Raw genomic sequence first — 226,197 nt, forward strand, 5'->3', positions numbered from 1 at the left:
TCTTTGTCTGAAGATAGAACAAAGTTTCGACATAATTCCGTTGACTGCGCCTTGTTCTTATATTAGAATAGAGAAAAATTGGGAACGGGAGGGCGGAGCGTTGGAATTGGAACGGGAGATCACCTGCTGCTTTACCGGGCACCGCCCGGACAAGCTGCCCTGGGGGGATTGGGAAAAGGCCCCCGCCTGCCAGGACCTGAAGCGGCGGCTGAACCAGGCTGTGGAAAGTGCTTACGCCGACGGCTGCCGCCACTTCATCTGCGGCATGGCCCGGGGGGCCGATTTCTATTTCGCCGAGGCGGTGCTGGCGCTGCGCCAACTGCACTCGGACACAGTGCTGGAGGCCGCCCGGCCCTGCGAGACCCAGGCCAACAGCTGGCCGGAGGGGGACCGACGGCGCTATCAGACCATTCTGGACCAGTGCGATCTGGAGACGCTGGTGCAGCACCACTATGACCGGGGGTGCATGATGCGCCGGAACCGGTATATGGTGGACCGGTCCAGCCGGATCATCGCCGTGTACGACGGTGTGCCAAAGGGCGGTACCGCCCAGACCCTGGCCTATGCCATGCGCCGGGGACTAAAAACAGAAATTTTATCCCTGTGTCAGGAGGAATCCATATGAGATTGCTGCTCCACGCCTGCTGCGCCCCCTGCGCCAACCGCCCCATCGAGAGCCTGCGCCAGGAGGGCATGGCGGTGACCGGCTTTTGGTTCAACCCTAACATCCACCCCTACACCGAGTATCAGGCCCGGAAGTCCACCCTGGAGAAATACGCCAAGGAGATCGGCATGAAGCTGATTATTGGCGGTACTTATGACCTGCGGCCCTGGATCGAACACGTGGCGGGCAACATCGACGGCCGGTGCGCCTATTGCTATCAAGTGCGCATGGAGGAGACCGCCCGGTATGCCGCCGAAAACGGATACGAGGGCTTTACTACCTCGCTGCTGGTGTCCCCCTATCAGAAGCACGACGCCATCCGGGCCATCGCCCAGGCCATGGGGGAAAAATATGGCGTCCCCTTCGTCTATCGGGATTTTCGTCCCCTGTTCCAGTCGGGCCAGGAGTTTGCACGGGAGCACGGGATGTACATGCAGAAATACTGCGGCTGTATTTTCAGCGAGGAGGACCGCTATATGGCCGCCAAGCGGAAAAAGAAGGCCGCCCGGGCGGCGCTGGAAGGGTAGAAGTAAATTTTCGGGGACATGCTCCAGGCGGGCGTGTCCCTTTTTTACACCCTGAAAAGTTTTCCACAGGGTGTGGAAAAGGAAAAACAGAACGTCAAAAAATTTTCCACAGGCGGTGCAACATTTCTGCCCGCCCGGCTGTATATAGGGCAGACCGGCCAGGAGAGCAAAGTTAAGAACCTGGTCCGGGAAACTGATACAGCAAATGCAGAAAGGAAAATTTAACATGACGACTATTGATGAAGAGATGTATCGCCCTGGCCATGAGCGCCGCCCTGGCCCTGTCCATCACCGCCTGCGGGAGCAGCAGCAAGCCCAGCGCCAGCCAGTCCGGCAGCGCCTCTGATGCCTCCACCGTCCTGGGGGAGGACGTGCAGATCCCCAACCCCTGGAAGGACTTTGAATCCCTGGAGGAGGCCGTGAAGGCGGTGGGCTTTGACTTTGTGGCCCCGGACGCCCTGGCGGGCTGCGACAAAATTGCCTATCAGGCCATCACAAACGAGGGCGACCAGATCATCGAGGTCCTGTATTTGAACGGGGAGGAGCGCCAGGTGAGCGTCCGCAAGGCCCCGGGCAGCGAGAATATCAGCGGCATGTATACCCAGTTTGACCAGGTGGAGCAGGTGGCGGTGGATGGCCGGTCCGTGACCATGAGCGGGGACGGGGAGACCGTCAGCCTGGCCACCTGGACCGACGGGGACTACAGCTTCTCTGTCTACGCCGACAACGGTCTGGCCCAGGGGGACATGGCCCAGCTGGTGAGCCAGATCCACTAAAAACGCCGAAGGAGGAAGGAACATGGTGTGCTGTCTGACCCTGGAGAGGCCGGGGTGGTGGAGCAGGGCGGCCCGGTGGCTGGAGGCGGTCCGGGAGGAGCTGGTCTGGCGCCTGGAGCCGGAACCGGCGGTGGTCATCCCCATGTCCGCGGACCGGGCCCGGGAGGAATTGAACCGCCGGGCGGAGGAGCTGCTGGACCGCCACGGAAACGCCATCCTGCGCTACGCCTACTCCTATCTTCACAACATGAGCGACGCGGAGGAGGTCCTGCAGGACACCATGATCCAGTTTTTAAAGGCCGCCCCCAGTTCGACGGCCCCAGCCACGAGAAGGTCCGCCAGGCGGATCTGTCCGCCCCGGAGGATCGCCGCCGCGCTCCGGCGGCCTGGCGGCGGCGGTGGGCCATGGCGGCCTGTCTGGCCGTGGTTATCGCGGGGGGCCTGGCCCTGCCCCATCTGCTGCCCCAAAACGGGACGGAGGACCCGCCGGTGATGACCGGGCCGGGGACGGAGGAGATGGACTCCCGCGCTGCATTAGAGCAGGCAGTGGGCTTTTCGGTGGAGGAGGCGGAACACCTCCCCTTTGCCCCACAGGAGGTGCTGTACACGGCTTTTGACTCGGGCCTTGCCCAGGTCGAGTACCGGGGGGAAAACGGCCAGACGGCCCTGCTGCGCAAGTCTCAGGGGGCGGAGGACAACTCCGGGGACTTTGATCAGTATCCCGACGTGAAAACTTTGGATACGGCGGGCATCGACGTCACCCTGAAGGGGGCGGAGGGACAGTTCACCCTGGCCCTGTGGCAGGAGGACGGCTTCTCTTATTCCCTCAGCCTGTCCCAGGGGCAGGACGCCCAGGGCTGGGCGGAGATCCTCAGCGGCATAAGATAAAAGCATAAAAAGAGGCAGCAGCGCCCCGGACTGGAAACGGTCCGGGGCGCTGCTGCGTTGGGAACAGGACAATTGAAAAAGGAAAATAGGTGCGGTCAGGGCATCAGCCAAACATGGGCAGGATGTTCATAAAGCCGGTGATGATGATGCCGTTGCAGAAGTCGATGAACAGGGAGCCCACCAGAGGCACGATGAAATAGGCCTGGGGAGCGGGACCATAGCGCTTGGTCAGCACCTGCATGTTGGCCATGGCGTTGGGAGTGGCGCCCATGCCGAAGCCGCAGAAGGCGGAGGTCATCACGGCGGCCTCGTAATCCCGGCCCATGACGTTGAACACCACAAAGCGGGCGAAGAAGAACATCAGCACGGTCTGGGCCAGCAGCATGACCACCATGGGCACGGCCAGGGAGGCCAGCTCCCACAGCTTCAGGGTCATCAGGGCGATGGCCAGGAAGATGGACAGGGACACGCTGCCCCAGATGTCGATGGCGGTGGAGGGCAGGATGATGCGCTTGGAGTCGCAGAAGTTACGGATGATGGCGGCGATGACCATGGCCCCGATATAGGTGGGGAAGGTGAAGGTGAAGGGGCCGATCTTGATGGCGTTGAACAGAGCGGTGAGCAGGGTGCCGATGCCGGAGGCCACAATGAGCAGGATGGCGGCATTGGTGAAGGAGTCCACGTCCACACGCTCGGCGCGGGCCTTCTCCTCGGCGGTCTCGTCGCTGAGCTCCATGACCTCGGAGTCGTTCTCGGTGGAGGTGAGGTTATAGCGCTGGATGATGCTGCGGGCAGTGGGGCCGCCCATCAGGGAGCCGGCCACCAGACCATAGGTAGCGGCGGCGATGGCCAGCACGTTGGCGCCGGCGATGCCCAGCTCGTTCTCCATCATGGGGCCATAGGAACCGGCGGTGCCGTGGCCGCCCACCATGGGGATGGAGGCGGTGCACAGACCCAGACGCATGTCCCAGTGGAACACGGCGGCCAGCACGCTGCCCAGCACGTCCTGGAGGAAGACCATGACAATGGCGATGAGCAGGAAGGTGAACACCTTTTTGCCGCCCTTCTTCAGCAGGCGGAAGCAGGCGGTGTAGCCCACGCTGGTGAAGAACAGGGTCATGAAGAAGTTCTTCACGTTGTCGTCAAAGGTGAACTGGACCACGCCGCCCATATACAGGGCCAGGTGAGCCAGAGCGAAGATCAGGCCGCCCACCACGGGGGCGGGGATGCAGCAGCGCTTTAAAAAGTCGATCCGGGTGGTGAGGAACCGGCCCAGGACGAACAGCAGCATTGCCACACCGGCAGTCTGATACATGTTGAGGGTGATGGTAAGCATCGATACTCTCCCTTTCTGAATGGATTTAAAGGACACACGCTCCCTTTTTTCTGTGGCCAGTATAGCGGCCCTGCGTCAAATATCTTCAAAAAACAACAAAAGAGAATAAACTTTTCTTTAACGAAAGAATGGGGAAACTTTTTTAGACTTAATAAAATTAAGAGATACAGCTGAAAACGACGCAAAAAACGCCTTTTATCATGCTTGTTTTGTGCAGACAAGATAAAAGGCGTGTGAAGCAAACGTGAATGGAAAGCAGGAAAACATCAATCCTCATCAGTCAGGACCAGCAGTCCGTCTAAAAAGGTGCGCAGGTTGGCCTTGCCGCCGGGGCCCTTGCCCTGGAGGTGGGCCATCTCGGCCCGGACCTCCTGAAAGGGGAACAGGCGGGCGGAGTAGCGGGTGAAGAACTCGTTGGTATAGTCCTCCACCCCCAGGCTGGCGATGTGGTTCAGGCCCCGGTCCAGGGCCCGGCGAGCCCGCTGCTCCATGGTCTTGGGGTTGTCGCTCAGCTGGGCGCACAGGGCGGCCACCCCCACCTGAGAGGCGGTCTGTCCCCGCTGGAGCAGGGCGATGCACAGCTCGATGATGTCCTGGGAGCCCTTCTCCCCGGCCATGCCCAGCTGGCTGAGGATGTGCTTGATGCGGCGGCGCTCCCGGGACAGGGGCGGCTCCGGCGGGGGAGCGGGAGCCCTTCCGGCGAAGACGCTTTGGATGGCCCGCAGGGCCTGTTCGTTTTCAATCTGGCGGGAGACGTTTTGGATGACCTGGCGGACTTCGATCAGGTTGATGGGCTTTTGGATGAAGAAGTCCACCCCGGCGGAATAGGCCCGGGCCACCATCTCCTTGGCAGACACCTGGGAGATCATGATGAACTTGGCCCGGCTGCCCCCCGCCTTCAGCTCACGCACCACCTGGATGCCGTCCTTCCCCGGCATGAGCAGGTCCACCAGGATAAGGTCCGGGTCGGCGGCCAGGATGCCCTCTAAGTCCGGGGGAGCGTCGGCGGTGTCGCCGCAGACGGTGCCCAGGTCGTTTTGCTCCACGATGTCCTCCAGAATGCTGATGACGGTGATGTCGTCCTCGATGATATAGATCCTCATGCCTGTCCTCCTGTCACCGCCGCCAAGGGCAGCAGAATGTCAAACTGGGTGCGCACCCCGGGCTGGGACTCCACCTGAATGGTCCCCCCCAGCTCGTCCACGATATACTTCACTGCGGGCAGCCCCACGCCCCGGTTGATGTCCCCGGTGTCGGGGTTGAATTTGGTGGAGTAGCCCACCTGAAACAGCAGGTCCATGGCCCGCTTGGAGATGCCGGGGCCGTTGTCCGCCACCCGCAGGTGCAGCTGCTCCCCCTGGACGCGGCAGTCCACCAGCACATTGCCGTGGCCCGGCCCGGCCTGAATGGCCTCCACCGCGTTGGTCACCAGGTTTTTCAGCACGGACAGCAGGCGATAGTGCTCCCGGATGGGCAGGTCCCGGTCATAGCCGCACTCCAGGCGGATGTCCGCCCGCAGCTGGCCCAGCAGCTGGCGGGTGGACACCTGCAGGATGTGCAGCAGGTCGGACAGGGCCATGGTCTCCCCGTCAAAGTCCCCGGCCACCTCCTCCTCAATGCCCCGGATGATGCGCAGGTTGTCCTTTTTCACCTCGTGGACGTCCCGGGCGATGGACAGGGCCAGGGACGTGAGGTCCTCGTCGGCGTGCTGGGCCTCCAGACGCTCGTAGAGCCGATAGGCGCTGGACATGACGGCCTCGATGTCCTCGGCGTCCTTTTTTAAAAAGTAAAGCTCGGTCTTCAGGTCGGCGGTCATGAGAAACAGATGCTGATAGCGCTGCTCGTGCTCCTCCCGCAGGATGAGCAGGCGATAGCTGCGGCTGACGAACAGAATGGTCAGCGCCGCCAGAGACCGGCCAAAGGCCAGCCACAGCAGGGCCACCAGCATGTCCCGGGACAGGGCCAGACTGCGGCTGGACAGCATTAAATTCACCAGGTTCGACACCCCGTCGCAGACCAGCATAGACAGCCACAGCCGGGGATAGGAGGCCGAGCGCCGGTCAGACAGCAGCAGGCACAGCAGCGCGTCATAGCACAGATAGAACACCCCGCCGGGATATTCCATCTCCAGGGCCTGGATCAGCGGCACCCCGGCATACAGGTCGGTGAGGGCGCGGAAGAGCAGCACGAACAGCCCCGTGACCAGACCGGTCTGGGGCCGGTGGCTGTCCCGCATGACCAGAATGAGCAGCACGGGATAGAGGACCACGGCGGCGGACACGCGAAAGCCCTCCGCCCACACAGAGACATACAGCTGACTGGTCAGGGCGATACACAGTCCCACCAGCAGCCGCCGCTGAAGGGCGGACAGCCGCAGGGAGGAGAAGGCGCGGGGATTCATCAAGGGGCAGGCTCCTTTCCAGCGTATCAGAGAATATGGGGATACGATACCTCTATAATAAAGAACTTTATCCGTTTGCGCAAGGGGGAAAGGGCTTTTTTGCGCTGAATCGCTATTGTAAATACAGTTAATATCCTGTTTTGCCTGACGGGCTGGACGTTAAGAAAGTGTAAATATCGTTGTTTTCCCCCGACGAACATTTTATCATAATATAAATCAAACTGCCCCGGAATACCCAGGGGACAGTCAGTTTCAGGCAACGGAAGGGAAGCAATTATGAGTCTGCGCGTGGGAATCGACATCGGCTCCACCACCGTGAAAGTGGTGGTGCTGGACGAGCAAAATAAACTGCTGTTCCGCTCATACGAGCGGCACTACTCCAAAACCAGAGAGCGGGCCTGCCAGACCCTGCGCTCTATCTCTGAGATGCTGGCCGGACAGCAGATCCGCGTGACCATCACCGGCTCCGCCGGACTGGGCGTGGCCAACGCCGCGGGCATCGACTTTGTCCAGGAGGTCTATGCCACCGCCGCCGCCGTGAACACCTATATCCCCGACACCGACGCCGTCATCGAGCTGGGGGGCGAGGACGCCAAGATCATCTTCTTCGGCGGGGCCCTGGAGGAGCGGATGAACGGCTCCTGCGCCGGGGGCACCGGGGCCTTTATCGACCAGATGGCCACCCTGATGAACGTGTCCGTCCAGGAGCTGGATGCCCTGTCGTTAAAGCACGAGAAGATCTATCCCATCGCCTCCCGGTGCGGCGTGTTTGCCAAGAGCGACATTCAGCCCATTCTGAACCAGGGCGGGCGGAAGGAGGACGTGGCCGCCTCTATCTTCCAGGCCGTGGTGGACCAGACGGTGGCCGGTCTGACCCAGGGCCGGGAGCTGAAGGGCAAGATCGTCTTTCTGGGCGGCCCCCTCCACTTTCTTATGGGCCTGCGGGAGCGCTTTGTGGACACCCTGAAGCTGGATGCCGACCACGCCGTATTCCCCAAGGACGGCGACTGCTTCGCCGCCATGGGCGCGGCCCTGTGCGCCGCCGACTATGCCACCGCTCCCTTCGAGGATGTGCTGAAAAAGCTGGAGGAGAGCGTGGAGACCACCACGGCGGTGGACACCATGCCCCCCCTCTTCAACAGCCAGGAGGAGTATGACGCCTTCTGTGCCCGGCACAACGCCAACCACCCCCCGGAGGTGGACGCCAAGACCTATACCGGCCCCGCCTGGCTGGGCATCGACGCCGGGTCCACCACCACCAAGCTGGCTCTCATCACCGCCGACGGCGGACTGCTGTATACCTACTACCACTCCAACGAGGGCAACCCTGTGGCCATCGTGCTGGAGCAGCTGAAAGAGATCTACGCCCTGTGCGCTGGCCGCATCCAGATAAAAGGCGCAGCCGTCACCGGCTATGGCGAGGACCTGATCAAAAACGCCTTCTCCTGCGACCTCGGCCTGGTGGAGACCATGGCCCACTATAAGGCGGCGGCCCACTTCCAGCCCGACGTGGACTTTATCATCGACATCGGCGGCCAGGACATGAAGTGCTTTAAGATCCGCAACGGCGCGGTGGACTCCATCATGCTCAACGAGGCCTGCTCCTCCGGCTGCGGCTCCTTCATCGAGACCTTTGCCAAGGCCCTGGGCTATACCATCGCCGACTTCTCCAAGCTGGGGCTGTTCACCAAAAAGCCGGTGAACCTGGGCTCCCGGTGTACCGTGTTCATGAACTCCAGCGTGAAGCAGGCACAGAAGGACGGGGCCAGCGTGGCGGACATCTCTGCGGGCCTGTCCACCTCCATTGTGAAAAACGCCATTTACAAGGTCATCCGGGCCGCCTCCGCCGACGATCTGGGGGAGCACATCGTGGTCCAGGGCGGTACGTTCTTAAACGACGCGGTGCTGCGGGCCTTTGAACAGGAGCTGGACCGGAACGTGACCCGGCCCACCATCGCCGGGCTGATGGGTGCCTTCGGCGCGGCCCTGGCCGCCCGGGACCTGCACCTGGACCGCAGCAGCCTGCTGACGGCGGACGCCCTGGCCCACTTCACCCACAAGGCCCGCCCGGCCACCTGCGGCCTGTGTACCAACCACTGCTCCCTTACGGTGAACTCCTTCGACGGGGGCCGCCGCTTCGTCTCGGGTAACCGGTGCTCCCGCCCCCTGGGGGAGGAACCCAGCCGCCAGCCCGACCTGATGCGGTATAAATACGCAAAGCTGCGCGCCATGCAGGGCAACGGCGCCGGAGACGGCAGCCGGGGCACCATGGGCATCCCCTTCGGCCTGAACATGTACGAGAACCTGCCCTTCTGGTTCACCCTGCTCACCCACCTGAATTTCCAGGTGGTCCTGTCGCCGGAGTCCAGCCGGAAGCTCTATCTCAAGGGCCAGCGCACCATCCCCTCCGACACGGTGTGCTACCCCGCCAAGCTGCTCCACGGCCATGTGGAGGCCCTGGTGGAGGCGGGGGTGGACAACATCTTCTATCCCTGTATGCCCTATAACTTTGACGAGGGGAAGAGCGACAACAACTATAACTGTCCCGTGGTGGCCTATTACCCCGAGCTGCTGGCCGCCAACGTGCCCGACCTGAAAAAGGTCCGCTACTTAAATCCCTATTTCGGGCTGCACCGCCCCCGCGACTTTGCCAAGCGGGCGGAGGCCTGGTTTGCAGAGCAGTTCCAGATCCCCAAGCGGGAGACGGCGGCGGCGGTGAAGGCCGCCTATGCCGCCTATGACGACTATAAGAACGACCTGAGAGCAAAGGCCCAGGAGTTCATCGCCCAGGCCCGCAAAGAAGACCGGCCCATCCTCATCGTGGCGGGCCGCCCCTATCATATGGACCCGGAGATCAACCACGGCATCAACGACCTCATCACCTCCTATGGCTTTGTGCTCATCACTGAGGACTCGGTGGCCTATCTGGAGGACAAGGCCCCCCGCCATGTGCTGAACCAGTGGACCTATCACGCCAGAATGTACAACGCCGCCCGGTATGCCTGCACCCAGCCGGACATGGAGGTCATCCAGCTGGTGTCCTTCGGCTGCGGCATCGACGCCATCACCGGCGACGAGATGCGCTCCATTCTGGAGGACGGGGGCAAGCTGTATACCCAGCTGAAGATCGACGACATCAACAACCTGGGCGCGGTGAAGATCCGCATCCGCAGCCTGATGGCCGCCATCCAGGCCAGAAAGCAGCGGAACTGACCGACTATCCAGACAGACGATCCAGAAAGGAACGAAAATTATGGCCAAGCTAGTATACGACGAAAACGGCCGCCTGCTGTTCACCAAGGAGATGAAGCAGGAGTATACCATTCTGATGCCCCAGATGCTGCCCATCCACTTCGGCATGTTCCGCAAGCTGCTGGAGCTGGAGGGCTATCACGTGGACCAGCTGAACAACGAGGGGCGGTCTGTGGTGGACGAGGGGCTGAAATATGTCCACAACGACACCTGCTATCCCGCCCTGCTGGTCATCGGCCAGTTTATGGACGCCATCCAGCACGGGGGCTATGACCCCCATAAAGTTGCCCTGTTCATCACCCAGACCGGCGGCGGCTGCCGGGCCAGCAACTACATCCACCTGCTGCGCAAGGCCCTGGCCAAGGCGGGGATGGACTATGTGCCCGTCATCTCCGTGTCCTTCGGCCTGGAGAAGAACCCGGGCTTCCAGCTCACTGTGGGCCTGATCCGCAAGCTGGTATACGGCATGATGTACGGCGACCTTATCATGTGGGTGGCCAACCAGGTCCGGCCCTATGAGGTAAATGCCGGGGCCACCGACCTGAGAGTGGAGGGCTGGGTCCAGCGCCTGGTGGATCGCTTCCAGCAGGGTAAGGGCATGAGCCGCCGCCAGATGCGGGCCATCTTCGACGAGATCTGCGCCGACTTCGCCGCCATCCCCGTGGCCGGGGAGCCGAAGGTCCGGGTGGGCATCGTGGGCGAGATCTACGTAAAGTTCTCCGCCCTGGGCAACAATCACCTGGAGCAGTTCCTCCTCAGCGAGGGGGTGGAGCCGGTGGTGCCGGGACTGACCGACTTTATGATCTTCAAGATCTACAACCGGGTGGCCGACGTAAAGCTCTATGGCGGAAAGTGGGCCAAGAAGGCCCTGTGCAAGTTCTTCATGGGCTATATCCAGAGCTGCCAGAAGGACATGATCGACGCCCTGAACAAGTCGGGCCGCTTCCGTGCCCCCGGTACCTTCGACGACCTCCACCGCCTGGTCCACGGCTATCTGGGCGACGGGAACAAGATGGGCGAGGGCTGGCTGCTCACCGCCGAGATGCTGGAGCTCATCCACTCCGGCACCAACAACATCGTCTGTACCCAGCCCTTCGGCTGCCTGCCCAACCACATCGTGGGCAAGGGCATGATCCGCAAGCTGAAGGACGACTATCCCCACAGCAACGTGGTGGCCATCGACTATGACCCCAGCGCCACCAAGATCAACCAGGAGAACCGCATCAAGCTGATGCTGGCCAACGCCAAGGGCTTGGTCCACGCCCAGACCCAGCCGGAGCCCGCCCCCGTCCACGTTGTCCCCGACGTGGAGCGGGAGCCGAAGATCCCTGCCTCCGTTCATGAGCGGGAGTCGGCGTAACACAGCAATATAAAACCAGCCCCCGGCCTATCCATCAGATAGGTCGGGGGCTGTGCCGTTCTTTGGGGATATTTAGCCCAGCAGCCGCCAGCGGAGCTGAAAGCGGGTGCAGAGGGCGTCATACAGGAAATAGGTCAAGAATGGGAGGGTGTAGCAGATCAAAAGGCGGGCGGACAAGAGGCAGGACAGGCCGGCCACGCCGTGGCGCTGCAAGAAGGCCGTGCCCAGGGTGAGGAACAGGCAGTGGGACAGATAGACGAAGAACGAACTCTGGTAGAGCCGCTGAAGTCCCCGCCGAAGTACCTTCGAGGCGCGGCCCAGGCGCAGACAGATGGAGTGGACCAGGGCGATGGACAGCAGGTCGGCCACCAGCTTGACGTCGTTCAGGTTCAGCCCCAGGGAGTGGCCGGAATATTGCAGATAGGCAAGCCCGGCGCAGACCAGGACCACAACGCCGCAGACCGCCTGTCCCAGCACGCCGGAGAGGGAGGCCGCGACCAGGTCATAGTGCTTTCCCACATACAGCCCGGCTACCCAGAAGAGAAGATAGGTCAAAAAGACCCGGTCAGAGTAGGGAAAATCGATGCCGCCCAGGGACAGGATGTAAGAAAACTGCTGCATGAAAAAGAAGGTCAGCAGACCGACGCCAAAGGCCAGATACGCCGGGATGTGCTTCAGCGCCCACAGCCAGAGGGGCATGAGAAGATAAAACTGCATGACGATCACGATGTAATAAAAGGGGGAGGAGAGGTTGCCCAGGAGCAGATAAGAGAAAAATTCCTGCGGTTCCCCCCGGACGTAGCCGATGCGCAGAAAACAGAGGTAATAGATCACCACCCACAGCACATAGGGAAGATAAATTTTCTGAACGCGCTGGAGCATATAGCGGAGATATCCGCCGAAGGTGATCTCCGTGTCCATAAAGTGCAGGGCCATTTTGACGGCCCCGGTGTACAGAAACATGGGCACCACAAAGGCCGCCAAGCGCCAGGGAAAGTAGATGACCGCCGCCTGCCAGGAGGTTGGCGTGACCGAGGAGATGCCCAGGGACAACACATGGATCAAAATGACCAAAAGACACGCAATGGCGTTCATATCATTCAGTTCCCGCTTTTTTGTGGAGGCTGCCATGAGAATGCGTCCTTTCTTTCCTTTGAATGCTTGGAGGAGATTGCGGAAGCTTTACAGGCCCTGTGCCACCGCCTCGGCCACCCGGATGCCGTCCACGGCGGCGGAGACGATGCCTCCGGCGTAGCCTGCGCCCTCGCCGCAGGGGTAGAGGCCGGACAGGGCGGACTGGAGCCGCGCATCCCGCAGGATGCGAACGGGGGAGGAGGAGCGGGTCTCCACCCCGGTGAGGACGGCGTCGGGGGCGGCAAAGCCGTGGAGCTTCCGGTCCATCAGGGGCAGGGCCTGGCGGAGGGTATTTGTGACGTAGCCGGGCAGGCAGGGGTCCAGCTGGCCCCAGCGCACCCCGGGGCGATAGGTGGGCAGGACGGCCCCCGGCCCGTCGGAGGGGCGGGAATGCAGAAAATCCTCCAAGCGCTGGGCGGGAGCGGAGAAGGTTTCGCCGCCCTGGAGGAATGCGGCCCGCTCCCATTGCTGCTGAAAGCGAACCCCGGCCAGCACGTCGTCCCCGGGGAAGTCCTCCGGGGTGACTCCCACCAGAAAGCCGCCGTTGATGTTGGCCCCATCTCTGGCCCGCAGGCTCATGCCGTTGGTCACCAGTTCTCCGGGGGTGGAGGCGGCGGCCACCACCTGTCCGCCGGGACAGACACAGAAGGTGAAGGCGGAGCGGCCGGAGGGCAGGTGACAGGCCAGCTTATAGTCCGAGGGGGCAGCCGGTCCGCCGCCGGGCCGTATTGGGCCAGGCTGACGGCGCTCTGATCGTGCTCGATGCGCACGCCGATGGCAAAGGGTTTTTTCTCCATGGGAACCCCCGCCTGGGCCAGCATGGCAAAGGTATCCCGGGCGGAGTGGCCGGGGGCCAGGATCAAAGCGTCGCAGGGCAGGGTATAGGGGCCCTGGGGCCCCTCCACCGTGAGGGCGGACAGCGCCCCGCCGGACTGCTCCAGTCCGGTCAGCCGGTGCCCAAAGCGCACGTCGCAGCCCAGAGAGATAAGCTCCTGACGGATGCGCTTCACCGTCTGGCGCAGCACGTCGGTGCCGATGTGGGGCTTGTGGGACCAGCGCACGTCCGCCGGGGCCCCGGCGTCGATTAGGGCGTCCAGCACGGCGGAGATGCGGGGGTCGTGGGTGCCGGTGGTCAGCTTGCCGTCAGAGAAGGTGCCTGCGCCCCCCTCGCCGAACTGTACGTTAGAGGTGGGGTCCAGTTCTCCTGTGGACCAGAAGCGCTCCACGTCCGCCGTGCGCCGGTCCACATCCTGACCTCGTTCCAGTACCACGCAGGGCAGACCGTTCCGGGCCAGAAACAATGCGGCAAACAGTCCCGCCGGCCCCATACCCACCACCACCGGGGGCAGGGGGGAGCGGCGGGTCACCGCCGGGAAGACATAGTGCTTGGGCTGGATCAGGGTCACGGTTTTCCCCGGTGCGCTGCGGACCACGGCCTCCTCGTCGGGCAGGTCCAGGCCCACGGTGTAGACGTAGTGGACGTCCCCCTTGTTCCGGGCGTCGATGGACTGGCGCAGCAGGGTCAGCTCCCCCAGCGCCCCAGGCCGCAGCCCCAGCGCCCGGGCGGCCTTTTTCCGCAGCAGGTCCAGGTTGCCGTCTACCGGGAGGGGAAGGTTGGAAATTTGGATCATGTTGAAACACCACTTTTAGGATACAAATCGTATTTATTCTTCCAAGATATCCGCCACGTAGCTCTCCACGTCGAAGGGGTCCAGCGGGCTGTCCTTGCGGAGGTAGAGGGGGTGATGGGGGTGGCCCTTTTTGGAGCGCTTTCCGGCGGAGAACCACTGTGCCCCCCGCTCATGCCCCAGGGCGATCATGTCCCGGACGCAGGTTGGCAAGTAGTTTCGCTTTTCAATGATGGTGCCCCAGGCGGCCCACACGGCGGGATGGCCCGCCGCGTCCAGGGACAGGGCATAGTCAAAGGCCCGCATGTTCTCCCGGTGGAGGGCCAGGTTGCACTCCGGCTCCATGTCATCGGGCCGGGTGGCCCGCTGGGCATAGACGTTGAACATGAGGAAGCTGTCAAACCCGTTGTGCAGGGCCACACGTTCCACCGACTTCAGGGTGTTGTCCAGGTCGTCCGGGGCGGCGGTGGAGGGGTTGATGCCCACGCAGATCAGGGGGTGCTGCCCCCGGGTGCCCAGGATATAACGATACTCCCCGTAGTGATTGGGGACGTATATCCATTTTGTAATGTCATACTCGGGGCTGGGTTCCAACGCCTGGGCCAGGGCGGCGTCGAAGGGGACCACCTCCAGGGCCTGGGTGGGGCAGGACGGGATGTGCATGGGAAAGACTCCTTTGGCTGAAAAATTCTTCCGTGGAAAACAGAGCGGTCCGGCGTTGCGCGGCGGGGGCGGCTCTGGTATAATGTGCAGGGACATCAGGTCGAATGATGGCGTTAAGAGCACTATATCAAATCGGCCATTTCTTTTCAAGCAAAATCAGAGAGGAGCACACCATGAAACAGCAATTTCTGCGCCGCGCTTTGGGCGGGGCGCTTTCCATCGGACTGCTGATGCAGCCCGCCCTGGCCGCCGTGACGCCGGACATTCCCCAGGGCTGGACCACCCCCTTTTCCGACGTGGCGGAGGGGGACTGGTACACCCCCTTCGTGTCCACCCTGAACAGCCAGGGGGTCATCAACGGCTATGACGACGGGCGCTTTGGCCCCAACGACGCGGTGAAGGCGGGGGACGCCATCCTGATGGTGGTGAAGGCCGCCGGAAGCGGCGACCAGCCCGCCCCGGAGGGGGGACACTACGCCGCGGGCTATGTGCAGTATGCCCTGGACCACGGCTGGCTGACTCAGAGCCAGGCCGCCGTGGATCTGAACGCCCCGGCCTCCCGGCTGACCATCGCCCAGCTGGCGGCCAAGGCATTAGGCCTGTCCGCTTCCACCAAGAGCAGCCCCTTTGCCGACACCAGCGACGGCTATGTCACCGCCCTGTATCAAAACGGCGTGGTGGTGGGGGAGAAGTCGGGCAGCAAGCGGTATTTCAAGCCCAACGACTCCATCACCCGGGCGGAACTGAGCGTCATCGTGTGGCAGGTGATGGCCTTTGACGATTACATCCACTTCAGCTCCCACGTGCTGGAGAAGCTGGACGGGGTGCCCGTGAACGACTATGACAACGCCGCCTTTGTCAGCTCCGACGGCATGATGACCTATACCAAGGAGAACGGCTCTCTGGCGGGCATCGACGTGTCCTCCCACCAGGGGACCATCGACTGGGCCAAGGTGGCGGAGGACGGCATCGACTTTGCCATCATCCGCTGCGGCGGGCGGTATTACCAGAGCGGCACCGTGTTCGAGGACAAGCAGTTCCGGGCCAACATCCAGGGGGCCCTGGACGCTGGCATCCAGGTGGGCATCTATTTCTTCTCTCAGGCCACCAGCGCCCAGGAGGCCCGGGAGGAGGCCCAGTTCGTCCTGGACACCATCCAGGGCTATGACGTCACCGGCCCGGTGGTCTTCGACTGGGAGAACATCGGAAACGACTCCGCCCGCACCGACGGCATGACCAGCGGCCAGGTGACGGCGGCGGCCAACGCCTTCTGCCAGACGGTGGAGGAGGCGGGCTATCAGCCCATGATCTATTTCAACCAGTACATCGGCTATCTCCTCTATGACCTGGACCAGGTGGTGCAGTACCCCTTCTGGCTGGCGGAGTATAACGCGGTGCCCAGCTTCTATTATGACTTTGAGATGTGGCAGTACACCAGCAGCGGATCGGTCAGCGGCATCAGCGGAAAAGTAGACCGGAACGTGTGGATGCAGTAAGATTTTTTCTCCGGCGGGAATTTGATACCAAATCCAGGCGACCTGTGCTATAATACAGGCAAGCAGTATTCCCGAATTTTTCTAGGAGGGACCTATTATGTTAAAACTGGACCTTTCCAAGCTGGACCAATTTCTGCCCCAGGACTATGTGACCGCCCGTCAGGACGACCTGGCCCAGGCCGCGGACATGCTGGCCCGGCACAACGGCCCCGGCGGGGACTTTACCGGCTGGGTAAATCTGCCCCGGGACTATGACAAGGAGGAGTTTGCCCGCATCAAGGCGGCGGCCAAGAAGATCCAGCAGCAGTCCCAGGTGCTGGTGGTCATCGGCATCGGCGGCTCCTATCTGGGGGCCCGGGCGGTGATCGAGCTGCTGGCCTCCCCCAACTATAACCTGAAGCAGAAAAATACCCTGGACATCTATTTCGCCGGAAACGGCCTGTCCACCGACGCCCTGCTGGAGCTGATCGCCCTCATCGGGGACCGGGACTTCTCGGTGAACGTCATCTCTAAGTCGGGCACGACCACCGAGCCCGCCGTGGCCTTCCGCATCTTCCGGGCCATGCTGGAGGAGAAGTATGGCCGGGAGGGGGCACGGGAGCGCATCTATGCCACCACTGACAAGGCCCGGGGCGCCCTGAAGGGCCTGGCCGACCAGGAGGGCTATGAGGAGTTTGTGGTGCCCGACGACGTGGGCGGGCGGTACTCCGTCCTCACCGCCGTGGGCCTGCTGCCCATCGCCGCCGCCGGACTGGACATCGACCAGCTGATGGCCGGGGCCCAGCGGGCCATGGAGGCGCTGTCCGCCCCCGGTCTTGACAACCCCGCCTGGCAGTACGCCGCCGCCCGGAACGCCCTGTATGAAAGCGGCAAGAAGGTGGAGCTGCTGGCCTGCTACGAGCCCAGCTTCCGCTTCTTCTCTGAGTGGTGGAAGCAGCTCTATGGCGAGAGCGAGGGCAAGGAGAACAAGGGCCTGTTCCCCGCCAGCGTGGAGTTCACCGCCGACCTGCACTCCATGGGCCAGTACATCCAGCAGGGGGAGCGGCTGATGTTCGAGACGGTGGTGAAGTTTGCCCCCAAGGGGGAGTTCATCATCCCCAACGACCCGGCCAATGTGGACGGGCTGAACTTCCTGTCCGGCAAGCCCCTGGCCTTTGTGGCCGAGCAGGCCATGCGGGGGACCATTCTGGCCCACGTGGACGGCGGCGTGCCCAACATCCTGCTGGAGCTGCCCGCCATCGGCGAGGACACGGTGGGCGAGCTGATCTATTTCTTCGAGTATGTGTGCGGCCTGTCCGGCTATCTGCTGAAGGTGAACCCCTTCGACCAGCCTGGGGTGGAGGCATACAAGAAGAATATGTTCGCCCTGCTGGGCAAGCCGGGGTATGAGCAGCTGCGGGAGAGCCTGGAACAGCGGCTTTAAACCTCTGCTTGAGAAAATTCACAGAATCCCGGTTGAAAAAACCGGGAGCGTATGGTAAAATTATAGTGCAAAGGGGGAGCAGCCCCCAAACGTATAAGGAGTGATACACATGATTCGAGTCATCATGGGCAAGAAGGGCTCCGGCAAGACCAAGCAGATGATCGAGATGATCAACAATGCAGTCCAGACCGAGCACGGCAATGTTGTTTGCATCGAAAAGGGCAATAAGCTGACTTTCGATATTCATTATCAGATCCGCCTGGTTGAGGCCAGCCAGTACAACGTCGACAGCTACACCGCGCTGAAGGGCTTTATCAGCGGCCTGTACGCCGGCAACTACGACATCACCCACGTCTTCATCGACAGCCTGACCAAGATCGTGGAGGGCGAGCCCGACCTGGAGACCGAGAAGTTCCTGGATTGGCTGAACAACTTCGGTGAGAAGCACAACATCAAGTTCACCATCACCATCAGCGACGACGAGTCTCTGGCCTCTGACGGCATCAAGAAGTACTTCTAAGAATTCTGCTCTTTGCACAAAAAAGCGCCCTGCGGGAAAGACCCGCAGGGCGCTTTTCGCGTTTTTTCGACAAATCACATGGGGAAAAAGGGGGAAGAAAGGAGAATTTTCAAAAAAATTCGGGAAATTTCAGAGAAAGGTGTACGGAAACGTCCCGCAGCGGGGGGTGTGTCCTGGGGGGTGATATTTCAAGAGGACGAAAATCCGCAAAAAATACCCGCCGAAAAAAGCCGTTTCCCATAATATAAACGAGAAATGCGCACAAAAACAGCAATTGACAGAAAAAGACAGATAAGCTATGCTGGGCACAGAGGTCGGGGAAATAAAAAAACTCGTCGCAAGCACAAGGCTTACGACGAGTTGGTGGAGGAGGGTGGATTCGGACCACCGAAGCGAAACGCAACAGATTTACAGTCTGCCCCCTTTGGCCACTCGGGAACTCCTCCATATGCAGTTGTGGAGCTGGTGGACGGATTCGAACCCCCGACCTGCTGATTACAAATCAGCTGCTCTACCGACTGAGCTACACCAGCGTGTTCGTTGTTCGCTCATCAACTGTCCAACAGCAAGGGATAGTATAGCAGGGGAAAGGGGGATTGTCAAGCATTTTCGCAAAAAAAGTTTTTTCTTTTTTCGGCGGCCCCATCGAGGGGACCAAGCGGCCCGTTTTGCTGCCGCCCCTGCGGGACCGTCAGGCCCTATGGGCGGGGTACTGCTCCCGGTGCGGGGAGGAGAACTATGACACGGACGAGGCGCTGTGTCCCCTGTGCCGGGCGCGGGAAGAAGAGGGCTGACCGAGACGTCAGAAGAGAAGAAGGAGGAGATCTACATGACCTTGCAGGAACTGTCGGTGGAATACCGGGCCCACGCGGAGACGCTGTCCGCCCGGGTGAAGGAGCTGGAGCAGCGCCTGGAGCAGACCAAGAATCCCAGGGAGCGCTGCCTGCTCCAGGACCGCATCCGCATGTTGTCCACCATGGTGCGGGAGGCCAGGGAGCTGGCCGTGCTCACCGAACACTATTACGACAGGGGGTATCGCAGAAATGTCAGATACACGGTATAGAAGAGGGCGGGGCTTTGCCGTGGACATGGCGGTGTATAACCGCCAGATGGCCCCGGACAACGACCAGGAGCTGAGCCTGTTAAAGCGCAACCTGATTCGGGCCTTGAAGGAGGATATCACCCCCCGCCAGCGGGAGACCATGCTGCTGTACTATGGCCAGGGGCTGAACATGCGGGAGATCGGCCTGAAGCTGGGGGTGGACAAGTCCACCGTCTCCCGCACCATCAAGCGGGGGGAGCGTCGGCTCCAGCGCTGCCTGCGCTATGGGGCCAAGGGACTTTTGGAGAGTTAGGAGTTAGGAGTTAGGAGTTAGGAGTTAGGGGGGATGAGTTAGGAGTTGTTGTCTTGAAGGGGCGGGTGTGGTAAAATAGGCGGGACAAAGTTGAGAAATGAGGGAACGACATGCAGCCTTACCGCGCAGTGTGCTTTGATTTTGACTATACCCTGGCCGACGCCACCGACTCTATCGTGGCCGGGTTCCAACATGGCTTTACCAAAATGGGCTGGCCCGCCCCTGACCGGGAGACGGTGCGGGGCACCATCGGCTATCTGCTGGAGGACGCCTATACCATGCTCACCGGGGACAGCGACCCCGCCCGCCGGGCCCAGTTCCGCCCACTGTTTCTGGAGGTGGCCAAGGAGCGCCAGCGCCGGGAGACGGTGCTCTTCCCCGGGGCGGAGGAGCTGCTGCGCGCCCTCCACGGCCACGGGGTGAAGACGGCCATCGTCAGCACCAAGCGGGGGGACACCATCCAATACATCATGGAGCGCTACCACCTGCTGGACCAGCTGGAGTTCGTCATCGGCAGCGAGGACGTCCACGCCCCCAAGCCCGACCCCCAGGGGCTGAACATGGCCCTGGAGCGCATGGGCTTAAAGCCGGAGGAACTGCTGTTCTGCGGGGACACGGTGCTGGACGCCGGGGCGGCGAAAAACGCCGGGTGCCCCTTCTGCGCCGTCCTCAACGGGACCACCCCGGCGGGGGACTTTGCCGACTTTCACCCGGTCCACATCGCCCCCGACCTGTTTGAACTGCGGCAGTGGCTGGAGGGATAAGCATGAACGTCGTTGAGATCACCGACCCCCAGGCATCCCAGCTGGACGTGTACGCCCGCCTCACCGAGGCCCAGCTGCGCTCCCGCCGCAGGCCGGAGGACGGCCTGTTCATCGCCGAGAGCGCTGTGGTCATCGGCCACGCCCTGGACGCGGGCTATCAGCCTGTCTCTCTGCTGATGGAGCGGCGGCAATTAGAAGGCAAGGACCGCCCCCTGGCCCAAAGAGTGGGGGACGTGCCCATCTACGTGGGGGAGCGGGAGGTGCTCTCCGGCATCACCGGCTATGCCCTCACACGTGGGGTGCTGTGCGCCATGCGCCGCCCCGCCCTGCCCACGGTGGAGCAGGTGTGCGCCGGGGCGCGGCGGCTGGCCGTGCTGGAGGGCATCGTGGACGCGGCCAACGTGGGGGCCATCTTCCGCTCCGCCGCCGCATTGGGCATGGACGGGGTGCTGGTCTCCCCCACCTGCATCGATCCCATGTGCCGCCGGGCGGTGCGGGTGAGCATGGGCACCGTGTTCCAGGTCCCCTGGACCTACATCGGGGAGAAGAAGGGGGACTGGCCCCAGGCGGGGCTGGAGCGGCTGCGCAGGCTGGGCTTTGAGACGGCGGCTATGGCCCTGGATGACCGGGCCGTGTCCATCGACGACCCCCGGCTGGAGCGGGACAGGCTGGCCCTGGTCCTGGGCACCGAGGGGGACGGCTTAGACCCGGAGACCATCGCCCGGTGCGACTGCACCGTGTGTATCCCCATGGCCCACGGCGTGGACTCCCTCAACGTGGCCGCCGCCAGCGCCGTGGCCTTCTGGCAGCTGCGGGGGAAGTGATGTTGCCCTCTCAGTCAGCTTCGCTGACAGCTCCCCCACAGGGGGAGCCAAGACGTACCTGTTGCACTGCCTGAAACCACCTGTCATTGCGAGGAGGCCCGGCGGGCCGACGCGGCGATCCGTTTCTCCCGTCCCCCTTGCCTCCCCCGTTGGGGCCGATTCCCCTTGTCAAGGGGAAATGTCCCGAAGGGACAAAAGGGATAGGGAAGGTGCCCCGCAGGGGGCGGAGAGGGTCGCCTGATTACCAGTAACAGGCAACCTACCGACATTTCACGCTAAAAAACCTACATTTCATGTAAAGCTCTGTACTTCCAGGAAAATCGTGCTATAATTAGCCTATACCGTCAGAAAGGGGAGGAGCCGCGTGAAAAATAGCTTGACATGGCGGAACTGTGCCCATATACTGACGGCAGAGCAGAGCAGAGCAGAGCAGAGCAGAGCAGAGCAGAGCAGAGCAGAGCAGAGCAGAGCAGAGCAGTAAACAGCTTCTCTGCCGCTTTTTGCTGTCTGAATCTAAATATCTGGATGAAAAGACCCATTTCCGACACGGAGTAGTTTCGTGCCGGGAATGGGTCTTTTTATATTTTTTCAGAACTTTTTATAGGAGGAAGCGAGTATGAAGAAACGATTATTGGCGCTGTTTATGTCGTTATGTCTGGTAGTTGGATTACTGCCGACGGCGGTGTGGGCGGAGGAATCGTCGGAGGGGGCAGACGTTGCGCTGTCCGGCTCCTGCGGCGACAGCACAAGCTGGACGCTGGAGGAGAACAACGACGACCTCTATTACACCGCCAGTGACGATAATAAGATCTGGCGCTTTTATGAGGATGCCGGCGAGGGCAGAACCAAGGCCCAAGCCTATACCCTGACCATCTCCGGCAGCGGCGCAATGGAGGATTATACCCGCCACACGGCCCCGTGGGGCGTGGCCATTGCGGCAATTCTGAATGCTGCGGGGACCGAAGTGTCTGCTAGCATGGTCAGCGACATTGCAAATCCCCGCATTACTCAGGTGAAGTTTGCGGAGGGCAGCAGCGTGACCCATATCAGCAGCCATGCATTCCGCACCACCAGCATCCGCACCATTACCATTCCCGCCAGCGTGGAGAGCATCGGCGACTATGCGCTGATCCAGTGCCGTCAGCTGCGCTCTATTCAGGAGGAGACCCCCCATGCGGAACGCCCCTTCTATGTGGAAGATGACGTGATCTATGAGCGCTATACCACGGAGGACGGTCAGGACGGGCTTGCGCTGCGTTTCTTCGCTCTGGCGAAGGAGACGGGGGCTTACACCATCAAAGACGGAGTCACCGCTCTGGGCAGCAACTCCATGCAGAAGGCTCAGTTTACCGGCGTGACCATCCCGAAGTCCGTGCGCTCTGTAAACTCCTTTGCTTTTTCCAATTCTAATATCGAATCGGTCACTTTTGCAGGCAGCCCCAGCTTTGGCACAGAGTTTGAGACGGGGGCGACCCCGGGACAGGGTGCATTCAACAGCTGCGAATCCCTGCGTGAAATCAAGAATTTCCCCAATGTTGATGCGCTTCCCGCACAGCTTTTCAGTACGGCTAAGTCGCTGGAGACGTTCACCATTCCCGAAACCGTGACCAGCATCGGAAACAGTGCCTTTTCCAACACGGCTATTACAAGCATAACCATCCCCGCCGGGGTGAAGGAGATGGGAAACGCCCTGTTTTCCACGGATGCTTCCACCGTTGAGGGCGAGGAGCCGACCCGGACCGCTCTTACGGTGACGTTTGAAAAGGGCAGCCAGCTGAGTTCCATCGGGAACTCCTGCTTTGCCGGTCTGGACAGCTATCAGCTCCTCTTTGATCCGGCCGATGCAGACGCTTATAACATGTGTGCCCAGCGGGGCTATCAGGTATCCCTGATTGGACAGGAACTGCCCACCCACGAGTATTTTACATTCGGTTGGGAGAATGCCGACTCTGTTATGATCACCGGACTGACAGAGGCGGGAAAACAGCAGAGTAAGATCGTGATCCCGGACACAGTGTCTGTTGGAGATGCTGCATATTTTGTGACCGGCATCGGACAAGGAGTGTTTGCCGGCACTAATAAGAATGACGGTGCGAACACTACCCTGACCAGTGTTACCATGGGCGCAAACGTGAAACACATCGGCAGCGGCGCATTTCAGTATTGCAGCAAGCTGACAACCGTTGATTTTTCCAAAGCCGCCAAGCTGGAGCACATTGGAGATTCGGCTTTTTACTACACATGCCAGAAGGATACCGACCTGTCCGCCTGTACCGCACTGACAACGATAGGTACCAATGCCTTCCGCTATAGCACAAGTTCCGGCAAAAAGACCGTCAAGCTGCCCGGTTCTATTACAGAGTGGGGCGCATTTGCTCTGGACAATACCGGTGCGGTCGTATCGTTCCCGATCCCCTCTCAGACAATGGAGACCCTGGACGCAGTGCTGAAGGGCGGAACGGACAAATTTACCTTGGGCGGTGTAAGCGGGACCTGGGAGAACCTCTCCTATGAGCTGCGCTATCAGAATGGAGCGTACACCGCAGTCATCACCGGGTACAAGCCCGATATCGACGATGCGGCCAAGGAAAATGTGATCATCCCGGGTACCATCGACGGGGTCAAGGTGACGGAGGTTGCCGACAAGGCCTTCTCCAATGACGGAAATGACAACTATAAGAAGATCAAAACTGTGACCATTGGGGCCAACGTGGCCAAAATCGGGGAGTGTGCCTTTGCCTCCGACGGCAACGTAACGGACGGAACGCTGGAATCTGTGACTTTCTTGCCCGGCATCCCCGTGGAGATCGGCAAACGTGCATTCCAGAAGTATTCCAAGAATAAATCTTTTACGACCTTTGATGCAGGTGACCGTGAGATCAGCTTGGGGCTGAATGTGTTCCTCAACAGCAGCCTGACCACCATCAACATCCCCAGTGTGAAGTCTTTGGGCATTGGTGATTTTTATGGCATAGGCGATCAAGACAAAACGCTGGTCATCAACGGCGGCGCTGCCTGTGTTCCTCTGACGTTTAAAGATTCTACCGGGGGAGAGGCCCAGGTAAATTCTATCAAACATGCTACAGTCTATGCCGTGAATGTGGCGGCGGATAAGGTAACACAGGAGATCAAGGATCTGGGCAGCATTACCAGCAACATCCTCTGCCTGACTGACGGCGGGTCTGTTGACGTTATCAACGGGAACAAAGATGCTGCCACCGGTCTGTACACGCCGGTCTATGTTATGGGCGACGGCAAGGTGTTCGACGGCTGGTATGCCGGTGACACCAAGCTGACCGGCCAGGCTGCTGCCGGCACTACTTACACCGCCCACTGGACCGACAGCCAGTACAAAGTTCCCGACACGCTGGCTCTGGAGGGCTATGTTTACGGCGGCGCCCCCGTTGCCGGAAACACTGAGGTCGCTGCTCCTGCGGAGGAAGCGGATGCTTCTATCACTGTCACCGGCAGCGAACACTTTACGGCGGTGGCAAATGGCTTGAAGATCATCGTCACGCCGAAAGATAAGCTGGCCGCCGGGGAATATAACGAGGCGGTCGTTGTGCGCACCGGCGACGGTGCGACCCACACCATCCATGTGACCCTGACCGTCACCCCCGCTGCGCTGACCATCACCGGCCTGAAGGCTGCAGACCGCAGCTATGACGGGACGACCACCGTTGCCCTGACCGGCGGCGAGCTGGCCGGTGTGCTGCCTGGCGACGATGTGACCGCTGACATGCCTGCCGCCGGCGAAGTGGCGGATGCCAATGTGGGCGAGGGGAAAGCCGTTGCGCTCAAGGACATTGCCCTCTCCGGTACGGATGCCGGGAACTACACCCTGGCCCTGCCCGAGGTGTTTGTGACCATCACCAAAGCCACCCCCGCCATCACCATCAAGGCCGACCCGGCTGCCCTGACCGGCTCCGGTACCGTGACCCTGACGGTGGAGAAGCCCGAGGACGGCGAGGTCAGCGTCACCTGTGACAAGGCCGATGTGAAGGTGACAGCGAACAAGGAGAGCGGCACGTTCTCCGTCACCCTGCCCAACAGCAGCGAGACCTATACCTTCACCGCCACGGTGAAGTATGGCGAGAATGCCAACTATGTGGACGGCACTGCCCCCTGCACCGTGACCGTGACCTATCAGTCCACCAGCCACGGCGGCGGCGGTTCCAGCCGGAACAACAGCTACGCCGTCTCCACCCCCAAGGCGGATAACGGCTCTGTGACGGTGAACAACGGCTCTAACGCCCGTAAGGGCGACACTGTTACCATCACCGTGAAGCCCGATGCGGGTTACGAAATCGACAAGGTGACCGTCACCGACAGCAAGGGCAACAGCGTCTCTGTCACCGACAAGGGCGACGGCAAGTACAGCTTTGTGATGCCCGACAGCAAGGTGGACGTGAAGGCCACCTTCGTCAAGACCGAGACCAAGCCCGGCAAGACCACCTTTGTGGACGTGCCGGACAACAGCTGGTACGCCGATGCGGCGGACTTTGCGGCCAAGCGGGGCCTGATGTCCGGCGTGGGGGAGAACCTGTTCGGCGGCGAGCAGAACACCACCCGTGCTATGCTGATGACCATCCTGGCGAAGCTGGACGGCCAGGACGTGACCGGCGGGGCCACCTGGTATGAGAAGGCCATGACCTGGGCCAAGACCAATGGCGTGTCCGACGGCACCATGCCCGAGAAGAACATCACCCGGGAGCAGCTGGCCACCATGCTGTATGGCTACGCCAAGCTCAAGGGTATGGATACCACCCAGGGCGGCATGGCCGTGCGGGAGTTTGCCGACTATGACAGCATCTCCGGCTGGGCCGGTCAGTCCATGACCTGGGCCGTGAACGCTGGCATCCTGTCTGGTCGCGGGAACAACACTCTGGCTCCCACCGCGGGCGCTACCCGGGCCGAAATGGCCGTGATGCTTCAGCAGTTTGTGGGGCTGATGGAGAAGTAAAATAGCACAAGACAGCAAAAACCCCGGCGGCTTTCGGGCCGCCGGGGTTTACTATTGGGGACGAAGGATACGCGGGCGGACACGGAGGTCCGCCCCTACAAGAGCCATCGTAACCTGGTGTAGGGGCGGACCTCTGTGTCCGCCCGTCGATGGCCGCTGAATTTACGGGGGTCACCCTCATCCGTCATGGCTGCGCCATGCCACCTTCCTCCTGGAAGGGGGAAGGCTTAATGACAAAAAATAATCAGCCGATGGCCACGTAGACGTAGGTCTGGCCGGACATGTTGGCGGCGGCGTACATGAACTCGTTGCTGTAGTAGGAGTAATAGACCGTGAAGCCGCCAGTCTGGATGGCGACCACGTCGTGGCCGCCGCGCCAGGTCATGGCGTTTTGGCCAGTGACGGCCAGGCCGCCGTAGGTATAGGTGGTGCCGTTGCCCGAGCCCTCGGGGATCCACAGGGTGCCGCCGTGGACGGGGCAGGCGTACACCGCCTTGGGGGTGAAGGGCAGGGCGATGCTCTTGCTGGCGGCCCCGTCCCCCACATAGGAGCCCACCGCCACTTTGGGCACCGTTTGGGCCACGGCGGTGAGCTGGTCGCTGCCCGCCTTGGTGTTCAGGGCGGCGGCCAGCGCGGCCAGGGCGTTCTCCAGCTTCAGGTTGTCGCTGTTGAAGTCCTCTCTCAGCACCGGGTCGCTGGCCAGCCACTGATTGAGCTGATAGGTCGTGGTGTGCTTGCTGCTTGCCATAGAAAATTCCTCCTTGATATCCGGGACGAAAAAAGTCCCTTTTACCCAAAAGAGAAACCGTCCCAAAGGTGGGACGGTTTCGTACATCTATGGCAAAAATTTTGAGCGAAAATTTTATGGCTTGCACCGCCCGCAGGGCTGATAGCCCTGGTCGATAAGGGGCTGGCGGGGGCCGGTGTAGTCCTGGCGGTTGGACGACTTGATGTCGGAGATGCCGCCGCAGCTGGGCAGATGGAACTTTTTCGAGCTGATGTTCAGCACATAGGTCCCCTGGGCAGGGTCCGCCTGGCTGGCGTCCCCGGCGCTCTGGCTGTCGGAGGCGTGGTTGTCCCCGGTGGCGTAGTCGATGTCCACCCCGGGCTGCACGTTATAGGCGTAGACGCAAAAGGTAACGCCCTCGCCGTTGTCCTCCACGGACAGCCCCTCCATCAGCACGCCCCGGGCCACCAGGTCCTGGCCCTGGAACACGGGGGTGACCCGATAGAGCACGTGCTGGTCCGTCTCTTTTACATAGTCGGCCACCAGGTTTTCGAAGGGGAGCATCCCCTCGATGTTCAGATAGCGGGTGCCGGTGATGAGATTTTTGGGGTTGGCGTTCTCTCCCGCCAGCTGAAAGCCGATGAGGTGGCAGCGGTTGTACAGGGACTTGCCGTCTACAAAGTCATATTTCACGCTCTGCCAGCCCGTGGGCTTCACCGAGCTGATGTCGCCACGGGGCTCGGTGGGCATCAGCTCCCGGCAGATGTTGGCGTAGGCCGTGCCGCAGCGGCCCAGGCTGTCCAGCTCGCTGTAGGTCTCAAAGGCCTCTGTGGTCAGCTCGTCCTGGGTAAAGAAGGGCTGATTGTCGTTGACGGCGATGTAGGCGTCGCCGGAATAGGTGGGGATGTCGTCCAGGGAGACGGCCCCCGCCGCTTGGCTCCAGTCCCCGGGCAGCGCGCCCTGACAGGCGGACAGGGCCAGCACCAGGGCCAGCAGCAGGGGGAAGAGCTTTAGTTTCTTCCATTGGCTGAATCGTGTCATGGTCTATAGACCTCCTCTGTGATCTTCTCGTGGGATGTGCCGGGAAAGTCGGCGGTCTCTACCAGCTTCCAGCCCGTCAGGGGCCAGGGGAAGGTCACGTCGCCGGGGTAGCTCCGGTTCCAGCGATAGAGCACCAGCTCCTCCGCCCCCCGGGCCCCGATGAGCTCCCGCCCGTCCTCCACGAACCACAGCTCCCCGGCCCCGGCCTGGTCTGCGCAGTGGTCGCTGACGCGGATGTTGTCCGCCTGGCAGTCGGCAAACTGCCGGGCGGAGTATTCCGACATCCAGATGGTCCGCCCGGCTGCCCGTTGTAGCAGGCGCTGCCGCAGGGCGGCGTCCTGGCTCTGGCGGCGGCGGTTGAACAGCATCCCCATCCGGTCATCCACGCAGGCAATGACGATCATGGGTCTCTCTCCTTCCGTACTTCCCAAATTTTTTTGTACCCGCCACACAGGGGATAGGGCACGCTTGTTAATGTTTATCATACCTGATTCTCTGCAAAAACGCCACCCCTGAATTTTACTGGGGGCAAAAATGCAGCGATTCATGCAGAAACAGAAAAGTTTCCACACAGGAAACTCTTGACGCGAAAATGGAAACCTTGTACAATGGCACCAAACATGCTTTTGGAAGGAGCAGAACTATGAATTCAGCCGAAAAGACCGCCGCCCTGCTCAAGCTGCTGGGGCAGGCCCCTTATGTCCACGGCGTGACCGAGCTGGGGGAGAAGATCGGGTGCAGCAAAAGCGGCACCTATAAGCTGCTGGCCGCCCTGGTCCAGAACGGACTGGCCGCCCAGACGGTGGACCGGAAATATACCCTTGGCCCGGCGGTGTATATCCTGGGCAAGACCTATGAGGACCGGATCGGCCTGTCCCGGATGATCCGGCCCTATCTCATCCGCCTGCGGGACCTGACGGGGGAGAACGCCTCCTTCAGTATGCTGGTGGGGGGCAAGGCCAACCTGATCTATCGGGAGGAGAGCCTCCAGCTGGTGCGGGTGGCGGGCAGCGTGGGCCAGGAGCGGCCCCTGTACGCCGGTTCCACGGGCAAGGTGCTGGGGGCCTTTCAGGACGAGGAGGAGATCCGCCGCCGCCTGATGGACGAGCCGCTCACCCCCTTCACCCCCCGCACCATCACCTCCCCCCAGGCCCTTTTGGAGGAGTATGCCGCCATCCGCAAGCAGGGCTATGCCATCAGCGACGGGGAGCTGAACATCGAGACCATCGGCATCGGCGCGCCGGTGCGGGACGAGTCGGGCAATGTGTGGGCCGCCATCTCCATCGGCGCCCCCCGGATGCGGGTGGACGACGCCAAGCTGGACCGGTATATCTTTTTGGTGACGGAGATCGCCGCCGAGATGTCCCGGGATCTGACCCGGGGAACGGTGGGAGACTCTCTGAAATAAACGGGAACATCACAGACGATAGTTTTCTATTAAGAAACTTTATTGTTTTATTCTATCAATTTGGAAACCCGAAATTATTCACAACTCCAAACTTTTTCTGTAGTGTGTTAAACTTCTTGAAGTCTATCTTGCATTATGCTAGGATATCGGTGAACCAAGTTTCCCTTTTGGAAACATTTTAGAACACCGACGCAAAGGAGTTGCTGAAATCATGGATCTGAGTCAGGTCGAAGTGTATAACAAGGAAGTGGCGGAGCAGCGCGCCCAGCGCGACAAGGACTACGCCGAGTACGAGGCCGCCGGGCGCATCTGGGGCCTGGTCCCCCGTGAGCGCATCACCAAGATCAAGTTCCCCCGTGTGAAGAAGGAGATCATCGACGGCTATCTGTCCATGGATGACATGTCCACCACCGTCTCTGACGTGCTGGACGGCTATGGCATCGACGGCGCCATCCCCTCCTCTTACCTGAAGCCCGTCATCCCCGGCAGCAAGATCTGCGGCCCCGCCGTGACCATCCGCAACATCCCCGTGCGCAAGACCCCCACCCAGGGCGCCCACGACCACGACTTCATCGCCATGTCCACCCGTGACATCTATTACATCGGCGAGCCCGGCGACGTGCTGGTGTCTGACTTCGGCGGCAACCTGGATGTGTCCAACATGGGCGGCCAGAGCTGCACCGTGGGCAAGAACTGCGGCTTCGCGGGCAACATCGTCAACGGCTGCTGCCGGGACGTGTCCTCCATCCGGGACTATAACTACCCCGTGTTCTCCTGCGGCACCACCCAGATCACCGGCAAATACCGCATGGAGTGCGTGGAGATGAACGGCCCCGTCACCCTGTGCGGCAAGCTGGTCATCCCCGGCGACCTGATGGTGGCCGACGACTCCGGCGTGTGCATCGTCCCCTATGAGCTGGCCGAGCCCGTTCTGGAGCAGTGCCTGAAGATCGCCGCCAGCGAGGAGCGCATGCGCCAGCTCATCGAGAGCAAGGCCCCCATCTCCGAGCTGCGCCCCCTGTTCCGCGCCCGCTATAAATAAGGCCGGAACGCCAGCTTTGAAACGAGAAAGGAAGTTTTTCGCATGATGGACCCGAAAGTTGAGGCCGAGTACGAGGAGTATAAGGCCGCTGGCCGCATCTGGGGCGTGATCGACAAGGAGAACATCAAGAAGATCAAGTTCCCCCGGGTGCCCAAGGAGATCGTAGACGGCTTTAAGGCCCTGGAGGATGACCTGACCGGCACGGTCAGCGACATTCTGGACGCCCTGGGCTATAACAAGGTCATCCCCGCCAACGTGCTGCCCCCCATCGAGCCCGGCCACCTGATCGTGGGCACCGCCGTGACCCTGCGCAGCATCCCCATTGAGAAGACCACCACCCAGGGCCTGCGGGACCACGACTTTATCAAAATGGCCTCCCGGGAGGTCAACTATCTGGCCGAGCCCGGCGACGTGCTGGTGGGCGACGCCGGCGGCATGACCGAGATGAGCAGCATGGGCGGCCAGTCCTTTGTCTCCGCCAAGATCCGCGGCCTGGAGGGCGTAGTCATCGACGGCGCGGTGCGGGACGTGGGCGAGATCCGCAAGTATGGCGTGCCCACCTGGTGCCGGGGCGCAACGCCCAAGACGGGCAAGTGCCGCATCGAGGCCATGGAGATCAACGGCCCCGTGGTGCTGGCCGGTATCCAGATCAACCCCGGCGACCTGATCATCGCCGATGACTCCGGCATCTGCGCCGTGCCCCCGCAGCACGCGGCCTATGTGCTGAAGAAGTGCCAGGAGATCCTGCCTGACGAGGAGGTCATGCGGGAACTCATCGAGCGGGACGCCCCCATCTCCGAGATCAAAAAGCTGTTCCGCAAGCGCTATACCGACGACGACAACCCCAACACCCAGAAATAAAGAATAAAGATAATAGGAGGACCAGACTATGAAAAAGATCCTTGCGGCCGCGATGGCCCTTGTCCTTGCGATGTCTATGACCGCCTGCTCTCAGGGCGCTTCCAATTCCTCCAGCTCCGCCGCTTCCGGTTCCGGTTCTGCCGCGGGCAGCGACGCCTCTGACGGCGGCTATCAGTTCACCGGCACCGTCACCATCACCGTGCCCTTTAACGCCGGCAGCAACACCGACAGCCAGGTCCGCTTCATCCAGCCCTATCTGGAGAAGCACCTGGGCGTGAACACCGTGGTGGTCAACGCCGGCGGCGCTTCCGGCACCATCGGTACCACCGACTTCCTGGGCCAGAACGCCGACGGGACCAACATCCTGTTCAGCCTGCCCACCCCCACCGTGTATAAGCCCGCCGGAGGGGACACCGAGTACACCGTGGACGACCTGATCCCTGTGGCCCAGGTCTCCGCCTCCCCCTTCTATATGGCCGTGTCAGCCGAGAACAAGGACTTTACCGACGGCGCCTCTCTGCTGGAGTATATCAAGGCCAACCCCGGCAAGTTCACCTATGCCAACGCCGGTAACGGCGGCATCGCCCACCTGGCCTTTGCCTCCTTTCTGAAGGCCGAGGGCCTGGACGCCCTCAGCGTCCCCTTCACCGGCGGCACCGCCGACTGCTACACCGCCGTGATGGGCGGCCACGTCATGGGCCACGCCGTCAGCGAGCCCGACCTGGTGGGCCGCACCGACTATAACGTGCTCATCAACCTGGGCACCAAGTCCACCACCCCCGGCTTTGAGAACATCCCCACCCTGGCCGAGCTGGGCTACGAGGGCTATTGCACCGACACCTTCGCCGGCTTCTATTACATGAAGGGCGTGGACCAGGCCGCTGTGGACGCCTTTGACGCCGCCGTGAAGGCCACCCTGGAGGACCCCGATTTCCAGAAGGCCGCTGAAGAGGCCAACTTCGGTTATAACTATGCCAACTCTGCCGACTTTACCGACATGATCCACAACACCGTGGAGCTCATCACCCCCGTCCTGGCCGAGCTGGGCTGATAGACTGATCAGATCGGCCTGCTGTCTCCCCAGCCGGGGAGGCAGCAGGCCCGTCCTTTCCCTGCCGTGATAACGAGGTGAATTCATTGAACAAACGTAATTTCTTCAGCAGTCTTTTTGTCCTCGCTTTCTTTATTTTCTTCTATGTCTATGCCCAGGGACTCAGCGACAGCGCCGCCTATTGGCCCAAGCTCATCTGCATAGTGGGCGGGGCCCTGTCCGTGGCCAACGCCGCCGTGGCGGGCGTCCAGTGGCAGAAGAGCCGGGACCACGCCGCACTGTTCCCCCTGAATTTGTCCCAGCTGAAGCGCTCCGCCGTGCTGTTGATCGTGGCCGCCCTGTGGGTGTTCCTGGTGCCCATCGTGGGCTATCTGGTCACGGCCACTCTGGCCACCCTGGCGGTGGTGCTCTTTTTCGAGCCCAAGCGGGACAAGGCCCACGTCATCCGCGACGTGGTGGTCACCCTGATCTTTTCCGTTGTCATCTATCAGCTCTTCGCCCTGCTGGGGGTCCACTTCCCCAAGGGCCTGCTGCTGTGAAAGGAGAGAAGCGTCATGTCTGAGATCATTGGATATATTATCACGGCCTTCTCCCCGATCAATCTGCTGTTTGCCCTGATGGGCACAGTGGTGGGCATCACCGTGGGCGCGCTGCCCGGCTTTACCCCCACCATGGGCATCGCCGTTTTGATCCCCATCACCTATAGCATGGACCCCACCACCGCCCTGGTGTTTTTGGGTGCTATCTACTGCGGCTCTATGTTCGGCGGGTCCATCTCCGCCATCCTCATCAACACCCCCGGCACCAGCGCCGCCGCCGCCACCGCCATGGACGGCTATGCCATGACGGCGAAGGGCAAGTCCCACGCCGCGCTGGTAGAGGCGTCGGTGGCCTCCTTCTGGGGCGGCATCGTCAGCGTGCTGGCCCTCATCTTCCTGGCGCCGCCCCTGGCCAAGTTCGCCTTCCAGTTCGGCCCCCAGGAGAAGTTTATGATGGCCCTGTTCGGCCTGACCATCATCGCCTCCCTGTCCACCAAGGACGTGCTGAAGGGCCTGATGATGGGCTGTGTGGGTCTGGTGGTGGCCTGCATCGGCATGGACCCCATGCAGGGCCAGGCCCGGTTCACCTTTGGCAACCACTTTTTGATGGGCGGCATCACCATGATCCCCGCCGTCATCGGCCTGTTCAGCGTCTCCCAGATCTTCACGACCATCAAAGACCCCATCGTTCCGGCGGATAAGAGCATGATCGCCCAGTTCAAGGCGGCCAAGATCCACCTGAAGGACCTGGTCCGCTATCCCGTGGTCTATCTCCGCTCAGCCATCATCGGAATCGTGGTGGGCATCATCCCCGGCACCGGCGGCGACGTGGCCTCCTATGTCTCCCACAACACCGGGCGGATGTTCAGCAAGGAGGAGGACTTCGGCCACGGGGCCCGGGAGGGCGTGGCCTGCTGCGAGGCGGCCAACAACGCCGTCACCGGCGGCACCCTGATCCCCACCCTGACCCTGGGCGTCCCCGGCAACGCCACCACCGCCGTGCTGCTGTCCGGTCTGACCATCCACGGCCTGACCCCCGGCTATGGCCTGTTCACCACCGAGAAGCAGATCACCTATCCCTTCATCTGCGCCCTGTTCATCGCCAACCTGATGATGGTGCTCATCGGCATGTTCGGCGCCAAGCACTTTGCCAAGGTCACCCTGACCCCCAAGAACATCCTCAGCGCCTTTGTGCTGTCCCTGAGCATCATGGGCACCTATGCCGTCCGGGGCAACCTGCGGGACGTGGTGGTCATGCTGGTCTTCGGCGTCATCGGCTATATCCTCAAGCTCTACAAGTACAACGTGGTCCCCATCGTGCTGGGCCTGATCCTGGGTCCCATTGCCGAGGCCGGCCTGTCCCAGGCCCTGCTGCTCAACGGCAACTCCCTCTCCGCTACCCTGGGCACCCTGTTCGTGCGCCCCATCTGCGTGGTGCTGATGATCCTGATGGTCATCTCCGTCTGCACCCCCTTCATCATGGAGGCCCGCAAAGGCAAGCAGAGCAAGTAATTTCACCCTCCTAAAAAAGACCGGCGTGCCTTGTCAAATACTTTGACAGACGCGCCGGTCCCATTTTATAATATTTTTAAATAAACGTTCAGGAGGTCTCATCATGCGCGTCGCACTCATTCAGATGTCCGTCACGGCGGACAAAGAGAAGAACATCACTGTGGCCTGTGAATATATCCGCCGGGCGGCGGAGCAGGGGGCGGACATGGCGGTGCTGCCAGAGATGTTCTGCTGCCCCTATGACAACGGCTGTTTCCGGGCCTATGGGGAGGAAGCGGGCGGTCCCGCCCAGACGGCCCTGTCCAAGACCGCGGCGGAGCTGGGCATCTATGTGGTGGGCGGTTCCCTGCCCGAACTGGAGGGCGGACGCGTCTATAACACCTCCTATGTCTATGGCCGCCGGGGGGAGCTTTTGGCCAAGCACCGGAAGGTCCACCTGTTCGACATCGACGTGGCGGGCGGCCAGCGCTTTATGGAGTCGGACACCCTGTCCCCCGGGGACCAGATCACCACCTTTGACACGGAGTTTGGCCCCATGGGTCTGTGCATCTGCTTTGACCTGCGCTTTGAGGAGCTGGCCCGGTGCATGTGCCTGCGGGGCTGCCAGGCCATCGTCGTCCCGGCAGCCTTTAACATGACCACCGGCCCCGCCCACTGGGAGCTGCTGTTCCGCCAGCGGGCGGTGGACAACCAGTGCTTCACCCTGGGCTGCGCCCCCGCCAGGGACGAGAGCGGCAGCTATGTGTCCTATGGAAACTCCATCGCCGTGGACCCCTGGGGCACAGTGCTCTGCCGGGCCGACGAAAAAGAGACGATTTTGTATGCCGACCTGGACCTGGCCCGCGTGAAAGCCGTGCGCCAACAGCTGCCCATCCTGTCTGCCCGCAGAACGGATCTGTATGAGATCAGGGAAAAATAATTATGGGGACGGCCCTCTCAGTCAGCTGCGCTGACAGCTCCCCCACGGGGGGAGCCAAGTTCCTGGCCACGTCATTGCGAGGAGGGGCAAAGCCCCGACGCGGCAATCCGTATCCCACGCAAAAAACAAATCCCCCGACGGGGGGATTGACAAACTTCCAAATCATGTTATACTAAAGCTAAAGAGAGGCGCTGCCGGTAGACGGGGGCCCCTCAATGTTGCTTTAGAGAAGTAATCGCCAAAGCTTGGGGGCTGGGCGGTTACTTCTTCTTATTTACCTGGAGAACCAGAGAAATGATGCTGACGATCAGGATACCGAGCTGAAACAGGTCGGAATAAGTGACCATGACATCACCCCCCTCCGATGTAGTGGAGGAGGTTCAAAGAAGTGTGGCCTCCTCCCGAAAGAGGGACCCCCGCCTACCGCATACTGGCAGCGCCAGCGCATATCCATGCGCCAGGGTCATTGTAGCATAATATGTAGAATTTGGCAAGAGTTGATTGGCTCTCTCAGTCACGGCTGTGCCGTGCCAGCTCCCCCGGAGGGGGAGCCAAGATTGTACCTGTCATTGCGAGGAGCGCAGCGACGCGGCAATCCGTAACCCATGATTATGATAGATTTTCCAAGATTCCGGTTTTTCCCCTTGCTTTTGCCACGGGTCGCCGTATAATAAAGTTACCTGTGGAAAAGGAGAGTCCATTTTTGGGAAAAATTGAAACTTAGGAGGTCTTTTTCGTGAAAAAACTGTTCCGCCGCCTGATGGCGGTGGCCGTGGCAGCTGCCCTGACTGCGGGGATGTGCATCACCGCCTCGGCCTACACCTATCCCTCCGCCTATTGGAAGCTCCACGACGCCTGGAGCCAGGCCGTGGCCGCCAAGAGCGCCGACCAGGTGCTCACCGTGGCCCAGCAGACCTATGACCTGCTGATGAAGGACCCGCTGTGCGCCGACATCTGCAACAATCTGGAGAGCAAGTGCGCCCGGGCCTCCTGGTGCGCGGAGATGAAGGGCGATTTGGCCGGGGCCGTGAAGTGGCTGGAGCGGGAGCGCACCTTTGCCCAGTGGCTGGATAAGAACGTGACCAGCTATAAAGATGCCCTGCTGAACATCGACGCCCGCTTAGAGCAGCTCAACGCCGCCCGGGGCGTGGAGGTCTATGCCCTTCAGGAGGGGGCGGGCAAGTCCTTCTCCGGCTCCGGGGCCGCGGCCAACGGCACCTGGTACGGCTCCGCTGTGGGCGGCTCCCGCACCGGCGAGTCCGCCAGCCTGATGTACGTCAACTTTATGGACGGCTACTCCGTGGACTATTGGATCAACTATTATAAGAGCACCTCCGCCGCCTTTGCCTCCGCCGCCGACGGCGGGGTGATCGAGTTGGCCTGGAACTTCAGCCCCGAGTCCACCGCCGGGGCCCAGCGGGTGCTGGACAGCGCCGCCGACAGCTACATCGCCGAGGGCCTGCGGGCCATGGGCAGCCTGAACGCCACGGTGCTGCTACGCATCGGTGCGGAGATGAACAACTGGTCCTCCATCGACAGCGCCACGTATATTCAGGCATTCCAGAAGATCGCCGCCCAGGCCCATCAGTATTCCAACATCAAGACGGTGTTCTCCCCCGCGACGATCAGTGACCGGAACCACACCATTGCCGAGTTCTATCCCGGCGACCAGTATGTGGACTGGATCGGCGTGTCCGACTATCAGAACAGCGCCTACGCCGGACAGGCTGCCGCCTATACCTTTGACGCGGCGGCCTATGGCAACGACGCCTACTATGGCCGGGGCCTGTACTCCTCTGACCCCCTGACCCTGGTGCGGCCCATCGCCCGCCTGGCCCAGCAGCACAACAAGCCCCTGATGATCAGCGAGTGCGGCTTCTCCTACACCAGCGCCGCCGGCGGCGACCAGACCGCCTATGCCGCCGACCAGCTGAACAAGCTCTATTCCTATGCCAACATGATCTTCCCCCAGACCAAGGCCGTGTTCTATTTCGACAAGGATATGTCCGGCTCCGCCTATCACTATGCCCTGTCCGGCAGCTCCACCCTGGCCAGCACCTATGAGAGCGCCATCCAGGCCAACGGCTCCTATCTGAAGGCGGGCCAGACCTCCGCCCCTGCCTGGACCGCCCTGTCCAACGTGAGCCAGGGCCAGGGCCGCATCCAGCTGGCCACCTATGCCGTGTTCCCCTCCTCCGCTGCCACCACCGTGACCTATTACGTGGACGGCAAGGCGGTGTACTCCAGCAGCAAGGCCCCCTATTACTACACCCTGGACTGCGACGCCCTGTCCTCCGGCAGCCACAAGCTGTATGTCATCGCCACCAACGGTAAGTTCACCGTCAACGGCAGCGCCAGCGGCAAGACCTATACCATTCAGACCCAGGAGAGCGAGGGCTATCACCCCTCCTCCGCCGATGACTGGGCCCGGGACCTGCTGGACACCGCCTATGACAAGGGCCTGCTGACCGACCGCACCGACAGCGGCTTCCAGAACCAGATCACCCGCCTGCAGTTTGCCGACCTGGCGGTGAACCTCATTGAAAAGGCCACCGGCAAGAGCGTCGCCCCCGCCGAAAATACCTTCCAGGACACCAGCGACCCCGCCGTGCTCAAGGCTGTGGCCGCCGGGGTCACTGCGGGCAAGAGCGAGGACCGCTTCGCCCCCAACGACAAGATCACCCGCCAGGAGATCTGCGTCATGCTGAACCGGGTCATCGAGTATGTGGACCAGAGTCGGGGCAGCCAGACCCTGACCAACGCCAGCACCCAGATGGACCCCAAATTCACCGACTCCGCCAACATCGACAGCTGGGCCGTGAACTCCGTGGCCCTGCTGACCAACAACGGCCTGATGTCCGGCAAGGACGGCGGCCGGGTGGCCCCGAAAGATAAGACCAAGGTAGAGGAGGCCGCCATCCTCATCCTGGCTCTGTATAACAAGTTCTGAGCTTCGCTCACCGCAAAAAGCACCCCGGCCCGCAAGATAAATTCTTGCGGGCCGGGGTGTTTCTGGAATAGAGAGAAAAAAGAGAGGAAAGAAAAGAGAAAAGAAGAAAAAGAGGAAAATCAGAATGATCGGAAACTTAAGCTATGGGGCAGGCTTACCAGTTGAAGCCGCCGAAAGGCCACTGGTAATAGCCGCCCTGGCCCTGCTGAGACTGCTGGCCCTGCTGGCTTTGCTGGGACTGCTGGTTCTGCTGGATCTGGTTGTTGGCCTCGGTCTCGGAATTCTTCTCGTCAAAGGTGATGGTCAGCTTCTGCTCCTTCTGGTCCCGGACGATGGTCAGCGTGGCCTTGTCCCCGGCCTTATAGTTGCTGGACAGGGCGGCGGTGAGGGCGGAGGAGGAGTCGATGGCGGTGTCATCGATGGCGGTGATGATGTCGCCCACCTGAAGGCCAGCCTTCTGGGCGCAGGAGCCGTCGGCCACATACTGCACGGCGGCGCCGGCTGCCACGCCATAGCGCTGGGCCTCGTCAGAGACGTTGGTCACCTGAACGCCCATATAGGGCTTGCCGGTGACATAGCCGTGCTCCATCAGGTCGGACAGGATGTCCTTCACGTCGTTGATGGGGAGGGCGAAGCCCAGGCCCTCGGCGGACACGCCGGAGCCGGACTGGGTATACTTGGCGGAGACGATGCCCACCACGTTGCCATAGCTGTCAAACAGGGGGCCGCCGGAGTTGCCGGGGTTGATGGCGCAGTTGGTCTGCAGCACGTTCAGGGTGGTGCTCACCGTCTGGCCGTTGGAGTCGGTGCTGCTGGTGGTGATGAGCCGGTCCAGGGCGGAGACGATGCCGTCAGTGAAGGAGTAAGTCAGCTCGCCCAGGGGGTTGCCGATGGCATAGACGCTCTGGCCAACGACCAGCTTGTCCGAGTCGCCCAGAGTGACGGGGGTCAGGCCGGTGGCGTCGATCTTCAGCACGGCCACGTCGTTGTCCTTCTCGCCGCCCACCAGCTTGGCGGTGTACTTGTCGCCGTTTTCAAAGGCCACCTCCACAGACACGGAGGAGTCGTTGGCCGCCTCCTCAATGACGTGGTAGTTGGTGACGATGTAGCCGTCCTGGGTGAGCACAAAGCCGGAGCCGGAGGCCGCCGAGGTGGTGGCCTGGCCGAAGATGTTCACCGTTGTCGTGGAGACGGTGATGCCCACGCAGGAGCCAAGATTAGCGGCGTATAGCTGCTCGGGGGTCATGGCCTTGCCGCTGTTGCTGTTCACCACGGTCTGGACCTGGGGGTGATCCACCGCCTCGTAAATGGTGGTGGAGCCGGAGCCGTTGAAGTGGCCGTACAGGGCCGCGCCGCCCACGCCAGCGCCGCCGCCCACGATGGCACAGGCCAGGATCAAAGCGGCGATGCGCTTGCCGCTGCCGCCCTTTTTATTGGGGGCCTGTCCCGGATGATTGGGCTGAACAGGGCCGCCGCTGGTGGGGATGGGGTCGCTGTAGTCGCCAAAGCCGCCCCGGTATCCGTCGTTCTCGCTGTTATAAAAATTGAAGTCGTCCATACTGGTCAAACTCCCCTCAAATTTTTGTCGTATTTCGTGTTCCCCTTGGAACTGTGGATATGATAGCGCGGAAATATGAAGAAAGCATGAAGAAAAACATATCATTTTTTAAACATTCCCAAAATGAGATGTGAATTTCTCGGCTTCTGTCAGGCGTCCTCCGGCCTGTGGGACAGGATGGCGGCCACATCCCAGGCCGCGGCGGTCAGATCCAGCCGCAGCCCCCGGAACAGGCCCATGCCCGCCAGATTCAGCAGGACCAGGGTGAGCACCGGGCCAAGGATCATGCCCAGCACGCCCCCCAGCTTCATGCCCACATACACGCTGAGCAGAGAGAGCACCGGGGACAGGCCCGTCTGGTCCCCCACGAATTTCGGTTCCATGGCCCGGCGGAACAGGGCGATGACGCCCCAGATGACCATGAGAGAGATGGCGCTGGGGAAATTTCGGGTGACCAGCTCCACCACCGCCCAGGGGACCATCACCGTCCCCGCCCCCACGATGGGGATAAAGTCCAGCACCGCCAGGCCTAATGCCAGAAGCAGGCCGTAGGGCTGCCGGGTGAGGACAAAGCCGCCCAGCAGGATGAAGAACACCCCCACGGACAGCAGCAGCTCCGCCTTTAAATAGCCGCCGAAGGCCCCCAGGGCCACGGTTTTCACCTCGCCAAGAAAGGCCAGCAGCCCCTGGTCCATACCCCGGGCGGCCCTGGCCCGGAGATAGGGATAGTCCGCCGTGAGGAAATAGGCGGCCATCACATATACCACCAGGGCCACGCAGAAGGAGGGTACCCCCATGGCCTTGTTCGTGGTATAGTCGGCCAGCCGCTGGACCAGGGCGGGGGTGGTCTGGTTCAGCCAGTTCAGCAGACCGGTCATGGCCTCCTGCATCGGGTCGCTGAGCTGTTCGGGCACCAGGGCCCACAGCCGGTCAGACAGGGACTGGAGCTGGTCCATCATGCGCTGCAGACTCTCCAGCAGACCGTCCCGGTTCTGGGCCAGGGCCACAATCTCCTGCCCGGCGATATAGCCCAAAAAGCCCAGCCCCGCCCCCAGCAGACCGAACAGCACCACCAGCAGCACCATGGTCAGCGCCCGCCGGGACCAGCACAGCCGCCGCTGCAAGCGGCGCACGATCGGATTTAAAATGGCCGCCGTGATCAGCGCCGCCACAAAGGGGGCCAGCAGGGACAGCATAGGCCTCCCCACCCAGATCACCAGTCCCGCAGCCAGCAGGGCCAGCAATAGCCGCACCATCAGCCGCAGCCACAGCCATCCCCGCTGCCGCCAGGTCAATAATTTCCCGTTCAAAGCACTCGCCGCCTTTTCTGCTCCCACACCTGATGTCCCGCCCCGCCACCGGCGGGGGCGGGAACACAGGAGCTGGGGGAGCTTCTTTTGTGATATTCCCTATATCATAGGCCAGCATACCACAAAATGCGTAAATAAAATGTTAAACTTCGCGGGAAAATGGACAGCGGCGCGCAAAAAAGGGCCGCCCAGCCGGGCGGCCCTTTTGTCTGTGAAGCAGGATTTACTTGTCGGACTTGTTGTCCACGATGTCGCGGAGCTTGGCGGCGAAGTCCTCCAGGCTCATGGCGCCCAGGTCCTCGCCGGCGCGGGTGCGGACGGAGACGGTCTTGTTCTCCATGTCCCGGTCACCCACCACCAGCATGAAGGGCACCTTCTCTAGGGTGGTCTCGCGGATCTTCTTGCCGATCTTCTCGTTGCGCTCGTCCACTTCCACCCGGAAGCCGTGGTCGTCCAGGTAGCTGCGGATCTCCTGGGCGTAGTCGGCGGCCCGGTCGGTGACGGGCAGGACCTTCACCTGGACGGGAGCCAGCCAGCAGGGGAAGGCGCCCATGGTCTCCTCGATGAGGTAGGCCATGAAGCGGTCCAGGGAGCCCAGAATGGCCCGGTGTAGCACCACGGGGGTCTGCTCCTCGCCGTTGGAGTCGGCATACTGCAGGTGGAACTTGGCGGGCAGGCAGAAGTCCAACTGGCAGGTGGACAGGGTATACTCCGCGCCCACGGCGGGCTTTACGTTCACGTCCAGCTTGGGGCCATAGAAGGCGGCCTCGCCGATCTCCTCGGTGAAGTGGATGCCCAGCTCGGTGAGCACCTCACGCAGGGCGTTCTCGGCCTTGTTCCACATCTCGTCGTCGTCGTGATACTTCTTCTTGTCGGCGGGGTCCCGCAGGGACAGGACGCAGCGATAGTCGGTGATGTTGAAGTCCTTATACACGTCGAAGATCAGATCGCACACCGCGGCCACCTCGTCCTTGATCTGGTCGGGGGTGACGAACAGGTGGGCATCGTTCTGGCAGAAGTGACGGGCGCGCTCGATGCCCTTCAGGGTGCCGCTGGCCTCGAACCGGAAGTCGTGGGCCACCTCGCCGATGCGCACGGGCAGCTGGCGATAGGAGTGGGGCCGGTTGGCGTAGATCATCATGTGGTGGGGGCAGTTCATGGGGCGCAGGACAAAGCTCTCGTCCTCCACCTCCATGGCGGGGAACATGTTCTCCTTATAGTGGTCCCAGTGGCCGGAGGTGCGGTACAGGTCCACGGTGCCCACGCAGGGGGTCATCACGTGCTGATAGCCCAGCTTGCGCTCCTTCTCCTTGATATAGTTCTCCAGGATCTGCCACACGGTATAGCCCTTGGGCAGGAACATGGGCATGCCCTTGCCGACGAGGTCGCTGGTCATGAACAGGCCCAGCTCACGGCCCAGCTTGCGGTGGTCCCGGCGCTTGGCCTCCTCCAGCCGCTCCAGATAGGCGTCCAGCTCGTCCTTCTTGGGGAAGGCGATGCCATAGATGCGCTGCAGGGTCTCACGGTTGGAGTCGCCCCGCCAATAGGCGGCGTTGCAGGTGAGCAGCTTGATGGCGTTGCCCTTCACCCGGCCGGTGGAGTCCAGGTGGGGACCGGCGCACAGGTCGGTGAACTCGCCCTGCTTATAGAAGGAGATGTGGGCGTCGCCGGGCAGGTCCTGGATCAGCTCCACCTTATAAGGCTCGTTCTTCTCCTCCATGAACTTGATGGCCTCTTCCCGGGGCAGCTCGAACCGCTCCAGCTTCAGCTTCTCCTTGCAGATCTTCTTCATCTCGGTCTCGATCTGGGCCATGTGATCGGGGGTGAAGGCGAAGGGGGCGTCCATGTCATAGTACCAGCCCTCCTTAATAGAGGGGCCGATGGCCAGCTTCACCTCGGGCCACAGGCGCTTGACGGCCTGGGCCATGATGTGGGAGCAGGTGTGCCAATAGGTCTGGCGGTACTGCTCATTCTCAAAGGTAAACTCCTTGTTCTCTTCTGCCATGTGAAATTCTCCTTTCCCGGCGGCTCTGCCGCCCCTGGGGCAAAGCAAAAAGCGCCTCACCCCTGTTGTTGTCCAGGGGTGAGGCGCAATAAACGCTCCACGGTTCCACCCTGCTTGCGGTTTTTAAAACCGCCGCTTTCTCAGTGACCGCTGTAACGGGCGGGCCCGTCCCGGTTAGATCAAATTCCCGGGCAGCTCGGGAGTGGTACGTCCGCCTTATAAGCGCAGGACAATTCCAGCAAACATGTCCCTCTCTGTGCGCCTCCAGCGGATGCTTCTCCGTCTCAGCCATATTAACAGGGGTACTATATCACTGGAAAATGGGATTGTCAAGCAGACAAATTTTCACTGTTCAAACTTGTATCCGCAATGTGGGCAGTCTGACAGAGTGAAAAAGCGGTCCCACCGCAGAAACCCTCCGCATTCCGGGCAGCGCCAATATTTCAGGGTCCCAAAGATGACCGAACCGAAGCCAGCGATCAGAAGAAAAAATGCTATGATCTTTGTCCCCGGGATATCGATAGCTGCTATGACCCTCGGCACAAAAAGAGAGCCGATCCACAGCAGCACAGCCCATATTCTCCAGCGGTATGGCGTCATTTTGACACACCCTCTACTATATTTTTGTGCCTGTGTTTATCGCATTGCACGGTTCAAATGCAGAATGCCAGCGATCTGCACTCTGTTACACTGTAAGTATAACAGAGGACCCGTCAAAATCAAATGCGAATTGCTGCTTTTTTAGAGATGTTTTCGCAGAAAGCGATGAAAAAAACACGCGAAAATCATGTAAAATCGCCATGACATCCCGGCGGAGAATTTGCTAGAATATAGATACAATTTCATCAGGAACCAAAGACAATAAATGTTGTTTGCCCAATGTCAGACGGGCAGACGGCATTTATTTTTTTGTTTTCTGCAAGAGAAAAGGAGAAATGTACTTATGCCGCACAACAAGAAACAGGGGCTTTGCCTCAGCTTTATTATGAGTTTTATTATGATCTATGTCATGGCCGCGCTGAATATCGACGTGCGCCAGGGCTATTGCTCTGCCCAGGCGTGGCTCATCGCCCTCCAGCGGCTGCCGCTGGGCTTTGTGGTGGGCATCCTGTGCGACCTGCTGGTGTGTACGCCCCTGTCCCGGCGGGTGGTGGCCCTGATGACCGGGCCGGAGGACACGGAGCTGGTGAAGGTGTTCGTCCTGCGCTTTTCCATGGTGGTGCTGATGACGGCGGCCATGACGGTGTTCTCCGTGGTGGTGTCCGGCCAGCGGGGCATGGCCGGGATCGTAGATTTCTTCACCTATCTGCCCTATAACTTTACCATTGCCCTGCCCATCCAGATGCTGGTGGTGGCTCCGCTGTCCCTGCGCCTGGCCCGGCTGGCGGGGGAATAAACTGACGGAAAAGCGACGGCGCGGCTGTATCCTGGGGGGAGGATGGGGCCGCGCTGTATTTATCTGTATACAGGGTGTAGACAATGTTTAGATTGCGTAAAGATATCAGTAAATGAATAAAAAATCACTTCAGAGCTCTTGCATTCAAAAAGGCGGAGAGTATAATACAGGTGGATTGAAGGGTTACCTATTATCAGAGTAGGGAATCTGGAAAGTGCAACGTGAAAACGAGGCGATGAACATGAAAGAACGGAAAAAAGTGCTGCTGTGGCTGTTGATCGTGGCGGTGCTGCTGGCGGCCTCCATCCTCACCGGGAACCATGCCGGTCAGTCAGAGACCATTCAGCAGACCATGCGGGACGCGGTGCTCCACAATGAGAACCGGATCAATTTGCTGGGCTGGAAGGCGGTGAACCCGGGGCTCATTTCGGGCTTTGTGGTCACGGCGATCTTGCTGATCGCGGCGGCGGTGCTGCGGATATTCTGGATACCAAGATTCAAATATGTACCGGGCCGATGCCAGCTGGTGCTGGAGGAGGTGGTGGGCCTGTTTGACCGCATGGCCAAGACGTCCTCCCCCCGGATGAACCGGTTTTTGGGGGCGTACATCTTCGGCGCGGGCGTCTATATCTTTGTGGGCACCCTGTTCGAACTGTTCGGCTTTCAGGCCATCACCACCGCTGGACGGGCCATCACCCTGCCCGCCCCCCTGTCCGACGTGAACGGAGCCATCGCTCTGGGCTGTCTGTCCTATGTGGTCATCCTGTCCGGCGGCATCGCGGGCAACGGCATCAAGGGCGTGAAGGCCACGCTGAAGGAGTTCTCCCTGCCCATCTCCATGAGCTTCCGTCTCTTCGGCGCACTGCTCAGCGGCCTGCTGGTGACGGAGCTTGTGTACTATTACATCAACCTGAGCTATATCCTCCCCGTGGTGGTGGGTGTGCTGTTCACCCTGCTCCACGCGGTGATCCAAAGCTATGTGCTGACCATGCTCACCGCCATGTTCTACGGCGAGGTGTCCCAGCACGAGCCCGAGCCGGAGAAGGAGCCCAAGCCTGTCCGGGCGCAGCACCACAGCCGGAAAGACACGCCCCAGGTGGCGTGAGGTTGAATCTGTTCCGAAGCGAATGCTTTCTTGTTAGAAATGGAGGAGTTTATCATGCACAAAATGAAGAAGATCGTTGCGGCCCTGTTCGTTATCGCGGCCCTGTTGGCCATGGCCATCCCCGCCTTCGCCGCTGGGAATGGTGCCGCCCCTGCCCCGGATGCCGCCCAGACCCAGCAGAGCGAGTCTGCTCAGACGGATAGCAGCCTTGGCCTGAAGGCCGTGGCCACCGGCATCGCCATCGGCCTGGCCGCCGCCGGCGGCGCCGTGGGCATGGGCATCGCCGCAGGTAAGTCGGTGGAGGGCATTGCCCGCCAGCCCGAGGCGGAGAGCAAGATCCGCACCACCCTGATGCTGGGCCTGGTATTTATCGAAACGGCCATTATTTACGCCCTGTTGGTGGTTATCCTGATCATCTTTGTCCTGTAAGGTAGGTGAAGCGCCGTGAATATCCCACTGAATATTGACTGGCAGCAGATCATCCTTCACCTGCTGAACTTCGCCATTTTGGCGGGGGGCCTGTATTTCCTGCTGTACCACCCGGTGCGCAAGTTTATGGACCAGCGGGAGGAGCACTACCGCCAGATGGAGAACGAGGCCCAGCAGCGGCTGGACCAGGCCAAGGCCACCGAGGAGGAATATCGCCAGCAGCTGAAGCAGGCCGGTGACGAGATCCGCCAGGAGAAGGCCCAGGCCCAGCAGACCATGAAGCGGGCCGCCCAGCAGCGCATGGACGAGGCCGACAAGCAGGCCCAGGCCATTCTGGCCACGGCCCGCCAGGCCGCCGAGCGCTATCACGACAAGGCGGTGCAGGACACTCAGAAGGAGCTTCAGGAGCTGGCGGTGACGGCGGCGGAGAAGCTGGTGCTCCAGTCTGACGGCGACGCCCTGGACCAGTTCCTGAACGCGGCGGAGAGGGGGAGCGGCCATGAGCACACAGAGCAGTGACGAGAAGCTGATCGCCGTTCTGCAAAGCGCCAAGGCCCCCACGGACAAGCAGCGCAGCCGTCTGCTGGCCTTTTTAAAGCGGACCTATGGCCAGGAGCCGGAGCTGACCTGGCAGCAGGACGACAGCCTGGAGAAGGGCTTTCGCCTGAAAGCCGGTTCTGACGTATACGACTGGAGCCTGGAGGGCCGGATGCGCCAGTTCCAGGAGCGAATGCAGCAGCTGGAGCCGGGCCAGGAGAACATCGTCCCCCTGATGCGCCAGGCCATTGAGAACTGGACCCCTGCCGCCCAGGCGGAGGAGGTGGGCCAGGTGCTCACCGTGGGCGACGAGATCGCCACCGTCTCCGGCCTGGAGCGGGCGGAGTATGGCGAGATCCTGGTCTTCTCCAACGGCGTGAAGGGCATGGTGCAGGACCTGCGCCGGGACTGCGTGGGCTGCATCCTGTTCGGCGGCAGCGAGGACATCGCCCAGGGCAGCATCGTCCGCCGCACCGGCAAGACCGCCGGTATGCCGGTGGCCGATGACTATCTGGGCCGTGTAGTGGATGCCCTGGGCGTCCCCGAGGACGGCAAGGGGGACATCACCCCCGACCAGTATCGCCCCATCGAGGCGGCGGCCCCGGGCATCCTGGACCGCCAGCCGGTGAACACCCCCATGGAGACCGGCCTGCTGGCCATCGACGCCATGTTCCCCATCGGCCGGGGCCAGCGCGAGCTGATCATCGGTGACCGGCAGACGGGCAAGACGGCCATCGCTCTGGACACCATCCTGAACCAGAAGGGCAAGAACGTGGTGTGCATCTATGTGGCCATCGGCCAGAAGGACAGCTCCGTGGCCCAGCTGGTGCAGAACCTGACCCGCCGGGGGGCCATGGACTATACCGTGGTGGTGAATGCCCCCGCCAGCGCCCCCGCCTCTCTGCAATACATCGCCCCCTACGCCGGGTGCGCCCTGGGCGAGTATTTCATGTATCAGGGCCGGGACGTGCTCATCGTCTATGACGACCTGTCCAAGCACGCCATCGCCTATCGTGCCCTGAGCCTGCTGCTGGAGCGCTCCCCGGGCCGTGAGGCCTATCCCGGCGACGTGTTCTATCTCCACTCCCGTCTGCTGGAGCGTTCGGCCCACCTGTCTGACGAGCTGGGGGGCGGCAGCATGACCGCCCTGCCCATCGTGGAGACCCAGGCCGGCGATGTGTCCGCCTATATCCCCACCAACATCATCTCCATCACCGACGGCCAGCTGTTTCTGGAGAGCAACCTGTTCTTCTCCGGCCAGCGCCCCGCCGTGAACGTGGGCCTGTCCGTGTCCCGTGTGGGCGGCGACGCCCAGACCAAGGCCATGAAGTCCGCCGCCGGAGCCATCCGCCTGGACCTGGCCCAATACCGGGAGATGGAGGTGTTCACCCAGTTCTCCAGCGACCTGGACGAGGTGACCAAGCGCCAGCTGGTCTATGGCCAGGGCCTGATGCGTCTGCTGCGCCAGCGGCAGTATCACCCCCTGAACCAGCACCAGCAGGTCGTCACCCTGGTGGCCGCCCTGGGCCACCTGTTCCAGGACGTGCCCATCGACCAGATCGACCAGGCCCAGCAGGACCTGATCGAGGAGTTGGAGGGCCAGGCCCCCGACCTGTGCCAGCGCATCGATCAGACGGGTAAGCTGCCCGATGAGGACCGGCAGGAGATCGTCAGGCTGGCCAAGGCATTTTTGACCAGGCGAAATTCGCCGGAACAGTGTGGTGAGTGACATGGCCGGCATCAAGGAGATCAAACAGCGCATCGAAAGCGTGCAGCAGACCCGAAAGATCACCAACGCCATGTATCTCATCGCCTCCACCAAGCTGCGCCGGGCCAAGGACGACCTGAGCAAGACCCGCCCCTATTTCCAGGCCCTGCGGGTGGAGATCAAGCGCATCTTTCGCACGGCCAACGGGGTGGAGAGCCGTTATTTCTATCCCCCCGACGTGACGAAGCCCCGGGAAGGCACCTATGGCTGCCTGGTCATCACGGCGGACAAGGGCCTGGCGGGGGCCTATAACCAAAATGTCATCAAAGAGGCCCAGCGCCTGCTGGACCAGCACCCGGACACCAAGCTGTTCGTGGTGGGGGAGTATGGCCGCCACTTTTTCAAGCAGCACAAGATCCCCGTGGCCAAGAGCTTTCTTTACACGGCACAAAACCCCACCATGGACCGGGCCCGTGAGATCTGCGCCCTGCTGCTGGACGAATATGACCGGGGGGAGCTGCAGGAGATCTTTGTGGTGTACACGGATATGGAGAACAGCCTGACCTCTCAGGCCTTGTCCACCCGTCTGCTGCCCTTCCACCGGACCTACTTTGCCCCGCCCACCAAGGAAAAGGCGGTCAGCGACCCCTTTGAGTTTGTGCCGTCGGTGAACGCGGTGCTGGACGGCATGATCCACAGCTATGTGGCCGGGTTTATTTACAGCGCCCTGATCGACAGCTTTTGCAGCGAGCAAAACGCCCGGATGACGGCCATGGACGCCGCCAACCGGAACGCGGAGAAGCTGCTGGGCGAGCTGTCATTACAGTATAACCGGGTCCGCCAGGCGGCCATCACCCAGGAGATCACCGAGGTGTCCGCCGGGGCCAAGGCCCAGCGCCGCAAGCACAGGAAGGAAGGCGGAACAGCGTGAAGATCGGAACCATTGTACAGATATCAGGTCCCGTGGTGGACGTGGAGTTTCAGGCGGGGCATCTGCCCCGCATCCGTGAGGCCCTTACCGTGAAGAAGGACGGGACCGCCCGGGTCATGGAGGTGGCCCAGCACGTGGGGGACAACACCGTCCGCTGCGTGATGCTGGCCGGGAGTGAGGGCCTGGCCCGGGGCATGAAGGTAGAGGCCCCCGGCCACCCCATCCAGGTCCCCGTGGGCGCGGCCACCCTGGGCCGCATGTTCAACGTGCTGGGCCAGCCCATCGACGGCGGCCCCGCCGTGGCCGACGACGTGCCCCGCAGCAGCATCTATCGCCCCGCCCCCTCCTTTGAGGAGCAGAGCCCCGCGGTGGAAATCCTGGAGACGGGCATCAAGGTCATCGACCTGCTGGAGCCCTATCCCAAGGGCGGCAAGATCGGCCTGTTCGGCGGCGCCGGCGTGGGCAAGACCGTGCTGATCCAGGAGCTCATTCACAACGTGGCCATGCAGCACGGCGGCTACTCCGTCTTTACCGGCGTGGGCGAGCGCAGCCGCGAGGGCAACGACCTGTGGCACGAGATGCGCCAGAGCGGCGTGTCTGACAAGACGGCCCTGGTGTTCGGCCAGATGAACGAGTCCCCCGGCGTGCGTATGCGGGTGGCCCTGTCCGGCCTGACCATGGCGGAATACTTCCGGGACCAGGAGCACAAGGACGTGCTGCTGTTCATCGACAACATCTTCCGTTTCGTCCAGGCGGGCAGCGAGGTGTCTACCCTGCTTGGCAGAATGCCCTCCGCCGTGGGCTATCAGCCCACCCTGGCCAACGAGATGGGCCAGCTGCAGGAGCGCATCACCTCCACCAAGGACGGCTCCGTCACCTCCGTCCAGGCCGTCTATGTCCCCGCCGACGACCTGACCGACCCGGCCACCGCCACCACCTTCGCCCACCTGGACGCCACCACCGTCCTGAGCCGTAAGATCGCCGAGCAGGGCATCTATCCGGCGGTGGACCCCCTGGAGTCCTCCTCCCGCATTCTGGAGGCGGACATCGTGGGGCAGGAGCACTACCGGGTGGCCCGCCAGGTGCAGGAGACCCTTCAGAAATACAGCGAATTGCAGGACATCATCGCCATCCTGGGCATGGACGAGCTGAGCGACGAGGACCGGACCACCGTCACCCGGGCCCGGAAGATCCAGCGTTTCCTGGCCCAGCCCACCCACGTGGCAGAGAAGTTCACCGGTATCCCCGGCGTATATGTCCCCCTGAAGGACACCCTGGAGGGCTTCCGGGCCATTGTAGACGGCGAGGCCGACCAGTATCCCGAGGCCGCCTTCTATAACGTGGGCACCCTGGAGGATGTGGCCGCCAAGGCCAAGCAGCTGGAAGCGGAGGGAGCGTAAATGGCCAAGGAGTTCCATCTGCGGGTGCTGGCCGCAGACCGGCCCTTTTACGAGGGGCCGTGCGTCAGCCTGACCGTCCCGGCGGTGGACGGCTCCATGGGCATCCTGGCCGGCCACAGCAACACCATCGCCGCCCTGATTCCCGGGGCCATGAGCGTCACCCTGCCCAGCGGGGAGCGGCGCACCGCCGCCGTGTCCGGGGGCCTCATCAAGGTGGAGAACAATGAGGTGCTGGTGCTGGCCGACTCCGCCGAGCGCCCCGACGAGATCGACGCCAACCGGGCCAAGCGGGCGGAGGCCCGGGCCCGGGAGGCCATCTTGCAGAAGCAGACCATTCAGGAGTATAAGTTCGCCCAGGCCACCCTGGCCCGGGCCATCAACCGCCTGAAGGTCAGCCAGATCCACGACACAAAATAATTTGGGATTCCCGGTCCGTTCGAGACCTGTCATTGCGAGGAGGGGCGCAGCCCCGACGTGGCAATCCGTAACTTTCGTCCAGCAGCCTCCCTTGTTAAAGGGAGGTGGCACGGGCGCAGCCCGTGACGGAAGGATTCCGACACCGGAAAGCTGTCTTGGAAACGGAATCCCTCAGTCATCGCCTGCGGCGATGCCAGCCCCCTTTCACAAGGGGGCCAAGGGACGGGGGACGCGGATTCCCACGTCGCTGCGCTCCTCGGAATGACAAGGTTTTGGGCCGGGAATTTTAAAATTATGCTTGACAAGTGCCGCACGCAGTGGTAAACTATCCGGGTACAAGAAAGTAGGTACGGTTCCTCGTCCTCACCCCAGGCCAGAGCCAACGGGTCAACATGAAAATTCCGCCGGGATTCCGGCGTTGTTTTGTTGTGATACGGGGGCCTTACCGGCAGCCGTATTTTTATTTTGTCTGGAGGTGCTTTCCCATCGCTAACACAGGTCATCAAACCAATGAAGAAATCCGGGATAAGGAGGTCCGCCTGATCTCTGACACCGGAGAACAGCTGGGCATCGTGTCCTCGCAGGAGGCTCTGCGCATGGCAGAGGAGCAGGGACTGGATCTGGTGAAGATCTCTCCCAACGCCGTCCCCCCCGTGTGTAAGCTCATGGACTACGGAAAATATCGGTTCGAGCAGACCAAGCGCGAGAAGGAAGCCCGCAAGAATCAGCGCGTGGTGGAGATCAAAGAGGTTCGGATGTCCCCCAGCATTGACGTGAACGACTTCAATGTGAAGCTGAGAAACGCCCAGAAGTTTTTGTCCGAGGGCAACCGCTGCAAGGTGACGGTCCGCTTCCGCGGCCGCGAGATGGCGCACACCAACATCGGCCAGGATCTGCTGATGAAGTTTGCTGAGGATTGCGGCGAGATCGCTGTCGTGGACAAGAGCCCCAAGCTGGAGGGACGGCACATGTCCATTTTCCTGTCCCCCAAGCCTGCCAAAGATACGAAAAAGTAAGTAAAGGAGTTCTCTGTTATGCCGAAGATCAAGATCAAAACTCACAGCGGCGCCAAGAAGCGTTTTTCCCTCACCAAGAGCGGCAAGGTCAAGCGCGCCATGACCAAGAAGCGTCACCTGCTGAATGGCCACGGCAAGACCACCAAGCTGAAGCGGGCTCTGCGCGGCACCACCTATGCCGACAAGACCAACGAGGCCGCCATCAAGCGCATGATCCTGTATAAGTAAGAAGAGGGAGGGAACGAACAATGGCAAGAGTTAAGGGCGCGATGATGACGCGCAAGAGAAGAAACAAGATCCTGAAGCTGGCCAAGGGCTACTGGGGTGCCAAGTCCAAGCACTATAAGATGGCCAACCAGGCCGTGATGAAGTCCGGCGTTTACGCCTACACCGGCCGCAAGCTGAAGAAGCGCGACTTCCGTCAGCTGTGGATCACCCGTATCAATGCCGCCTGCAAGCTGAACGGCATGAACTATTCCACCTTCATGAACGGCCTGAAGAAGTCCGGCATCGTCATCAACCGCAAGATGCTGGCCGAGCTGGCTGTGAACGACAAGGCCGCTTTCGTCCAGCTGACCGAGACCGCCAAGAAGGCCCTGGCCTGATTTTTGGCGCATTCTCCATATGTCTTTAAGCAGAGCTCTGCCCCCTGGGCGGGGCTCTGTTTTTACGTGGACGCAAAACGGGAGGCGTTTATGAAGAAGAAAATTCTGGCCGCCCTGCTGCTGGCCGCCGCCCTCCTCCTGCCCGGCTGCGGCAGGGAGAAGCAGACGGAGTTTCAGGTGGGGGACCGGGTGGACACCTATTGGTTCCAGTTCACCGTGGACCAGGTGAAGACCACAGACCGCTGGATGGACTATCAGCCCCAGGAGGGCAGCCGCCTGGCGGTGTGCTATCTCACCCTGGAGAGCACCTTTTCCGAGGCGGTGCCCATGAACTGGGCGGACTTTGTCCTCGTCTGGGGGGGCGGGGAGGCCGACGGCTCCTACCCCATCGAGTATCAGGGCCAGGAGCAGCTGCCCGACGAGTATTCCCTCATCAAGGGGGAGGAGCGCACCGGCTGCCTGGTGTTTGAGGTGCCCCAGGGTGTGACCCAGGCCAAGCTGGTCTTTCAGGAGCTGTTCAACGAGGGGGACAGCGACAGCGTCTATACCGAGGGGGACACCTATACCGTGGACGTGGACCTGCCCGTCTGACGTGAATAAGGCAAAACAAAACCGATGCACAGTTTATTTGGCTGTGCATCGGTCTTTTGCTGTCTTTGTATTTGTGTGGCGTTACGCCTGGACGGCGGGGGCGTTGTTTTTCTGCTTTTTCTTCCGGTCGCGGCCCAGGTGGCTCAGGTTGTCGATGACGGAGTAATACACGGGGGTGAAGACCAGGGTGACGATGGTGGAGATCACCATGCCGGAGATCATGGTCACGCCCATGTCGCTCATCATCTCGTTGCTCTCCCCAAGGCCCAGAGCCATGGGCACCATGGCCAGGACGGTGGTGAGGGTGGTCATCATAATGGGCCGGATACGGAGGGGACAGGCGTGGAGAATGGCCGTCTCGCGGTCCTCGCCCATGCCCCGGCGGATCTTGATGTACTCCACCAGGATGATGGAGGAGTTGACCACCGTACCGGCCAGCATGATGATGGCCACCAGGGCGATCATGGACATGTCCCGCCCGGTGAGGGGCAGGGCGAACAGCGCCCCGGTGAAGGCCACAGGCAGGATGAGCATGACCATGACGGGCATGGCAAAGGACTCAAACTGCACGGCCAGCACGAAGTAGACCAGCAGCAGGGCCACGGCCAGGGCCAGCCCCAGGTCGCCGAAGCTGTCCATCATGTCCTCATAGGCACCGGCGGTCTGGGCGGTGTAGCCCTGGGGCAGGGTGTACTGGTCCAGAATTTCGTTGATGGCCTTGGTGATGGCGGTGCTGTCGCCGCTGATGGTGTCGCCGGTGATGGTCACCTGGCGGGTCTGGTTGTGGCGGGTGATGCTCTGGGCGGCCTGCTCCACCGTGACATCGGCCACGGAGGACAGGGGCACGGTGCCGCCGTAGGCGGAGGAGACGGGCATGGAGCGCAGGGCGTCCAGGCTGACGGAGGAGGCCCCATCGCCCTTGACCATCACGTCATACTCCTTGTTGTTGATGGTCACCTTGGTGGCGGTGGCACCGGTGAGCTCGGCACGGACGGCGGCACCCACAGTGGCGGCGGTAAGCCCATACTGAGAGGCGGCCTCCCGCTTCATGGTCACCCGCACCTGGGCCACCTTGTCGGCCAGGGAGCTCTCCACGTTGATGGCATCGGGCAGGGCAGAGATCTGCTGGGCCAGGTCGTTGGAGATCATCTCCAGGGTGTCATAGTCGTCGCCCTGGATCTCCACGCTGATGTCGTCGCCGCTGGTGGTGCCCATAGACATGGAGGAGGCGGACACGGTGATCTCGCACCCGGCGATGTCCTGAAGGGCAGAACGCAGATCGTCTACGATGTCAAAGGCGGAGCGGTCGCGGTCTGACTTGTCCACCAGCTTCAGGCCCATGGTGACCGAGTTGCCCGCGGACATCATGGAGGAGCCGTTGCTGGCCAGGTAATACATCTCGTCCAGCTCGGGCACCTCCCGCTGGACGATGGCGGTGACCCGGTCGGCGATGGCGGTGGACTCCTCCAGAGAGGAGCCGGTGGGCAGGCTGATGGACACAGACACGCTACCCTGGTCCATGTCGGGGATCATGACCATCTTGGTGCTGGCCAGGGTGGCCGCAAAGAAGACCACCAGACCCACCGAGACCAGCATCCCGATCTTCAGGTGGCGGATGAAGAAGTTCAGCAGCCGCAGATAGACGGCGTTCAGCTTGGAGAGGAAACCGGACAGGGGGTTCTTCTTGGCTCCGGCGGCCTGTCTGGCTGCCTCCTTGGCCCGCAGCTTTTCCACCTTTTCATCGGTGAGGGTGAAGTAGCACAGCAGGGGCACCAGGGTCAGGGAGATGAGCAGGGAGGCCCCGATGAGGGAGGCAATGGTCAGGCAGAAGTCCCGGAACATCTGGCCGGCGATGCCCCCGGAGAGCCCCAGGGGGACAAACACGGCCAGGGTGGTCAGGGTGGAGGCGATGACGGAGGAGGTGACCTCCTTGGTGCCGTCCACACAGGCGCTCATCCGGTCGTGGCCCTCCAGGGCAAAGCGGTTGATGTTTTCCAGCACCACGATGGAGTTATCCACGATCATGCCCACGCCCATGGCGATGCCGCCCAGACTCATCATGTTCAGGGTCAGGTCAAACACGTTCATCAGCACGAACACGGACAGGATACACACGGGCATGGACACGCAGATGGTGAAGGTGGGGCCGCCCCGGCGCAGGAACAGGAAGACCACGATGGCGGCCAGCACCACGCCCTGGATGATGTTGCTGAAGGCGGCGTTTACCGACTGGCTGATATACTCCCGGGCGGAGTAGGGGATGGTGTATTGCAGGGTGGGGTCGTCGGCCTTCAGCTCCTCCAGGCGCTTTTCCACAGCTTGGGCGGCGGCCATCTCGTTGGCCCCGGACTGCTTGGACACCTGCAGCATCACGCAGCCGGTGTCCCCCACCTTGGCGATGGCGGTGGAATCCTCGTCCTCCAGGGCGACAGAGGCCACCTCGGACAGGCGGACGGTGCCGCCGGCGGGCAGGGCGATGATGGTGTTGGCCACGTCGTCCACCGACTGGAGCTTGGCATCGGTGGAGACGGTGAGCTTTTGGGTACCGTTTTGCAGGTCGCCGCCGGGATAGAGCAGGTTCTGCCCGGCCAGGAACTGGGAGATATAGGAGTTGGACAGGCCGAAGCCGGCGGCCTTGGCCGGGTCGATGCGCACGGCGATGTGCTGCTCGGTGCCGCCGCTCACCTGCACCTGGGCCACGCCGTCGATGCGCTCCAGGGCGGGGGCGATGTCGTCCTCGGCCTTGGCCTGCAGCTGGGACAGGTCGTCGCCCACCAGGGCGATCATGGCCGTGGGCATCAGCTCGCTGATGTTGATGTTCACGATGATGGGATCAGAGGCATCGTCCGGCAGGCTTACCCGGTCAAACTGTTCCCGCAGCTTGGTGGCGGCGATGTCCAGATCGGTGCCCTCCAGATAGGTGATCTGAATGGTGCTCACGTTTTCGGCGGAGGTGGAGGTGATCTCGTCCACGCCGGAGACGGACATGATGGCCGACTCCAGGGGCGAGGTGACCAGTTCCTCAATGTCGCTGGGGTTTGCGCCCACATAGGTGGTCATGACCACGGCCATGGGCATCTCCATGTTGGGCATCAGGGCCATCTGCAGCCGGGTGCCGAACAGCACGCCGAAGATGACCACCATAATGACGGCCAGCAGCGTGGCCACTTTATGCTTGATACACGCCTTTGCAATATTCATCTGGCCTTAGTCCTCCCCGGAGACCACCCGAACGGCGGCTCCGTCGCTGAGATAGGACTGGCCCACGGTGACCAGCTGCTGCCCGGCGGACAGGCCGGAGGTGACCTCGGTGACGCCGTTGCCGGTGAGGCCGGTGGTCACTTCGACGTACTTGGCGGTGTTGTCGTCCTGGACCACATAGACATACTGGGTGGAGCCGCTGGTGAGGATGGACTCGGTGGGTACCACGATGGCCCCGCTGGCGGTGTCGGTGTGGAAGGTCACATCGGCGAACATGCCGGACAGCAGGCCGGATACGTCGCTGGGCACGGACACGGTGACGGTGTACAGCTTGGTCTGGGCGTTGGCCGCCTGCTCCACGGAGCGGATGGAACCGGAGAAGGTCTGGTCAGCGGCGCTGACGGCAACGTCCACGCTGTCGCCGATGGTCAGCTTGGGCACCAGGGCCTCGGACACGGAGACGCTGATCTTCATCTGGTCCACCCCGTCGATGACGGCCACGGGCATGGAGGGGGAGACAAAGGCGTTCTCCTCGGCATTCAGGCTGACCAGAGTGCCGGAGATGGGGGCGATGACGTTGCCTGCCCCGTCCACGTTCTCCAGCACGGTGGACAGCTGCTCCACGTTGGACTTATAGCTCTGCATCCCCGCCTCCAGCTGGGACAGGGTGGAGTTTTTGGTAGCCTGGGCGGACTCCAGCTGCAGCTGGGCCTGGTCGATCTCGGTCTGAGAGGCGGCACCGATCTCCTTCAGGGCCTTGAGATCGTTGACGTTTTTGGTGTACAGGGCGATCTGGCTGTCAAAGACGTTCTTCTGGTCCTGATAGCTCTGCACGGCGGAGTTATAGCTGATGTTGGCGGCGTTGTAAGAGGAGATGGTGCTGGCCAGGTCCAGGGTGCACAGCTTCTGCCCGGCGGAGACCATGTCGCCGGCATCCACATACACGGCGGTGCACTTGGCGCTGCTGGCCACGAAGACAGAGCTCTCGTTGTCAGAGACGACCTTGCCGGAGACCTTGTTCTCCGTAGAGATGGTGTCTGCAGTGACGGGCTGGACCTGGACGGCCACGCCGGTGGGGGTGTCGTCTGCGCTGCTGGAGGAGTCGCTCTTGCTGCCGCAGGCGGTGAGGGACAGGGCCATGGCGGCAGCCAGGGCCAGGGACAGGATGCGTTTTTGATTCATAATGTGTGGTTCCTCCTGAGTCTCAGTTCAAAATGCCGTGGTCCACGGCCCAGCGGTAGTTGTTATAGGCGGAGAACAGGTCGATGGCGGCACCATCCACCTTGTCCTGGGCCTCAGACACCTTGTCCTTGGCATCGGCCAGGGCGTTGTCCGACAGGTTGCCCAGATCGTGCTTCTTCTGGGCGGCGGCAAAGTTGTCCTGCTCGGTGGCCAGGGCGGTTTTAGCGGCCTGGAGCACCTGCTGATAGTCCTTCACCTGTAGATACAGGGTGCGGAAGCTGGTCTCAAAGCTCTGGACGGCGGCGTTGTATGTATACTGGGCGGCCTGCCACTGGTGCTGGGCGGCCACATACTGATACTTGCCCGTGCTGTACATATTGGCCTCGGCGGTGTCCTTAAAGTCGTCTCGGGCGTCGTCCAGGGTGCGCTGGGCGGCAAAGAGGGTGTAGCTGGCCTCCTTGGCGGCGGCCAGGTCCTTGTCCAGGTCCATGGCGGCCAGTTGCTGACCCGTCACCTGGGGTAGGCCCTGGAGCTTGATCTTGCCGGTGAGCTCTGCGCCGATCATCTGCTCCAGCTGGGTCTTATAGGTGCAGATGTTCATGGTCAGGGTCTCCTGGCCGCTGAGGGCGCTGGTGCGGCCGGCCTTGGTCTGCTCCAGGGTCAGGGCGGAGATCTGGCCCAGGTCATAGCGCAGGTTCAGCTCTTTGATGGTGCGGTCTAGGGCGGTGATGGAGCGGGACAGGGTCTGGCCGTTGAGCTCCATCTCAGTCAGGGCGATGTAAAGGGATTCCCCCGCCATGGCCACCTGGTCCTGGGCGTTCTCCAGCTGGCGGATCACGGCCTCGTTGTCCTCCTGCAGCTTGCCGTCCCGGATATCGTCGAAGGTGTCCTTCAGGGATTCGTAGCTGCTGGACATGCTCTTGGCGGCAAAGGAGTTGCCGCTGATGGTCATGAACCACTGGGCATCGGCGATTCTGTTCAGGTTTTTGCGGATGTCGTCGCCCATCTTCTCATAGTCGATGGCCTTGATGGCGTTGATGTTCTCCTCCAGAGAGAGGACGGACAGGTTGTTCTCCCGCAGGCGGCGGCTCACGTTGGCAAAGGAGACGGTACCCACCGCGTCGGGGGCAATGATCTCCGGCTCTGGGTGCTCCTCGGTCTGGGTGTCCTGGGTATCCTGGGCGGCTTGGTCCTCGACGGCCTTGTCGGTCTGGCTGCTGTCGGCGGCGGTATCCCCGGAGGAGGCATCCTCGGGGGTGCCCCCCACGGCGGCGCTGCTGTCCGCCTGGTCGGCCTGGACGGCCGCAGAGCTGTCCGGCGCAGCGGAGCTGTTCGCCTCCCCGGCTGCCACGGCGGACACGCCGCACATGGTCAGGGTGAGGGCGGCGGCCAGAATGGCGGCGATGGTTCTACGATCTTTCATCATATTCCTCCTTAGATCACGATCTGGGATTCGGTTATTCAGAAATCGCCGGGGCCACAGCGCCCATGCGAATGATTTGCAGCCGCTGTTCCAGCAGCGCCCGCTGGTGTTCCCACTGCTCCGGGGCACGCAGGGTCTCCATCATGGCAGAGGCCAGGGGGGCGATGGTCAGGAAAAAGACATTTCCCACAAACTCCCGGTCCTGGCTGCGGTAGTTCCGATTGGAGACGTGCTGGAATATCTCCTGCTCAGAGGCCTCCCGGTCGCTGCACATAAAGCGGTGAAAGTCCATACCGGGGTTTAGCTGGATGATGTGGATGAGCTTGGCAAGGACCGGGTCGGTGATGCCGCTGCGGTCTAAAAATCGCTCGAAGGCGATGACCACCGCCTGGAACAGATCGCCCTCTACCTCGGCCAGGATGCCCCACATCAGCTTGGAAAAATAGCGCCGCATCCCCCCCAGCATATAGGCGGTCAGGTCCTCCTTGTCCGTGAAGTACTGATAAAAGCTGCCCCGGGAGATGTTGGCGGCGTGGATGATCTGGTTGATGGACGCATCGGCAAAGCTGACCCGGGAGAATTCCTCCCAGGCGGCGTCCAGCAATCGCTGCCGCTTCTCCTCCGGCAGACGGAAAAAGGTGTTGCTTGGCATCGTCTCTCTCCTCAATGTGACAGGTTGTCATTGTGACAAGCTGTCATACATTATACCCGGCAGATTTTCACCTGTCAATCGGTCAATATGTTAAGAAAATGTGAATCTTTTCGGGGCCCTGCGGGGGAAGCGCCGGGGGCGCAGACGCGCCGGACCATAAGACAAAAACCCACCGGGCGCGATGAAAAACAGCGCCCGGTGGGTCAGAGGATATGATTTAGGAAGCGGTCAGCGTAAACTCATAGGAAAAGAACTGCGCACTGGCGTGCAGGCCGAATACAAAGCGGTATTCTCCCGGGGACAGATGGGAGCGATAGGGCTCCAGGGAAAGCGCAAACGTCCTGGGGCTGCCGGGGAGCACATACAGCAACTCACTGGTGATAAGCGTGTGCCCGGACAGAGTATTATAGAGAGAATCAGAGAGCAATGCTTACGCATAATTACCCCCTTTTTGATGAAGGACCAATTCTACATTATCATATCGTTCTGTTTCTTCTGCATAGGACCCAACCCCCTCTTTGAAATTGCTGTAAATATCATAGTAGTTGAATTTACAGCGAATCAGCCAGTGCGATGTGCTTGCGGATGACCTGGCAGGAGGCGTCCAGCTGCTGCTGTTCCTGCTGTGTCAGGTCCAGGACCACGATCTCTTCAATGCCCCGGCGGCCGATGCGGCAGGGGACGCCGCAGTGGACGCCCTGCTGACCGTATTCCCCCTCCAGCAGGACGGAGACGGGCAGCACCCGGTGCTGGTCGCCCAGAATGGCGGCGGCCAGCTGGGCCAGGGCCAGACCGATGCCAAACTCGGTAGAGCCCTTCCCCTCGATGATGTCCATGCCCGCCCGACGGGTCTGGGTGAGGATGGCGCTCTTGTCCAGGCCCAGCCTGTCAAAGGGGACACCGCCCACGGTGACGGCGGAGAAGGGGACCATGGACGAGTCGCCGTGCTCCCCCATGGAGAAGGCGCACACGCTGCGCCGATCTGTTCCGGAGGCCTGGGCGATGGAGCGGATGAGCCGGGCGGTGTCCAGCAGGGTGCCGGTGCTGAAGCACTGGGTGCGGGGCAGGGAGAGCTGCTTGCGCAGATAGTCGGCCACGATATCCGCCGGGTTGGTGATGGACACCACCGGGCAGGTGAGGGCCATGGGCCGCAGCTGGACGGTGAGTTTTTTCAGCATCTCAATGGAGCGGCCCAGCATATCCAGGCGGGTCTGGCCGGGCTTGCGGGCCTCGCCAATGGCCACCACCACCAAAGCGGCGTCGGCGCACTCGCTGATCTCTCCGGCGCGGACGGTCACGTCCTGGGGCAGATAGCTGACGCTGTCGGCCACGTCCAGGGCCTGGGCCGCCGCCTTGTCCGGCAGGATGTCGGTGAGGACGATCTCCCGGCACACCCCGCAGTGGGCCAGGGCATAGGCGCAGTGGCTGCCCACGTGGCCCGCGCCGATGATGACGATCTTTTCTTGCTGCATGATAAATTCCTCCTTGAAACGAAGGGCGTAAAGGGACGGGGGAAAACGAAAAACGCCCCTGGCCGGAGCATTGCTCCAGTCAAGGGCGAATGAAAACCATTCACGGTGCCACCTTGCGTTTCGCCTGAAAAGGCGCTTTCCCGGGATACCAGCATATCCCTGACGGGTAACGTCCATCTCAACGTCGGCCCATTTTGGGCCGCCCTCCGCAGACCATATTGCTCAGCGCCCCAGGGAGAGCTTGCACCGTCCTCTCCTCGCTGTGCCGGGATCGACCTGACTTTTTCCTGCGTCATCAGTTTATGGACGCATTATAATCCGACGCCGCCCGTCTGTCAAGATTTTTTTGCGGCGATAAAAAATCAACGTTCAGCAGACAAAAACAGGGAAAAACATGTGACCTGGCAACAATTTTTTTCAGAGAATAGGAAAGGTCATCGTCAAACTGCACAATATTTGGGAAGCGTTAGAAAAAGACGTGAAATTTTTTATAAACCAACGCCGGATTGTAACATGTGTTATATTCTGTTTTGGCAAGAGGAGGAACGGGGTGCTAAGATGGCGAAAAAACGCAGGAAAACTTGTGAAATATTCGCCAATTTTTCGCCGGAGGGAAACTTTCCCGTCTCATTTTCAGGGAGAGAACGGAGCCTGATGGGTCAGCTTGTGTACTTTTACGATTGACATTTGTTTTTCGGATACCTATAATGAGCGACAAATCTAGGGCTGAGCAAGACGGCCCCCGGCGGAACAGGCCGCCGGGCTGAGTGGGTTTTCCTATTCTATAAAGATAGGATCTTTAGGAGGTTATTTAAAATGAAAAAGTATCTTGCCATGCTTCTGGCCGGCGCCCTGAGCGTCAGCCTGCTGGCTGGCTGCGGCGGCAACAACGCTTCTAACAGCGCCGCCTCTAACGCCGGCTCCGCTTCCAACGGCTCTGCCGATCAGAGCAGCGTCATCAAGATCGGCGGCATCGGCCCCCTGACCGGCTCCGCCGCCGTGTACGGCATCGCCACCAAGACGGGCGCCCAGGTCGCCGTGGATGAGATCAACGCCCTGGGCGGCCTGCAGTTTGCCCTGGACTTTCAGGATGACGAGGGCGATGCCGAGAAGGCCGTCAACGCCTATAACAACCTGAAGGGCAAGGGGATGCAGGTGCTGTACGGCACCACCACCACCACCCCCTGCGTGGCCGTGGCCGCCGAGACCTTTAACGACCGCATCTTCCAGCTGACCCCCTCCGCCTCCTCCACCAAGGTGACCGAGGGCCGCGACAACGTGTTCCAGGCCTGCTTCACCGACCCCAACCAGGGCAAGGCCGCTGCGGACTACATCAAGGAGCACCAGCTGGGCACCAAGATCGCCGCCATCTATAACAACGGCGACGCCTACTCCACCGGCATCTTCAACGCCTTCCAGGCTGAGGCCCAGGAGATCGGCCTGGAGGTCGTCTCCGCCAGCACCTTCCCCGATGACACCAACGCCGACTTTACCGTGCAGCTGGGCGAGGCCCAGAAGGCCGGCGCCGACCTAGTGTTCATGCCCATCTACTATACCCCCGCTTCCCTGATCCTGAACCAGGCCAAGACCATGGGCTATGAGCCCACCTTCTTCGGCTGCGACGGCATGGACGGCATCCTGGACCTGGAGGGCTTTGACACCAGCCTGGCCGAGGGCCTGATGCTGATGACCCCCTTCAATGCCTGGGGCGAGGACGAGCGCACCGTGAAGTTCGTCAACGAGTATCAGGCGCTGGCCGGCGGCATCCCCAACCAGTTCGCCGCTGACGGCTATGACTGCATCTATGCCATCTACGAGGCCTGCAAGCAGGCCGGCGTCACCGCCGACATGGGCCCCCAGGAGGTGTGCGAGAAGCTGACCAAGGTGTTCACCGACAGCTCCTTCGCCGTGGACGGCCTGACCGGCAGCGGGATGCACTGGCAGACCAACGGCGAGGTCTCTAAGGACCCCGTGGTGGTCAAGGTCGAGTCCGGCAAGTATGTGACCCAGTAACGGCCATCCTTAGTTCATCCATCTCAGGAGAGGACCGCCCCAACTGGCGGCCCTCTCCTGGCCGCATTTTCCCATGGCGAAAACGTCGGCGGGATCGGCGTCTGCCGCCGAGGTTTTCGCTATGGGCCGCACCCGTTCCGGGCAGCGCCCCGGCAAGAAAAGAGAGAGGTGAGTGGTTTGAGTATCCTCAACAACCTGATAAACGGCATCAGCCTGGGCAGCGTATATGCCATCATCGCCCTGGGCTATACCATGGTCTATGGCATTGCCAAGATGCTGAACTTCGCCCACGGCGACATCATTATGGTGGGCGCTTACATCTGCTTTTTCACCATGAGCCGCATGAGCAGCTCCCTGCTGGTGGGGGCTGTGGCCGGGACGCTGCTGGCCATGGCAGTGTGTACCGTGCTGGGTGTGGTCATCGAGCGCCTGGCCTATAAGCCCCTGCGCCAGGCCCCGTCTCTGGCCGTGCTGATCACCGCCATCGGCGTGAGCTATTTCCTGCAGAACAGCGCCCTGCTGCTGTGGTCCTCCAATCCCAAGTCCTTCACCTCTGTGGTGGGCACCGGCTCCATCAAGCTGATGGGGGGCCAGATCACCGTGACCTATGCCGCCCTGCTCACCGTGGTGGTGTGCGTGGTGGTGATGCTGGGCCTGACCTGGTTCACCGGCAACACCAAGATGGGCAAGGCCATGCGGGCCTGCTCTGAGGACAAGTCCGCCGCCCAGCTGATGGGCATCGATGTGAACACCACCATCTCCATGACCTTTGCCATCGGCTCTGCCCTGGCGGCGGTGGCCGGTGTGCTGTTCTGCTCCAGCTATCCCAACCTGATGCCCACCACCGGCTCGCTGCCCGGCATCAAGGCCTTCACCGCCGCCGTGTTCGGCGGCATCGGCTCCATCCCCGGGGCCCTGCTGGGCGGCATCCTGCTGGGCATCATCGAGATCTTTGCCAAGGCGTTCAACACCAACATCTCCGACGCCGTGGTGTTCCTGGTGCTGATCGTGGTGCTGCTGGTCAAGCCCACCGGCCTTTTGGGCAAGGTGGTCCGAGAGAAAGTTTGAGGTGGCAGAGATGAAACAGAGCGCATCCGCCAAGAGAAAACTGGCGGGAAAATTCGTCACTTACGGCATCGTCATCGCCTTTTACATCATCATCCAGGTCCTGAACGGGGCGGGGATGGTCTCCCCCTCCATCGCCGGGCAGCTGGTGCCCATCTGCGCCTATGTCACCATGGCCGTGTCCTTGAACCTGGTGGTGGGCTTCTCCGGGGAGCTGTCCTTGGGCCACGCGGGCTTTATGAGCGTGGGCGCCTTCTCGGGCATCGTGGCCGCCATGTCCCTGCAGCAGGCCATCCCCAACGGCATCGCCCGGTTGGCAGTGGCCATGCTGGTGGGCGCAGTGTGCGCCGGTGTCGCCGGCGTGATCGTGGGCGTGCCCGTGCTGCGTCTGCAGGGCGACTATCTGGCCATTGTCACCCTGGCCTTTGGCGAGATCATCAAGAATATCTTTAATATCCTGTATGTGGGCGTGGATGCCGAGGGGCTGCACTTCTCCATCACCAACGAGGCCGCCCTGCACCTGGGCGAGGGGGGCATCTCCATTCTTCAGGGCCCCATGGGGGCCACGGCCAATGTGAAGCTGTCCACCTTTACCGTGGGCACTGTCCTGGTGCTTATCGCCCTGTTCGTGGTCCTCAATCTGGTCCACAGCCGGGCGGGCCGGGCCATCATGGCCATGCGGGACAACCGCATCGCCGCCGAGAGCGTGGGCATCAGCGCCACCAAGTATAAGCTGATGGCCTTCGTCACCTCCGCCGTGCTGGCGGGCGCTGCCGGCGCCCTGTATGCCATGAACTATTCCTCCGTGGCCGCCAAGAAGTTCGACTTCAACGCCTCTATCCTGGTGCTGGTCTTTGTGGTGCTGGGCGGCCTGGGCAACATCCGGGGCTCGGTCATCGCCGCAGCCTTCCTGACGGTCCTGCCGGAATTCCTGCGCAACCTGGGTCTGGACAAATACCGGATGCTGGTGTACGCCATCGTCCTCATCGTGGTGATGATCGCCACCAACAACGAAAATTCCAAGGAGTTCTTTGCGGGGCTGCGGCGCAAGCTGGTCCGCTCCGCCCCGGAGAAGGGAGTGGGTGACCGTGGCTAAGAAATTTGAAAAGGGAAAAATGGTCCCCGTGCCCAGCCACTCCATCGTGCCGGAGCGGGACCTGGGCAAGCTGCCGGTGCTGGAGTGCCAGCACCTGGGCATCGACTTCGGCGGCCTGACCGCCGTGAACGAGTTCAACCTCACCGTGGGCCAGACGGAGATCGCCGGCCTCATCGGCCCCAACGGCGCGGGTAAGACCACCGTGTTTAACCTGCTGACCAAGGTGTACCAGCCCACCCGGGGTACCATCCTGTTAAACGGCAAGGACACCCACGGCATGTCTATCGCCCAGGCCAACCGGGCGGGCATCGCCCGTACCTTCCAGAACATCCGCCTGTTCAACAACCTGTCCGTGGAGGACAACGTGAAGATCGGCCTGCACAATCAGGTACGCTATCCCATGTGGGACGGCATGTTCCGCCTGCCGAAATTCTGGAAGCAGGAGAAGCTGGCCCACGAGAGCGCTATGGAGCTGCTGTCCATCTTTGACATGCAGGACCTGGCGGGTCACGAGGCCGGTTCCCTGCCCTATGGCGCGCAGCGCCGCCTGGAGATCGTCCGCGCCCTGGCCACCAACCCCAGCCTGCTGCTGCTGGACGAGCCCGCCGCCGGTATGAACCCCTCTGAGACGGCGGAGCTGATGGAGAATATCGTCAAGATCCGGGACACCTTCCACATCGCCATCATGCTCATCGAGCACGACATGAACCTGGTCATGGGCATCTGCGAGGGCATCTGTGTGCTGAACTTCGGCCAGATCATCGCCAAGGGCACCGCCGAGGAGATACAGGCCAACCCCAAGGTCATCGAGGCCTATCTGGGCAGCCAGAAGAAGGAGGGCAGCAAGGGATGAACACCATTTTGAAGGTGGACGACATCAACGTCTATTACGGAGCCATCCACGCCATCAAGGGCGTCTCCTTCGAGGTCAACGAGGGGGAGGTAGTCACCCTCATCGGGGCCAACGGCGCGGGTAAGTCCACCATCCTGAAGACGGTGGCCGGACTGCTGTCCTCCCACACCGGCTCCATCCAGTTCATGGGCAAGAGCCTGGGGGGCATCCCCGCCCACAAGATCGTGCCCATGGGCCTGGCCCTGGTCCCCGAGGGGCGGCAGATCTTCCTGCAAATGACCGTGGAGGAAAATTTGCAGATGGGCGCGTTCACCCGCCCCGCCGACGAGTATGACGAGAGTATCGCCGACGTGTATCAGCGCTTCCCCCGCCTGAAGGAGCGGCAGAACCAGGTGGCCGGCACCCTGTCCGGCGGCGAGCAGCAGATGCTGGCCATGGGCCGGGCCCTGATGTCCAAGCCCAGCCTGCTCATGCTGGATGAGCCCTCCATGGGCCTGGCCCCCATCCTGGTGGAGCAGATCTTCGACATCGTGCGGGAACTGAACCAGCACGGCACCACCATCCTGCTGGTGGAGCAGAACGCCAACATGGCTCTGTCCGTGGCCCACCGGGGCTACGTGCTGGAGACCGGCAAGATCGTGGCCACCGGCACCGGAGCCGAGCTGCTGGAGGACGAGGCCGTGAAAAAGGCCTATCTGGGCGGCTGACAAATCAACATAAAGCAAAACGCGCTGTCTATGGGGACCAAACTCCCTTGAGGCAGTGCGTTTTTTGTTTTACTTATCGGATGAAGTGGGTGGCCACCCGGGGTTCGGGCTGGGGGAGGCCGTAGGCCTCTTTGCCCAGGGCGATGCTGCGCATGAGGAAGGTCATGTTCCGGGCCAGGGTGCGCATGGTCTGCTTGCCCTCCTCGTCCTGGTCGGCCTCGCCGGGGGCGCGGCCATGGATGGAGTTCCAGTATTGGCTGGAGGCGATGGGCATGTTGGTGATGGTGAAATATTTGTTCAGTTCGTCAAAGGTGGCCGAGCAACCGCCCCGGCGGGCGCATACCACGCTGGCCCCCACCTTCATGGCCTTGTCAAAGTGGGTGCTGTAAAACAGCCGGTCCAGCACGGCGATGAGGGTGGCGTTGGCGGAGGCATAGTACACGGGGCTGGCCACCACCAGACCGTCGGCCCGTTCAAACTTGGGGGCGAGCTGGTTGACCACGTCGTCGAAGATGCACTTGCCCGTCTCGGCGCACCGGCCGCAGGCGATGCAGCCCCGGACGGGCAGATTGCCCACCTGGACCACCTCGGTCTCCACCCCTTCGGCCTGGAAGGTCTTCACCATCTCCCCCAGGGCGATGGGAGGTGTTCCCGTGGGGCCGGGGACTGCCGTTTATCAGTAATACGTTCATGTTGATTACCCCTTTCCGGGGAGCTGAACTCCCGCTTCCTTCCGCACTATTCTAGCACGGGAGGGATGGCGCTTCAAGAAAAACGGAGCGGAAAATCTGGTCCTATGAAAAAGAATGAAACTGGTTATTTTATTAAAATCAATTTGTGGTATCCTATCCCCATCAAATCAAATCCACCGGGCAGATAGGAGAATGCACCATGGAAAAAAGCAGATATGAACTGAACAAAGAGCTGGCCCAGATGCTCAAGGGCGGCGTCATTATGGACGTGACCACCCCGGAGCAGGCCAGGATCGCCGAGGAGGCCGGGGCCTGCGCCGTGATGGCCCTGGAGCGCATCCCGGCGGACATCCGGGCGGCGGGGGGCGTGTCCCGCATGAGCGACCCGGGGATGATCCAGGGCATCCAGCAGGCGGTGTCCATCCCCGTGATGGCCAAGTGCCGCATCGGCCACTTCGCGGAGGCCCAGATTCTCCAGGCCATCGAGATCGACTATATCGACGAGAGCGAGGTGCTCTCCCCCGCCGACGACGTCTATCACATCGACAAGCGGCAGTTCCAGGTGCCCTTCGTCTGCGGCGCCCGGGACCTGGGAGAGGCCCTGCGCCGCATCGCCGAGGGGGCGGCCATGATCCGCACCAAGGGCGAGCCGGGCACCGGCGACGTGATCCAGGCCGTGCGCCACATGCGGGCCATGAACGCGGAGATCCGCCGGGTCCAGGGCCTGCGCCAGGACGAGCTGTATGAGGCGGCCAAGCAGCTTCAGGTGCCCGTGGAGCTGGTGGAGTATGTCCACGACCATGGCCGTCTGCCCGTGGTGAACTTTGCCGCCGGAGGAGTGGCCACCCCCGCCGATGCCGCCCTGATGATGCAGCTGGGGGCCGAGGGCGTGTTCGTGGGCTCTGGCATCTTCAAGTCCGGGGACCCGGCCAAGCGGGCCGCCGCCATCGTCCAGGCTGTGACCAACTATCAGGACGCCAAGCTGCTGGCCAAGCTGTCCACCAATTTGGGCGAGGCCATGGTGGGCATCAACGAGAGCGAGATCGCGCTGCTCATGGCGGAGCGGGGCAAATAAGATGGCGGCCATTGGGATTCTGGCCCTCCAGGGGGCCTTTGCAGAGCACGCCGCCATGCTGGACCGGCTGGGGGCGGAGCACTTTGAGATCCGCCAGCGCCGTGATCTGGAGCGGAGCATGGACGGCCTGATTCTCCCCGGCGGGGAGAGCACCGCCATGAAAAAGCTGCTGGACGCTCTGGACCTGTTCCACCCCCTGCAAAGCCGCATTCAAGAAGGCCTGCCCGTGTTTGGCACCTGCGCCGGGCTGATCCTGCTGGCCCAGCAGGTGGAGGGGGGCACGCCCTGTTTCGGCACCATGGACATCACCGCACGACGAAACGCCTATGGCCGCCAGCTGGGCAGCTTCTTCGCCCAGGGGGAGATGGCGGGGATCGGACCGGTGCCCATGACCTTCATCCGCGCTCCCTACATCGCCCAGGCGGGGCCGGAGGTCCAGATCCTGGCCCAGGTGGACGGGCGCATCGTGGCCGCCCGCCTGGGCAATCAGCTGGCCGCCGCCTTCCACCCGGAGCTGAGCGACGACCTGTCGGTCCACCGCTATTTTCTGAATATGCTGTGAGCGAGCTGTGCGCAAAAGAACCCGTTCTTTTCCCGAAAACCGGGAGAAGAACGGGTTTTTCACACATCTTTCCACAAAATTTCCTCCGGCGGTGGACTCTCTCCGCAGGCGGCGGCCCTCCAGCCGGGGCCGGAGTAGACGCGAAAGTGCAGGCCATCCAGCGTCAGCACCCCGGGAGCGGGCAGGGGGACGCGGATCTCGGCGATGGGGGAGGTAAGCCCCGCGCCGGTGTACTTGGCCCGGCTCTCTTTCAGGGCCCATAGCTGGGCGAAGGCGGCCCACAGGTCGCTCTGTTCGTCCAGCCAGGCCCGCTCCTCCCGGGAGCACACCCGCTGGAGGATGCGGGGGCGGTGGGGACCGACGGTCTGGATGTCCACCCCCACAGGGCGGCGGTCCAGGGCGCACAGGGCATAGGGACCGCTGTGGCTCAGGTTGAACTGCCGCTCCGGCAGGTCGGGGAAGAAGGGCTTTCCAAATTCGGCCCGCTCTGCGGCGGGCAGGGGGGAGAGGTCCCAGTGCTCCGCCGCCGCCAGGGCCAGCAGCCGGTGGGCCTGGTCCCGGGCGGTCAGGCCCTCTGCGCCGTATAGGATCATAAGCATCCTCCTGAAAATTTTCCACATAATCGCCGGGGCGTGTGGAATGCTAGAAAAAAGCAGAACGCGGAAAAGAGAGGCGACGGTTTATCATGGCCAACAACAGCAAGATCACAAACCAGGAATATGCCGCCCTGGTGAAGCAGCGGGCGGGCAAGTCCCCCCTGGGCCGGGATATGGCCTGGGCCTTTTTGGTGGGCGGGGCCATCTGCGCCCTGGGGCAGTATCTGATGGGATTCTACCGGCGTCTGGGGCTGGACCAGGACATGGCGGGCATGGCCGTATCGGTCACCCTCATCGGGGCGGCGGCCCTGCTCACCGGCCTGGGCTGGTTTGACAAGCTGGCCAAGCGGGCGGGGGCGGGGACGCTGGTGCCCATCACCGGCTTTGCCAACGCCATGGTCTCCCCGGCCCTGGAGTTCAAGACCGAGGGTCTGGTGGCGGGCACGGCGGCCAAGCTGTTCACCGTGGCCGGCCCGGTGCTGGTCTTCGGCATCAGCGCCAGCGTGGTATATGGGCTGGTGTATTTTCTTTTATTATAATGAAAATGGGGGAAAGTGCAAGCGTTCCGGCGTGTTCAGGCCAGCAGTCCGTCCTGCTCCAGGAAGAACAGCATCAGGCTCAGGGCCAGCAGGTCGGCGCAGCCGCCGGGGCTGAGATGCTCCCGGATGTATTGCCGGTCTAAGTCGTTCAAAAGGGCGCGGAAGTTTTCCGGGGTGGCCCGGCGGTACAGTTCCCCCGCCTCCACCCGGCACTGCCGGGCCCGGGCCAGGCCGCCCCGGTGGATCATGTTGGTGTCCTCTGTCCCGGCGATGAGGGCCAGCAGAGTGAGGGCCGCCGCATCCGACAGGGCAAGCCCCTGTTCTGTCCACTGGCGCAGGGCGGGCAGACCGATGGTCAGCACGCTCTGGAAGCCCCCGGCGGCGACGCCCCGGGCCCCGGTGATTTGATATTGGCGATAGCACCGCAGGCCGCTGGTGTCAGGGATGGACTCCTCCCCTTGAAAATCTGCCAGGGCGCACCGGCCCAGTTCCCGGCTGATGTCCAGCACCCTGTCCCGGGTGGGGATCTGCTCCCCTTTGGCAGTGGCCGCCCCCAGGGCGCCGCACAGGATGCCCATGGAGAAGATGAGCCCCTTGTGGGTGTTCACCCCGCCGGTGGCCCGGAGCATGGCGGCTTCCGCCCCCTGCCCGGCAAAGCGCAGCCGCTCAAACAGCATGGGGCGGGGGAGGGCGGCCCCGTCCCAGCCGATGCGGAACATAGCCTGAAAGCTGCCAGCCAGAGACACGCTGCTGTCCACAAAGGTGGAAAAGTCCATGTCGGAGTGGGAGCCGGAGTTCTGCCGGTCCACCAGGCCGGGCTTGGGGGTGGCGGATACCTCGTGGAGCAGGGCGCGGACGGCGCAGTCGGAATAGGTCTGGGCCCACTTGTCCCGGAAAAAGCTGCCGCAGATGTCCGCCACCCGGTGGCGCAGGGCGGCCCCGTCGTGGGCCCGGCTGCGGCCACAGGCCTTGGCGTCCCCCCCACACAGCAGACAGCGCCGGGCGGGCAGGCCGAAGTCCCTGCGGGACAGGGACCGTCCGCTGCCGTCCAGTACATCCATGTCAAACAGGCGGCCCAGGGGGTGCAGCTCCTCCAGCATCACCGTCTTCTGCTTCACGGCCCCCGCGGGCAGGCGGACCTCCATCAGCGCCTCGCTGCCGGTGACGCTGTGGCGGACAGACTCCTCCCCCAGGGCGCCGGACAGCAGCTGGCGCAGCTGGGACAGCCCCTCGTCAAACACCTGGCGCAGAGCGGGTGACTGCTTCACCGCCCCGGGCACGTTCAGCCCAAAGCTGAGCAGGCAGGAGCAGCCCTTTTTCAGCAGGGCCTGCTGGCGGTCCTGCCGGTCCGTGCGGCTTTGCAGCACCTGCTCCAGCGTGCAGGCCGTCCCCTGAAACATTGTCTCCTGATCCATGTCTGATCACTCCTGGGCAAAAGATTCCTGTAAATAGGCCGCCGTGGTGGGGGGCACCAGGGAGAGTACTTCCGGGCACAGGCCCTTTTCCTTTAAAAGCCGCCGCACCCGACTGGCGCTGACCGGCTGGCCGTCCACTTCCAGGCGGGGAATTTCCCGTACCTGGACCCCGTGCCGGGGCAGCAGGGCGGCCATGGCGGCGTTATACTGGGCCGTCACCGGGTCCAGGGGCTCCTGCCCCACAAAGCGGGTGCGGATGTGCAGGGGCGGGGCGATGCACTGGGCGAACACGGTGCAGTCCAGGGCACACTGCATGGCGGTGGCGTCCTCCTCCTGCTTGAGAAAATAGGTGGGGAAGGTGGCCGAGGAGATCATATAGTGGCCGCTGGGGTGGACCCGCACGTTGGGCAGATGGGCGGTGCCCTCCCGCACCAGCCGGAGCCGCACCTGGCTGGAGAACATGGAGCGGTCCTCCTCCACCACGAACAGGTGCAGCACGTCGCACTGCGCCGCGGCGTATTCCACCAGATACCGGTGCCCCAGGGTGAAGGGGTTGCAGTTCATGACGATGGCCCCCACGGAGCGGTCCTCGTCCCCGGGCATGACCATGGGGGCGGTGAAGCGGGCGGGGCCGTCGGGCTGATTCTCCAGCAGGACCAGCTGCTCCGTCTTGGCCACGGTCCAGAAGCCGGAGTTTACAAACAGCGTCTCGTTGTGGGCGCGGGTGATGACCATCAGGTCATAGTACCCGGCGGCGAACCGGTCCTGGGTCAGGGCGGACACCAGCCGCCCCAGCAGGTTCTGGCCCCGCAGCTGGGGCAGCAGGGCAAAGCATTTCAGCAGCGCCCCCGCCGCGCAGCCGCAGCCCACCAGCTTTGGCTCCTCGCCAGAGGTCTCGTACACGCCGAAGGCCGTCTCCACGTCGTGGTCCAGGCGCAGCCCCTGGCTTTGCAGCAGGGACTCCAGCGCAGACCGGTCCCAGGAGGAGGCCAGCTGTATCTTTTGGATGTCGTATACTTCCATGGGTCTGTTCTCCTTAGCAGTAAACATGCACAGAATGCCTGTGGTCGCATTTCTGTATACTATATTAACGGAAAACGGCGGCTTCTTGTCATAAGTCTTTCAATTCCGTGGTATAAGCGTTTTGTTTTGGTTGCCTTTTTCGCGGCACTGTGCTAAAATCATTTTAGTCTGTTACAAATTTAACACAGGAATTTCCTGTGGATATTTTACGGAAAAGGAGCCGGACGGAGGATGACCTTTAACGATTTGCGCTATATCGTTGTCATCGCGGAGGAAAACAGCATTACCAAAGCGGCGGATAAGCTGTATATGACCCAGCCCGCCCTGAGCCAATATCTGAAAAAGGTGGAGAAGGAGCTGGGCGTGCTCATCTTCGAGCGGACCACCACCGGCGTGCGCCCCACGGCGGAGGGGGTGCAGTTCCTCGCCTTTGCCAAAAACGTGCTCAACCAGGAGCAGGACATGAAAAAGCAGCTGCAAAATCTGCGGGGCGGCGACGTGGGCGAGGTGCGGCTGGGCTTTACCGGCACCCAGGCCACCTATGTGCTGCCCCACATCCTGCCGGATTTCCACCTGAAATATCCGGGCATCGAGATCACGCTGGTAGAGGGCAGCAGCATCGACATTGAAAACAAGCTGCTCAAGCACGAGGTGGACATCGGCTTTCTCCATCCCCCTATCATGGAGCCGGAGCTGGAGTGGTTTGAATTCAGCCGGGACGAGATGGTCATCATCCCCCGGGAGGACAGCGACTATCAGCGCTATGTCTATTGGAAGGACGGCAAGGGCCCCTATCTGGACATGGAGTTCCTCCGCAACGAGCCCCTGACCCTGACCTATCCCTCTATGCGCAGCCGGATGATCTGTGACCAGATCTTTCAAAAGGCGGGCATCACCCCCACGGTGAAGCTGACCACCAAGCGGCTGAACGTGCTGGACGCCATGGCCCAGGTGGGCTTTACCAGCACCATCATGCCCTATAAGCAGCTGTCCGCCGAGCTGAAAGACCACCGGCGCTATTTTATCGACCCCAAATACAGCGTGCCCTATTCCTTTGTGGCCGCCGTGCGGAAAAACGCTTACATTCCCCGTGTAGTACAGCGGTTAATAGAAGAACTGCACCTGAAAGAATACACATTTTAAAATGCAGCCGCATTCGAATAAATATGCTGGGAAGGACGTACAAATTCAAATACGTCCTTCTTTCTTTTTGCGCCCATGCAGGACGGGAAAACGCAAATTTCATTCGACACTTTTTAACATGATTTACTTATCGCCCCCAAATATTTTCTGCATTTCACAGAAAATTCACAAACTGCTATACTCTAACCAGATCAAGTTTTCACAAAGTAAAGTGTTGTGGAGATGAAAGGAGAACATACATGAAAGGCAAACTTCGTGCACTGGTCGCCATGGTGATGACCGCCATGATGCTGACCTCCTGCGGTGCCAACGCCGGTTCCGGCAACACCGCCAACTCCGGCTCTGGTTCCCAGGCTTCCGGCTCTGCCACGGTGAGCGCCGACCCCATCACCATGAAGCTGGGCCTCAGCTTCGCCGACAGCCACCTGATCACCCAGGAGCTGTATGCCATGTCCGACGCAGTGAAGGAGCGCACCAACGGCGGCATCAACATCGAGATCTACGCCGACTCCCTGCTGGGCAAGGAGACCGAGATGTACGAGCAGCTGTACATGGGCACCATCGACATGGCCCTGGAGACCATCGCCTTCCAGAGCACCACCCACCCCGAGCTGACCATCGAGGACCTGCCTTACATGTTCGCCACCCGTGAGGACGGATATAAGGCCCTGGACGGCGGCTATGGCGACAAGATCAACGAGATCATCGCCTCCGACGGCCAGATCCGCAACCTGGGCTTTATGGAGCTGGGCTACCGCCACATGACCAACAACGTCCGCCCCATCAACACCCCCGATGACATGAAGGGCATCAAGTTCCGCACCACCACCTCTGACCTGCGTCTGGCCGTGTTCGAGGCCCTGGGTGCCCAGCCCGTCTCCATGAGCTTCAGCGAGGTTTTCACCGGCCTGCAGCAGAACGTCATCGACGGCCAGGAGAGCCCCCTGTCCACCATCGACAGCTCCTCCTTTGCCGAGGTGCAGAAGTACCTGTCCCTCACCGGCCACTTCTGGACCAACGAGTGCCTGCTGATCAACGAGAAGCTGTGGGAGAGCCTGCCTGAGGAGTGGCAGACCATCCTGCAGGAGGAAGTCGACGCCTGCGAGACCCGCATCCGCGAGAAGAACGTCCAGAGCGACGAAGAGCTGGTCGCCAAGCTGGAGAGCGAGGGCATGGAGGTCAACGAGGTCGACAAGGCCGCCTTTGCCGAGCAGCTGCAGCCCCTGTACGACGAGTGGGAGGGCAAGGTCATCGGTTCCGACCTGATGAACGCCTATCGTGAATATTCCGGCTATTAAGCCAAATTTGCCGGCAACGCTACAGAATTTCTTCTGCCGCTCGTCGGCAGAAGAAATTCTTTTTTTGATCCCTTTTGATCCCTGCGTGATCCCCCTGAAAACCTAAACTACGAAGTAAGGAGTTTACTGAAAATGCTGTTTGAAAAAATAGTAGTTCGGGCTTTGCGGACCCTTTCCTTCCTGATGTTCGTCGTGATGATCGCGGTGGTCTTCGCCCAGGTCATCCTGCGCTACTTCTTCGGAATGCCCCTGGCCTGGAGCGATGAGCTCTCCCGTCTGCTGCTGGTGTGGGTGTCCTTTATGGGCGTCACCCTGGTCCACTATTCCGACGCGGGCCACCCCGCCGTCACCTTCCTGGTGGACAAGCTGCCCAACGCCCCCCGAGAGGTGGTGGACGCGGTGCTGAACGTGCTGCTGATCGTGGGCTTTGCCGCCATCTTCAAGGCCAGCCTGGAGTACACCGTTACCAACCACCGCTTTGTCAGCGCCGTGCTGCACTATCCCAACTCTGTGAAGTATGCGGTGGTCCCCCTGTCCATGGCCCTGATGGTCATCAAGAGCCTGGAGCGGACCGTTGTGGACTTTAAAAAACTGATGAAAAACGGATGAGGAGATAAAACGATATGATGTTACTGTTACTGTTTGGCTCTTTCTTCCTGCTGCTGGCGCTGGGTGTGCCCATCCTGTTTTCCATGGGTATGTCCGCCGGTATTTACTATGTGGTCAGCGGCTATCCCCTGATGCAGTTCGTTCAGAAGACCATCGGCGGCGTGGACTCCTTCACCCTGCTGGCCATCCCCTTCTTCCTGCTGGCCGGTGATATCATGGGCAAGGGCGGCATCAGCAAGCGGATGCTGCGCTTTGCCAACGCCCTGGTGGGCCCCCTCACCGGCGGCCTGGCCGTCACCGGCGTGGTGTCCAGCGCCATGTTCGGCACCATCTGCGGCTCCGCTCCCGCCACCGCCGCCTCCATCGGCAGCATCGTGGCCCCCGACATGGAGGCCCGTGGCTACAGCAAGCGCTTCACCGGCTCTATCATCGCCGCCTCCGGTCTGCTGGGCATCATCATTCCTCCCAGCATCGTCATGGTCAACTATGGCGCTACTGCCGGCGTGTCCATCGGCAGCCTGTTCATCGGCGGCATTATCCCCGGCATCATGGCCATGCTGGGCCTGGCCATCTTCTCTGTGTGGCAGAGCAAAAAGTATGGCTATGGCCTGGTGGACGGCCACAAGCAGCACTATGACCTGCGGGAGATCCTGGTCTCCTTCAAGGGCGCTATCCTGCCCCTGACCACCCCCCTGTTCATCCTGGGCAGCATCATGCTGGGCATTGCCACCGCCACCGAGGCCGCCGTCATCTCCGTGGTGTGGTCCGCCTTCCTCACCGTGGTCGTTTATCGCGAGATCACCGTGAAGGAGCTGTGCACCATCATCACCGACGGCGTGGGCAAGGCCGGTCAGATCATCGGCATGATGGCCTCCTCCGCCGCCTTCGGCTATGCCCTGACCGTGGAGAAGGTCCCCGCCCTGATGGCCAACTTCTTCGTGCAGTATGTGGACAACGCCCTGATTTTCTTCCTCATCACCTTTGCTATCGTGCTTATCTTCGGCTGCTTCCTGGAGGTCATCGCCATCATCGTGCTGGTCACCCCCATCCTGCTGCCCGTCTCCACCGCCATGGGCATCGACCCCATCCACTTCGGCATGTTCATGTGCCTGACCCTGTGCCTGGGCGGCCTGACTCCCCCTGTGGGCCTGTGCCTCATCACCACCAGCCGTATCGTGGACGTGGACATCGACAAGATGTTCCCCGACCTGCTGTGGTGCATCGGCATCTATGTGCTGGTCATCGCCCTGGTGGCCGTGTTCCCCGGCCTGGCCACCTGGCTGCCCAGCATGATGGCGTAACGCGGAGGGAAGTTTTATGAGCGTACATCAAAAGCTGACTATCCCCCACGCCTGCAACGCCCACCTGCACATCATCGACCCGGCCTTCCCCAACGACGGGAAGGCCGCCGCCCAGATCGGCACGGTGGAGACCTATGCCAAGCTGGCCGACGAGCTGGGACTGGAGCGGGCGGTGTTCGTCCAGGCCAAGCCCTTTGCCACGGACAACGCCTGCCTGCTGGATGCCATCCAGAAGTTCGGCCCCCAGCGCGCCCGGGGCATCGCTGTGGTCACCGACCAGGTCAGCGACAAGGAGTTGGAGCAGCTGCACCAGGGCGGTGTCCGGGGTCTGCGCTTCAGCGTGTGGAACCCCACCAACGCCGTGGTCTCCTTTGACATGTGCCAGCCTTTGAGCCACCGGGTCAGCGGCCTGGGCTGGAACATGCAGCTGCACATGAGCGCCAGACAGCTGATGGAGCAGGAGGAGATCGTCTCCCATCTGCCTGGCAAGGTGGTCATCGACCACATGGGCCGTCTGGACCCGGAGCAGGGCATCAACGACCCGGCCTATGCCTGCCTGTGCCGCCTCATTGACCGGGGCAACGTGTGGGTGAAGCTGTGCGGCCCCTATCTGAATACCAAGACCGGCTATCCCTGGGCCGACGCGGCCAAGACCGCCCGGGCCCTGGCCGCCTATGCGCCGGAGCGGATGCTGTGGGGCACGGATTTCCCCCACGTCACCGAAAAAGTAAAGCCTGACGAGTGGTCTCTGCTGGAGACCATCGACGCCTGGTTCGACACCGACCACGCCAAGCGGCTGGCCCTGGTGGAGAACCCGGAGCAGGTGTATGGATTCTCGGCCGACTAATTGAGAGGAAGCGAAACTATGATCCTGAAAAAACCGGCCATGGCCGGAACTCTGGAGTCCAGCGATGTTCAGATCACGCTGCGCCCCAATCCCAACGGCGGCGTTCAGCTGAATCTGCGCAGCGACGTGATGGCGCAGTTCGGAGACGCCATCCGGGACACCGTTATGGAAGAGCTGAAGAAATTTGACTTAAACGACGTTGTGGTGGACGTGGAGGACAAGGGCGCGCTGGATTTCGTTATCCGGTCCCGGCTCCAGTGCGCCATCTGCCGCGGCGCGGAGATCTCCTACAACTGGGCAGAGGAGGATGGCCATGGCAAGCAGTGAACTGATGCGTACCTCCCTGTACGCCGGCGGCACCAGCCCCGTGAAGATGATCCAGGCTGGCTTTTATAACGAGGACTGCATCGTCTACGACCTGGAGGACTCGGTATCCGCGGGGGAGAAGGACGCGGCCCGCTTCCTGGTGTATAACCTGGTGAAGTATCAGCGCCCCAAGAACAAGTATGTGGTGGTCCGGGTGAACGGCCTGTACTCTGAGTATCTGGACGAGGACCTGGAGGCCATTGTCCGCGCCCAGCCCGACGCCATCCGCCTGCCCAAGGTGGAGTATGCCAAAGAGGTGGAGCGCATCGACCAGCGCGTCACCCAGATCGAGCAGGCCGCCGGTCTGCCCGTGGGCGGCATCAAGCTGTGGTGCAACATCGAGTCCTATCTGGGCGTGATGAACGCCCAGGAGATCGCCAAGGCCAGCCCCCGTGTGGCGGCCATGGCCATCGGCGCCGAGGACCTGACCGCCAGCCTGGGCGCCCAGCGCACCAAGCCCGGCTGGGAGATCTTCTATGCCCGCAACGCCATCCTTATGGCCTGCCGGGCCGCCGGGATCTCCGCCCAGGACGCCGTGTTCTCTGACATCAACGACAAGGAGGGCCTGCAGCGGGACCTGGAGATGACCCGCACCCTGGGCTTTGACGGCAAGACCTGCGTCCACCCCCGCCAGATCGACGCGGTGAACGCCTGCTTCACCCCCAGCGCCAAAGAGATCCGCAACGCGGAGCGGGTGCTGGCCGCCCTGGACGAGGCGGCGAAGAACCACACCGGCGTCTGCACGCTGGACGGCAGCATGGTGGACAAGCCCATGGAGCTGCGGGCCAGGACCACTCTGGCCAAGGCCGCTGCTGCGGGCATCAAGATCGGAGGCGTTCAGGCATGAGCAAGAATTCATTAGGTCGGGAGCTGCCCGAGCAGGTGGGAAGCTATTGCGTCCGCCCCTATGAGGGTGCATATCAGCCCCTTCCTGAGGCCAAGCCCGTGGTCACCCGCCGCACCGCCGGACACCGCGTTCCCGGCGGGAACAAGCTGGTGCCCACTCTGAAGGACGCCATCATCGCCTCCGGGCTGAAGGACGGCATGACCATCTCCTTCCACCACAGCTTCCGGGAGGGCGACAAGGTCATCGGCCAGGTGCTCACCGCCATCCGGGAGCTGGGCATCAAGGGCCTGCGCTTTGCCCCCAGCGCCGTGGTGAACATCAAGGAGCCCTCCATCGTGGACTTTGTGAAGGACGGCACCATCAACCGCATCGAGGCCAGCGGCATCCGCGGCCAGCTGGGCGACGCCATCCTCTCCGGCGAGGTGGAGCTGGCCGAGCCCGTCATCCTGCGCACCCACGGCGGCCGCCCCCGGGCCATCGAGGCCGGGGAGCTGCAGATCGACGTGGCCTTCATCGGCGCTTCCGCCGCTGACGACTATGGCAACTGCACCAGCCAGATCGGCCCCAACGCCTGCGGCTCCATGGGCTATTCCTTTGTGGACGCCCACAACGCCGGGTGCGTGGTGGTGGTCACCGACAATCTGGTGGACTACCCCTGCTGCCCGGTGAGCATCAGCCAGCAGTATGTGGACTATGTGGTCAAGGTGGACTCCATCGGCGACCCGGCCAAGATCGGCGCGGGTGCGGCCCGGCTGACCAAAAATCCCCGGGACCTGATGATCGCCCAGCGGACGGTGGACGTGATGTCCGCCTCCCGCCGGTTCAAGGACGGCTTCTCCTTCCAGACCGGTGCCGGCGCCATCAGCATCGCCACCACCAAGTATCTGGCTGAGCGGATGAAGGAGCGGGGCGTGAAGGCCAGCTTCGCCCTGGGCGGTATCCCCGCCGCCATCATCGACATGTATGACGAGGGCCTGGTCCGGGTGGTGGCCTGCAGCCAGTCCTTCGACGCGGTGGCCGCCCAGGCCATCAGCAGCCGCCCCGGCGTCATCGAGATCGACAACGCGGACTATGCCAACGCCTACAGCAAGGGCGGCTATCTCAACCGGGAGGACTTCGGCATTCTTGGCGCGCTGGAGGTGGACACGGACTTTAACGTGAACATCCTCACCGGCTCCTCTGGCGAGATGCGGGGCGGCCTGGGCGGCGGCCCCGACGTGGCCGGGGGCGCCCAGGTGTCCATCGTCACCATCCCCGTGATCCGTGGCCGCACCCCCTCCATCGTGAAGAAGGTGTTCACCACCTGCACCCCCGGCGAGACCGTTGCCGTGGTGGTGACCGAGGCGGGCATCGCCCTGAACCCCAAGCACAAGAACTATCAGGAGCTGAAGGAGGACCTGGAGGCCGCCGGTTTGAAGCTGGTGACCATCGAGGAGCTTCAGCAGCTGGCCGAGTCCATGACCGGCGTCCCCAAGCCCATCGAGACCGGCGACAAAGTGGTCTGCATGGTGGAATACCGGGACGGCAGCGTGGTAGACGTGATCCGCCAGATCAAAAAGTGATCATACCCCAGGAGCAAAGCTGGAACATGGATGAATGAAAACGGGCGCTGATGTAAAAACATCAGCGCCCGCTTTGCGATGTGGGGGGATGGAGCGAGGGTGCAAGTTGACACGCCCCCGTCCCCATGATAAAATAACCGCTGTATCCCCTGGAAACACTGGAATTTCCCTGTTTTCATGCGGGTTTTTAGTTTGTTTATGGGGGCCTTTTTATGATCTATCTGGACTATGCCGCCAACCATCCGGCGGACCCGGGGGTGGTGGAGCGGTTTTGCCGCACGGAGCTGGCCTTTCCCGGCAACCCCAACTCCGCCCACTCGGCGGGGCGGGCCGCCCGGGAGGAACTGGACCGGATCACCGCGTCCATTGCCGCTCTGCTGGGGGCGGAGCCGGAGGAGGTCATCTACACCTCTGGGGCCACCGAGTCCAACAACCTGGCCATCAAGGGCCTGGCCCAGGCCAGCCGCCACGTGGGGCGGCACATCCTGTCCACCCAGCTGGAGCACTCCTCGGTGGGGGGCAGTCTCACCGCCCTGCAAAACCAGGGCTATGAGATCGACCTGCTGGACGTGGACCGCCGGGGACAGGTGGACCTGGAACAGCTCCGGGACCTGCTGCGGAAGGACACGGTGCTGCTGTCCCTGTCGGCGGTGGACAGCGAGCTGGGGACGGTGCAGCCCCTGGAGGAAGTGCGGGAGATATTAAAGGAGTACCCCAACTGCCGATTGCACGTCGACGCCACCCAGGCGGTGGGGCGCATCCCCGTGCGCTTCACCGGCTGCGACACCATGAGCCTGGCCCTGCACAAGATCGGCGGGCTCAACGGCAGCGGCCTGCTGCTCAAGCGGAAGGGCCTGGTGCTGGAGCCCCTGCTCCACGGCGGGACCAGCACCACCATCTATCGCAGCGGCACCCCCACCCTGGCCCTGGCGGCAGCGGCGGAGGAGGCCCTGCGCCGGGCCTTGTGGGAGCGGGAGGAGCGAGCGGCCCGGGTGGCCGCCCTGCGCCGCCGACTGGAGGACGGTCTGAAACAATACCCCCAGGTGCGCATCAACAGCCCGGCGGGGGCGGTGCCCCACATTCTCAACCTCAGCGTGGCGGGGGTGCGGGGCAGCCGGTTCCAGCAGGCCCTGTCGGGCCGGGGCGTGTGCGTGTCGGTAAAGTCCGCCTGTTCCTCTGACGGGCTGCCATCCAAGGCGGTGTTCGCCGTCAGCCGGGACCGGAAAAACGCCCTGTCCAGCTGGCGCATCAGCCTGAGCCACCTGACCACAGAGGAAGAGATCGACCAATTTTTGACCATTTTTGACGCCTGCTGCCGGGAACTCACCGGCCAGGGGGCGGGGGAGGAGCGCAAATGAGCCGTGAATTGACCCAGTGCCAGCTCATCGAGCGGAGCATTCTGAAAAAATATCGCAAAGAGATCTGGAAACCCTTTACCTATGCCATCCGGCGCTATCAGCTGATCCAGCCCGGGGACAAGATCGCCGTGTGCATCTCCGGGGGGAAGGACTCCATGCTCATGGCCAAGCTGATGCAGCTGCTCCAGCGGTTCAGCGACTATCCCTTTGAAGTGGTCTTTTTGGTGATGGACCCCGGCTATAACGAGATCAACCGCCACAAGATCGAGAGTAACGCCGCCCTGCTGGAGATCCCCGTCACCATCTTCGAGACCAATATTTTCGAGGTGGCCAACAACAGCGAAAAGTCCCCCTGCTACCTGTGCGCCCGGATGCGCCGGGGGCACCTGTACAGCAAGGCAAAGGAGCTGGGCTGCAACAAGATCGCCCTGGGCCACCACTTTAACGACGTGATCGAGACCACGGTGCTGGGCATGTTCTTCGGCTCCCAGCTCCAGGCCATGCTGCCCAAGCTGCACAGCACCAACTTTGCGGGCATGGAGCTCATCCGCCCCCTGTACTGCATCCACGAGGACAGCATCATCGCCTGGCGGCGGTATAACGACCTGGAGTTTATCCAGTGCGCCTGCCGCTTCACGGAAAACTGCGCCATCTGCGATAACGGCGGCGGCGGCTCCAAGCGGCAGGAGGTGAAGACCCTACTGCGGCGGCTGAAGCGGGACAACCCCAACATCGAAAAGAGCATCTTCAACAGCATCCACGCCGTCAGTCTGGACACGATGATCGGCTATAAGACCCACGGGGAGCTGCACTCCTTCCTGGAGGGCTATGACGAGAAGCGCCCGGTGGAGGAGCAGGAGAGCGAGTAAACGCCCAGAAATATAGGAGAGAGAAGCATGAGCGACTATCAGGATATCGATTTTCAGCAGGCCCGGGAGATCTTAGACCGGGAGAAGGACAGCGTGCTGCTGGACGTGCGGGAGGAGGAGGAGTTCATCACCGGCCACCCCATCGAGGCCGAGCTGCTGCCCCTGAGCACCTTAAGCCCCGCCACCGCGGCGGAGCTGATCCCCAGCAAGGACAGCCCCGCCCTGGTCTATTGCCGCAGCGGCGTGCGCAGCCGCCAGGCCGCCGAAAAGCTGGTAAAAATGGGCTACACCCAGGTCTATAACCTGGGCAGCTTAGTGGGCTGGCCCTATGGGATGACGTGAGCGGGATCAGTAATCAGGGGGACGGTTCTTGTGATTAGTGCCTAATCAGAAGAACCGTCCCCCTGATTACACTTGCAATGCTCCCAAAACTGAGATATAATAACAGGCAGAAAAAGGAGTTGACGGCAATGGGCTGCGCGGGCTACACTGAAGCAAGCAAGCAAGCAAGCAAGCAAGCAAGCAAGCAAGCAAGCAAGCAAGCAGAGTAATGTAGCGCTCTGCCCCTTTGTGCTGTCCAATTCCAAATATGATCGTTTCAATAAAACGACGCTTTTTTGACACAGGTCGCCCTGTGCCGAAAAGGCGTCTTTTTTTGTTGGAACAGACGATGAACGGAGGTCTTGACATGAAGCGAAAACTCTTATCCCTGGCCCTCTCCTTCGCCCTGTGCCTCACCCTGCTGCCAGGAGCCGCGCTGGCGGCGGATGAGACCGCCCCCGCCTACGGCGGCGGAACCGGGACCCAGGACGACCCGTGGATCATTGCCACGGTGGAGGATATCACGACACTGGCTGCCACAGTCAACGACGGCACCTATTACGAAGATGCTTATTTTAAGCAGACCGCAGACCTGGATATGACCGGTGTTGATTGGGAGCCGATCGGTTATTCTGACAACGACGATATTTACTTTTGCGGAAATTACGACGGCGATAACCATACTATTTCTAACATTACAAGCAGCGGCAAAATGGATAGTCAGGGTCAGACAACCGCTGGTATTTTCGGATTTGTAGCTGAAGGTTCCATTTCAAATCTGCACGTTAGAAGTGCTAAACTTTCAGCAGCCGGAGATGACAATTACGGTCATGCAGGTGGACTGCTTGGCGTTGCTTATGAAGCTACAGTTATAAATTGTTCTGTCACTGATTCTAAGATCAAAAGCACTGCCACCTCCAATTCCAACAACTGTGCTGGCGGAATTGCTGGGTATTCTGCTATGTCAAATTTCTCTAAATGTGCATCAGTTTCTAATGAAATCGACTCGCAATGTTACAGCGGTGGTGTCGTAGGTGAGATCGATGATAGTTACAGTTCCACAGACAGCCGCTTTGTGGATTGCTATGCCGCAGAATGTTCCGTGACCTCAAGCACTACGCCCGTCAATGGTTTCAGTTTTGCAGGTGGCTTTATCGGTGAAGTAACAGAAGACAATCCCACGCTGGAGCACTGCTATGTCTATGATACGACAACTTCCGTTGAAAACACCTCCGCACTGTTAAATGGAGTAGGTGTCTTTGTCGGAAACTTCTATACAAATCTGCCTAATTATCAAGCCCAGGTCACGACTACCGACTGCTACTACGGAGAATGCAGCACTGACGAGAACTTTGGTACTGCAACCCTCAAAGATCAGACCGAATTTGAAGATGGTACTGTAACGGGGCTTCTTGGTGATGCCTTTGTGCAAGGCGAAGACTATCCCATTATCAACATCCCTGTCGCCAGCGTCGCGCTGGACCAGGAGGAATTGTCTCTCTTTGCTGGGGAGAATGAGACGGTGATTGCTTCCGTTCTTCCTCTGGTTGCATCCAATCAAAAAGTCACGTGGACGAGCAGTGATGATACCGTGGCCACCGTGGACGAAAACGGCGTTGTCACCGCTGTTTCCGCCGGTGCGGCTGTCATCACCGTCACCACCGAGGACGGCAGTCTGACGGCCAGCTGCACGGTCACGGTGACCGTCCCTGTGACCGGCGTGAGCCTGGACAAGGACGAGATGTCCCTTACCGTGGGCGAGACCGGGACGCTGACGGCCACCGTCACGCCGGAGAACGCCACCAACGGCAATATCACCTGGGCCAGCGATAAGGCCGATGTTGCCACTGTGGACGAAAACGGCGTTGTCAGCGCTGTCTCCGCCGGAACGGCTGTGATTACCGTCACCACCGAGGACGGCAGTCTGACGGCCAGCTGTACCGTCACCGTGGCGCCGAAGCCCTCCTCTGGGTCCTCTGACCGCGACGACAGCTCCTCCACGCCCAGCTATCCCGTCACCCAGGACAGGGCGGACAACGGCGCTGTGTCCGTCAGTCCCAAAAACGCCATTCAGGGCAGCACGGTCACGGTGAAGGTGACGCCGGACAGCGGTTATGTGGTGGATGAGGTGGCCGTCACCGACAACCGGGGCAACGAGGTGAAGCTGACCCAGACGGGCGCGGGCAAATATACCTTTACCATGCCCGCCGGGGCGGTGACGGTGAAGCCCATCTTCGTGCGGGAGACGGGGGAGAGCCCCTTCCGGGACGTGTCTGAGCGCGACTATTATTATGACGCAGTGAGGTGGGCGGCGGAGGAGGGCATCACCTCCGGCACCAGCGCCGACCTGTTCAGCCCTAGTGCCCCCTGCACCCGGGCGCAGATGGTCACCTTCCTGTGGCGGGCCGCAGGCAGCCCCAATGTGGGCGGCGCGCTGACCTTCACCGACGTGGCGGACAGCGCCTATTATGCCCCGGCGGTGCGCTGGGCCGCCAGCGTGGGTGTCACCTCCGGCACCGGCGCGGGCCGGTTCAGCCCCGACGATCCCTGTACCCGGGGCCAGATGGCGGCCTTCCTGTACCGCTGGCAGCAGTCCCCGGCGGCCTCTGGCAGCAACCCCTTTGCCGACGTGGTGGACAGCGACTATTACTATGCCGCCGTGCTGTGGGCTTATCAAAAGGGCGTGACCCAGGGCGTCAGCGCCAGCGCCTTCGCCCCCAGCGCCCCCTGCACCCGAGGCCAGATGGCCATGTTCCTGTATCAGTTGAAGGGTTGATCGTCATTGCGAGGAGGTCCGAAGGACCGACGCGGCGATCCGTTTCTCTCGTCCCTTGGCCCCCTTGTGAAAGGGGGCTGTCAGCGAAGCTGACTGAGGGATTCCGGTTTTAGGACATCTTTCCGGTGGTCGGAATCCTTCCGTCACGGGCTGCGCCCGTGCCACCTCCCTTTAACAAGGGAGGCTGCTGGGTGTGTGACATATTACGCTGAAGCAAAACCAAAGCCCCCCGTCAACCGGAATAACCCGGGCGGCGGGGGGCTTTTTGCCGAAAATTTCACAAAGCGCGTGTTCTGATCGTCTATATATGCAGAAAAATATTCACTTTAACATGATGATTCAACGGTGATTCGGTGAAATACCAGGGATTTTCCCACAAAACACAGCTTTCGTCAAAATGCCGACTGACCCGTACTTTTGAAAAAACACTCTGATCTATATTGACAGATGGGCACCCCGGCCCTATAATATGTTTAAGCTGAAACGGCAGTTGTGCGATAAAAATAAAAGGCGTCCCGCTTTTTATTTTAATTTTTTTAATCTCTGCTGTATACAGGGAAAACACCCAAGGAATACACAAAGCATCCAGCGCTTCTGAAAGGGAGCGGTTCTTTTTGAAAGAACCCTGTATACAGCATGAATAGAGCTTGCATAACTGCATATTGATACATCGATTTGAAGGAGGAGCTGAAAATGCCGATCCTGCTGAAGGAGGACCTGGAACGTCCCCTGCCCCCCATGTATTGGGTGCGGCAGCAGTTCAACAGCGAGGAGCTCACCGATGTGGTGGGTGCGGTGAAGGAACAGCTGGCCCGGCCCGAGGTGGCCGGTCTGGTGAAGCCGGGAGCCCGCATCGCCGTGGCCGTGGGCAGCCGGGGCATCCGGGACCTGTTCCCCGTGGTCCACACCACGATCGAGTGCCTGAAGGCCCTGGGGGCCAAGCCCTTTATCGTCTCCGCCATGGGCAGCCACGGCGGCGGCACCGAGGAGGGCCAGCGTGAGGTGCTCACCGGCTATGGCATCACCGAGGAGAACCTGGGCGTCCCCGTGGTCACCACGGTGGACACGGTGCTGCTGGGCCACGCGGCCAACGGGCGGCCCATCTGGTTTGACCGGGCGGCCTTCGAGGCCGACCTGATCGTCCCCATCAACCGGGTGAAGCTGCACACCGACTTTGTGGGTCCCCTCCAAAGCGGCCTGTGCAAAATGCTGGTCATCGGCCTGGGCAACCACAAGGGCTGCTCCGCCGCCCACGAGGAGGACTCGGACCACTTCGCCGCCATGCTGGAGGAGACCGCCGGGATCATCCTGCAAAAGGCTCCCATCGGCTTTGGCGTGGCCATTCTGGAAAACGCCTATGACAAGACCCGCCGCATCGAGGCCGTCCCCGCCAAGGGGTGGATCGAGCGGGAGAAGGAGCTGGTCCAGGAGGCCAAGGCCAACATGCCCTGCATCATGCTCCCGGAGGCGGACGTGATCGTCTGTCAGGAGATCGGCAAGGACGTGTCCGGCGCGGGCTTCGACCCCAACATTTTGGGCCGCAGCTCGGTTCTAAAAACCTTTGTCCTGCATATCCCCAAGTATCAGCGTCTGGTACTCAACAGCGTCACCGCCGCCAGCCACGGAAACGGCATCGGCGTGGGACTGTTCGACGTGATCACCAAGCAGGTGGCCGAGAACCTGGACCTGGAAGCTATGTACGCCAACGCCATCGCCTGCAACTGCCTGGGGGACGCCAACATCCCCTGTACGGTGGAGGACGAGGCCACGGCCATCCGGGTGGCACTGAAGTGCTGTCGGGGCATTGACCGGGACGACCCCAAGATCATCCGAATTCAGAACACCCTGCATCTGAAATATATCCAGGTCTCCCGGGCTCTGCTGCCCGACGTGGAGGCCGACCCCCGGCTGACGTTGGTAGACGGGCCGGAGGACTGAATACACGAATCAAGCACGAAGCTCTGACATATGTATGCAATTTAAAAGGGAGGAAACGACATGATCCTGAACGATGAACAGAAGGCCATGCTGAACGGCGACCTGGGCGAGGGCGCGGCCTACGCCATGAAGATCCAGTTTGCCCTGGGCGAGGCGTTTGACGCCAAGCGTATGGTGCCCATCAAGCGGGCCCACGTGGCCCTGAGCAACCAGGACGGCGACCTGTGGTTTGCCGAGAAGCTGGTGAAGGCGGGCGCCCACTGCAAGGTGGCCCCCACCGTGAACCCCGGCTTCTGCACCGGCCACTTCACCGGCGCCTGCGGCCACCCCGCCGACGCGGAGGACATCGCCCACATGATCCGCACGGACAACGCCTATCGGGCCCTGGGCGCGGTGCTCTCCTATAACTGCACCCCCTACATCGCCACCAACGTGCCCAACTTCGGCGAGGTGTGCGCCTTCTCCGAGTCCAGCGCCACCCCCTATGTGAACTCCGTGTGGGGCGCCCGGTCCAACCGCGAGAGCGCCAACAGCGCCCTGTGCGCCGCCATCACCGGCTATGTGCCCGAGTATGGCCTGTTGCTGGACGAGAACCGCAAGGGCGACATCCTGGTCCGGGTGGAAGCCGACATGAAGACCCCCTATGAGTATCACCTGCTGGGCATGATGGGCGACAAGATCGGCGAGGGCATCCCCGTATTCACCGGCCTGCCCCACACCATCTCCGCCGAGGCCCTGCGCAACCTGGGCGCGCAGCTGAACACCTCCGGCGCTTACGGCATGTACCACATCGTAGGCTGCACCCCCGAGGCTCCCACCGTGGAAGTGGCTCTGGGCGGCAAGAAGCCCAAGTACGAGGTGGTCATCACCAACGAGGACCTGCAGAACGTGGAGGCTACCTTCAGCGACAAGCGGGACAGCGACAAAGTGGACTTTGCTATGTTCGGCTGCCCCCACTTCACCCTGGAGGAGGCCCAGCACATCGCCGAGGGCGTGAAGGGCAAGAAGCTGGCCATTCCCATGTACATCCTGGTCTCCAGCCATGCGCTGCAGATGGCCCAGCGTATGGGCATCGCCGACGTGCTGGCCGAGGCCGGCGCCGAGATCATCGCCGACAGCTGCCCCGACCAGCCCTGCTGGCACTATCTCAAGGGCAAGGTGGGCATCACCGAGTCCCCCAAGTGCGCCTATTATCCCCGCCGCCGCGGCATTCACTTCATCATCCGTGACCTGGACACCTGCATCCAGGCCGCTCTGACTGGGGAGGTAAAGTAAAATGAGCAAGCGTTATTCCTGCCACAAGATCTCTGAGGGCAAGGCTCAGGCCGAGGCCATCAAGACCCATGACCGCATCATGTTCTATCAGGTCCGCCCCGAGGACGGCGTGATGGAGGAGAAGGACCACGAGCTGCTGGGCCGCTCCATCTCTCAAAAGGTGCTGCTGTTCCCCGGCGGCAAGGGCAGCTCCGTGGTGCAGCAGGACGGCCTGTATCACCTGGACCGCTTCCACAACATGCCCGCGGCCCTGATCGTTCAGGACCCCGACCCCGTGCTGGTGGCCGGTGCCATCATCATGGAGATCCCCATGGTGGACCGCCTGCCCCAGGAGTTCTATGACGCCGTGAAGGACGGCGACCAGATCCTGGTCAACGCCGACGAGAGCTACGTAGAGATCCTGTAAGGCAAACCCGAATTTTAGCCGGGCCTATGACTTGGGGCCCGGCTGAGAGATACTCCGCTTTTGATCCCGCGAATTTGCTTCAACATTCCAAATCACAACGATCACAAGGAGGAACCAAACATGAAGAAAGCACTTGCACTTGCCCTGGCTTTGGCCACTGCCATTTCCCTGTCCGCCTGCGGCGGCGGGAACAAGACCCCCGCTGCCTCCGGCAGCACCAGCACCGCCGCCCCCACCGGCGGCAACGCCTCCATCGTCCTGAAGGTCGCCCACGTGGAGGCCGAGGACCGCTCCACCCACAAGGCCCTGCTGGAGTTTGAGAAGGAGGTCGAGGAGAAGTCCGACGGCCGCATCGACGTTCAGATCTATCCCAACGCCGAGCTGGGCGGCGACGAGGAGCTGTGCGAGGCCGTGGCCATGGGCACCATCCAGATGGCGCTGCCCTCCACCTCCGTGCTGACCTCCTACAACGAGGAGATCGGCGTGCTGGATATGCCCTATCTGTTCAAGGATTCTCAGAGCGCCTTTGATGCCCTGGACGGCGACCTGGGCAGCCAGATCAGCGAGTGGATCGCCGGCAACGGCTTTGTCAGCCTGGGCTACACCTATAACGGCCCCCGCTGCACCACCAACAGCGTTCACCCCATCAGCACCCCCGCCGACCTGGCCGGCCTGAAGATCCGCGTGATGAGCTCCCCCGTGTTCATCCGCATGTACGAGGTGCTGGGCGCCAACCCCACCCCCATGAGCTTCTCTGAGGTGTTCACCGGCCTGCAGCAGAACGTCATCAACGGCCAGGAGAACCCCCCCACTCTGATCTATGCCTCCGGTTTCCAGGAGGTCCAGAAGTACCTGACCCTGGATAACCACGTCCACAACTTCCTGGCCGTGCTGACCAACGAGAACTGGCTGAACAGTCTGAGCGCCGACGACCAGCAGCTGGTGAAGGACTGCGTGGCCGAGATGGTCACCACCCAGCGCAGCATGGAGCTGGAGGACAACGATTCCGTCGTGGCCAAGCTGCAGGATGCCGGCATGGAGGTCAACGAGCTGACTGACGAGCAGTACCAGGCCTTTGTGGATGCCGTGCAGCCCATGTACGACGAGTATAAGCAGCAGTGGGGCACCGAGATCTTTGATCTGGCTACCTCTTACAACAAGTAAGCACCCCTGATACCTCATCGTATCCCCATTTCAACGACGGGCGGGCCAGAGGTTTCGTCCCTCTGGTCCGTCCGCTTGTGTTTCCTTGAGAGGAGAGGAGTCGATCCCTATGAAAAAAGACAGTTTTCTCGGCAAACTTGTCTATGGCTATGACAAGCTGGAGGAATATGTCCTCTGTGCCAGCCTGGTGCTGACCACCCTGATCATCTTTGTTCAGGTCATCATGCGTTCCGTGTTCAACAGCTCCCTCACCTGGAGCGAGGAGCTGACCCGTTACATCTTCATCTGGCAGATCTGGATGGGCGTGAGCATCGCTCAGAAGGACAAGGCCCACATCAAGGTGGAGATTTTGAAATCCTTTGTGAAAAATCAGAAAGTCATCGCGGTGGTGGACGTGATCGCCACGATCCTGCTCATCGCGTTCAACATCTTCCTGGTCACCAGCGGCATCGACCTGGTGCAGCAGATGATCACCCGGGGCAATGTGTCCAGCGCCATGCGTATGCCCATGTGGATCGTCTATATCGTGCTGCCCCTGGCCTCCGGCATCTTCACCCTGCGGCTGATCGCCCAGGTGGTCCAGGACATCAAGGCCCTGTTCGGCCACGGTTCTGACGACAACAAGGAGGTGGCCTAAATGCAAAGCGCGGCTGTATTGTTCCTCACGTTTTTCGTTCTGCTGATCCTGATGGTGCCCATCGGCTATTCCATCGGCATCGCCACCCTGTTCACCATTCTGGTCTGCGGCGACGGGTCTATCCCCCTGCTGATGATCACCCAGAAGTCCATCACCGGCGTTGACTCCTTCCCGCTGATGGCCGTGCCCTTCTTCATGCTGGCCGGCAATCTGATGAGCGGCGGCGGCATCGCCAAGCGAATCTTGAACTTCTTCGATACGTTCATGGGCTTCATCGCCGGCGGTCTGAGCATGGTCACCACCGTCACCTGTATGTTCTTCGCCGCTATCTCCGGCTCCGCCATCGCCACCACCTCCGCCGTGGGTGCGTTCATGATCCCCGCCATGAAGGACAAGGGCTATGACGAGGGCTTCAGCGCCTCCATCTGCGCCGCCGCCGGTACCATCGGCGTCATCATTCCCCCCAGCGTCCCCTTCGTCATCTACGGCGTGGCCACCGGCACCTCCATCACCGACCTGTTCAAGGCCGGTATCATCCCGGGCCTTGCCATGGGCGTGGCCCTGATGATCGTGTGCTACATCATGGCCAAGAAATATGGCTTTAAGGGCGAGACCAAGAAGTTCAGCTTCAAGGCCGTGGTCAAGAGCTTTGTGGATGCCATTTGGGCCCTGCTGTCCCCTGTTATCATCCTGGGCGGCATCTACTCCGGCAAGTTCACCCCCACCGAGGCCGCTGTCATCAGCGTGGTCTATTCCTACATCGTGGGCCGCTTCGTGTATAAGGAGCTGGACAACAAGGGCGTTTACAAGGCCCTGCGGGACACCATCGTCATCAACGGCTCCACCACCTTCATGGTGGGCCTGTCCTCCGCCTTTGCCGCCTACCTGAGCCTGACCGGTATCCCCCGCACCCTGGCTGCCGCCCTCATCGGCGTCACCGACAACAAGATCATCCTGCTCATCCTCATCAACATCTTCCTGCTGGTTATCGGCTGCCTGGTGGACAACATCCCCGCCACCATCATCCTGGCCCCCATCCTGCTGCCTGTGGTCGAGGCCCTGGGCATGAGCCCCGTCACCTTCGGCATCATGCTGACCATGAACCTGGCCATCGGCTTCTGCACGCCTCCCTATGGCATCGACCTGTTCGTGGCCTCCGCCATCTCCGGCGTGTCCATCGGCAAGATGATGAAGTTCATGCTGTGGTTTATCTTCTCCCTGCTGGTGGTGCTGATGCTGGTCACCTATTGGCCCGCCTTCACCATGTTTGCCCTGGCGTAAGTTCTGACGATTTTCTTGCTTCTTTCCTTGATCCAAAATACCCCACGGGGCGCTCCTGTTCTGGGAGCGCCCCGTGGTTTTTTTCGGGGTGGGATACTGGCGAATTCGCCTATTGAAACGGCCCGGCAAAGATGTTACATTATTGAACGGAATGAATAAAAGGGGAGCTTTTTGAACATGCCAGATATCTTCGAACGATTTGGAAACTATATCAGCAAGGTCACGCCGGAGCACCCGGACCGGAGCCGGGCGCTCCTTTTGGCCGCCTATCTGGCATATGGGCTGAAGCTCCGTCTGGCCCCGGACCGCGCCCTGCCCAAGGCTCACCAGTTTTCAGCCCAGTGCGTGAATCAGGCGGTGCAGACCATGCTGGCCCACCCGGAGCGGGCGGCGCTGGTGAGCATCTTTCAGCCCTGCGAGCTGCTGGAGGCCATGTCGGTGACGCCCATGTGCGCCGAGCTGTACTCCTGCTTTCTCAACGGGGCCCACGCCGAGCCCGTGTTTGCCGAGACCGCCGAGGCGGAGGGCATCGCCGAATCCTTCTGCTCCTATCACAAGATCCTGCTGGGCAGCGCCTATGCCGGGGTGCTTCCGGCGCCTAAATTCATCGTCAACACCTCTCTGGTGTGCGACGCCAACAACCTGACCTTCCGGGAGCTGGCCGACCACTATGGCATCCCCCGGTTTTACGTGGACGTGCCGCCGGAGCAGAGCGAGGAGGGCGTGGCCTTTGTGGCCGGCGAGCTGCGGGAGCTGAAAAAGTTTTTGGAGGACCAGACGGGCAAGCGCCTGGACGAGGACCGGCTGAAGAGCGTTGTCGCCCGGTCTAAACAGACCATGGACCTGCTGCGGGCCTGCCAGGTGGAAAAGCGGTCTAAGACATTGACCTCCGACGTGACCTCGGAGCTGTATGAGGTCTATCTCACCCACAGCGGCATGGGGTCGGCGGCGGCCCTGCGCTATGCCCAGCAGCTGCTGAAGGACCTGAAGGCGGCCCCCGCCGCCCACGGCATCCGCCTGTTGTGGCTGCACACCATCCCCAACTGGCAGGAGCCGGTGCGCCAGATGCTGAACTTTAATGACTGCTGCCAGATCGTCACCTGCGACACCAATTTCGAGGGCCTGGTGGACATGGACCCGGAGCGCCCCTATGAGAGCATGGCCCGGCGGCTGGTGTACAGCCAGTGGAACGGCGGCGAGACCCGGGTGAAGGCCGCGGTGGAGGCGGCCCGCGCCCTGAACGTGGACGGGGTGATCTGCTTCTGCCACTGGGGCTGCAAGCAGACCATGGGCCTGTCCGGGGTGCTCAAGCACGAGTTGGACCAGGCCGGGTTCCCCACCCTGATCTTAAACGGGGACGGCTGTGACCGGCGCAACGCCTCAGACGGCCAGACCGCCACCCGGCTGAACGCATTTTTGGAGATGTTGGAGAAGCGAAATGGATAATACGATTTATTGTGTCTGCAAATACACCCCCATGGAGCTCTTTGCGGGCTTTGACCTGCCGGTGGAGCGCCTGGACCCGGCCCCCGCTAACTTCGAGTGCGCGGAGAGCTGCACCCACCCCAACCTGTGCGGCTATGGAAAGGCCCTGATCGAGGAGGTGGCCGGGCGGAACATCCGCAGGCTGATCCTGGTGGACTGCTGCGACGTGTGCCGCCGGATCTATGACGTGCTCCGGCAGCAGGGGAACATGGAGTTTCTGTTTCTGCTCTCCCTGCCCCACACCAACAACGCCGCCGCTGTGGCCCTGCTGGAGCGGGATTTAAAACGGCTCCAGGGGGAGCTTTCTAAACTGACCGGCGGGAGCTTTGACCCGGACAAGGCCCTGGCCGCCTGGAAAAAGGGCATCACGGAGGCGGAGGCCCAGACGCTGACCGAGCCCCACGTCCGCCTCACCGGGGCCCACGGCGGCTCTTTGCTCAAGGAGATGATCCAGCAGCGGATGCCCCTGCCGGTCCAGGACGACACCTGCACCGGGCGGAGGACGCTGCTGCCCGCGCCGGAAACTTGGTCGGACACGGCGTATGCCACGGCCCTGCTGAACCAGCACCGGAGCTGTATGCGGATGCAGTTCCGCCTGGAGGAGCCGGACCCCACCGAGGTGGGGACCATCTGCCACACCATCAAATTCTGTGATTACTATGGCTTTGCCTATCGGCACATGAGAGGCCAAAAGGGGGAGACACTTTTGAAGATCGAGACAGACTGCACGCCCCAGTCCAGCGGCCAGCTGCACACCAGGATCGACGCCTTTGCCAAGACCATCGGCGTGGGCGCGGGGGCCATCAAAAAGTCGGACGACTTCCGTTATATCGCCGGGGTGGACAGCGGCTCCACCAGCACCGACGCCGTGATTTTGGACCGGGAGAAGAACATCGTGGGCGCGGTCATCCTGCCCACCGGGGCGGGGGCCGCCTCCGGGGCGGAAAAGGCCCTGGCCGCGGCGCTGAAGGCCGCGAACCTGACCCGGGAGGACATCGACGTTGTGGTGACCACCGGCTATGGGCGGGAGACCATCGGCCTGTCCGACGCCTCGGCCACAGAGATCACCTGCCACGCCAAGGGGGCGCACTTCCTGTTCCCCCAGGCCCGCACCGTCATCGACATCGGCGGCCAGGACTCCAAGGTGATCCGCATCGACGAGCGGGGCAATGTTGTAAACTTTGTGATGAACGACAAGTGTGCCGCCGGGACGGGCCGCTTCCTGGACATGATGGCAAAGACCCTGGAGCTGACCCTGCCGGAGATGAGCGAGCTGGGGCTGGCGTGGAAAAACGAGGTGACCATCTCCAGCATGTGTACCGTGTTCGCCGAGTCGGAGGTGGTCTCCCTGGTGGCGGACAATACCGCGCCGGAGGACATCATCCACGGCCTGAACGCCTCGGTGGCGGGGAAGACCGCCTCCCTGGTCAAGCGCCTGGGCGGCGAGCCCGCCTATATCATGACCGGCGGCGTGGCCCAGAACAAGGGCGTGGTCAAGGAGCTGTCTGACAAGCTGGGGGCCGAAGTCCATGTGCCCCAGGAGGCCCAGCTGTGCGGAGCCATCGGCGCGGCGCTGCTGGCCTTTGAGGAGCGCTGATTTCATATCACGAAACAGGAAGCAGGGAGCCTTGGGAAAAGGCCCCCTGCTTTGAAGTGACCCCCAAAAGTTAGACAATATTTTGAAGTAAAAATTGTTCAAGCAGCCGAAAGGGCTTGCTGTCTGTGAATTGCAGGCGGCAAGCCCTTTAGCTTTGCCTTGATGCGGCGGTTGTTGTAGTAATCCAGATATTCGATCAGTTCCAGTTTGAAGTGTTCCATGGAGCGGAACTCCTGCAAATACAGCAGTTCACTTTTGAGTAAGCCGAAGAAATTCTCTATCACGGCGTTGTCCAGACAGTTTCCTTTCCGGCTCATGCTCTGGCGAACACCTTTCTCCCGGAGCATCTGTTGGTATTGTTTGTGTTGGTACTGCCAGCCCTGGTCAGAATGGAGAATCAGGTTTGTTCCGGCCGGGATCTTTGCAAACGCCTCGTCCAGCATGGTGGTTACCATGCTGAGTACAGGACGATCCGATATGGTGTAACTGACCAGATCGCTGCTGCACAGATCGAGAATCGGGGACAGATAGAGCTTCTCTCCAAACAGGCTGAACTCCGTCACATCCGTGACCCATTTCTGATTCGGCTTTTCGACATGAAAATCCCGATTTAGCAAATTTGGTGCAATTTTGCCTACTTCTCCCTTGTAGGAACGATATTTTTTCATCCTGACACGACAAACTAAGCCCAGCTTCTTCATGAGCCGCTGGACAGTCTTGTGGTTCACAGAGAATTTACGCTTGCGAAGTTCTGCCGTGATCCGGCGATAGCCGTACCGGCCCCTGTTTTCGTGGTAAATTGCTGCGATTTCTTCCTTAACAGATGCATATTTGTCTTCTCTCTGCATCTGCTTCAAATGATAGTAGAAAGTTGCACGGGGCAGCTGAGCGATTGAGAGCAGAATACTGAGTGCGTGTTTTTGCCTTAGCTTCTGAACTACCAGCGTTTTCTGCGCTGGCGTCGCTCGTCTTCCAAAACCAAGGCTTGCAAGTTTTTTAGGTAATCGTTCTCCGCACGCAGTCGCTGCACTTCGGCCAGCAGATCTTCTTCCACCTGCTTCGGCAGCTGCTTTGGCGGACGACCCTTACTGCTGCGGCCACGCCGTTCGATGGCTAACCCTTCCGGCCCTTCTTCCAGGTAGATTCGCTCCCATGATTTGATTCGATCTCTACTGTTTACCTCAAATCTACGGCAGGTTTCGCTGTAACTCAATTTCTCTTTCTGCATGGTTTCAATCACCAGTTTTTTGAATTCCGGCGTATATCGTTTGTTTGGTACTCCTTTTGGCATAGCAAAACACCCCACTTGTTAGATAGTATACCATACTGTCTAACAAATGGGGTGCAGTTCACTTTTGCGTCTGGCTTGATTTTTATTTTATTTCTCCATCAGCCCCACAAACTGCTGGAGCATCACGGCCATCTCGGCCCGGGTGGCCCCGGCAGTGGGAGCCAGGGTGTTATTGCCCCGCCCGGACAGAATGCCCGCGTTCACGGCCCAGGTCATGGACTGCCCGGCCCAATCAGAGATGCTGTCGTAGTCGCTGAACTCCCGGACGGCCATGCCGCCCTGGGTGGTGTCGATGCCGCGCAGCTTGGCGTAGCTATAGAGCATCGTCGCCAGCTGCTCCCGGGTGATGTTGGCGGTGGGCATGGTGCCGTCAGACACGCCGTTGTTTTTTGCCCAGTTCATGCCCTTCTCATACCAGGTGGCTCCGCCGGACACGTCCTGGCCGTCCATGCGGGCCAGGATGGTCATGAGCATGGCCCGGGTGGTATTCTGATTCCCGCCGAACAGATTCTCGCCAACCCCGGACATCAGGCCCCGCCGGGCCACAAAGCCGGCGGCGTCCTCGTACCAGATGCCCTCGGGCACATCCACAAAACCGGTCCTGCCGGGCTGTTCAGGCTCAGACTTCACGAAGGTGGCCTTCACGTCCACCTTGCCGTCGGGCATGGTGAAGCTGAACTTCCCGTCGCCCTTGTCGGTGAGGGAAATATTATTCCCCTTGCTGTCGGTGACGGTGACCGTGCCGATCTCATAGCCCGCGTCGGGTTTGACGGTGATAGACACGGTGTCGCCCCGCTTGGCGGTGGAGCCGTTATTGATGGTCACGGTGCCGTTGTCCGCCTTGGGGGTGGAGACGGCATAGCTGTTGCCGCGGCTGCCGCCGCCGCCGGAGGACTGCCGCTTGGGGATCACCGTTTCGGCCTGGGTGATCTCAGTCTTGGCGTCCGCATCCGAGAAATACTTGCCGCAGCCCTCGCAGTGCCAGTATTCTATGTTGCCATCTGCGCTGGTGGTGGCGTCCTGAGCGGGCACATTCACCAGATTCGTGTGGTTGGCGGGGTCCACGTCGCCGTAAGGCTGGCCGCAGTAGTCACAGACCGCTTTGTCCTTGCAGGTAGCTGTGTCGCCGGTGTGCTTGGTGGCCAGCCCCTGCCACGCCAGCACCGGCAGACGCATACTGCCCTCGGACAGCGTTTTGCTGCCGCAGTCGGTATCCCAGGGGTGCTGGCCGTCGGCGCGGCCATGGATCAGCGCGTTCAGCACCGTGCCATCGGCAAATTCTGCGGCGGTCTTAGCAGTTGCCTCGCCAGAACCAAAGCCAATACCCTGATTTGCTGCGCCGGTCAGAAAATAGCAGTTTGTAACAATGCCGCCGACCTGACCTGCGATCTCGCCGACTTTACCATTACCTTGGACCGCGCCGACATTATAGCAGTTGTAGACGTTGCCGTTGGGGCTATTGATGATCCCGACGATTCCGCCAAGATAATCCCTGCCGCTGATCGTACCGAGATTGTAACAGTCGCGGATGGTTCCGCCTTGGTCGAGATATCCGGCGATTCCGCCAGCATAGTCGGAGGTAGACACATCGCACCGATTCACACAGTTTTCAACGACACCGCCGTTTACCAAACCAACAATGCCGCCAGCGGCCCCACTCTGTTTTGTTATCGTTCCTGTCACTTCAAAATTTTTAATGGTGCCACCCTGTATCCATCCGAACAGTCCCTGCGCAGTGCTGTTGGGGTCGATAAACAGGTCCTTGATGATATGGCCCTGGCCGTCAAAAGTGCCGGTAAATTTGCTGGAACTATTTCCGATTGGCGTCCATGCTTCACTGTCTAGGTCAATGTCTGCCGTCAGCACGGCGCATGCGTCGGTGTTCTGCGTCTGATTAGTGCCGTTGACGATATCTCGGAACACCTTCAGTTTCTCCACTGTGTCCAACTCATAGGGGCGCTCATTGGTACCAAGACCGGTGATTTTGATATCCTCATAACGGTTCCATTCCGGGTAAAATACGCTTGCCACTGTGTCGTTGAACGTACCGCCGGAGATAGTACCGCCAGAGTTGGTCACCGTGTCATCAAAAATTCCGCCCTTGATAGTACCACTATTCGTAACAGAGCCGGAAAATATCGTTCCTTTGTACCCCGTTTCCGTTATGATTGTGCCAGAAGACCGAACGGGACCATCGACTGTGCCGCCGTTGGCGTTCATCGTGCCGTATAAATATAAGGCATTATCGATATGAGAGTTTGACTTACAGTCCCGGATTCTGCCCGATGTGAACGTAAATATGCCCGTTCGTATGTGGCTGCTGGCTCCGCCGCTATTGACGTATATGCCGCTGCCAAAGGTTGCCGTACAGCCCACAATGCTGCCACCGTCCAGTGTGAAAGTGCAATTATTAGAAGAGACAGATGACTCAAACGTAAACACACCGCCGCCACCGCTTGCCGTACAGCCGACGATATTGCCGCCGGTCATGGTACATTGGCCGGACACAATGTACACACCGCCGCCATGAGGGGAATTACCGAGGTCTGTTCCCGTGCCGCCGGTGATGACACCGCCGGAGACCGTCTCCGTGCCAGTGCTCTCATCCAACACCCACAGGCCGTTTTCGTCCGGCGTAAATTTATGTTCGGCAGTGGGGGCGCTGTCCATCAGCGTCAAATCGCCGTTGGATTCCACCTTGATCGCGCTGCCGCTGCCGGTCATTTTCAGCACCTTGCCGTTCAGATCCAGGGTGACGGTGCGGTCCACGCTCAGGCTTTCACTGATAGCAATATCCAACATCAGCTTGACCGTGCCGCCTGCTGCGACAGCGTCGGTCAATCCACTCGCCGTTGTGGCCTCCGTCACCGTGGCTGTGGGCGTCTCGCCCTCCTCCTCCGCCCAAACCGCCGTGGGCAGCGGGGGACGGCGCATGGGGTGTTTCGGTTTATTGAGTTGACAGTGCGGAGCGGTCATGCTATGATAACCTACAATTAAACTATGTTAATATGGTTAATGCGAATATAGCGGGGGCAAAAGAAACGGAGCTGATACCATGAAGAATCCACTGCGCTATCAGATGACAGAATATGACTGCGGACCGACCTCTATGCTCAACGCAGTCAGCTATCTTTTTCAGCGGGAGGAGATCCCGCCGGAGATCGTCCGCAGCATTATGCTGTACTGCCTGGACTGCTTTGGGTCAGACGGGGCCAGCGGCAAATGCGGGACCTCCTGCATGGCCATGATGTTTCTGAGCAACTGGATCAACAGCTTTGGCCAGACCGGGCACCTACCCATCTCCAGCAAATATCTGTCCGGCCAGAGCGTGAATTTTTCCCAGAACAGCGCCCTGCGGGATGCCCTTCGGCGGGGCGGCGCGGCTGTTGTGCGGGTGGATCTGGAGGGGTGGCACTATGTGCTGCTGACCCACATCTGCGGCGACCAGATCTTTCTGTTTGACCCCTATTATCGGGCGGAGCCCTTCAGCGACGGGGCGCTCCAGATGGTGGCCGACCACCAAACGGAGTATAACCGCATCATTCCCGTCCGGTATCTGGAGAAGACGGTGCAGGATGTGTATGCGTTCGGCCCGGTGGAAGGCCGGGAGGCGATCATCCTCTTCAACGACGAGACGGTGCTGACGGAGGATAAGACCGTGGAATACATCATATGAACGTGAGAGAGGAGCAGGTGAGACAGATGACAGCCATACAGGAACAGCTTGAACAGGAAAAAACATATCTTTCCGCCCTTCGGCGGGAGTTCCACCGGCGCCCTGAACTGAGTCTTCAGGAGTTTTGCACCGCGGCGCGGATCGAGGAGGAGCTGGACCGCTTCGGCATCCCCCACACGCGGGTGGGGGAGACCGGCGTGCTGGGGACGCTGCGCGGGACCGGAACGGGCGCAGGGGTCGTGGTCCTGCGGGCAGACATCGATGCCCTGCCCATTCAGGAGAGAAGCGGAGCGGAATACTGCTCCCAGACGCCGGGCGTGATGCACGCCTGCGGCCACGACGTTCACGTCACCTGCCTGCTGGGGGCGGCCAAGCTGCTGGCGGAGCGTCGGGCCGCGTTCGGAGGGGAGATCCGGTTTGTCTTTCAGCCCGCCGAGGAGATCGGCCAGGGGGCAAAGCCCTTTGTGGAGGCTGGGGTTCTGGATGGGGCTGACCGGGTGTTCGGCCTTCATGTCGCCCCGGACCTGCCCATCGGGACAGTGGGCCTGAAGCCGGGACTGAACAATGCCGCCGTGGACCTGTTCAGCATCCAGGTGCATGGAAAGTCCGCCCACGTGGCCCAGCCGCAGCTGGGCGTGGACGCCCTTTACATTGCGAGCCAGACCGTGGTGGCCCTTCAGGCCCTGGTGACGCGGCTCACCTCTCCGGTGGAGCCGGTCATCATCGGCGTGGGCAAGCTCCAGGCCGGGACAACTTACAACGCCCTGGCCGGGTCCGCCGTGCTGGAGGGCACGACCCGGACGATCTCCCAGGAGAGCAGGGCGCGGGTCCGGGAGCAGATCACAAGGACCGCCCGGAATATCGCGGATATCTACGGCGGCAGGGCAGAGGTCCAGTGGACGGATATCACCGCCGCCCTGATCAATGACCCCCAGGCGTGCCAGGAGGCCGCCGCCGCCGCGAAGCTGCTGGGGGAGGGCGTCAGGGTCATCACAGACCGGAGCCTCTCCCTGTGCGGGGATAACTTTGCGGAGTATCTGCTCCACACCCCCGGCGCATACGCCTATCTGGGCAGCGGAAACCCGGCCCTCCCCAACACGCTCAGTTCGCTCCACAGCGAAGATTTTGATGTGGACGAGAAAGCGCTGACCCTGGGCGCGGGACTTTATGCCGGATACGCCCTTTCCCGGCTGACCGCGTCTGCACGCTGAAAAGCAAAAAGCCAGCGCCTGCATATTGCAGACGCTGGCTTTTACGATATTTCGGCGATTTATCGGCTTAGTACATGCCGCCCATGTCAGGGGCAGCGGGGGCCGCGGGAGCGGCGGGCTGGGGCTTGTCGGCCACCAGAGACTCGGTGGTCAGCAGGGTGCTGGCGATGGAAGCGGCATTCTCCAGAGCGGAGCGGGTCACTTTGGTGGGGTCCACGATACCGGCGGGGATCATGTCGCAGTACACCTCGTTATAGGCGTCGAAGCCATAGCCCACCTTGCCGGACTCGCGGATCTTCTCCAGGACCACGGAGCCGTCGATACCGGCGTTGGCGGCGATCTGCTTCATGGGGGCGGTCAGGGCCCGGGCGATGATCTGCACGCCGGTCTTCTCGTCGCCCTCGGTCTCGGCGTACAGCTTCTCCACAGCGGGGATGGCGTTCAGATAGGCGGTGCCGCCGCCGGCCACGATGCCCTCTTCCACAGCGGCGCGGGTGGCGTTCAGGGCGTCCTCGATGCGCAGCTTCTTCTCCTTCATCTCCACCTCGGTGGCAGCGCCCACCTTGATGACGGCCACGCCACCGGCCAGCTTGGCCAGGCGCTCCATCAGCTTCTCACGGTCATAGTCAGAGGTGGTGGTCTCAATCTGGCTCTTGATCTGAGCCACGCGGGCCTTGATGGCCTCGGAATCACCGGCGCCGTTGACGATGGTGGTGTTCTCCTTGGTCACGTTGATCTGGCGGGCCTGACCCAGCATATCCAGCTGAGCCTCCTTCAGGTCCAGACCCACGTCGGCGGAGATGACGGTGCCGCCGGTGAGAATGGCGATATCCTGGAGCATCTCCTTGCGGCGGTCACCAAAGCCGGGGGCCTTGACGCACACCACGTTCAGGGTGCCGCGCAGACGGTTGACGATCAGGGTGGACAGGGCGTCGCCCTCCACGTCCTCGGCGATGATCAGCAGCTTCTTGCCGGTCTTCACCACCTGCTCCAGCAGGGGCAGCAGCTCCTGGATGTTGGAGATCTTCTTGTCGGTGATGAGGATGAGGGCGTCGTCCAGGTTGGCCTCCATCTTCTCGGTGTCGGTGACCATATAGGGGGTGATATAGCCCCGGTCAAACTGCATGCCCTCGACCACCTCGGAATAGGTCTCGGCGGTCTTGGACTCCTCGATGGTGATGACACCGTCGTGGCCCACCTTCTCCATGGCCTCGGCGATCAGCTGGCCGATGCCCTCGTCGCCGGAGGAGACGGCGCCCACGCGGGCGATGTCAGCGCTGCCGTTGACCTTCTGGCTGTTGGCCTTCACGGCCTCAATGGCGGTGGCGGTGGCCTTGGCGATGCCCTTCTTCATGACCATGGGGTTGGCGCCCGCGGCCAGGTTCTTCAGACCCTCGCGGACGATGGCCTGGGCCAGCAGGGTGGCGGTGGTGGTGCCGTCGCCAGCCACGTCGTTGGTCTTGGTGGAGACCTCCTTCACCAGCTGAGCGCCCATGTTCTCAAAGGGGTCCTCCAGCTCGATCTCCTTGGCGATGGTCACGCCGTCGTTGGTGATGAGGGGGGCACCGAACTTCTTCTCCAGCACCACGTTGCGGCCCTTGGGACCCATGGTGATCTTCACGGTGTCGGCCAGCTGGTTGACGCCCTTCTCCAGGGCCTTGCGGGCCTCTTCGCCGTAGCAAATGATTTTAGCCATAAAGCATAACCTCCAATAAATGAGATAGATATCAAGGCGTTTTCAAAGCGCCTGAAAATTTGTTGTGTGGGGAGCTTACTCCACGATGGCCAGGATGTCGTTCTGGCGGACGATGGTGACTTCCTCGCCGTCCAGCTTGACCTGGGTGCCGGCATACTTGCTGGTGATGACCTTGTCGCCCACCTTCACGGTCATGATGACCTCCTTGCCGTCCACCATGCCGCCGGGACCGACAGCCAGGACCTCGGCCACTTCAGGCTTCTCCTTGGCGGCTCCGGCCAGGATGATGCCGCCCTTGGTGGTCTCCTCCGCCTCTACCAGCTTGACGATCACGCGGTCAGCCAAAGGTTTGAGTTTCATAATGGGTCTCCTCCTTATATGATAGATATTGGTATCAACAAAATCAAAACAGGGCCGCCGGTAAGGCGTCTCCTGAGGGGTTTAGCACTCTTTTTGCCTGAGTGCCAACCACAACTATGATAATAACCGTTTCATGCAAAAAAATCAACCCCTAATTTGAAAAAATCGGGGCTGATTTTTCTTGAATTTACGTTCTGTTCACAAATGAACGGCGTGAGTGCTAAACTTATCGCTTTTTCTGCTCCCCCAGATACATGAACAGGTCGCACTTGAGCATACCGTTGTACAGCTTGCGCTTTTTGTCCGCCGGGCGGCCGAAGGTCCGCTCGAACTCTGTGTGGGAGGAGAGCAGAAACAGCTGCCACCGGTCGGGGAACTTGGCCCAGGCCTTGCCGAAGGCGCGATAGAGGTCCTCGGCCTCCCGCCGCTCCATGATGCGCTCGCCATAGGGGGGGTTGGTGACTACCCGGCCATAGAGCCCGCCCCAGTGGAAGGTGCGGGCGTCGGCCTGCTCAAAGCGGACCAGATCATCCACCTCGGCCAGCTGGGCGTTGTGCCGGGCCAGCTCCACCGCCTGGGGGTCCAGGTCGCCGCCCCAGATCTCATAGTCGCCGTCAAATTCCTTGTCCATGGCCTCGTCAGCGGCCTCCAGCCACAGCTTTTTGTCCACACAGGCCCACTTCTGGGCGGAGAAGGTGCGGTTCAGGCCCGGGGCGCGGTTCTTGGCGATCAAAGCGGCCTCGATGGGGATGGTGCCCGAGCCGCAGAAGGGGTCGCACAGGGGGTCCCGGCCCCGATAGCGGGACAGGATGACCATGGCGGCGGCCAGGGTCTCCCGCAGGGGGGCGTCCACCCCATGGGCCCGATAGCCCCGCTTATAGAGGCCGGAGCCGCTGGTGTCCAGCATCAGGGTGGCGGTGTCCTTCATAATGGCAAACTGGATCTGGTACAGGGCCCCCGTCTCCGGCAGGGTGTTCAGGCCGTATTTGGCCCCCAGCCGGGCGGCCACCGCCTTTTTCACAATGGCCTGGCAGGAGGGGACGGAGTGGAGGGCGGAATTCAGGCAGTGCCCCTTCACGGGGAACTGGCCCCCCTTGGGGATGAACCGCTCCCAGGGCAGGGCCCGGGTCCCCTGGAACAGGGCCTCGAAGTCCCCGGCGGGGAAGGTGCCCAGCACGATCAGCACCCGCTCGCCGGTGCGCAGGTTCAGATTCAGCCGGGGCAGGTCGGCCCAGGTGCCGCTGCACAGCACCCGGCCATTCTCCGCCCGCACCTGGGGCAGGTTCAACCGGCGCATCTCGTCGGCGCACAGGCCCTCCAGGCCGAACAGGGTGGGCACGGCGAAGGTCAAATCTTCCATATTATCATACCTCGTTCTTTCGTGTGGTCAGTCCAGAGCCATGGGCGGGTGATAGGACACGGAGCTCACCGGGTCCAGGCCCACCTGGCGGGCCCGCAGGGCGTATTCGTCCACGTCGCCCGTGGTGAACACGTCCAGCCGCCCGGGCAGATTTTCGTCCCGCAGCAGATTTGTCCGGGTGAGATAGGCTTTCAGCTCCTGGGCCATCTGCTGGGCCGGGTCGATAAGGGGCAGGCCGGGATAGAGCTTTTCAATGGTGTCAGACACCAGGGGATAGTGGGTGCAGCCCAGCACGCAGCACTGGATATGGTCGTCATAGACCATGTGGTCCAGCTCCTGGTGCAGGTCGGCCTCCACCGCCGCCATGCCGCCGGGGTCGCCCAGATTGTGCTCCACCAGCCGGGCCAGGTCGGGGCAGCCGCAGCTGAGCACCACCAGCTTTTTGGGGCTTTGGGCCAGGATGCGCTGGGGATAGCACCGGGAGTTGTGGGTGAACACGGTGGAGATGACCCCCACCCGGTCCACGTCCAGCCGGGAGACGGCGTCCGCCCCCGCCTGCACGGCGTTGAAGGTGGGGCAGGACACCGCGTCGGCACACCGGTCAATGACGCAGGAGATGGTGTTGCAGGCCACCAGCAGAGCCTTTACCCTGCGCTGCTCCAGAAAAGAGAACATATACCGGGCCATGGCCACGATCTTGTCCTCGGGGTGGTTGCCATAGGGGATGTGGGCGCCGTCGCCAAAATAGATCAGCTGCTCGGCGGGCAGCAGCCGCTGCACCGCCCGGGCCACGCTGAAGCCGCCGATGCCCGAATCCAGAACGCCGATGGGGCTGTTTGCGTCAAACACAGGCTTCACGATCCTTTCTCGTCACGTTTCACTCGCTCAGGCGCGTGACTGCGCCGGAGACCAGGTCCAGCTGATACACCACCGTGTCGGTATTCACCTGCCACACGGGGGTGAGCTGGGTGACGCCGGTGAGGGCGGAGCGGGCGGCATAGCCGGGCTGGATGCCGTCGATGCGGCTGCACACGTCACCCAGCTCGTTGATGCCGTGGAGCAGCTGGATGAGGGCGGAGGCGGGGGTGATGGCCTGGCGGGCGGCGTCCTCCGCCGGGTCGCCGCTGAGCCGCTGGCCGGAGGTGATGGCGGTGAAAAAGCCGTCCTGCACCGTCAGGGTCACCTGGTTGAAAAACAGGGGGACGCCCTGCCAGCTCTGGCGGAAGGTGAGGGAGGCGTCGGTGCGCTCCATCAGCTCCCCGGTAAAGTCCAGCCGCTCCAGCAGGGTGGCGGCGCTGGCGGCGGGGTCGCTGCCGGCGGGAAAGGCCCCCTGGGCAAAGCGGGCGGAAAAGGACCCGTCGTTGTGGAACTGGATGGTCCCCTTTGCGCCGGAGTAGCGGTACACCGCGCCGCCGGAGACCTGGCGCTGGACGTCGCTGCCCAGCAGCCGGGCGGCCAGCCTGGCCTCCTGATCTAAGTCCCGCACCACCGTCAGGGGGGGCAGGGCATCCCGGTCCCGGGGGAGAATGTCCGGGTCCACGGTGATGCTGCGGCTGGCCAGAAAGGCCACCGCGTCGCTGCGGGCCTGGTTCTGAAAGTGATACTGCTGCCACTCCCGGTGGGCCACAAAGAAGAACAGACACAGGTTGGTCATGGCCAGAATGGCCAGAATGATGTTTTTCAGCTTTGGCCACTCCATGCTCAGCCCTCCTTTTGCGCGGTAATTCCAGCGGCGGCCCAGTCGGCGGACACGGCGTCGCTGCCCGTGTCACCATAGACCAGCAGCAGCTCATGGCCCGGATGCTCGGCGGCCAGGGCGGCGGCGGCCTGCCGGGGGGGCAGCAGGGCGGCAGTGCTCTCCTGTTTGGCATAGCTGCGGAAGCTCAGTTCGAATTTGACGATCTGGCCCTGGCTGACCCAGAACCGGGCCGCGTGGCCGGAGGACAGCTGCACCGGCGCGCCGCTGAGACTGTAGTCAAAGCAGACCTCCAGGCTGTCCTCCCCCTGGGTGATCCCGGACAGATACAGCCGGGCCTGGCCGCATTGCAGCCCCGCGGTGGCGGCGGCCAGACGGCGGCAGGCCTCCACCCAGTCGGCCAGGGTGGTCTGGTCCCCGCGGACGGGGACAGGAAAACGGCCGGAGCGGGCCTCTCCCGCCTCGTAGATCGCAAAGCCCGACTGGGACAGGCGCAGAGAGTCGCTCTCGCTGCGGGCCACCTGCTCGCTGCCCGCGGAATAGAAGTTGCTGGCGTCGGCGGAGATGTTCAGATAGCCCATCAGGGTCTCCAGGGAGTCCCGTCCATCCCCCATGGGGTCGGATACGGAGTAGACGGGCATGGACGTGGTCTGGGGCAGGATCAGGGTGTCCGGGTCCAGACGGTCATAGTCCGGGTTTTCAAAGGCAAACTGCGCCCCGTTGGGGGCAAGGCCGCTGAGAGCGTCGGTGAGGGCCCGGGTGTTCACCCCCTGGGCGCGGGCGCGGAAATAGTCCCCGGAGCTCTCGTCCCGCCAGCACAGGGCCAGTCCGTCCCCCTGGACATACAGGGCCAGTCGACGGGTCTGGGCGGTGAGCCCCGCGTCCTCCCCGGCCAGCCAGTGGACCAGCACGGGCAGGGGCATGGGGCTTTGAAAGTCCAGCACCACCCCGGGGGCGGCGGACAGGGCCTGCTCCCACTGCTGGCGGGAGATCTGTTCCGGCGCATCTGCGGCGGACAGGGCCTCGGCCAGGGGGGCGGCCAGCTGCTGGAACAGGGCCTGACAGGCGGCGTCATCCTGAAGCCCCAGCCGGGCGGTCTCCCCATTGGCGCCTGTGAGATTCACCGCCAGGCGCAGGGGGCAGGCGGCGTCGGCCTGGACACCCACAGCGGGCTCCGCCGTGCCGGTCTGGCGGCTGTCCTGGCCCCCGAACAGCCGGGGGGCGGAGGAGAACAGCTGTCCCCGGATGGCCAGCAGAAGGGCGGAGCAGCACAGCAGCAGAATGAGAAGGTCCTTGCCCAGCTCGATGGCCCGGCGCTTTTTGGCGGTGTTATGTTCCATGTTATTTCCCATGTTACTCATGGCCCGGTCCCTCGATCTTCAGCTCCAGGCAGACGGCAAGGCCGGGGCCCTCCTTGTCCAGGATGCGCAGGGAGCCCTGGTGCAGGGCCACGATCTCTTTGGCGATGGACAGCCCCAGGCCCGTGCCCCCGGACTGGCGGGAGCGGGCCTTGTCCACCCGATAGAACCGCTCGAAGATGCGGGGGCGGTCCTGGGCGGGGATACCGATGCCGTCGTCGTCCACCACCATCCACACCAGGTCCCCCCGCCGTCCGGCGGAGATGGCGATGTGGCCCCCGTCGGGGGTGTATTTGATGGCGTTGGACACCACGTTCATCATCACCTGGACGATGCGCTCCCGGTCCGCCACAATGGCGGGCAGGTCGGGCTCCAGGTCCAGCTTCAGCTCGTGGTTATGGCGGCGGGCCTCCATATACACCGCGTGGTAAAGGCTCTGCACCGCCTCGGCAAAGGAGAAGCGGGTGAGCTTCAGCTCGTCCTTGCCCGAGTCGAACCGGGACAGGGTGAGCAGGTCCTGGACGATGTGGGTCATGCGGTCGGTCTCGTTGAGGATGACCCCCAGGAACTTCTTCTCCATGTCCGGGGGCAGGTCGCCCACGCTGTCGGAGATGGTCTCGGCATAGGAGCGGATGTTGGTCAGGGGGGTGCGCAGCTCGTGAGAGACGTTGGCCACGAACTCCCGCTGAAGCTCTTGGCTCTTGCGCTGCTCGGTCACGTCGTGAATGACCACCAGCACGCCGCCCCCCTCCCGGCCCCGGTCAAAGGGGGCCATGAGCAGCTGGAGATAGCTGTCCTGCACCTGGCGCTCCGCCTCCAGGTGGTCGGGGGCGGCCAGCACCTGCTCCAGGGGGGCGTCCTCCCCGAAGAGCTGGCCATAGGCGGTGGTCCCGTCGATGCTCTGGTGGAGCATCCGGGCGGCGGCGGGGTTGGAGTGGATGACCTGCCCCTGGCGGGAGAAGGCCACCACGCCGTCGGTCATGTGGAGGAACAGGGTGTCCAGCTTGTTGCGCTCGTTCTCCACCTGGCGCAGGGTGTCCTGAAGCTGCCCGGCCATGTCGTTGAACGTATCGGTCAGCACGCCGATCTCGTCCTGAGAGGCCACCTCGATCTTATGGGAGAAGTCCCCCCGAGCCACCCGCATAGAGCCCTCCGTCAGGCGGCGGATGGGGGTGACCATGGTGCTGGACAGGGGGAAGGTGAGCAGCACGGTGATGACCAGGCCGAAGACCAGGGCCTCCATGATGAGCAGGAACATCTGGTCGGTCAGGTCGTTGGCGGTGGTCTTGTTGTCCAGGATATAGATGACATAGCCGTCATCCCCCCGGTGGATGGGGATGGCCACGTCCATATAGTCCACGGCCAGGTTGCTCTCGTCCCCGGACTCCCCCGTCTCCAGCCCGGTGGTCAGGGCAAAGGTCAGGTTGCTGGTGTATTGAAGGGGGGCGGTGTCCCCGGCGGGACGGACCCGGCACTGGCCGTTGCTGTCCAGGATATACAGCTTGCGGTTGCGGCCATCCACGCCCAGCTCACCGGCATAGGCTTTCAGGATCTCGTTCAGCTTGGCGGCTCCGTCCTCCTCGCCGTCGACCTTGGTGGTCAGGTCACGGCACAGCTCCTCGTCCAGAAAGACCTGGGCGATCTGGGAATAGAAGTCCTCCAGATAAAAGGCGCTGACAGAGTTGATGAGAAAGGCGCCCACCACCGTCATCAGACAGACGATAAGCAGCACCATGATCATCACCAGCTTCATGTGGACGCTGCCCATGGCGCCTGCCCCCTTTTTCACGGGATGCTCCACGGCGGCCTTGGCCGCGGTCCCGGCGCTCTGGCCGCTCATCCGGCGAAGAAATAGCCCATGCCCCGCTTGGTCACGATGAACCGGGGGGAGGCGGGGTCGTCTTCAATTTTTTCCCGCAGACGGCGGACGGCCACGTCCACGGCCCGCACGTCGCCCACATAGCCCTCGTAATTCCAAACGTGCTCCATCAGGGCCTCCCGGGAGAACACCTTTCCGGGCTGGGCGGCCAAAAAGCAGATGAGGTCATATTCCCGCTGGGTCAGGTCCAGGGGCTGGCCGTCCTTGCTCACGGTGGCCCGGGAGCGGTCAATGGTCACCCGGCCCAGGCGCAGGGTGTCCCCGTCGGGCTTGGAAGCGGGGGCGGCGTCCTGGCTGACGCTGGCAGCCATGGACACCCGGCGGATGTTGGCCTTCACCCGGGCCAGCAGCTCCCGCACGGAGAAGGGCTTGGTGATATAGTCGTCCGCCCCCAGCTCCAGCCCCAGGACCTTGTCGGCCTCCTCCTCTCGGGCGGTGAGCATGAGAATGGGGGTGGAGGAGCCGCTCTCCCGCACCCGGCGGCACACCTCAAAGCCGTCCATTCCGGGCAGCATCAGGTCCAGCAGAATGAGGTCGGGGTTCTGCTCCAGGGCCAGCTGAAGGCCGGTGGGGCCGTCCAGGGCCTCCAGGGTCTGATAGCCCTCCCGGCTGAGATTGAAGGACAGAATGTCCACGATGTTCTGTTCGTCCTCCACGATGAGAATGGTCTTTGCCACAGACTTCCTCCTTTGTTGATGGGGCCGGGTCACAGACCCAGCAGATATTTCGTCTTTAAAACCGTGGCCACCGTCTTGGCATCGGTGACGGTGCCGTCCATCACCTGGGTGAACAGTTCGTCAAAGGGCATGGTGAGCACGTCCAGAAACTCGTCCTCGTCCGGGTGTCGGGGGGTGGGGGTCAGCTGGCGGGCCAGGTACATGTGCAGCACCTCGCTGGAAAAGCCGGGGGAGGCCAGAATGCAGCCCAGATAGGTCCAGTGGGCGGCCTCCAGTCCGGCCTCCTCGCTCAGTTCCCGCTTGGCCCCCACCAGGGGGTCCTCCTCCGTCCCGTGGTCCAGCTTGCCCGCAGGCAGCTCCAGCAGCAGCTTTCCGAAGGGATAGCGGAACTGGCGCACCAAAGACACGTTGTTCTGTTCATCCAGGGCCAGAATGGCCACCCCGCCGGGATGATAGACCACCTCCCGGGTGGCGATGCTCCCGTCGGGCAGCCGGGCCTGGTCTACATCCAGACGGACGATCTTGCCGTTGAAGATCGTCTTGCCGGAGACTTTATGTTCTGCAAGGTCCATGTTGAGGTCCTCCTTTATTGCAGATAATATATCATGCTACAGTATATCACAAGGAACACGTCGGGTAAAGCGCTTGTGTCTGCGAATGGGCGAAAGACAGGACCGGGAGATGATCGGGAACAAAACCTCCCCGCCGAACGTCTAACGGGATAGGGATAGATAAGATCGAAGGAGGAATTCCCATGAAACAAGGCAGTTCATTGTTCCTTGCCGCTGCGCTGCTCTGCACCCTGCTTGCGGGCTGTTCAGAGAAAATGCCCCACTTGTCCGCAACGGAGGGTGGCGTGGACGCTATATCCCCAGAAGAGGATACGGTCATGCGCTGCCGGGTGGTTGCGGTGGATGGCGAGAATCAGCTGCTGCTTGCAGACGTGGACGGCGACCACCCCGATATCTATACGCTGGATGCCAGCTCTGTTCCCCTGTACCGCAAGGAGACGGAGGGGGGCACGCTGTTGGCCGACGGCCAGCTCTCCGCCGGGGCGATGATCCGGGTCGCCTTCTCCGGCGGCATAATGGAGACCTATCCCGCACAGTTCGGCGAGGTCACCGGCATCACCTTCCTGCCAGATGAATTTGACGACCGATGCGGACTCTATCTCCGTGTCCTGGGGGACCTATGGGAAAAGGACGAGGGACTGAACCATGTAGCGGAGTATATCAGCGTGGACCTGACGGCGACCTCCCTCACACCTGCCGAGCGCAGCGCAGTGGCGTGGAGCTTTGCCTGGTCTCACAAGGCCCAGCCCATGGAGTTGAGCTATGAGCAGCTGTGTCAGGAGGGGTACATCAGCGGCCTTGATGAGGAGGACGATTTCCCCGCTTGGGAGGACGGCATCCTTTTCACCATCGCCGAGACCGATGACCCGGAGGGGGAGGCTGAGCCGCCCCTGGGGCAGGACAAAGGGAAAGATACCGTCAGCTTCCATGCCGACAAGTGGCGCAGTGCGCTGGGTGCCTATGGCCTTTCCCAGTGCGTTGCCGTTCAGAACGACGATGGTCTGTGGGGGGAGTACACCGTCAACGGTGGTGCGTGGATCAGCTGAAAAGCTACAGGGTCTGGGGATGCTTCTGCCGGAATAGGGGCAGCCGAGCACCGTCGTGCTTGCGTATGGGTGAAAAGACCGCTATAATGGGGAAAACGATATTGCGAGAGAGGAAAGGAACCTGATACTATGATCCGAGGGGCACAGCAGGCCGATTGGCAGGACATCACAGACATCTATACCATTGCCCGCAGCTTTATGCGTCAGGCGGGCAACCCCACCCAGTGGGGGGACAAAAATCCCGACCCGGCGGTGATCCGGCGGGACATGGCGGAGGGAAACTTTTATGTGCTGGAGCGGGAGGGACGGGTGCAGGCGGTGTTCTCCTTCCTCCCGGGCGAGGACCCCACCTACGGCGAGATCGACGGGGCCTGGCTGAGCGACGGGCCCTACTGCACCATCCACCGGGTGGCCAGCCGGGGGGAGGCCCACGGACTCACCGGGGAAATTTTTCATTGGTGCATGGACCGGTGCGGCCACCTGCGCATCGACACCCACGCCGACAACAAGCCCATGCGGCGGGCCATTGAAAAATTCGGCTTTGTCTACTGCGGCATCATCAAGGCCCACGACGGAACGCCCAGGATCGCCTTTGAGAAAATCGAACAGGCATAACAGAGCGGGCCGCTTCTTCCAAGGAAGCGGCCCGCCGGACTGTCGTTCTGATAGAGATAGGTCGTTGGTGCCAACTGGGCGTTCTTTCATTTTTTTATCTCGAAATTAGTGGCTGAAGGTGTCGATCACGTTGCCCTTGAGGTCATACACATCCCAGACCACGTTGGCGGGGCGGTTGGCGGCCCGGAAGTCAGACAGGCGGACATAGCCGCTCTGGTCGTTGTCGCCAATGACCGCGATCAGCTGGGGAGGATAGCCGTACTTGTCCCGGTCCAGATAGGAGCCATAGCTCTCGCCGTTGGCGGTGGTGGGGTAGTCGTGCTTGACGGGGATAGGCTGGGCGCTGGGCAGGAAGTCAGCGGACTTGCCGCCGGTCATCTCCTCCAGCTTCTGGACGATCACGGGGTCGGGAGCAGCCAGGTCCTGGGTGGTGCCCCGGACGAAGGAGCCGATGACCTTGCCGTCCAGGTCGTACAGGGGGATAACGGGGTTTGCATCCACCTGGGCCTGATACTGGCGGATCTCCTCCAGGGTGAACAGCTCGGGGGCGATGTCGTTCAGACGGATATAGCCCTCCACGCCGTTCTCACCCATGGCGGCGATCAGGTCAGGGGCCTGGCCCACGGTGTTCCGGTCCAGATAGGAGCCATAGGTCTCGCCCTTGGCGTTGGTGGGATAGCTGGTGACGGCCATGCGCTCGGCTGCGGAGCGGGAGGTGCTGTAGCGGACCACAGGGGCGGAGCCGGCGGTATAGTCGCCGTTGTCGTGATAGAAGCGATAGTCGCCCTCCACCCGGATGTCGCCGGACACGGCGCGCTTTTTGGTATCCAGCAGGTGGATGTAGGAGCTGCTGGTGGACCAGCCGGCCTCCTCCACCAGATTATCGTTCTCATAGAGATAGGTCTTCAGCGCCGCCTGGGCGTCCTTCTGGTTCTTCTCCACCGCCCACAGGCAGCCCTTACTGGCGTTGCCGTAGTACAGCGTGGTATAGCAGTCATAGGAGCAACTGCCCGCCGAAACAGTCTTGTGGGTGGACTCCTTCTCCAGGTCATAGATACAAGGAGACACATCCGCCGCACCCGCAGAGAGACACATGGCGCAGGTCATGGCGGCGGCTAACAGAGCGGACAAAATCTTTCGGGTTTTCATGGTGAATGCTCCTTTCATTTTTTCTTATCCCGGAATAGATACAATAACAGGATAACTGTTACATAGTACAAGCTGCCGATGATGTATTCGGCCAATGTACTTTGACCAAAATTACTGGGGTCTCTTCCAAAAATAGATACCCAGATGATTCTGGTCCCCACGATTATCAGCAAAATCTTTATGATCCGCATGATGATATATCCTCAAAACGTGTTTTACATTGAAATAATTTCAAATTGAAAACGTAGAGTTTGCAGTTGCCCCTTCCTCGGCCCCATGATATACATCTACTTCACTCGAATCGGCAGGCACCTCCGCCGCACCCACAGAGAGACACATGGCGCAGGTCATAGCGGCGGCAAGCGGGACCGACAAGAGCTTTTTCTTTAACATAACATAAGACCCGCAGGGATGTAAAGCGTTATTTACTTACATCCCCGCAAGTATTACTTATGTTGCGTTTGGTGTTGTAAATGTTCTGTTTTAAATGATTGAAAACGAATTTGCTATTTTCTGATAATTTTTCCAAAGTCATATAGTTCACTTGGAACGTCAGACCAGTGGATCACAAAAGAACGCTTTGAGTGGTAGTCGATGACGTAGTTTGTGACCTGCCGTTTTCCAAGACCATCATTCGATTCGCCAGTCCCGTCCACCTCAAATATTCCATCGGACAATTTTTTAACTGAATTGACCCGGTAATAAATTGGCGGAGAGTTTTGAAGACCAGTCAGAAGAAACTCATCATCGAACATGGTATCAGGAGAACGATGTAGCAAACCGAGCGCTGTGTCGTAGTCCTTTTGAATCAGTGCGTTATAATACCCACTGGCAAAAGATGCTACGTCGGCATAGGGGCCGTGATAGGGAGCCTTTGAGCGGAAAACTATCACGCCTGCGGCCAAAAGAAGGCCGATTGCCAGTACGAGCAACGCAGTTTTTGTTTTGGATAGCTTCTTGATGTTCATTTGTGGTTAGTGCTGGGAGAGATGCTCCAATCCAGTCGGTTGGTAGCTCTGGCCGAATAATTGTCCCAATCTGAAGTGTAAAACTCCAAATCAGAAATTTCGATTACGCTGTTGGCTGGGATGATGTTGGTGCTTTCCTGGGAGAGCGCCGATGCGGGAACCTGTGCGCCGTATAAAGTGGCGACGCACAGCAGGGTAAGTGCGACAGGTTTCACATTCATAATAAGACCTCTTTTCTAGTTTCTTGTTTTCACCAAAAGCTGCCGTCCTCTACAGTAGCAGGGTCGACATACTCGATGTTCAGATCACTCACATCCAGCACATCTGGTTCTTTTTCTCGGGTGAGGAATAATGTGACTAGGACCGAGATCAAGACGACCAGGAACAGGGTGAGCAGATAGAGCAGGATAATTACGCTGTGTTTTCTGAGCATATCTAATTTACTATATGTAGTGGGCTTCGCCGGTTCCGGTGGAGCTTCTTCCTTCTTATCGACCTCCTTTTCTGTGACGGGGACTGGCATCGGGTCTGTATCACCATTTAATAGATGGTCAACCGGGACCTGATACAGTCGGCTCAGAGCAATCAAATTGTCCGTGGATGGGAGTACAGCCCCGGTCTCCCAGTTAGAGATGGCCTGGCGGGAGACATCCAGTGTTTCGGACACTTGAGCCTGGGTCAGTTTGTTCTTCTTTCGCAAAGAAAGCAGCTTTTCATTCAGTTCCATGTTTTCTCCTAATTCTTGTGTTCAGTTTAAGCAAAATTTGTGAGAAAGTAAACCACATCCGGTTTACATCCGTGTTGCATTCGCGCAAGTATTGCTTGCATTCCGCTTTTTTTAACGATTTTCTTACGAAAATGGGCGTCTTTTTCAACTTTTTTCAGCATAGAGCAAAAGGGCCCCAGCCCGGTCAGGTTGGGGCCCCAGTTTGGTGGGAATGGGTGGACGAAGGGGGGGCGATCAGCTTTCCTGCGGGGGCTGGTCGGACTTAGGTCTGCGGCGGTCATATGCGTGGTAGAGGATCAGGGCAGCGCCGACCAGGTACATCAGGATGCTCAGAACCAGAAGGGGTGCCAACCCGGTGGACTCGATGAAAATGTATTGAAATTGACCTGGATTAAGCGCCCAGCCGCCAATGAGAAAACCGAGCAGAGACGCAAAAAGGAAGACAAGGAAGATCAACAGGCCCGTGACCAAGAGAATGAGTCCGAGCGGGAAGGAAATCTTCAAAATCTTTTTCATAAGAAACCTCCTGTTCTGATCAGAATGCTTGTACTTCTGTTTTCAATCATTATTGCAGATTGCGGTGAAGTTGTCAATAAGGCGAAAATCGTGTAGACAATCTGTTACAAAATTGTTCAATATACCACATTTCTTCCGGCTTCGGTATCCGTCCTGACGCCATATAAAAAACCGCCCCGGAGCCTTAAGCGGCTCGGGGCGGTTTGGGGTCGGTCTTATGGCGGAGGGGGTCAGACCTCCTCCATGTCCAGGTCCATGTGGTCCATGTACCGGTCCTTCAGCTCGGCGATGCGGGCCATGTGGGGCTGTTTCAGGTGGGTCTGCTGGGCCTGGAGACTGGTCCACTCCTCCTCCAGCAGGACCAGGTCGGGGACGCCCTCGGCGGGGATATACTCATATTTCAGACAGCCGTCCTCGTTCAGCACGGCATCCTGCAGGGTCTTCTCCGTGACCCCGGCCAGAAAATCGGCCTGGGTGCCCGGCTTCAGATGATACTTAACGTGAACTTTCAGCATAATAATACCTCCCGTTGTTACTTTTGTAGACGTTTATAGTCCAGGTAGCCCTCCAGAATGAGGGACGCGGCTACTGCGTCTACCGTTTTCTTGCGCTTTTTGGCGTTCTTGCCCGCCTGCTGTAAAATGCGGTGGGCATCCACGGTGGTGCGCCGCTCGTCCCACAGGACGGGCTTTAGGCCCGTGGCCTCCTCCACCCGGCCGGCGAAGGCCCGGTACAGCTCCGCCCGGGGCCCCTCGGTGCCGTCCATGTTCCGGGGAAAGCCCATCACGATCTCCTCCGCACCCTGCTCCCGCACCAGCCGGGCCAGCTCAGACAGCACTACGTCGGCGCTGCGGCTGTGGATGGTGGTGGTGGTCCCGGTCAAAAAACCGGTGGGGTCGGAAAAAGCGACCCCGGTGTGGGCATCGCCATAGTCAATGGCCATGATCTTCATGCGTGTTCCTCCTGCTGTTTCCTCTGGTCTTGTTGAGGATATCATAGCGTAAAAACGGGAAAGTGGCAACAGGACATTCTCACAATGACAGAATCCGGGAAAATATAGAAATTTTATTCTGGATGATTTTCTAGTTGATAATTTTTCAAACCCATAGTATAATATAACCTACCTTTGTTCCGAGCTGCGGCGCGGAGCGAGGCCGCACTAGTCGGGGAGATAGCGGTGCCCTAGACCCGCAATCCGCTATAGCGGGGATGAATCCCGGCCCCCGGACGTGTGGATGTGTCGTTTGACCTGAATAAGCAGCGATGATAGACCGGTCCCGCGCAACGCGGCTCCGTGAACCGTGTCAGGCGGGGAACCGAGCAGCACTAAGCGGCCTGCCGCGTGTGCCGCGGGGTCACTGTTCTTGAGCCGGCTGTTCAGGTACCGGGCATATCCCACGCTTCAAAGGCCGGTGTGCGGCCTCGCTCTGCGCCGCGTTTTTATCCGCTTTCAGGGGGGAAACAGAATGTATCAGGCTCTATACCGCAAGTGGCGCCCCCGCACCTTTGACGATGTGGTGGGCCAGGAACATATCACCGAGACCCTGAAGCAGCAGGTGGCCGGGGACCGGCTGTCCCACGCCTATCTGTTCACCGGCACCCGGGGCACGGGCAAGACCACCTGCGCCAAGATCCTGGCCCGGGCGGTGAACTGCCGGCAGCCGGAAAACGGCAATCCCTGCAACCAATGCCCCGCCTGCCTGGGCATCGAAAACGGCTCGATTTTAGATGTGCTGGAGCTGGACGCCGCCTCCAACAACGGCGTGGACCAGGTGCGGGCCCTGCGGGACGAGGCGGTGTATACCCCCGCCGCCGTGCGCAAGCGGGTGTATATCGTGGACGAGGTGCATATGCTGTCCACCCCCGCCTTCAACGCCCTGCTGAAAATCCTGGAGGAGCCCCCCGCCCACCTGATGTTCATCCTGGCCACCACCGAGCTGCACAAGGTCCCGGCCACCATCCGCTCCCGGTGCCAGCAGTTCGCCTTTAAGCGCATCCTGCCCGGGCAGATCGCCCAACGGCTGGGCTATGTGGCCCAGGAGGAGGGCATCGACCTCACCGCCGATGGGGCCGCCCTGCTGGCCCGACTGGCCGACGGCGGCCTGCGGGATGCCCTGTCCCTGCTGGATCAGTGCTCCGGCGGGCGGGCAAAAGTGGACGAGAAAGAGATCTTGGACGTGCTGGGCCTGGCGGGCAATCTGGAGACCGCCGCCCTCATGGACCAGATCGCCCGGCGGGACACCGCCGCCGCCTTAGATACCCTGGCCCGCCTGTATGCCGGGGGGAAGGACGTGGCCTCCGTTCTGGGGGAGCTGTCCGCCCTGGCCCGGGACCTGCTGCTGCGGAAGACGGCTCCCCAGGGGGGCGCATCCCTGCTCACCGGCGGCTATGACGAGGCCACCATGCGCGCCCTGGGGGAACAGTTCACCGCCCAGCGGCTGCTGCAGACGCTCACCGTGCTCCAGAGTGCCCTGGCCGACCTGCCCCGCAGCGGCAACCGCCGCACGGACACCGAGCTGTGTCTCATCCGCCTGTGCGACGAGAGCCTGGACCAGTCCCTGACCGGGCTGGCCGCCCGGGTGGCCCGGCTGGAGGAGCGGCTGACCCAGGGCGGCATCCCCGCCCAGCCCCAGACGCAGGTCCAGACCCAGCCTGTTCCAAGACAGGCACCCCGTCCCGCCCGGCCCCAGGCGGCGCGGCCAGCGCCCAGCCCCCAGGTCCAGGAGGACCGCCCCCCCTGGGAGGAGGAGCGGCCCCCGCTGCCCGAGGAGCCCCCGGCCCCTGGGGAGATGGAGCGGGAGTTCGACGTGCCCGAGCCGGAGCCCGTCCGGCCTGCCCCCCGGCCCACCGCCCGTCCGACGGTCCAGCCCGCCCCGCAGCAGAGCGCCCCGGCAGGAGGCCCTCCCGACGGAGACCGGGCCTTCTGGCCCTCCTTCGCAGCGGGACTGAAGGGAAAGGTCCCGCCCACGGTGCACCCCTATCTGAACAATGCACAAAAGGTCACCGGCGTGTGGAAAAACGGCAGCCTGACCCTGTGGACGGACAGCGAATTCACCCGGGCCATGCTGAACAAGCCCGCCGTGCTGGCGGGGCTGAAGCGGGCGGCGGCGGATTCCTTCGGCGGCGCCCCCCAGGTCAGCGTGGTGTGCGGCACCCCGCCCCCGGAGGAGCCTGTGTCCGCCCCAGCCCAGAGCGCAGCGCCCGCTGAAAAACAGGAGGAGCCGCCCCAGAAGGACGCCGAGGACGCCATGGATGCTCTGCTGGCCTTTGGGGAGCAGTTTGACAACGTGACCATCCAGTGAGCTTTCACAAGCGACCTGAACAATCAATATTTAAAGGAGTTTGAACGAAATGGCGAAAGGTTTTGGCGGCCGGATGCCCGGCATGGGCGGCGGCATGAACATGAACATGCTCAAGCAGGCCCAGAAGATGCAGCAGGACATGATGAAGATGCAGCAGGAGCTCCAGGAGAAGGAGTATCAGGCGGCGGCCGGCGGCGGCGTGGTGTCCGCCACGGTGAACGGCAAGCACGAGCTGAAGAACCTGGTCATCGACCCGGAGGCCGTGGACCCCGAGGACGTGGAGATGCTCCAGGACATGATCGTGGCCGCCGTGAACGAGGCCATGCGCTCCGCCGATGCGGACGCCGCCGGGACCATGTCCAAGCTCACCGGAGGCCTGGGCCTGCCCTTCTAAAGAGCTTTTATAACAACAGCAAGACCGCCAGACCCGCGTCCCGGGCCTGGCGGTTTTTTCGTATAGACGTAAAAAGCCCGGCTCTGTCTCCAGAGCCGGGCCTGTGTGTGTTTTCAGACTGAAGCGCTCAGCCCAGGTGGTGCTCCTGCTGGAGCACGGGGTTGACGCCCACCTTCTTGCCGTTCTCATAGATGTAGAAACCGGCGCCGCTCTTGCGGCCCAGGAAGCCGGCGGTGACCATCTTCCGCAGCAGCAGGGAGGGGTGATACTTCTCGCCATACTCCTTGGACAGGACGTTCATCACGTTCAGCAGGATGTCCAGACCCACCATGTCGGCCAGCTCCAGGGGACCCATGGGGTGGTTGCAGCCCAGCTTCATGCCGTTGTCCATGTCCTCAACGGAACCGATGTAGGAGCCCACGATCACGCAGGCCTCGTTCAGCATGGGCAGCAGGGCGCGGTTGACGATGAAGCCGGGCTTATCGTCGGCCAGGATCAGGGTCTTGCCCATGCGCTCGCCCACGGCCTTGATGCTGTCCAGAACGTCCTGCTCGGTGAGCAGGCCGAAGATGACCTCGCACAGCTTCATCTTGGGCACGGGGGAGAAGAAGTGCATACCGACCACACGGGAGGGACGCTTGGTGGCGGAGGCCAGAGCGGTCAGGGAGATGGAGGAGGTGTTGGAAGCGAAGATGGTGTTCATGGGGCACAGCTCTTCCAGCTCGGTGAACACGGCCTGCTTGGCCTCCAGGTTCTCGTAAATGGCCTCGATGACCAGGTCGGCCTTCTTGGCGCCCTCCATGCTGCTGTCCACGGTCAGGTGGGTCAGGGCCTCGTCCATGGCCTCCTGAGTCATGCGGCCCTTGCTGACCTCACGCTCCAGAGACTTCTGGATGTTCATCTGGGCGCGCTCCACGGCGGCCTGCTGCTTGTCGTTCAGGGTCACGTCGAAGCCGCAGGTGATCGCGTTCTGAGCGATGCCGCTGCCCATCAGGCCGGCGCCGACAACAAAGATATTCTGAATCGCCATTGCAATATCCTCTTTCCATTTTTAAAATTTCGGTTCTGGGTCTCTTCCTCCGCCCTTCCAGCTGCGGGGGAAGAAACGCTCACTTACATTTGCATATCTTAGCACAGCGGGGGTCCCGTGTCTTAGCAAAAATCGGCTAAAAATCGTCTTATCTTATCCTTGCGCCAGGTAAGGCGGCGTTAGTAGCGGTTGAGCTGGGCGCTGCCGTCATCCTGGCCCTTCTCGATGGCGCGGACCACGGCGTAATAGCCATAGTCCTTGTTCACCTGCACCCGGAAGCGGTCCCCTACCCGTTTTCCCATCAGGGCCGCGCCCATGGGGGACTCCTTGCTGATGAGGCCGTGGAGCACGTCCTGGCGGACGGTGGTCACCACCTGCCAGACCTCCTCCTCGTCATCGTCCTCCAGATACACCGTCACTTTGTCGTAAAGGCCCACGGTGTCGTCGCCGGAGTGGTCCTCGATGACCACGGCGGTCTTGATCATATTCTCCAGAAAGCGGATGCGGCTCTCGTTCTTGTTTTTGTCCCGCTTGGCCGCCTTATACTCAAAGTTTTCGCTCAGGTCGCCGAAGGAGCGGGCCACCTTGACCTCCTCCAGCAGCTGGGGACGCAGGGTGATCCGGCGGTAGTCCAGCTCCTCCTGCATCTTTTTCAGGTCCATTTTTGTCAGTTCGTTGTGCATGTCTGCCTCCAAACAAATCAGCGGCGAAGCCGATGATGTTATATCACGCTTCCCAGCCCGCCAGATAGTCCTTCTGCTCCTGGGTCAGCTGGTCGATGGCCAGACCCATGGCGGCCAGCTTCACCCGGCCGATCTGGTCGTCGATCTCGTCGGGCACCTGATAGACCTTCTTCTCCAGACTGTCCCGGTGGCGGGCCAGCCACTCCAGGGACAGGGCCTGCACGGCGAAGGACATGTCCATGATCTCCGCCGGGTGGCCGTTGCCCGCGGCCAGGTTGACCAGACGGCCCTCCGCCAGCACGTTCAGGGTGCGGCCATCGGCCAGGCGATAGCCCTGGATGTTGGCCCGGCGGGGGAAGCTGTCCTGGGCCATGTCCGCCAGGGCGGCCACGTCCACCTCGCAGTCGAAGTGGCCGGAGTTGCACAGGATGGCGTTGTCTTTCATGACGTCGAAGTGCCGCCGGACGATCACGTCCTTGCAGCCGGTGGCGGTGACGAAGATGTCGCCCAGGCGGGCGGCCTGGTCCATGGGCATGACCCGGAAGTTCTCCATGGTGGCCTCCAGAGCCTTGAAGGGGTCCACCTCGGTGACGATCACGTTGGCCCCCATGCCCTTGGCCCGCATGGCGATGCCCTTGCCGCACCAGCCGTAACCGGCCACCACCACCGTCTTGCCCGCCACCATCAGGTTGGTGGTGTGCATGATGGCGTCCCAGGAGGATTGGCCGGTGCCGTATTTGTTGTCATAGTAGTGCTTGGCCTTGGCGTCGTTCACCGCCATCATGGGGCAGGGCAGGATGCCCGCCTTCTCCCGGGCCACCAGGCGGTGGATGCCGGTGGTGGTCTCCTCGCACCCGGCGATGAGCCGGTCCCCGTACTGGGCGCACTTGCCCCCCAGCAGGGAGATGAGGTCGCCGCCGTCGTCCACGATCAGGTGGGGGCGGCACTTCAGCGTCTCTACCAGCAGGTTTTCATACTCCTCCGGGGTGACGCCGTGGACACCGTAAGTGTCCACGCCCAGGTCGGCCATGGCGGCGGCCACATCGTCCTGGGTGGACAGGGGGTTGCAGCCGGTGAGATGCACGTCGGCCCCGCCCTCCCGCAGCACCAGGCCCAGGTTGGCGGTCTTGGCCTCCAGATGGACGGACACGGCGATGGTCAGCCCAGCAAAGGGCTTCTCCCGGCGGAAGCGCTCCTCAATGCCGGACAGGGCGGGCATAAAGTCCCGCACCCACTGGATCTTCTGGCGGCCGGAGGGGGCCAGACTGGGGTCTTTGACGATACTCATGGCGGATTCTCCTTAATATATAGTCTGCCGCGCGAAAACAGGCGGCTTATGCTTGCCGGACTATCTTATCACATTTCCCCGGGCAAAAAAAGGCTTTGGGGCCGGAATTATTCACAGTTTAGATATAGACTTTCCCCCTGAAAGCGGGTAGAATATTTTTTAAAGTCTTCTGAACACGAACGCGTTCTCGCCCCCGCAGGGGGCGGAGAACATCCTACAGCATCGTGATATTATACAAGAAAGAGGAGGCATGTCCATGAAAGCCATCTCCCGCTGGCTGGACCGGTTCTGCTATGACCACCCCAACTTCGGCCTTTCAGAGCTGATGAAATACATCGCCATCGGCAACGTCGTCGTCTTTGTGCTGGACATCTTCACCCGGGGCTACGCCACCTGGGCCCTGATGTTCTCCCCCAGCGCCGTGCTCCACGGCCAGGTGTGGCGGCTGCTTAGCTTTGTTTTCATCCCCGTGACTAGCTTTGACGCCAGCCGCCCCCTGACCATTTTGTGGTTTGTGATGGGTACCTATTTCTATTACTTTTTGGGCACGGCCCTGGAGCGCCGCTGGGGCACCGCCCGCTTCAACGTGTTCTATTTCACCGGCGTGGTGCTGAACCTGATTTTGGGCTTTGTGTTCAACAGCAGCGTCTCCATGACCTATGCGAACCTGTCCATGTTCTACGCCATCGCCAGTCTGTACCCGGACATGCAGGTCCTGCTGTGGGGCATCATTCCCCTGAAGGCCAAGTGGCTGGCCTGGGCCGAGCTGGCGCTGTCTGCGTATGACATGTGCAAATTCGCCCGGTATGGCCTGTGGGCCTGGGCGCTGATGCCCGTGGTGGCCGTGGTGAACTATCTGCTCTTCTTTTGGGATGACGCGATGGCCATGCTGGGCCGCAGCCGGGAGCGGATGGCCTATCGCACCAGCCACCAGACCATCCAGTTCAAAAAGGCCCAAAAGGACATCCAGCAGCGCAAGGGCTACCTCCACAAATGTGCCGTCTGCGGCATCACCGACGCCGACGACCCCAACATGGAGTTCCGCTACTGCTCCAAATGCAACGGCTATTACTGCTATTGCATGAAGCATATCAACGACCATGTGCATGTGCAGTGAGAAATAAAAAGCGCCCGGAAGTGCAGCGATTTCGTTGTACTTCCGGGTGTTTTTATGCTCTAAATCACTTTATAGAGTATATCGACGTCTGAATATAAATTTCTTCCGCCTCTTGCAGGGCGGAACGAAGAATATTTGCTGAAGAATAGGCTAAGGGGATGCACTCCAACGGGTCAATCACCTGGTCTATTGCGCAACAAAGGACAGCGTACATTTTTTGATAATCAGCCATGAGTGCTCCTCCCTATCCAGTTTAGACTCCTTAAAAATTGACCAGTATCACGGACAATCTTTTTGCTTAGTATAGCATAAAATGTCAGTAGTTGCAACCAATAGTGGTCAAAACATCTGGCATGGTGGTGAGGGGATGGAGCAAAAAATTCGGCGGGACCGAAATATGGGCGATAATCTCCGCCGCCTGCGGGGAATGCACGGCCTGTCCCAGGAGAAGTTGTGTGTCCAGCTCCAGCGCATGGGCTGCGACATTGGCCGCACCACCTACGCGAAATACGAGGCAGGGGAACTGAACATCCGCGCCAGCGTGCTCATTGCCTTAAAACAGATTTATGACTGTACCTATGACGACTTCTTTTTGGGGTTGGAATAGATAAAATGACACATTCCCCATCCTGCGAAAACAGGATGGGGAATGTATTTTATCATAGCAAGTATCACGCAATAAAAATGTGCATAGCGATCGCGGCCAGGATGATGCCGACAATGGTACGTTCAAACCACACGATGACCATGTCCTTTACGGTCAAGGGGATCTTGGTGGCCAGGACCATGGGGATGGTGGTGGAGAACATGATGATCTGAGAGATGCAGATGATGGCGATGAAGAACCGGGTCTGAAGGTCGCTGCTGACGCAGAAGATGGCGGGCAGGAACATCTCGGCCAGGCCCATGCCAACACCCTGGGCCGCACGGGCCGCGTCAGGCACGCCCATCAGCTTGGTGAAGGGATAGAAGAGATAGCCGAACCACTCGAACACCGGGGTAGTCGCAGCCAAGACAAGGGCGGCCAGGCCAATGCCCATCAGCAGAGGGACAAATTCCAGCAGCAGATTCATGCCGCTGACAAGACTGCTCTTCATGTTGGTCAGCAGGTTTCCGGCGGATTCCACGGCGGAGACCGCCTCGTTGACGGCCCGGGTGAACATGCCGCCTTCGCTGGACTCCTGAATGCCGCCCTCCTTCTCGGGGTCGTAATAGGTCTCCGGCTTTTTGCTCAGAGGATAGATGCGGCAGGTGACGGAGGTACACAGGAAGGTGATCAGCAGGGTGACGAAGAAATACAGCATCCAATAGTCGGAGATGTCCAGGGTGCGGGCCACGATGACCATAAAGGAGATGGCCACGGTGGTGAAGCCGGTGGCGATGATGCTGGCCTCCTTGGCGTTATATTTGTTGTTTACATACATCTGGTTGGTGAACAGAAGGCCCATGGAGGTGCTGCCCACAAAGGAGGAGACGGCATCCACCGCGGACCGGCCGGGGGTCTTCCACAACACCCGGGTGAGGGGGCGGACGAATACGCCGATGAAGTCCACAAAGCCATAGTTAACCAGCAGGCAGAGCAGGGGCGCGCCGATGATGATCATCAGAGCGGTGGGCTTGACCAGGCTGTTGAACAGATAGGGGCCGTTGTCCGCATTGAGGATGACCTCGGGCCCGAAGTTAAAGCAGACCATGACTGCGGCCACCAGGCCGAAAATTTTGAAGCAGGTGAAGATGATGTCGGTGACGCTGCGGTTCCAGGTCTTCTTGATAAAGGGCCAGGCCACCCCCAGGACCACCAGCAGCAGGGCCAGATAATTGGCCGCGGGGCCCAGGCCGCTGATGATCGCGTTGGTCAAAATATCAATAGGGATACCGTGGCTGTCGCCCACGGTGATCTGGGCGAAAAACATGAACACGCCGATGAAGCTGAACAGGACGAACTGGACGATGCTGGAGGTACGATTTTTATTCACTCTCTCCACTCCCTTTGAATAAACGTCCGTCCCGGCCTCCGGCTTTGGGGAGGCCGGAAACGGATGGCTGAAAGGTACGGGGATATTGCAGATCAGGCCGAAACTTAGACCTTTCCCTCCAGACCCTTGTCCACCAGCACCTGGTCCTTGGGGGACACGCGGGGGGCGGGCATCTCAAAGGATTTCTCCACCACGGTATAGTCGAAATAGCCCAGGCGGGCCACGGGGCGGATCTTGCAGATGTCCACCTTTCCGTCGGGGGTGAAGACCTCGTCCTTGATGTGGATGCCGATGACCTCGCCCACGATGCAGTCGATGGTGGAGATGCCGCCATTGGCGGGCAGGCGGAAGGTGGTGACGTATTTGCACTCGTACTGGATGGGGGACTCGGCCACCCGGGCCACGTCGATGAGCTGGCTGGGGGCCTTGGTCACGCCGGAATACTCAAATTTGTCGGCATAGCCCTCGGGCAGCTTGGCAATAGAGGAGGCGTTCATGGCGTCCTTCAGATCGTAAGAAACCATGTTATAGACGAACTCGCCGGTGCGTTCGATGTTCTTCACGGTGTTTTTCCGGTCACCGAACACATTCTGGTTGGCGGCGAAAATGACCATGGGGGGGTCAAAGGTCAGGTTGGTGAACTGGCTGTAGGGGGCCAGGTTGTCGCTCCCGTCCTCATTCTTGGTGGAGATCCAGCCGATGACCCGGGGGACCGTGCAGGATTTGAAGGGGTTTTTGGACAGACCGTGGTCGTTCTTTTTAGGCTCGTAAAACATAAGGATACCTCCATGCTCCGGTATGATCCGGCGTTGTCTGGTCAGTTTGAATGATAAGAAGCGATGTGGCTGCCACGCCTTTCTTTGCCCATATGATACGCTGAAGAGACAAAATATCCTATATTTTGATTTGACTTAAATTTTCGTTTTTTTGACATTCTTGACAGGGGGAAGTATACTGCTGTTATAGAGGCGAAAAAAGGCCGAAAAAGAAAGGGCGGGCGGAACATGGGTGGAGAGACAGAGCGGCTGGAGCGGGAGATCAACGCATACCTCACGGGCCTGCCGGGCTTTGACCTGGACGTGTATCGGGATATCTTTTCCTCGGAGTATGTGAACAACGTGATCTATAACCACCCGGAGCGGATACGCAGGATACAGCCGGTGCTGGACCGGCTGGGTTTCATCCGCAACACCCACTTTGTGCTGACCATGATCTTTGATAACTTCTGGAACATCTGCCAGAAGCGGGACAACGCCTATCGGTATCAGCTCAAGCGCAGCCTGCTCAATCATACACGGGAGGCCCTGGGGCGGCTGCACCCGGCCTCGGTGGCGGCCACGCTCATCGGGACGGACAAGGTGGTGGTGCTGCTGGAGTGCGCGGACATGGCGCCCCAGGCGGCGGAGGACTATGCCTATTGCTGCGCGCAGATGCTGCGGGACGACATCATGGCCAACACCACCTTCTCTGTGTCCATCGGCGTGAGCCGCTATTGCAGGTCCCAGGCCCTGGCCTGGCGGGCCTATGAGCAGTCCTTTCAGGCCCTGAGCGGGTCCTTCGCCGTGGGCTATGCCCAGGTGCTCCGCCCCCAGGAGAAGAAAGCGGCGGAAAACGTGGTCCGCCAGAACGAGGTGGCGGCCATCGCAAAGCGGTTTTCCGTGGCCATCAGCGCCGGAAGGCCGGAGCTGTGCCAGAAATATGTGGACCACCTGTTTCAGCGGCTGTCCATCATCATGGCAGACGAAAATTACATCCGCTCCTATGTGGTGCTGGTGCTGTCAGAGGTGATGCAGTATTGCATCCGCCTGGGGATGGACGCAAACGACCTGTCTCAGCGGCTGGTCATTATGATCCAGCAAGTGTTCCAGGCCGGGACCATCGCCAAGCTCCAGGAGAGCACCACCGAATTTTTAAAGCGGATGATCCAGCAGGACAACGGGCGGGAGCGGTTTTCCAGAAACCGCATGAACATCGCCCACGCCTATATCGAGCAGTTCTATGCCGAGGACATCTCACTTGGAGACATGGCCAGGCTGTGCGGATGCAGCGAGGCATATTTCTGTCGGCAGTTCAAAAAGACCTATGGAAAGACCTACACCGACCTGCTGTCCCAGTGCCGCATGGAACGGGCCAGGGAGCTGCTGGAGGAGGACGGCGACAGCAGCATCTCCGCCATTGCGGAAGCGGTTGGCTTCCACAGCTTCAGCCACTTCTGCGTCTGCTTCCGCAAGGCCACAGGAAAAACACCCAGCAGTTTTCGCAGAGGCGAAAACAGGCAAAAAAACGGTGATGTTCATTTCGAGTAAATCGTCCTACATAAAAAGGCCGCCCGGCAAGCTGTTCCTTGCAGGGCGGTCTTTGCAGTTATTCCGGCTTCTCTCTTAAAATTCCCCACTCCGGAAGGGGCAGCCTTTGCATGGCGCCGAAGGTGCGCTCTTTCAGGTGGGGGTAGCGGCCCTGGAGTTCGTAGATCAGGTCCTTGATCTCCTGGCGCTTGGTATAGCCGTCAGCGGGACACGGATTGTGGACCACGGGCAGCTGGAGGCGCTGGGCGGTGTGGCGGACAAGATTTTCTCCGCAGTAGAGCAGGGGGCGGATCTGGGTGATGTCGGTGCGGCTGAGGTAGGTGACGGGCTGAAAGCAGGACAGCCGCCCCTCGAAGATGAGGGACATATAAAAGGTCTCCACAGCGTCGTCATAGTGGTGGCCCAGTGCGATCTTCCGAATGCCCCGTTCCTGAATGGCCTGATGCAGGGCCCCACGGCGGAGCTTGGCGCACAGAGAGCAGGGGTTCTTCTCCTTCTTGACATCAAAAATCATGTGATGGATGTCGCTCTTCAGCAGGGTATAGGGTACGTCCAAACGTTGACAATAGTCGGCCACAGGCGTAAAGTCCATCCCCTTGCGCCCCTCTGCGTGGCCCATGTCCAGGGTGAATGCCTCCACCGTGAAGGGCACGGGGTAAAAGGTCTGCAGTTTTGCCAGTGCGGTGAGCAGGATGAGGGAGTCCTTGCCCCCGGACACCCCTACGGCCACCCGGTCACCGGGCTGTATCATGTCATAGTCGGCCACGCAGCGGCGGACCAGGGATACGATCTTGTTCATGGGCGCTCTCCTTTGTGTAAGAAAATTTCGGACCAAAACTGGGCCCTCCGAAAAAAACACAAAGCAAAAAATGAAAATTGAAAACGAGATATCAAGAGAAATTAAGAGATAGAGTGAGAAAATAAGAGATTTCATCGAGATAAATCAATTTTTCTCAAAAAGACCGTTGACACCCGGCCACCATCGTACTATAATACAAAACGCTCCGATTGTACAGCGTCGGGGCGCTGTCTTTGTATCAGCGACCAGAATTGGTTGAGATAAAAGTAAAGTATAGGAAAATGGAGGTTTCACCTATGTCCACGTTTATGGCAAACAAGGGGAACATCGTGCGTAAGTGGTATGTCCTGGACGCCGCCGGCAAGCCCCTGGGCAAGACCGCGGCCCTGGCTGCCGACCTGCTGCGCGGCAAGCGCAAGCCCGAGTACACCCCCCACGCTGACTGCGGTGATTTTGTCATCGTCATCAACGCCGAGAAGGCCGTTCTGACCGGCAAGAAGCTGGATCAGAAGTATTACCGCACTCACTCCGGCTGGGTGGGCGGCCTGAAAGAGGTCAAGTATCGCACCCTGATGCAGAGCAAGCCCGAGCTGGCCATGAAGCTGGCTGTCCGCGGCATGATGCCCCGCAACGTCATCACCAAAGACTCCCTGTCTCGTCTGCACATCTATCGCGGCGGCGAGCATGAGCACGCCGCCCAGAAGCCCGAAGTCTGGGCCGCCGAGTAAGAGGAGGTAACGAAGCATGTATAAGAGCAAGAAGCCTTATTTCTATGGCACTGGCCGCCGGAAGTCCTCCGTGGCCCGCGTCCACCTGTTCCAGAACGGCACCGGCGCCATCACCATCAATGGCCGTGACATCGACGACTACTTCGGTCTGGAGACCCTGAAGCTGCTGGTCCGTCAGCCCCTGGCCGCCACTGAGCAGCTGGGCAAGGTGGACATCGTTGCCACCGTCACCGGCGGCGGCGTCACCGGCCAGGCCGGCGCTATCCGCCACGGCGTTGCCCGCGCTCTGCTGCTGGTCAACGAGGAGTATCGTCCCATCCTGAAGGCCGCCGGCCTGCTGACCCGCGACCCCAGAATGAAGGAGCGCAAGAAGTACGGCCTGAAGGCCGCCCGCCGCGCCCCCCAGTTCTCCAAGCGCTGATTTTTTCAGAATGCACGTTCAAACCCCGAAAGTCGACTTTGGCTTTCGGGGTTTTCTTATGTCTCCATAAAAATATATTCTGATTTCGGAATATATTTTTGAACAAAAAATTTTTGTTCCGAATTTGGAACATTTATTGACTGCTGGAATATTATATTCTATAATGAGAATACTTCTTTTAGGAGGTGACGGCGTTGGTCGAGCGGAAAGAGTATCTGGACCAGCTGGAACAGTGGCGGGAGGAACAGGTCATCAAGGTGGTCACGGGCATTCGGCGCTGCGGTAAGTCCACCCTGCTATCACAGTATCAAGACAGACTGAAGGCCGGCGGCGTCCCGGCGGAGCAGATTGTGTCCGTGAACTTTGAGGAGCTGGAATACGAGGAACTGCTGGACTATCGAAAGCTCTATGCCTATTTGAAACAGCGGCTGGTGGCCGGACAAACCACCTATATCTTCCTGGATGAAATACAGAAGGTCCCCGACTTTGAAAAGGTAGTGGACAGCCTCTATGTCAAGCCGGATGTGGATATCTATATCACCGGCTCCAACGCCTATATGCTCTCTGGCGACTTGGCCACCCTGCTGACCGGGCGCTATGTGGAGATCAGGATGCTGCCCCTGTCCCTGAAGGAGTTCCTGGCAGTCACGGGGCTGGAGGAGGAGCGGGGCTTTGCGGAGTATCTGCGCAGCGGCGGGCTGCCCTATGTAGCTAGGATGAACCGGACCACGGAAAAGGTGGAAACCTATCTGGAGGGCATCTATAATACGGTAATCGTCAAGGACATTGAAGACCGCCAGGCCCGCAAAGAGAGTGACCCCGGCAGGCGGAAGATCACAGACGTTGCGCTGCTGAAGACCATTGCCAAATATCTGGCCAGCGTGGTGGGCAGCCCTGTCTCTGTGCGCGGCATTACCAACTATCTGGTCTCCAGCGGAAGAAAGATATCCCCCAACACGGTAAACGACTATGTGGAGGCGCTAACGGAATCCTTCATCTTCTATCCGGCGGAGCGCTTTGACATTGTGGGCAAGCAGTTGCTAAAGGCCAGCCGAAAGCTGTATATCGTGGACCTGGGGCTGCGCAACCACATCCTGCCCCGCAGGACCTATGACCTGGGCTTCTCCCTGGAGAACATCGTCTATTTTGAATTGCTGCGCCGGGGCTATCAGGTGATGATCGGCAGGCTGGGCAGCACAGAGGTGGACTTTGTGGCGGAGAAGCAGGGGGAGTATACCTATTACCAGGTGACGGCGGACATGACCGCAGAGGAGACCTTCCAGCGGAAGCTGCGCCCCCTGACCCTGATCCGGGACAATTACGAAAAGATCGTCCTGACTGCTGACCGCCTGACGGTGGGCAACTATAACGGCATCCGGGTGAAAAATCTCACCGACTGGCTGCTGGAAAAATAAAAACAAGAAAGATTTTGTTCACCCCCCGAAAGCCGATTTTGGCTTTCGGGGGTTTCTTGTGTCCGCCAACTTGCTTTTTCGTGATCAGAGAATCAGGAGTACTAGTCCTGATTTTATCTAAAATAGAAAATAAAGGCAATTTTCAAGCCAAAATCCCCGCCCGTCTCATACTTTGGAACGATTTACATTTTGAATTTGACAGGTATAATATAAGTAAATGCTGTAACCGAGACAGCCGACAAGGGGGCGCCCCCTTGTCCCGTAGGGATATCCCTACGGGAATGTGCGTTCAGATCAATGGAGGAGTGCGTATGAAAAAAAGAGCATTGAGCATCGTCCTGACCCTGGCCCTGTGCCTGGGTATGCTGCCCGCAACAGCGTGGGCGGAGCAGGACCCGGACCCCGCCCCCGCATCGCAAGAGGTGACCTCCCAGGCCACCCCTGCGGAGCAGGACGTGACCCTGGAGGAACAGGACGCCGAAGAGCAGGGCGAGGAGATCGTGCCCGTGGCCCAGGTGGGCGAAACGTCCTATGCCACGCTGAAAGAGGCCCTGGACGCGGCGAAGAACGGCGGCACGGTGAAGCTGCTGACCAACGCCAGCCTTGGCGAAAATGACCAGGAGGACGTCTACACCCTCGGTGACGGGGAGAGCCTGACCATCGACCTGGCTGGCAAAACCCTGAGCGGCAGCTTTGATATCGGCGCAAAAAGCGGCGATAATTACACTGTCTCCAATGCGTCGCTGACCATGAACGATTCCAGCGGCGATAATAGCGGCCAGCTCAACGGCTGGCTGCGGGTGTTTGAAGATCAGAACGGAAGCTGTTCCAACACCCTGACCGTCAACGGCGGGACATATCAGTATACGGGTAAGCAGAATAACACTGCTTACCAAGATGCCAAAGCGACGGTCTGCAATGTTATGGGCGGCACGGTCATTATTACTGGCGGTGTGTTTAAAAGCTATAGCAGCGGCGAAGTGGCAATTTTTGTAGACAATGACGTAAAATCCACGTTTAGCGGCGGCATATTTGAGGGGATCAAAGCAGGCGTAGATTATATCGTTGCGTGCCTTAAAGATGGATATTGCTTTGAACAAAACGGAAACCGCATCGCATATGCATCTTTAAGATATGATCAGAGGACGGAAGACACCCTCACCGTAGAGAAATGCACCCCCCACAGCTTTGTGGACAACAACGAGCAGTCCAACTGTACTTACTGCAACGCCGTGAATCCCGACGTCGCGGCGGCGGATACTGTGGCCAAGGTCGGCGATGCCCAATTTAAGACCCTGGCCGAAGCCATCGCTGCCGCGAACAACACGGAGATAGAGGTCCGGCTGGTGAAGAATGTGGCCGAGAACGTCGTCGTCAGTGGCGGTACGGTCACCATTGATTTGAACGGACACACGTGGAATGCTGACACAAACAGTACCAGCGCCGCCTATACCCCCCTGACGGTGGAGAGCAGCAGCGTGACCCTGAAGAGCGGAACCGTCGATCAGGGGTCCAGCGGCGGAACCGCAAGCTACGGTATCGTGGTGGAGGGCGGAAGTCTGACCCTTGGAGAAGATATGCTCGTTATGGGCAGTCCTCTCAATAATTCGAACTGCATCCCCGCCATCCTTCTGCAAAGCGGCGACCTGAACCTAGCCAAGGGCGTGACGCTGATCTATGGCCTGAGCGTCCCCAGCGGCAAGACCCTGTCGGAATACCTGCCCGACGGCACGGCCTTTGTGCAGTGTACTTATGACGCGGAGAACGGCGTGAAGCTGACCGACGGCTATGTGCCCGATGTCTATACCACGAACGCGTCCGCCGAAAACATGGCCGTGGTGGCCCACAAGCACAGCATCACAACAGGCAACACCTGCGCCTGCGGCTTTACTTGCAGCCACAAAGAGATAAATAAAGACAATGGGCAATGCGTTGTCTGCGGCTATCAAATGGCCTTTAAGACTGATAATCAGTGTTTCTATGATAGCCTTGTAGATGCAGTCAGGGAGGTGCTTTACAAGGATGCAACTACAATAACCCTGCTGAGAGACGTCGAGACAGGAGTATCGGCTGATAAAAATAAACCCTTAGCACTTGATTTGAAGGATTATTGTTTTTCCGGTGATTTGACGATCAAAAGTGGAACGGTCACTGTCTTTGGTAGTGAGCGTTCACATCTGGATGGGACATTAACATCGAATGTAGTATTACCAGCAGAATTTAAGGGACGTGTTGAAACGCTGGATGCAGTCTCTCGGAAGGTGACCGTGGAGCCCGGCTGTGCGGGACGTGTCGGTACACTCAGTCTATACCCTTACCAGAATATCAGCGAGAAGTACCAGCTTGCGGGTGGCTCCTTTGAGACAATCAAATTCGGAGGCGGAGCCTGGACGGTAAATTCTATCCGCTTGGGAGATATACTGAAACCGGGCTATCGGTTCGAGAGCATGAGCACTTCGCAGGACCACACCTTGTATTATAATGAACAGATCACGTCCAGCAACGCGACCATCACCAACGTAAAAGTCGTGCTCTGTGAACAGCACGAGTACGAAAACGGCTTCTGCAAATACTGCAACGAAGAGTGCCCCCACACCACTGTGGAGAATAATCAGTGTACCATCTGCGGGCTGGCGATGGTGGCCACGGTGACGGCGGACGGTGAGACCGCTTATTACAGCGCCCTGCAAACCGCCCTGAACGCGGCGGCGGACGGCGCGGAAGTCAAGCTGATGGCGGATGTGACCGATGCGGCGACCATCTCTTCCAAGGTCACCTTGGACCTGTGCGGCAAAGATGTGGTGAAGTTGACGGTCAGTGCTGCCGCAAAGCTCACCGATTCGGTGGGTGACGGTGTGATCAAAAACCTGACGGTGACCGTCGAGGGCATGACCGTGAAGGACATACTGTCCGAGGGTATGCAGTTTAAGAATAGTTTCAACAGCGCATGGGTCACGGACCTGACCGTCAAGGAGCTTACAAGCGTGCGCATCGCTGAAATTCCTATCCGGCTGGGCGAGATGGATTCCAGCTATAACGTTGTGTACCGGGCGGAAGATAAGGGCATCATCACGCTGGAGGTTTTCGCCTCCAAGAGCGGCACCCTTAGTCAAAACGATCTGTCTGCTGAATTTGAATTTGTGGATAAAGATGGAAAGACATGGAGCACCACCCTACATGGAAGTTCAGTGAAGATCGACCCTGACGGAAAGCGCGCTGTATACACCTTCGATACCTGCCTGACGAATCGTGCAGACGCGGGGACCTATCAATGCACAGTGAAGAGCGTGAAGTATCACCCCACCCAGAAGGACGAGTATGTGTTGACCGGCCCCAGCTTTAAGGTGAACGTGCGGCAATCGGGCACAACAGCGTCGGTGAAAACTGGAATAAGCGCCGGTTATTTTGATCAAAAAGATACCTTCACTTACGACCAGCGCATTACCGTTCTTGCCCAATTCGCCCCCACTGGAGAAGAGCCCACGGCGACCTTCTCCATGACACCTCCCACCGAGGACCAGTGCGCGGTGTTCAATGAGAAGGGAGAGCAGATCAGCGAGGCGAAGACGGTTGAAAGCTCCACATGGCTTGATGTGCTCACCACGGACCTGGGCGTTGGAACGCACAATTTGACCGTAAGATATCTGGGCGGAAATAATCAGGAGGGCGCAACTGTCCCGTTCACGGTGACGGTGAACCCCTGCGAGATCACCGAGCTTGCCCTGGATGAGACCCAGCTGGCCTACACCGGCGCGGCGCAGACGAAGGGCGTCGCCGCTGTGACGGCGGGCCGCCTGACGCTGACGGCGGACGATTACGACGTGCGCGGAAACGTGCAGACCGAGGTGGGCAGCTATAAGCTGACCGTGACGGGCAAGGGAAACTACACCGGCACGCTGACCGGGGAATACACCATTGCCAAGGCCGCCGCGCCTGAGGCGGAGCACGGCACAATGACCGTCTCCAACAACCATGCGGCCACCTATGAGATGGAGATTCCCGCCCTGCCTGCCCTGGACGCGGGCACCTATGGTGCCGTGTCCTATGCGCTGGGCGAGGTCGACCTGAGCCAGGGCTACTATGACAAGGAGACCGGCGCGAAGGTCGCGGACGGCAAGCTGTTCCTGCCCATCAACGCCAACCCGGTGGAGACCACCGGCAGCATCGGCACCGTGACGATTAAAGTTACAACCGACAACTACGAGGACTTCTTCCTGACCATCGACGTCAGCGCCACGAACAAGATCGTTCCTATCGGCGAACCCACGCTGAGCACCACCACCATCACCTACGGCGACAAGCTGTCCAAGGTCACCCTGTCCGGCGGGCTGAAGGACGGCGACAGCGCTGTTCCCGGCGTGTTTAGCTGGGAGGAGCTTGACGCGGTGCTGACTGCGGGCGAGCACCAGGTGACCTGGCGCTTTGTCCCCACGGACGGCAGGACCTATGCCAAGACCACCGGCACCGTCACCATCACCGTGAACAAGGCCACCCCCACCGGCGCGCCCAAGTACACGGCCATCACCGCCAGCGGCAAGACCCTGGAGGACGCGGGTCTGACGGCGGAGGGCGGCACCTTCAGCGTCCCCGGCACTGTCCAGTGGGTGGACGCCGACGGCAACGAGATGGATGTCTCCACCGAGGTCAAGGCCAACACCGCCTACAGCTGGAAGTTCGTGCCGGAGGACGAGGAGGACTATGAGTCCCTCACCGGCAGCATCACCCTGTACGCCGTTTCTCACAGCGGCGGCGGTGGCGGCGGCGGGTCCTCCAGCGGTTCTTCCGGAAGCGCTGCCAAGACCGACGACGTGACCACTACCGTCAAGACCGACGAGAACGGCAACACCCAGACGGATGTCAAGGTCAGCGACAAGGCCCTCTCCGACGCCAAGAAGTCCGGCGAGGCCGTGAAGATCCCCACCGGGGTCAAGGCGGGGGAGGACTCCAACAGCGCCCCCGTGGTGAAGATCGACCTGCCCAAGAACGCGGGGGAGACCAAGATCGAGGTGCCCGTGGACAACGTGACCCCCGGCACGGTGGCGGTCATCGTCCACGAGGACGGCACCGAGGAGATCCTGAGCAGCTCCAAGCCCACCGAAGACGGTCTGGAGTTCACCATTGACGGCAGCGCCACCATCAAGGTCATCGACAACAGCAAGACCTTTGTGGACACCGGGGACCACTGGGCCAAGGGCGCCATCGATTACATCAGCGCCCGGGACCTGGTCAGCGGCGTCGGCGACAAGCTGTTTGCCCCCGACCTGACCGCCACCCGCGCCCAGCTGTGGACCATCCTGGCCCGGATGAATGGGGAGACGGTCACCGGCGGCCAGACCTGGTACGAGCTGCCCCAGCTGTGGGCCAAGAAAAACGGCGTGTCCGACGGCACTGATCCCAACGGCACCATCACCCGGGCCCAGCTGGTCACCATGCTGTGGCGCACCGCCGGTTCCCCCAACGGGGGGAGCGGGAACCAGTTCACCGACGTCCCGGCGGACAGCTATTACGCCCAGGCCGTGGCGTGGGCGGCGGCCAACGGCATCACCACCGGCGTGGGCAGCGGACGCTTCGACCCCGAAGCCCCCTGTACCCGCGCCCAACTGGCCACATTCCTGTATCAGAATATGAAGTAAGTTTAAAGCAAACGAAGAGAGCGGCTGCGCGTGCAGCCGCTCTCTTCATGTGATTACAGCCGAGAGACGCAGTAGGCGACCAGCTCCTCTGGCGATGAAATCGCTCGTGTTTCAGTTGCATCCTTCGGCTGTGACTGTAAAATGGCCAGGCTGATCTCCCGGCGGACCTCTTCAACGGGTATCCCCCTGCGCATCGCCACAGTTCTGATCGCTCGCTCCGCAATGTCGGATAGTTGCAAATTTGCTTTCATCGCTGCCTTCTTTATGTTTCTTAAAAGAACAAGGGCTATCGTTTTACTTAACGATAAAATAGCATGTGCAGCGCGAGAAACGTGTCGAAATAGGTCGAATTTTGAATTCTTTATTGCTACATGAGACGATAATGAGACAAAAATAGGGAAGCCCTTTCGGGGCTTCCCCAAATTAATGTTAATTGTGGTGCATGGCTTTCATGGTTTGCAGAATGGCGGCTTTTTGCGGCAGGGTCAGGTCCACCCAGCTGTCGAAGAGCTCTTTCAATTCCGGCGTCAATTCTACCATTTCTCCCTCGGCAAAGAATTGGGAAAGGGTGATGCCGAACCCGGCGCAGATCGCTTCCAGCGTGGTGATAGACGGGACGGTGTTGCGGTGATAGATGTTTGCAATGGTGGAATTGGAGAGGCCGCAATTTTTGGCCAGCCGGTATTCCGACCATCCCCGCTCGTCCAGTAGTTGGTGCAGTCGCTGAAGCGTATCCATCCTCTCGCCGCCTTTCTGTCCTGAATTTATTTTACCGTTTTGTTGAATGATATAATATTGTTTGATTGTATGCTTTATATCGTTTAATAAGACGGTAACAAAAGCAAAAAAACGGTATAAAAATATGGAAAGCCAGGGGCAGGCTTTCCATGGAAAACAACGTTATTTTAAGGGGCAGTAATGAGACGGGAAAACGGATTGCCGCGTCGCTGCGCTCCTCGCAATGACAGAGCACGGGTCACGCAAGATCCACCCGCAGCAGATACCAGCTCCGCCCCTGCCCGTCCTGCTGGGTGCTGAGGAGCAGATCATGTCCACAGCTGCCGTGCCAAGTAACATTTTGAGGGATATCCTCGGGGAGTAGGGCAGAAGAAAAGGTCTGAGTTTGGGCGTCAAAGCGGTATAGGGCCGGGGCGGCGGAGGCGAAGAACAGAGCGGGGCTGTCCGGGTCCCATTGGGGCAGGAGGCGATAGCCGCCGGGCAGGCTCTCTTCCAACGTTGGAGGGACGGAGACGGGCCGCAGTTCGCCCTCTGCCAGCACCAGGGCGCGGGTCCGTGCGTTGAGGGTGTGGAGGAGGACGCAGTCCCCCCGCACCGCCAGGCCGATGACAGCATCCTGGGCCGGACCGTCGGACGCGGGGAGAAGATCGGCCAGCTCCAGGGCGTATTGGGCCATCGGGGTCCCGACGGCGCGATAGGCCGCGAGCCGGTACTCCGGGGTGTTTGATGTGAGACAGACCGCATAGGTGTAGATCGTCTCGCCCTGGGCGGCCACGCAGGAGATGGCCGTGCCGGAGTTGTCCCGCACCTGCTCCTTCGCCACGGTGCGGCGCTGGCCCTCCGGCAGGGAGAGGGTTTCCACCAGATAGGTCAGGCCGCCATTTTCCTCCGACAGAATGGAGTGCAGGACCAGCCCATTGTCCATGGCGTGGAGGGAGACCATGGCCTCTGTGGGGACTTCGGCGATCTCAGTAGCCGCGCAGGAGGAGACGTCGACCTGGCAGACCGCCCCCTCGGTGAGGAGATAGAGGTCCTGGCCCCGCAGCACGGCGGCGTCGCCGGAATAGGCGGGAGCGGGATAGCCCCACAGGCGGACGGTCTCCCCGCCGGCGACGTCATAGCGATATAGGCCGTGGGCGGACTCGTCCGACGCATTTTCCTGACGGCAGAACAAAATGTGTTCCCTGTCAAAGGCCAGCACATGGGCGTCTTCCGGGAGGGCCAGCGGCTGAAGGGCGCTCTCCGAGGGGAGCTCAGAACTGCCCTGGGGTCCCACAGGACAGGTGGTGTGGCAGGCACACAACAGCAGCAGCGGCATAGAAAGGAACAGGAGCAGGCGGGTGGTGAGGGACTTCATAGGCTCGCCTCCTATCCGTGAATGTGCATATTTTTCGTGGGCGCGTCCAATACTATATGTATAGTTTAACGGAAGAAGCGAGAAAAGACAAGCAAATTCCGGGAAAAGCCCGGAAAACAGACAAAAAGGTGCGCCGCAAAAATTTACAGCCCCAGCCCTTGCATTTTTCCCGCTGACGGGGTAAAATAGGTTCATCAAAGCAAGGAGGTGCCCTCTGCATGAGTGAAGAGTTCGGCCCCGATTTTATCTCAGTCACCGACGAAGACGGCAACGAATTCGAACTGGAGCTGATCGACACCCTGGAGCACGAGGGCGTCACCTATTACGCCATGCTTCCCGCCGTGGAAGAGGATGAGGAGACCGGCGAGCCCGTGGACGTGGATGCCGACGACGAGGAGTTCGGTCTGGTCATCATGAAGGCCATCGAGGAAAACGGCGAGGAGATCCTCTCCACCCCGGACACGGACGAGGAGCTGGACGCCATCTATAATCTGTTTATGGAGCGCTTCTTCGAAGAAGAGGAGGAGCAATAAACAAAGCACCACATATTCTTCCTGCTCGGTGCGTGATGGGCTCTTTTAAACCCACATTTCTTAAACGGGACGCCAACTCACGGCGCGGCTTGCAGGCCTCCCGGCCCCCTTTGAGGTGCGTTGGAAGTTGGAAGCAGATAAACGACGTGGAAGCGACCCACCTGCCATTTCGTGCAGGTTCTAAACGGGTTCACACGGCCAGAGCGGGGGATATAGAAAAAGAAATTCTTTTGGCCGCGGCGCTTGTGCGCTGCGGTCCTTTCTTTGCCCTGAGCAAACAATAAATCACGTAAACAAACTGTAAATCCGTGCCATAGATACCGCCGCCCCCTTGTCATCGGGGCGGTTTTTTAGTATAATACCCTGTAAACGCCGCCAATGGGCAGCCATCACTTTGAGAGGACTGAACAAACCGTGAGTGAGAACAAACACAAAAAAGCCCAGGAGGAGAAGCACAGCAACGTGAAGTACGCCGTGGTGGGCGCGCTGAGCGTGGTGCTGGTGGCTTTCCTGCTGGTTTGGAACACCGGGATCATCCAGCGCAATGCTGCCGCCGTCACCGTGGACGGGGAGAAGTATTCCGCCGCCGACGTGCAGTATTACCTGCGCAGCCTGATGCTGCAAAACGGCATCAGCTCCACCTCCTCCCTGAAGTCCATGACCATGAACAGCACCACCGGGGAGACCATGTACGACTATCTGAAGAGCCAGGCGGTGGAGCGCTTGGTCACCTGCGCCGCCCTGGACAAGCAGGCCGCGGAGGAGGGCTTCACCATGTCTGACGACACCCAGACCGAGGTGGATGACCAGCTCAAGCAGCTGGAGGAGCAGTGGGTCTCCGCTGGGTATCAGAGCCGGGACGCTTTCATCCGCGCCAACTATGGCCCCTATATGACCTATGACCGGCTGGTGGAGCTGTTTACCCGGGACATGCTGGTGAACGAGTACGCCACCCAGTTCTCAGACAGCCTGAGCTACTCCGACGCCGACTATGAGCAGTATTACCAGGAGAACGCCAACACCCTGGACGAGTACACCATCACCCAGTTCGTGTTCAACGCCACGGTGGACACCGTGGATGCCGACGGCAACGCCATTGAGATGACCGACGACGAGAAGGCCGCCGCCCTGGAGCAGGCCAAGACCGAGAAGCAGGCCCAGGCCCAGGAGCTCCAGTCCAAGCTGGAGGCCGGGGAGGACCCCGCCCAGCTGGCCCAGGAGTACGCCGACGATCTCACCGGCGACCCCAGCATCTCTCAGGTCATGTCCGGCAGCAGCGTGGCCTCTTCCTCCTATGCCCAGTGGGCCCAGGACACCGCCCGCCAGAACGGGGACGTGACCCTCAGCGAGTATGACGCCGGCCCCTCCAGCTATTATTACTATGTGGTCCGCTTTGAGGGCCGCGCCCGCAACGATGAGAACACCGCCACCGTCCGCCACATCCTGGTGGCCGCTGACCAGGACGAGGGCGCCTCTGAGCCCACCGAGGACCAGTATGCCGCCGCCAAGACCAAGGCGGAGGAGCTGCTGGACCAGTGGAAGTCCGGCCCCGCCACCCAGGAATCCTTTGCTGAACTGGCCAAGGCCAACAGCGCCGACACCGGTTCCGCCGCCGACGGCGGTCTCATCACCGACATCTACTCCGGCTCCGGCTATGTGTCCACCTTTACCGACTGGGCCCTGGACGCCGCCCGTCAGCCCGGCGACACCGGCATCGTCCAGAACACCGGCAGCAGCGTGAAGGGCTGGCACATCATGTACTTTGTGGGCCGTGACGGCGACCCCGTGTGGAAGCTCACCGCCAAGACCGCCATGGAGAACAATGACTACACCACCTGGCAGAACGCCGCCAAGGAAAAGGTGTCCTACACCACCAGTTTTGGCCTGAAGTTCGTCCAGTGATCTGAACCCAAACAAACTCCCCGGAGCGCCCGCCGCCCCGGGGAGTTTTTCGCCCCAAACAGGCCGCCGGAAGAAAAATCAGAGTTTTTTCAAAAAAACGAAAAAAACTGTTGACAAATGCTCTGCCAGCATATATACTAATCATTGTTCTGACGAGCACGGACGATTAGCTCAGCTGGTAGAGCATCCGCTTGACGTGCGGGAGGTCACAGGTTCAAGTCCTGTATCGTCCACCATCTTAAACCCCCTAGACCGAAAGGTCTAGGGGGTTTTCGTCGTTTGTGTCGTTTGTAATGGTTAGACGGACGGGGTCCAGAACCGGATTTCATCGTTTCTTCATGAAAACCCCTGATGTAGTGTTTTTTCTACATCAGGGGCCTTTTATCACTGTCCGTTTTTACTGTATCTGTTCGTCCGATTGGGGGCGTTTCTGATTCCAAATCAAGAAATAAATCGTTCTATTTCATCTTCGTTTATTTCCCGTGTATGTAAGATTTTATATCCACAGGCAGTTACAACCGCATCGACGAATTGATCTCGCTCCGTTCTATCGGGTGTATCGTGACTTGAATCATCCAATTCGATAATGTATTTTGCAACTAAATTTTCTTTTGCTAAAACAAAATCCACGTGTTTGGCCTGTATTTTATAGAAACAGGTTTTGTACTTAGGATTGTTCCGCTGCGGAGTAACTAAATCAAGCAGTCTGACCTTTGCAAAGACAACCAAATTATGCTTCTTTGCTATATCATTTAGCTTATAGTAAGCTCGCTTTTCATTCATACTGAAAAGCCACTTAGGCGTATACGCTTGCTTGACATCGATATCTTCACCAACAGGTTCGGGAGTGGATAATGTATCTTTACTTGTTTCGTCGTTGGCATACTTCTTTTTTGTTCTAGATTTTATATGTTTCTTTTTCGCCTTTGATTGGAGAGTGACAATTAAAATGATCAGCAGTATCAGAATTATCACAAGTGTTTTTATACCGTCCATGTTCTCACCTTGGCCATTCTAAATTTTGGGGAAGTCCAAACAGATAGTCGCTGCTTACATTTATTAGATTTTCTCAAAACAATTTATATTATCATACCATAATTGATGTCACAGGTTCAAGTCCTGTATCGTCCACCAAACAGTTCGTACCCGAACCCAGTTCTTTATGAAAAGGGTTCGGGTATGTTTTTGTTCGCAGAAAGTTTTGCGAAAGGACTGCTCGGAACGGCAGACGAGCAAAGGCAGGACATCACCGTGGCGGTGGTATCCTGCCTTTTGATATTCTTAACAGAGTATGGTATACTTGGTTTAACAGACGGGAATCGGCAAAGGAGTTGAATCATATGAAAAAGTGTGTCATTCTGAAAGTTATTAGTATCCTTTTTGCCCTCATGACTCTTTTAGCGATCTCCTGTGCCATTATAGGGACAGGAAGCGGCTTTTTGGATCTGAGCAATATTGCAAGAGCTGTTTGTATCGGAATTGCTGTGATCTGCGGTATTCTTGCAGTTATAACTTGGAAATACGCTGAGTCGACGGTTTGAGACCCATTCCGAGAACGGAACGGCTTAGGGGTTTTTCGTCGCCTTTCTTATCAAAAGTTCTGCGGCGAGAGTACGCAGAGCAGTAAACGAGCAAAGGCAGGGTATCACCGTGACGGCGGTATCCTGCCTTTTGTGCTACAGGGTGCGTTTCGCGGCGAAACAGTGAAACCTCCTATATATGAGTGGCCTTTTGACTGTGAGTGTGGTATACTCCACATAGAAAACCGATCAAGGCAGATATAATGCACAGGGATGTGCTTTATATAAAAGCAGGATAAAAACGCAACGCATTTCTTTCTGAGAGATGCCAGAGCTGGTAGGTAGCCCAGCCGTCTGCACCATATGGTGCAGGTAAGTAACCTTCCCCTCCGGGTTGTCCGTTCCTGTAAGGATCTATTTCAGGAGGGTTTCGTTATGGACATTGATTCTACAAAGCTGACTGTATTTTTTGAAGCTCCATTCTGGGTCGGAGTACTTGAACGTATCGAGAAAAGAAAGCTCTCGGTGTGTAAAGTCGTGTTTGGCGCAGAGCCAAAGGATTATGAAGTCTGGAAGTATCTGCTCAAGAGTTATGGTCAGTTGCGCTTCAGTCCATCTGTTGAGACAGTTATGAAGAGAGAGGCTGTGAATCCAAAGCGATTGCAGCGGCAAATCCGAAAGGAAACAGTTGCCGCGGGAATCGGTACAAAATCACAGCAGGCGTTGCAAATGCAGCGAGAAGAAAACAAGCTGGTGCGAAAAGCACTTAGCCGCAAACAACGCGAAGCAGAAAAGCAGCGTCAATTTGAACTGAAACAGCAGAAGCGAAAGACAAAGCATCGGGGCAGATAATGCCCCTTTGCTTTTATCCAGCAAGAGCGCAATTCGCACCCGGACCCGATTCTCTGCGAAAAGGGTCACAAAGCAAACATACAGGAGGAGCCAACATGAAAAAGACGATCTTGACCATTACGCTGGCGATGCTGATGCTTTTGACTGGCTGTTCCGGCGCAGCAGGCGGCGATGATTCGCATTCTGATTCGGCCATGCAGGCGGCCTATGACGCCAGCCTGGACGCGCGGGATTTTGCGGACGGTCTTCTGAAGGATATGCTCTCCGAGCAGGGGATCGCAGATTACACCATCGACACCACGGCGGGCGGCTTTATCACAAGCGACCCTATTGTCTATACGGTGGGGTATTGCTATACCCACGACGGCCAGACGGAGGTATATGGGTATAAACTGAGCCAGTCAGAGAGCGGCTTTGACGTGATCGCGGAAGGAACTGAGATCGGTGAGGTCGTGACAGGGACGGGGGATTAAAGGGAGGAGACGCGCCATGAATATCACGGTGTACCTGGGGGCCAACCAGGGGAACGACCCGGCTTTGGGCCGGGCGGTGGAGGAACTGGGGCGCTGGATCGGGGAGAGCGGCCACCGGCTGATCTACGGCGGCTCTAAAAGCGGCCTGATGGGCGTTCTGGCCGACTGCGTGCTGAGCGCCGGGGGAGAGGTCATCGGCGTGGAGCCGGAGTTCTTTATGGAGCGGGCGGTGCAGCACACCGGCCTGACCCGGCTCATCGTCACCAAAGACATGTCCGAGCGGAAGGCCAAAATGATCCAGTTGGGCCAGGCATTTATCGCCTTTCCCGGCGGCACCGGGACCCTGGAGGAGATAGCAGAGATCATGTCCAAGGTCTCTCTGGGCCAGCTGGATGCCCCCTGCATCCTCTATAATTTAGACGGCTATTATGACAGCCTGCGCACCCTGCTGGATCACATGGTCGAAAAGGGCCTGTCCACGCCGGAGCGTCAGGCGGGAATCAAATTTGCCCGGGACCTGGGGGAGATCCGGCAGATCCTGGCCGAGGCAGAGAGCGGACGATGAACACAGCACAAATTTTTCCAAATTTAACTTGAGTCCCGGCCAACTTTGTGGTATAATCAGGGCCACAAGCCGAATAGGAGGTATTTTGCGCGATGAAAACAACGATTTTGCTTTTGTTGCTGTTTCTCTTTTTTGTGGCGGACCTGGTGCTGCGGAACAGGTATCCCCAGGTCATCCAGCCCTTTGCCCTGGGCTATAACGTGGTCTACACCGTGCTGTCGGCGGCCTATGTGATCTTTTTGATCTATCAGTATTCCACCGGGGCGACCACCTGGCACCTGGTCCTGGTGGTGTGTTCCATCGTGGTGCTGGCGGCCACGGTGTTCTTCACCTGGAAGGACTGGCTCCGGGACCGGCAGTAACGGCGTGAGAACAGAATAAGCACAAGGCGGCTGCCCCACTCACCGGGCGGCCGCCTTTTCTGTCCAACGATACAAGAATAGCCTGAAGAAGGGAAAAAAGAAGTGACCCTCTGCCGTCCGTTTTGTACTCGGTACGGCGAGGGTCACTTCTGATGCTGCTTGGGCTCTATCATTTGGTTACCTCTCTTTCTTCAGGATGGCTACACGTTCCGCCGATCTCGTCTTTCGCATCTCCTGTCAACTGCATTGGGGCCGCCCTGCGGTCCACGCCTCATAGCCGAGGTCCGGTGGTTGGGTGATGGATGGATGATCGTTGGATGTGCGCTTGCCGCTGTCTGGTTCGCCGGTGGAAGAACGCTGGCGCTGGTCTTCTCCTTTCCTGGAGCGGTATCCACAATTCCATATCTGGATGGGGAAAGCTCTGTTTTGGCGCGCCCTTGAATTTTCCCCGATCCGAAATTCGGGTGGAGCGTTTGGGTTCTTCGCTCTGGGTGATGCCTTCAGCTTGGCAGTTGGTGGTGCGGCCTTGTTGGCTTCTTAGTACATTGGACTCAATCCTTTCTGTTTCTGGCTATAATATACTACAGAGCAAGCAAATTGTCAAGCGGTTTTTGTGCGAAATCTACTTAAAATTTAGCGAGGCAGTGAACTGGCCTGATAAGTTGCAAAAACGCCTCTGAGCCGCAGCTCAGAGGCGTTTTTCGTGGGATCTAAGGCTGCTCCGGGGCCGGGTCGGCCATGACGGAGCACAGGTAGTCGTAATAGGGCATCAGGAACGTGAAGCCGTTTACCACCTGGTCGGCCAGCTGTGGGGAAAAATACAGCCCGTCGCAGTTGTGGTCGCTGGTCAGGCTGATCTGCCGCCGGTTGTACCAGGGATAGAGCAGGCGGCCCGGGTCGCCCTTGGGGCGCTTGTACATCTGGCCCTCCAGAGTGAACTCCCCGTGCTTCTCCAGGCGGCGGGCCAGCTGCTTCAGCGGCTCCGGGTCCCGGTCAATGCGGGCGCGGAGCTTGGCCATGGTCACGGGGGTGGGGTCCCAGCAGCCCATGCCGTAGCTGTAATACTCCGGGGCCACCTCGAAATAGAACCCGGGCTCCGCCCCCTCAGAGGGGGCCATGCGCCGCAGGCCGAACCACAGGTGGTCCTTATAGGGTCCCCGGCCATAGAGCCGCCGGGCGTCCCGATAGATGCGGCTGACCTTACAGTTGAGCTGCAAATTGGGGAACTTGTCGTTGATGGCCTGGCTCACCTGGCTTGCCAGCTCCCGCAGGGGGGCGTCTACCAGGGTCTGAAACTCCTCTTTATGGGCCAGGAACCAGCCGCGCTCGTTGTTGAATCGGATGCCCCAGAGAAAATCTGTGGTCCCCTGGGTAAAGCCTTGGAACATGCTATCGTCTCCTGTGGTGTCTTACTCAGCCCTGGGCGTCCTGGGCGGGCGTCTCGGTGCCGCCGGTCTCAGCGGGGGTCTCAGTAGCCGGGGTCTCAGCGGGGGTCTCAGTAGCCGGGGTCTCGGCGGGGGTGCTGGGGGTGGTGTTCTCCCCGGTGGAGGGCGTGGTGGCGGGCTGGGGGGGCACGCCGTTGACCCAGGTGGTGGGGTCGCCGTCGGCGGGGTTATAATAGATGGTCTTGGGCCGCATCTTATAGGTGCTGGCGCCCATGGTCTGCTCCTCCTTCAAGGAGCCGTCCTTGTTGTACACATAGCGGACGGTCTTGGCCTTCACGCCGGTGTAGGGGTTCTGCTTCCGGTCCACCTGGGTGGTGCCGCGAGGGATGGAGCTGTCCGCCTTATACTGGGTGGTGGGGGTCACCTGGTCATAGGTGGTGCTCTTGGGCACGGCGTAAGTACCGGTCTCGTTGGTGCCGTAGATCTTCACGGTGAGGTAGCGGCTGCCCCCCTGGTCATAGCTCTCGGTGACGATCTTCACGGGGTAGTTGGTGTTGTTCTTAAAGCGGAAGTCGGTGGAGCCGTAGTACACGGTGGCGTCCATGCCCGCGGGGACATAGCCGGTGTTGTACATGTGGCTCCGGCGCTCCACCACCTCCAGGGTGGTGTGGAGCACGGCATAATAGATGGTGGAGGAGGTCTGGCAGATGCCGCCGCCCACCTCGTCGGTGGAGGCCCCGCCCACATACACCGGCGCGGCCTGATAGCCCTTGTCCGCCGAGCGGCTGCCGGTGGTGTTGTTATAGGAGAACACCTCGCCGGGCAGCAGGATCACGCCGTTGCAGGCCTTGGCAGACAGGGCCACGTTGTTTTTCCGGGCCGCGGAGCCGCCCACTTTGGTGGTGCCCTTGCCCAACAAATCGCGGAACAGCTTGGCGGACAGGCTCGCCTTTGTCTCCTTGGGCTGGGTGACGGTGAGGGGGATGGACACGGTCTCGCCCTCCCCGGCCTGGTCATAGGCGGCCTTCAGCTGGGCGGGGTCGAAGTCCAGGCCCACAGACTCAGCGACGATCTCGTGGGTGGTGCCGTCCAGGGCGGCGTCCTTGGGCTCGGTGTACACGTCCTGGTGGACGGTGTCAAAGTCGGGTTCCTGGGGCGGGGTCTGGGTGACGGGCAGGTCCACGTCCACGGTGACGTTCTGCTCCCCCTGGCCGAACTTCTGGGCAAAGCCCTGGTCCAGGGCCTGGTGCAGCAGCTGGACGGCCTGGTCCTCGTCCGCCGCCAGACCGGTGACGCCCTTGGTCAGCTCCAGAGTCTGGCCGCTGACCTGCCAGTGGGCCATGGTCACGTCGCCCACCTGGCGCTCCATATCCTCCAGCAGGGTGGTCAGGGCGGGCTGCTGGTCCTGAAGGGCCAGCTCCACCTGGCTGCCCGCCCCCAGTAGATGGGCCAGATACTGGCCGCCACGGGCCAGGAAGGGGCCCTCCCCGGCCTGCATGGCCGCCTGGACGGTGGCCTCCTGGTCCACGGCCAGGTCGGCGGCAGACAGCTGGCCGCTCCAGCCCTCGCAGGAGATGTTCAGGGTGATGGGGTCGCCGCTCTCCTCCGCCAGGGCATTTTTCAAAGCGTCGGCCGCCTGGTCCTGGGTCATTCCGGACACGTCCAGGCCGCTGATGCTCACGTGGGGCAGGATCGCGTCCCGGCCGCCCGCCCAGGCACACAGGCCCAGATAGCCGCACAGCACCACGGCTGCGGCCACGCCTGCCAGCACCGCGCCCTTTCTGCCCTTCTTGTGCTCTCCCTTGGGCGTTTTTTCGATGCGTTGTCCACTCATGCTTTTCATTCCTCCATATCCGGCGCTCAGCCGGGGTCCGCTCCCTCTCCAGAGAGTCTATTTTGTCAGCTTCTTTGCATTATATCACTCAAACGCCGGGGATATCATTACAGAACAGTTACAACTGCCCTTTTCTTCTGGGGAAAAACCCAAAAACCGCCATTTACTTTTCCCGTTCCCTCAGGTATGATAGGGAATCATAGTGTTTCTCGCCGGACTTTACCCGGCTTGGAGGTTTGACCATGCATATGGACCAGAAGTCGAAGCAGGAGCTGCGCTCCTGGATATTCCCCATTTTGATGCTCATTTTCGTCACGCCCCTGGGGGTGCTGCTGATCGTGCTGAAGCTGCTGGGGGGCGGGAGCACCTCCCGCAGCCAGCGGCGGGACCAGCGGGCCCAGGGCTTTGCCGCCCAGTCTGTGAGCCGCTCCCCCCTGGGGGCCAGGACCACCGGGGGACAGGGTGGGCAGACGGCCACCGCCGCCGCGCCCCAGATCAGCCAGGAGATCGCCCGCATAGCGAAAAAGGGCAAGCAGCTGGCCCTGGCCGGGGGCGGGCTGTCCCTGGTGACGCTGATCGCCCTGGCCGCCGCCATGCGGGACGTGATGTATTGGCTGATCCACGGGGAGTTTGCCTGGTTCCTGGACGACCTGCTGGCCCAGCTGCCCGCCCTGTGCGTGCTGGCCGTGGGTCTGGGGCTGCTGGTGGACGGCGTCCGCCGCCAGCGCCGGGCGGGGCGCTTCCGGGGCTATCTGGCCATGATCGGGGAGAAGAAGAGCGTGGCCATCTCCGCCCTGGCCTCCGCCGCAGGCCGCCCGAAAAACAAGGTGTGCGCCGATCTGGAGGACATGCTGGACGCGGGGCTGTTCCCCAGCGGCTATCTGAACTATGGCGGGGACCGCTTTGTCCTGGGGGGCGGGCTGGAGGACCAGCCGGAGCCCCAGGCCGCGCCCAAGCAGGAGCCGGCTAAGCAGACCCAGGCGGACCGGGACGCGGAGAACGCCATTCTGGATGAGATCCGCCAGGTGAACGACCAGGTGGCCAACGAAAAGTTGTCCGCCCAAATTGACCGCATCGGGGTCATCACCGCCAAGATCCTGGAGTATCAGAAGAGCCGCCCGGAGAAGGCCCCCCAGCTGCACAGCTTCCTCAGCTATTACCTGCCAACCACGTTGAAGATCCTGCGGGCCTATGGCCAGCTGGAGTCCCAGCAGATCGCCGGGGAGAACATCACCGCCGCCATGAAGCGGGTGGAGGGCATGATGGACAAGGTGGTGGAGGGCTTTGAAAAGCAGCTGGACCAGCTGTTCCAGGGGGACACCATGGACATCACCGCCGACGTGGACGTGCTGGAGCAGATGCTGGCCCGGGACGGCCTGACGGGGGAGCAGCTGCGGCTGTAAGCTCGTATCAAACGGGCCGCTGGGGACAGCGGCCCCTACGAAAAAACAACAACTGCGCGGGAATTTCTCCTGCGCAGTTGTTATTTTTATATTCTTTTATACGTGGCGTAATGGAACATCAGGCCGTCCTCCTCCAGCGGCTCCGACTCCTCCGCCAGGGTCCAGTTGGGGTCGGCGTCCAGATCGGGCAGCCAGCAGTCGGCGGGATAGGCTTTATGAATTTTGGTGATGTAGGCCGTGTCGCACTTGTCCAGCAGGGCCTTGTACACCGACGCGCCGCCGATGACGCAGGAATCCTCCGGGGCCTGGGCCAGCAGACTGTCCAGGTCGGGGTACACCTCCGCCCCCTCAGGGGCAAAGTCCGGGTTCCGGGACAGGATCAGGTTCCGGCGGCCCTTTAGAGGCCGTCCGCCCGGGAAGGTGGCCATGGTCTTCCGCCCTAAGATCACCGGGTGGCCGGTGGTCAGGGTCTTAAAGCGCTTTAGGTCCTGGGAGATGTAGACCAGCTGGTCGCCGCCCTTCCCCAGGGCCCAGTGTTCGTCCACAGCAGCAATGAGCTTCATGTCAGGTCCGCCTCCTTTACACCGCCACGGGGATCAGCTTGGGGTCCAGGGTGTGGGCCTGATAGCCCTCCAGCTTCACGCTGTCGGGGGTGAAGTCATAGAAATCGGTGACAGAGGGGTCCAGGGTGAACTTGGGGGCGTCGAAGGGCTTGCGGGCGATCAGCTCCTCCACCACGGGGACGTGGCGGTCATAGATGTGGGCGTCGGCGATGACGTGGACCAGCTCCCCAGCCTGGAAGCCGGTGACCTGGGCGATCATGTGCAGCAGGGTGGCATACTGCATCACGTTCCAGCCGTTGGCGGTGAGCATGTCCTGGGAGCGCTGGTTCAAAATGGCGTTCAGGGTGTTGCCGGAGACGTTGAAGGTCATGGAATAGGCGCAGGGGTACAGGGCCATCTCGCTCAGGTCGTGGTGGTTATACATGATGGCCAGGATGCGGCGGGAGGCGGGGTCGTGCTTTAAGTCCCACAGGATCTTGTCCACCTGGTCCATGTCTCCCTGGGGATAGTGGTGCTTCACCCCCAGCTGATAGCCATAGGCCTTGCCGATGGAGCCGTTCTCGTCGGCCCAGGAATCCCACACGTGGCTGTGCAGGTCGTGGATGTTGTTGGACTTCTTCTGCCAGATCCACAGCAGCTCGTCCACGGCGGACTTGAGATACTGCTTGCGCACGGTGAGCATGGGGAACTCCTCCCGCAGGTCATAGCGGTTCACCACGCCGAAGAGCTTGATGGTGTGGGCGGGGCTGCCGTCCTCCCACCGGGGGCGGACCTCCCGGTCTGTGTCCCAAACGCCACGGCTTAAAATATCCTGACAGCTCTTGATAAACACCTGGTCTGCATAGCTCATGTAAAACGGCTCCTTCCAGCTTGAATATGTTCTATCATAGCACAGGGCCGCCGATCCTGTCCAGAAAAAGCATCTGGTCTTTTCCCCGCCGGGATGTTATAATACAAAACACGACGTCATATTCCGCCCACGGGCGCTTTTGGAGGTTTTTTATGTCCAGCAAAGAGGAGTTTATCGAGATTTTTACCAGCTGCATCACCCGGGACGGGGCGGACAAGCTGCTGGATTTTCTGGAGCACAAGTGCGACTTTTTCACCGCCCCCGCCTCCGCCCGGTATCACGGGGCCTATGAGGGCGGCCTGTGCGACCACAGCCTGAACGTGTACCACTGCCTGGTGGACTATCTCCAGCGGGAGCGGGTGCAGGAGCTCTATGGCCTGGAGTACAGCGACGAGTCCATCGCCATCGTGGCTCTGCTCCACGATCTGTGTAAGATCGGCTGCTATAAAAAGGGCACCCGCAACGTGAAGGACGAGTCGGGCAAGTGGCAGACCGTGCCCACCTATACCTTTGATGACCCCCTGCCCTATGGCCACGGGGAGAAGAGCGTGTACATCGCCAACGGCTATATCCGCCTGAACCGGGAGGAGGCCATGGCCATCCGGTGGCACATGGGCTTTTCCGGCCCGGAGGACAACCGCACCGTGGGCCAGGCCCTGCAGCGCTATCCCCTGGCCTTTGCCCTGGCCATGGCGGATATGGAGGCGTCCTACTTCCTGGAGAACGAAGATCGGCTGTAAATTCAATACAGATGGCAATATTAGAATGAAACAATACAATACAAAAACAGGCCCTTCCGTCAAGAAACGGAGGGGCCTGTCTTTTATTCAGCCGCAGGGAACTTCTGATCCAAAATGGTAACGGAGCTCACCTGATTCGGGTCAATGATATCGGCCAGGCGGTAGATTACCCGCCCCTGGTCAAACATCCCCTCGGCAGGGTGGCTGATCTGGCAGGAATACCGGTCCGCCATGGTCACCTGGCTGCCGTCCGCCATGGTCAATACTGCGTTAGTCAGCTCCTCGTCCTCCATGACCGCCATCAGGCCATCCACCGTGTCCCCGTCAAAGGGCTGCCCCCGGAAGGGGAGACCAGACACGTCGTACAGGAAGGAGATGGGCGAGACATACAGCTGCTTCACCGGCAGCTCATACCCGGCGATGTTCAGAGGCTGCTCCGTGGTCAGGGTCCGGCCCGGGTCCTCCTTCGGAATGGTCAGCTTCACCGTCCAGCTCTCCTCCCGGAAGTCCGCCAGCGTGTGGAACTCCCAGTCGTTCTCCTCCTCCAGGCCCCACCAGCCCAGCTTCTCCGGAGTGAGATTCAGTTTGATCCCCAGCAGGTCGCCGCTGGCCACCTCCAGATGGATGTGCAGCAGCATGGAGATCCGGCCGTGGACCAGGTCGCTGCTCTCCGGCAGGTACTCCCCGCCGATGCCGCCGCCCCAACCCTGGTTGGTCAGGTCCCGGTTGGTGGGCAGCGCCTGAAAGTCCATGCGGTAGTCCTGCTCTGTCAAAACCGTACCCTCCGGCGCAGTCAGATCCACCAGGATCTCGCCGCAGTAGCGGTCAAACAGCAGCTGCTTGACCTCCACTGTCCAGCCGTTCTTGTAGGTGCGGGACTTATCTACCTGAACTATGCCGTTGGAGACCAGATTCAGGTCCTCCTGTCCGATTCCAAAGTAGTCCATCAGCCGCTGGTCCAGCCCCGCAGCCACTGCAAAGGCGGCAGTCATCATCAGGGCGGCGGCAACAAGGGCCACAAGGCCCCGCTTCATTCCTCGCTTCATGGTCTGCTCCTCTCTTTCCGTTCTGTGCAGTCTGTCCAGCATGGTCACCTCCTGCTCCTGAGTAGGGGCGATCTGATCAAACATCCGGCGCAGGTCAAGGTCATCCATGGTATTCCACCTCCAGAACTTCTTTCAGTTTTTTTCGTCCCTGGGCCAGCCAGGTGCGGACAGTAGAGGGATTCTTCCCCATGATCTCCGCCGCCTCCCGGGCGGTATAGCCCTGATAATAGCAGAGATACAGGGCCATTCGCTGGTGCTGCGGCAGGGTAAGGACCGCATCCCACAGCTCCCTATCCACCGGCTGTTCCCAGGTCAGCTTCTCCATTGCTTCTTCGCTCTCCCGGCGGGTGCGCCACCAGTGCTTCAGCTGATTTTTGCACTCGTTCCGGGCGGTGACGATGAGCCAAGCCTTTTCGTGCTCCGGATCACGGAATGGTTTGGGGTACTCCATCACCTTCCGAAAGACGGTCTGGGCGGCGTCCTCGGCGTCGGGTACATTTTTCATCAACATCAGACAGATCTGATAGACCATTTTGATATGCCGGTGGTAGATGGCCTCCACCTCCTCTGCGCTGCGGTTCCCCTTCACGAAAAGCGCCTCCCTTCTGTTCTCTCTGTCTATTACACAATCGGAGAGGGAAATTTGTTGAGGGATAAGAGAATATTATAGAGAAAGGGACAGCCGTTGGCTGTCCCTTCCAGCGTGTCGATAAACCCTTTTCTGTCATTCCGAGGAGCGAAGCGACGTGGCAATCCGTAACCCCCGTCCTTTGGCCCCCTTGTAAAAGGCCGATTCCCCTTGTCAAGGGGAAATGTCCCGAAGGGACAAAAGGGATAGGGCTAGCTGTCAGCTTAGATCAAATTTTGCTGAGATTCTATCACAGAACGGGGAAAATTGCAAAATTTGATTTCTGGTTGTAATATTTCTATAGAATACTACGAAAGAAAGATAGAAAATATGTTCCATTTCTGAAACACATGTGCTATAATGAGAGGACATTCGGTTCTGCCTTTGGCGGGAGAGAGGGGCCTATATGGACGGCAAGCATCAGGTTTTACAGGAATACTTCGGCTATGACGCCTTTCGCCCCGGGCAGGGGGAACTGATCGACGCCCTGCTGGCGGGCCGGGACGCCTTTGGGGTGATGCCCACCGGGGGCGGCAAGAGCCTGTGCTATCAGGTGCCCGCCCTGCTGCTGCCGGGGGTGACGGTGGTGGTGTCCCCCCTGATCTCTCTGATGCAGGACCAGGTGACCGCCCTGAAAAAGGCGGGGGTGGCGGCGGCCTATTTAAACAGCGCCCTCACCCAGGCACAGATCGACCAGGTGTGCCGCCGTCTGCTGGCAGGGGAGTACCGCCTGCTGTATGTGGCCCCGGAGCGGCTGCTGGCGGACCGGTTCCTGGCCGTGGTCCAGCGGCTGGACATCGCCATGGTGGCGGTGGACGAGGCCCACTGCATCTCCCAGTGGGGCCAGGACTTCCGGCCCAGCTATCTGCGCATCGTGGAGTTTTTAGGCCGCCTGCCCCGGCGGCCTGTGGTGGCGGCCTTCACCGCCACGGCCACCGCTCAGGTGCGGGAGGACATCCGCCGCATTCTGGAGCTGCAAGACCCCCTGGAGATGGTCACCGGCTTTGACCGGCCCAATCTGCGCTTTGAGGTGCTGCACCCCAAGAACAAGGCGGACGCCCTGCTGGCCCTGGTCCGGGACCGGGGGAGCCGGTGCGGCGTGGTCTACTGCTCCACCCGGAAGGAGGTGGAGAATGTATGCCGGATGCTCCAAGAGCACGGCATGTCCGCCGCCCGCTACCACGCGGGCCTGCCAGAGGAGGAGCGCCGGGAGAACCAGCAGGACTTTCTCTATGACCGGAAAACGGTGATGGTGGCCACCAACGCCTTTGGCATGGGCATCGACAAGTCCAACGTGGGCTATGTCCTCCACTATAACATGCCCCAGAGTTTAGAGGCCTATTACCAGGAGGCGGGCCGGGCGGGACGGGACGGCTCTGACGCCGACTGTATTCTCCTCTTCTCCCAGGGGGACGTGCGCACCGCCCGCTTCCTGCTGGAGCACGGGGAGGACAACGAGGCCCTGTCCGACCAGGAGCGGCAGCAGGTGGAGGAGCAGGGCCGCCGGAGATTGAACGCCATGGTGGGCTATTGCAAGACCCACCGCTGCCTGCGGGGGTACATCCTGGACTACTTCGGCCAGGAGCACGAGGAGGAGTGCGGCAACTGCGGAAACTGCTCCGCCGCCACGGTGGAGCAGGACGTGACGGTGCAGGCCAGAATGGTCCTGTCCTGCGTCCAGCGCATCCGAAACCATTTGGGCTATCCCCTGGGGGCGGCCATGGTCATCCGGGTGCTGCGGGGCAGCGGGGACAAGCGGGTGAAGGAGCTGGGGCTGGACAGCCTGACCACCTATGGCCTGCTGCGGGACACGCCCCGGGCACAGGTCCACGAGCTGATGGACTATCTGGAGGAGCAGGGCTGCCTGCACACCGACCCGGTCTATGGCGGCGTGACCCTGACCCAGCGGGCGGGGGACATCCTGTTCCGGGGGGAGCCGGTGGTCATGGTCCTGCGGGCCAGGCCCGCGTTCCAGAGCGCGAAAAAACCGGGCCAGCCGGAGGTGGAGGAGGACGGCCTGTTCTCCGCCCTGAAGGCCCTGCGCCTGCGGGTGGCCCGGGAGGAGGGGGTGCCCGCCTATCTCATCTTCTCCAACGCCACCCTGGCGGACATGGCCGCCCGCGCCCCCGTCACCATGGACGGCCTGCTCCAGGTCTCCGGCGTGGGCGGCTATAAGGCCCAGCGCTATGGCCGGGAGTTTTTGGAGGAGATCGCCCGGTATCGGGAGGAGGAATAAACAAGACCCGTCTGCTTTTGTGACAGACGGGTCTTACTTTAAAATTTCAGCCCACGCCAGCGGTCCAGGCAGGCCAATATCTCCTGCCGCCGGGGGCGGGCCAGGAAGGGAACGCTGTCCCGGCCCGGACAGAGGGCCTCCAGGCCCTTCTGGTCCATCAGGTTTTCTAATTCCTGGGCGATCTGGGCCAGGGTGCGCTTCCCGTCGAACAGGCGCCGCCGGGCGTAGACCAGGCAGAGGCCAAGGGCCGCCGTCTGCTCCCCGTCGGCCAGCTGCTCCACGCAGCGCAGGTCGATGTTCTCCCGGTCTATCAACACCCCGTCCCGGCCCAGGGACTTCGCCTTCACCCGGTCGTTTTGAGCATAGGCCGGGTCAGCTTTTGGACGCCGGGCGAAGTTGGGGTCTTCAGCGGGGGGCAGGGGGTCAGAACGCAGGGGGAAAGCGGCGGCCTCCTGTTTGGCCAGGTCGGTGACGTCCCGGGGGACATAGCGGTCCATCTGGATGACGTGGTCCGCCGGGTGGAAATAGGCCCCGGAGCTGCCCGCCACCAGAATGGTGGACAGGCCCCGGCGGTCATACAGCTCCCGCACCCGGTCCAGGAAGGGGGTGATGGGTTCCATGTCCCGGCGGATGACCCGCTGCATCAGCTCGTCCCGGACCATAAAGTTGGTGGCGCTGGTGTCCTCGTCCATGAGCAGCACCCCGGCCCCGGCCTCCAGAGCCTCCACCACGTTGGCCGCCTGAGAGGTGCTGCCGCTGGCGTCCTGGGTGGAGAAAGCGGCGGTGTCCTTGCCGTTGGGCAGGCCCCGGATGAACATAGAGACGTCGGTGTTCACGATGCTCCGCCCGTCCTCCGCCCGGACCTTCACGGCGGAGGAATCGGTGATGACATACTCCCGGCCATCCCCGGCGATGTGGTCATACACCCCCAGCTCCAGGGCTTTCAGCAGGGTGGACTTGCCGTGATAGCCCCCGCCCACGATGAGGGTCACCCCCCGGGGGACGCCCATGCCGGTGAGTTTGCCCCGGTGGGGCAGGTCCAGGGTGACGGACAGGCTGGCCGGGCTGCGGAAGGGGACGGCCCCCTCCATGGGCAGCTGGGACACGCCGGAGGACCGGGGCAGGATGCTCCCGTCGGCCACAAAGGCGCACAGGCCCAGCCTGGGCAGGGCCTGACGGATATAGGCCTGGTCCTCCGCCAGGTCGGCGATGGCGCGCAGCCGCTCCGGCTTCCAGGCGGAATAGACCAGACTGCCCTGGACGCACCGGGGCAGCAGATCGAAGAGGAGCTTGTCCAGCTCCCGGGCGTTGATGGTGCGCCCATTGGCGGGAAAGCCAACTTCCAGCCGCAGGAGCACCGCCCCGGCGGCGGGGTCCAGGGAACAGGCGGTGCGCTCCAGCACCTCCTGCCCGCAGCGGCTGACGGAGATCAGACCGCTGTGGCCCGAGCCTTTGGCCTGGCCCGAGGCCCGGGCGGCCAGGTGGCCAAATTTCCGGGTGAGGGCGTCCTGAAGGGCGATGCGCTGGGGGCGGCTCTGGTACAGGGCCGGGGGGAAGGACGCCGCCCTGCCGCCCACCCGGATGCTCAGCCGGGAGGGGGCGGCAAAGGGGTCCCCCTGGACGTGGTCGATGGACAGGACATAGCCGGGGAACTGATAGGCCCCCCGGGTGTCCTTATAGGCGGGATAGCTCCGCCGGTCAATGCGCTGGAGCAGCGCCCGAAGGTCGTTGGCTGTCTGCATAGAAGATTCCTCCCTTGTCCCGTCTATTATAAGCCGGTCCTATGGTCAGACGCAACGGGAGAAGGGGCGAAAGTCAGCTTTCCGGCTCCACCGCCCGGAACACCAGCCAGTGCCCGTCCTGAAGGATCTCCAGGGTGTCCGGCTCCATGCCGATCTGATAGCCAAAGCCGGAGCCGAAGTTGGACTGGCCGTCCTCCTCCGGCTGCTGCCAGGATTCAACGGAGGAGGTGATCTCCCCGTCCATGTTTCCGCAGCGGCCCTCTGTGGTGTCCTCGCATCCGGCGTCCTCATACAGCACCCCGTCCACCATGAGCATCCGGGGCATGTAAATGCCCGGGGCGGAACTGACAGGACCGCCGGAGGAGGACGAGCTGTCCTGCCCGCCGCACCCGACTAACGCCCCGCACAGCGCCAGAGCCAGGAGAAGAGAAAGCATTCGTTTCATAGAAAAAACCTCCCATCGTCATTTACAGGGTTAGACGGTGGGAGGCAGGAAAAGTTCCGATCCAGTTAGGAGTGATGAGATAGGAGTTAGGAGTTAACTCATCTCTCATCACTCCTAACTAACACTCAGTGATTTCTACGGTGGTCCCATTCTCTTTCAAGACGTTGACCAGCGCCTGGGCCGAGAGCCAGATGGTGGCGGTGTTGTCGTTGGGGTGGACGCCGATGCGGTCCGGGGGCAGGAGAAAGTCCCGGTCCAGGAAGAAGTCCACCCGGTGCTCCTCATCGGCCAGCAGCCCCAGGGGGGTGACGGAGCCGGGGGTGAGCTTTAACAGGTCCAGCAGCTCCTCCGGGGAGGCGAAGGTGAGGGGCCGGGTGCCGTGGGCGCGGCGGAAGTCCTTCAGATTCACCCGCTTGTCGGCCTTTACGGTGATGAGGTAATAGTGGGCGTGCTTGTCGTCCCGGATGAACAGGTTCTTTGCCTCTGACTCCGGGTAGGGCAGGTGCAGGTCGGCGCACTCCTCCATGTTGAACACCGCCTTGTGCTCGGTGATCTCAAAGTCCACGCCGTGGGCGCGGAGATAGTCATAGGTCTCCTGTTTGGTCATGCCTGGGGCCTCCTTATGCTTTTATATTTTTCCTCATTGTAACAGGGCGGTGAAGAGATGGCAACGGTCTGGGTTGTGCTTTTTTGGGGAAGGACTTATAATAGAGCCGTAAGTAAAATTTCACTTCGGAAAGGAGTTTTTTCCATGCGTAAGGATTTTGGCTGCAAGCCCTGGATGTATCCCCAGCCGGTGCTGATCGTCAGCACCTATAACGAGGATGGCACCCCCAACGCCATGAACGCCGCCTGGGGCGGGACCTATGACAACGACCAGGTGGTGCTGTGTCTCAGCCCGGAGCACAAGACCACCCAGAACATCCTGGCCCGGAAGGCCTTTGTGGTGAGCATGGCGGACGCCGCCCACGCCGCTCCCTGCGACTATGTGGGCATCGTGTCCGGCAACAAAGTGGCCGATAAAGTGGCCCGGGCGGGCTTCCACACGGAGAAGAGCAAGTTCGTGGACGCCCCCGTCATCCAGGAGCTTGGCCTGGCCATGGAGTGCGAGTTCGTCAAAACCACCGAGGACGGCCAGGTCATTGGCCGGGTGGTGAACGTCAGCGCCGACGAGTCTGTGCTGGGCGCCGACGGCAAGGTCGACCCGGAGAAGCTGAACGTCATCCTGTATGACGGCATCCAGATGACCTATCGCGCCGTGGGCCCCGTGGTGGCCCAGGCCTTCTCCGCCGGAAAGGCCCTGAAGTAAGACTAAATAAAAAAGCGTGTCTCCCCTGTGCCGCTGAATGGGCGGGGGAGACACGCTTTTTCTGTTTTTATTTTTATGATATTTTATCAGGGCTTGCTTTTCAGTTCCCGGCGGATGGCCTGAAAACGCTGGGGTATCTCGCTCTCGTCCAGGTCGTTCAGAACGGCGGTGGTCCCGGCGGCCTTGGCCGTCTCATAGTACCAGCACTTGTATTCCACCATGCTCAGAGTGTGCTCCAGCTCGGCCATCTGGGCCCGGAGGGACTCCCGCTGGCGCTGGAAGAGCTCCAGCCGGGCGTCGATGGTGTCGTCCCCGCTGAGGGCCAGCTGGATATACTCCCGGATGGCCTTGATGGGCATCCCCGCCTTTTTCATGCAGCCGATGATGCGCAGCCACTCGAAGTCGGCGTCCCGGAACATGCGGATGCCCCCGGAGGAGCGCTCCACAAAGGGCAGCAGGCCCTCCTTGTCATAATAGCGCAGGGTGGAGGCGGGGACCTCCAGCATGCGGGCCGTCTCGCCCACGGTATAGACCATAAGAATTCCTCCAAATAATTTTGCGGTTTCCTCCTCCTGCGGGGGAGGGAAACAAAAGAAAAAATTTTCAAAAAGCCCTTGATTTAAAGCTGACTTTAAGTTGTAGAGTATACATGAACTTTAAGGAAATGATACAGCGGCCCGCCGCCGCTGTCAAGCATGAATAGGAGGAACACCATGAACCGACCCTACATCATCTGCCACATGATGACGTCAGTAGATGGGCGCATCGACTGCGCCATGACCGAGCACCTGCCCGGGGTGCAGGAGTATTACGACACCCTGGACGCCCTGAACGCCCCCACCCGCATCAGCGGACGGGTGACCGCCCAGCTGGAGATGTCCAAGCCCGGCGTCTTTGCCTGTGACGATCCCCACCCCCTGGAGCGGGAGGGCTTTTTCAAGGCGGAGTCCGCCCCCGGCTATGAGGTGGTGACGGACACCCGGGGCACCCTGCTGTGGGACAAGCCCGCTGACGGGGAGCGCCCCCTGCTGATCCTGACCAGCTGTCAGGCCAGCCGGGAGTATCTGGACTATCTGGAGGGGCTGAATATCTCCTGGATCGCCTGCGGCGGGGACAAGATCGATTTGGCCCGGGCCTGTGAAATTTTAAAGGAGGAGTTCGGCGTTCAGCGGGCCGCCGTGGTGGGCGGCGGACACATCAACGCCGCTTTCCTGGCGGACGGTCTGCTGGACGAGGTGAGCATCCTCGTGGGCGCGGGCATCGACGGGCGGGGCGGCATGGCCGCCGTGTTCGACGGGCTGCCCATGGACCGGCCCGTCACCCCCCTGAAGCTGACAAGCGTCCAGCAGTACGGCACCGGCGCGGTGTGGCTGCGGTATCACACGGAAAAGTAAACCTGTCATTGCGAGGAAGGGCGCAGCCCTGACGTGGCAATCCGTTTATCAAAGAAAGGAAAACTGACATGATCTTAAACGAGACTTATACTCTGGCCAATGGCATGACCATCCCCAAGCTGGGTCTGGGCACCTGGTTCATTGATGACGACAAGGCCGCCCAGGCGGTGCGGGAAGCGGTGAAGCTGGGCTATCGCCTCATCGACACGGCCCAGGCCTATGGCAACGAGCGGGGCGTGGGCGAGGGCGTGCGTACCTGCGGCCTGCCCCGGGAGCAGTTATTCGTGGCCAGCAAGGTGGCCGCCGAGCTGAAGGACTATGACTCCGCCGCCAAGTCCATTGACGAGACTTTGAACAAGATGGGCCTGGACTATCTGGACCAGATCATCATCCACTCCCCCCAGCCCTGGACGGAGTTTCGGGTGGAGAAGCGGTACTTTGAGGAGAACCGGGCCGTGTGGCGCGCCCTGGAGGACGCCCAGGCCGCCGGAAAGGTGAAGGTCATCGGCGTGTCCAACTTCCTGCGGGACGATCTGGAGAACCTGCTGTCTGACTGCCGGGTGCGGCCCATGGTGAACCAGATCCTGCTGCACATCAGCAACACGGACAAGGACCTGGTGGACTACTGCAAAGAGCAGAACATCCAGGTGGAGGCCTATTCCCCCATCGCCCACGGCGAGGCCCTGAAGAACCCCGCCATCGCCGCCATGGCACAGAAGTATGGCGTGACCGCCGCTCAGCTGTGTATCCGCTATGTCATCCAGCTGGGCACTGTGGCCCTGCCCAAGACCGCCGGCCCCGCCCACATGAAGGACAACGCCGCCGTGGACTTTGTCATCTCTGACGCGGACATGGACGCCCTGGTACACATGGACCGCATCCAGAGCTATGGCGATTTCAACGTCTTCCCCGTGTTCAGCGGAAAGCCCCTGGCGTAAATCATCTGACAAACACAGGAGGAACAGAATACCATGAAAACACTGATTCTCTATTATTCCTATGGCGGCAACACCCGCCGGGTGGCCCAGATGATCCAGAAGGAGGTGGGCGGCGACCTGGCGGAGATCCAGACCGTCCAGCCCTACACCGGGGACTATAACGCCGTGGTGGACCAGGGCCAGCGGGAGATCGACTCCGGCTTCTGCCCGGAGCTGAAGCCCCTGACCGTGGACCTGAAGGACTATGACACGGTGGTGCTGGGCTCCCCCGTGTGGTGGTATACCTTCGCCCCCGCCGTGCACAGCTTTTTAAAGGAGGCCGATCTGGTGGGCAAGAGGGTGTATCCCTTCGCCACCAACGGCGGCTGGCTAGGCCACACCCTGAAGGACTTTGCCAAGGCCTGCAAGGGGGCCGAGGTCAAGCCCGGCCTGGACGTGCGTTTCGACGGCGCCCGCCTGCGCACCCCGGAGCAGGACATCCTCCGCTGGGCCAAGGGCGTCCAGAAGTAAGACAACAGAGAAAAAATTTTTCGCCGGAGCGGCCCAAAGTTTGGGTGCGCTCCGGCGATTTTTTGAAATAAGACGAGAAAATCAATGGCGTTATTTCAAAAAGTGCCCACACAGTTGAAATAAGACTGCTGAATGAGATGAAGACCTCCGGCGATTTTTCTGCTTGCAAAGGTTCAGAGAATGAAGTATAATGAAATAACTGGAAATACGTGTTACTCAAACGGGTGCTTGTGCTAGTGTTTTTCCTCGCATAGGCAGCCGTTTTTTCAAAAAATGGCCGGGGGTGAGCCGATGAAAAAGACAAGCCAGCTGGGGTTTTCCATTATTTTCGTGCTGCTGGCGGCGATTTTGATGATCTCGGTGTACACGGTTGTCTTGCAGCGGAGCTATGGCTGCATTGCGGAGGAGGCCGCCGTGGCCCGGGACACCAAATGTGCCGACGTGATCCACCAGGTGGTGTCGGACAAGTTCAACCGGAACGACTTTCAGACCATCACCACCAAAGCGGACATGGAGACGGCCCGCTATCAGGAGCTTCAGCAGGAGCTCAACGAGCTGCGGCGCCTAAACTCCACCCGCTATCTCTACACGGCCAAGCGGGGGGACGACGGCAGGCTCATCTATCTCATCGACGGCCTGGATTTAGACGCGGAGGACTTTGCCTATCCCGGGACCTATATCGAGGAGGAGATGATCCCCTATATCGACGCGGCCATGAACGGCCAGACCATCTATTCCAGCGAGATCGTGGACACCACCTGGGGCCACATCTTCACCGCCTGCTATCCCGTGGTGTCCAGCGACGGCTCCGGGGATATCATCGGGGCACTGTGTATGGAGATGGACATGGAGGACACCTATGCCTATCTGGAGAAGAGCAGCCAGAGCAGCTTTAAGACCGCCTGCGTGGCGGTGGCGGTGTCCATTCTGCTGGCGGGGTGGAGCTATATGATCCTCCGCCGCCAGCGGCAGCGGGACATGGAATATCAGGAAAAGCTGCAAAAGGCCGCCGTGGCCGCCAACGCGGCCAACCGGGCCAAATCCACCTTCCTGTTCAACATGAGCCACGACATCCGCACCCCCTTGAACGGCATCATGGGTCTGCTGAAGATCGACAAGGACCACTTTGAAGACCGGGAGCTGGTGCGGGCCAACCACGACAAGATGCTGGTGGCCGCCGACCATCTGCTGTCCCTCATCAACGACGTGTTAGAAGTGAGCAAGCTGGAGGACGGAAATATCGAGCTGGCCCACCAGCCCATGAGCCTGGCGGACGTGTCCCAGGAGGTGGGGACCATCATCGGCGAGCGCACCGCCGAGGCGGGCATCCGGTTTGAGTTCCAAGCCCAGGAGCTGCCTGTCGTATGGGTGTATGGCAGTCCCCTGCACCTGCGGCAGATATTCCTGAACATCTATGGCAACTGCATCAAATATAACAGGGAGGGCGGCAGCGTGACCACCCAGGTCCAATGCCTTGGGGCCGCCCACGGGAGAGTCACCTACCGCTGGACCATCTCTGACACCGGGGTGGGCATGAGCCAGGAATTTTTAAAGCGCATCTTCGAGCCCTTCGCCCAGGAGCGCGCCGACGCCCGCAGCGTCTATCAGGGCACGGGCCTGGGCATGACCATCGTCCGGGGCCTGGTGGAGAAAATGAACGGCACCATCGAAGTGACCAGCCGGGAGGGGGAGGGCTCCACCTTTGTCATCACCCTGCCCTTTGAGATCGCCCCGGAGCAACAGCCGGAGCGGCCCGACGAGTCTGCGGCGGAGGAGGCGAAGAGCATCCGGGGCCTGTGCCTGCTGCTGGTGGAGGACAACGACCTGAATGCCAAGATCGCCCAGACCATGCTGGAGGATGAGGGGGCCCAGGTGACCGTGGCCGAAAATGGCAAGCGGGCGGTGGAGCGCTTCCAGAGCAGCCTGCCCGGGACCTTCGACGCCATTTTGATGGACGTGATGATGCCGGTGATGGACGGCCTGACGGCCACCCGGGCCATCCGTGCCCTGGACCGGCCCGACGCCGCCACAGTCCCCATCCTGGCCATGACGGCTAACGCCTTTAAAGAGAACGCGGAAAAGTGCTTTGCCGCCGGGATGAACGCCCACCTGACCAAGCCCCTCCGCCCGGAGGAGATGGTGCGGGCCATCGCCCGGTGCTGCGACAAAGAGAAAGCGCAATAAAATATTCGTCTTTGCAGACCGCTCCCGCACGACAGCATTTGCCGTGCGGGGCTTTTTTGGCTTAATTGTAAACCAGTAAAAAATTATAAGTTGACAATGCGGGCCGACCACAGTATAATCGTAAACATTGAATGAAACGGGGGTTTACAAATGAGCAAGACAAAAGCGCTGGTCTATTGCAGCCTGTTCACGGCGCTCATCGCCGTGGGGGCCTTTATCCGGGTGCCCATCCCGGTGCTGCCCTTCACGCTGCAATATCTGTTCACCATGCTGGCCGGGCTGCTGCTGGGGCCGCGGCTGGGCACCATCTCCACCGTGGCCTATATGCTGCTGGGGCTGGCGGGCCTGCCCATCTTTACCGAGGGCGGCGGGCTGTGGTATGTGTTCAAGCCCAGCTTTGGCTATATCATCGGCTTCTGCGGCGGGACCTTTGTCACCGGTCTGCTGGCCCAGCGGCTGAAAAAGCCCACGGTGCTGGGCTATCTGGGGGCCAACTTCGCCGGGCTGGCGGTGGTCTATGTGGTGGGCATGGTCTATTACTATCTCATCTGCAACTATGTCATCGCCTCCCCCATCGGCCTGTGGCCCCTGATCCTGTATTGCTGCATCCTGGCCATCCCTGGGGACATCGCCCTGAGCATCCTGGCGGCCATCGTGGTCAAGCGGTTGCAGCCCGTGCTGGGGGCGGACCTGCGCCCCGCGGCCAGAAAAGCCTGATTTTTGCCTGATTTTGAGGAGGAGCATTTTACTTATGGACGTACTCGCATTAGCCCAGGAGATCATCAACGGACGGCGGCTGGGCCGCCAGGACGATCTGTCCTTTTTTCTTACCTGTGATTTAGACCAGCTGTGCCGGGGGGCGGATGAGATCCGGGCCGCCTGCGTGGGGGACAAGGTGGACCTGTGTTCCATCATCAACGGCCGCAGCGGCCGCTGCCCGGAGGACTGCAAATACTGCGCCCAGTCCGCCCACAACCACACCGACTGCGAAGTCTATGACTTCCTGCCCCAGGAGGAGATCCTGCGGGTGTGCAAGCTGAACGAGCAGGAGGGCGTGGACCGCTTCTCCATCGTCACCGCCGGGCGGGCCCTCACCGGGGCGGAGTTTGACCAGGCCATCCAGGCCTATGAGGCCATGCACCGGGAGTGCAAGATCGACCTGTGCGCCTCTATGGGCTTTCTCAACGAGGAGCAGCTCCACCGGCTGCACCAGGCGGGGGTGACCAGCTATCACCACAACATTGAGACCTCCCGCCGGAACTTCCCCAACATCTGCACCACCCACACCTATGACATGAAGGTGGAGACCCTGAAAAAGGTGAAGGCGGAGGGCATGTGCGCCTGCTCCGGCGGCATCATCGGCATGGGGGAGACCTGGGAGGACCGGCTGGACATGGCCGTCAGTCTGGCGGAGCTGGGCATCGACTCCATCCCCATCAACGCCCTGATGCCCATCCCCGGCACCCCCCTTGAAAATATGCCCCAGCTCACCGAGGACGAGATCCTGCGCACCATCGCCTTCTTCCGCTATATCAACCCCGAGGCCAACATCCGCCTGGCCGCCGGGCGGGCCCTGCTGACAAACGACGGGGAGACCGCGTTTAAAGCCGGGGCCTCGGCCACCATCACCGGCAACATGCTCACCACCGCCGCCTGTGCCACTATCCGCAGCGACCGGGCCATGCTGGCCGACATGGGCCGGGACGTGACCCCGGACTATTGGAAGGAGGCGTGAGAGATGTCAAAAGCGCTGTTTGTCACCGGCACGGGCACCGACGTGGGCAAGACCTATGTGGCCGCCCTGATGGCTAAGGCCCTGAAGGACGCGGGCCTGAACGCCGCCTATTATAAGGCCGCCGTCAGCGGCAACGTCCGCCGCCCGGACGGGAGCCTCATCCCCGGGGACGCCCGCTTTGTGCGGGAGTTTGCCCACCTGGACCAGGGGGAGGAGACCATGTGTCCCTATGTGTATGAGCACGCCTGGTCCCCCCATCTGGCCGCCCAGGCGGAGGGAAACCCGCCGGAGCTGCCCGTGATCCGGGCTGGCTTTCAGGCGGTGTGCGACCGGCATGAGATCGTGACCGTGGAGGGCAGCGGCGGCATCCTGTGCCCCCTGCGCTATGACGAGCACGAAAAGCTGTGGTTGGAGGACGTGGTGCGCCAGCTGGGCCTGGCCAGCGTCATCGTGGCCCACGCGGGCCTGGGCACCATCAACAGCGTGGTGCTCACGGCGGAGTATATGCGTGCCAACGGTCTGGCCGTGAAGGGCATCATCTTCAACCACTTCCACCCGGGGGACCGGATGGAGGAGGACAACGTGGCCATGTGCAAGGCGCGCACCGGGCTGCCCGTGCTGGCGCTGGTGCAGGACGATATGGAGCGCTTCCCCATGGACGGACAGGCCCTGGCGGCGCTGTATGATGAGGTGAAATGATATGATCTGGTATCCCTATGAACAGATGAAGACCATGAAGGCCCCCTATAAGATCGAGGACGCCAACGGCGTGTATCTCTACACCAAGGACCAGAAGCTCATCGACTCGGTGTCCTCCTGGTGGTGCATGATCCACGGCTATAAGCACCCGGAGCTCACCGCCGCCATCCAGGAGCAGGCGGGCAAGTTCTGCCACGTGATGCTGGGCGGCCTGACCCACGACCCGGTGCAGAAGCTGTCGGCCAAGCTGGAGGAGTTCCTCCCCGGCGACCTGAACTATTGCTTCTTCTCTGACTCGGGCAGCGTGGGGGTGGAGGTGGCCCTGAAGATGGCCCTTCAGTACAACACCAACCGCCTGGATGACCGCAGGATGGTGATGCAGCTGGACAACGCCCACCACGGCAGCGAGCTGAAAAAGCGCACCATGGTCCTGGCTCTGGAGCACGCCTATCACGGCGACACCTTCAAGGCCATGGAGGTTGGGGACGACGAGGACTATCACTTCGCCTTTGACAAGAAGGAGGGCGTGGTCCACATCCCCACGGAGATCCCCGCTCTGGAGGAGGCCTTTGCCAAGTACCACGACCGGCTGAACTGCTTCATCGTGGAGCCCCTGCTCCAGGGGGCCGGGGGGATGCGGATGTACGACATCTCCTTCTTAAAGCGGGCCCGGGAGCTGTGCGACGAGTATGACGTGCTGCTCATCTTTGACGAGGTGGCCACCGGCTTTGGCCGCACGGGCCACCGGTTCGTGGCCGATCTGGTCCTGCCCGACATTCTGGTGCTGGGCAAGGCCCTCACCGGCGGCTATATCGGCCACGCCGTCACTGTGGCCAACGAGAAGGTGTTCCGGGCCTTCTACAGCGACAACGACCGCCACGCCCTGATGCACGGCCCCACCTTTATGGGCAACGCCCTGGCCTGCGCCGCCGCCCTGAAGGGCATCGAGATCTTCGAGCGGGAGGACTATATGTCCAAGATCGCCCGCATCGAGGCCATCTCCAAGCGGGAGATGCTGGGCTTTACCGATCCCAGAATCCGCGAGGTCCGGGTCATGGGCGGCTGCACCTGTGTGGAGGTGTATGACGAGGCCACCCTGGAGGGCTTCCAGCAGTTTGCCTATGAACGGGGGGTATTCAGCCGCCCCTTCCTGAAGTATATGTACTCCATGGTCCCCTATGTCATCGGGGAGGAGGAGCTGGTCCACATCTTCGACGTGATGAAGGAGTGGTTCCGCCGGGGGTGAGCGCCCCCGGACCGGCCCATGCTGCCGCCTGACCTGAAAAAGAAAGACAGACCACCAAGTCCATGACCGGAATGAACGTCCGGCCATGGACTTTACTTATGCTTTACTCTCCCCTTACTTATCGTTTAAATGCACAAAAATGTTAAGTGATATTTTACACGCTTGGATATTGCAATCAAAAACAGAGTGTGGTATGATGAATTCACCTTTTAGAAAGATACTTTCGGAAAGAAACTTTACTTAAAAGAAGGGAGAATGAAACGATGAAAAAACTGAGAAAAGGGATCGCCCTGGCTTTGGCCGCAGCTCTGGCCCTGAGCATCACCGCCTGTGGAGGGACCGGCGGCTCCGGCGGTACCACCTCCTCCGGGTCTGCCGGCTCCGGCAGCGGCTCCACTGGAGGCAGCGACTATCCCAACGAGACCATTTCCTTTGTGGTCCCCTATGCCGCCGGTGACGGACTGGACCTGTCCTGCCGGGCCATGCTGGATAACATCGACCTGCCCGTGAACACCCTGGTGGAGAACATCAGCGGCGGCTCCGGCACCATCGGCTTGCAGGACGCCTTTAACCGGGACGCGGACGGCTATACCGTGGCCATCCTGTCCAACGGCCCCACCATCGCTCAGCCCCTGCTGAACGACACCCTGGCCTATAAGCTGGAGGACTGGGACGTGCTCACCTTCATCACCGCCCCCGTGCTGGCCGTGCTGGGTTGCAGCGACAAGCTGGGCATCCAGAACAGCGATGACATGCGGGCCTATCTGGAGGGCGGCAACAAGTTCAGCGTGGGCGTGCCCTCTATGAGCGGCTTTGGCTATGTGGCCGCCGCCGCCATGTTCGACCAGATGGGCATCATGGACAACGTGACCTGGGTCACCTACGACGGCGCGCCCGCCCTGTACCAGGCCTATCTGTCCGGCGAGATCGACTTTGCCACCTTTGACGACAACTTTGCCGCCCAGTATGCCAACTCCGGCGACGCCGTCACCGTGGGCGTGGTCATGAACGACGTGCGCAGCCAGTACTTCCCCGACGTGGCCGCCGCCGGTGAGTGGGGCGTGGAGGGCCTGGGCGCCAACATCGGCTTTAAGGCCGCCGCCGTGAAGAAGGGCACCCCCCAGGAGATCTGCGACTATCTGACCGAGAAGATCAACGCCGCCGTCACCTCTCAGGGCTATCAGGACTGGTGCCGGGACAACTACTTCGGCGTGCTGGAGGAGAGCGACCTCTATACCAGCGAGGAGGCCAACTCCATGCTGCTGGAGCTGCGTGAGACGAACCGGACCGTGCTGACCGCCGCCGGTCTGCTGTAAACACAAGGTCAAAACGACAAGGCCGGTCCCCACCCGAGAGGGGCGGGGACCGGCCCTTTTCAAAGCAAGAAAGCAAGCGCGATGCAGCCAGTGCGTGTGTTTTTCCAGTGAGGTGTACATATGAACGCGAAAAAAGCAAGAGGAGACATCATCCTGTATGGGATATTCACCGTGGTGGGCGTGATCTTCTATAAGTGGATCATCCCCACCCAGATCTACATGTCCAAAACGGCCAGCGCGGAGCCCTTCTCCCCGGATACCTTCCCCAACGCGGTGACCATTCTGTTTATCCTGGCCTCTCTGGCCGGACTGATCCTGGCCATCTATCACTACTGCAAGGCGGTGAAGGCGGAGGGCAAGCCGGTGCGGGAGCCCGTGGTCCGCACCCGGCGGGAGACGGTGGGCCTGTTCATCCCCTTTATCATCTTTGCCCTGATCCTGGTGTATGCGGTGCTGTTCATCCAGATCGGGTTCATCCCCGCTACGGTCATCGTGCCCCCGGTGATCCTGTTCGCGGTGGGGTGCAGAAAGTGGAGCTATTACGGGATCTATTATGCGTTTGCCGCAGTGATGTACCTGCTGTTCCGGTGTGTCCTGCTGGTCCCCATTCGCTAAGGGGGAGGGCCGATCATGAGTGTATTACAAAGTATTTTCACCGTAGATAATCTTTTGATGATGAACATCGGCCTGGCCGTGGGCATCATCATCGGGGCCATGCCCGGACTGAGCGTGGCCTTTGCCGTCACGGTTTTGATGACCATGACCTTTCACATGGAGTCCCTTCCGGCCATGTATCTGCTGCTGGGCGCCTATTGCGGCGGCATGTACGGCGGCTCCATCACCGCCACGCTGATCAACACCCCGGGCACGGCCAACGCCGTCTGCACCGCCCTGGAGGGCTATCCCCTGGCCCGGAAGGGCCGGGCGGGGGACTCCCTGAAATGCGCTCTGGTGGCCTCTACCATCGGCGGATTGTTCAGCTGCGTGGCCCTGAGCTTCTTCGCCCCCCAGCTGGCCAAGGTCATTTTGAAGATCGGCTCGCCGGAGTATTTCGCCCTTTGCACCTTCGGCATCGCGGCGGCCATCGGCCTGGAGGGCAACAGCCTGAACAACGTCATCAAGGGTATCATGTCCGCCGCCTTTGGCCTGATCCTGTCCTGCGTGGGGGCAGACCCGGTGTTCGGCACCAACCGCTTCTCCTTCGGCAGCTATTACATGCTCTCGGGCATTCAAGTCGTCAGTTCTATGTTGGGGGCCTATGCCCTGTGCCAGGTGCTGGTGAACTGCCGGGACGTGTATGTCAAGGGCGACGAGTCGTTAAAGGTCCCGCCGGTGACCAAGGCCCACGTGAAGACCCTGGATCTGCTGAAGCACTGGAAGCTGATCCTGAAGTCCGCCATCATCGGCACCGTGGTGGGCAGCGTGCCCGGCACCGGCGGCGCGGAGGCGGCCATGATCGCCTATAACGAGAGCAAGCGGGCCTCCAAGCACCCGGAGGAGTATGGCAACGGCTCCATCGAGGGCATCCTGGCGGCGGAGGCGGCCAACAACGCGGTCACCGGCGGCGCCATGATCCCCATGCTCACCCTGGGCATCCCCGGGGACACGGTGATGGCCATCCTGCTCAGTGCCCTGACCATGCAGAGCATCACCCCCGGGGCCAACCTGTTCTCCAGCGGGAGCTTTTGGGTCTATGCCATCATGGGCGGGCTGTTCCTCATCAACATCTTTATGTTCATCCAGGGCAGTGCCTGCATCCGGCTGTTCGCCCAGGTGTCTAAGATCCCCCAGTCCATCATGACCCCCTGCATCGTGGTCATGTGCATGATGGGCGCGTTCGCCATCAACAACAACATCTTCGAGTGCTTTGTGATGATCGCCTTCGGCCTGATCGGCTTCTTTATGAAGGGCTTCGGCTTCCCGGTCACGCCCCTGTGCATCGCCCTGGTGCTGGGCAAGCTGTTCGAGACCAACCTGCGCCGCTCTCTGATCCTGTCCGCAGGCAACCCCTTCGTCTTTGTCACCCGGCCCATCTCCTGCGCCATTTTGATCCTGGCGGTGTTTATGCTCTTCTTCCCCATCCTCAGCAACATGGTGGCGGAGAAGCGGATGAAGAGCAAGAAATAAAAAATTTGGAGGGAAATTATCTATGATCCTTTCCACAGAAAACGGGGCCCTGCGTTCCCTGGTGGGCGAGCGGCGGGCCATTGAGATCCTGGCCAAAGCGGGCTTTGACGCCATCGACTATACGTTCACGCCCTGGATGGAGCGGGGGGAGATGCCCTGGAACCGGGACGGCTATCAGGACTATGCCAAAGAGGTGGTCCAGATGGCCAAGGACAACGGGGTCTACTTTAACCAGGCCCACGCCCCCTTCATCTTCCACACCAGCTATCTGCCCGACTGGAACCGGGAGATCCTACCTATGCAGATCCGGTGCATGGAGGCCTGCGCCCTGCTGGGCATCCCCCACATGGTGGTCCATCCGGTCCACCACCTGCCCTATCACCACCGGGGCGCGCCGGGGAAGAGCAACGCGGACATCATCTGGGATTTGAACCGGGAGTATTACCACCTGCTCCAGCCCTATGCCAAGCAGTTCGGCGTAAAGATGTGCCTGGAGAATATGTTCGGCGAGGACCAGCGCCGGGGCTGTCTGGTGCCCGACATGTTCTCTGACCCCCACGAGTATGCCCAGTTCTTTGACGAGCTGAACGACCCGGACAACTTCACCTGCTGCATCGACACGGGCCACGCCGGGATCACCGGGGAGGACTGCGGCGACACCATCCGGGTGATGGGCAGCCGGGTCCGGGCCCTGCACCTGAACGACAATGACTTCAGAACGGACGGCCATCTGATCCCCTTCCAGGGGAAGATCGACTGGGACGACGTGATGCGCGCACTGGCGGAGATCGACTATCAGGGTGACTTCACCTTCGAGGCCCTGCACCTGTACGAGGGGATGGACGATGGTTTTTACGCCACCTCGGCCAAATACCTCCACGACGTGGGGCGCTACCTCATCCAAAAGTTCCAGCATTACAAAGAGGCGCTATAAAAGCGGCATAAAAAAGAACGAAAGCCCGGCGGGATATCAGGTCCTGCCGGGCTTTTTGCGGGATTGACGGGGGACCGGGCCGGGCATTATACTGGAACAGCACGAGAAAACGCGAGGAGGAAGCTGCCATGTACGATCTGCCGCCCCAGGTGCTGCGGGCCATAAGTATGCTGAACGCCGCCGGGCACCGGGCCTATGTGGTGGGGGGCGCGGTGCGGGAGCTGCTGCGGGGAAAGGGAACCGTCACCGACTTTGACCTGACCACCAGCGCCCGGCCGGAGGAGACAGAAGGGGTGTTCGCGGGCTTCCGCCTGATCGAGACGGGGCTGAAGCACGGCACGGTGACGGTGCTGCTGGACGGCCTACCCCTGGAAATCACCACCTTCCGGGTGGACGGGACCTATTCCGACGGGCGGCACCCCGACGGGGTGTCCTTCACCCCCAGCCTGGAGCGGGACTTGGAGCGGCGGGACTTCACCATCAACGCCATGGCCTACCACCCCCAAGAGGGACTCATCGACCTCCACGGGGGTCGGGAGGACTTAAAGGCGGGCCTCATCCGCTGCGTGGGCGACCCGGACCGGAGATTTCGGGAGGACGGCCTGCGGATGCTGCGGTGTATGCGCTTTGCCGCCGTCCTGGGCTTTCGCATCGAGGAGCGCACCGGGGCGGCCCTGGTGCGCTGCCGGGCCCTGCTGGACGACATCGCCCACGAGCGGGTGCGGGAGGAGCTGACCAAGCTGCTGTGTGGCCAGAACGCAGGCCGGGTGCTGGAGGACTATGCCCCGGTGGCCGCCCAGGTGCTGCCCGAGATAGCACCCACCTTCGGCTTTGACCAGCGCAACCCCTGGCACGATAAAGACGTGTGGCGTCACACCCTGGCGGCGGTGGACGCCGCCCCGGCGGACCCCGTGCTGCGGTGGGCCGCCCTGCTCCACGACCTGGGCAAGCCGCCCTGTTTCACCCTGGACGAAAAGGGCGTGGGCCACTTCTATGACCACGGGGAGGAGAGCGCCAGATTGGCCGGGAATATCCTGAGCCGCCTGCGCTTTGACACAGACACCCGGCGGAGGATCGTGGCCCTGGTGGCCCTTCACGACAGGCCCATTATCCCGGAGCGCCGCCCCGTCCGCCGCCTGCTGGCCCGGCTGGGGCCGGAGGGGACGGCGGACCTCATCGCCCTCCACCGGGCGGACAACGCCGCTCAGTCTTCCCTGGCCGCCGGGCGACAGAGTGAGCTGGACCGGGCCCAGGCCGTCCTGGACCGGCTGCTGGCGGAGGGGGCCTGCTTTCAGAAAAAGGACCTGGCGGTGAATGGCCGGGACATGCTGGAGCTGGGATTGAAAGGCCCGGAGATCGGTCAGGCCCTGGACCGGTGTTTAGAGGCCGTTCTGTCAGAGCGTCTGCCCAACGAAAAAGCGGCCCTGCTGGAGCTGGTGCGGCGGTAAATCTGGAAGAAAAATGGGATATCTCGCCGGAAATCGCATAAATTATGAACAAACATCGCTTATTTTGTTAATATTAGCACTCTCCTATTGACTCTGCTAAAATTGGTGCTATGATATAGTTGTTCCAAGAGAGAGGGGCTTGAGAGAGTCCCCCAGGAGGAACGATGAAATAACAAACAGCGGTAACAAGATTCGACAACGTCCGGCTTGGCCGGACGGCCTGAGAATGGTTTCAAGTTGAATGGAGGAATAATTATGTTACCTAGCATTTTTGGTGAGAATTTGTTCGATGATTTCTTCTCTGATTCCTTTGGTATGATGAATGTCCACGGCCACGACCCCCTGTATGGCAAGCACGCCAAGAACCTGATGAAGACCGATGTGCGGGAGACCGAGAACAGCTATGAGCTGGATGTGGACCTGCCCGGCTTTAAGAAGGACGAGGTCAACGTGGACCTGAAGGACGGCTACCTGACCATCAGCGCCGCCAAGGGCGTTGACAAGGACCAGCAGGACAAGGCGGGCAAGTACATCCGCCAGGAGCGCTACGCCGGTGCCTGCAGCCGCAGCTTCTTCGTGGGCGAGGCCGTCAAGCCCGAGGAGGTCTCCGCCAAGTATGAGGACGGCATCCTGAAGCTGTCCGTGCCCAAGGCCGGTGAAAAGGCCCTGCCCAAGACCACTACTATCGCCATTGAGTGATGGCAGGCGGAGTAAAACCAAATCAAAACAGACGCCCCCGCCGCTGCGCAAAAACAGCGGCGGGGGCGTTTTGCTGTCTTGCAGGGGAGCGCCGAAAGCCGGGTTCACCCCAGCTTCCACTGGCTGCTCTCCTGCTGGAGCTGCTCCATGTGGGCGAAGATGCCGCCGGACTGGCGCAGCTGGGCGGGGGAGCCCTCCTCAGCCACGGCGCCGTCCTTCAGCACCACGATCTTGTCCGCCCCGGCCACAGTGCGCATCCGGTGGGCGATCATCAGCACCGTCTTGTTCTGGATGAGCCGGGACAGGGAGGTCTGGATGGCGGTCTCGTTCTCTACGTCCAGGCTGGCGGTGGCCTCGTCCAGGAGGATGATGGGGGCGTCCTTTAAAAAGGCCCGGGCGATGGACACCCGCTGGCGCTCGCCGCCGGAGAGCTGACAGCCGTTCTCCCCGATGTTGGTGTTCCAGCCGTCGGGCAGCTTTTCGGCAAACTCGTCCACCTTGGCCAGGCGGGCGGCGGAGAGGACCTCTTCATCGGTGGCGTCCTTGCGGCCAATGCGGATGTTCTCCATCAGGGTGTTGTTGAACAATGTCACGTCCTGGAACACGATGGAGTACAGGCCCATCAGGGTCTCCGGGTCGATCTGGGATACGTCCATGCCGCCCACAGTGATCCTGCCCCGGGTGGCGTCCCAGAACCGGGCGGCCAGGCGGGACACGGTGGTCTTGCCCCCGCCGGAGGGACCGACCAGGGCCGTGACCTCCCCCTGGCGGGCGGTGAAGGACACGTCCCGCAGGACGGCCTCCCCGTCGTTGTAGGCAAAGCCCACGTGGTCAAAGGTGACGTCGCAGCCGCTGTTGGTCAGCTGCTCGGCCCCGGTCTGAACGGGGCAGTCCATGATCTCGTTCATCCGCTGGATGTTGGTGCTGGTGGCGATGATGGCCGCCAGGTTTTGCAGGCTGCCCTCCAGGGGGTCATACAGCCGGGAGACGGTGAGCAGGAACAGGAAGAAGGTGAGCACGTCCAGCTCCCCCCGGGTGAGCAGCCAGGCCCCGGCCAGGGCGGTGGTGGCCATACCCAGCCGCAGCACCAGCCCGGCGGACACCACAAAGGTGGCCGTGCCGAATTCCGAGATAATGGCCCGGTGCTCCATGGCCCGGATCTTTCCGGCCAGGCCCTGGAAATAGGTATCCTGGGCGTTGTTGGCCCTCAGGTCGGCCATGGTCTCCACATACTCCTGGATGCCGTCCTCGCAGGCGATGCGGGCGGCCATAGACCGGCGGGAGAGGCCCTCCTGCACCCGGGCGGCCAGGGCCACGATGGCAAAGGCCACGGGCAGGGGCCACACGGCGGCCAGGGCCATGCGCCAGTCAAAGGCCAGCAGACTCAGGGCGATGAGAACGGTGGAGATACAGGCCCCGATGAGGGGGCAGACGAAGTGGGATTGGCTGGTCTCCAGCACAGCGCAGTCGTTCATGATGGAGGCGGTGAGGTCGGCCAGGTCCTTTTTCCCGAAGAAGGACAGGGGCAGCCGCCGCAGCTGCTCGGCCAGACTGACCCGGCGCACCCCGGTCTCCACGTAGGTAGCCAAAAAAGTGCCGTTATATTGCAGCCAGGTGCTGACCACGATGAACAGGCAGCAGGCCACGCAGGCGATGAGATAGAAACCGCCCCGGCCCGCCAGGCCGCCGTTCAGCAGGTCCCGCACCAGGCAGTAGAGCAGGCCAACAGGCAGCATAAAGGCGACATTTTGCAGGGCGCAGAACAGACTTCCGCGGATGGTGTCGTCCGCCCCCTTGGAGGACAAGGCGAAGCGGCGCTGTAATTTTTGTTTCATGGTTCAAGCCTCCTTTGCCACGTTCCAGGCCACCGACTGCTGATACTCGTTCCACATGCGGCCAAACAGGCCGGGGCTCTGGCTCAGCTGGACAAAGCTGCCCTGCTGGACCAGGCGGCCCTCCTCCAGGACGAAAATTTTGTCCGCCCCGGTGACGGTGGACAGCCGGTGGGCGATCATCAGCACCGTGCGGCCCTGGGCCAGGCGGGTGAGGGCGGCCTGGACCTTCCGTTCGTTATCCGGGTCGGCAAAGGCGGTGGCCTCGTCCAGGATGAGGACGGGGGCGTCCTTTAAAATGGCCCGGGCGATGGCGATGCGCTGCATCTCGCCCCCGGAGAGATAGACCCCCTGGCTGCCGATGACGGTGTGGACCCCCTGGGGGAACTTTTCAATGATGTCCATGCACTGGGCCTGCTCCAGGGCGGCCATCACCTGGGTCTCGCTGGCGTCGGGGCGGCCCAGGCGCACGTTGTCCAGGATGCTGGCCTTGATGAGATGGCTGTTTTGCAGCACAAAGGACACGGTGTTCATCAGCTGGCCGGGGTCCATGTCCTTCACGTTCACCCCGCCGATGGACACGGCGCCGGAGGTGGGGTCGAAGAACCGGGCGGCCAGGCTGGCCAGGGTGGACTTGCCGCCGCCGGAGGGACCGACCAGCGCCGCCGTCTCCCCCGCGCCGATGGTGAGGGAGATATCCTCCAGGGCGTTTTTCGTCCCGTCATAGCGGAAGGTGACGTGGTCAAAGACCACAGCGCTGTCCTTGGGGGACTGGGGCCGGGCCGGGCGGCTGAGGGCGGGGGCATTCAGCACCGCGTCCATGCGCTTGAGGGCGTCGGTCACCAGCATGGTATTCTCGCTCATCAGCATCAGCTTGGACAGGGTGAGGGAGATCACCGGGGTGATGATGATGTAAAACAGCAGGTCCAGCAGCAACGCCGCCGTGACCCCCTTGCCGGAGAGCCAGAAGCCGCCCACGATCAGGAAAACGAACACGCTGTTCACCGCCAGGGTATAGGCGGTCATGGGCCCCCGCAGCTGCTTGGTATAGGCGATGGTCCAGCGCTGGTAGTTGTCGATGGTGTCCTTGAATTTTTTGAAGGAGAACACCGTCTGGCCAAAGGTCTTGACCACGGGGATGCCCCGGACATACTCCACCGCCTGGTTGGACATGTCGGCCAGGGCGTTTTGATACTCGGTCATCTTCTCCTGCATGGACTTGCCCGTCATGGTGGACATACAGGCAAAGCCCAGGGCCACGGGCAGCAGACTGAGCAGCCCCAGCCGCCAGTCAAAGGCCAGCAGCAGCACCAGCAGTCCGGCCACCGTGGCCATGGCCCGGTATTGGTCGGGGAGCTGGTGGGCCAAAAAGGTCTCCGCCGCCCCGGCGGTGTCGGCAATGATGCGGCGGAGCTTGCCGCTGCCGGACACCTGGATCTGCCCCAGGGGCAGGCGGGCGATGTGCTCTGTGAGGGCCAGGCGCAGATTGGTGGCGATGCGGAAGGCGGCCAGGTGGGAGCACATCAGCCCCGCGATGTACAGCAGGACGGACAGCACGGCAAAGCCCACCGCCCGCCAGCCCCAGGGGACGATGTGGATGGCGGCGGCAAAGTCGGGGGCGGTCTCCAGCACCTCCTTTAAGATGCGCCAGATGTACCAGAATGGGACCAGCGCCACCAGGGCGCTGACGGCGGACAGGACCCAGGAGAGATAGGTCAGCACCCGCCGCCCCCCGGCATAGCCCAGCAGCCGGGAGAGATCGGACGATTTTTTCAAGTGGCATACCTCCTAAAACTAAGTGGTAAAAAGATGAGAGATATTCTATGGTTAGCAAAAGCTAACTGATAGACAAAAGAAAAAGCGCGGGGATATGTCATTGCGAGGAGGGCAAAGCCCGACGTGGCAATCCGTTCTCCGCAACATCAGCCTCCCTTGTGAAAGGGAGGTGGCACGGGCGCAGCCCGTGACGGAAGGATTCCGACCACAGGAAAGCTGTCCTAAAACCGGAATCCCTCAGTCAGCTCCGCTGACAGCCCCCTTTAACAAGGGGGCCAAGGGACGAGAGTTACGGATTCCCACGTCGCTGCGCTCCTCGGAATGACAGTCACCTCTTACGCCTGCCCCATGATCCTGGCCCAGCCGGCGGTGAAGAAGTCATTCAGCTCCTCCAGATAGCGCTGGGCGGCGGCGGGGGGCATGTCGTGGAGGACGATCTCGAAATAGCCCTTCATCATGGCGGTGACCAGGATGTGCTCCAGCCAGGGGTCGATGGGGGGGACGGGCTGGCCCAGCTGGGCCAGGGTCTGGTAGTATTTGTGGGTGGAGTCCACCTCCCGCTCCACGATCTCGTCGATGAGAAAGGCGTATTTGGTGCCCTCGGCACACCGGAGCAGCAGGTGACAGGCGTCCCGGTGGGCGAACATATATTGCAGCATGTCCTTCATGCACTGGCGGCTGATCTTACCCATCTGCTCGGGCTGCTTTTCTAAGGGCAGGCTGGCAAAGGCGTCTAAGGCGGCCTGATAGGTGGCCAGGATGGTGTCGTACACCTCCCCCACCAGGGCGCGGAACAGCTCGGCCTTGCTGCCGTAGTAGCCATAGAAGGCCCCGGTGGTCACCCCGGCGGTCTTGACGATGTTCCGCAGGGAGGCCTCCTGAAAGCCCTTCTCCAAAAACTCGTCCCGGGCGGCGGCGTGGATGCGCTCCAGGGTGGAGAGATGTTCTGCGCTCATAGGCGGGCCTCCTCTTATTTTCAGATCATTCTCAGAAATATAGCAGTGTTATATAACGGTGTTATAATAAAACAACGGGAGGAATTTGTCAAGAAAAAACCGCCGCGCAGAAGAAAATTTCTGCGCGGCGGCGGTCAAGTTCCAATTTGCTTACAGGTTGGCCTTCAGGGCGTCCACCCGGTCGGTCTTCTCCCAGGTCAGGTCCAGGTCGTCCCGGCCAAAGTGGCCATAGGCGGCCAGCTGGCGATAGATGGGGCGGCGGAGCTTCAGGTCCCGGATGATGGCGCCGGGACGCAGGTCAAAGGTCTTCTCCACGGCCTGCTCCAGCTGGGCGTCAGACACGGTGCCGGTGCCGAAGGTGTCCACCCGGATGGACACGGGGTGGGCCACGCCGATGGCATAGGCCAGCTGCACCTGGCAGCGCCGGGCCAGACCGGCGGCCACCACGTTCTTGGCCACCCAGCGGGCGGCATAGGCGGCGGAGCGGTCCACCTTGGTGGGGTCCTTGCCGGAGAAAGCGCCGCCGCCGTGGGGGGCGCTGCCGCCATAGGTGTCCACAATGATCTTCCGCCCGGTGAGACCGGAGTCACCCTGGGGGCCGCCCACCACAAAGCGGCCGGTGGGGTTGACATAGATCTTGGTCTCCTCGTCCAGCAGGTCGGCGGGCAGGATGGGCTTGATGACCAGGTCGATCATGTCCCGGCGGATCTGCTCTAAGTCCACCTCAGGGCTGTGCTGGGTGGAGACGACCACCGCGTCGATGCGCTTGGGGCTGTTGTCCTCGTTATACTCCACGGTGACCTGGGTCTTGCCGTCGGGCCGGAGGTAGTTCACCAGGCCGTCCTTGCGCACCTGGGTCAGGCGCATAGACAGCTTGTGGGCCAGGGACAGGGGCAGGGGCATCAGCTCGGGGGTCTCATCGCAGGCATAGCCGAACATCATGCCCTGGTCGCCGGCGCCGTTGTCCAGACCGTCGTCCTGCTCGCCCTCTTTCACCTCCAGGCACTTGTCCACGCCCATGGCGATGTCGGGGGACTGCTCGTCGATGGAGGTGATGACGGCGCAGGTGTCGCAGTCAAAGCCGAACTTGGCCCGGTCATAGCCGATGTCCCGCACCACCTGGCGGGCGATCTTGGGGATGTCCACATAGCAGGAGGTGGTGATCTCGCCCATCACGTGGACCAGACCGGTGGTCACCGTGGTCTCGCAGGCCACCCGGGCCTGGGGGTCCTTGGCCAGGATGGCGTCCAGCACCGCGTCAGAGATCTGGTCGCAGATCTTGTCGGGATGCCCCTCGGTAACGGACTCGGAAGTAAACAATCTTTTTGCCATTTTTGAATTTCCTTTCTTGTCGGGAGGATGAAAAAACGCTCCGTACCAGACGGAGCGTGAACAGCCTTCACACCCTCATCTTGCGATACGCTTCGCCGGATTTGGCACCTTGCCCCAAAAAGCAGGTTGCCGTGGCGTCATAGGGCCGGTCCCTCAACCACTCTTGATAAGGCTATTGAATTTTACCCGACGATTATATCAGGCTTTCTCCCCGGGGTCAACCGGTTTCAGAGAAAAAAACGCTTTTTCTGGATACTTCCTTGAAAAGCCCCGGCGGGACCGATATAATAAAATGAGACAGCATACCCAGGTGCCCATGCCGCCGCCCTTAACGCAGGGAGAGAACGGAGGAGCGCAATGGTCGAACAGGACAAAAAGCTCATGCGGCATATGTGGGCCAATATCGTGATACTCATCGTGGCGGTCTTTGCCATTCTGCTGCTGACCCAGCAGGAGAACTATGCCCGGCAGATGCAGCAGATCAACAAATACATCGGCGAGCTGTCTGACCGCACGGCCCAGCACGCCCGGGACGTGTTTCAGGACCGGCAGGACGCCATCTCCTCCATCGCCTATCTGTATGGCTGTATGGCCAGGCGCTGACCGCCCCCCAGGTGGACATGGACCATCTGCGGCAGCTGGAGGCCCGCTCCGGCTTTGACCGCATCCGGTTTGTGAACCGGTCCGGGGAGAGCTATACCAGCGACGGAAAGATCGCCGACGTGGCCGACGACTATCTCTGTCTCATCGACGTGGACCTGACCACCAAAAAGGAGGAGCAGTTCCGCCTGTATCAGGGCACGGCCCTGGCCGACTGGGCCCAGGGGGATTATGACTATGAGCACTGCGTCGAGAGCTATGCCCAGAGCGTGGTCAGCCCCGCGGACCGGGAGCGCTTTCTTCAGATCAACCGGCTGTCTAACCTGAAAAAGGTCCTGGCGGAGCAAAAGACGATCTACATTGAATATGACGCGGTGCTCTCCGGCCAGCCCCGGCGGCTTTTGAGCAAGAACACCCTGGACCTCAGCCGCCCCGGCCAGCCCCACATGCTGGTGGGCATCCGGGACGTGACCGAGCAGACCCGGGCCATGAAGCAGGCCAAGGAGGCCGCCGAGGCCGCCAACCGGGCCAAGAGCGTCTTCCTCTTCAACATGTCCCACGACATCCGCACGCCCTTAAACGCCATCATGGGCTTCTCCTCCATGGCGGAGAAGTATCTGGACCAGCCGGACCGGGTGCGGGACTGCCTGCAAAAGATCAACCTGTCCGGGGAGCATCTGCTGCGGCTCATCGGCAACGTGCTGGACATGGCCCGCATCGAAAGCGGCAAGTCCCAGCTGGACCTGCGGGCCCACCGCATCCCCGATGCCCTGGAGGACGTGAAGTGCATCTTCGCCGCCGACGTGAACAAAAAGGGCCTGAAGCTGGAGGTGTCCTGGGACGTCCAGAACGAGATCGCCTTTTTCGACGCCCTGAAAATGAAGCAGATCGAGCTGAACGTCCTGGGCAACGCGGTGAAATACACCCCCGCCGGGGGCAGCATCCGCTATTTTGTCCGGCAGCTGGGCCCGGCGGAGAATGGCCGGGCGACCTATCGGTGCTCGGTAAAGGACACAGGGGTGGGCATGAGCCAGGAATTCTGCCGGCACGTGTTCGACACCTTTGAGCGGGAGCGGAACGGGGCCAGCGCCCAGGCGGAGGGCTCCGGCCTGGGGCTGGCCATCACCAAGCGGCTGGTGGAGGAGATGGGCGGCTCCATCTCCTGCCGCAGCCAGCTGGGAAAGGGCTCGGAATTTGTGTGGGACCTCCCTCTGAAGGTGGGCGGCCAGGCCGACCTTGACCGGGAGGCCCCGGTCAAGGCGGAGGCCCTGAATGCGGCGGGCCTGCGAGTGCTGCTGGTGGAGGACAACCGGCTGAACATGGAGATCTCCCGTGACCTGCTGCGCCGGCAGCTGGGGGCCTGTTTGAACGAGAGAACATAACAAGAGGACACAGACGCCGCAGACAAAAACGCCGCTGCGGCGTCTGCCCGTTGCTTTGGATACAGCTCCGGTGGGATAAAATTTTTAGGTCTTGCAAAAATAGGGACTATCTGATAAAATATAAGGACATATGGGCAGTAATGCCCTGGGCAGAAAAAGACGAATTTAGCCGGAGCGAACCCCTCGCCCCGATTTGAGGAGATTGAACGCGAATGGATAAAAATCAAAGAGAGGTCCGCCTGCGTCAGGAGGACGCAGACCTCAACCGCGGCCTGCTGTGGGTCGTGGGAGCGGTTCTGTTAGAGTGCCTGCTGATGGTGGTCAACCGCTGGTATATCAACTTTTACCCGGCGGAGATCGGCGTGGCCGAGGCCATTTTGAACGTGATGCGCGTTCTGCGTGTAGGCGGCGGCATCGTGGGCATCCTGGCCCTGGTGTGGTCGGCCCTGTGCTTCCGCAAGGGGAGCCGCGCCGGTTGGCCCGCGGTGGTGGGTCTGGCCCTGCTGGCCCTGGCCGTGTGCGCCCACGTCACCCTGAGCTATGAGAAGAACGGCGTGCGGATGCTGTTCATGCTGGTGCCCGCCTGGGCGGCCCTGGCCCTGGTCTACTATCTCTATCAGCCCGAGTGCTTCCTGGCCGTCACCGCCGGGGGCTTTGGGGCCATGGGTCTGTGGTTCGTCCGCTTTGGCGGCATGACGGTGGATGTGGCCCTGTGCCTGGTGGGCGCGGTGCTGGTGGCCCTGGTCACCCTGGGCCTGAAGAAGAGCGACGGCGCGCTGATGCAGGCCGGGGGCAAGAAGGTCCAGTGGGCCCCCCAGGGCATCTCCTATGCTCTGGTGCTGGCCAGCTGCGTGCTGGGCGTTCTGGTGGTGATCGCCGCCGCCGCCCTGGGCAGCAACGTGGCCTATTACCTGATGTTCGCCATGGTGGCCTGGCTGTTTGCCCTGGTGGTCTATTACACCGTGAAGATGATGTAATGGCCTGTCAATTAGAAAGTTAAATGCGTTGGAAGGCAATCTTGCCGATCGCGAAGTCGATCCGGTACAGGTTGCCTTCCTTTTGTGGCCTGTCCGGCCAAGGCCGGGGGCGGTTCAAGAGAAAAGGAGGAAGAAAATTTGGAGCAAAACGTGAGAGAAAATAAAATGGGTATCATGCCGGTGAATCGGCTGCTGCTGAACATGGCTGTGCCCATGATCGTATCGATGCTGGTCCAGGCCCTTTATAACGTGGTGGACAGCGTGTTCGTGGCCAAGCTCAGCGAGGATGCCCTGAACGCCGTGTCCCTGGCATTTCCGGTGCAGAATCTGATGATCTCGGTGGGCGTAGGCACCGGCGTGGGCATCAACGCCCTGCTCTCCCGCAGCCTGGGGCAGAAGGAGCAGGACAAGGTGGACCGGACGGCCATGAATGGCCTGCTGCTGGCTGCCATCAGCTGCCTGGTGTTCATGATCTTCGGCCTGACCTGCGGGCGGCGGTTCTATGCCATCCAGACGGACATCCAGACCATCGTCCGCTATGGCGGGGACTATCTCACCATCTGCTGCGGCATGTGCTTTGGCATGTTCGCCCAGATCACCCTGGAGCGCATCCTCCAGGCCACCGGGCGGACCTTTTACACCATGATTACCCAGGCCACCGGTGCCCTCATCAACATCATCCTGGACCCCATCCTCATCTTCGGCCTGTTCGGCTTTCCACGGATGGAGGTGGCGGGTGCGGCCCTGGCCACCGTCACCGGCCAGGTCTGCGGCGCGCTGCTGGCCCTGACCTTTAACTTGCGGAAAAATCACGACGTCCACTTCCGCCTGGAGAATCTGCGGCCCAGCGCCCCCATCATCGGCGGCATCTACAGCGTGGGCCTGCCCTCCATCGCCATGCAGTCCATCGGCTCGGTGATGGTGTTCGGCATGAACCAGATCCTGCTGGCCTTCACCGCCACGGCCACGGCGGTGTTCGGCGTATACTTCAAGCTGCAATCCTTCATCTTCATGCCCGTGTTCGGCCTGAACAACGGCATGGTGCCCATCATCGCCTATAACTATGGCGCCCGAAAGCCGGAGCGCATCGTGAAGACCATCAAGCTCAGCGTGATGTACGCCGTGGGCATTATGCTGCTGGGGCTGCTGGCCTTCCAGCTCATTCCCGACGTGTTTCTGGGGATGTTCATGGCGGAGGACTCGGGCAGCGACATGCTGACCATCGGCGTCCCCGCCCTGCGGACCATCTCCCTCAGCTTCCTGCTGGCCGGGTTCAGCGTGGTCTGCTCCTCTGTGTTCCAGGCCCTGGGCCACGGGGTGCTCAGTCTGGCGGTGTCCGTCATCCGCCAGCTGGTGGTGCTGCTGCCGGTGGCCTTTGTCTTCTCCCGCATTCAGGGGCTGGACGCGGTGTGGTGGGCCTTCCCAATCGCGGAGCTGTTCGCCGTCACCCTCAGCGCCCTGTTCCTCCGCCGGGTGTTCCGCCGCGAGGTGGAGCCGATGAAGAAGCTGACGGAGATTTGACATAAGAAAACAGCGCTCTGATTTTTTTCAGAGCGCTGTTTTTATGCCGTTATAGCATTACAGAAAGGCAATCACCGTGTACATCATCACAAAATGGGCGATGCTGCCCAGCAGGATGAACAGGTGGAAAATTTCGTGGCAGCCGAAGCGGGGGTTGTTCCGGCCGGGCCACTTGGCGGCATAGAGCACGCCGCCCACGGTGTACAGCAGCCCCCCGGCCAGCAGCCAGGCAAAGCCGACCTCGGGCAGGGAGCGGTGCAGGGGGACGATGGCGAAGATGGCCAGCCAGCCCATGAACAGATAGATGGCGCTGGTGAGCCACCGGGGGATGGACAGCTTGGCGATGGTCAATATCATGCCCAGCAGGCCCACCGCCCACACCACCGCCAGCAGGGCGGCGCCCCCGCTGTTTTTCAGGCCCAGCAGGCACACGGGGGTATAGCTGCCCGCGATGAGCAGATAGATGGAGCAGTGGTCATACTTCCGCAGGGCGATGCGCCCGGCCACCGAGGTGTTCACGCAGTGATAGAGGGTGCTGGCGGTGTACAGCCCCGTCATGGACAGGCCATAGATGAGAAAGACCCAAAATCCCAGGGCGCTGCCCAACGCGGCGGAGCGCAGCAGCAGGGCTACGGTGCCCACGGCGGAGAGAACGGCTCCCACCCCGTGGGTGATGGCCGACCAGGGCCGCAGCCCGTCATAGGGGTCCCGGACCTCCTTCTTGCGCCGGGGCCGGACGGGGAGGGTGAAGTCGGGGATGTTCTGAATGGAGGGAGAGGGGAGAGAAACGGCGTTGCTGCGCATACATAACGCTCCTTTCAACATGCCGAATATGATGTCAGCTTTTATTGTGACCATAGTATAACCGTTTCTCTGAGAAAAATCAATATGAAAAACAATGAAATCTAATTTTTAATATTATATTAACAAATGTAAAAAAACAGCGCCCTGCATACCGGGCGCTGTTTTTTAAGTAATTAGCCCTGAGAAATGGCGCTCATGGGGCAGGTATCCGCGCAGGAACCGCAGTCCAGACAAGCGTCGGCGTTGATCACATAGTGATCGTCACCCTGAGAAATGGCACCCACGGGGCAGGCATCCGCGCAGGAACCGCAGCTGATGCAGGCATCGCTGATAACATAAGCCATTGGAAATACACCTCCCTAAGAATCTAAATGTATTCTACCATATCTCAAAGAAATTGCAATGGCAAAAATATTAAATTTTTGAAAAGAGGGCATGATGAAATCAGAGGTTACGACGAGGTGATGTTGTATGACGGACAGTCGTTTTACGTCCACGGCCCTGGGGGCCATCCGTTCGGCCCAAGAGAACGCGGCCCGGCTGGGCCACAGCTATGTGGGCAGCGAGCATCTGCTGCTGGGGCTGGCCAGTCTGGAATACAGTCCGGCGGCCCAGGCCCTGCGCCGGGCGGGGGCGGACCGGAAGACCCTGCGGGCGGGGGTGGTCCAGCGGGTGGGGGTGGGCGTGCCCGCCCAGTGTCCCCGCCAGGGGCTGACCCCCCACTGCTGCCAGGCCATCCGGGGGGCGGCGGAGGAGAGCCGACGCCTGGGCCAGCGGGCGGTGAGCGCCGAGCACCTGCTGCTGGGCCTGCTGGGGGAGACGGACAGCGGGGCCTTTCGGGTGCTGGACAGCTGCGGCGTGGATATCCCCGCCCTATACCGCCGGGTGACGGCGGCTTTAGGAGGCGAGGAGACCGCCCCAAGATTCCGCCCCCGGGAGCCGGAGACCCGCCCGGGGGGTGATACCCGGCAGCTGGACCAGTGCTCCCGGGATCTGACGGCCATGGCCGCCCAGGGGCAGCTGGACCCGGTGATCGGCCGGGAGGCGGAGCTGGAGCGGGTCATCCAGATCCTGTCCCGGCGGAGCAAAAATAACCCCGTCCTGCTGGGGGAGCCGGGGGTGGGCAAGACCGCCGTGGCGGAGGGGCTGGCCCTGGCCATCGCCGACGGGACGGTGCCCGCCCACCTGTTGGGGCGGCGGGTGTGCGCTCTGGACCTGGCGGCCATGGTGGCGGGGACCAAATACCGGGGGGAGTTTGAGGAGAAGCTCCGCCACGTCCTGGCGGAGGTGCGCCGGGCGGGAAACGTCATCCTGTTCATCGACGAGCTGCACACCATCGTGGGGGCGGGCAGCGCCGAGGGGGCCATCGACGCGGCCAACATCCTAAAGCCCGCCCTGGCCCGGGGGGAGCTGCGGGTCATCGGGGCCACCACCCTGGACGAATACCGGCGGCACATTGAAAAGGACGCGGCCCTGGAGCGGCGCTTTCAGCCCGTCACCGTGGCCGAGCCGGACCGGGACGGCGCTCTGGCCATTTTGCGCGGCCTGCGCAGCCGGTATGAGAGCCACCACCATCTGACCATCTCCGACGGGGCCCTGGCGGCGGCGGTGGACCTGTCCATCCGCTATCTGCCGGGGCGCTTTCTGCCCGACAAGGCCATCGACCTGCTGGACGAGGGCTGCGCCCGGGCCAGGCTTTCGGGCCGGACCCTGCCCCCGGAGCTGAAGGCCCTGGAGGAGCGGGCGGCCCAGGCCGGGCGGCAGATGGCCCTGGCCATCCGGGAGCAGAACTTTGAAAAGGCGGCCATGCTGCGGGACGCGGAGGGGGACTTCCGCCGCCAGCTGGAGGAGGGCCGCCGCCGCTTTCTGGCGGGCCAGCAGGCCCGAAAGGTGGGGGAGGGGGACATCCGGGCGGTGCTGGAGCAGTGGACGGGGGTGCCCGTGTCCGCCCCCGACCAGGCGGATAGAGAGGCCCTGGCCGGACTGGAGGACAGCCTGCGCCGGACCTTGATCGGTCAGGATCGGGCGGTGGAGATGGTGGCCCGGGCCATCCGCCGCAGCCGTCTTGGCTTGGGGGACCCCCGCCGCCCGGTGGGCTGCTTTCTGCTGCTGGGACCCAGCGGCGTGGGCAAGACCCAGCTGTGCCGCAGTCTGGCCGGGGCCCTGTTTGGCCGGGAGGAGGCCCTGCTGCGCTTTGACATGTCCGAGTATATGGAGGCCCACACCGTCTCCCGCCTGGTGGGTTCCCCTCCCGGCTATGTGGGCCACGAGGAGGGGGGCCAGCTGACAGAACGGGTGCGCCGGAACCCCTGGTCCGTGGTGCTGCTGGACGAGCTGGAGAAGGCCCACCGGGATGTGTGGTCCGTCCTCCTCCAGGTGATGGAGGAGGGGGTGTTGACCGACGGCCTGGGCCGCCGCACCGACTTTCGCAACACCGTTTTGGTGATGACCAGCAACCTGGGGGCCAGGCGGTTTGGCAGAAGCCAGCGGCTGGGCTTTGCTAGCGGCCCGGCAGCGGAGCGGGAGCAGCTGGAGCGGGAGGTCATCGCCGACGCCCGGCGGACCTTTGCCCCGGAGTTTTTCAACCGCCTGGATGCCGCCTTGGTCTTTCCACCCCTGGAGCAGGGCGAGCTTTGCCGTATCGCCCGCCGCCTGCTGGACGAGACGGGAGCACGCCTGGCCGCCCACGGGGTAAAGCTGGATGTGGCCGAGGAAGCCCTGTCCCTCCTGGCCCGGGAGGGCAGCAGCCGGGAGTATGGGGCCCGCCCCCTCCGCCGGGCGGTGGCCCGCCTGGTGGAGGACCCAGCCGCCGACCTGCTGTTGTCCGGCCGGATGAAGAAGGGGGACACCCTCCACGTCGTCGCCCGGGAGGGCACCGTGGAGGTGAGCCTGATGTAGAGCCGGGGGGCGGAAGAAAGCCGAAAAAGAGCCCGCGGCCCGCGCCGCCTGGTTGGGACGGCACGGACCGCGGGTGGAAGAGGGAAGAAAGGACACTGGGGGGTTACCCCAGTCTGACAATGTGGTCGATGGGCAGGGCACAGAGAATGGTCTGGGCCTCCTGCCGCAGGCCGTGGGCGGTATTCACCGCGTCCATAATGGGGCCGCGCTTGTCCCGGGGGACCACAATGGCCACCACCTCACGCTCGGGGGTCAGATCCAGACCATAGGCCTGTTCTAAGTCCTCTGACCCGGACAGGCGGCCCTTGATGACCGTGCCGCCCCGGGCCCCGTGGGCCTTGGCAGTGGCCATCACGGCATCGGTGTGCCCCCGGCGGCAGACCGCCAGGATCAGGGTGTTTTCCGTGGTGGGTTCCATAGTGGTTCCTCCGTTTCCGTGTTTCCATTCCTCCGCCTTAAAGTCGATGAGGGCGGCGGACATTCCGTTCAGGGCGCTCAGAGGCAGGGAGAATACGATGCCCGAGGTGTCCACCCCGCCCCGCAGGTCGTTGTCCAGATCGTGGAGCAGGGCGGCGGCGGGGGCCTGAGAGGCGAAAGAGAGCACCACGTCCTTTTCTGTGGAGCCCAGACCCAGAATGTCCATGATCTCTGAGGTGGCGGTGCCGCGCCCGGCGCACTGCAGGTGGAGAAAAAGCTGATATTTGCCATAGAGCCGCTGCATGGCCACCCCGTGGCCCCGCTCTACGATGGAGACGAGGAGCTTCATCTGGTCCATATCTGTCGTCCCCCTTTAATCGAAGTAGACCACGGCATCCTCCACCCGGTCCACACGATAGCGCAGACGGCGGCGGGCCAGGGCGTGCTGGATCTGACTGTACAGGCCCATGGTCTGGATGGTCACCAGGGGCGTCATGGCCACCATGGCCACGATGCCAAAGGCATCGGTCATCATGTTGCCCCCCAGGGCGGAACAGGCCCCCATGGCGAAGGGCAGCAGGAAGGTGGCTGTCATGGGGCCGCTGGCCACGCCGCCGGAGTCGAAGGCGATGCCGGTGAAGATGGCGGGCACGAAGAAAGAAAGCCCCAGGGAGACGGCATAGCCGGGTATCAGCAGCCACAGGATGTTCAGCCCGGTGAGCACCCGCACCATGGCAAGGCCCACAGACAGGCACACGCCGATGGACAGGGCCCGGCCCATGGCCTTTTGGGAGATGGAGCCGTTGGAGACCTCCTCCACCTGCTTGGTGAGCACGGCCACGGCTGGCTCGGCCTTGACGATGTAAAAGCCGATGAGCATACCGATGGGCACCAGCAGCCAACAGGCGGCGCTCCCGGCCACGGTGGCCCCCAGCAGGGAACCGGCGGGCATAAAGCCCACGTTCACCCCGCACAGGAACAGCACCAGCCCCAGGTAAGTATACAGCAGTCCCGCGCCGATGCGCAGCAGCTGATTGTACTGAAAGTGCCGGGTGACGGCCTGGAACAGGACGAAGACCCCGGCGATGGGGGCCAGGGCGGCGGCCACCTCTTTGAAATAGCTGGGGAAGGCGTCCCGGAAGCACCGGGCGGCGTCCGCCGTGGTGGCAAGCTCGGGCAGCTGGGTCATGGAGTACCCCGCCGACTCGGGCCGATAGCAGATGCCCAGCAACAGCACCGCCAGAATTGGGCCGATGGAGCACAGGGAGATGAGTCCGAAGCTGTCGCTGGCGGAGTTGGCGTCGCTGCGGGTGGAGGCGATGCCCAGGCCGAGGGCCATGATAAAGGGCACGGTGATGGGCCCGGTGGTCACGCCGCCGGAGTCGAAGGACACGGGGATAAAGTCCCCCGGGGCCAGGGCGGCCAGCAAAAACACGATGCAATAGAACACCAGCAGCAGCCGCCGCAGGGGGATAGCCAGGCGGATGCGCAGGGCGGCCACCACCAGGAAGAAGCCCACGCCCACCGCCACGGTGAGGATGAGCACCAGATTGTCAATGGCGGGCACCTGCTCGGCCAGCACCTGGAGGTCAGGCTCGGCCACAGTGGAAAGCACGCCCAGGAGGAAATAGCCCACCACGGGCAGCAGAAAGAATTTGCTGCGGCTCATGGTCACGCCCACGACCTCGCCCATGGGGATCATGGACATGTCCACTCCCATGGTGAACAGGCCCATCCCGCCCACCAGCAGCACTGCGCCGAAGAGGAACAGCACCAGAACGGCGCTGTCCAGCGGGGCCACAGTGATGGACAGCAGCAGGACGATGGCGGTGATGGGCAGCACCGAGGCCATGGACTCCCGGGTCTTCTCGACCAGCTGATGATTCAAGTGCAAGTTGGACCTACCCCCTGTTTTCTAGTCACTCAGGCCCCCTTGTCAAAGGGGGCTGTCATCGCCGCAGGCGATGACTGGAGGATTCTACATCTATTATACGAAAGAAAAAGCAATCGGTCAAAGCGGAAAGAAGCCGGGTGTTAAGAAAATCGCGGTGGAAAAGTGGACAAAAAAACGGGGAGAGGCCGGAAAAATCGGCCTCTCCCCATGAAATACCGGGGAAACATTCCACCAAAACGCTGAAATCAGTGGAAGATCCAAGAGATCGGTTGACGATTTCTTAACGCCGTCGGGCAGTTTTTAACCTGAGTCCGTCAGCCCTTCAGGTCATACTGCATGTCCACACCGGCCTTGCGGCGGGCGCGATACTCGGCGGCGGCGGTGAACAGCACGTCGGAGGAGGAGTTCAGGGCGGTCTCGCAGGAGTCCTGGATCACGCCGATGATGAAGCCCACGCCCACCACCTGCATGGCGGTGTCGTTGGGGATGCCGAACAGGCTGCAGGCCAGGGGGATCAGCAGCAGGGAGCCGCCGGCCACGCCGGAAGCGCCGCAGGCGGACAGAGAGGACACCAGGCTGAGCAGGAAGGCGGTGGGGAAGTCCACGGGGATGCCCAGGGTGTTGGTGGCGGCCAGGGTGAGCACGGAGATGGTGATGGCGGCACCGGCCATGTTGATGGTGGCGCCCAGGGGGATGGAGACGGAGTATTTGCTCTCGTCCAGGTGCAGCTTCTCGCACAGGGCCATGTTCACAGGGATGTTGGCGGCGGAGCTGCGGGTGAAGAAGGCCATCACGCCGCTCTCACGCAGACAGCGCAGCACCAGGGGATAGGGATTTCTCCGCACACACAGGAAGACGATGATGGGGTTGACGATGAGGGCGATGAAGAACATGCAGCCCACCAGCACCAGGATCAGGTGGGCATAGGAGGCGAAGGCCTTGAAGCCGGTGGTGGACACGGTGGTATACACCAGGCCCATGATGCCGAAGGGGGCGCAGTTGATGACCCAGCGGATGGCGGTGGACAGGCACTCAGCCAGGTCGGACAGGACCTTTTTGGTGGGCTCGCTGGCGTGGCTCATGGCCAGACCGAAGACCACGGCCCACAGCAGAATGCCGATGAAGTTGGCGTTGGCCAGGGCGGAGATGGGGTTGCTCACGGCGTTGCTCAGCAGGGAGGAGAGTACCTCGCCGATGCCGCCGGGGGCGGCAGTGCCCCCTTCCGCCTCAGGCAGCAGCAGGGTGGAGGGGAACAGGAAGCTGGCCACCACGGCGCACAGGGCGGCCAGGAAGGTGCCCACCAGATAGAGCACGATGACAGAGCCCATGTTGGTGCTGCCGCCCTTCTGGCGCTGGGCCAGGGCGTGGATGACGATGAAGAACACCAGCAGGGGAGCCAGGGCCTTCAGGGCGTTTACGAACAGAGTGCCCAAAATACCGATGACGGTGAATTGGGGCAGGGCCACGCCCAGGATGATACCCAGGAGCATGCCCACCAGGATGCGCTTGATGAGACTGATTTGGGTCCACTTTTTTAGCAGTTCCATGTTTGTTTGATCCTTTCTTTCTTCTCTTCTCTTTTCGCGGGGGAAGCTGGGGAAACGGTCTGTTTCCTCAGGGGAGGGCCGTCTGAAAACGGGGCGGGCGGCCCTCCCCTGAACAAGCAGGGGCGGCGGAACGATTGCTTTTTCCCGGCGCTTCCGCTAAAATAAGGGGGAAACGCCCGGCGCGCCGGGAGAAACTTTGAGTTTGCGAGGAAATACATATGAATCAAAAAGAGTTAAACGAGCTGCGGCGGCGGTTCCGGCTGGACCGGACGGGGTTCAACCGGGTGTACGGCTGCTTTGTCAACGGGAATAAAGAGATCGTCTCTGACCTGGACGAGTCCTTTGGCTATATGCCCGAGGCGGAGGCGGAGCGCTATCTGGGCCTGCTGAAAAAGGTGCTGTCCGGGCGGCTGGGGAAAAACCTCATCGACATCGTCTTCTCCACCCAGCAGGTGATGGAGGGGGAGGAGCACAAGCTGCTGTCTGCCCTGCGGGACTCGGAGCTGAAGGACCGGGAGACCCGCACCGCCTTTTATCAGAAGGTCATCGACCAGCTGGACATGGAGGGGGGCAACTATCTGCTGCTGATGAGCCACGAGCGGTATGACGTGCCCCACCGGGGCGGTGATGACGAGCTTCAGCCGGACGCCTCGGACCAGACCTTCTCTTACTTTGTCTGCGGCGTCTATCCGGTGAAGGAGGGCAAGGCGGAGCTGGGCTACTTCCCCCAGGAGAACGAGTTCCACAACCTGGCGGCGGGGCAGATCGTCTGTCCCCCGGAGCTGGGCTTCCTCTTCCCCGCCTTTGACGACCGGGCGGCCAACATCTATAACGCCCTGTATTATACACGCCGCCCCGACCAGCTGCACCAGGAGTTCATCGACGCGGTGTTCCACACCGAAGCGCCCATGTCCGCCGGGGAGCAGAAGATGGCCTTTGAGACCGCCCTGTGTGAGGGGCTGGAGGACCAGTGCAGCATGGAGGTGCTCCAGGCCATCCACGAGCGCATCCACGACCAGCTCCAGGAACACAAGGAGCGCAAGGACCCGGAGCCGCCCACCCTGACCCCCGCCGACGTGGGCATGATCCTGGCCGACCAGGGGGTGGAGCGGGAGCGCATCGCCGCCTTCCAGGAGAAGTGCGGAGAGGAGTTCGGCGAGAACGCCGTGCTCAACCCGGAAAATCTCATCGACCCGGGCAAGTTCCAGGTAAAGACCGAGCAGATCACCGTGTCCGTGGACCCGGAGTTCAGTTATCTGGTGGAGACCTGCATGATCGACGGGAAAAAGTACATCATGATCCCTGTGGGCAAGGGGGTGGAGGTGAACGGTTTGGCCGTAAATGTCTCTGCCACGCAGACAGAGGAGCTGTCCTGACGGACAGATGAAGGGATAAAAAAGGGGCCAAAAGGCCCCTTTTTTAGTTTTGGATTTCAGCGCCGTCCACCCCGATAGTTCCGGCGGCCCCGGGACATGACCCGGGCGCCATAGCGGCGCTCCTTGCGGAAGACCAGCACCTTCAGCAGCACGGCGATGACAAGGATCAGGATGATGACGGCGGCCACCCGCACGCCGAAGTTCTGGAAGAAGGCCACCACCTGGGCCTTTTTATACAGCAGCTCAGACCGCTCCACCGACGTGACGGCCACCAGGTCCAAAGAGCCGTAGTCCGTCCCCTCATAGGACAGGGTCATGGTGCCCAGTACCTGGCCCTCCTCCACCGGGGCCTCCACCATGTCGGAATTCAGGTGGATGGTGGTTTCGATCAGGCTGGGGTCTAAGTCCTTGGGCAGGGTGCGCACCACCTCGCCCTCGGGCTTTACCATCACCTCGTCCGCCTGGCGGGAGAGGGTGACGGCTACTTTGTCCACCGGGTCGTTGCCCTGGCTGATGGTGACCCGGCGGAAGTTGTCAAAGCCCCACTTCAGCAGCTTGGTGCTCTCGGTGAACTGGCCCTGGCGCTTGGCCCCGTTGGGGTCCACCACGCCGGAGCCCAGGATGACGGAGATGAGCAGGGTGTCCCCCGACTCCGCCGCCGCCACCAGGCAGCGCCCGGCCTCGTCGGTGGTGCCCGTCTTGCCGCCGATGCACTTGTCGTACACATAGCCGGAGTAGTGGAAGTTGGAGATCAGGGCGTTGGTGTTATAAAAGGTCTGCTCCCCCATGTGGGCGGTGGCGGGCAGGACATAGGTGGCGGTGTGGATGATGGTGCGGAACAGCTCGTGCTTGAGGGCCTCGGTCATGTACAGGGAGATGTCATAGGCGGTGGTATAGTGGTCCGGGTCGTGGAGCCCGTGGGGGTTGACAAAGTGGGTGCCCTTGCAGCCCAGCTCCTTGGCCCGGGTGTTCATGTGCTCCACAAAGGCCTCGATAGATCCGTCCACCGCCACGGCCAGGATGTTGCCAGCCTCGTTGGCGGAGGGGAGGAGCAGGCAATACAGCAGCTGCTCCACGGTGAGTACATCCCCCGGCTCCAGATTGGCGGTGGAATAGTTGCCCGACATGTCCTGGAGGGTGGTGGGCCCGGCGGTGATCTGCTGATCCTTGGTCAATTTGCCGCTGTCGATGGCCTCCAGCACCAGCAGGGCGGTCATCACTTTGGTGATGGAGGCGGGATAGGCCTTTTCGTCGGCCTTTTTGTCATAGAGCACCTCGCCATAGTTGGCGTCCACCAGGATGGCGTGGGTACACTGAAGCTCCGGCTCCTCGATGGCGGCGGCGGGCAGGACCAGCAGATTCAGCATCAAAACCAGGGACAAAAGCAGGGCGGGAATGCGATATTTTTTCATAGGAAAATCTCCGTAGTTATGTTATACTAAAGTGGACACGGGAAACCCCGAAAGCTGTCCTTCGGCAAAGCTCCGCCGGAGGGAGACAAACGACTTTTTGGGGAAGACCCGGGAAAATTGTCGATGATATATCCCCATTATATCAAAGGGCGGCACAGTCTGCAAGAGCGGGAGGAAGAAAAATGGCTGGGATATCCAGGTATGAAAAGGCGGCCCTGGGACTGACGGCGGCCTTTCTGCTGTTTACCGGGGGCTGGTTCTATGCCCGGCAGAGCGCCGCCCAGCCCTACACCGTCACCGTGAGCCAGTCCGCGCCGGAGGTAAGCTCGGCTCCCGCCGCCTCCAGCAGTGAAGAAGCAAGACCGGACAGTTTGCTGGAGGGAGAGGTCATCGACGTCAACTCCGCCCCGGTGGAGGACTTGCAGCGTCTGCCCGGGATCGGGGAGAAGCGGGCCCAGGCCATTGTGGCCTGGCGGGAGGAGCACGGCCCCTTCCAGTCGGTGGATGAGCTGATCCAGGTCTCCGGCATCGGGGAAAAGCTGCTGGCCGGGCTGCGGGACTATGCCGCGGCGGGGCCGGTGGGTTGAATGCGCGCCGTTGAAACAAGAGGAGGATAACATGGCCAAGATATTAGTGGTGGACGACGAGGCGGTGCTGGTAAAGGGCATCCGCTTTAACTTGCAGCAGGAGGGCTATCAGGTGGAGACCGGCTCCGACGGGGAGCAGGCGGTGGAACTGGCCCGGGAGGGCAGCTTTGACCTTATCATCCTGGACCTGATGATGCCCAAGATCGACGGGCTTCAGGCCTGTATGCGCATCCGGGAGTTCTCCGACGTGCCCATCATCATGCTCACTGCCAAGAGCGAGGACTCGGACAAACTGATGGGCTTTGCCTGCGGGGCGGACGACTATGTGACCAAGCCCTTCAACATCCTGGAGCTGAAAGCCCGGGTGCGGGCCCTGCTCCGCCGCACCGCCGCCGCTGCGGCTAAGCAGCAGGAGGCGGGGGACCTGACCGTGGGCCACATCCGTCTGGACCCTGCGGAGCGCTCGGCCTGGAAGGACGGGGCCCAGGTGGAGCTGACGGCCAAAGAGTTCGACCTGATGGAGCTGCTCATGCGCAACCCGGGCCGGGTGTACAGCCGGGAGAACCTGCTGAACGTAGTGTGGGGCTATGAGTATGTGGGGGACTACCGCACGGTGGACGTCCACATCCGCCGCCTGCGGGAGAAGCTGGAGCTGGACCCCGCCAACCCCGAATACATCCGCACCAAATGGGGCGTGGGCTATTATTTAAGCAGCCAGAAGAACAGTTAAGAGAAGGGGGACCCCCGTGGACAGCGACAAGAAGAAAAAGACCAGGGAGGGGGTGCCCTTTTTTGCCTCTCTCCAGGTGAAATATGCCCTGAGCTATCTGGTGGTCATCACCCTGGTGCTGGCTCTGCTGAACACCTATCCGGTGCTGGCCTCCCAGGAGCTGCTGTTCACCTCGAAACGGGACTCGCTGAAGAGCCAGAGCGCGGTGATCGCCTCGGCCCTGATGGAGCTGGAGACATTGACCTCAGACCAGGTGGTCCGGGTGATGAACCTGCTGGATGACATGGGATTGAGCCGCATTCTGGTCACCGACCCGGCGGGCCTTGTGCTGTATGACAGCGCCACCGACAACTGGGACCGCAGCGGGAAGGAGGAGCCGGAGGAGCCCCAGTATCGCTATGCCCTCTATCAGGAGGTGGCGGCGGCCCTGGAGGGAAAGGACGTGTTCTATTCCCACTATGCCGACGGGGTGTTCACCTCCACCGCCGCCGTGCCCATCGTCAGCCGGGGCATGACCACCGGGGCGGTGTATGTGCTGGAGACGGACCGGGAGCAGGGGAACCTGCTGCAAAGTCTCCAGCAGAATCTGGCCAACATCTCGGCGGTCATCGTGGTCTCTGCCCTGGTGGTCAGCCTGTTTTTCTCCAAGATGCTCACCGCCCGCATCGCTGCCCTGCTCCACGCCTTCCGCGTGGTGGGGGAGGGGGAGTATGGCCACCGGCTCCAGCCCGCCGGGCGGGACGAGATGGCCCAGCTGGCCCAGGAGTTCAACCGCCTGACCGACCGGCTCCAGACCACGGAAGAGGTCCGCCGCCGCTTTGTCTCTGACGCCAGCCACGAGCTGAAGACCCCCCTGGCGTCCATCCGCCTGCTGGCCGACTCCATTTTGCAGAACCAGCAGATGGACCAGGAGACGCTGCACGATTTTGTCAAGGACATCGGGGACGAGGCCGAGCGCCTCACCCGCATCACCGAGCATCTGCTGGCCCTCACCCGCCTGGACAGCCTGCCTGCGGGCAAGACAGACCGGGTGGACACCGGGGCGGTGCTGGAGCGGGCGGTGAACATGCTACTGCCCGTGGCCGACGCGGCAGGGGTGACCATCCGCACCAGCGTAAAGCCCGAGTGCAATATCCACTGCACCCAGGACGACCTGTATCAGATCTGTTATAATCTGCTGGAAAATGCCGTAAAGTATAATTATCCCCAGGGTTCTGTGTCTGCCAGCGTCACCCGAGACGGGGAACAGGTGCTCATCGAGGTGTCTGACACGGGCATCGGCATCCCGGAGGAGGACCTGCCCAAGGTGTTCAATCGGTTCTATCGGGTGGACAAGGCCCGCTCCCGGGCCGCCGGGGGCACGGGATTGGGCCTGTCCATCGTGCGGGACACGGTGCGCCGCCACGGGGGCTGGGTCACCGCCCGGGCCCGACCCGGCGGGGGCAGCCTGTTTACCGTGGGCTTCCCCCTGGACCGGGGGGAGCTGGAAGCGCCGGAAGGGGAAGCGGAGAAGGGAGCCCAGCCATGAGAAAACTGCTCGCCCTGGTGCTGGCCTTGGCCCTGCTGCTGCCCTGCGCCGCCTGCGGCAGGGCGGAGGAGCCGGAGGGTTTGCAGCTCTATTTTGTCACCCAGACCCGGGAGCACGGCCAGGTGCTGGAGAGCCAGCCCTATGCCGGACCGGACCAGCCGGGGCCGGAGGAGCTGCTGCGGGCCCTGCTGGCCGGGCCGGACCGGGAGGGCCTGGTCTCCCCCTTCCCGAAGAGCACCGAGTTAGAGGGCTGGGCCTGGGATGCGGAGGACTCTGGCTGTCTGTGGGTGTGGTTTACCGAACCCTACAGCACGTTGACCGGCCTGTCTCTCACCCTGGCCGATTACTGTGTGGTGCTCACCCTCAGCCAGCTGCCGGGGGTGGAGTCGGTGGAGCTCTTCTGCAGCGGCCACACTGATGACTACCGCAGCCACCAGCGCCTGACGGCGGACGAGGTCATGGCCCAGCCGTGACCCGGCCCCGAAAGGGCACAAAAAGAGGGGTAGCCGGATGGAAAAAGACGGCTCTTTTCTTGACAAAGTCCCCGAGAGACGGTACTCTTATGGATGATTGTGTCTTTACCCGCGGCACACGGGCCGCATTCATATAAGAAAGAAGGAAGCGACATGAGCGATTACGCTATCAATACCAAGTGCGTACAGGGCGGCTATACGCCGGGCAACGGCGAGCCCCGCCAGATCCCCATTATCCAGTCCACCACATTCAAGTATGCCACCAGCGAGGACATGGGCAAGCTGTTCGACCTGGAGGCCAGCGGCTATTTCTATACCCGGCTCCAGAACCCCACCAACGACATGGTGGCGGCCAAGATCTGCGACATGGAGGGCGGCACCGCCGCCATGCTCACCTCCTCCGGCCAGGCGGCCAACTTCTATGCCGTGTTCAACATCGCCAACTGCGGCGACCATGTGGTGGCCTCCTCCACCATCTATGGCGGCACCTATAACCTGTTTGCCGTGACCATGAAGAAGATGGGCATTGACTTCACCTTTGTGGAGCCTGACTGCTCCGACGAGGAGCTGGAGGCCGCCTTCCGGCCCAACACCAAGGCCGTGTTCGGCGAGACCATCGCCAACCCCGCCCTCACCGTGCTGGACATCGAGCGCTTTGCCAAGGCGGCCCACGCCCACGGCGTGCCCCTCATCATGGATAACACGTTCGCCACCCCTGTGAACTGCCGCCCCTTTGAGTGGGGCTGCGACATCGTCACCCACTCCACCACCAAGTATATGGACGGCCACGGCGCTGCCGTGGGCGGCTGCATCGTGGACAGCGGCAAGTTTGACTGGATGGCCCACGCGGACAAGTTCCCCGGTCTGTGTACCCCCGACGAGAGCTATCACGGCATCACCTATGCCGAAAAGTTCGGCCAGGGCGGGGCTTTCATCACCAAGGCCACGGCCCAGCTCATGCGGGACTTCGGGTCCATCCAGGCCCCCCAGAACGCCTTCCTGCTGAATCTGGGGCTGGAGAGCCTGCACGTGCGCATGGCCCGCCACTGTGAAAACGCCCTGGCGGTGGCCAAGTATCTCAAGAGCAGCCCAAAGGTGGCCTGGGTCACCTATCCCGGTCTGGAGGGGGACAAGTATTACGACATCGCCCAGAAGTATATGCCCAATGGCACCTGCGGCGTGGTCTCCTTCGGCGTGAAGGGCGGACGCAAGGCGGCGGAGGAGTTTATGAAGCACCTGCGCCTGGCCGCCATCGAGACCCACGTGGCCGACGCCCGCACCTGTTGCCTGCACCCCGCCTCTGCCACCCACCGGCAGATGAACGACGCGGAGTTGGCCGCCGCCGGGATCACCCCCGACCTGGTGCGCATGTCCTGCGGCATCGAGGACGCCGCCGACCTCATCGCCGACATCGACCAGGCTCTAGCCCAGGTCTGACAAACAAAGCAAGCGGGGCCGGCGCCCCCAAGAAAGGGAATCAAACATGAAGAACATGAAGTTTAAGTCTGGAACCATTCTGATGTACGAGTGCTCCGGCCCGGAGTACTCCAAGCTGCGGCAGATCTTTGCCATGCTCCGTCTGCGGATGCGTCCCGTCACCCCGGACAAGTATCACCTGACCCTGGCCGAGCTGGCCGACGGCAAGGGCGAGCCTCTGGAGGACGCCTCTGACGTCAAGCCCGTGCCCGAGCGGATGCTGGTCTTCTGCGGCCTGAACCAGGTGCTGCTGGCCCAGGTGCTGGAGGTCATCCGCCTGGCCAAGCTGCCCCCCATCCCCATGAAGGCTGTGCTGACCATGAACAACCTGCAGTGGAACACCATGCAGCTCTACGAAGAGCTGTGCCGGGAGCGGGAGGCCATGGAGGCCCAGAAGAACGGCCAGGCCCCTGCCGAGGCCAAGGCTGACGAGGCCAAGCCCGAAGAGAGCGCCGAGGCCCCCAAGGCTGAGGAGGTCAAAGCCGAGGAGGCCAAGACTGAGGAGCCTAAAGCTGAGGAAAAGCCGGAAGAAAAGGCTTGACACAGCCCCGGCTTTCGGGTAAAATACACACGATGATCCGGTAGGTAAGGCTACCACAGGGATATGGGTCGCTGCCGCAAAGGAATGGAGACATTCCACGCTGGTTTGAACAGGTCCTGTCGAAAACAAGGCAGAATCTAACGCGACTTCACCGCCCTGTGATGCTAAAGCTCGAACGGTGGCAGAGAAGCGTGTTTTCAAAAGCTGATGTTTCAGTGCGCGTGCCGCCGCAAGGGGCACGCGCACTTTTTCGTGCTCAAATTTCTACCGGACCGGAATCAAACCGGCGCTCAGAACCGAAACCAAAAAGAGAGGTGAACCATCCATGGACAGCGGCAGTAGAGGTCCCGGCAGACCAGACCGTCAGTTCGATCCATTAGATCACATAGGATACCTGCGCCGTTCCCGTTGGATGGCGCAGCCCGACGGCTGAGGAAAAGCCGGAACCTCCTGTCAACAGGCGGCATTTGCCGACAAATGACAAGGAGGAACTGAATATGATGATGAATCGCATGAATACCAACGCCATCCGCACCCAGCGGGTGGAGGAGATCATGTCCCGCGAGCCCCTGGCTCTGTCCCCCATGATGCGGGCGGGGGAGGCCCTGGCCCGGCTGCGCCAGGTGGGGGTGCCCCGTGACTTTATGGCCAACTGCTATGTGGTGGACGGGCAGTTCCATCTGCTGGGCCTGGTGACGGTGCGGGATCTGATCATGGCCCCCACGGGCCAGCGGCTGGACCAGTTTATGGTCCAGCCCGCCGCCCGGCTGCACCCGGAGGATGACCAGGAGCGGGCCGTGGAGGCCATGGACCGCCTGGACCAGGTGGAGCTGCCCGTGGTGGACGAGAAGGACCGCCTGGTGGGCACGGTGACGGCGGACGACGCCATGGACGTGATGCAGGCCGAGGCCACCGAGGACATGGAGCGCATGGCGGCCATGGCCCCGTCGGAGCGGCCCTATCTCCGCACCCGGGTGTGGGATCTCTATCGCAGCCGCATCTTCTGGCTGCTGCTGCTGATGCTGTCGGCCACCTTTACCGGGGCCATTATCACCCACTTTGAAAACGCTCTGGCCGCGCAAGTTGTGCTCACGGCCTTTATCCCCATGCTCATGGACACCGGCGGCAACTGCGGCAGCCAGTCCTCCGTCACCGTCATCCGGGGCCTGTCCCTGGGGGAGATCAAAAGCGGCGACTGGCTGCGGGTGATGGGAAAGGAGCTTCAGGTGGGCCTGCTGTGCGGCGGGACCCTGGCGGCGGTGAATATGGCCCGGCTGTGTCTGCTGGGCAGCACCGATTTTTATGTGGCCCTGGCGGTGAGCCTGACCCTGATCGTCACCGTGACCTGCGCCAAGCTGCTGGGCTGCTGCCTGCCCATCCTGGCCAGCCGCCTGAAGCTGGACCCGGCGGTGATGGCCAGCCCCCTCATCACCACCATCGCCGACGCGGTGTCCCTGTTCGTCTATTTCCGCATCGCCGTGTGCCTGCTGAAGCTGTAACGGCGGGGGGACAAAAAACGCTGTTTTGTGAAAATGTCACGATTGGCCATAAAAACGGCGATTTTTTGCCAAACTATGCACAAGGAAGTATTGACACCCCCATTTTTCTTCACTATAATGGGAAATTGCCCCGGACCTGCGGGTCACGGGGCAATTTTTTATTGTTGAAAGGGGTTCTCCCAAATGAGCGACCAGCGTGTTTACAACTTCTCCGCCGGCCCTTCCATGCTCCCTCTGTCCGCACTGGAGCGTGCCGGGTCTGAGATCACCAACTACCGGGGCACCGGTATGTCAGTGATGGAGATGAGTCACCGCTCTAAGGCCTTTGTCCAGATCTTTGAGGAGACCCAGGCTAAGCTGCGCCGACTGATGAATGTGCCGGAGGGCTATAAGATCCTGTTTTTGCAGACAGGCGCCTCCGGCCAGTTCTCCATGGTACCTCTGAACCTGATCGGGAAGACCGGTAAGGCGGATTACGCCGTCACCGGCAACTTCTCCAATCTGGCTTATAAGGAGGCCAAAAAGTACGGCCAGATCAGCCTGGCCGCCTCCTCTGAGGACAAGGATCACAGCTATATTCCCACCCAGGACCAGCTGACGCTGGACAAGGACGCCAGCTACTTCTATTACTGCGCCAACAACACCATCTATGGCACCGAGTGGGGCTATGTCCCCGACACCGGCGACGTGCCCCTGGTGTGCGACATGTCCTCTGACATTCTGTCCATGCCCGTGGACGTGTCCAAGTTCGGCATCATCTTCGCCGGGGCCCAGAAGAACCTGGCTCCCGCCGGTCTGACCGTGGTCATCATCCGGGAGGACCTGGCCGGTCACGAGCTGCCCTATACCCCGCTGATGATGAACTATAAGACCATGATCGACAAGGACTCCATGTATAACACCCCGCCCTGCTGGTGCATCTATATGCTGGGCCTGAATCTGGACTGGGTGGAGGCCCAGGGCGGCGCTCAGGCCATGGAGCAGCGCAAGTGGCAGCGGGCCAACATGCTGTATGACACCCTGGACAGCTCCAAGCTGTTCAAGTGCCACGCCGAGAAGGGCTCCCGTTCCGGCATGAACGTGACCTTCCGCACCGGCGACGCCGACCTGGACGCCAAGTTCGTGGCCGCCGCCACCGAGGCCGGGTTCGTCAACCTGAAGGGCCACCGGAAGGTGGGCGGCATGCGCGCCTCCATCTATAACGCCATGCCCATCGAGGGCGTGGAGAAGCTGTGCGACTTCATCAAGAAGTTCGACAAAGAGAACTAAGAAAACTAAAAAAACACGGCCTGGATTCCCGCCCCTTACAACAGGGGCGGGAATTATAAAAGAACAGGCCCTGCCATAACATAAAGAGGGTTTTTATTATGTATCGCATCAAGACTTTGAATAAAATTTCCAGCGCCGGTCTGGCCCATCTGGACCAGACCCGCTTTCAGGTGGGCAACGACGTAGAGAACGAGGACGGCATCCTGGTCCGCTCCGCCGCCATGCACGAGTATGAGTTCCCCCAGGCCCTGCGGGCCATCGCCCGCGCCGGTGCAGGCACCAACAACATCCCCATTGACCGCTGCTCCGAAAACGGCATCGTGGTCTTCAACACCCCCGGCGCCAACGCCAACGCCGTGAAGGAGCTGGTCATCGCCGCCATGCTCATCGCCTCCCGCGACATCATGGGCGGCGCCAAGTGGGTACAGGAGCAGGCCAACACCGAGGGCGTGGACGTGGCCGCCGCCGTGGAGAAGGGCAAGTCCGCCTTTGTGGGCCCTGAGCTCTATAAGAAGACCCTGGGCGTCATCGGCCTGGGCGCCATCGGCGCGCTGGTGTGCAACGTGGCCCTGGACCTGGGCATGGACGTGTATGGCTATGACCCCTTCCTGTCTGTGGACGCCGCCCTGCGCCTGGACCGCCACGTCCACGTGGTGAAGGACGTGAACGAGCTGTACAAGGTCGCCGACTATGTGACCATCCACGTGCCCTATAACAACGACACCAAGGACTTTATCAACGCCGAGGCCATCTCCAAGATGAAGGGCCAGGTGCGGGTGCTGAATCTGGCCCGGGGCGGCCTGGTCAACGATGATGACATGATCGAGGCCCTGAACTCCGGCCGGGTGGCCAAGTATGTCACCGACTTCCCCGACAACAAGATCACCACCGCCAAGAACGTCATCGCCCTGCCTCACCTGGGCGCCTCTACCCCCGAGAGCGAGGAGAACTGCGCCGCCATGGCCGCCCAGGAGCTGCGCGACTATCTGGTCAACGGCAACATCACCAACTCCGTGAACCTGCCCAACGTGTCCCAGGACTGGAGCGGCATCGCCCGGGTGTGCATCATCCACAAGAACGTGCCCGCTATGCTGACCAAGATCATGTCCACCCTGTCCGATGACAACATCAACGTGGAGAACATGACCAACAAGTCCAAGAAGGACTACGCCTATACCATGGTGGACGTGAACACCCGCATCAGCGACCAGGTGGCCGACGAGCTGCGGGCCATCGAGGGCGTCATCCGCGTCCGGGTGCTGAATCACTGATGCGGCTGCGGGTGCAGTATAACGCCCCGGTGGTGCTCACCTTCGCCTTTCTGTCCCTGGCGACTCTGATCGCCGGGCACCTCACCGGGGGCTGGACCACGACCAAGTTCTTCAGCGTCTACCGCTCCGCCTTCACCGACCCGCTGACCTATTTCCGCATGGTGGGCCATGTGCTGGGCCACGCCAACTACAGCCACTACATGGGCAATATGATGCTGCTGCTGGTGGTGGGCCCGCCACTGGAGGAGCGCTATGGCTCTGGCCGTCTGCTGGGCTGCATGTTCATCACCGCCCTCACCTCCGGCCTGGTGCAGTTTTTCCTGTTTCCAGGCACGGCCCTGCTGGGGGCCAGCGGCATCGTGTTCATGTGCATCCTCCTGTCCTCCCTGTCCGGGATGCACGGGGGAGCCATCCCGTTGACGCTGATCTTAGTGGCGGTGTTCTATCTGGGCGGCGAGTGGATCGACGCCGTCACCGTCCAGGACAACGTGTCTCACCTGACCCACATCGTGGGCGGCCTGTGCGGAGCCATTTTGGGCTTTGCCATGAGAAAATAAGAAATAAGCAAACAAAAATGCTGCACTGTGTGGTTACAGTGCAGCATTTTTGTTTGAGAGGTGTGGGCGGACACAGTACCCGCAAGGGGTATGCCGCATCCGTAAGGCTCCTTCGTCGCCAACGGCTGCGCAAAGGTCCGCCCCTACTGTCATTGCGAGGAGCGCAGTACCCGCAAGGGGTATGCCGCATCCGTAAGGCGGCATAGCCGCCAACGGCTGCGCGACGACGTGGCAATCCGTTTACCCGATCTTATGCCCGCCCCGGATGAGGAGCTTTACCGTGCCGGAGGTGGGGGATAGGGTGCGTCCGGCGATGGTGGACATGTACAGGTGGTTCTTGGTCAGGGAGGTGCCGTTGTTCACCGTGCCCCCGGCGGACACGTCCACCAGGGCGGCGCTGCTGTCGTTGGTGCGCACGGTGGCGGTGCCCACCCGCAGGAGCACCTCGCACCCCACGTCCAGGGACAGGGTCTGGCCGCTGGTGAGGGTGATGAGAGTATACCCGGCGGCGGAGCCGGAGTTCCCGCCAGTGGAACCCGTCTGCTGCTGATAGGCGGCGATCTGGTCGGAGAGATTCTTGGCCAGCTCCGTCTGCCGCTGGGCGGCCTTGGTCTCCACCTGGCTGACCACGCTGGGCAGGGCGGTCTGCTCCAGATAGCTCAGGGTGACCAGGGGGTCGCTCTTGTCCCCGTTGGCGGCCAGGGCGGCCCCGGTACACAGCAGGGCGAGGGCCAGGGCGGCGGGGACGATCCGTCTGTATTTCTTCATAGCATGTACTCCTTTGCAAGGGCGGGCCCACGGCCCGGTTTTCTTATGTAGGGGAGCCGCCCAACGCGGCCCCCCGGCGGGGTCATCAGACCATGGTCTCCGGGTGCAGTCCCAGGCTGACGGCGATGGCCGCGTCCACCTGGCGCATCACGCCGTCGTCCAGCCGCCCCATCTTCTCCCGCAGGCGGCGCTTATCCAAGGTGCGCACCTGCTCCAGCAGGATGATGGACTGCTTGGGCAGCCCGCAGCTGAGGGGAGAGACGGAGATATGGGTGGGCAGCCGGGCCTTCCCGGTCTGGGAGGTGATGGCTGCGGCGATGACGGTGGGGCTGTGGCGGTTGCCGGTGTCGTTCTGCACGATGAGCACCGGGCGCACGCCCCCCTGCTCGCTGCCCACCACCGGGCTGAGATCGGCGTAGAAGATGTCGCCTCGTTTCACACTGTTGTCCACGTGCGTTCACACTCCGCTGGAAGGATAGTGCGCGTTACCCGGGCGAAGGGCCTATGTAACGCAGCACTATAAGTCTCCCACGGGGCGGCGGGGATTATACCTGCCCGCTTCCCCTTTTCCGAAGAGACTGCCGTGTTCCGGGCGGCCAAAGGCCGCCCCTGGGGGATGTCAGGTGGTCGGTGTAGGGGCGGATATCATCCGCCCGCCGTTGCGCACCGGGCACCCCGGGCGGATGATATCCGCCCCTACAGACAAGCTCCGCGGCAGTCTCTCCATGTCATCCTATGCACATGGACGGGGATGGATACTTTGGTTCAGCCCTCCGGCCTGTCCACATAGACCCGGGGGACCCGGTCGGTCAGGTCGCACAGCAGCTCATACACGATGGTGCCCATGGTCTGGGCGGCCCGCTCCGCCTGGCCGGGGCCATAGACCAGCACCTCGTCCCCCGCTTTCACATCGGGCACGTCGGTGACGTCGATCATGCACATGTCCATGCAGATGCGGCCCACGATGGGGCAGGGGACGCCATGGACGATGAGGTCCATGCGGTTGGACAGCAGCCGGGGGAAGCCGTCGCCATAGCCGATGGGCACCACCGCCAGGCGGGAGTCCCGGGCCAGGGTGGCGGTGCGGCCATAGCTGACGCAGGACCCGGCGGGCAGGTCCCGCACCACGGCCACCCGGCTCTTCACCGTCATTACCGGGCGCAGCTCCAGCCCGTGGGGCAGGGGCATGTCCGGGGCGGGGGAGTAGCCATACAGGGCGATGCCCGGGCGGATCATATCCATGTGGGTGCAGGCATAGCGCAATGTGGCGGCGCTGGCCCCGCAGTGGTACAGGGGGAAGGTCACGCCCCGCTGGGCCAGGGTGGTCCGGGCGTCCTGAAATCGGTGGAGCTGGTCCTCGGTATAGGCCTCGCTGCCGTCGGCGTCGGAGAAGTGGGTGAACATGCCCCCCGCCCGCAGGCCGGGCAGGGCGCACAGGGCGGCAATGTCGTCGGCCACGGAGCCGTTGTCCCCGTCCAGCTGCCACAAAAAGCCGATGCGGCCCATGCCCGTGTCCAGCTTCACGTGGACGTCCAGCACGCCCCCGGCCTTTTGAGCGGCTTCGGACAGGGCGCGGCCCGTGTCCAGATCGCCCACCGTCTGGGTCACGTGATAGCGCAGCAGGGCCTCCGTCTCCTCCACGGGGGTATAGTCCAGGCAGAGGATGGGCAGCGTGATACCCGCCTGACGCAGCTGGGCCGCCTCGGCCACACAGGCCACGGCCAGCATGTCACAGCCCAGCTCCTCCAGCTTTTTGGCGACGGGCACGGCCCCGTGGCCATAGGCGTTGGCCTTGACCAGCCCCAGGAACTTGCAGCCCTCCGGGGTCAGGGCGCGCAGGGCGCGGTAGTTGTGGGCCAGGGCGTTTAGGTCCACCTCGGCCCAGGTCCTGATCTTTGTGAAATCCTCCATAGCGATCCCTCTTATCTTTTGTGTGGGGCCGGGATGATATCCCCGGCAAAATCATGTCTTGGAAAAGTCGGAAAAGTCACACCGGATGGCCCGGAAGCCCTCCCGGCTGATCTCTCCCCGCAGGAGCTGATGGCTGTCCGGCTGGAACCACAGGGCGGTCTCCGTCCCTACGCCGGGGTCTGACTCCGGGTCGCCGCAGTCCACCCGCAGCAGGCCGTCCTCCTCCAGGCGGCAGGCGGTGATATAGCCGGTGCGGGCTGTCTCCACCAGGGCGGGCAGGGCGGCGGCGGGGGTGAGGCCCTCCGGGCCCAGGGGCCCCGTCTCCACCCAAAGGCCGTCAAATTCCAGCGCGCCGGAGTTCTCCGTCAAAACGGCGGTGAGTCCGGCCACCGTGTCCGGGGCGGTGAGGGTCAGGCGGGTCTGCGCCCCGTCAAACTCCGCCGCCACGGCGTATTCATACACCCGCTGACCATAGTCGGCGGTGATCTCCGCCTGGGCGGTCCAGGTGCTCAGGGCGGCGTATTCCCCCCGGATGGTCAGGGCCAGCTCCTCCGCCGGACCCACCCCGCCGGGGGCATGGCCGCAGGCGGACAGCAGCATTATCATTGGTACGCAAAGCAGCAGCTTGCGCACAGCAGAAAGCCTCCCTTTTGCGTTATGTCCCGGAGCACGGCTCCAGGGCCTTGAAAACCTTGGGCAGGGCGCAGACCATGTCGCCGGGGGTCATGGCGTACTCGCCAGATTCCCGGGCGCACAGGTCGCCGCAGGCGGCGTGGATGGCCACGGCCTGGGCCGCCAGGGACCACAGGTCGCTGTCACCGGAGCGCAGGTGCTTCTGCCCCCACAGCCCCGCCGCGATGCCGGAGAGCACGTCGCCGGAGCCGCCCTTTGCCATGCCCGGGTTGCCGGTGACGTTCACCCAGGCCCGCCCGTCGGGGGCGGCGGTGACCGTGGCGTGGCCTTTGAGGATCAAACCGCACCGGTGGGCGGCGGCAAAGTCCCGGGCGGCGGCCAGCCGGTCCTCCAGGGGGAGGGCGCAGCCGGTGAGCCGCTGGAACTCCCCGTCGTGGGGGGTGAGCAGGGTGGGGGCGGAGCGGCTGTCCAGAATATCTATATGCCCGGCCAGGGCGTTTATGCCGTCGGCGTCCAGCACCACGGGGCAGGGGAGGTCCCGGAGCAGCCGCCGGGCCAGTTCCCGGGCGGCGGGGTCAGCCCCCAGGCCGGGGCCTATAATGGCCGCGTCACAGCCCTTGGCTTTTGTGAGCAGGGCGTCATAGTCGTCGGGGATGGGGAAGGGCATGGCCTCGTCGCACTTGACGGACACGATGGGATAAATGTCTTCTGGCACGGCCAGAAACACCAATCCCGCGCCGGAGCGGACGGCAGATCGGGCGGCAAACACCGGGGCACCGGTGAAGCCCACGCTGCCGCACAAAAGAAACAGCTTGCCGAAGTCCCCCTTGTGGGCCGTCCTGGGGCGGCGGGGGAGGGTGTCCGGACCCTTCACCGCCCACAGGTTTCCACCCGTGAGCAGGGGGGCGGTGAGGTCATTGGGCAGGCCGATGTCGATGACCCGCACCTGGCCGGAGTACACCCGGCCCTGGTCCAGATACAGCCCGGGCTTGGCGGCGGTGAAGGTGACGGTCATGTCCGCCCGGACGGCTTCCCCCAGGACGCGGCCCGTGTCCCCGTCCAGCCCGGTGGGCAGGTCGCAGGCGACCACGGGGCAGGATAGGCTGTTCAGCCGCCGCACCGCCGCCAGAAAGGCCCGCTGCACCGGGCGCTTGAGGCCCACGCCCAGCAGGGCGTCGATGGCGCAGTCACAGAGACCCAGCCAGGCGGACTGCTCCAGATCGTCGGGGTCGAAGGCTTCAATCTCTCCCCCGACGGCCTGGAGACGGCGGGCCATCTCCCGGGCATCGGCGGTCATTTTGGCCCAGTCGCCCACTAAGATGGTGCGGACGGAGACGCCCCGCTGAAGCAGCAGCCGGGCGGCGGCCAGCCCGTCGCCCCCGTTGTTCCCCGGCCCGCAGAACACGGCGGCCCAGGGGGCGCTGTCCTGTTCCCGGCGTGCCAAAAGGGCCCGGACCGGCTCCGGCAGTTCACCGCCGTCGGAACAGAAGGCTGCCGGGGCAAACTCGTTCTCCCGGCGGCGGTCAGACAGAAGGTCCTCCGCCCCTTCGGCCACGGCCTGGGCGGCCCGCTCCATCAGGTCCAGGGAGGGGACGCCCCGCTGGTCTATGGCGATGTGGTCCAGCTGGCGGCACTGCTGGGGGGTGAGCAGGGGCTGCATACGATCACCTCGATGAAAATAAAACAGAAAACTTACTTCAGGAAGCCGTTGACGATCTGCTCCTCGGCCTCTTTTTCGGTGAGCCCCAGGGTCATCAGCTTGGTCAGCTGCTCCCCGGCGATCTTGCCGATGGCGGCCTCGTGGACCAGCTGGGCGTCCAGGCAGTTGGCCGTCACCTCGGGGATGGCGGAGACCACGCCCTGGTCCATGATGATGGCGTCGCACTCTGAGTGGCCATAGCAGGGGGCGTTGCCGTTGATACGGGCCATGAACACCTGGTGAGACTGGCCCCGGGCCACGCTGCGGGAGATGACGTTAGTGTGGCAGCCCGCCCCGTTCAGGTCCACGGTGAAGTCGGACTTGGCGTGCTGCTTGCCGTGGGTCATCACCTTCTCATGGATAATGAGGGTGGCATCAGGACCCAGGGTGGCCCGGGTGACCCGGACGGTGGAGTCCACGCCCTTGATCTGGGTAGTCTCCATCTCCATATAGCTGCCTTCGTCCAGTTCCACCACGGTGGTGGGGTTCATGATGTTCTCGCCGTTGCCGTCCCCCTCGCCATAGTGCCGCTCGATATAGCGCACCCGGGCATTTTTGCCCACGTGGAAGGTGTGGATGCCGTCGTGCTGGCTGTTCTGCACGCCGCAGTTGTGGATGCCGCAGCCGGCCACGATGGTCACGTCGCAGTTGTCCCCCACGAAGAAGTCGTTGTACACCAGGTCGGTCAGACCGCTCTCGCTGAGGACCACGGGGATGTGGACGGACTCGTTCTTGGTGCCCGGCTTGATGATGATGTCGATGCCGTCCTTGTCGGTCTTGGATACGATGTCGATGTTGGCGGTGGTGTTCCGGCCGGCCTTTTTGCCGTTGGCCCGGATGTTATAGGCCCCTTCGGGCACTTCATGCAGCTGGGCCACCTCCTCTAAGAGGTGCTGCTGAATGGGATCGATCATAGCTTTTTCTCCTCCTTGTCAGATGCTCAGCGGACCTTATCGGACAGGGCGCTGCACACGCTGGACGAGCTGTCCAGCAGGCCGGGCAGGACGTCCTTTCGGGCTCCGTCCTGCTGCACCCGGCCGTCGGCCAGGACCACGATGCGGTCGGCGATGTTCAGAATGCGCTCCTGGTGAGAGATGATGAGGATGGAGCCGTTGATCTTCTCGTGGAGATGCTCGAACACCTGAATGAGATTGGAGAAGGACCACAGGTCGATGCCCGCCTCCGGCTCGTCAAAGACGGACAGCTTGGTGCTGCGGGCCATGATCATGGCGATCTCGATGCGCTTGAGCTCGCCGCCGGACAGGGAGGCGTCCACCTCCCGGTCAATGTAGTCCTTGGCGCACAGGCCCACCTCAGACAGATAGTCGCAGGCCTCGGGCACGCCAATGCTCTTGCCGCTGGCCAGGGTGATGAGGTCCTTCACCGTCAGGCCCTTAAAGCGCACAGGCTGCTGAAAGGCAAAGCTGATGCCCTTCCGGGCCCGCTCGGTGATGCCCAGGCCGGTGATGTCCTCTCCGTCCAGGATGATGCGGCCCTGGGTGGGGACCAGGATACCGGCGATGACCTTGGCCAGGGTGGACTTGCCGCCGCCGTTGGGGCCGGTGATGGCCACAAAGCGCTCGTTGATGGTCAGGTTGATGTCCCGCAGGATCTCTTTGTTCTCCCCGTCCTGCTCCACACCAAAGCTGATGTGCTGTAATTCTAACATAGCTTCCTCCATAAAACCGCCCGGGCGGACCGGGGGCGTTTACGCCGCGAAAAAGCGGCGGTATTTTGTGGTAGTGTATCCCGGAGAACCAGGCCGCAAACGGCCCCGCCGGGAATATCCTATTTTACCACCGGAAAAAGCCCTTGTCCAGCAAGGCGGGGGGACATGTTGGCGGGAACGGGGGCAAAAACGGGCTTTTTTTCGCCCATTTTCCCAATTCAGGAATTTGCCCTTGCCAAGGGGCGGATTTTGTGATATAAGTAACGTTAGTTTGAAATGCGTCGAACGGGAAAATAGCGGAGCATCTGTGCCTAAGAGAGGGGCGGTCATCGGCTGAAAGCCGCCCTGCCACACGCCGCTTGGTTCGCCCGGGAGCGGCCCGCGAGAGCGGGACGGGGTCCTCCCCCCGTTACCAAAGGAGAGAGTGCGCGCCCAAAGCCCAAAAAGGGCCGGAGAGCGCGAATGCGGGTGGTACCGCGGAAGGGTTGCCTTTCGTCCCAGATGTCTGGGAGGGAAGGCTTTTTTGCTGCCCAAAACCGGAAAAGATCATTCCAAAAGGAGTTTTGAACCATGAAAGAACAGTTAGCGAAAATTCGAGCCCAGGCCCTGGAGGCCTTTGAGCAGGCCCGGGACTCCGCCGCCCTGGACGCCCTGCGGGTGCAGTATCTGGGCAAGAAGGGCGAGCTGACCGCCGTGCTCAAGCAGATGGGCAAGCTGTCTGCCGAGGAGCGCCCCGCCATGGGCCAGCTGGCCAACGAGGTCCGCTCCGCCCTGGAGAGCGCCATCGAGACCGCCGGCAAAAAGCTGGAGGCCGCCGCCCTGGAGGCCAAGCTGAAGGCCGAGACGGTGGATGTCACCGTCCCCGGCAAAGCCGTGACCATCGGCCACAAGCACCCCATGTACCTGGCCCTGGACGAGATCAAGGACATCTTTGTGGGCATGGGCTTTACCATTCTGGACGGCCCGGAGATCGAGCTGGCCTATTACAACTTTGACCGCCTGAACGCCGAGGAGGGCCACCCCTCCCGGGATTGGTCGGACACCTTCTATTTTGACGAGGACAGCCGGGTGATGCTGCGCAGCCAGACCAGCCCCATGCAGGTCCACGCCATGGAGACCATGAAGCTGCCCATCCGCATCGTGGCCCCCGGCCGGGTGTACCGCAAGGACGAGGTGGACGCCACCCACTCCCCCATGTTCCACCAGATCGAAGGCATGGTCATCGACAAAGGCGTGACCATGGCCGACCTGAAGGGCACCCTGAACGCCGTGATGGAGCAGCTGTTTGGCAAGGGTACCGTCACCCGCTTCCGCCCCCACCACTTCCCCTTCACCGAGCCCAGCTGCGAGATGGACGTGCAGTGTCACAAGTGCGGCGGCAAGGGCTGCCCCACCTGCAAGGGCGAGGGCTGGATCGAGGTGCTGGGCGCCGGCATGATCCACCCCCGTGTGCTGGAGATGAGCGGCATCGACCCGGAGGTCTATTCCGGATGGGCCTTCGGCATGGGCCTGGAGCGCCTGGCCATGCGCCAGTTCAAGATCGCCGACCTGCGGCTGATCTTCGAGAACGACGTGCGCTTCCTTGAACAGTTCTAAATCATTTCATGCCTAATACGCCGGAAGGAGCAGGGGCGGCCTGTGGCCGCCCGGCTCCCGGCGGTTCAGATAAGGAGTTTTAACTATGAATTTAAGCCGTAAATGGCTCAACGAGTTTGTCACCGTTGACGCCGACGATAAGGAATTTGCCGAGTCCATGACCCTGTCCGGCTCTAAGGTAGAGGTCACCGAGGACCTGGGGGCCGAGATCAGCAACGTGGTGGTGGGCCGCATCCAGAGCATGGAGCGCCACCCTGACTCTGACCACATGTGGATCTGCCAGCTGGACGTGGGCAAGGACGAGCCGGTGCAGATCGTCACCGGCGCCTGGAACATCCATGTGGGTGACCTGGTCCCCGTGGCCCTGCACAAGTCCACCCTGCCCGGTGGAAAGAAGATCGAAAAGGGCAAGCTGCGGGGCGTGCTGTCCAACGGTATGCTGTGCTCTCTCAGCGAGCTGGGCCTGGACGAGCGGGACTTCCCCTATGGCGTGATCACCGCCGCCGCCCTGCTGAACGACTATAAGGCCATCGACCCGGCCAAGCCCTCTATCCCCGCCGATATCAAGGCCGGGGACAAGGTGTTCGGCCCCGTGGTGTGCGCCAAGGTGCTGGAGTGCGAGACTCAACCCGGCGGCGGCTATCACACCACCCTGGACCTGGGCGGCTCCACCGCCAGCCCCCACACCCAGTGCATGAACCTGCATGTGGGCGACCTGGTGGCCTATAACACCAAGAGCGACGCTATCTGCACCCTGGGCGACCTCCACGCCGAGCAGCGGGAGTTCCCCCACTGCATCCCCGACGGCATCTTTGTCCTCCACGAGGACTGCAAGCCCGGCGACGACATCAAGGCGGTGACCGGCCTGGACGACCACGTGGTGGAGTTTGAGATCACCCCCAACCGCCCCGACTGCCTGTCCGTCATCGGCCTGGCCCGTGAGGCCGCCGCTACCTTTGGCCAGGAACTGCGCCTGCACACCCCCCAGGTGAAGGGCGGGGCCCAGGGCAGCCTGGTAGAGCTGCTGGACGTGGAGACCCCCGCCGCCGACCTGTGCCCCCGCTACACCGCCCGCATGGTACGCAACGTGAAGATCGCCCCCTCCCCCAAGTGGATGCGGGAGCGGCTGCGCAGCATGGGCGTGCGCCCCATCAACAACATCGTGGACATCACCAACTATGTAATGCTGGAGTATGGCCAGCCCATGCACGCCTTTGACTATCGCTATGTGAAGGGCGGCAAGATCGTGGTCCGCCGGGCCGAAGAGGGGGAGAAGCTCACCACCCTGGATGGCAAGGAGCATACCCTCACCGCCAACCACCTGGTCATCGCCGACGACACCCGGGCCGTGGGTCTGGCTGGCATCATGGGCGGCCTGAACAGCGAGATCGTCGCCGACACCGCCGACGTGGTGTTCGAGTCCGCCAACTTCAACGGCACCTGCATCCGCAAGGGCGCTCTGGCCCTGGGCATGCGCACCGAGGCCAGCGCCAAGTATGAGAAGGGCCTGGACCCCATGAACACTCTGCCCGCCGTCAACCGTGCCTGCGAGCTGGTGGAGCTGCTGGGCGCCGGTGAGGTGGTGGACGGCGTCATCGACATCCTGAACTATGTGCCCCACCCCACCGTGCTGCCCCTGGAGCCGGAGAAGATCAACGCCCTGCTGGGCACCGACGTGGCGCGGGACGAGATGGTCCGCATCCTGGAGAAGCTGGACTTTACCATCGACGGCGACCAGGTCACCGTGCCCTCCTGGCGGGGCGATGTGCTGCGGATGAACGACCTGGCCGAGGAGGTGGCCCGGTTCCACGGCTATAACAACATCCCCTGCACCCTCCAGCGGGGCGAGACCACCCAGGGCGGCTATTCCGACGCCCAGAAGCTGGAGCAGCAGCTGGGGGCCGTGTGCCGTGCCTGCGGCTATGACGAGATCATCACCTATTCCTTCATCTCCCCCACCTACTATGACAAGATCCGCTGGGCGGAGGACGACCCCCGCCGCCAGTCCTTCAAGATCCTGAACCCCCTGGGCGAGGACACCTCCATCATGCGCACCACCACCCTTCCCTCCATGCTGGAGATCCTCACCCGGAACTATAACTATCGCAACAAGGCCGCCCGCCTGTACGAGCTGGGCCGCATCTATCTCCCCGGCGGCGAGGACGGCCTGGCGAAGGAGGAGAAGCTGCTCACCCTGGGCGTGTATGGCGAGGGCGTGAACTTCTACTCCGTGAAAGGCGTGGTCGAGGCCGTGCTGAAGCAGCTGCGGGCGAAGAACGTGGAGTTCCGCGCCGTCAGCGATAACCCCTCTTACCACCCCGGACGCTGCGCCGGTGTGTGGTGTGACGGCAAGTATCTGGGCGTGTTCGGCCAGATCCACCCCCTGGTGGCCCGGAACTACGGCGTGGACGCCGAGCTGTACTGCGCCGAGCTGAGCGTGGAGGCCCTGTCCCAGGCCCGGGGCGGCGCGCCTGTGTACCAGCCCCTGCCCAAGTTCCCCTCCGTCACCCGTGACATCGCCGTGGTCTGCCACGAGGCCGTCACCGTGGGCGCGCTGGAGGAGGCCATCCGCAAGGGTGCCCGTGGCCTGCTGAAGGAGGTCAGCCTGTTCGACGTCTATCGCGGCAAGGGCGTGGACGAGGGCAAGAAGTCCGTGGCCTTCAACCTGGTCCTGCGGGCCGATGACCGCTCCCTCACCAGCGAGGAGGCGGACGAGGATGTGAAGAGCATCCTGGAGACCCTGAAGACCGACTGCGACGCCGTCCTGCGGTAAGTTTTCTAAAAAGTCAAAACGAACATAAAAATGCCCGCCCCACAGCTTGCTTGGCTGTAGGGCGGGCATTTTGCATATTTATTTTGTTTCCCGCTGGGATAGGATCATCAGGGCCGCCTCCTGCCGGGTACACCAGCCCTGGGGCCGGGCGCCGTCGGTGATCCCGGCGGCTTTGGCCCGCTCCAGATTTTCCGCCGCCCAGCCGCTCACGGGCAGTTTGTCCCGCGCCGCCTGGGCGGCGGCCAGCTCCTCCCGGACGATGGCCCGCACCTGCTGCTCTGTCAAATCGTGTTCGCCTCCCCGTAATTTGGCCGCCACAGCGGCCCGAAAATCGTCCATGTCCACGCCGAATTTTTTCCACCAGTGCATCACGTCCGCGTGGTTGGACGCGATGCCCCGCCGATAGCCCTCGCTGTGGCACAGCACCACCCCATCGGCCAGGGGGTCCAGCCTGAACCGCCGACACAAGTAAGCCGTCAGGTCTACGGCGGCCTGATACGTGGCATGAAAATAGGCCCTGTCGGTCAGGCCGTCCTCACAGATCTCAAAGGAGATGTGGGTGTCGTTTCCAGACCGCCCGCAGTGCCAGCTACGCATGGTCCAGGGCAGGGTCTGGTAGACGGCTACGCTTCCGTCCGCGGTTTTGCCGATCATGGCGTGGACGCAGGCCCCCACGCCGCCCTGGTTCCAGTGCCGGGAGGACGGTTCCCCCAGCCGCCCGTCGTCCGGGGAGAGATACCGCCGGAGATAAGGATTGGCGGCCCCCGTGGAGTGGACCATCACCCCCCGGGGCCGGATATACCGCCCCTTGCGATAGCAGTCGTTCTGGGTCAAAATGCATGGTTTGATCGTCAGTTCCATAACGCCCCCTATAAAAACAGACGGCCCCGAACCCGGATGCCGTCTGTCGTAAATGAATGCTCCTGTTTCTCCGTGACAGGATCACTTCCCCAGCTGCTTTGCCGCCTGGTTGATGCCGGTGGCGGCAAGGCCGGAGACGATACCCACCGCCAGAGCGGTGAGCGGGTCGTGGGCGGGGAAGTCGGGCAGCCCCAGATACAGCCCGGCCACCCCCAGCAGCCCGCCGAACAGGCCGCAGGCGATGGGGATATACCGGTCATTCACACAGGACGCCTTGACGATGAGCCCCACCAGATAGCAGACGACGGTGATGGCCGCCACGCTGGCAATGCCGATCTCCATAAAAAACACCTCCCTTCCTCGTGCATGGAACACGTTAATGCTTCAGCGGCAGGCGGTCCACCTGGGCCATGATGACATCCAGGTCGCCGTTGCCGTTTAAGCCGGTGTGATAGGCGTCGTGCATCCGGTGCAGCCGCCGCCTGTCGTCAAAGGAAATTTCCCCGTCGGCCAGATAGCACTGGCCCAGGTATTGGATGCGGTCCAACAGGACTACCCGCAGTCCGGCCTGAAGGCCGTTGATCTTTTTCTCCTGCTCCGTCTCCACCCGGGCCGCGCCCGCCCGACGCCCCTCCCAGCGCTTCAGCCCCCACTGGATCACGTGATCCAGCAGCTTGATGGCCGCCGCCCCCACCCCGCCGGTGAGGACCATGGTCCACAGCTCCATTCTATGTATCCCTCCGTCCAAACTTTTCTTCTACCCCTGGCCGCCACGGGGCGGGGAGTTGCACGGTTTCGTCCACCAAACGGGAAAAAATGTGCAAAAAAATTGCCGGACGCAGCTGCGCCCGGCCTTTGGCTGGATAAGAAAAATTTATTTGCCGTCCCCCAGGCGAAACAGCAGGGAGACGCACCACACGGCGGACAGGCCCACCAGGGTATAGACGATCCGGCTGATGAGACTGGCGGAGCCGCCGCAGGCGAAGGCCACCAGGTCAAACTGAAACAGCCCCACACAGCCCCAGTTGATGCCGCCGATGACCAGCAGCGTCAGGGCGATCTTGTCCATTACCACGCTCGATCCCTCCTTTTCAAGAGCCATTGGGGATAGCTTGTCCAGAAAGGCGGAAGGCTATGCGTGATTTTTACTTCAGAGACAGGGGGCCGAAGCCGTGGGGCATGAGCTGGTCCAGAGTGGCCGTCTCGAACGCCCCGTCCCCCCGGGCGGCCAGCACCCGCAGCCCCGGGGCAAACTCATACAGCATCTGACGGCAGGCCCCGCAGGGCCAGCAGAAGTCGCTGCCCCGCCCGGCGATGGCAAGAGTCATCCAGCCGGTGCGCCGTCCCTCGCTCACCGCCTTCAGCAGCGCCGTGCGCTCGGCGCATATGGTGGAGCCAAAGGCGGCGTTTTCCACGTTGCAGCCGGTGAACACCGTGCCGTCGTCGCACAGCAGGGCGGCGCCCACGGGGAAGCGGGAGTATGGCACATAGGAAAATTCCTGCATTTTGATGGCCCGGTCCACCAGTTCCTGGTCGGTCATAGGGGTCAGCCTCCTTTAAATTTTGATCTCTGTTTTAAGCATACCCCACGGGAGAAAAACTTGCAATCTTCTTTTGTTGGGATTATAATAGCGTCCGTGAGAAAACAAGGGAGCTCGCAAACGGGCTGAGAGGAAGCTGTGCGCTTCGACCTGTGACCTGATTTGGGTAATGCCAACGTAGGGAGAGATGCGTTTACCTGTGCCGCAGGCCGTCTTTTCTGTCAGACGCGCCGCGGTTTTTTCTTTTGGAGGGAACACACTTGAATTTGGGCGACTATCTGTCCCGGGTCCGGCAGCAGGCCCCGGTGATCCACGCCATTTCCAACTATGTCACGGCCAACGACGTGGCCAATGTCCTGCTGGCCTGCGGGGCCAGCCCCATCATGGCCGACGACCCGGAGGAGAGCGCCTATATCACCGCCCTGTCCGCTGGCCTGGTGCTGAATCTGGGCACCCTCAGCCGCCGCCGGGTGCCCGCCATGGTCGCCTCGGGGGAGACGGCTGCCCGGCTGGGCCGCCCCATCCTGCTGGACCCGGTGGGCGCGGGGGCCAGCCCCATGCGCACCGACACCGCCCGGATGCTGCTCCAGCGCCTGCCCGTAACAGCCCTGCGGTGCAACGCGTCAGAGCTGCGGGCCATACTGTCCGGGGCCCACACCCACCGGGGGGTGGACGCAGACGGCCAGGACCGGCAGGGGGAGAGCGGCCTGTCCCACCAGATCGCCTTCGTCAAAAAAGCCGCCCGGCAGCTGGGCTGTCTGGTGGCCGTCACCGGGGAGACGGACCTGGTGAGCGACGGGGAGAGCTGCTTTGTCATCCACAATGGCCGCCCGGAGATGAGCCGGGTGACGGGGACGGGCTGTCAGCTGTCCGCCCTGTGCGCCGCCTTTCTGGCCGCCGCCCCGGACCGGTCTGTCAGCGCCCTGGCCGCCGCCGTGTGCGCCATGGGCCTGGCGGGGGAGATCGCCTGGGGGCACATGGCCCCCTATGACGGGAACGCCACCTATCGCAATCGCATCATCGACGCCGTCTGTCACCTGGACGGCGAGACGCTAAGCAAAGGAGCGCGCTATGAACTTCGATAGAGATTCTTTATTGCTCTACGCTGTGACGGACCGGGCCTGGCTGAAGGGCCAGACCCTGGCCCAGCAGGTGGAGCAGGCCCTGCTGGGCGGGGCAACCATGGTCCAGCTGCGGGAGAAGCAGCTGGACCTGCCCCATTTCCGCCGGGAGGCCCTGGAGATCCAGGCCCTGTGCCGCCGGTATGGGGTCCCCTTCCTTATCAACGACAACGTGGACCTGGCCCTGGACATCGGGGCCGACGGGGTCCACGTGGGCCAGGAGGACATGGAGGCCGGGCTGGTCCGGCAGAAGCTGGGGCCAGGCAAAATTCTGGGCGTGTCCGCCCATTCCCCGGAGGAGGCCCTGCGGGCCCAGGCTGCCGGGGCGGACTATCTGGGGGCCGGGGCCGTGTTCCACACGGGGACTAAGAGCAACGTGTCCACCCTGTCTTATGATACCCTGCGGGACATCTGCGCCGCTGTAAAGATCCCCGTGGTGGCCATCGGCGGCATCAGCGAGGGCAATATCCTCCAGCTCAAGGGCACCGGCATCGCCGGAGCCGCCGTGGTCTCCGCCCTCTTCGGGCAGCCCGACATTCAAGCCGCCGCGCAGCATATGCGCAAGCTGGCGGAGGAAGTTAGGAGTTAGGAAGTAGGAGTGATGAGTTGCGCGGGGAGACGGATTGCCACGTCACTTCGTTCCTCGCAATGACAGGCCGCCCCGGGCGGCCAAAAGCCCTCCTGCAAGGAGTTTCACGCCCGCAGGCGTGAAATAAAATAAGATCCGTTTTTCGCCGCGGCGTGTACGTGGCGAAAAACACTTCTCGCCCTGTAAGTGTGCGAGCGCAGCGAGTGCGCGCACAGGGTGCTTAACCCCACTCAAAAAAATGGCGGAGCCATTTTTTTGATATTCTTGCGACGGCTTGGGGGCACCACCTGCCGCCGCGTAATAAAACTTCAATGTGTTTTTAAGCAAGAAAGGAGAAACCTCACATGAAAACAGCATTGACGATCGCTGGAAGCGACTCCAGCGGAGGCGCCGGAATTCAAGCGGATATCAAGACCATGACGGCCAACGGCGTTTACGCCACCAGCGCCATCACGGCTCTCACCGCCCAGAACACCACCGGCGTCTATGGCATTCTCGAATCCACCCCCGAATTTCTGGCCAACCAGCTGGACTGCGTCTTCACGGACATCTTCCCCGACGCGGTGAAGACGGGCATGGTGTCCTCCACCGCCCTCATCGCCGTCATCGCGGACAAGCTGCGCCAGTATAAGGCCCGGAACATCGTGGTGGACCCGGTGATGGTGGCCACCAGCGGGGCCCGGCTCATCTCGGAGGAGGCGGTGGACGCCCTGAAGGAGAAGCTCCTCCCCCTGGCCACTCTGCTCACCCCCAACATCCCCGAGGCGGAGGTCCTGTCCGGCATGACCATCTCTGACCCCGCCGGGATGGAGCGGGCCGCCCGGGCCATCAGCGAGCAATACGGCTGCGCCGTGCTGTGCAAGGGCGGCCACCAGATCAGCGACGCCGACGACCTGCTGTGGCGGAATGGTGCCGGTGTCTGGTTCCGGGGCCGCCGCATCCAGAACAGCAACACCCACGGCACCGGCTGCACCCTGTCCAGCGCCATCGCCGCGAACCTGGCCAAGGGCTATGATCTGGACCGGTCCGTCCAGCGGGCGAAAGATTACATCTCAGGCGCCCTGGCCGCCATGCTGGATCTGGGAAAAGGCTCCGGCCCCATGGACCACATGTTTGATCTGAAGGGGGAGTTTGTCCGATGAAAAAGACCTCTACCCTGCAAAACGGCCTGATCTGGTTCGGCGCGGGCGTCTCCCTGGCCGAGATCTTGACGGGCACTTCTTTCGCCTCCCTTGGCCTGAGCCAGGGTCTGGCGGCCATCCTCCTGGGCCACATCATTGGCTGCGCCATGATGCTGCTGGCGGGCCTGATCGGCGGACGCACGGGCCGCACCGCCATGGAGACGGTGAAAATGAGCTTTGGCCAGCGGGGCGGCCTGCTGTTTGCCCTGCTGAACGTGCTGCAATTGGTGGGCTGGACGGCCATCATGATCTATGACGGGGCCCTGGCCATCGGCGGCATCTTCGCGGTGGGCCACTGGGTGTGGTGCCTGGTCATCGGGGCCCTCATCGTCCTGTGGATCGCCGTGGGCGTCACCGACCTGGGCTGGATCAACAAGCTGACCATGGCGGCCCTGTTTTTGCTGACCTTGGTGTTGTGCAAGGTCATCTTCTTCTCCGGCAACGCTGTCACCGCCGCCGGGGAGGCCATGTCCTTCGGCGCGGCGGTGGAGCTGGCGGTGGCCATGCCCCTGAGCTGGCTGCCCCTCATCAGCGACTACACCAGCCAGGCCCAAAAGCCCACCCAGGCCACCTGGGTCAGCGTCATCGTCTATGGCCTGGTGTCCTGCTGGATGTATGTCATCGGCATGGGGGCCGCCATGTTCACCGGGGAGTATGACATCGCTGTCATTATGGTGAAGGCGGGCCTGGGCGTGGCCGCCCTGGTCATCCTGGTCTTCTCCACCGTGACCACCACGTTTTTGGACGCCTGGTCCGCCGGTATCTCCGCCGAGTCCCTGTCCCACAAGCTGGACGGGAAGAAGACGGCCATCGTTGTGACCATCGTGGGCGTGGCGGGGGCCATCCTGTTCCCCATGGACGACATCACCGGGTTCTTGTATCTCATCGGCTCGGTGTTTGCCCCCATGATCGCCGTGCAGATCGCTGACCACTTTATTCTGCGCCGGGACCGGTTCGACGTGCTGGCCGATGGCCGGAATTTGATTATCTGGCTCATCGGCTTTGCCGCCTATCGCTGGCTGATGGGGGTGGACACCCCCGTGGGCTACACCCTGCCCGACATGGTGCTCACCGTGGTCCTGTGCCTGCTGGCGGACAAGGTGCTGCCCAAACAGCAGGGCTGATCTCGTCTGCATATAAGAACGTCCCCCGTCGATCCTAAAAAAATCGGCGGGGGATGCCTTATCTCTGGATGACCTGCACCGGCGTGTCGGCGTGGTCCTGGGTGAGGGCAAACCGGTCCGTCAGCCCCTGGGTGAGGTAGACGGAGCCGTCGTCGGTGACGAAGATGGCCTCGAAATCGTCGCTGCCCGCCCAGAACTGAGCGGCCCGCTCCAGGCCCATGACGAACAGGGCGGTGGACAGCCCGTCGCACACCAGGCCGTCGTCCCCCACGATGGTGACCGAGCGCAGGCCGCTCTCCGCCGGGCGTCCGGTGGCCGGGTCCATGATGTGCCAATAGGTCCGCCCGTCCTGCTGGAAATAGCGCTCATAGCCCCCGGAGGTGACCACCGCCTGGTCCCGGATGGACAGGACCATCATGGGCTGGCCGGTGGACGGGTCCTTCACGCCGATCTGCCAGGGGTCCCCGTCGGGGCGGCTGCCCACTGTCTGGATGTTGCCCCCCAGATTCAGCAGGGCGGAGGAGACCCCCGCCTGGCGTAGCAGCTGGGCGGCCTCCCGCCCGGCATAGCCCTTGGCCACGCTGCCCAGGTCGATCTCCATCCCCTCGGGCAGAGAGACAGCGCCGCTGGCCGGGTCATAGTCGATGCGGGTGTAGTCCACCAGAGCCGTGAGGGTCGCCAGGTCATCGTCACTGGGCACCTGATAGTCCCCGGTGGTAAAGCCCCAGGCCCGGACCACGGGATAGATGGACAGGTCCAGGGCCCCGCCGGTGCGGCGGCACAGGTCCAGGGCCTGGCCCATCAGCGTGTCCGCCCGGCCCGTCAGGGTGCCGGAGCCCCGGGCGTTCACGGCGTAGATCTGGCTGTCCGGGTCGGTGACGGACAGCTGGCCCTCCAAGTCATCGATCAGCCCCTGCACCTGGCCGGGCAGGTCGGTGTCCCCATAGATGGTCAGGTCCATGGCGGTGTCCATGGCCAAAAACGAGGCCGTCTGCGCCTTTGGCGCGGCGGCGCAGCCGGGCAGCAGGGACAGAGCCAGCAGACAGAAAATGAGACATTTTTTCATGGAAATGCTCCTTTTGGAAAGTTTGTCACTGTCATTGCGAGGAGGCCCAGCGGGCCGACGCGGCAATCCGTATCTGCGTCTTTGGGAAAACGGATTCCCACGTCGCTGCGCTCCTCGGAATGACAGAACTGGTGTAAATTTGCAACATCAAAGAATTTACAGAACATTTTTTGCGGAAAGATGGCCCGGAGGCGTTGACAAGAAAATTGCTTTTTGGTAACATAGCACACGCAAGTTAGCGATAACTAACCCTATAACCGTTGCTGACTTGCCTGTTTTTTGAAGAGAAGTTAGACACTGCTAACTGCTGCGTCAAAAAAACAGCCGCGCCCCAGCGGCGTGGCCCGAAAGCGGGCCGCCCAACAGTATAGCATGGGGAGGCGGAAAATTGCAACCTGTTTTCTGTCGGGATCGGCTCCCGCCAGACGGACCCACCGGAGAGGGGCCCGAACGCCCGGCGGCCCAGGCTGCCGCGAGGACCAAAGGAGGAAATCTATGAGAAAACTGTTCCGAAAAGCCACGTCGCTCCTGCTGGCAGCGGCCCTGTGCCTATCCATGGCCATCATCAGCCCAGCCCTGGCGGCAGACCAGACACTGCCGACCACAGTAGAGAACTGTGCATACAGTTCGTTCGACGGTATTTTAGACTTGGGCTTTGGTGGCAACACCAGCGATTGGATGGGAAAAATCAATCAGGTCACTGTCAACGATGTGGTGTATACCCGTGTTGATTCGTTTGGCTATTTTGAAAGCGGAACAAAGTGGTGTATCGGCAATGCAACAGGGGCTTTTGGCAGCTATCAGGCCTTGAAAATAACTTATAATAGTTCGTTTCCTGCCACTATTGTGATTTCTGCCGACGGCTACAATGACCTGACGGTGGAAGTAAGCAAAAAGGGAAGCAGCTATACCGCCGAGATCAAGGCCAACAGTTCCAGCGGCGGGACCGAAGAACTCAAGCCTGCGGAGACCTACCCCATCACCGTGGAGCAGGCCGAGCACGGCACCGTCTCCGCCAATTACGAGAAGGCCGCCCAGGGGATTGAGGTCACCGTGACCGTGACCCCTGACGAGGACTATGCGCTGGAGACGCTGACCGTGGGCGGCGTTGACGTGACAGACCAGGTGGCGGACGGCGAATATACCTTTACCATGCCCGGCGAGGCCGTGACCGTGCGCGCCGCCTTTGCCGCCAAGGCGGTCCCCGTTCCCGGTGTAGTCACCGTGAACGATCTGTCCCTCAGCACAGATTTTTTTGACCAGGATTGGCTGGTCACCGTGAAAGATCACCCCGGCTATGTGGCCGCCATCACGGAGATCCGCGTGAACGACACCGTGTGGGAGAAGAAGACTTATGATCCCTCCTCCGGCGGCAGCTATCGGCTGTTAGAAGACGAGGAGCAGATCGTCTTCGCCAAGAAAGACTTCAGCAGCGACCCCACTGTGCCCGTGCTGAAGAGCGGCAACGTGATCTCGGTCACCGCCAAGGGCTATGAAAAGCTGGAGTTCAAGCTGGTGGTGGATACCGACGGGAATCCCTATCTGGAGGCCAACGACGGCCAGGGCGACGGCTATCAACTGTGGGTGAAGCTGGACGGCACCTTCGAGGCCGCCATCGTGGACCAGAAGGGCTATGACGGCGTGTCCGGGGCCACCGGCGCGGGCAGCGTGAACAAGAACAGCGCCGTGGATGTGTACGGCGTCCGTCTGCCCAAGGGCCAGGAGCCTGA

209 protein-coding genes, 3 tRNA genes, 2 other RNA genes, 2 pseudogenes and 3 riboswitches (1 of these 219 only partly in view) are annotated in these 226,197 nt (G+C 61.4%); of the genes and pseudogenes, 129 read left to right on the plus strand and 87 right to left on the minus strand.

Annotation, left to right across the window (positions count from 1 at the left end):
* Positions 1-100 precede the first annotated feature (100 nt).
* Genes ACSAMP_RS06230 through ACSAMP_RS06255 form a run of 6 tightly spaced genes read left to right on the plus strand, consistent with a single transcriptional unit; the run spans position 101 to position 2,855 of the window.
* The gene (locus ACSAMP_RS06230) at positions 101-625 is read left to right on the plus strand and encodes an SLOG family protein (protein WP_457799846.1); all 525 of its coding nucleotides are present in this window, start codon (positions 101-103) and stop codon (positions 623-625) included.
* On the plus strand, positions 622-1,191 hold the full coding sequence (locus tag ACSAMP_RS06235) for an epoxyqueuosine reductase QueH (protein WP_457799847.1): 570 nt from the start codon (positions 622-624) through the stop codon (positions 1,189-1,191). Before ACSAMP_RS06230 ends, ACSAMP_RS06235 begins: the two co-directional genes overlap by 4 nt.
* An 18-nt stretch (positions 1,192-1,209) precedes the next feature.
* Positions 1,210-1,416, plus strand: coding sequence for a hypothetical protein (locus ACSAMP_RS06240; protein WP_457799848.1), 207 nt, complete (start codon positions 1,210-1,212; stop codon positions 1,414-1,416).
* Positions 1,417-1,430: 14 nt separating this feature from the next.
* A complete protein-coding gene (locus ACSAMP_RS06245) occupies positions 1,431-1,967 on the plus strand; it encodes a hypothetical protein (RefSeq protein ID WP_457799849.1) in 537 nt (178 codons plus the stop codon).
* Positions 1,968-1,989: 22 nt separating this feature from the next.
* A complete protein-coding gene (locus ACSAMP_RS06250; RefSeq protein WP_457799850.1) occupies positions 1,990-2,460 on the plus strand; it encodes an RNA polymerase sigma factor in 471 nt (156 codons plus the stop codon).
* Complete coding sequence (locus ACSAMP_RS06255; protein ID WP_457799851.1) at positions 2,373-2,855, plus strand: hypothetical protein; 483 nt, start codon at positions 2,373-2,375, stop codon at positions 2,853-2,855. The genes ACSAMP_RS06250 and ACSAMP_RS06255 overlap by 88 nt, the downstream gene beginning before the upstream one ends.
* Positions 2,856-2,958: 103 nt before the next feature.
* On the opposite strand, the gene gltS is transcribed toward ACSAMP_RS06255, so the two are convergent.
* The 3 genes from gltS to ACSAMP_RS06270 all read right to left on the minus strand — a co-directional run bounded on the left by gltS (position 2,959) and on the right by ACSAMP_RS06270 (position 6,592).
* Positions 2,959-4,191, minus strand: coding sequence for a sodium/glutamate symporter (gene gltS, locus ACSAMP_RS06260; protein ID WP_457799852.1), 1,233 nt, complete (start codon positions 4,189-4,191; stop codon positions 2,959-2,961).
* Positions 4,192-4,457: 266 nt separating this feature from the next.
* Positions 4,458-5,294, minus strand: coding sequence for a DNA-binding domain-containing protein (locus ACSAMP_RS06265; protein ID WP_457799853.1), 837 nt, complete (start codon positions 5,292-5,294; stop codon positions 4,458-4,460).
* A complete protein-coding gene (locus ACSAMP_RS06270; RefSeq protein WP_457800063.1) occupies positions 5,291-6,592 on the minus strand; it encodes a sensor histidine kinase in 1,302 nt (433 codons plus the stop codon). The genes ACSAMP_RS06265 and ACSAMP_RS06270 overlap by 4 nt, the downstream gene beginning before the upstream one ends.
* Positions 6,593-6,868: 276 nt before the next feature.
* On the opposite strand from ACSAMP_RS06270, the gene ACSAMP_RS06275 reads away from it, so the two are divergent.
* Together ACSAMP_RS06275 and ACSAMP_RS06280 are read left to right on the plus strand one after the other, a co-directional pair.
* The gene (locus ACSAMP_RS06275; RefSeq protein ID WP_457799854.1) at positions 6,869-9,805 is read left to right on the plus strand and encodes an acyl-CoA dehydratase activase; all 2,937 of its coding nucleotides are present in this window, start codon (positions 6,869-6,871) and stop codon (positions 9,803-9,805) included.
* A gap of 40 nt (positions 9,806-9,845) precedes the next feature.
* Positions 9,846-11,204 (plus strand): 2-hydroxyglutaryl-CoA dehydratase, encoded by a 1,359-nt coding sequence (locus ACSAMP_RS06280; protein ID WP_457799855.1) that lies wholly within the window; start codon positions 9,846-9,848, stop codon positions 11,202-11,204.
* Between the two features lie 72 nt (positions 11,205-11,276).
* Here ACSAMP_RS06280 and ACSAMP_RS06285 read toward each other — a convergent pair whose 3' ends face one another.
* The 3 genes and pseudogenes from ACSAMP_RS06285 to ACSAMP_RS06295 all read right to left on the minus strand — a co-directional run bounded on the left by ACSAMP_RS06285 (position 11,277) and on the right by ACSAMP_RS06295 (position 14,629).
* Entirely contained in the window at positions 11,277-12,335 is a 1,059-nt protein-coding gene (locus ACSAMP_RS06285; protein ID WP_441796388.1) for an acyltransferase, read from the minus strand.
* Positions 12,336-12,386: 51 nt separating this feature from the next.
* Positions 12,387-13,969 (minus strand): annotated as a pseudogene (locus tag ACSAMP_RS06290) (NAD(P)/FAD-dependent oxidoreductase).
* Between the two features lie 33 nt (positions 13,970-14,002).
* A complete protein-coding gene (locus tag ACSAMP_RS06295) occupies positions 14,003-14,629 on the minus strand; it encodes a DUF1643 domain-containing protein (protein ID WP_441796386.1) in 627 nt (208 codons plus the stop codon).
* A 173-nt stretch (positions 14,630-14,802) separates the two neighbouring features.
* On the opposite strand from ACSAMP_RS06295, the gene ACSAMP_RS06300 reads away from it, so the two are divergent.
* The 3 genes from ACSAMP_RS06300 (at position 14,803) to ACSAMP_RS06310 (ending at position 18,068) form a co-directional block, all read left to right on the plus strand.
* Positions 14,803-16,125 (plus strand): GH25 family lysozyme, encoded by a 1,323-nt coding sequence (locus ACSAMP_RS06300; RefSeq protein ID WP_457799856.1) that lies wholly within the window; start codon positions 14,803-14,805, stop codon positions 16,123-16,125.
* Positions 16,126-16,222: 97 nt separating this feature from the next.
* Positions 16,223-17,548, plus strand: coding sequence for a glucose-6-phosphate isomerase (locus tag ACSAMP_RS06305; protein ID WP_457799857.1), 1,326 nt, complete (start codon positions 16,223-16,225; stop codon positions 17,546-17,548).
* Positions 17,549-17,657: 109 nt separating this feature from the next.
* Positions 17,658-18,068, plus strand: coding sequence for a hypothetical protein (locus tag ACSAMP_RS06310; RefSeq protein ID WP_147562820.1), 411 nt, complete (start codon positions 17,658-17,660; stop codon positions 18,066-18,068).
* Positions 18,069-18,429: 361 nt separating this feature from the next.
* Here ACSAMP_RS06310 and ACSAMP_RS06315 read toward each other — a convergent pair.
* Both ACSAMP_RS06315 and ACSAMP_RS06320 read right to left on the minus strand, forming a co-directional pair.
* Positions 18,430-18,514 (minus strand) — tRNA-Tyr (locus ACSAMP_RS06315).
* Positions 18,515-18,525: 11 nt separating this feature from the next.
* Positions 18,526-18,601, minus strand: a tRNA-Thr gene (locus ACSAMP_RS06320).
* A 63-nt stretch (positions 18,602-18,664) separates the two neighbouring features.
* On the opposite strand from ACSAMP_RS06320, the gene ACSAMP_RS06325 reads away from it, so the two are divergent.
* The 6 genes from ACSAMP_RS06325 to ACSAMP_RS06350 all read left to right on the plus strand — a co-directional run bounded on the left by ACSAMP_RS06325 (position 18,665) and on the right by ACSAMP_RS06350 (position 25,974).
* Positions 18,665-18,862 carry an RING finger protein gene (locus ACSAMP_RS06325; RefSeq protein ID WP_441796383.1) on the plus strand — a complete coding sequence of 66 codons (198 nt, stop codon included), beginning with the start codon at positions 18,665-18,667 and terminating at the stop codon, positions 18,860-18,862.
* A 35-nt stretch (positions 18,863-18,897) separates the two neighbouring features.
* Positions 18,898-19,131: a hypothetical protein gene (locus ACSAMP_RS06330; protein ID WP_441796382.1), complete on the plus strand. Its 234-nt coding sequence runs from the start codon at positions 18,898-18,900 to the stop codon at positions 19,129-19,131.
* The gene (locus ACSAMP_RS06335) at positions 19,112-19,423 is read left to right on the plus strand and encodes a sigma-70 family RNA polymerase sigma factor (protein ID WP_457799858.1); all 312 of its coding nucleotides are present in this window, start codon (positions 19,112-19,114) and stop codon (positions 19,421-19,423) included. The genes ACSAMP_RS06330 and ACSAMP_RS06335 overlap by 20 nt, the downstream gene beginning before the upstream one ends.
* A 110-nt stretch (positions 19,424-19,533) precedes the next feature.
* Positions 19,534-20,187, plus strand: coding sequence for an HAD family hydrolase (locus ACSAMP_RS06340; protein WP_441796380.1), 654 nt, complete (start codon positions 19,534-19,536; stop codon positions 20,185-20,187).
* Positions 20,188-20,189: 2 nt separating this feature from the next.
* Positions 20,190-21,011 carry a TrmH family RNA methyltransferase gene (locus tag ACSAMP_RS06345; protein WP_457799859.1) on the plus strand — a complete coding sequence of 274 codons (822 nt, stop codon included), beginning with the start codon at positions 20,190-20,192 and terminating at the stop codon, positions 21,009-21,011.
* A 616-nt stretch (positions 21,012-21,627) separates the two neighbouring features.
* Positions 21,628-25,974: a leucine-rich repeat protein gene (locus ACSAMP_RS06350; RefSeq protein WP_457799860.1), complete on the plus strand. Its 4,347-nt coding sequence runs from the start codon at positions 21,628-21,630 to the stop codon at positions 25,972-25,974.
* A 244-nt stretch (positions 25,975-26,218) separates the two neighbouring features.
* Here ACSAMP_RS06350 and ACSAMP_RS06355 read toward each other — a convergent pair whose 3' ends face one another.
* The 3 genes from ACSAMP_RS06355 to ACSAMP_RS06365 form a co-directional block, all read right to left on the minus strand.
* Positions 26,219-26,722: a hypothetical protein gene (locus ACSAMP_RS06355; protein ID WP_441796376.1), complete on the minus strand. Its 504-nt coding sequence runs from the start codon at positions 26,720-26,722 to the stop codon at positions 26,219-26,221.
* 114 nt (positions 26,723-26,836) lie between these two features.
* Positions 26,837-27,742, minus strand: a complete 906-nt coding sequence (locus ACSAMP_RS06360) for a DNA/RNA non-specific endonuclease (protein ID WP_457799861.1) — start codon at positions 27,740-27,742, stop codon at positions 26,837-26,839.
* Positions 27,739-28,146, minus strand: coding sequence for a ribonuclease Z (locus ACSAMP_RS06365; RefSeq protein ID WP_441796374.1), 408 nt, complete (start codon positions 28,144-28,146; stop codon positions 27,739-27,741). The genes ACSAMP_RS06360 and ACSAMP_RS06365 overlap by 4 nt, the downstream gene beginning before the upstream one ends.
* Before the next feature lie 239 nt (positions 28,147-28,385).
* Between ACSAMP_RS06365 and ACSAMP_RS06370 the strand changes: the two genes are divergently transcribed.
* The 7 genes from ACSAMP_RS06370 to ACSAMP_RS06400 all read left to right on the plus strand — a co-directional run bounded on the left by ACSAMP_RS06370 (position 28,386) and on the right by ACSAMP_RS06400 (position 35,074).
* Entirely contained in the window at positions 28,386-29,150 is a 765-nt protein-coding gene (locus tag ACSAMP_RS06370) for an IclR family transcriptional regulator (RefSeq protein WP_441796373.1), read from the plus strand.
* Positions 29,151-29,361: 211 nt separating this feature from the next.
* Positions 29,362-30,192, plus strand: coding sequence for an RraA family protein (locus ACSAMP_RS06375; protein ID WP_441796372.1), 831 nt, complete (start codon positions 29,362-29,364; stop codon positions 30,190-30,192).
* Between the two features lie 42 nt (positions 30,193-30,234).
* A complete protein-coding gene (locus ACSAMP_RS06380; protein ID WP_441796371.1) occupies positions 30,235-31,053 on the plus strand; it encodes an RraA family protein in 819 nt (272 codons plus the stop codon).
* Positions 31,054-31,081: 28 nt separating this feature from the next.
* Entirely contained in the window at positions 31,082-32,104 is a 1,023-nt protein-coding gene (locus ACSAMP_RS06385) for a tripartite tricarboxylate transporter substrate binding protein (RefSeq protein ID WP_441796370.1), read from the plus strand.
* Between the two features lie 86 nt (positions 32,105-32,190).
* On the plus strand, positions 32,191-32,643 hold the full coding sequence (locus ACSAMP_RS06390; RefSeq protein WP_441796369.1) for a tripartite tricarboxylate transporter TctB family protein: 453 nt from the start codon (positions 32,191-32,193) through the stop codon (positions 32,641-32,643).
* Positions 32,644-32,658: 15 nt separating this feature from the next.
* A complete protein-coding gene (locus tag ACSAMP_RS06395; RefSeq protein WP_457799862.1) occupies positions 32,659-34,155 on the plus strand; it encodes a tripartite tricarboxylate transporter permease in 1,497 nt (498 codons plus the stop codon).
* Positions 34,156-34,258: 103 nt separating this feature from the next.
* Positions 34,259-35,074, plus strand: coding sequence for a carbon-nitrogen hydrolase family protein (locus ACSAMP_RS06400; RefSeq protein ID WP_457799863.1), 816 nt, complete (start codon positions 34,259-34,261; stop codon positions 35,072-35,074).
* Between the two features lie 260 nt (positions 35,075-35,334).
* Here the strand turns inward: ACSAMP_RS06400 and ACSAMP_RS06405 are convergent, their stop codons facing one another.
* Positions 35,335-35,421, minus strand: a complete 87-nt coding sequence (locus ACSAMP_RS06405) for a putative holin-like toxin (protein WP_441796409.1) — start codon at positions 35,419-35,421, stop codon at positions 35,335-35,337.
* Positions 35,422-35,810: 389 nt separating this feature from the next.
* On the opposite strand from ACSAMP_RS06405, the gene ACSAMP_RS06410 reads away from it, so the two are divergent.
* Positions 35,811-38,024 carry an S-layer homology domain-containing protein gene (locus ACSAMP_RS06410; protein ID WP_457799864.1) on the plus strand — a complete coding sequence of 738 codons (2,214 nt, stop codon included), beginning with the start codon at positions 35,811-35,813 and terminating at the stop codon, positions 38,022-38,024.
* Positions 38,025-38,178: 154 nt separating this feature from the next.
* Here ACSAMP_RS06410 and ACSAMP_RS06415 read toward each other — a convergent pair whose 3' ends face one another.
* The 3 genes from ACSAMP_RS06415 to thrS all read right to left on the minus strand — a co-directional run bounded on the left by ACSAMP_RS06415 (position 38,179) and on the right by thrS (position 42,897).
* A complete protein-coding gene (locus tag ACSAMP_RS06415) occupies positions 38,179-39,582 on the minus strand; it encodes a S1C family serine protease (protein ID WP_457799865.1) in 1,404 nt (467 codons plus the stop codon).
* A gap of 149 nt (positions 39,583-39,731) precedes the next feature.
* Complete coding sequence (gene ytvI / locus ACSAMP_RS06420; RefSeq protein WP_457799866.1) at positions 39,732-40,892, minus strand: sporulation integral membrane protein YtvI; 1,161 nt, start codon at positions 40,890-40,892, stop codon at positions 39,732-39,734.
* A 223-nt stretch (positions 40,893-41,115) separates the two neighbouring features.
* Entirely contained in the window at positions 41,116-42,897 is a 1,782-nt protein-coding gene (thrS, locus tag ACSAMP_RS06425) for a threonine--tRNA ligase (protein WP_457799867.1), read from the minus strand.
* Between the two features lie 943 nt (positions 42,898-43,840).
* Here thrS and ACSAMP_RS06430 point away from each other — a divergent pair.
* The 12 genes from ACSAMP_RS06430 to ACSAMP_RS06485 all read left to right on the plus strand — a co-directional run bounded on the left by ACSAMP_RS06430 (position 43,841) and on the right by ACSAMP_RS06485 (position 53,032).
* Positions 43,841-44,293 (plus strand): DUF2798 domain-containing protein, encoded by a 453-nt coding sequence (locus ACSAMP_RS06430; RefSeq protein ID WP_441796362.1) that lies wholly within the window; start codon positions 43,841-43,843, stop codon positions 44,291-44,293.
* Positions 44,294-44,534: 241 nt separating this feature from the next.
* On the plus strand, positions 44,535-45,398 hold the full coding sequence (locus tag ACSAMP_RS06435) for a F0F1 ATP synthase subunit A (RefSeq protein WP_457799868.1): 864 nt from the start codon (positions 44,535-44,537) through the stop codon (positions 45,396-45,398).
* A gap of 54 nt (positions 45,399-45,452) precedes the next feature.
* On the plus strand, positions 45,453-45,827 hold the full coding sequence (gene atpE, locus ACSAMP_RS06440; RefSeq protein WP_227148053.1) for an ATP synthase F0 subunit C: 375 nt from the start codon (positions 45,453-45,455) through the stop codon (positions 45,825-45,827).
* 15 nt (positions 45,828-45,842) lie between these two features.
* Positions 45,843-46,346, plus strand: coding sequence for a F0F1 ATP synthase subunit B (locus ACSAMP_RS06445; RefSeq protein ID WP_457799869.1), 504 nt, complete (start codon positions 45,843-45,845; stop codon positions 46,344-46,346).
* Positions 46,327-48,093, plus strand: coding sequence for a F0F1 ATP synthase subunit alpha (gene atpA / locus ACSAMP_RS06450; RefSeq protein WP_457799870.1), 1,767 nt, complete (start codon positions 46,327-46,329; stop codon positions 48,091-48,093). Before ACSAMP_RS06445 ends, atpA begins: the two co-directional genes overlap by 20 nt.
* Position 48,094: 1 nt before the next feature.
* Entirely contained in the window at positions 48,095-49,003 is a 909-nt protein-coding gene (gene atpG, locus ACSAMP_RS06455; protein ID WP_457800064.1) for an ATP synthase F1 subunit gamma, read from the plus strand.
* The gene (gene atpD / locus ACSAMP_RS06460) at positions 49,000-50,403 is read left to right on the plus strand and encodes a F0F1 ATP synthase subunit beta (RefSeq protein WP_457799871.1); all 1,404 of its coding nucleotides are present in this window, start codon (positions 49,000-49,002) and stop codon (positions 50,401-50,403) included. The genes atpG and atpD overlap by 4 nt, the downstream gene beginning before the upstream one ends.
* On the plus strand, positions 50,404-50,820 hold the full coding sequence (gene atpC / locus ACSAMP_RS06465) for an ATP synthase F1 subunit epsilon (protein ID WP_457799872.1): 417 nt from the start codon (positions 50,404-50,406) through the stop codon (positions 50,818-50,820).
* 485 nt (positions 50,821-51,305) lie between these two features.
* Entirely contained in the window at positions 51,306-51,836 is a 531-nt protein-coding gene (gene infC / locus ACSAMP_RS06470) for a translation initiation factor IF-3 (RefSeq protein WP_441796408.1), read from the plus strand.
* 18 nt (positions 51,837-51,854) lie between these two features.
* The gene (gene rpmI / locus ACSAMP_RS06475) at positions 51,855-52,064 is read left to right on the plus strand and encodes a 50S ribosomal protein L35 (protein WP_008981480.1); all 210 of its coding nucleotides are present in this window, start codon (positions 51,855-51,857) and stop codon (positions 52,062-52,064) included.
* Positions 52,065-52,084: 20 nt separating this feature from the next.
* On the plus strand, positions 52,085-52,441 hold the full coding sequence (gene rplT / locus ACSAMP_RS06480; RefSeq protein ID WP_441796354.1) for a 50S ribosomal protein L20: 357 nt from the start codon (positions 52,085-52,087) through the stop codon (positions 52,439-52,441).
* A 90-nt stretch (positions 52,442-52,531) separates the two neighbouring features.
* Positions 52,532-53,032 carry a DUF4352 domain-containing protein gene (locus ACSAMP_RS06485; protein ID WP_457799873.1) on the plus strand — a complete coding sequence of 167 codons (501 nt, stop codon included), beginning with the start codon at positions 52,532-52,534 and terminating at the stop codon, positions 53,030-53,032.
* An 81-nt stretch (positions 53,033-53,113) separates the two neighbouring features.
* Here the strand turns inward: ACSAMP_RS06485 and ACSAMP_RS06490 are convergent, their stop codons facing one another.
* From ACSAMP_RS06490 to ACSAMP_RS06510, 5 genes are all read right to left on the minus strand, one after another.
* The gene (locus ACSAMP_RS06490; protein WP_457799874.1) at positions 53,114-56,233 is read right to left on the minus strand and encodes an efflux RND transporter permease subunit; all 3,120 of its coding nucleotides are present in this window, start codon (positions 56,231-56,233) and stop codon (positions 53,114-53,116) included.
* A gap of 6 nt (positions 56,234-56,239) precedes the next feature.
* On the minus strand, positions 56,240-57,415 hold the full coding sequence (locus ACSAMP_RS06495) for an efflux RND transporter periplasmic adaptor subunit (protein WP_457799875.1): 1,176 nt from the start codon (positions 57,413-57,415) through the stop codon (positions 56,240-56,242).
* 22 nt (positions 57,416-57,437) lie between these two features.
* A complete protein-coding gene (locus ACSAMP_RS06500; protein ID WP_457799876.1) occupies positions 57,438-58,838 on the minus strand; it encodes a TolC family protein in 1,401 nt (466 codons plus the stop codon).
* A gap of 34 nt (positions 58,839-58,872) precedes the next feature.
* Positions 58,873-59,490: a TetR/AcrR family transcriptional regulator gene (locus tag ACSAMP_RS06505; protein ID WP_457799877.1), complete on the minus strand. Its 618-nt coding sequence runs from the start codon at positions 59,488-59,490 to the stop codon at positions 58,873-58,875.
* A gap of 551 nt (positions 59,491-60,041) precedes the next feature.
* Complete coding sequence (locus tag ACSAMP_RS06510; protein ID WP_457799878.1) at positions 60,042-60,962, minus strand: lactate/malate family dehydrogenase; 921 nt, start codon at positions 60,960-60,962, stop codon at positions 60,042-60,044.
* 816 nt (positions 60,963-61,778) lie between these two features.
* Between ACSAMP_RS06510 and ACSAMP_RS06515 the strand changes: the two genes are divergently transcribed.
* The 5 genes from ACSAMP_RS06515 (at position 61,779) to ACSAMP_RS06535 (ending at position 66,696) form a co-directional block, all read left to right on the plus strand.
* The gene (locus ACSAMP_RS06515) at positions 61,779-62,975 is read left to right on the plus strand and encodes an ABC transporter substrate-binding protein (RefSeq protein WP_457799879.1); all 1,197 of its coding nucleotides are present in this window, start codon (positions 61,779-61,781) and stop codon (positions 62,973-62,975) included.
* A gap of 177 nt (positions 62,976-63,152) precedes the next feature.
* Complete coding sequence (locus ACSAMP_RS06520) at positions 63,153-64,043, plus strand: branched-chain amino acid ABC transporter permease (RefSeq protein WP_441796344.1); 891 nt, start codon at positions 63,153-63,155, stop codon at positions 64,041-64,043.
* 10 nt (positions 64,044-64,053) lie between these two features.
* Positions 64,054-65,136, plus strand: a complete 1,083-nt coding sequence (locus tag ACSAMP_RS06525; RefSeq protein WP_457799880.1) for a branched-chain amino acid ABC transporter permease — start codon at positions 64,054-64,056, stop codon at positions 65,134-65,136.
* 19 nt (positions 65,137-65,155) lie between these two features.
* A complete protein-coding gene (locus ACSAMP_RS06530) occupies positions 65,156-65,989 on the plus strand; it encodes an ABC transporter ATP-binding protein (RefSeq protein WP_457800065.1) in 834 nt (277 codons plus the stop codon).
* Complete coding sequence (locus tag ACSAMP_RS06535) at positions 65,986-66,696, plus strand: ABC transporter ATP-binding protein (protein ID WP_457799881.1); 711 nt, start codon at positions 65,986-65,988, stop codon at positions 66,694-66,696. The genes ACSAMP_RS06530 and ACSAMP_RS06535 overlap by 4 nt, the downstream gene beginning before the upstream one ends.
* Positions 66,697-66,769: 73 nt before the next feature.
* On the opposite strand, the pseudogene ACSAMP_RS06540 reads toward ACSAMP_RS06535, so the two are convergent.
* Positions 66,770-67,388 (minus strand): annotated as a pseudogene (locus ACSAMP_RS06540) (flavodoxin family protein).
* A 199-nt stretch (positions 67,389-67,587) separates the two neighbouring features.
* Here ACSAMP_RS06540 and pdxS point away from each other — a divergent pair.
* Both pdxS and pdxT read left to right on the plus strand, forming a co-directional pair.
* The gene (gene pdxS, locus ACSAMP_RS06545; RefSeq protein ID WP_457799882.1) at positions 67,588-68,463 is read left to right on the plus strand and encodes a pyridoxal 5'-phosphate synthase lyase subunit PdxS; all 876 of its coding nucleotides are present in this window, start codon (positions 67,588-67,590) and stop codon (positions 68,461-68,463) included.
* Position 68,464: 1 nt separating this feature from the next.
* Positions 68,465-69,025: a pyridoxal 5'-phosphate synthase glutaminase subunit PdxT gene (gene pdxT, locus ACSAMP_RS06550; protein WP_457799883.1), complete on the plus strand. Its 561-nt coding sequence runs from the start codon at positions 68,465-68,467 to the stop codon at positions 69,023-69,025.
* A gap of 59 nt (positions 69,026-69,084) precedes the next feature.
* Here the strand turns inward: pdxT and ACSAMP_RS06555 are convergent, their stop codons facing one another.
* Entirely contained in the window at positions 69,085-69,618 is a 534-nt protein-coding gene (locus tag ACSAMP_RS06555) for a 4'-phosphopantetheinyl transferase family protein (protein ID WP_457799884.1), read from the minus strand.
* A gap of 92 nt (positions 69,619-69,710) precedes the next feature.
* Between ACSAMP_RS06555 and spoVAC the strand changes: the two genes are divergently transcribed.
* Positions 69,711-70,160: a stage V sporulation protein AC gene (gene spoVAC, locus ACSAMP_RS06560; RefSeq protein WP_457799885.1), complete on the plus strand. Its 450-nt coding sequence runs from the start codon at positions 69,711-69,713 to the stop codon at positions 70,158-70,160.
* Between the two features lie 35 nt (positions 70,161-70,195).
* Here spoVAC and citX read toward each other — a convergent pair whose 3' ends face one another.
* Positions 70,196-71,575 carry a citrate lyase holo-[acyl-carrier protein] synthase gene (citX, locus tag ACSAMP_RS06565; protein ID WP_457799886.1) on the minus strand — a complete coding sequence of 460 codons (1,380 nt, stop codon included), beginning with the start codon at positions 71,573-71,575 and terminating at the stop codon, positions 70,196-70,198.
* A gap of 6 nt (positions 71,576-71,581) precedes the next feature.
* The gene (gene citC / locus ACSAMP_RS06570) at positions 71,582-72,598 is read right to left on the minus strand and encodes a [citrate (pro-3S)-lyase] ligase (protein WP_457799887.1); all 1,017 of its coding nucleotides are present in this window, start codon (positions 72,596-72,598) and stop codon (positions 71,582-71,584) included.
* A gap of 231 nt (positions 72,599-72,829) precedes the next feature.
* Between citC and ACSAMP_RS06575 the strand changes: the two genes are divergently transcribed.
* The 20 genes from ACSAMP_RS06575 to ACSAMP_RS06670 all read left to right on the plus strand — a co-directional run bounded on the left by ACSAMP_RS06575 (position 72,830) and on the right by ACSAMP_RS06670 (position 95,678).
* Positions 72,830-73,741, plus strand: coding sequence for a LysR family transcriptional regulator (locus ACSAMP_RS06575; protein WP_457799888.1), 912 nt, complete (start codon positions 72,830-72,832; stop codon positions 73,739-73,741).
* 239 nt (positions 73,742-73,980) lie between these two features.
* Positions 73,981-75,039, plus strand: a complete 1,059-nt coding sequence (locus ACSAMP_RS06580; RefSeq protein WP_457799889.1) for a TRAP transporter substrate-binding protein — start codon at positions 73,981-73,983, stop codon at positions 75,037-75,039.
* Between the two features lie 132 nt (positions 75,040-75,171).
* Positions 75,172-75,648: a TRAP transporter small permease gene (locus tag ACSAMP_RS06585; protein WP_457799890.1), complete on the plus strand. Its 477-nt coding sequence runs from the start codon at positions 75,172-75,174 to the stop codon at positions 75,646-75,648.
* A 14-nt stretch (positions 75,649-75,662) separates the two neighbouring features.
* Complete coding sequence (locus ACSAMP_RS06590) at positions 75,663-76,949, plus strand: TRAP transporter large permease (RefSeq protein WP_457799891.1); 1,287 nt, start codon at positions 75,663-75,665, stop codon at positions 76,947-76,949.
* Positions 76,950-76,965: 16 nt separating this feature from the next.
* Positions 76,966-77,796 carry an amidohydrolase family protein gene (locus tag ACSAMP_RS06595; protein ID WP_457799892.1) on the plus strand — a complete coding sequence of 277 codons (831 nt, stop codon included), beginning with the start codon at positions 76,966-76,968 and terminating at the stop codon, positions 77,794-77,796.
* An 18-nt stretch (positions 77,797-77,814) separates the two neighbouring features.
* Complete coding sequence (citD, locus tag ACSAMP_RS06600) at positions 77,815-78,123, plus strand: citrate lyase acyl carrier protein (protein WP_457799893.1); 309 nt, start codon at positions 77,815-77,817, stop codon at positions 78,121-78,123.
* Positions 78,110-79,009: an HpcH/HpaI aldolase/citrate lyase family protein gene (locus tag ACSAMP_RS06605; RefSeq protein ID WP_457799894.1), complete on the plus strand. Its 900-nt coding sequence runs from the start codon at positions 78,110-78,112 to the stop codon at positions 79,007-79,009. The genes citD and ACSAMP_RS06605 overlap by 14 nt, the downstream gene beginning before the upstream one ends.
* Entirely contained in the window at positions 79,006-80,571 is a 1,566-nt protein-coding gene (gene citF, locus ACSAMP_RS06610; protein ID WP_457799895.1) for a citrate lyase subunit alpha, read from the plus strand. The genes ACSAMP_RS06605 and citF overlap by 4 nt, the downstream gene beginning before the upstream one ends.
* 212 nt (positions 80,572-80,783) lie before the next feature.
* Positions 80,784-81,929, plus strand: a complete 1,146-nt coding sequence (locus ACSAMP_RS06615; RefSeq protein WP_457799896.1) for a cysteine desulfurase family protein — start codon at positions 80,784-80,786, stop codon at positions 81,927-81,929.
* The gene (locus ACSAMP_RS06620; RefSeq protein ID WP_441795109.1) at positions 81,926-82,798 is read left to right on the plus strand and encodes a tRNA 2-thiocytidine biosynthesis TtcA family protein; all 873 of its coding nucleotides are present in this window, start codon (positions 81,926-81,928) and stop codon (positions 82,796-82,798) included. Before ACSAMP_RS06615 ends, ACSAMP_RS06620 begins: the two co-directional genes overlap by 4 nt.
* Before the next feature lie 27 nt (positions 82,799-82,825).
* A complete protein-coding gene (locus tag ACSAMP_RS06625) occupies positions 82,826-83,140 on the plus strand; it encodes a rhodanese-like domain-containing protein (RefSeq protein WP_441795110.1) in 315 nt (104 codons plus the stop codon).
* Between the two features lie 346 nt (positions 83,141-83,486).
* Positions 83,487-85,895 (plus strand): S-layer homology domain-containing protein, encoded by a 2,409-nt coding sequence (locus tag ACSAMP_RS06630; RefSeq protein WP_457799897.1) that lies wholly within the window; start codon positions 83,487-83,489, stop codon positions 85,893-85,895.
* Between the two features lie 693 nt (positions 85,896-86,588).
* A complete protein-coding gene (locus ACSAMP_RS06635) occupies positions 86,589-87,833 on the plus strand; it encodes a nickel pincer cofactor-dependent isomerase, group 22 (RefSeq protein ID WP_457799898.1) in 1,245 nt (414 codons plus the stop codon).
* Between the two features lie 60 nt (positions 87,834-87,893).
* Positions 87,894-89,108 (plus strand): aconitase X catalytic domain-containing protein, encoded by a 1,215-nt coding sequence (locus ACSAMP_RS06640; protein WP_457799899.1) that lies wholly within the window; start codon positions 87,894-87,896, stop codon positions 89,106-89,108.
* Position 89,109: 1 nt separating this feature from the next.
* A complete protein-coding gene (locus tag ACSAMP_RS06645) occupies positions 89,110-89,514 on the plus strand; it encodes an aconitase X swivel domain-containing protein (protein WP_441795113.1) in 405 nt (134 codons plus the stop codon).
* 120 nt (positions 89,515-89,634) lie between these two features.
* A complete protein-coding gene (locus tag ACSAMP_RS06650) occupies positions 89,635-90,678 on the plus strand; it encodes a TRAP transporter substrate-binding protein (protein WP_457799900.1) in 1,044 nt (347 codons plus the stop codon).
* A 109-nt stretch (positions 90,679-90,787) separates the two neighbouring features.
* On the plus strand, positions 90,788-91,315 hold the full coding sequence (locus ACSAMP_RS06655) for a TRAP transporter small permease (protein ID WP_457799901.1): 528 nt from the start codon (positions 90,788-90,790) through the stop codon (positions 91,313-91,315).
* A complete protein-coding gene (locus tag ACSAMP_RS06660; RefSeq protein ID WP_457799902.1) occupies positions 91,316-92,596 on the plus strand; it encodes a TRAP transporter large permease in 1,281 nt (426 codons plus the stop codon).
* Between the two features lie 177 nt (positions 92,597-92,773).
* Positions 92,774-94,042 (plus strand): 2-hydroxyacyl-CoA dehydratase subunit D, encoded by a 1,269-nt coding sequence (locus ACSAMP_RS06665; RefSeq protein WP_457799903.1) that lies wholly within the window; start codon positions 92,774-92,776, stop codon positions 94,040-94,042.
* A complete protein-coding gene (locus ACSAMP_RS06670; protein ID WP_457799904.1) occupies positions 94,035-95,678 on the plus strand; it encodes an acyl-CoA dehydratase activase in 1,644 nt (547 codons plus the stop codon). The genes ACSAMP_RS06665 and ACSAMP_RS06670 overlap by 8 nt, the downstream gene beginning before the upstream one ends.
* Before the next feature lie 98 nt (positions 95,679-95,776).
* Here ACSAMP_RS06670 and ACSAMP_RS06675 read toward each other — a convergent pair whose 3' ends face one another.
* From ACSAMP_RS06675 to ACSAMP_RS06685, 3 genes are all read right to left on the minus strand, one after another.
* On the minus strand, positions 95,777-96,622 hold the full coding sequence (locus ACSAMP_RS06675) for an IS3 family transposase (RefSeq protein WP_457799222.1): 846 nt from the start codon (positions 96,620-96,622) through the stop codon (positions 95,777-95,779).
* Positions 96,616-96,969 carry a transposase gene (locus tag ACSAMP_RS06680; protein WP_457799214.1) on the minus strand — a complete coding sequence of 118 codons (354 nt, stop codon included), beginning with the start codon at positions 96,967-96,969 and terminating at the stop codon, positions 96,616-96,618. Before ACSAMP_RS06680 ends, ACSAMP_RS06675 begins: the two co-directional genes overlap by 7 nt.
* 87 nt (positions 96,970-97,056) lie before the next feature.
* The gene (locus ACSAMP_RS06685; RefSeq protein WP_457799905.1) at positions 97,057-99,945 is read right to left on the minus strand and encodes an S-layer homology domain-containing protein; all 2,889 of its coding nucleotides are present in this window, start codon (positions 99,943-99,945) and stop codon (positions 97,057-97,059) included.
* A gap of 79 nt (positions 99,946-100,024) precedes the next feature.
* On the opposite strand from ACSAMP_RS06685, the gene ACSAMP_RS06690 reads away from it, so the two are divergent.
* Both ACSAMP_RS06690 and ACSAMP_RS06695 read left to right on the plus strand, forming a co-directional pair.
* A complete protein-coding gene (locus tag ACSAMP_RS06690; RefSeq protein ID WP_441795120.1) occupies positions 100,025-100,645 on the plus strand; it encodes a peptidase C39 in 621 nt (206 codons plus the stop codon).
* 26 nt (positions 100,646-100,671) lie between these two features.
* Positions 100,672-101,856 (plus strand): M20 metallopeptidase family protein, encoded by a 1,185-nt coding sequence (locus ACSAMP_RS06695; protein WP_457799906.1) that lies wholly within the window; start codon positions 100,672-100,674, stop codon positions 101,854-101,856.
* Positions 101,857-101,923: 67 nt separating this feature from the next.
* Here the strand turns inward: ACSAMP_RS06695 and groL are convergent, their stop codons facing one another.
* The 9 genes from groL to ACSAMP_RS06740 form a co-directional block, all read right to left on the minus strand.
* Positions 101,924-103,552 (minus strand): chaperonin GroEL, encoded by a 1,629-nt coding sequence (gene groL / locus ACSAMP_RS06700; RefSeq protein WP_457799907.1) that lies wholly within the window; start codon positions 103,550-103,552, stop codon positions 101,924-101,926.
* A 75-nt stretch (positions 103,553-103,627) separates the two neighbouring features.
* A complete protein-coding gene (locus tag ACSAMP_RS06705) occupies positions 103,628-103,912 on the minus strand; it encodes a co-chaperone GroES (RefSeq protein ID WP_441795136.1) in 285 nt (94 codons plus the stop codon).
* Between the two features lie 226 nt (positions 103,913-104,138).
* Complete coding sequence (locus ACSAMP_RS06710; protein WP_457799908.1) at positions 104,139-105,272, minus strand: THUMP domain-containing class I SAM-dependent RNA methyltransferase; 1,134 nt, start codon at positions 105,270-105,272, stop codon at positions 104,139-104,141.
* 27 nt (positions 105,273-105,299) lie between these two features.
* On the minus strand, positions 105,300-106,130 hold the full coding sequence (locus ACSAMP_RS06715) for a glutamate racemase (RefSeq protein WP_457799909.1): 831 nt from the start codon (positions 106,128-106,130) through the stop codon (positions 105,300-105,302).
* A 19-nt stretch (positions 106,131-106,149) separates the two neighbouring features.
* The gene (locus ACSAMP_RS06720; RefSeq protein WP_441795139.1) at positions 106,150-106,971 is read right to left on the minus strand and encodes a hypothetical protein; all 822 of its coding nucleotides are present in this window, start codon (positions 106,969-106,971) and stop codon (positions 106,150-106,152) included.
* 2 nt (positions 106,972-106,973) lie between these two features.
* Positions 106,974-108,329 carry a hypothetical protein gene (locus ACSAMP_RS06725; protein ID WP_457799910.1) on the minus strand — a complete coding sequence of 452 codons (1,356 nt, stop codon included), beginning with the start codon at positions 108,327-108,329 and terminating at the stop codon, positions 106,974-106,976.
* On the minus strand, positions 108,322-110,166 hold the full coding sequence (locus tag ACSAMP_RS06730; protein WP_457799911.1) for an ATP-binding protein: 1,845 nt from the start codon (positions 110,164-110,166) through the stop codon (positions 108,322-108,324). The genes ACSAMP_RS06725 and ACSAMP_RS06730 overlap by 8 nt, the downstream gene beginning before the upstream one ends.
* Entirely contained in the window at positions 110,163-110,882 is a 720-nt protein-coding gene (locus ACSAMP_RS06735) for a response regulator (protein ID WP_457799912.1), read from the minus strand. Before ACSAMP_RS06735 ends, ACSAMP_RS06730 begins: the two co-directional genes overlap by 4 nt.
* A gap of 29 nt (positions 110,883-110,911) precedes the next feature.
* Positions 110,912-111,454, minus strand: a complete 543-nt coding sequence (locus ACSAMP_RS06740) for an NUDIX domain-containing protein (protein ID WP_457799913.1) — start codon at positions 111,452-111,454, stop codon at positions 110,912-110,914.
* Positions 111,455-111,636: 182 nt separating this feature from the next.
* Here ACSAMP_RS06740 and ACSAMP_RS06745 point away from each other — a divergent pair, with 182 nt between their 5' ends.
* Positions 111,637-112,500: a hypothetical protein gene (locus ACSAMP_RS06745; RefSeq protein ID WP_457799914.1), complete on the plus strand. Its 864-nt coding sequence runs from the start codon at positions 111,637-111,639 to the stop codon at positions 112,498-112,500.
* Positions 112,501-112,629: 129 nt separating this feature from the next.
* The gene (locus ACSAMP_RS06750) at positions 112,630-113,115 is read left to right on the plus strand and encodes an N-acetyltransferase (protein ID WP_186877504.1); all 486 of its coding nucleotides are present in this window, start codon (positions 112,630-112,632) and stop codon (positions 113,113-113,115) included.
* A gap of 105 nt (positions 113,116-113,220) precedes the next feature.
* On the opposite strand, the gene ACSAMP_RS06755 is transcribed toward ACSAMP_RS06750, so the two are convergent.
* From ACSAMP_RS06755 to ruvX, 7 genes are all read right to left on the minus strand, one after another.
* Entirely contained in the window at positions 113,221-114,264 is a 1,044-nt protein-coding gene (locus ACSAMP_RS06755) for a hypothetical protein (protein WP_457799915.1), read from the minus strand.
* Between the two features lie 506 nt (positions 114,265-114,770).
* Positions 114,771-115,232, minus strand: a complete 462-nt coding sequence (locus tag ACSAMP_RS06760) for a hypothetical protein (protein ID WP_457799916.1) — start codon at positions 115,230-115,232, stop codon at positions 114,771-114,773.
* Entirely contained in the window at positions 115,229-115,453 is a 225-nt protein-coding gene (locus ACSAMP_RS06765) for a hypothetical protein (protein ID WP_457799917.1), read from the minus strand. The genes ACSAMP_RS06760 and ACSAMP_RS06765 overlap by 4 nt, the downstream gene beginning before the upstream one ends.
* 29 nt (positions 115,454-115,482) lie before the next feature.
* Positions 115,483-115,959 carry a helix-turn-helix domain-containing protein gene (locus ACSAMP_RS06770; protein WP_457799918.1) on the minus strand — a complete coding sequence of 159 codons (477 nt, stop codon included), beginning with the start codon at positions 115,957-115,959 and terminating at the stop codon, positions 115,483-115,485.
* A gap of 234 nt (positions 115,960-116,193) precedes the next feature.
* Positions 116,194-116,475 carry an Asp23/Gls24 family envelope stress response protein gene (locus ACSAMP_RS06775; protein ID WP_457799919.1) on the minus strand — a complete coding sequence of 94 codons (282 nt, stop codon included), beginning with the start codon at positions 116,473-116,475 and terminating at the stop codon, positions 116,194-116,196.
* A gap of 230 nt (positions 116,476-116,705) precedes the next feature.
* The gene (locus ACSAMP_RS06780) at positions 116,706-116,990 is read right to left on the minus strand and encodes a putative quinol monooxygenase (RefSeq protein ID WP_457799920.1); all 285 of its coding nucleotides are present in this window, start codon (positions 116,988-116,990) and stop codon (positions 116,706-116,708) included.
* Positions 116,991-117,007: 17 nt separating this feature from the next.
* Positions 117,008-117,427 (minus strand): Holliday junction resolvase RuvX, encoded by a 420-nt coding sequence (ruvX, locus tag ACSAMP_RS06785; RefSeq protein WP_441795150.1) that lies wholly within the window; start codon positions 117,425-117,427, stop codon positions 117,008-117,010.
* A gap of 202 nt (positions 117,428-117,629) precedes the next feature.
* Between ruvX and ffs the strand changes: the two genes are divergently transcribed.
* From ffs to ACSAMP_RS06800, 3 genes are all read left to right on the plus strand, one after another.
* Positions 117,630-117,895: signal recognition particle sRNA large type (ffs, locus tag ACSAMP_RS06790), an RNA gene on the plus strand.
* A 46-nt stretch (positions 117,896-117,941) separates the two neighbouring features.
* A complete protein-coding gene (dnaX, locus tag ACSAMP_RS06795) occupies positions 117,942-119,777 on the plus strand; it encodes a DNA polymerase III subunit gamma/tau (RefSeq protein ID WP_457799921.1) in 1,836 nt (611 codons plus the stop codon).
* A 49-nt stretch (positions 119,778-119,826) separates the two neighbouring features.
* Complete coding sequence (locus ACSAMP_RS06800; RefSeq protein ID WP_441795152.1) at positions 119,827-120,171, plus strand: YbaB/EbfC family nucleoid-associated protein; 345 nt, start codon at positions 119,827-119,829, stop codon at positions 120,169-120,171.
* 127 nt (positions 120,172-120,298) lie between these two features.
* Here the strand turns inward: ACSAMP_RS06800 and ACSAMP_RS06805 are convergent, their stop codons facing one another.
* The 3 genes from ACSAMP_RS06805 to ACSAMP_RS06815 all read right to left on the minus strand — a co-directional run bounded on the left by ACSAMP_RS06805 (position 120,299) and on the right by ACSAMP_RS06815 (position 123,172).
* Entirely contained in the window at positions 120,299-121,201 is a 903-nt protein-coding gene (locus ACSAMP_RS06805; protein ID WP_457799922.1) for a 3-hydroxyacyl-CoA dehydrogenase family protein, read from the minus strand.
* A 179-nt stretch (positions 121,202-121,380) separates the two neighbouring features.
* Positions 121,381-121,884, minus strand: coding sequence for a GreA/GreB family elongation factor (locus tag ACSAMP_RS06810; protein WP_457799923.1), 504 nt, complete (start codon positions 121,882-121,884; stop codon positions 121,381-121,383).
* A 43-nt stretch (positions 121,885-121,927) separates the two neighbouring features.
* Positions 121,928-123,172: an adenosylhomocysteinase gene (locus tag ACSAMP_RS06815; RefSeq protein ID WP_457799924.1), complete on the minus strand. Its 1,245-nt coding sequence runs from the start codon at positions 123,170-123,172 to the stop codon at positions 121,928-121,930.
* A 256-nt stretch (positions 123,173-123,428) separates the two neighbouring features.
* On the opposite strand from ACSAMP_RS06815, the gene ACSAMP_RS06820 reads away from it, so the two are divergent.
* Entirely contained in the window at positions 123,429-124,289 is an 861-nt protein-coding gene (locus ACSAMP_RS06820; protein WP_441795156.1) for a rhomboid family intramembrane serine protease, read from the plus strand.
* A 64-nt stretch (positions 124,290-124,353) separates the two neighbouring features.
* Here the strand turns inward: ACSAMP_RS06820 and ACSAMP_RS06825 are convergent, their stop codons facing one another.
* Positions 124,354-124,521 (minus strand): hypothetical protein, encoded by a 168-nt coding sequence (locus tag ACSAMP_RS06825; RefSeq protein ID WP_457799925.1) that lies wholly within the window; start codon positions 124,519-124,521, stop codon positions 124,354-124,356.
* A gap of 135 nt (positions 124,522-124,656) precedes the next feature.
* Here ACSAMP_RS06825 and ACSAMP_RS06830 point away from each other — a divergent pair, with 135 nt between their 5' ends.
* The gene (locus ACSAMP_RS06830; RefSeq protein WP_457799926.1) at positions 124,657-124,896 is read left to right on the plus strand and encodes a helix-turn-helix domain-containing protein; all 240 of its coding nucleotides are present in this window, start codon (positions 124,657-124,659) and stop codon (positions 124,894-124,896) included.
* A gap of 64 nt (positions 124,897-124,960) precedes the next feature.
* Here the strand turns inward: ACSAMP_RS06830 and ACSAMP_RS06835 are convergent, their stop codons facing one another.
* Positions 124,961-126,265, minus strand: a complete 1,305-nt coding sequence (locus ACSAMP_RS06835; RefSeq protein ID WP_457799927.1) for a YjiH family protein — start codon at positions 126,263-126,265, stop codon at positions 124,961-124,963.
* A 104-nt stretch (positions 126,266-126,369) separates the two neighbouring features.
* Complete coding sequence (locus ACSAMP_RS06840) at positions 126,370-127,041, minus strand: flavin reductase family protein (RefSeq protein WP_441795158.1); 672 nt, start codon at positions 127,039-127,041, stop codon at positions 126,370-126,372.
* A 228-nt stretch (positions 127,042-127,269) separates the two neighbouring features.
* Here ACSAMP_RS06840 and ACSAMP_RS06845 point away from each other — a divergent pair, with 228 nt between their 5' ends.
* Entirely contained in the window at positions 127,270-128,571 is a 1,302-nt protein-coding gene (locus ACSAMP_RS06845) for a helix-turn-helix domain-containing protein (protein WP_457799928.1), read from the plus strand.
* Between the two features lie 58 nt (positions 128,572-128,629).
* On the opposite strand, the gene ACSAMP_RS06850 is transcribed toward ACSAMP_RS06845, so the two are convergent.
* The gene (locus tag ACSAMP_RS06850) at positions 128,630-129,370 is read right to left on the minus strand and encodes a tRNA 2-thiocytidine biosynthesis TtcA family protein (protein ID WP_457799929.1); all 741 of its coding nucleotides are present in this window, start codon (positions 129,368-129,370) and stop codon (positions 128,630-128,632) included.
* 296 nt (positions 129,371-129,666) lie between these two features.
* Between ACSAMP_RS06850 and rplM the strand changes: the two genes are divergently transcribed.
* The 4 genes from rplM to ACSAMP_RS06870 all read left to right on the plus strand — a co-directional run bounded on the left by rplM (position 129,667) and on the right by ACSAMP_RS06870 (position 137,567).
* Complete coding sequence (gene rplM, locus ACSAMP_RS06855) at positions 129,667-130,098, plus strand: 50S ribosomal protein L13 (protein WP_441795160.1); 432 nt, start codon at positions 129,667-129,669, stop codon at positions 130,096-130,098.
* Between the two features lie 16 nt (positions 130,099-130,114).
* Positions 130,115-130,519: a 30S ribosomal protein S9 gene (gene rpsI, locus ACSAMP_RS06860; protein ID WP_441795161.1), complete on the plus strand. Its 405-nt coding sequence runs from the start codon at positions 130,115-130,117 to the stop codon at positions 130,517-130,519.
* Positions 130,520-130,704: 185 nt separating this feature from the next.
* Positions 130,705-131,934, plus strand: a complete 1,230-nt coding sequence (locus ACSAMP_RS06865) for an ATP-binding protein (RefSeq protein ID WP_457799930.1) — start codon at positions 130,705-130,707, stop codon at positions 131,932-131,934.
* Positions 131,935-132,245: 311 nt separating this feature from the next.
* Positions 132,246-137,567 carry an S-layer homology domain-containing protein gene (locus ACSAMP_RS06870; RefSeq protein ID WP_457799931.1) on the plus strand — a complete coding sequence of 1,774 codons (5,322 nt, stop codon included), beginning with the start codon at positions 132,246-132,248 and terminating at the stop codon, positions 137,565-137,567.
* A 429-nt stretch (positions 137,568-137,996) separates the two neighbouring features.
* Here the strand turns inward: ACSAMP_RS06870 and ACSAMP_RS06875 are convergent, their stop codons facing one another.
* Both ACSAMP_RS06875 and ACSAMP_RS06880 read right to left on the minus strand, forming a co-directional pair.
* Positions 137,997-138,305: a helix-turn-helix domain-containing protein gene (locus tag ACSAMP_RS06875; RefSeq protein ID WP_457799932.1), complete on the minus strand. Its 309-nt coding sequence runs from the start codon at positions 138,303-138,305 to the stop codon at positions 137,997-137,999.
* 238 nt (positions 138,306-138,543) lie between these two features.
* On the minus strand, positions 138,544-139,662 hold the full coding sequence (locus ACSAMP_RS06880) for a hypothetical protein (protein WP_457799933.1): 1,119 nt from the start codon (positions 139,660-139,662) through the stop codon (positions 138,544-138,546).
* A gap of 218 nt (positions 139,663-139,880) precedes the next feature.
* Here ACSAMP_RS06880 and ACSAMP_RS06885 point away from each other — a divergent pair, with 218 nt between their 5' ends.
* The 4 genes from ACSAMP_RS06885 (at position 139,881) to ACSAMP_RS06900 (ending at position 142,333) form a co-directional block, all read left to right on the plus strand.
* On the plus strand, positions 139,881-140,195 hold the full coding sequence (locus ACSAMP_RS06885) for a DUF1292 domain-containing protein (RefSeq protein ID WP_441795166.1): 315 nt from the start codon (positions 139,881-139,883) through the stop codon (positions 140,193-140,195).
* 15 nt (positions 140,196-140,210) lie between these two features.
* A non-coding RNA gene (gene ssrS, locus ACSAMP_RS06890) (6S RNA) lies at positions 140,211-140,409 on the plus strand.
* Between the two features lie 200 nt (positions 140,410-140,609).
* On the plus strand, positions 140,610-142,097 hold the full coding sequence (locus ACSAMP_RS06895) for a peptidylprolyl isomerase (RefSeq protein WP_457799934.1): 1,488 nt from the start codon (positions 140,610-140,612) through the stop codon (positions 142,095-142,097).
* A gap of 160 nt (positions 142,098-142,257) precedes the next feature.
* Positions 142,258-142,333, plus strand: a tRNA-Val gene (locus tag ACSAMP_RS06900).
* Between the two features lie 205 nt (positions 142,334-142,538).
* Here ACSAMP_RS06900 and ACSAMP_RS06905 read toward each other — a convergent pair.
* Positions 142,539-143,093, minus strand: a complete 555-nt coding sequence (locus ACSAMP_RS06905; protein ID WP_457799935.1) for a DUF2726 domain-containing protein — start codon at positions 143,091-143,093, stop codon at positions 142,539-142,541.
* Between the two features lie 344 nt (positions 143,094-143,437).
* On the opposite strand from ACSAMP_RS06905, the gene ACSAMP_RS06910 reads away from it, so the two are divergent.
* The 5 genes from ACSAMP_RS06910 (at position 143,438) to ACSAMP_RS06930 (ending at position 145,869) form a co-directional block, all read left to right on the plus strand.
* Entirely contained in the window at positions 143,438-143,638 is a 201-nt protein-coding gene (locus tag ACSAMP_RS06910; RefSeq protein WP_457799936.1) for a hypothetical protein, read from the plus strand.
* Positions 143,639-144,052: 414 nt separating this feature from the next.
* Positions 144,053-144,469, plus strand: coding sequence for a YjdF family protein (locus ACSAMP_RS06915; protein WP_457799937.1), 417 nt, complete (start codon positions 144,053-144,055; stop codon positions 144,467-144,469).
* Between the two features lie 95 nt (positions 144,470-144,564).
* Entirely contained in the window at positions 144,565-144,942 is a 378-nt protein-coding gene (locus ACSAMP_RS06920; protein WP_457799938.1) for a hypothetical protein, read from the plus strand.
* 16 nt (positions 144,943-144,958) lie between these two features.
* Positions 144,959-145,507: an LOG family protein gene (locus tag ACSAMP_RS06925; RefSeq protein WP_457799939.1), complete on the plus strand. Its 549-nt coding sequence runs from the start codon at positions 144,959-144,961 to the stop codon at positions 145,505-145,507.
* Between the two features lie 92 nt (positions 145,508-145,599).
* Entirely contained in the window at positions 145,600-145,869 is a 270-nt protein-coding gene (locus tag ACSAMP_RS06930) for a hypothetical protein (protein ID WP_441795170.1), read from the plus strand.
* A 710-nt stretch (positions 145,870-146,579) separates the two neighbouring features.
* Here the strand turns inward: ACSAMP_RS06930 and ACSAMP_RS06935 are convergent.
* Both ACSAMP_RS06935 and ACSAMP_RS06940 read right to left on the minus strand, forming a co-directional pair.
* Complete coding sequence (locus ACSAMP_RS06935) at positions 146,580-147,257, minus strand: DUF2461 domain-containing protein (RefSeq protein ID WP_441795171.1); 678 nt, start codon at positions 147,255-147,257, stop codon at positions 146,580-146,582.
* A gap of 25 nt (positions 147,258-147,282) precedes the next feature.
* A complete protein-coding gene (locus ACSAMP_RS06940; protein ID WP_457799940.1) occupies positions 147,283-149,088 on the minus strand; it encodes a VanW family protein in 1,806 nt (601 codons plus the stop codon).
* A gap of 242 nt (positions 149,089-149,330) precedes the next feature.
* Here ACSAMP_RS06940 and ACSAMP_RS06945 point away from each other — a divergent pair, with 242 nt between their 5' ends.
* Positions 149,331-150,491, plus strand: coding sequence for a 5-bromo-4-chloroindolyl phosphate hydrolysis family protein (locus ACSAMP_RS06945; RefSeq protein WP_457799941.1), 1,161 nt, complete (start codon positions 149,331-149,333; stop codon positions 150,489-150,491).
* 86 nt (positions 150,492-150,577) lie between these two features.
* Here the strand turns inward: ACSAMP_RS06945 and ACSAMP_RS06950 are convergent, their stop codons facing one another.
* Together ACSAMP_RS06950 and thyA are read right to left on the minus strand one after the other, a co-directional pair.
* Positions 150,578-151,054 (minus strand): dihydrofolate reductase, encoded by a 477-nt coding sequence (locus ACSAMP_RS06950; RefSeq protein ID WP_441795174.1) that lies wholly within the window; start codon positions 151,052-151,054, stop codon positions 150,578-150,580.
* A gap of 16 nt (positions 151,055-151,070) precedes the next feature.
* Positions 151,071-151,904 carry a thymidylate synthase gene (thyA, locus tag ACSAMP_RS06955; protein ID WP_457799942.1) on the minus strand — a complete coding sequence of 278 codons (834 nt, stop codon included), beginning with the start codon at positions 151,902-151,904 and terminating at the stop codon, positions 151,071-151,073.
* A gap of 152 nt (positions 151,905-152,056) precedes the next feature.
* Here thyA and ACSAMP_RS06960 point away from each other — a divergent pair, with 152 nt between their 5' ends.
* The gene (locus ACSAMP_RS06960; protein ID WP_147564027.1) at positions 152,057-152,644 is read left to right on the plus strand and encodes a hydrolase; all 588 of its coding nucleotides are present in this window, start codon (positions 152,057-152,059) and stop codon (positions 152,642-152,644) included.
* 83 nt (positions 152,645-152,727) lie between these two features.
* Here the strand turns inward: ACSAMP_RS06960 and ACSAMP_RS06965 are convergent, their stop codons facing one another.
* Entirely contained in the window at positions 152,728-153,798 is a 1,071-nt protein-coding gene (locus ACSAMP_RS06965) for a hypothetical protein (RefSeq protein ID WP_457799943.1), read from the minus strand.
* Positions 153,791-154,279: an RNA polymerase sigma factor gene (locus ACSAMP_RS06970; RefSeq protein ID WP_457799944.1), complete on the minus strand. Its 489-nt coding sequence runs from the start codon at positions 154,277-154,279 to the stop codon at positions 153,791-153,793. The genes ACSAMP_RS06965 and ACSAMP_RS06970 overlap by 8 nt, the downstream gene beginning before the upstream one ends.
* Before the next feature lie 445 nt (positions 154,280-154,724).
* Here ACSAMP_RS06970 and recQ point away from each other — a divergent pair, with 445 nt between their 5' ends.
* The gene (gene recQ / locus ACSAMP_RS06975) at positions 154,725-156,554 is read left to right on the plus strand and encodes a DNA helicase RecQ (RefSeq protein ID WP_457799945.1); all 1,830 of its coding nucleotides are present in this window, start codon (positions 154,725-154,727) and stop codon (positions 156,552-156,554) included.
* A 38-nt stretch (positions 156,555-156,592) separates the two neighbouring features.
* Here the strand turns inward: recQ and ACSAMP_RS06980 are convergent, their stop codons facing one another.
* The 3 genes from ACSAMP_RS06980 to ACSAMP_RS06990 all read right to left on the minus strand — a co-directional run bounded on the left by ACSAMP_RS06980 (position 156,593) and on the right by ACSAMP_RS06990 (position 159,348).
* Positions 156,593-158,296 (minus strand): ABC-ATPase domain-containing protein, encoded by a 1,704-nt coding sequence (locus tag ACSAMP_RS06980; protein ID WP_457799946.1) that lies wholly within the window; start codon positions 158,294-158,296, stop codon positions 156,593-156,595.
* A 73-nt stretch (positions 158,297-158,369) separates the two neighbouring features.
* Complete coding sequence (locus ACSAMP_RS06985; protein ID WP_441795179.1) at positions 158,370-158,741, minus strand: hypothetical protein; 372 nt, start codon at positions 158,739-158,741, stop codon at positions 158,370-158,372.
* A gap of 118 nt (positions 158,742-158,859) precedes the next feature.
* Positions 158,860-159,348: a prolyl-tRNA synthetase associated domain-containing protein gene (locus ACSAMP_RS06990; RefSeq protein ID WP_457799947.1), complete on the minus strand. Its 489-nt coding sequence runs from the start codon at positions 159,346-159,348 to the stop codon at positions 158,860-158,862.
* A 144-nt stretch (positions 159,349-159,492) separates the two neighbouring features.
* Here ACSAMP_RS06990 and ACSAMP_RS06995 point away from each other — a divergent pair, with 144 nt between their 5' ends.
* Positions 159,493-160,050 carry a flavin reductase family protein gene (locus tag ACSAMP_RS06995; RefSeq protein ID WP_441795182.1) on the plus strand — a complete coding sequence of 186 codons (558 nt, stop codon included), beginning with the start codon at positions 159,493-159,495 and terminating at the stop codon, positions 160,048-160,050.
* An 86-nt stretch (positions 160,051-160,136) separates the two neighbouring features.
* Here the strand turns inward: ACSAMP_RS06995 and ACSAMP_RS07000 are convergent, their stop codons facing one another.
* Positions 160,137-160,586, minus strand: a complete 450-nt coding sequence (locus ACSAMP_RS07000) for a MerR family transcriptional regulator (protein WP_457799948.1) — start codon at positions 160,584-160,586, stop codon at positions 160,137-160,139.
* A 177-nt stretch (positions 160,587-160,763) separates the two neighbouring features.
* Between ACSAMP_RS07000 and ACSAMP_RS07005 the strand changes: the two genes are divergently transcribed.
* From ACSAMP_RS07005 to ACSAMP_RS07070, 14 genes are all read left to right on the plus strand, one after another.
* The gene (locus ACSAMP_RS07005; protein WP_457799949.1) at positions 160,764-161,444 is read left to right on the plus strand and encodes a RibD family protein; all 681 of its coding nucleotides are present in this window, start codon (positions 160,764-160,766) and stop codon (positions 161,442-161,444) included.
* A 68-nt stretch (positions 161,445-161,512) separates the two neighbouring features.
* The gene (locus tag ACSAMP_RS07010; RefSeq protein WP_457799950.1) at positions 161,513-162,382 is read left to right on the plus strand and encodes an aldo/keto reductase; all 870 of its coding nucleotides are present in this window, start codon (positions 161,513-161,515) and stop codon (positions 162,380-162,382) included.
* A gap of 33 nt (positions 162,383-162,415) precedes the next feature.
* Positions 162,416-162,892, plus strand: coding sequence for a flavodoxin (locus tag ACSAMP_RS07015; RefSeq protein ID WP_441795183.1), 477 nt, complete (start codon positions 162,416-162,418; stop codon positions 162,890-162,892).
* Between the two features lie 291 nt (positions 162,893-163,183).
* The gene (locus ACSAMP_RS07020) at positions 163,184-165,076 is read left to right on the plus strand and encodes a hybrid sensor histidine kinase/response regulator (protein WP_457799951.1); all 1,893 of its coding nucleotides are present in this window, start codon (positions 163,184-163,186) and stop codon (positions 165,074-165,076) included.
* A 150-nt stretch (positions 165,077-165,226) separates the two neighbouring features.
* Positions 165,227-165,793: a biotin transporter BioY gene (locus ACSAMP_RS07025; protein ID WP_457799952.1), complete on the plus strand. Its 567-nt coding sequence runs from the start codon at positions 165,227-165,229 to the stop codon at positions 165,791-165,793.
* Between the two features lie 34 nt (positions 165,794-165,827).
* Positions 165,828-166,811 (plus strand): biotin synthase BioB, encoded by a 984-nt coding sequence (bioB, locus tag ACSAMP_RS07030; RefSeq protein WP_457799953.1) that lies wholly within the window; start codon positions 165,828-165,830, stop codon positions 166,809-166,811.
* Between the two features lie 3 nt (positions 166,812-166,814).
* Positions 166,815-167,510 carry a dethiobiotin synthase gene (bioD, locus tag ACSAMP_RS07035; RefSeq protein WP_457799954.1) on the plus strand — a complete coding sequence of 232 codons (696 nt, stop codon included), beginning with the start codon at positions 166,815-166,817 and terminating at the stop codon, positions 167,508-167,510.
* Position 167,511: 1 nt separating this feature from the next.
* Positions 167,512-168,756: an aspartate aminotransferase family protein gene (locus ACSAMP_RS07040; RefSeq protein WP_457799955.1), complete on the plus strand. Its 1,245-nt coding sequence runs from the start codon at positions 167,512-167,514 to the stop codon at positions 168,754-168,756.
* A 263-nt stretch (positions 168,757-169,019) separates the two neighbouring features.
* Complete coding sequence (locus ACSAMP_RS07045; RefSeq protein ID WP_457799956.1) at positions 169,020-170,072, plus strand: Bug family tripartite tricarboxylate transporter substrate binding protein; 1,053 nt, start codon at positions 169,020-169,022, stop codon at positions 170,070-170,072.
* Between the two features lie 120 nt (positions 170,073-170,192).
* Positions 170,193-170,687: a tripartite tricarboxylate transporter TctB family protein gene (locus ACSAMP_RS07050; protein WP_457799957.1), complete on the plus strand. Its 495-nt coding sequence runs from the start codon at positions 170,193-170,195 to the stop codon at positions 170,685-170,687.
* A 15-nt stretch (positions 170,688-170,702) separates the two neighbouring features.
* Positions 170,703-172,199, plus strand: coding sequence for a tripartite tricarboxylate transporter permease (locus ACSAMP_RS07055; protein WP_457799958.1), 1,497 nt, complete (start codon positions 170,703-170,705; stop codon positions 172,197-172,199).
* A gap of 22 nt (positions 172,200-172,221) precedes the next feature.
* Positions 172,222-173,133: a sugar phosphate isomerase/epimerase family protein gene (locus ACSAMP_RS07060; protein ID WP_147560644.1), complete on the plus strand. Its 912-nt coding sequence runs from the start codon at positions 172,222-172,224 to the stop codon at positions 173,131-173,133.
* Positions 173,134-173,261: 128 nt separating this feature from the next.
* Positions 173,262-174,581: a CCA tRNA nucleotidyltransferase gene (locus ACSAMP_RS07065; RefSeq protein WP_441795192.1), complete on the plus strand. Its 1,320-nt coding sequence runs from the start codon at positions 173,262-173,264 to the stop codon at positions 174,579-174,581.
* 255 nt (positions 174,582-174,836) lie between these two features.
* Positions 174,837-175,280, plus strand: coding sequence for an Hsp20/alpha crystallin family protein (locus tag ACSAMP_RS07070; protein ID WP_457799959.1), 444 nt, complete (start codon positions 174,837-174,839; stop codon positions 175,278-175,280).
* Between the two features lie 104 nt (positions 175,281-175,384).
* Here the strand turns inward: ACSAMP_RS07070 and ACSAMP_RS07075 are convergent, their stop codons facing one another.
* The 4 genes from ACSAMP_RS07075 to metK all read right to left on the minus strand — a co-directional run bounded on the left by ACSAMP_RS07075 (position 175,385) and on the right by metK (position 181,176).
* A complete protein-coding gene (locus ACSAMP_RS07075) occupies positions 175,385-177,115 on the minus strand; it encodes an ABC transporter ATP-binding protein (protein ID WP_457799960.1) in 1,731 nt (576 codons plus the stop codon).
* Between the two features lie 3 nt (positions 177,116-177,118).
* Complete coding sequence (locus ACSAMP_RS07080) at positions 177,119-178,888, minus strand: ABC transporter ATP-binding protein (protein ID WP_457799961.1); 1,770 nt, start codon at positions 178,886-178,888, stop codon at positions 177,119-177,121.
* A gap of 335 nt (positions 178,889-179,223) precedes the next feature.
* A complete protein-coding gene (locus ACSAMP_RS07085; protein ID WP_457799962.1) occupies positions 179,224-179,844 on the minus strand; it encodes a TetR/AcrR family transcriptional regulator in 621 nt (206 codons plus the stop codon).
* A gap of 150 nt (positions 179,845-179,994) precedes the next feature.
* Positions 179,995-181,176 (minus strand): methionine adenosyltransferase, encoded by a 1,182-nt coding sequence (gene metK, locus ACSAMP_RS07090; protein ID WP_441795196.1) that lies wholly within the window; start codon positions 181,174-181,176, stop codon positions 179,995-179,997.
* A 72-nt stretch (positions 181,177-181,248) separates the two neighbouring features.
* Positions 181,249-181,349, minus strand: a riboswitch (SAM riboswitch).
* A gap of 184 nt (positions 181,350-181,533) precedes the next feature.
* Here metK and ACSAMP_RS07095 point away from each other — a divergent pair.
* From ACSAMP_RS07095 to ACSAMP_RS07110, 4 genes are all read left to right on the plus strand, one after another.
* Entirely contained in the window at positions 181,534-181,779 is a 246-nt protein-coding gene (locus ACSAMP_RS07095) for a hypothetical protein (RefSeq protein WP_457799963.1), read from the plus strand.
* A gap of 17 nt (positions 181,780-181,796) precedes the next feature.
* Positions 181,797-183,158, plus strand: a complete 1,362-nt coding sequence (locus tag ACSAMP_RS07100; RefSeq protein WP_457799964.1) for a sensor histidine kinase — start codon at positions 181,797-181,799, stop codon at positions 183,156-183,158.
* Positions 183,159-183,370: 212 nt separating this feature from the next.
* Positions 183,371-184,135 carry a hypothetical protein gene (locus ACSAMP_RS07105; protein ID WP_457799965.1) on the plus strand — a complete coding sequence of 255 codons (765 nt, stop codon included), beginning with the start codon at positions 183,371-183,373 and terminating at the stop codon, positions 184,133-184,135.
* A gap of 165 nt (positions 184,136-184,300) precedes the next feature.
* On the plus strand, positions 184,301-185,656 hold the full coding sequence (locus tag ACSAMP_RS07110) for an MATE family efflux transporter (protein ID WP_457800066.1): 1,356 nt from the start codon (positions 184,301-184,303) through the stop codon (positions 185,654-185,656).
* A 57-nt stretch (positions 185,657-185,713) separates the two neighbouring features.
* Here the strand turns inward: ACSAMP_RS07110 and trhA are convergent, their stop codons facing one another.
* The gene (gene trhA / locus ACSAMP_RS07115) at positions 185,714-186,460 is read right to left on the minus strand and encodes a PAQR family membrane homeostasis protein TrhA (protein WP_457799966.1); all 747 of its coding nucleotides are present in this window, start codon (positions 186,458-186,460) and stop codon (positions 185,714-185,716) included.
* A gap of 173 nt (positions 186,461-186,633) precedes the next feature.
* Entirely contained in the window at positions 186,634-186,804 is a 171-nt protein-coding gene (locus ACSAMP_RS07120) for a 4Fe-4S ferredoxin (protein WP_147560587.1), read from the minus strand.
* A gap of 127 nt (positions 186,805-186,931) precedes the next feature.
* Between ACSAMP_RS07120 and ACSAMP_RS07125 the strand changes: the two genes are divergently transcribed.
* Positions 186,932-189,358, plus strand: a complete 2,427-nt coding sequence (locus ACSAMP_RS07125) for an ATP-dependent Clp protease ATP-binding subunit (RefSeq protein WP_457799967.1) — start codon at positions 186,932-186,934, stop codon at positions 189,356-189,358.
* A gap of 103 nt (positions 189,359-189,461) precedes the next feature.
* Here the strand turns inward: ACSAMP_RS07125 and ACSAMP_RS07130 are convergent, their stop codons facing one another.
* From ACSAMP_RS07130 to sstT, 3 genes are all read right to left on the minus strand, one after another.
* Complete coding sequence (locus tag ACSAMP_RS07130) at positions 189,462-190,133, minus strand: hypothetical protein (protein WP_457799968.1); 672 nt, start codon at positions 190,131-190,133, stop codon at positions 189,462-189,464.
* Positions 190,134-190,148: 15 nt separating this feature from the next.
* Positions 190,149-191,669 (minus strand): DUF1538 domain-containing protein, encoded by a 1,521-nt coding sequence (locus ACSAMP_RS07135; protein ID WP_457799969.1) that lies wholly within the window; start codon positions 191,667-191,669, stop codon positions 190,149-190,151.
* 314 nt (positions 191,670-191,983) lie between these two features.
* On the minus strand, positions 191,984-193,216 hold the full coding sequence (sstT, locus tag ACSAMP_RS07140; RefSeq protein ID WP_457799970.1) for a serine/threonine transporter SstT: 1,233 nt from the start codon (positions 193,214-193,216) through the stop codon (positions 191,984-191,986).
* A gap of 218 nt (positions 193,217-193,434) precedes the next feature.
* Here sstT and ACSAMP_RS07145 point away from each other — a divergent pair, with 218 nt between their 5' ends.
* Positions 193,435-194,592 (plus strand): DUF4317 domain-containing protein, encoded by a 1,158-nt coding sequence (locus ACSAMP_RS07145; protein ID WP_457799971.1) that lies wholly within the window; start codon positions 193,435-193,437, stop codon positions 194,590-194,592.
* A 56-nt stretch (positions 194,593-194,648) separates the two neighbouring features.
* Here the strand turns inward: ACSAMP_RS07145 and ACSAMP_RS07150 are convergent, their stop codons facing one another.
* Entirely contained in the window at positions 194,649-196,004 is a 1,356-nt protein-coding gene (locus ACSAMP_RS07150; protein WP_457799972.1) for a D-alanyl-D-alanine carboxypeptidase family protein, read from the minus strand.
* A 182-nt stretch (positions 196,005-196,186) separates the two neighbouring features.
* Between ACSAMP_RS07150 and ACSAMP_RS07155 the strand changes: the two genes are divergently transcribed.
* The 10 genes from ACSAMP_RS07155 to ACSAMP_RS07200 all read left to right on the plus strand — a co-directional run bounded on the left by ACSAMP_RS07155 (position 196,187) and on the right by ACSAMP_RS07200 (position 205,935).
* Positions 196,187-196,591 (plus strand): ComEA family DNA-binding protein, encoded by a 405-nt coding sequence (locus ACSAMP_RS07155; protein ID WP_457799973.1) that lies wholly within the window; start codon positions 196,187-196,189, stop codon positions 196,589-196,591.
* Positions 196,592-196,622: 31 nt separating this feature from the next.
* On the plus strand, positions 196,623-197,321 hold the full coding sequence (locus tag ACSAMP_RS07160) for a response regulator transcription factor (RefSeq protein ID WP_441795207.1): 699 nt from the start codon (positions 196,623-196,625) through the stop codon (positions 197,319-197,321).
* A 16-nt stretch (positions 197,322-197,337) separates the two neighbouring features.
* The gene (locus ACSAMP_RS07165; RefSeq protein WP_457799974.1) at positions 197,338-198,849 is read left to right on the plus strand and encodes a sensor histidine kinase; all 1,512 of its coding nucleotides are present in this window, start codon (positions 197,338-197,340) and stop codon (positions 198,847-198,849) included.
* Positions 198,846-199,322: a GerMN domain-containing protein gene (locus ACSAMP_RS07170; RefSeq protein WP_457799975.1), complete on the plus strand. Its 477-nt coding sequence runs from the start codon at positions 198,846-198,848 to the stop codon at positions 199,320-199,322. The genes ACSAMP_RS07165 and ACSAMP_RS07170 overlap by 4 nt, the downstream gene beginning before the upstream one ends.
* A gap of 153 nt (positions 199,323-199,475) precedes the next feature.
* Positions 199,476-200,759: an O-acetylhomoserine aminocarboxypropyltransferase/cysteine synthase family protein gene (locus ACSAMP_RS07175; protein WP_457799976.1), complete on the plus strand. Its 1,284-nt coding sequence runs from the start codon at positions 199,476-199,478 to the stop codon at positions 200,757-200,759.
* 46 nt (positions 200,760-200,805) lie between these two features.
* Positions 200,806-201,339 (plus strand): DUF3783 domain-containing protein, encoded by a 534-nt coding sequence (locus ACSAMP_RS07180; RefSeq protein ID WP_457799977.1) that lies wholly within the window; start codon positions 200,806-200,808, stop codon positions 201,337-201,339.
* A gap of 29 nt (positions 201,340-201,368) precedes the next feature.
* Positions 201,369-201,529: riboswitch (M-box (ykoK) riboswitch) on the plus strand.
* Between the two features lie 307 nt (positions 201,530-201,836).
* Positions 201,837-202,838, plus strand: a complete 1,002-nt coding sequence (gene mgtE, locus ACSAMP_RS07185; protein ID WP_457799978.1) for a magnesium transporter — start codon at positions 201,837-201,839, stop codon at positions 202,836-202,838.
* A gap of 183 nt (positions 202,839-203,021) precedes the next feature.
* Positions 203,022-204,107, plus strand: coding sequence for a 3-phosphoserine/phosphohydroxythreonine transaminase (gene serC / locus ACSAMP_RS07190; RefSeq protein WP_441795213.1), 1,086 nt, complete (start codon positions 203,022-203,024; stop codon positions 204,105-204,107).
* Between the two features lie 98 nt (positions 204,108-204,205).
* The gene (locus ACSAMP_RS07195) at positions 204,206-205,378 is read left to right on the plus strand and encodes a phosphoglycerate dehydrogenase (protein WP_457799979.1); all 1,173 of its coding nucleotides are present in this window, start codon (positions 204,206-204,208) and stop codon (positions 205,376-205,378) included.
* The gene (locus ACSAMP_RS07200) at positions 205,378-205,935 is read left to right on the plus strand and encodes a rhomboid family intramembrane serine protease (RefSeq protein WP_457799980.1); all 558 of its coding nucleotides are present in this window, start codon (positions 205,378-205,380) and stop codon (positions 205,933-205,935) included. The genes ACSAMP_RS07195 and ACSAMP_RS07200 overlap by 1 nt, the downstream gene beginning before the upstream one ends.
* 240 nt (positions 205,936-206,175) lie before the next feature.
* On the opposite strand, the gene ACSAMP_RS07205 is transcribed toward ACSAMP_RS07200, so the two are convergent.
* From ACSAMP_RS07205 to ACSAMP_RS07235, 7 genes are all read right to left on the minus strand, one after another.
* A complete protein-coding gene (locus tag ACSAMP_RS07205) occupies positions 206,176-206,703 on the minus strand; it encodes a porin family protein (RefSeq protein WP_457799981.1) in 528 nt (175 codons plus the stop codon).
* Between the two features lie 85 nt (positions 206,704-206,788).
* Positions 206,789-207,154, minus strand: a complete 366-nt coding sequence (locus tag ACSAMP_RS07210; RefSeq protein WP_186877449.1) for a type II toxin-antitoxin system PemK/MazF family toxin — start codon at positions 207,152-207,154, stop codon at positions 206,789-206,791.
* A gap of 314 nt (positions 207,155-207,468) precedes the next feature.
* Positions 207,469-208,614 (minus strand): alanine racemase, encoded by a 1,146-nt coding sequence (alr, locus tag ACSAMP_RS07215; RefSeq protein WP_457799982.1) that lies wholly within the window; start codon positions 208,612-208,614, stop codon positions 207,469-207,471.
* Positions 208,615-208,665: 51 nt separating this feature from the next.
* Positions 208,666-209,247: a hypothetical protein gene (locus tag ACSAMP_RS07220; RefSeq protein WP_457799983.1), complete on the minus strand. Its 582-nt coding sequence runs from the start codon at positions 209,245-209,247 to the stop codon at positions 208,666-208,668.
* A gap of 22 nt (positions 209,248-209,269) precedes the next feature.
* Positions 209,270-210,907, minus strand: a complete 1,638-nt coding sequence (locus tag ACSAMP_RS07225) for an NAD(P)H-hydrate dehydratase (RefSeq protein ID WP_457799984.1) — start codon at positions 210,905-210,907, stop codon at positions 209,270-209,272.
* Positions 210,908-210,939: 32 nt separating this feature from the next.
* Positions 210,940-211,860, minus strand: coding sequence for a SufB/SufD family protein (locus ACSAMP_RS07230; protein ID WP_457799985.1), 921 nt, complete (start codon positions 211,858-211,860; stop codon positions 210,940-210,942).
* A gap of 26 nt (positions 211,861-211,886) precedes the next feature.
* Positions 211,887-212,615 carry an ABC transporter ATP-binding protein gene (locus tag ACSAMP_RS07235; protein WP_457799986.1) on the minus strand — a complete coding sequence of 243 codons (729 nt, stop codon included), beginning with the start codon at positions 212,613-212,615 and terminating at the stop codon, positions 211,887-211,889.
* A gap of 570 nt (positions 212,616-213,185) precedes the next feature.
* On the opposite strand from ACSAMP_RS07235, the gene pheS reads away from it, so the two are divergent.
* Positions 213,186-214,211 carry a phenylalanine--tRNA ligase subunit alpha gene (gene pheS / locus ACSAMP_RS07240; RefSeq protein ID WP_441795222.1) on the plus strand — a complete coding sequence of 342 codons (1,026 nt, stop codon included), beginning with the start codon at positions 213,186-213,188 and terminating at the stop codon, positions 214,209-214,211.
* A gap of 85 nt (positions 214,212-214,296) precedes the next feature.
* A complete protein-coding gene (gene pheT / locus ACSAMP_RS07245) occupies positions 214,297-216,984 on the plus strand; it encodes a phenylalanine--tRNA ligase subunit beta (protein WP_457799987.1) in 2,688 nt (895 codons plus the stop codon).
* Between the two features lie 78 nt (positions 216,985-217,062).
* Here pheT and ACSAMP_RS07250 read toward each other — a convergent pair whose 3' ends face one another.
* The 5 genes from ACSAMP_RS07250 to cdd form a co-directional block, all read right to left on the minus strand.
* Positions 217,063-217,845, minus strand: a complete 783-nt coding sequence (locus ACSAMP_RS07250; RefSeq protein WP_457799988.1) for a peptidoglycan recognition protein family protein — start codon at positions 217,843-217,845, stop codon at positions 217,063-217,065.
* An 81-nt stretch (positions 217,846-217,926) separates the two neighbouring features.
* Positions 217,927-218,187: a phage holin family protein gene (locus tag ACSAMP_RS07255; RefSeq protein ID WP_441795225.1), complete on the minus strand. Its 261-nt coding sequence runs from the start codon at positions 218,185-218,187 to the stop codon at positions 217,927-217,929.
* A 34-nt stretch (positions 218,188-218,221) separates the two neighbouring features.
* Positions 218,222-218,572: a hypothetical protein gene (locus ACSAMP_RS07260; protein WP_441795226.1), complete on the minus strand. Its 351-nt coding sequence runs from the start codon at positions 218,570-218,572 to the stop codon at positions 218,222-218,224.
* Positions 218,573-218,719: 147 nt separating this feature from the next.
* Positions 218,720-218,914 (minus strand): DUF378 domain-containing protein, encoded by a 195-nt coding sequence (locus ACSAMP_RS07265; protein ID WP_441795599.1) that lies wholly within the window; start codon positions 218,912-218,914, stop codon positions 218,720-218,722.
* A gap of 76 nt (positions 218,915-218,990) precedes the next feature.
* Positions 218,991-219,386, minus strand: coding sequence for a cytidine deaminase (gene cdd / locus ACSAMP_RS07270; protein WP_457799989.1), 396 nt, complete (start codon positions 219,384-219,386; stop codon positions 218,991-218,993).
* A 96-nt stretch (positions 219,387-219,482) separates the two neighbouring features.
* A riboswitch (TPP riboswitch) is annotated at positions 219,483-219,587 on the plus strand.
* Positions 219,588-219,646: 59 nt separating this feature from the next.
* Here cdd and thiM point away from each other — a divergent pair.
* Together thiM and thiE are read left to right on the plus strand one after the other, a co-directional pair.
* Positions 219,647-220,471, plus strand: coding sequence for a hydroxyethylthiazole kinase (thiM, locus tag ACSAMP_RS07275; RefSeq protein ID WP_457799990.1), 825 nt, complete (start codon positions 219,647-219,649; stop codon positions 220,469-220,471).
* Complete coding sequence (thiE, locus tag ACSAMP_RS07280; RefSeq protein ID WP_457799991.1) at positions 220,458-221,096, plus strand: thiamine phosphate synthase; 639 nt, start codon at positions 220,458-220,460, stop codon at positions 221,094-221,096. Before thiM ends, thiE begins: the two co-directional genes overlap by 14 nt.
* 42 nt (positions 221,097-221,138) lie before the next feature.
* Here the strand turns inward: thiE and ACSAMP_RS07285 are convergent, their stop codons facing one another.
* On the minus strand, positions 221,139-221,423 hold the full coding sequence (locus tag ACSAMP_RS07285; protein ID WP_441795230.1) for a hypothetical protein: 285 nt from the start codon (positions 221,421-221,423) through the stop codon (positions 221,139-221,141).
* Positions 221,424-221,440: 17 nt separating this feature from the next.
* On the opposite strand from ACSAMP_RS07285, the gene thiD reads away from it, so the two are divergent.
* Both thiD and cytX read left to right on the plus strand, forming a co-directional pair.
* Positions 221,441-222,238 carry a bifunctional hydroxymethylpyrimidine kinase/phosphomethylpyrimidine kinase gene (gene thiD, locus ACSAMP_RS07290; RefSeq protein ID WP_441795231.1) on the plus strand — a complete coding sequence of 266 codons (798 nt, stop codon included), beginning with the start codon at positions 221,441-221,443 and terminating at the stop codon, positions 222,236-222,238.
* A complete protein-coding gene (gene cytX / locus ACSAMP_RS07295; RefSeq protein ID WP_441795232.1) occupies positions 222,235-223,401 on the plus strand; it encodes a putative hydroxymethylpyrimidine transporter CytX in 1,167 nt (388 codons plus the stop codon). Before thiD ends, cytX begins: the two co-directional genes overlap by 4 nt.
* Before the next feature lie 58 nt (positions 223,402-223,459).
* Here the strand turns inward: cytX and ACSAMP_RS07300 are convergent, their stop codons facing one another.
* Entirely contained in the window at positions 223,460-224,467 is a 1,008-nt protein-coding gene (locus ACSAMP_RS07300; RefSeq protein WP_457799992.1) for an FAD:protein FMN transferase, read from the minus strand.
* Between the two features lie 495 nt (positions 224,468-224,962).
* Between ACSAMP_RS07300 and ACSAMP_RS07305 the strand changes: the two genes are divergently transcribed.
* Positions 224,963-226,197 carry the beginning of an S-layer homology domain-containing protein gene (locus tag ACSAMP_RS07305; protein ID WP_457799993.1) on the plus strand. 2,128 nt of this gene lie beyond the right edge of the window, so 1,235 of the gene's 3,363 nt are visible here — the first part of the coding sequence; it begins with the start codon at positions 224,963-224,965; its stop codon lies beyond the right edge, outside the window.

Source organism: Flintibacter sp. SJQ-8 (assembly GCF_054108085.1).

Excerpts from the sequence above, each read along its gene's own strand:
- ACSAMP_RS07040 (WP_457799955.1), top strand. The coding sequence starts at position 167,512 with ATGATCTGGTATCCCTATGAACAGATGAAGACCATGAAGGCCCCCTAT.
- ACSAMP_RS06940 (WP_457799940.1), bottom strand. The coding sequence starts at position 149,088 with ATGAGTGGACAACGCATCGAAAAAACGCCCAAGGGAGAGCACAAGAAG.
- ACSAMP_RS06640 (WP_457799899.1), top strand. The coding sequence starts at position 87,894 with ATGATCCTGAACGATGAACAGAAGGCCATGCTGAACGGCGACCTGGGC.
- ACSAMP_RS06380 (WP_441796371.1), top strand. The coding sequence starts at position 30,235 with ATGATGGACCCGAAAGTTGAGGCCGAGTACGAGGAGTATAAGGCCGCT.
- ACSAMP_RS06710 (WP_457799908.1), bottom strand. The coding sequence starts at position 105,272 with ATGGAAGATTTGACCTTCGCCGTGCCCACCCTGTTCGGCCTGGAGGGC.
- ACSAMP_RS07085 (WP_457799962.1), bottom strand. The coding sequence starts at position 179,844 with ATGAGCGCAGAACATCTCTCCACCCTGGAGCGCATCCACGCCGCCGCC.
- ACSAMP_RS06755 (WP_457799915.1), bottom strand. The coding sequence starts at position 114,264 with ATGAAAACCCGAAAGATTTTGTCCGCTCTGTTAGCCGCCGCCATGACC.
- ACSAMP_RS06240 (WP_457799848.1), top strand. The coding sequence starts at position 1,210 with ATGCTCCAGGCGGGCGTGTCCCTTTTTTACACCCTGAAAAGTTTTCCA.
- ACSAMP_RS06905 (WP_457799935.1), bottom strand. The coding sequence starts at position 143,093 with ATGGACGGTATAAAAACACTTGTGATAATTCTGATACTGCTGATCATT.
- ACSAMP_RS06515 (WP_457799879.1), top strand. The coding sequence starts at position 61,779 with ATGAAAAAGTATCTTGCCATGCTTCTGGCCGGCGCCCTGAGCGTCAGC.
- ACSAMP_RS06335 (WP_457799858.1), top strand. The coding sequence starts at position 19,112 with ATGTCAGATACACGGTATAGAAGAGGGCGGGGCTTTGCCGTGGACATG.
- ACSAMP_RS07130 (WP_457799968.1), bottom strand. The coding sequence starts at position 190,133 with ATGGACCAGATGAAGCTCCTCGTCTCCATCGTAGAGCGGGGCCACGGG.
- ACSAMP_RS06665 (WP_457799903.1), top strand. The coding sequence starts at position 92,774 with ATGCCAGATATCTTCGAACGATTTGGAAACTATATCAGCAAGGTCACG.
- ACSAMP_RS06525 (WP_457799880.1), top strand. The coding sequence starts at position 64,054 with ATGAAACAGAGCGCATCCGCCAAGAGAAAACTGGCGGGAAAATTCGTC.
- ACSAMP_RS06810 (WP_457799923.1), bottom strand. The coding sequence starts at position 121,884 with ATGCACAACGAACTGACAAAAATGGACCTGAAAAAGATGCAGGAGGAG.
- alr (WP_457799982.1), bottom strand. The coding sequence starts at position 208,614 with ATGGAGGATTTCACAAAGATCAGGACCTGGGCCGAGGTGGACCTAAAC.
- bioD (WP_457799954.1), top strand. The coding sequence starts at position 166,815 with ATGTCAAAAGCGCTGTTTGTCACCGGCACGGGCACCGACGTGGGCAAG.
- ACSAMP_RS06580 (WP_457799889.1), top strand. The coding sequence starts at position 73,981 with ATGAAAGGCAAACTTCGTGCACTGGTCGCCATGGTGATGACCGCCATG.
- ACSAMP_RS07070 (WP_457799959.1), top strand. The coding sequence starts at position 174,837 with ATGTTACCTAGCATTTTTGGTGAGAATTTGTTCGATGATTTCTTCTCT.
- ACSAMP_RS06280 (WP_457799855.1), top strand. The coding sequence starts at position 9,846 with ATGGCCAAGCTAGTATACGACGAAAACGGCCGCCTGCTGTTCACCAAG.
- ACSAMP_RS07010 (WP_457799950.1), top strand. The coding sequence starts at position 161,513 with ATGATCTTAAACGAGACTTATACTCTGGCCAATGGCATGACCATCCCC.
- serC (WP_441795213.1), top strand. The coding sequence starts at position 203,022 with ATGAGCGACCAGCGTGTTTACAACTTCTCCGCCGGCCCTTCCATGCTC.
- ACSAMP_RS06485 (WP_457799873.1), top strand. The coding sequence starts at position 52,532 with ATGAAGAAGAAAATTCTGGCCGCCCTGCTGCTGGCCGCCGCCCTCCTC.
- rplM (WP_441795160.1), top strand. The coding sequence starts at position 129,667 with ATGTCCACGTTTATGGCAAACAAGGGGAACATCGTGCGTAAGTGGTAT.
- ACSAMP_RS06800 (WP_441795152.1), top strand. The coding sequence starts at position 119,827 with ATGGCGAAAGGTTTTGGCGGCCGGATGCCCGGCATGGGCGGCGGCATG.
- ACSAMP_RS06655 (WP_457799901.1), top strand. The coding sequence starts at position 90,788 with ATGAAAAAAGACAGTTTTCTCGGCAAACTTGTCTATGGCTATGACAAG.
- ACSAMP_RS06635 (WP_457799898.1), top strand. The coding sequence starts at position 86,589 with ATGCCGATCCTGCTGAAGGAGGACCTGGAACGTCCCCTGCCCCCCATG.
- ACSAMP_RS06595 (WP_457799892.1), top strand. The coding sequence starts at position 76,966 with ATGAGCGTACATCAAAAGCTGACTATCCCCCACGCCTGCAACGCCCAC.
- rpsI (WP_441795161.1), top strand. The coding sequence starts at position 130,115 with ATGTATAAGAGCAAGAAGCCTTATTTCTATGGCACTGGCCGCCGGAAG.
- ACSAMP_RS06395 (WP_457799862.1), top strand. The coding sequence starts at position 32,659 with ATGTCTGAGATCATTGGATATATTATCACGGCCTTCTCCCCGATCAAT.
- ACSAMP_RS06775 (WP_457799919.1), bottom strand. The coding sequence starts at position 116,475 with ATGAAAAAGATTTTGAAGATTTCCTTCCCGCTCGGACTCATTCTCTTG.
- ACSAMP_RS06730 (WP_457799911.1), bottom strand. The coding sequence starts at position 110,166 with ATGAGCGGCCAGAGCGCCGGGACCGCGGCCAAGGCCGCCGTGGAGCAT.
- mgtE (WP_457799978.1), top strand. The coding sequence starts at position 201,837 with ATGATGATGAATCGCATGAATACCAACGCCATCCGCACCCAGCGGGTG.
- ACSAMP_RS06705 (WP_441795136.1), bottom strand. The coding sequence starts at position 103,912 with ATGAAACTCAAACCTTTGGCTGACCGCGTGATCGTCAAGCTGGTAGAG.
- ACSAMP_RS06350 (WP_457799860.1), top strand. The coding sequence starts at position 21,628 with ATGAAGAAACGATTATTGGCGCTGTTTATGTCGTTATGTCTGGTAGTT.
- ACSAMP_RS06845 (WP_457799928.1), top strand. The coding sequence starts at position 127,270 with ATGGGTGGAGAGACAGAGCGGCTGGAGCGGGAGATCAACGCATACCTC.
- ACSAMP_RS06815 (WP_457799924.1), bottom strand. The coding sequence starts at position 123,172 with ATGAGTATCGTCAAAGACCCCAGTCTGGCCCCCTCCGGCCGCCAGAAG.
- ACSAMP_RS06985 (WP_441795179.1), bottom strand. The coding sequence starts at position 158,741 with ATGAAACGAATGCTTTCTCTTCTCCTGGCTCTGGCGCTGTGCGGGGCG.
- thrS (WP_457799867.1), bottom strand. The coding sequence starts at position 42,897 with ATGGCAGAAGAGAACAAGGAGTTTACCTTTGAGAATGAGCAGTACCGC.
- ACSAMP_RS07095 (WP_457799963.1), top strand. The coding sequence starts at position 181,534 with ATGGTCGAACAGGACAAAAAGCTCATGCGGCATATGTGGGCCAATATC.
- ACSAMP_RS06920 (WP_457799938.1), top strand. The coding sequence starts at position 144,565 with ATGAAAAAGACGATCTTGACCATTACGCTGGCGATGCTGATGCTTTTG.
- ACSAMP_RS06935 (WP_441795171.1), bottom strand. The coding sequence starts at position 147,257 with ATGTTCCAAGGCTTTACCCAGGGGACCACAGATTTTCTCTGGGGCATC.
- ACSAMP_RS06365 (WP_441796374.1), bottom strand. The coding sequence starts at position 28,146 with ATGATCGTCATTGCCTGCGTGGATGACCGGATGGGGATGCTGTTCAAC.
- ACSAMP_RS06780 (WP_457799920.1), bottom strand. The coding sequence starts at position 116,990 with ATGCTGAAAGTTCACGTTAAGTATCATCTGAAGCCGGGCACCCAGGCC.
- citX (WP_457799886.1), bottom strand. The coding sequence starts at position 71,575 with ATGGATCAGGAGACAATGTTTCAGGGGACGGCCTGCACGCTGGAGCAG.
- ACSAMP_RS06850 (WP_457799929.1), bottom strand. The coding sequence starts at position 129,370 with ATGAACAAGATCGTATCCCTGGTCCGCCGCTGCGTGGCCGACTATGAC.
- ACSAMP_RS06660 (WP_457799902.1), top strand. The coding sequence starts at position 91,316 with ATGCAAAGCGCGGCTGTATTGTTCCTCACGTTTTTCGTTCTGCTGATC.
- ACSAMP_RS06490 (WP_457799874.1), bottom strand. The coding sequence starts at position 56,233 with ATGAATATTGCAAAGGCGTGTATCAAGCATAAAGTGGCCACGCTGCTG.
- ACSAMP_RS06270 (WP_457800063.1), bottom strand. The coding sequence starts at position 6,592 with ATGAATCCCCGCGCCTTCTCCTCCCTGCGGCTGTCCGCCCTTCAGCGG.
- ACSAMP_RS06505 (WP_457799877.1), bottom strand. The coding sequence starts at position 59,490 with ATGCCAAGCAACACCTTTTTCCGTCTGCCGGAGGAGAAGCGGCAGCGA.
- ACSAMP_RS06245 (WP_457799849.1), top strand. The coding sequence starts at position 1,431 with ATGAAGAGATGTATCGCCCTGGCCATGAGCGCCGCCCTGGCCCTGTCC.
- ACSAMP_RS06415 (WP_457799865.1), bottom strand. The coding sequence starts at position 39,582 with ATGGACGACTTCAATTTTTATAACAGCGAGAACGACGGATACCGGGGC.
- pdxT (WP_457799883.1), top strand. The coding sequence starts at position 68,465 with ATGGCGGCCATTGGGATTCTGGCCCTCCAGGGGGCCTTTGCAGAGCAC.
- ACSAMP_RS06620 (WP_441795109.1), top strand. The coding sequence starts at position 81,926 with ATGAGCCGTGAATTGACCCAGTGCCAGCTCATCGAGCGGAGCATTCTG.
- ACSAMP_RS07160 (WP_441795207.1), top strand. The coding sequence starts at position 196,623 with ATGGCCAAGATATTAGTGGTGGACGACGAGGCGGTGCTGGTAAAGGGC.
- ACSAMP_RS06880 (WP_457799933.1), bottom strand. The coding sequence starts at position 139,662 with ATGAAGTCCCTCACCACCCGCCTGCTCCTGTTCCTTTCTATGCCGCTG.
- cdd (WP_457799989.1), bottom strand. The coding sequence starts at position 219,386 with ATGACCGACCAGGAACTGGTGGACCGGGCCATCAAAATGCAGGAATTT.
- ACSAMP_RS07100 (WP_457799964.1), top strand. The coding sequence starts at position 181,797 with ATGGACCATCTGCGGCAGCTGGAGGCCCGCTCCGGCTTTGACCGCATC.
- ACSAMP_RS06340 (WP_441796380.1), top strand. The coding sequence starts at position 19,534 with ATGCAGCCTTACCGCGCAGTGTGCTTTGATTTTGACTATACCCTGGCC.
- ACSAMP_RS06370 (WP_441796373.1), top strand. The coding sequence starts at position 28,386 with ATGAATTCAGCCGAAAAGACCGCCGCCCTGCTCAAGCTGCTGGGGCAG.
- ACSAMP_RS06960 (WP_147564027.1), top strand. The coding sequence starts at position 152,057 with ATGTCCAGCAAAGAGGAGTTTATCGAGATTTTTACCAGCTGCATCACC.
- ACSAMP_RS07180 (WP_457799977.1), top strand. The coding sequence starts at position 200,806 with ATGAAGAACATGAAGTTTAAGTCTGGAACCATTCTGATGTACGAGTGC.
- ACSAMP_RS06740 (WP_457799913.1), bottom strand. The coding sequence starts at position 111,454 with ATGGACCTTGCAGAACATAAAGTCTCCGGCAAGACGATCTTCAACGGC.
- ACSAMP_RS06725 (WP_457799910.1), bottom strand. The coding sequence starts at position 108,329 with ATGAGTAACATGGGAAATAACATGGAACATAACACCGCCAAAAAGCGC.
- ACSAMP_RS07045 (WP_457799956.1), top strand. The coding sequence starts at position 169,020 with ATGAAAAAACTGAGAAAAGGGATCGCCCTGGCTTTGGCCGCAGCTCTG.
- cytX (WP_441795232.1), top strand. The coding sequence starts at position 222,235 with ATGAAAAAGACCTCTACCCTGCAAAACGGCCTGATCTGGTTCGGCGCG.
- ACSAMP_RS07230 (WP_457799985.1), bottom strand. The coding sequence starts at position 211,860 with ATGATCGATCCCATTCAGCAGCACCTCTTAGAGGAGGTGGCCCAGCTG.
- ACSAMP_RS06750 (WP_186877504.1), top strand. The coding sequence starts at position 112,630 with ATGATCCGAGGGGCACAGCAGGCCGATTGGCAGGACATCACAGACATC.
- thiE (WP_457799991.1), top strand. The coding sequence starts at position 220,458 with ATGAACTTCGATAGAGATTCTTTATTGCTCTACGCTGTGACGGACCGG.
- ACSAMP_RS06285 (WP_441796388.1), bottom strand. The coding sequence starts at position 12,335 with ATGGCAGCCTCCACAAAAAAGCGGGAACTGAATGATATGAACGCCATT.
- sstT (WP_457799970.1), bottom strand. The coding sequence starts at position 193,216 with ATGGAACTGCTAAAAAAGTGGACCCAAATCAGTCTCATCAAGCGCATC.
- ACSAMP_RS06400 (WP_457799863.1), top strand. The coding sequence starts at position 34,259 with ATGCGCGTCGCACTCATTCAGATGTCCGTCACGGCGGACAAAGAGAAG.
- ACSAMP_RS06650 (WP_457799900.1), top strand. The coding sequence starts at position 89,635 with ATGAAGAAAGCACTTGCACTTGCCCTGGCTTTGGCCACTGCCATTTCC.
- ACSAMP_RS06825 (WP_457799925.1), bottom strand. The coding sequence starts at position 124,521 with ATGGCTGATTATCAAAAAATGTACGCTGTCCTTTGTTGCGCAATAGAC.
- ACSAMP_RS06275 (WP_457799854.1), top strand. The coding sequence starts at position 6,869 with ATGAGTCTGCGCGTGGGAATCGACATCGGCTCCACCACCGTGAAAGTG.
- ACSAMP_RS06345 (WP_457799859.1), top strand. The coding sequence starts at position 20,190 with ATGAACGTCGTTGAGATCACCGACCCCCAGGCATCCCAGCTGGACGTG.
- ACSAMP_RS06950 (WP_441795174.1), bottom strand. The coding sequence starts at position 151,054 with ATGAAGCTCATTGCTGCTGTGGACGAACACTGGGCCCTGGGGAAGGGC.
- ACSAMP_RS06745 (WP_457799914.1), top strand. The coding sequence starts at position 111,637 with ATGAAACAAGGCAGTTCATTGTTCCTTGCCGCTGCGCTGCTCTGCACC.
- ACSAMP_RS06685 (WP_457799905.1), bottom strand. The coding sequence starts at position 99,945 with ATGACCGCTCCGCACTGTCAACTCAATAAACCGAAACACCCCATGCGC.
- ACSAMP_RS07120 (WP_147560587.1), bottom strand. The coding sequence starts at position 186,804 with ATGGCTTATGTTATCAGCGATGCCTGCATCAGCTGCGGTTCCTGCGCG.
- ACSAMP_RS06625 (WP_441795110.1), top strand. The coding sequence starts at position 82,826 with ATGAGCGACTATCAGGATATCGATTTTCAGCAGGCCCGGGAGATCTTA.
- ACSAMP_RS07050 (WP_457799957.1), top strand. The coding sequence starts at position 170,193 with ATGAACGCGAAAAAAGCAAGAGGAGACATCATCCTGTATGGGATATTC.
- ACSAMP_RS07260 (WP_441795226.1), bottom strand. The coding sequence starts at position 218,572 with ATGGAGCTGTGGACCATGGTCCTCACCGGCGGGGTGGGGGCGGCGGCC.
- atpE (WP_227148053.1), top strand. The coding sequence starts at position 45,453 with ATGCACAAAATGAAGAAGATCGTTGCGGCCCTGTTCGTTATCGCGGCC.
- ACSAMP_RS06695 (WP_457799906.1), top strand. The coding sequence starts at position 100,672 with ATGACAGCCATACAGGAACAGCTTGAACAGGAAAAAACATATCTTTCC.
- pdxS (WP_457799882.1), top strand. The coding sequence starts at position 67,588 with ATGGAAAAAAGCAGATATGAACTGAACAAAGAGCTGGCCCAGATGCTC.
- bioB (WP_457799953.1), top strand. The coding sequence starts at position 165,828 with ATGGACGTACTCGCATTAGCCCAGGAGATCATCAACGGACGGCGGCTG.
- spoVAC (WP_457799885.1), top strand. The coding sequence starts at position 69,711 with ATGGCCAACAACAGCAAGATCACAAACCAGGAATATGCCGCCCTGGTG.
- ACSAMP_RS06590 (WP_457799891.1), top strand. The coding sequence starts at position 75,663 with ATGATGTTACTGTTACTGTTTGGCTCTTTCTTCCTGCTGCTGGCGCTG.
- ACSAMP_RS07075 (WP_457799960.1), bottom strand. The coding sequence starts at position 177,115 with ATGAAACAAAAATTACAGCGCCGCTTCGCCTTGTCCTCCAAGGGGGCG.
- ACSAMP_RS07155 (WP_457799973.1), top strand. The coding sequence starts at position 196,187 with ATGGCTGGGATATCCAGGTATGAAAAGGCGGCCCTGGGACTGACGGCG.
- ACSAMP_RS07225 (WP_457799984.1), bottom strand. The coding sequence starts at position 210,907 with ATGCAGCCCCTGCTCACCCCCCAGCAGTGCCGCCAGCTGGACCACATC.
- ACSAMP_RS07195 (WP_457799979.1), top strand. The coding sequence starts at position 204,206 with ATGTATCGCATCAAGACTTTGAATAAAATTTCCAGCGCCGGTCTGGCC.
- ACSAMP_RS06690 (WP_441795120.1), top strand. The coding sequence starts at position 100,025 with ATGAAGAATCCACTGCGCTATCAGATGACAGAATATGACTGCGGACCG.
- ACSAMP_RS06680 (WP_457799214.1), bottom strand. The coding sequence starts at position 96,969 with ATGCCAAAAGGAGTACCAAACAAACGATATACGCCGGAATTCAAAAAA.
- ACSAMP_RS06930 (WP_441795170.1), top strand. The coding sequence starts at position 145,600 with ATGAAAACAACGATTTTGCTTTTGTTGCTGTTTCTCTTTTTTGTGGCG.
- ACSAMP_RS07125 (WP_457799967.1), top strand. The coding sequence starts at position 186,932 with ATGACGGACAGTCGTTTTACGTCCACGGCCCTGGGGGCCATCCGTTCG.
- ACSAMP_RS06575 (WP_457799888.1), top strand. The coding sequence starts at position 72,830 with ATGACCTTTAACGATTTGCGCTATATCGTTGTCATCGCGGAGGAAAAC.
- ACSAMP_RS06355 (WP_441796376.1), bottom strand. The coding sequence starts at position 26,722 with ATGGCAAGCAGCAAGCACACCACGACCTATCAGCTCAATCAGTGGCTG.
- ACSAMP_RS07005 (WP_457799949.1), top strand. The coding sequence starts at position 160,764 with ATGAACCGACCCTACATCATCTGCCACATGATGACGTCAGTAGATGGG.
- ACSAMP_RS06765 (WP_457799917.1), bottom strand. The coding sequence starts at position 115,453 with ATGAATGTGAAACCTGTCGCACTTACCCTGCTGTGCGTCGCCACTTTA.
- ACSAMP_RS07265 (WP_441795599.1), bottom strand. The coding sequence starts at position 218,914 with ATGGACAAGATCGCCCTGACGCTGCTGGTCATCGGCGGCATCAACTGG.
- ACSAMP_RS07300 (WP_457799992.1), bottom strand. The coding sequence starts at position 224,467 with ATGAAAAAATGTCTCATTTTCTGTCTGCTGGCTCTGTCCCTGCTGCCC.
- ACSAMP_RS06310 (WP_147562820.1), top strand. The coding sequence starts at position 17,658 with ATGATTCGAGTCATCATGGGCAAGAAGGGCTCCGGCAAGACCAAGCAG.
- ACSAMP_RS06990 (WP_457799947.1), bottom strand. The coding sequence starts at position 159,348 with ATGACCAAACAGGAGACCTATGACTATCTCCGCGCCCACGGCGTGGAC.
- citC (WP_457799887.1), bottom strand. The coding sequence starts at position 72,598 with ATGGAAGTATACGACATCCAAAAGATACAGCTGGCCTCCTCCTGGGAC.
- ACSAMP_RS06430 (WP_441796362.1), top strand. The coding sequence starts at position 43,841 with ATGCCGCACAACAAGAAACAGGGGCTTTGCCTCAGCTTTATTATGAGT.
- ACSAMP_RS07235 (WP_457799986.1), bottom strand. The coding sequence starts at position 212,615 with ATGTTAGAATTACAGCACATCAGCTTTGGTGTGGAGCAGGACGGGGAG.
- ACSAMP_RS07205 (WP_457799981.1), bottom strand. The coding sequence starts at position 206,703 with ATGAAGAAATACAGACGGATCGTCCCCGCCGCCCTGGCCCTCGCCCTG.
- ACSAMP_RS06605 (WP_457799894.1), top strand. The coding sequence starts at position 78,110 with ATGGCAAGCAGTGAACTGATGCGTACCTCCCTGTACGCCGGCGGCACC.
- gltS (WP_457799852.1), bottom strand. The coding sequence starts at position 4,191 with ATGCTTACCATCACCCTCAACATGTATCAGACTGCCGGTGTGGCAATG.
- ACSAMP_RS06885 (WP_441795166.1), top strand. The coding sequence starts at position 139,881 with ATGAGTGAAGAGTTCGGCCCCGATTTTATCTCAGTCACCGACGAAGAC.
- ACSAMP_RS06530 (WP_457800065.1), top strand. The coding sequence starts at position 65,156 with ATGGTCCCCGTGCCCAGCCACTCCATCGTGCCGGAGCGGGACCTGGGC.
- ACSAMP_RS06995 (WP_441795182.1), top strand. The coding sequence starts at position 159,493 with ATGCGTAAGGATTTTGGCTGCAAGCCCTGGATGTATCCCCAGCCGGTG.
- ACSAMP_RS06870 (WP_457799931.1), top strand. The coding sequence starts at position 132,246 with ATGAAAAAAAGAGCATTGAGCATCGTCCTGACCCTGGCCCTGTGCCTG.
- ACSAMP_RS07150 (WP_457799972.1), bottom strand. The coding sequence starts at position 196,004 with ATGAAAAAATATCGCATTCCCGCCCTGCTTTTGTCCCTGGTTTTGATG.
- ACSAMP_RS06875 (WP_457799932.1), bottom strand. The coding sequence starts at position 138,305 with ATGGATACGCTTCAGCGACTGCACCAACTACTGGACGAGCGGGGATGG.
- ACSAMP_RS06235 (WP_457799847.1), top strand. The coding sequence starts at position 622 with ATGAGATTGCTGCTCCACGCCTGCTGCGCCCCCTGCGCCAACCGCCCC.
- ACSAMP_RS07065 (WP_441795192.1), top strand. The coding sequence starts at position 173,262 with ATGTACGATCTGCCGCCCCAGGTGCTGCGGGCCATAAGTATGCTGAAC.
- ACSAMP_RS06250 (WP_457799850.1), top strand. The coding sequence starts at position 1,990 with ATGGTGTGCTGTCTGACCCTGGAGAGGCCGGGGTGGTGGAGCAGGGCG.
- rpmI (WP_008981480.1), top strand. The coding sequence starts at position 51,855 with ATGCCGAAGATCAAGATCAAAACTCACAGCGGCGCCAAGAAGCGTTTT.
- ACSAMP_RS07170 (WP_457799975.1), top strand. The coding sequence starts at position 198,846 with ATGAGAAAACTGCTCGCCCTGGTGCTGGCCTTGGCCCTGCTGCTGCCC.
- atpA (WP_457799870.1), top strand. The coding sequence starts at position 46,327 with ATGAGCACACAGAGCAGTGACGAGAAGCTGATCGCCGTTCTGCAAAGC.
- ACSAMP_RS06405 (WP_441796409.1), bottom strand. The coding sequence starts at position 35,421 with ATGGTCACTTATTCCGACCTGTTTCAGCTCGGTATCCTGATCGTCAGC.
- atpC (WP_457799872.1), top strand. The coding sequence starts at position 50,404 with ATGGCCAAGGAGTTCCATCTGCGGGTGCTGGCCGCAGACCGGCCCTTT.
- recQ (WP_457799945.1), top strand. The coding sequence starts at position 154,725 with ATGGACGGCAAGCATCAGGTTTTACAGGAATACTTCGGCTATGACGCC.
- ACSAMP_RS07060 (WP_147560644.1), top strand. The coding sequence starts at position 172,222 with ATGATCCTTTCCACAGAAAACGGGGCCCTGCGTTCCCTGGTGGGCGAG.
- ACSAMP_RS06615 (WP_457799896.1), top strand. The coding sequence starts at position 80,784 with ATGATCTATCTGGACTATGCCGCCAACCATCCGGCGGACCCGGGGGTG.
- ACSAMP_RS06255 (WP_457799851.1), top strand. The coding sequence starts at position 2,373 with ATGGCGGCCTGTCTGGCCGTGGTTATCGCGGGGGGCCTGGCCCTGCCC.
- ACSAMP_RS06965 (WP_457799943.1), bottom strand. The coding sequence starts at position 153,798 with ATGGATGACCTTGACCTGCGCCGGATGTTTGATCAGATCGCCCCTACT.
- ACSAMP_RS06760 (WP_457799916.1), bottom strand. The coding sequence starts at position 115,232 with ATGAACATCAAGAAGCTATCCAAAACAAAAACTGCGTTGCTCGTACTG.
- pheT (WP_457799987.1), top strand. The coding sequence starts at position 214,297 with ATGAATTTAAGCCGTAAATGGCTCAACGAGTTTGTCACCGTTGACGCC.
- ACSAMP_RS06770 (WP_457799918.1), bottom strand. The coding sequence starts at position 115,959 with ATGGAACTGAATGAAAAGCTGCTTTCTTTGCGAAAGAAGAACAAACTG.
- ACSAMP_RS06645 (WP_441795113.1), top strand. The coding sequence starts at position 89,110 with ATGAGCAAGCGTTATTCCTGCCACAAGATCTCTGAGGGCAAGGCTCAG.
- trhA (WP_457799966.1), bottom strand. The coding sequence starts at position 186,460 with ATGCGCAGCAACGCCGTTTCTCTCCCCTCTCCCTCCATTCAGAACATC.
- ACSAMP_RS07055 (WP_457799958.1), top strand. The coding sequence starts at position 170,703 with ATGAGTGTATTACAAAGTATTTTCACCGTAGATAATCTTTTGATGATG.
- metK (WP_441795196.1), bottom strand. The coding sequence starts at position 181,176 with ATGGCAAAAAGATTGTTTACTTCCGAGTCCGTTACCGAGGGGCATCCC.
- ACSAMP_RS07145 (WP_457799971.1), top strand. The coding sequence starts at position 193,435 with ATGAATCAAAAAGAGTTAAACGAGCTGCGGCGGCGGTTCCGGCTGGAC.
- thiD (WP_441795231.1), top strand. The coding sequence starts at position 221,441 with ATGAAAACAGCATTGACGATCGCTGGAAGCGACTCCAGCGGAGGCGCC.
- ACSAMP_RS07110 (WP_457800066.1), top strand. The coding sequence starts at position 184,301 with ATGGGTATCATGCCGGTGAATCGGCTGCTGCTGAACATGGCTGTGCCC.
- ACSAMP_RS07250 (WP_457799988.1), bottom strand. The coding sequence starts at position 217,845 with ATGGAACTGACGATCAAACCATGCATTTTGACCCAGAACGACTGCTAT.
- thyA (WP_457799942.1), bottom strand. The coding sequence starts at position 151,904 with ATGAGCTATGCAGACCAGGTGTTTATCAAGAGCTGTCAGGATATTTTA.
- ACSAMP_RS06980 (WP_457799946.1), bottom strand. The coding sequence starts at position 158,296 with ATGCAGACAGCCAACGACCTTCGGGCGCTGCTCCAGCGCATTGACCGG.
- ACSAMP_RS07200 (WP_457799980.1), top strand. The coding sequence starts at position 205,378 with ATGCGGCTGCGGGTGCAGTATAACGCCCCGGTGGTGCTCACCTTCGCC.
- ruvX (WP_441795150.1), bottom strand. The coding sequence starts at position 117,427 with ATGAAGATCATGGCCATTGACTATGGCGATGCCCACACCGGGGTCGCT.
- ACSAMP_RS07105 (WP_457799965.1), top strand. The coding sequence starts at position 183,371 with ATGGATAAAAATCAAAGAGAGGTCCGCCTGCGTCAGGAGGACGCAGAC.
- ACSAMP_RS07025 (WP_457799952.1), top strand. The coding sequence starts at position 165,227 with ATGAGCAAGACAAAAGCGCTGGTCTATTGCAGCCTGTTCACGGCGCTC.
- ACSAMP_RS06375 (WP_441796372.1), top strand. The coding sequence starts at position 29,362 with ATGGATCTGAGTCAGGTCGAAGTGTATAACAAGGAAGTGGCGGAGCAG.
- ACSAMP_RS06295 (WP_441796386.1), bottom strand. The coding sequence starts at position 14,629 with ATGCACATCCCGTCCTGCCCCACCCAGGCCCTGGAGGTGGTCCCCTTC.
- citD (WP_457799893.1), top strand. The coding sequence starts at position 77,815 with ATGATCCTGAAAAAACCGGCCATGGCCGGAACTCTGGAGTCCAGCGAT.
- dnaX (WP_457799921.1), top strand. The coding sequence starts at position 117,942 with ATGTATCAGGCTCTATACCGCAAGTGGCGCCCCCGCACCTTTGACGAT.
- ACSAMP_RS06820 (WP_441795156.1), top strand. The coding sequence starts at position 123,429 with ATGAAAGCCATCTCCCGCTGGCTGGACCGGTTCTGCTATGACCACCCC.
- ACSAMP_RS06300 (WP_457799856.1), top strand. The coding sequence starts at position 14,803 with ATGAAACAGCAATTTCTGCGCCGCGCTTTGGGCGGGGCGCTTTCCATC.
- ACSAMP_RS06670 (WP_457799904.1), top strand. The coding sequence starts at position 94,035 with ATGGATAATACGATTTATTGTGTCTGCAAATACACCCCCATGGAGCTC.
- pheS (WP_441795222.1), top strand. The coding sequence starts at position 213,186 with ATGAAAGAACAGTTAGCGAAAATTCGAGCCCAGGCCCTGGAGGCCTTT.
- ACSAMP_RS06305 (WP_457799857.1), top strand. The coding sequence starts at position 16,223 with ATGTTAAAACTGGACCTTTCCAAGCTGGACCAATTTCTGCCCCAGGAC.
- ACSAMP_RS06385 (WP_441796370.1), top strand. The coding sequence starts at position 31,082 with ATGAAAAAGATCCTTGCGGCCGCGATGGCCCTTGTCCTTGCGATGTCT.
- ACSAMP_RS07020 (WP_457799951.1), top strand. The coding sequence starts at position 163,184 with ATGAAAAAGACAAGCCAGCTGGGGTTTTCCATTATTTTCGTGCTGCTG.
- atpG (WP_457800064.1), top strand. The coding sequence starts at position 48,095 with ATGGCCGGCATCAAGGAGATCAAACAGCGCATCGAAAGCGTGCAGCAG.
- ACSAMP_RS06915 (WP_457799937.1), top strand. The coding sequence starts at position 144,053 with ATGGACATTGATTCTACAAAGCTGACTGTATTTTTTGAAGCTCCATTC.
- ACSAMP_RS06630 (WP_457799897.1), top strand. The coding sequence starts at position 83,487 with ATGAAGCGAAAACTCTTATCCCTGGCCCTCTCCTTCGCCCTGTGCCTC.
- ACSAMP_RS07175 (WP_457799976.1), top strand. The coding sequence starts at position 199,476 with ATGAGCGATTACGCTATCAATACCAAGTGCGTACAGGGCGGCTATACG.
- ACSAMP_RS06330 (WP_441796382.1), top strand. The coding sequence starts at position 18,898 with ATGACCTTGCAGGAACTGTCGGTGGAATACCGGGCCCACGCGGAGACG.
- ACSAMP_RS06840 (WP_441795158.1), bottom strand. The coding sequence starts at position 127,041 with ATGTTTTACGAGCCTAAAAAGAACGACCACGGTCTGTCCAAAAACCCC.
- citF (WP_457799895.1), top strand. The coding sequence starts at position 79,006 with ATGAGCAAGAATTCATTAGGTCGGGAGCTGCCCGAGCAGGTGGGAAGC.
- ACSAMP_RS06945 (WP_457799941.1), top strand. The coding sequence starts at position 149,331 with ATGCATATGGACCAGAAGTCGAAGCAGGAGCTGCGCTCCTGGATATTC.
- groL (WP_457799907.1), bottom strand. The coding sequence starts at position 103,552 with ATGGCTAAAATCATTTGCTACGGCGAAGAGGCCCGCAAGGCCCTGGAG.
- ACSAMP_RS06510 (WP_457799878.1), bottom strand. The coding sequence starts at position 60,962 with ATGCAGCAAGAAAAGATCGTCATCATCGGCGCGGGCCACGTGGGCAGC.
- ACSAMP_RS06495 (WP_457799875.1), bottom strand. The coding sequence starts at position 57,415 with ATGAATCAAAAACGCATCCTGTCCCTGGCCCTGGCTGCCGCCATGGCC.
- ACSAMP_RS06265 (WP_457799853.1), bottom strand. The coding sequence starts at position 5,294 with ATGAGGATCTATATCATCGAGGACGACATCACCGTCATCAGCATTCTG.
- ACSAMP_RS06830 (WP_457799926.1), top strand. The coding sequence starts at position 124,657 with ATGGAGCAAAAAATTCGGCGGGACCGAAATATGGGCGATAATCTCCGC.
- ACSAMP_RS06720 (WP_441795139.1), bottom strand. The coding sequence starts at position 106,971 with ATGGAGTGGCCAAAGCTGAAAAACATCATTCTGGCCATTCTGGCCATG.
- ACSAMP_RS06535 (WP_457799881.1), top strand. The coding sequence starts at position 65,986 with ATGAACACCATTTTGAAGGTGGACGACATCAACGTCTATTACGGAGCC.
- ACSAMP_RS06585 (WP_457799890.1), top strand. The coding sequence starts at position 75,172 with ATGCTGTTTGAAAAAATAGTAGTTCGGGCTTTGCGGACCCTTTCCTTC.
- rplT (WP_441796354.1), top strand. The coding sequence starts at position 52,085 with ATGGCAAGAGTTAAGGGCGCGATGATGACGCGCAAGAGAAGAAACAAG.
- ACSAMP_RS06805 (WP_457799922.1), bottom strand. The coding sequence starts at position 121,201 with ATGGCGATTCAGAATATCTTTGTTGTCGGCGCCGGCCTGATGGGCAGC.
- ACSAMP_RS06910 (WP_457799936.1), top strand. The coding sequence starts at position 143,438 with ATGAAAAAGTGTGTCATTCTGAAAGTTATTAGTATCCTTTTTGCCCTC.
- ACSAMP_RS07255 (WP_441795225.1), bottom strand. The coding sequence starts at position 218,187 with ATGGAGATCGGCATTGCCAGCGTGGCGGCCATCACCGTCGTCTGCTAT.
- ACSAMP_RS07000 (WP_457799948.1), bottom strand. The coding sequence starts at position 160,586 with ATGGTCTATACCGTGGGCGAGACGGCCCGCATGCTGGAGGTCCCCGCC.
- ACSAMP_RS06500 (WP_457799876.1), bottom strand. The coding sequence starts at position 58,838 with ATGAAAGATCGTAGAACCATCGCCGCCATTCTGGCCGCCGCCCTCACC.
- ACSAMP_RS06435 (WP_457799868.1), top strand. The coding sequence starts at position 44,535 with ATGAAAGAACGGAAAAAAGTGCTGCTGTGGCTGTTGATCGTGGCGGTG.
- ACSAMP_RS06925 (WP_457799939.1), top strand. The coding sequence starts at position 144,959 with ATGAATATCACGGTGTACCTGGGGGCCAACCAGGGGAACGACCCGGCT.
- ACSAMP_RS06555 (WP_457799884.1), bottom strand. The coding sequence starts at position 69,618 with ATGATCCTATACGGCGCAGAGGGCCTGACCGCCCGGGACCAGGCCCAC.
- ACSAMP_RS06360 (WP_457799861.1), bottom strand. The coding sequence starts at position 27,742 with ATGACACGATTCAGCCAATGGAAGAAACTAAAGCTCTTCCCCCTGCTG.
- ACSAMP_RS07015 (WP_441795183.1), top strand. The coding sequence starts at position 162,416 with ATGAAAACACTGATTCTCTATTATTCCTATGGCGGCAACACCCGCCGG.